This is a genomic window from Dysosmobacter welbionis (assembly GCF_005121165.3).
Classification (GTDB): domain Bacteria; phylum Bacillota; class Clostridia; order Oscillospirales; family Oscillospiraceae; genus Oscillibacter; species Oscillibacter welbionis.
In genome coordinates this window covers 170,445-400,655 of record NZ_CP034413.3, presented here as the reverse complement: position 1 = coordinate 400,655, position 230,211 = coordinate 170,445, and the positions used below count along the sequence as shown (strand labels likewise).

The following is a 230,211-nucleotide window of genomic DNA, read 5'->3' as shown; positions in this document are numbered from 1 at the left end:
CGGGAGATCCTCACTGTGGCCGACGAGAACGGCGGCCGGCTCAAGAACCGGGTGGTCTTCTTCGCGGACGAGTTGGGCACCTGCCCGCCCATTCAGTCGCTGGAACTGATGTTTTCCGCCTCCCGGTCCAGAGGACTCATGCTGGTGCCTATCGTCCAGAGCATTACGGGACAGCTGCAGAAAAACTATGGAAAAGAGGGCTCTGAGATCATCGTGGACAACTGCCAGGTCAACCTTTACGGCGGCTTCGCCCCGGCCAGTCAGACCGCGGTGGAACTGTCCAAATCTTTGGGCAGCCGGACGGTAATGAGCGGCAGTATCTCCCGCGGAAAAAACGATCCCAGCCAGTCCCTCCAGATGATGGAGCGTCCCCTCATGACCCCGGATGAACTTAAGTCCATGCCCAAGGGCAGCTTTATTGTGGCCAAGACCGGCGTCCACCCAATGAAGGTCAAACTGCGGCTGTTCCTTGACTGGGGCATCCGGTTCGGCATGCCCTATGAAGTACCGGAGAAGGCCCAGCGGTTCGTTGCCTATGCTGACAAACAGGAGTTGGAGGAGTCCATCATCCGCCGCCACTATGGGACGATTGTAATGGATAGTGAGCAGCCGCAGGGAGGCGGCACATCCGCTGGCGGTATGGCTCAGGGAATTCAGGCCGCACCGGATTCCCGCAAAACGGTATTTCGGCCTTGACGGAGGGAAACAGAATGAACAGCTTTAGAAATATCTACAATTCCAATCTAAGCCACAGAGCCAAGAGCGTCTATATGTACCTCAAGGATCGGGCAGACAGCGAGGGACGCTGCTGGCCGGCCATCAGAACCATTGCTCTGGAGTTGGGGCTTTCCCGCTCTACGGTCAAGCGGGCACTGGATGATCTCTGCAGGGCTGGTCTGCTGCAAAAGGACCCACGCTGGCGGGAGAATGGGAGTCTTACTTCCAATCTGTATCATGTGGTATGACGGAGGTGTCCAATGCTGGTTGAGATCGATCTACTGGATTATTTGGCTTATCAAATGGGATGCGGAATTCTTTCTGATCTTCGGCTGTTCCAGCAAAGTGAACGGCTGCACAGGCTCACTGCCGCGATCCCTTTAGGTGCATGCAGCGAACAGGAATGGCTGGATGCGGCACAGTATTTGACAGGCCATGACTGCGCATCAGCACTGGAAGCAAGAAACCGTCTGGTGAGATAGCCTGTAAAAAGCAGACCCTCCCGCCAAGGGGAGGGTCTACATATCATGTGAACCGAGTCCCGGTTCATAATGAACCAACCAGAAGCGCCCACTCTAAGGATTTTATTTAAGACAGAAAATAACAAACAATATCTGGCCTTAAAGGTTATACCGCCTTGCGTTGTGTCCGGCTTTTGAAATTTAATCGTCTTTCTGTGCAGCTGTAATGCTGACAGCAAAACCGTTGACCTCCACGCCATCTTCAGTAGGGATTAGGAGGTACTTGCGCCCGTTGATAATTTGAGTTTCCACCAGGTAACTATACTCTGGATCAGCAGAAATGGTGATCTCAGGTGTCTTGATCTCAAAGCGGCTGCTGTCGATCAGGTTTGCCGGATTCAGGACAACCCCCGAACCAAACTGCTCGCCGCAGTTTTCCTGGAATGCTGCCACCTGTTCATCCGCAATCCCGCAGCTTTGAAGGATTTGCCCTATTTCTGAGGCACTCATCTCCAGAGGTTCCGAACTCCTGCTCTCCCTGTGCTCCTTGATTTTCTCACGCAGCTGTTCATGAACAGTCTGCATCACTTCCAGACTGCAGTCAAACGCATCGCTCAGAGCTGACTGGAATGCTTCCTTCTGCTCAACGGCAGACATCGGCGCTTCCACATGGAAGATCGCGTCAATGAACTCCTGGTGAATTTCATTGGCCTTCCTGCTGTAAAAGAGAGCGTTATAGATATTTGCTGCCCGGTCATCGAATGCCGGGAAGAGAAAACCCAGCTCAGGAGGAGCGACGGTTTGCCCGGCAGCACAGTGGAATTCATTGTCACCGGGAAAATATCCCAACTCTACCTTGCCCTCCTTGATGGGGCACACAACACAGACGATGTAGGTGAACACCTCATCCGAGGCATCCGCTTGCAGGGAATCATCCTTGCCCCGATGGGGAACATCGTAGCTGTCACAGGTCAGGAGCAACAGGTAACTGCTGTCCCCCATGTCCAGACTGTCAATTACCTTGTGGTAAAAGGTCTGGCGGGCCTCGTTGTCCTTAAGCTGGGAATCCCGCAGTGTGGTGAGCAGGCGGTGTTCCTCACTGTCCACTACCTGCTGAGTGGAGAATACGATATCAATGAGGTTTTTCCCCAGGGAACCGGACAGTCCCTTCTTCAAAAGGCTCAAATACTTCTCGGACTCCTCCTGCGGCATCATGCCCAGGGATTCGTCCAGATCGGAAACGATCTCTTTACTGCTGTTGACATAGCATCCATAAACACGGCTGATGGCGCTTTTTTCCGGGCGAAAACGGCGCCGCAGCTCATTGATTTCTTTTTGGTTCATTTTTTCCTACCTCGCTTTGTAATCGGAACGGTTGATAACAGACGATGAAATCCATTTTAGTGGAAAGAGCTTGAAATTTCAATAGCCGGAAGTTCTTTCCCCCAAGAGCGCAAAAAAGAAACCGCCCATGTCAGAAACTATCAGGAACTGACTGAGCGGCATATTTTTCATGTCAAACGCCAGTAGGAGCGGTTATTTTCTGATCCAGTCCAGAAAAACAGCTACTTTCTCCAAGTCTTCATCCGGCAGGGCAAGCAGCTTCTTGCCTATGATCCCACGCAGGGAATCCGGATCGTCCATAGGAGCAAAGAAAAGAGTTGGCGTCAAATCAAAGTATTCCATGATGTTGAACAGCTCCCGGAGAGAGGGCATAGAAATTCCATTGGTGATGCTTCTGATGTAGGAGCCGCTCTTTCCAAGCTCCAGGCTCATCCGATGCTCAGAAACGCCCTTCTGTTCCCGCAGCTCTGTGATGCGGTTCCGCACAAACGCTTCATAGCGGCGGTTATCGTCCATGATCCTCTCCCTCCAATCTCTACTTATTATTTTAATATAAGGGAGCGTCGCGGGTTCGCACTTAAATCATCAACTTTCGCTTCACACAACGAATAATTAGTGATATAATTATTAAAATGGGCGTTGGCTTTATAGTTCTATTATGAATCACAATCAATAAAATATGACTGCGACTGTGTATGAGGGCTGTCAGATGGGAAGCTGCTTCTTTATAGGGCATAGGGAGACACCAGATCGGGTGTACCCAACCCTGCTTGAAACCATAGAGCGCCATATCACGGAATATGGCGTATCTGAATTTGTGGTGGGGCGGTATGGCAACTTCGACCGTCTGGTGATCTGGGCACTGTCGCAGGCCAAGCGAGCGCACCCGGATATTACGCTGATGCTGATGACCCCATATTACCCAGTCAACAGAAAGGTGGATCTGCCAGAGGCGTTCGACGCTCTGTTCTATCCGCCGGATCTGGAAACGGTCCCCAAACGGCTTGCCATCGTCCGCGCAAACCGATATATGGTGGAGCGCAGCGATTTTCTCATCGCCTATGTGCGGCATCCGGCCAGCAATGCCAGAGAACTGCTGGAGTATGCCGGGACAGGAAAGAGAAAGGGAAAAATCCACATCACAAATTTGGCTGAGGAGCAAATCTCTCTTCCAAAGAAAACAGATGATGTGATATAATAAAATAGTAAAGTATACCCATTTAGAAATTTGTAACCCGAGGTCTTGCTATGGAAGAAAAACTGGGACAGTCCACGGCTGTTCTGTTCAAATATGAAAAATTGATTTTGGCTGAAGAAGAAACCACATCCGCTGGTGGATGTGGCGTCTCCCTTGCGGCCTTTTCATGCCCTGCGTCAGCCTGTCCAAGTGACAGGGTGTCGCGGGGATTTTTTATTGTCTAAACAGAGGTGATCAAGCATGAGCTTACCAAAGCGCGATGGTGTAAATGACCGTTATTATCTGATACATAAACCGGACACTTCACCAGAAGTACTGGCGGAGGCGGATCTCTGCATTCAGGATGTGCTGAACGGCACCGCCCGTGAAAATCACTCCGCCTACCCGACCGTGGTGCGAAACCACAACGGGACGCCATTTCTCCCTGATCAGCTGCTGGAGCGGTATCTGACCGAGCTGCCGTTGAAAGGATTTCCCTGTGAGGATGCTGTCTCTCTCTGCGACGCCATGCGGCGGCTGGTGGGCTGGCAGGAGATCCACTATACATTGGAGAAGTACATAGAAAAGCAGGTACAGGAACGCTACTTCCTTGTGGGAGAGCGGGATGATGGCTTTACCGTCTTTCCGCCCTGCACGGTACTGCCGGAATTGCGCCCCGAGGATGCGGATGAAGAGCTGCTGCGCTTTGCCTGCTATGTGGCGGTCTGCTGCACGGTGTATGGACAGAGCTTTGAGTATCTTAAAACCGAACACATCCTCGGCCTGGTTTCCCAGCTCCGTCCCGACATGGTGAAGCAGCTGAAAACAGCTGGCAGCGGCAAATTGCCAAAGGACATCCAGCGGCGTAAGACGGAGCATTTCACCGCCTCGGCCAACGACGCTTTCGCCACCATCCGCATTACCGCCAGGGACTGCGGCGAGGGGGCCTGTGAGGAGGCTCTCAGCTATCTGATTGAGATTTTGGAGCAGCCGGAGTTCCCCCGCAGCTACTCCATCGAGTTTCGCGGACCGGAGAAGATCTACCTGCCCATCCCCGGCCTGCCCAAGAAGGGTGTCCATCAGCTTTTTGCCTGTGCGGTGCGGTATCCCCGTCTCCATGTCCGGATGGAGAATTATGCTCGGCTGGCCATGCAGGAGGACGAGTGGTACAACAACCTCTCTGATGAGTCCTGCGCCATGCCTGGCACCTTTGCCGTGTTTGCCCTGGGACTGGAAGGGCCGAAGTGGTGGCGGCTGGTGTGCGATTACCTGGATCGCTGTGATGACGAGCACTCCTCTTTGCAAGAAAAGTTTATTCACACCTTTTTTAAGAAGTACGGGTTTACTGCTCAGTCCCTGCCGGTGTTGGTCCACGGTGTCCAGTCCATGCAGAATCTGAAGCCCGCAAAGGAGTTCCGCACCCTGATCGCCAATGAGGAGAGCCTGGATGCTCTGATGGAGATCAAAGGGCATCTGGAATATTACCTGCCGGAAGAATCCGGCAATGACAAAAGGGCGCTGGCCTACCTGTGGCGTGATGTGCTCTGGGCCATCTGGGGCACAGCCTCTGAAAACGGCGGCAGCAAGGTCATCAAGACGGCGCCCAAGGAACTGAAAGAGAAATACCAGCAGGTATTTGCGTAAGGAGAACGCCATGAAAAAGAGAACGGTCAAGGACTTTATTGCCCTGTACGCCCCGGAAGATGAGGAAAAACTGGTACTGATCCAGGACGGTGTCAGCGCAGACAAAACCTTTCTGGATACCTACTGGGCGGCGCATACCCATGCCCTCGCCATGGCGGATGCCCAGACCGGACAGGTGATCTCCGGTCGATGCTACCTGAGCTGGCCGCTGACGGACAAGGAACGGGATGCCGGCGACTATTCCAAGCGGTTTACCAAGGGCCAGATCTACCGGATCAAAGCCCGCGGCTGGAAAGGTGATGCCCTCTACGAACCTCAGTGGTATGTCACTGAGGTACTGGAGGAAGGCGTACCCTGTCCGGCACTGGAGGAGATTTGGGCGGAATACACAAAGCCCATTCTTCTGGAGGACGAAGTGCTGGGAACCCTCACGCTGGATCGTGAGATGAGCATATTCGAGGGGACCTGTAAGTGGATGGGAAAAGAAGTCCGGATCTCGTTGGATGTGGAGATTGAAAAGAAAGCGTCCTGGACCCGTGTCACCAATGTGATGAAGAAACTGGTGGCAGATCAGGAGGTGTGGGACAAGTCCCTGCGGGCGATGGCTGCCCAGAAGCTCACCGCTCAGGCCAACGAGTGGCTGGCGGACAATGACCAGACCGACCGGGAAGCGGAGAAAGACCCCATCACCGAAGATGAGTTCGCCCGGCGCATCCTGCTCACCGAGTTTACAGTATCTCCCGGCGGCCGTTTTACCGCCTGGTACGAGGACGACGATATGTTCTGGGGCCATGTGATCACTGTGGATGGAACGCTGAAAAAAGGCCCCGTTGACGCTGATATACAGGGCTGACAACAACCGTTTACAGGAGGAGGCATCCATTATGTGCGAGCACTGCCGAAACATTCAAATATGGAGAAAATTTGATGCCCCAAAGGACTACCTGGCCTGTATTGCCTATATCCAGCAGTTGGTAGGACAAGGCGAATTTGAACTGATTGCAGAGGAATCCACCTGTCCGCTGGAGAAGGTAAAGACTGAGGATGGATGGGCAGACGAAATTATGGCTCACATGATTAGGTGCAAGCACTGCGGTCAGATATTCACCTGCGTAGTCAACACCTGGCGAGGCAGCGGACACTTCAAAAAAGGCAAAGGATGAAACAGAAAAGGCGGTGAAACGATGAATCAGGCAGAAAGAGCAGAGCTGCTGGAGCAGATTGAGAAGTGGAATGATGCGGACGAGTTTGCCCGATGCATTGAGGCTATCGAAGCCATCCCAGAACGGGAGCGGGATTATCTGCTGACGCTAAAATTGGGCCGAGCCTACAGCAATCTGGCGGTGCTGAGTGACCGCGGTGCTCTTGGCGAGAACGCTGAAGTGGATGGAGATCTTCTCCGGCACGCCATTGATCTGCTGGAGTCCGTCCGCACCCAGGGTGAGAACGATCCCTACTGGAATGCTCGGATGGGCTACTCCTGCCTGATGGCATACGGCTCCACAGCCACCGCTTATGAATACGCAAAACGCTGGCTGTCCTTGGCCCCGGATGACATAGACGCCCAAAAGCTGGTGCGAGACTGCGAGGAGTATCTGGAGGAGGAAAATTCCTTGGAACTGGATTGGAACGAGCGGGAGAAGATCATCCGGCAGGAGACCATTCCCCCTGCCGATGATGACATCCTCGGCCATGTGAAAGTACATATCGACCAGCAGTTCGGTGTCTATACCCAGCTCCTCACGGACGACAGCGACCCAGATCACCCGCTGGAGATCGCCATCATCCCGCCCCGGCCGGAGCATGACTACTACACTCTGGTCACTGTCGGCCTGAGCCGGCATAGGATGGGTTTCCCGGAGGAGCGTTGGGAGGAAAAACTGGAACGGGCGGAGCTGCTCATCAATCTGCCCCGAGACTGGAAGCTGACAAAGGCGGACTGTCGGGAGGAGCGGTGGAGCTGGCCCATCCGGATGATGCTGGCCACCGCCCACTTCGCCATGGAGGACCCGGAGGTAGGGCTGGAATCCAGGACTACACTGGATGAGGGTGAGGATGGCATCCCCTTCGCGGAGAACACGGAGCTGCGTGGTGAGATCCTACTCTGTCCTGGTGTGTTTGGGACGGACTCCTTTTTCTGCCGCCTGCCGGACGGGGACGAAGTCAACTTCTATCAGGTGATTCCCCTCTATCGGGAGGAGATCCAATACAAGTTGGAGCACGGCTCGGACGCCCTGCTGGACCTCTGCCCGGACGAGAGCTTGGAGGTCATCAATCCGCACCGGCTCAATGTGGTCACAGACCGGGAGAAAATCAGTTACGACCCGGCGGAGATGGACAACGCCGCAGAGCAGATCAAGAAAATCCGGGCGCTTCACCTGCCAGTAGATGAATTGGATGCCTACAATCGGATGGCCTTCTTCCTGGGCTGGGCTATGAAACGAGGCCAAATGAGTAACCCATTCCTCTCCCGGCATCGGGAGGTGGTGGAGGCGGTTTGGGCCGGAAAGGGGCCGGACCTGCGGGCGTTCATCCTGAACAAGCTGGATGGGAAATTGTCCACTCAGTTCTTTGACCGGAGAGGCTCTGGCTTTGCTCAGTGGTACGCTCAGGACAACCGCTCCAATCCCTATATTTACCGCCGGGACTGCCGGAATATCGTCTTGGCCGAGTCCAAAGACCGTGTCTGGAACAGTATTGCGGAAAAAGATGCGGCCTACCTGCTTCTACCATACACTGAAAAAAGCCGTCAGCGTGTGGAGCAGTTGCTGGATGAGCGGTATCAACAGTATCTGGAAGCGGAATTTGCAGATGACCCCGAGAAGCGGGTGGCGCGGGCAGCGGAAGGGAAACCGGCTGTCATTCCCGACTGGGACGGCCCTCTGTTTTGCTACGCTTCCGACCGCGTCGCCCAGGATGGGTGCAAGGTGCAGATTATGGACCGGCTGTTCCCCGAGCGCGAGGATATGGGCTGGGAGAGCGGTTGGGCCTTCTACTCCGGGGATGAGGGCGATGTGTACGGCGAAGGTGATGAATACTACGAGTCGCACTGCGGCTTCTATGATATCCGGGACATCTGCCGCATCGATCCAGACATTATCCCGCTCCTGAACCTGCCCTATGGTACCATGCAGATGCGCGGAGAAGACGGAGCGTGGTATGAGGTGATACGCGACGACGAAGGCGAGGAGGAAACCTAAATGAACAGCGAGCAGATCACAGCTTTTTTACAGGAGCATTGGTACATTGCCTCAGTGGTCATCGGGGCCGTGATTTTGATTGGAGCGGTCCGCAACTGGAACTGGCTCTGCGACCCCACTGGTACGCGGGATGCCCACCGCCACAGCAGAGGATACCGGCGTGTGGTTTTCTTCCTGCTGGGCGTTCTTCTGATTGTAGTGAGTATCTGGGGATTTGTGCTGAAATTGAAGTAGGAGGATCAAAGCCATGACTCAAGAAGAACAGATCCGACTCTATCGGCTGATGGAAAAACTCAACTGGTTTTTCCACCAAGAGATGCACTACCTGAATAGAGATATTGCGGAAAAGACCGCACGGGAGTGTTACCCGGAGATTCGGGATTTTACATACGATATTTTGTGGAATGACCTGCCCAAAGAGGTGCAGGGACAACTTATGAAGGAGGACGAGACACTATGAATACTCTGATGATTTTAGAACAACTGCCTCCCAAGGGCGTAAAGAGAGAACAGGCCATTTTGGAGCTGGGCAAGGATGAAGCAAACGGCGAACTGCTGTTCCAACTTGTGAATACAGAAAAGGGTAAGTGCAAAACGGCTGCTCAGAAGGCTTTGGCGCAGCTGGAGTATGCCCCTGCTGCCCCACTGTGGGCCAAGCTGGTCAAGGGCAAATGGATGGGCAGCCATATTATGTCGGATGCCTGCTCGGATTGTGTATCGGAGCAGATTGCCCCAGTCATCCTGAAAACCCTCTCCCTGCTGTTGGATGAGGCGGATACAAAACCGCTGGAAGAGGGACAGGTGGAACAGATGAATTTCTGTTTTCATTTGATGCTGGGCAAAGCCTCCCCCAAGATGTTGGAGGTGTACCGTTTTCTGGCGGAAAATGCGGAACGGATCGGCCATCTCAAGCACACCCCCTTTTATGATGGTGACAAATGCACTACATGGCACATTTCCCAAGGACTGGGGCTCTATAAAGTAAAGCCAAAGGAAATGGAGAAGATTCCGGCTTTGATTCTGACCGCCTCCTTGATTCGAAACCCGGATACACGACTACAAGCACTGGCCGATGAACTATATGAACGCTATGGCGGCAGTTGGCTGATTCCAGTCTTTATGAAAGCAATTATCACCCAGCCCAAGGAACAGGTGTATGAAACCTATTCGCTCCTGCTGGGCACTCCCAAAGAAATCTACCTGTTCAATGCTCTGGGGATGCTGGATTACCGCTGTTATCCGGAGGACTGGACCTATGAACGCCTGGGGCCTGATGGAATGACTGCGTTCATCTTTTGGGGCCATGACCGCTACGGGTCCTATGACACGACCTTTATGTTTGAACGCTATGTGGAGCTGGATGAGCGGTGGCTTTTTGATCTGGCCAAAGACCCTGAAGGTCGAAAGCCTACGGTGACTTGGCAAAGTTACAACCGGAGTGGTGTTCTGTACGAAAGCTACGACGAAATGTTCATCAGCCTGCTGCCCCGCAAGGTGGAAAACCCGGAACTGAAGCGCATTCTACGGGACTACTTCCGCATCCGAAGCCAGAAAAAGAAGGTGGCCAAAAGCATCACCGTTTACCAGGATGCCGCCGAGCGGTTTGGCGATTAAGCAGGAATGGAGCGACTGGCATGATCGGGACAGATGAAAACCGGGCGGTGCTCTATGTGGAGGTCATCTTCTGGAGCGGCAAGCGAAAGACTCCCCCCAGTCTGATGAGTGGAAAATATTGTCCCCATTTTGTCGTCAAAGGAACCACGGAATATCTGGGGGTATGCTTTCTGGACGGAGACGAGTGTGCATTTGATGAACCGGCTTTGGGGAATGCCCAACCCCTCTATCCAGATACCATTGACTACGCTCCGCTGGAAAACAATGCGGAGTTCTTAATCTATGAGGGAGCCAATGCCGTTGGCAAGGGCCGGGTGCTGGGCCGGACCGTTCCCTATCAAGTGAAACAACAACGAAAGTAGGTGTCTTATGTACCAAATTGCATATATTGGCCGCTGGGAGACTCTCCCAGAAACGGCTGCTGCCATCTGCGACCATGACACTCCCAAGCTGGAAGCGCTGCTCCAAGGCGGTCTGGATTTAGATGTTCCCATCCAGCTCAGCGAATACATCAAACTGATGCCGCTGGAGATCGCGGTTTTTCGGAACGATGTGCCCATGATCCACTTCCTGCTGGAGCATGGAGCTGATCCCGGTCTGGCAGAGGAACAACCCCTGCTGCTCACCGCTGCCCGCTGTTGTGGGCCGGTGGTGGTGGCGCTCTTTGCTGGACAGGCCGCAAAACTCAGCCCGAAGCAGAAAGAGCGGGCCTTCCAGGAAGTGCGCTGGGGACAGCGAGCGGAGAATATCCCGGTGCTGGAGCAAGCCGGGATCACCGTGGACAAGTTTGGCGGCGAGGCATTCCGGGCCGCTGTGTCCGATGGACAGGCCGAGCTTGCCAAACTGCTGCTGGAAAAAGGGGCGGATATCAATTACCACAAGCCGGACATGATGTTCCCTTACGCCTCCACCCCAGTCACCGAGGCCGCCCGCTCCAACAATTTCCCTATGGTTCGCTGGCTCATTGAGCAAGGAGCCGACATCACCATTGCTGACAAATACGGCGACCGGCCTTACACCGTGGCAGTGCAGAACAAAAATCAGGAGCTGGCCGACTACTTAAAAGCCCTGGAGCCGGAGGACTGGCACAACGAACAGGAAAAAGCCCGGCAGCTCATGCCCTATAAGCTGCCCGCCAAGCTGGTGGAGTATCTGAAAACCGGCCCCCTTCGGCTGGAGTTTCCGGAGCAGGAATGGGTGAAGTGGGCGGAGCTCTACTCCTTCATGGATGTGCAGGAGATGACCTGGAAACGAAAAAAGCTGCTCTCCCTCATGGCGGCCATGGACAATTACAGTGACTACCTGCTGCTGTGGAGCCCCAGGGACAAAAAGCTGTGGTATCTGGATATCGAACACGAGGAGTTCCACCCTCTGGCCAAATGGGACGACTTCATCGCAGACCCTGGCCGGTATTTGAACGGAATGATCGAGGGCGAGTTTGAGGAATAAGGAGCAAACCGATGACATCAATAGATTTTTTGAACAAAGTACATAAAATCCTGGACTCCCAGGAATACAACCTCTCTTACTCTCCGGCCAAGTCCAAAAACTATATGCTGTACTGCAATGGTAACTTTATCGGCGGCCTGTTCGACGAGGAGTTGTGCTTCGTCTATGCCGACAGTGTGAGCGAACTGCTGGGACACCCGGAACCCGTCTACCGTGGCTACTCCAGTACCGCCCAGCACAGGATGCTGGTGATCCCGGAGGAACACTGGTCAAAGGCGCTGAAACTACTCTATGCCGAGAAATTTGACTGGAGCCGGTTGGTGTACGACATCACATACACCAGCATTGGCGCGGCTGTGGTGGAGGACTTCTACGACGAGAATGTGGTGTTTCTGCGCTTCTGCTTTGAAAAGGAACTGCTGAAAAAGAACCCTCTGGATCGGCAGGGCCGTATCCTTCGGATGGTCTATCTCAATCAGGATCTGACAAAAGCGGGCAAATATCTATTCCCCAGACTGATGCAGAAGTTTCTTGTTTTTACAGATCGCAACGGAAAGACCAGTCTGGAAACCATGCTGAAACGGTGGTACACCCAACTGGAGAAGGAATACCGCAATCAAACGGCGGGATAAGGAGAATGATCTATGTTTGAAGAATTTTATGAGATGTACGAGCCCGAGGAGCAGGAAGTGGTCGCTCTGATCAATCGCTGCATTGGAGGCGGATATAACTGGAAAGGAAACTTTTGGGAAATGACCGTTGTGACGCTGGGCGTGGTATTTTGTGACACCGGCAAGGTCAGCACCAAAGAGGAGCGGCTGGAGTGGCCGGTCACCGATGAGGAGCGTAACAGCGAAAAGGGCTGGGAACGCTTTCAAAACGAGCAGATCTGCCGCCTGAAGATCCGCCGGATGAAAGAGGAATGGGCAAAAGATCTGGTGGCATGGCCCTGGTGTATCTCCCAGGTGGTCAAGGCCCACGAGGACTGTCCGGAACTTCAAGCCGTTCTGGACGAGTACCACAAGCCGGTGGTGATCCAGGACCAGGTGCTGGGTGAGCTGAAGCTGGACAAGGACTATGATACCTTCGAGGGCGAAATCCAGTGGTGCGGAAAGGATGTGCTCCTTTCTCTGGAGGTCAATGCTGAAAGCAAGCCCTCCTGGACCCGCGCCCGCAGTGCCGCCAAGAAGCTGCTGGCCGACTGTGAAACCTGGGACAAAGCCATGCGGGAGCTTGCGGCAAAGAACCTGACCGAGCTGGCTAACAACTGGCTTTCCCAGGATGAGGAAAACCCCCGCGATCCGGAAACAGACCCCATCACAGAGGAAGAACTGGCCCGGCGGATCAGCATGACGAGCCTGTCCGTCACCTCCGGCGGCAGCTTCACCGCCTGGTTTGACTGCGACGAGATGTTCACCGACCATGCGGTAACGGTCTACGGTTCCTTGAAAAAGGGCCTCAAAGCTACCAACATTGAGGGGTAAGGATACGCCTATGAAACTGTATGAGTATTGGCTTGGGTTGTATCCCCTTGATTGGGAATTTTGCTTTATGCCAGTGCAAACCTATAAAAACTTCATCACAGAGCAGTATCATAAAAACCCCACTTTTTACAACATCTCAGCGGGTTCCATTGAGAAGGTATTGGCACACATTGATGTCATTTTATCTGCTGCCATGGAAGATTGGAATAATACCACGAACCATGCTGCCCTGCGTTGCCCCCCAATGATCTTTCCTCTCCCAAAGGGACAGGACAGCAATACAGCGGAATTTGCTATCATTCTCAAGATGGATAATGACGGAGATACAGTGGTCTATTCACCAATCCCATTACCCCATCTGGAAAACCAATGAGGAGGTGTATCTATGAAACTGAATTGTAAACGCATTGATTTTACATATACCCCTGGCGAGGAAATCTTCACCTTTCCCGATGAATCGGGACTGCCCTTTCTCTTCGATGTAGAGAAAGAACTGACAGCTGATCCTACCGCCATGGATGCGGTGGGAGAAATGCTGGATGAGGCGGAGAAATTGGCGGAGAAGGCCAAAGCCGCCATCAAAGCGGCGCTGGCGGACGAGGACAGCCGCTACCATAGCGTTGTGACATTTTTCATGGAGTTCCACCGGGACGATGTAGGCCCGGATATTGCGGCTGATCTTTTTCCGGGAACCGACCCATCCAAGCTGTCCTTTACTGAGATGGTGGACTTTTTGCGGCTCAAGCGGTTTGGCAGCCTGGTGGATGACGAGATGGATCAGCAAGTTTTCATTATGGATCTGTCCTTCAACCCGGAGATCACCGACGAGCTGATGGTGATCTACTTTGATTTGAACCAGGAGATTTTCTGTATTACTCATGAAAGCTGAGGAACGAAAAAGAGAAAAATATCTGCCCACACTTCTGGTTCAGCAGATCCGCCTGCAATGGTATAAAGACTGTCGGGGCGGAAACGCCGCCGCACAACGGAACCAGTATCCCAGAGCGATGCGGCTGCCGAAAGACTTCTTCTCTTACTATTCCTTTGGCCTGCCTACTCACTTTGCATCTATCGTACAGAGGCCCGATGGATTTCGGATTGATCGGGACTGTCGCAGGCTGATGGAATGGAAGCCTAATGGCACAATGCGGCTTCACCCTTTTGAACTGATTCAGCAGGAGTCTGGAATCCAGGTGCATTACCGCTATGATTGGCATATTGGTGCGATGCCGGAGCGATATACCTACGATAAGACAGGGCAAAAACAGCCCCTCAATGAGTTAGCACTGGATTTGATTCCTGGTGATTATGGTCGAGCTGTCTGCAATGGGCGGTTCCGGGACTGGGACACCGGGATCTGGTATTATGCACTGGATATTTTGAATGTGATGCCGCTTACAGAACTCACTGACTCATTGACCAGTTTTACGGACAGAGAACCCAGTAAGATATATACCAAGATCGACCGGCTGTGGTGAGGAAAGACAGGAGGATAACCACATGATTTCCACAAAAGATTTATCTGGCCTTCCCAATGCGGAGCGCCTGAAAAACTTCTGCAAAGGGCTGGCAGCTCTGGACATCATCATGGTGGAGGAGGAATGGAGCTTCATCCGCCACTATACATACAACCCCGCATGGCGAAAAGGCAAAGAGGCATTCTTTGCCACTGATGGCAGTGACCAGAGCATGATCGTCATGTTTGCGCCGGAAGGCTGTGTAATCAACGGTGTGGATTCCGAACTCTACGACTGGGAGAAAAAACTTCCCCGAATAGAAGACCTGACGGATGGGATGCCCCCTGCGTTGCAAAAGCTCATGGGCAGCCGTGAAGTCAAAAAGATGAAAAGTACCTTCTGCGTCTGGACGGAAGACGGCATCACCTGGTACTGCAATCCCATGGACGGCGAGGACGCATCCAAAGACCTGCTTCCCCTGATCGATGGCGATCCACAGACCTATGTGGAGTATGGAAAGTGGTTTTACCCAGCAGACCTGCCTTTGGAGACTGTGCGCCAGCTTGCTGATGGGGTTCCGGTGACAAAAGAACTGGTCATTGCGTTGAACCCTAAGCGCAATGAATGGGAAGAAATCAAGGCGGGCCTGGATAAGATCGGGTATCCGAATGAACTTTGACAGAAGGATGGGAGAACACAATCATGGACACGAATTTTAACGCGGCCCTTTACCAGGAAGAAATGCTGTCCCTTGTGAATACCGCCATCAAAAAGCTGAAAGCGGAGCATCCGGATTACACGGTGTTCACTATAAGCCTGACAACGGACTTTGCCTCTGGGGTAAGCGCCGTCCACTTTGACAGCCGGGCCTCCTCGGAACGGTATCTCAAGAACGAAGCAGAGCAATACCAGAAATATCTTCAGGCCGGCAATCTGAGTATGGCCGAGATGTATGCTCCCACTGGAGAGATCCGGATTACCAATCCTGCGGACTTTGAACTTCCATTCTACGCAGAGATTCAAAATGAATCCTTTTCTTTGAATTTTGAGGAGGAACAGGAAGACGAAGATTCTGAGTTGGAAGATGAAGCATCATGCGTCTACTGGGAGGAGGCTACCCCCATTCTGAAACAGGTCGCCGCTGTAGCTTATCGAACAGCCAAATCAGAACTGAATGTTGATACAGAAGCATTTGAGGTCAGTTACAATGGCCCGGAGGATTGGTATTATCCACTTGAGAAATAATGGAGGTGACCACCGTGACGAAAGAACGCATCCCCATTTCCGGCGATCTCAAAAGCAAGGTCAAGCAGCTGATGGAGTACGCCGGATGGCAGGAAGGGCGAAAAGTGGACATCTCCATTGCGGAGAAGTATTACGCCGATCATGGCGTCCCGATGATGAAGACCACCCAGCGGTTTTATCGCAAATATTTCGGCCTGTGCTGCGAGTGGTACCTGGCGCAGAAAAAGCTGAACTGGGCGGCGGACTTTGAGTTTGCTTTGTTCCCTTACCTGGTCAACGGGATCAAAAACCATTTGGAAGAAGCCTATTTCCGGGATATGTCCGGCTGTGAGCTGGCGGAAATCGAACAGGCTGCCGGTCAGAAGTGTCAGCCCATCGGTCACATCGGCTATTACTACCCGGCAGAGGTCTGGATCTCGGAGTACGGGAAACTGTATGCGAAATATGAGTATCAGGACGAGATCGAGTGCTTCCCCGATGTGTTTGCCCTGATTGAACGGGAACTGCGGCAGTGCAAATTTGATTCCGCCGCTATGAAAACCGTTGGGGCACTGGACGGAAAACCATGAAACAGGACTTTACTATTTGGCGCAATCAAATATTGCAGAATCCTCGGGACATTTCACCGCTGAAATTCGGAATATCGCAGGATGAGGTCATAGAAATCTTCGGGAATCCCGATGCCGTTTCCACCATGAGAAGCGACGGGAAACCTTTGATCCTCAAATACCATGACATTGAACTGCATTTCGATAGAAAGGCTCCTCATGGGCTCTGCTTGATTTACAGCGACGATGATATCGAGTTGAGCATCACAGCCGAGCAGGAAGAAACGCTGCAACCAATCACCAACACAGAGCCGGTGGACAACGAATTTTTCCTTCGGGATGGAGCCGTCTATTTCTCTGGCCTATATGAAAACGGCTTGTTGAAGGAGGTTGCGCCCAAAGACTTCTGCTGCTGGCATTACTGGGGCAAATCCTCTGCGGCCTGCTTTCTCGGCGGGATTCGCCTGCGTGGAGCAGACCCGGCATCGTTTCGGGTGTTAAACTATGCCTACGCGATGGACAAAACAGCCGTCTACACCACCAGCGGGAGAGTCTCAGATGCAGAGCTGGCAGCTTTCCAGGTGTTGGACAACGGCCAGAACGATTCGGGTGCGCCCCAGGGATATGCAAAGGACAGCCGGCAGGTCTACTTCCACAACGGAGACGGCAAGGTGAAGGTCATCAAGGGCGCGGAGGTGTCCTCTTTCCGCTCCTTGGGCGATACCTATTTTGCCAGAGATGAGAAGCGGATATATGCCTACGGCAAACAGCTTCCCAAAGCAGAGCTGACTTCCTGGGAACTGCTTGGGCACTGGTATTCCCGCGATGCCAGGCGGGTGTACTACCTCAACCGGGAGATCAAGGGGGCGGATCGGGACAGTTTTGTGGTATGTACCCCGCTGGACGCGGCTCCACTTGCTGATCATCTGGCCCGCGACAAAGACCATTTTTACCAGAATGATGAGATGATCGAAGAAACGCTGTGGCTGGAACGGCTGCACGAAATGACCCAAGAACCGTAAACGGAGGAAAACGGCTATGGACTATTTGAAGATATTGCACGAAAACCCTGATTTGGCGGATGAATTTGATTCGCTGTTTGACTTCTTCCTGCTGGATGAGTTGTCCCCGCGGGATGACGCGGAAGGCCGATGCACCTTTTCAATGCCCGGCATGGCCTTTGCCAGAGATGGCTCCGGCGGAGAATACCACCTGTTGGAAGATGGTTCCATTGGATATTACAGCAGCGAAGGGGAGGCTGGCCGTCTGGCTGAGAGCATGGATGATCTCTTTTCCCTGCTTGTGAGCTGTATCTGCTGGCACGACTGCTGTGACGCAAAGCAGTATGTGGATTCCAAAACACTGGAGGAGTATGGGCAGAGACAGCGCAACTGTAACTTGGAAGATATGGATGTGGACAGCTTACGGCGGGTGTCTGATGCCCTCGGCATCCCTACCGGTGAGCCGCTGGCTCCGGTTCTGGAGCGGTTCCGCAAAGCAACCCAGCGTGAGCCTGTGTACCAGTGTATATTTCACGAGGACGATGGAAGCCTGACTGAATCATACGGTTTGATGTTTGAATGAGAAAGGAGAAATCACGATGAAAGCATTTGACCCCAATTACAAACTGCTGGACGAAATGTATCAGGACGATTACTATCCTGCTTTTCTGGTGAACAAGGTAAAGGACGAGCTTCAGAAGGTCATCGACCTGTTGGAGAGCGGCGAAACCGACACCGATGCGGTGCAGGAAACGCTGGACGAGGCGGTCTGCGGCATCAACGATCTTCAGGAGGAATTTGACGAGAACGACAGCGAGATCGAAACGGTGGCGCGGGAATGTATTGCGGCAACCGTGGCCTACATTCTGGAGTGGTTTGGCATCCCCATTGACACTGAGGAGGCCATCCGGGAACGGGACTGGTGAGCCCTATGGCAGAAAAAGAACTGGCCCTTTGTGATGAGTGCGGCAGCCTGTTTTTCAAAGGCTCCTCACAGATGATGGGGCTGTGCCCGGAATGTGCCCATATTCTCTACGGCTACCCGAATTGTGACCATCATTTTCAGGATGGCCGGTGTGTGAACTGCTACTGGGACGGCTCAAAGAGTGTGTACATCAAGAAGCAGAATCAACAGGAGGAAACTGATATGCCTACGACCGAATGGCTGAACAAATACGAATCCATCAAGGATAAACTGACCTGCAAAGTTGACTTGGAGGCCCATTTTACAGAAAAAGTGATTGGGAATATGGCGGTGGATGTGCTGGACATCGGCACCGTCCATTTCCCCACCGGGCAAATCTTCGCCTGTGATCCGCTGGTGGAGCTGGAGGACACTCTGCCGTTCCTTCAAACGATCCCCGCCGGGACTTACCCGGTAAAGATCTGCGTGGTGCCCAGTGAAAAATACGGCGACCGCTACGCCTGCGTCAAGGTGGAGGTCAGCCGGGAAAAGCCTGTCCGCTATGAACTGGGCATGGTGGGCAACGAGAATCTGGACGCGGCACTGGGAGATGATGACTACTTCGGTTTCGGCGTAGATGCCGGAATGGGGTGTATTGCAGACATCCAGACCCAGGCGGCTTTCAAAACATACTGGGCCAAGCGGCTGGAGGAGGACCCGGACATCGACCCCTACAACGACCTGTTCTGCGACTTACTGGAGGAAAACGCCCAAGCCCACCCCAAATATCAGGGGGACTGCGGCGACTGGCTCAACTGGACCGTGCCGGACACGGACTGCAACCTGCCCATCTTCTCCTCTGGCTGGGGTGACGGTTACTATCCCGTCTACTTCGGCTATGATGCAAAGGGCGAAGTCTGCGCCGTGTATGTGCGCTTCATTGACATTGAAGCCAGCTACAAGGAGCAGGCGTAAGGAGGAAAACAGTAATGGAATGGCCAAAACGGGCGCGGACGGCGGACTGGGAAAACGGCGTCCTGACCCTGGATAGGGAAAAGAAATTTGAGACCCCGGAGCTGACCGCAGAGATCATGGAGCGGCTGGCCAGGTACACCCTGGTTGGCTTTCATGTAAAAGGCTGTCCTGTGACCGATGAACTGCTTGCCCCCTTTGCTGGTCACAAAAGCATGGTCAATTTCGGCGTGGAGGACGGCGCCCTCACCGACGCCTGTTTCCCTGTTTTCTCCGCTATGCCCAAACTGCGCTATCTTTTGTTGGACGGCAACGCCGCCATCCACGGCAGCGGCCTGCCCGCCTTGCAAGGCTGCAAGCTGGACCTTCTCACCCTCAACCGCACCGGGCTGGATGATGCCGGTCTGCTCCAGGCGGCCTCCATCCCCAAGCTCTCCCACATCCAGATCGACCATACCGCCGTTACCTATGAGGGCCTGCTGGCCATCGCTGGCAACAACCGCATCGAGCCGGTGGCCCATATGCAATTCACCAAGGAGCAGATGGAACACTTCTCCCAGCTCCAGCGGGAAAAGGCCAAAAATCCCGTCCAGCTGGATAAGCAGGCGGTGGAAGAATGCCGCAGGGTGCTGTCCGCTTTCTTTGCTGAGATGACGGAGTGGGAGCAGTATATGGAGCAGGCTGGATTTGAAGATGCCCAGGCTGTGCCCCGCCTGCTGGCAATCTGGGAAAAGTATGTGAGCGAAAAGCCCCGCCCGGGCTACCGGCCTCTGGGCCTCTCATACAGTGCCCAGGGTACCTACAAAGGGGAAGAATTCCTTGACGCGGAGCAGATCACCAAGAACAAGCTCTGCATCTACACCAGAGAGAAAAATACCGGCTTTGACCGCCGCTTCCTCATGAAGCGTGTGGGCGAGGGCTGGATGATCGACGCGGTGCAGGAGCGGCTGAACGGCTGGCAGCGCTCGGAATTGTGAGGCATCACATGGCTTTGGAATATAAAACCTTTGGTCCGGACGGTCAATGCAAATTGTTCGGTGTGAACATCTTTGACTACGACTGGCAAACCACCGGCAAGCGAGTAAAAGTCAAAGACCCGATCTATCACCAAGACCATACCTTCGAGGTCTGGCAGGTGGAGATTGACGGGCAGATCCACCGCTTTGCCGCTGGAGAATTCTCCAACTGCATATGGGGATTCTATCTGGAAAAGAACTGATGAGAGGAGCGTGGTGCCATGAAAGCCACCGCCGGAGAGGTCTATACAGTCTACAACCAATATCTGAAACGCTACACCGCCTGCCAGGTGGCCTATATTGCGCCGCCGGACTCGGTGAGCAAGCAGCCCTGGGCGGTGGTCCTCTCCCTGGACTGGGTGGGTGACGCCCCTCTGACGGCGGAGGAACTGCCCCAGCTCCGCCCGCTCTACAAGGACTTCATGTACTGGTCCCGTGACCTTCATCTGCTGCGGGTGCCGGTGGAGGTCCCGCCCCAGTACACGCTGGTGGGGACTCTGCCGCCCTTCACCGACCAGCCCTGCTGCTCCTACGGAGGCTGGAGTGACGGCCATGATGTGTATCTCCAGATCCGGTGGCAGGCCATCCCGGAGGAGCGGCGGCGGGCCTTCAAGGAGGCCATGGAGAGCGATGAGCAAACGGAGATCGGCGGTATCCCGGTGAAGGTCAGCAGTCATCGGGTGATGGATCAGTACGCGCCATTCAATTCGGCGCTGGAACTAAAGGCGCTGCCTTGCCTCTCCGAACTCATCTGCCAGCGGTGGCACCCGGATCTGCTGGAGTTTCTGAGGGGGAATCCCTTTATCAGTGAGCTGACCCTGCTGAACCACGGTCAGAGGACACTTGATCTGCGAGGCACCAGCATCAGAAAGCTGATGCTGGACATGACCGGGCTGGAGGAGCTGTGGCTGTGTGAGGGAACGGAGCTGCTCCTGTTTCAGAACAAGGGGCCGGACGCCTGTACCATCCATGCCCCGAAGATGGCAGCGGCTTGACCCTCCAATTTATCGGGGAATACTGCCCGCACACGGAACTGCCGAACTTACGGGGGCTGCATGGCATCGAGCTGAAGGACTTTGATCTGACCGGGCTGGCTGCTGTCCATCCCCACCTGAAGGAACTGCGGCTCTGGGGCGCGCCGGGAAACCTGGGGAACTTCTCCGCCGTGGGAGGGTTCCGGGAACTGACGAACCTCTCCACCTTCGACCTGTTCGGCTTCGGCGCAGCTGACATCCCCACCCCGGAGCAGGTGCCGGAGCTTCGCTGGTTCTGGATGACCAGCCTGCCGGAGACGGCGGCAAAAGCGGCAAAGCAGCTCTGGAAAAGCAAGCCGGGAATGGATCTGCGGATCACTAAGGCCCGGAAACCGGAGTGGCTGGCGCAAAACCTGGACAATCCCTTCCGGGGCTGGGACGGTGCGGAGCATATCCCTGCCGCCGCTGCGAAAAAGGCAGCCAATCAATACCGCAAGACCCGTTCCCAGCTGATGAAGCTGGCCGCTGAGCCGGGCGAGGACGCCCAAGCCCAGGCACTTGAGGCGGTGGCAGCCTACACTCAGACCTTCAACAAGATGGGCTTTATCGAAACCGAGGAACGGGATGAAATTTACATGGCTCTGCGGGGGATCCTGGATGCCCTGCCAGGCGATGCACTCCAGAAAGATGCCCTGCTGGAGCAGTTTGAACAGCTGCGGGATTTTTGAGCAGGTAGCGTAAAACCGCGAAAAAACAGGAGCAGATCATGAAACGGATGCGAAGCCTGAAAGAAAAATGAGGAAAACAATATGGCACTACAAGATAAGAAAATCATGCCGCCCCTTGGCTGGCCCACCGGGAGATCGAGCGATACTCCATTGGCTGGCGCATGGGCTATGGGGAGGATTACATAGACCGATTTGACGATTGGAGTACAGCATGGCAGAAATGAAACTTTATGAACTGGAAATGCTCCGCAGCAGGATCTATCACGGGGAGCAGGAACTGATTTCCACTCTGACACCGGAGCAATTCTTTGCCCTGCTGTCTCACGACTATGATACTGGTTTTGCTGCTGGAAAAGCCTCCGCACAGAAGGAAATTCTCTGTATGCTGGCAGCGGACGGGATGCCTGTTGAGAAGATTGCGCTTCTGCTGCGGATAAAGCCAGAGAAGGTGCTGGAGATCATAGCCACCAAACAGGCCCACATTGAGAAATGCAGAAAGAGACTCAAACAGGAGGCAAAGCCATGAAAGACTTTTGCCAATACGGAAATCGTCGGGATGACGAATGGGAAATCTTGCCCTGGATACCTGATCCGCGCCCGCCCTTCAAAATCTGGGTAAAACCAGAGCAGATCGCGCCATTCTTTCTCATTCCCCACCACCCCTATGCGATCTCCCTTCTGCTAAAGATCAGCGACGGATTCCGGACAGAGAAATTCCGACGGCTGGGACTGACAGGCAGCAGCGCGGATTGGGAGCGGCTTGTCCGGGGCGTGATCCAGGAGTTCGAGGAAAATAACAGCGGCGTGGATCTGTTTCACTTTGATTCCGACGAGGATGTGTTCTGCGTGTACTCCCAATACATCGACGATTTGATGCTACTGTCCAAAATGATCCGGGCGGCCTGTGACAATGAAAAAACGATGGGGATGTATCTGAACATGAGCGAGGCTGCGAAAGCATGAAAGAGTTGACCACTCAAACAGGGATTATAGTAAAATGCAGTAAAACGGCCATTGAATTTTTCCAAAATGCTCAATCAGTGGATTTCTTCTCTGCACTGGAGATTCCGAAGGAATTCCAAGACATAGCGGTTGAGTTTTATGATTTGATTCTGGAAAACGACCATCCTACAGCTTTGCTGGGCTGTCGCGGCAATTATGATATTGCGGTACAGATAGATGAGGTAACCGGCACCATGACGGGGTGGCATTGGTTCAAATGAGGGAAATGGAATGATCGAGTACATCAAACTCTTTTGGGAGGGCGCACCGGATGGAGAGCCAGCGGTCATCCTCTATGAAGTGGATACCGAAAATGAGTGGCTGGTCCTCCGCTCCATCGACATCTTTGCAGATGGCCGCACCCGCAACATCCCTGACCTTTACGACGGCGCCATCGAGATTACACCGATCCCCACCGTGGATGAGTTGAACGCCCATGTCTGGGGTGAGGAGTTCCACGCCTGTGTAATAGAGAAAGCAGAATTTGAGTCCATCTGGGAAACTCACACCTATGATGGAGCGTTAAAGTAACCAGGAGGAGTCCCAATGAACAAATCCTTAAAAGCAAAAAATCTGCCGTTGTTCTCCATCATTGACCTGGACCAGCTGCGCCGGGAAAACCATCTGGAGGGCACAGAAGTAACAGACTTTTTCACGGCAAGGGATGGAAAAGTCTATCTTCTCATGGAACAGCCCTCCGAAACACAGGGTAAGGACTGGCTCAGCATTCCTTCCACCTATACCGCGGTGGAAATCCAGTTGGATTGGGCGGAACAGCGGGTGCTGGAAACGACGCTGTTTCCTCTTGGTCTCTTGAAGTTCCAGTTCCATTATTTGCGGCCTGCAGGTGAACACTTCCTCCTGCTGGGAGCAAGATGCGCCTATCGGGAAAACGGCCCCGACCAGAACGCCTGGATCGTCAGCCGGGACGGAGCTGTGCTGTCCCGTTTCTGCCTGGGGGATGGCATTCAAGACTGCGTGGTAAAAAAAGATGGCACCATCATTACCAGCTACTTTGATGAAGGTGTATTTGGTAATTACGGTTGGGATGAACCTCTGGGTGATTGCGGCCTGATTGCATGGACATCGGATGGAACTCCTCTCTGGAAGAATGAGAAGTATTCCATCTATGACTGCTACGCCATCAGCCTGGACGAAGAAGAAAACCTGTGGTTTTATTATTACGATGAATTCCGGCTGGTGCGGACGAACTTCAAAGAGGACTTTGTGTTTGAACTGCCAATCGAAGGAAGCGGAGCTTTTTCTGTTGCCCCGTCCGGCAATACCTTCCTGTTTCAAGGCGGATACCAGCAACGGGACAAATTCTACTTCCTTACTGCTCATGGTGATCGTCTTGGGCAAAAACAGGAGGCTATTCCCACCTGTGACGGAAACAAGGTCGCTGTGGAGCAGTGCAGCCTACTTCGCAGCCAGATGCTGTTCCTCGGGAAAAACGGTGTTCTCTATGGAGGTATTTTGGGGGGCGATGGCCTATGAAACAGACCGATATTTATACGGAGGCTCTGATCTGTCTGCGGTCGATTTTACAGACAGACCACCCGGAATTCAAAAACTGGATCGGCTGGCTGGAGCGGGATATTGAGGACTGGACCCAGCGGCGGGAGGTTTCCCACCACCTTCGGGCATACGGAGGTATGGGCTCGTTCAATGACCTACCCAGTATGCGTGGAAATCACGACTATATTTTCGGCTTTCTCAAATCAGTGTGCTATGCCTTCGGTCACCTTTATGGAAAACAGGAAGGCATTTCTCCGGAGGCACTGATGGAGGAGTGCCTGCACGATGTAGAGCAGGCCGCTTATCACCCCCATAAGGAATTGAACCGGGCCATTGCCCAACACTTGATGCAGGGCGATCTACAGGAAAATCTGGATGCTCTGTGAGGGAAACACAATGCATGACATGAATTTGGAAAAATACCGCAGTAAAATTCAAACTGCTTATAAAGTAAGCCCCTTCACAAAGGGTATCTTCCCGGAACCAGAGGATGCTGTGAAACGATTTGAAAGCAGGTATACTCCCATCCCCGCAGAGTACCGCTGGCTACTTTTGAACTTCGGCGGCTGCTATTTGGCGGAGCCGTGGATCTTCACACTGAAAGAGTTGGAAGAAGCCTACCCGATTTTTCAAGAGGCTTATGAGGATTACATGAGCGAATATGACCACGGCCCCACCTTTCCAATCGGAGGATTGGGTGACGGAAGTATCGTATTTATCGACTTAGAGAGCGGCAGAGTCCGGGGCTATAACTGTGACTATGCCGATCTGGAGGAGATTGCCGAGAATTTTTCCAGCCTGCTCCTGGGCCTTGTGGAACAGGCATTGGAACTGGGAAACCTGTGCAAAGAATTGTGAGGTAAGCGTATGGCAAAGGACATCAGGGAGTGCCTGCTGGAGCAGGTAGGAAAATTTCATCAGTGGCAGGAAATCACTTATCCCGGAAAAACCACCGAGGAGATCGGCGGTGCATGGGAGGTCGATTACCCTGCGTGGAATGATACTTACAGTGCCTTTTGCCATATGTTGACCCAAATGGATGCAGAAACGGCAGACAGCGTCCTACTGGATGAGATGGTCTATTTAATTGCCAGGGCCAACGAAGCGGAGGGATTTATACAGGAGACCACTTCCCATCCACAATGGTTTGAGTGCCTCTGCCGCAGGGCCGCAGCTTCCAATGAGAATGAGGCCAAGTGGCAGTTTGCCGCCTATCTGCCGGAATGCTCATGTAGTCAGAAAGTCAGGGATATAATTCTGGATTTCGCAAAGGACCCCAATGAATATGTGAGCCGGCGGGCGCTTTTGGCGATGCCTGCTCTGCGTCCTGACTGTGTGGAACAGTTCGCTCCGCTGTTTTGGGAGCGCAACTGTTACTCTCCTGAACTTCAGGAATACCAGCGGATCGCCGTTCTGATTTCACTGGATGCCATCCATTCCGACCAGCTTCCACAATACTTGGAATGGGCCAAGCAGGATGGTCAGAGCTATCTGCTGGAACACGCAAAACGAATCGAAGGAGGACTTTCCATGAACGAAAAACTGTCCCGTCCCCAATTCAATCAAATGGATACCACCGAGAAGCAGGCGCTGATGGAAAGCCTGGCTGCTCGTTATACTATGACCTTTCTCGGTCTACATACCTTTGACCACTGGGGCCAGAGCTGCACCACCGGCATCTTCAAGAAAGATGGTCGGGAGTTCGTCTTTGTCCCCGGCGATACCGTCACCCTGGGCTGGGAGCAGTTTGCCGAGGGACTGAATCAGGAGAGCCGGGAGGAATTGGACTATCTGTTCCAGGAGTGGGAGATGGAACCGCAGAACCCGGAAGAGATGATCCGGGAAAGCATGGCTCCCGTTCGGCAGGCGGTCATTGGCCCCATGCTGGTGGGCCGGGAGCTGGAGGAACTGTGCTGGGAGCCGGTCAAGATGGACGATCCCAGGCTGACTGCCCACCCTGACTGGCTGAAGGAATTCCGTGATTTTGCTTGGAGTGACAGCAGCAGTCTTACCTTGCATCAGTCGGCCCGCATAGAACGGACAGAAGATGGATTTCATACCTGGATCTATCACTGCACAGACTACGATGCGCTTCTTGCCGGGCTGGAAAAGCAGGGGCTTTCGCTGCCCACAGCGGACGAGTGGGCCTACCTGTGCGGCGGCGGATGTCGGACCCTGTTCCCATGGGGAGATGGGTTAGACTACTCCATGCGTCTACGCTGGTTTGAGGACATGGATGAGGATGAGAACCGGCCCTATGATATGGAGGAACCCAACTTCTTCGGCCTGTCCATCGCCTACGATCCCTATATGCGGGAAGTGGTGCAGGCTGATAGACTTACCACCTGCGGCGGTGACGGCGGGTGCAATATCTGCGGCGGGCTGGGCCCATTTCTCGGTTTCCTACCCTGTTCGCCCCACTGTAAGCCGGAAGTGCAGGAGGACAAGGAACTAAACGGAGATTATGACTTCTACCGGCCCATTATCCGGGTGGAGAACCATGATTGACAATAGAAGCTTGATACGAAATAAAGAAAGAGAGGTGCCGACATGGGAGCATGGGGTATAAAAGCATTAGAGCGTGACGAAGGGCTGGATGTACTGGACATCCTCAAAAATGAATATGTACCGGAGCATCCGGTAATGGATCTGGGCGAGATGATTGAACTGATGAAAGAGGAAGTCATGCTGGGATCTGACTTCTCACAAATCGACTTTCTCTTTGACAATACTGCGATGGCTCTGGCGGAGCTGTATTTCCAATGGAAGGATAACGGCAAGCTGGACTACGATCATGAAGAAGCTATATGGGATAAAGTCACCGGTTTCACAGCATCCAAAGAAGCACTTGCTTTCCTGCTGCGGCAGCTCACCGACATCAAAAACGAGGTGCCGGACGAGGACGGCATCCGTGAGATTATGGATCTTTGGAAGAACGAGGATAGCGGTGAGATCGCTCCTGCGTGGTTGGAACACTTGAATCAGCTCATTGATCGACTGGATTCAGAACAGGAGGCACGACAAATGTATATCAAAAAATACTGGGGCAACTTTATTGGCGGTTCCGATGACAGTCTGAACCTTGTGGCATTTTTAGAGGATCAGAAAAAGGAGGAGATCCCCCTCAGCGAGATTTTCTCCAAGATCGGTCTGGACAAGCAGAACTGGGACTTTCGCCAAACCGTGGAGTACCTGGAGTTTACACATTCCGATGGTGTGGAGATGGACTTTCACTTCGCCATTGATGTGGTCACCGACCTGGCCGCCATCCTGCTGGAGTGCAGCGTCAGTGGCAGTGTAAACCTTCAGGATCTGGACGAGTACAACACCCCCGCCCGCCGTATCCGCATCACTGCTACGCCAGAGGAGCATGACGCCATGAACAAGGCCCTGGCGGACTTTGTCCATGCCCCGCTGGAATACGACCTCAGCGAGATGATGGATAACGAGGAGATCCAGGAGATGGCTCGGGATGTGGAGGCGCTGCGGAAGGAGCTGTACGAGGCCGCTGGCCGCAACCGGGACTACTATGTAAAGGCAGAGGACATGAAGAATCTGCTCCCCGACTGGGAGGGCGCCGATGGCTGTATCGCCACCAACCGCATTACGATGGAGGGCTACAAGGTTGGCTACTGCTACCGGGAGAATCCGGACGGCGGCTGGGACAGCGGCTGGCGCTTTACCGCCGGTGACGAGAGCGAGGCGTACATGGACGACCCCAACAATGCCGGGATTTACAAGCTGAACACAATTTGCAACGACGATCCCGACATCATTTCTCTGCTGAACACCCCCGCCCCCTGCGCCTTTGAGCGGGATGAGAACGGTGTGTTCCAGCAGATCAAAGACTGGAAACCGGATGAGGACGAGGAGGACCCTGATATGGACATTTTGAAGCAGTGCCAGAAGTGGCATGAGGAGAGCAAACAACATAAAATTATTGATGCGCTGGAGGCCATCCCCGCCGAGGAGCGTACCCCTGAGATGGACAGTGAGTTAGCCCGTGCCTATAACAATCTGGCAGACCCACATAAGCCAACTTGCAAAGAAATGCTCAAAAAGGCCCTCGCTCTGCTAAAGCCCCATGAGGAATACTTCGAGGACGATTATTACTGGAACTTCCGCATGGGTTACTCCTACTTTTATCTGGATCAGGAGGGCCGGGCTCTGCGATATTTTGAAAAGGCATTGGAAGTCCGCCCTGGTGACGATGACACCAAAGAGTTTATCGACCGGTGCAAGCAGGGTATTTCTCTGCCGCAGTTCTGGGAGTGCTTCCGGGATCGGACAGAGAACTGGTGGGAAACCTTTGCCGAGATGGAAGCAGAATTGCGCCAGATGATGGATGACGACAAGGATCACACCCGCGGTGCAGAACTCGTGGCCCAAATGGAGGAAACCCTGAATCTGGCCTTTGATGAAATCTCCTTCGAGATGGGCTTCAACGGCGAGAAGTACGAGCTGATCCTCACCCCGGAGGGTGATAAGGTCAAGCTGTTTGAGCTGGTCTACTTCCAGAAACACGCCCCCAAGGAGGTGCTGGAGCACTGGAACATCCTTGTGGGCCGTCAGCCCCTCCAGAACATCGGTCTGCGTACCGAGGATGGATGGGACATCTCCGGGGATGATGTGCAGATCTGGCTGGAGGAGCAGGGCGAAAACAGCTTCGCCCTCTCCGCCTACTGTGAAAAGCTGCTGCCCATGCTCCGGGAGGCGGAAGGCCGGGTCTGGTGGATGCTCACCACCCTCACCGACCAAGTGCTGGGCGAGATTCCCCACATGAGATACATAGACAGCTTTGATGTGCTGGAGGAACCCAGGGCGGAGCCGTCCATTCTTATGTCCCAGCTTCCCGACGCTCTGAAGGAGCGGGGTCTGGAACTCTCTACCGATCCAGAAGCCTATCTGGAGAGCTATCTTGGCTACGAAATGAAACCCAATGAAGACCCCGACGCTGACTGGCGGCTGGATGTAATGGCCGGTTCCACCTGCTGTGTGCCGCTCATCAACGGCTACCTGAATGCCGACAATGACTTCATGGACGATCTCCATGCTGACGGCGCGGTGGCGGGCTTCTTCTGCTACCCTCTGGATACCCTGCGGGAGAAAGAAGGAACCCAGAAGATCTTCGACTTCCGGGATAAGCTGGAGGAATTGTTCACCACCGGCGACGGTCCGGAGGTACTCACTCTCACTGGAGGAGCCACCGGCCTCTACTGCGGCTATGTGGATTTCATCGCCTGGGACATCCAGACGGCGCTCCAGATGGCCAAAAATTTCTTTGAGGACAGCGATATCCCCTGGGCCAGTTTCCACACCTTCCGCCGGGAGGCGGGCACAGTGAACCTAAAAACACCGTCCGAGGAGGAACCGGACGATGAGGATCAGGCCCCCGAGCTGGACGAGACGCTGGCGGGCATGGATTATATCCCTTACACCCCGCAGAACGAAGAAGAATACTTCCAGCAGCTGGAGCAGTGGAACGACGAGGACGAGTACACCCGCTGCATCCAGGCCCTCAACGCCATCCCGGAGGACTGGCGGAACTATCGCATTGCCTACGCCATGGCGCGGGCGCTGGAGAATTACGCCATCATCGGGGACCACGACGAGGGTACTCCTAACTATAAGGGAGACAAGGCCCTGCGCCGCGCCATTGAGGTACTGGAGTCCGTCCGGGAGGAAGGCCAGGACAAGGCGGAGTGGAATATGCGGATGGCCTACGGCTATCAGTATCTCTATGGGCAGGAGGAACAGGCTATCCCCTACGCCCAGCGGTGGGCAGAACTGGACCCCGAAGACAAGGATGCCCCGGCGGTGATTCAAGAGTGCCAGAAAGAGATCGCAAAGCGGGCCGAGGCAGAGGCCGAGGATGAGAGTGACCACACAGGCGTTTTCACCGGATTTGTCCTCCTGTCCAAGGGAGAATGGGATAAAGAGCAGTTCATCCGGGACATGAAGGAAAAGTGGGATATCGCCGTGGATGAATACGATGCCAGCGAGGAGAAGGACGATGACGCGCTGGTGTTCGAAGTGGGCGACATGGTCGCCGCCGTCAGCCTGGCGACCTATCCCATCCCCAACGGCGAAGCGGAACTGAATGCCGAGAACAACTATATGTGGGAGGACGCCGTCAAGGTTGCCAAGGAGCACTGTGCCCACATCATGGTGGCGGTGCTGGGCAAGGAGGAAAACCTGCTGGAAAAGGGCAAGCTCTACACCAAGGTGGTCGCCGCCTGCTGCCGTCAGGAATATGCCACCGGCATCTACACCAGCGGCGTGGTGTTTGAACCCCGGTTCTATGAGGGCTTTGCCGACATGATGCAGGACGGCGAACTACCCATCTTCAACTGGATCTGGTTCGGTCTGTGGAGAAACGAGAATGGCATGAATGGCTACACCTACGGCATGGATGTGTTTGGCAAAGACGAGATGGAGGTGCTGGGCACCGATGCCAAGCCGAGCGACCTGCGGGACTTTTTGGCCAGCCTTGTGTCCTATGTGCTGGAGAACGATGTGGAACTCCACGATGGAGAAACTATCGGTTTTGCGGCAGATGATAAGCACACCATCACCCGCAGCCCTGGCGTCGGTCTGCCGGAGGAGCAGATGACGCTGAAAATCTCCTGGGAGTCATCGGACGGTGACCCTGACGATGACGGCGATGACCCGGACGGCGAAATGCCCGAGGATGAAGAAGCCGGTGTTCCCGAGGTCTACACCGAGGAGGAGATGGAGGCCGTCGAGGGACACATCCAGCAGTATTTCGGCAAGGTCGAGAATGTGTTCCACGAGCTGGTTTCTCCAGACATCCATGTGGACATCTGCATGGTGCCGCCCACTGAGGAGCGGGACTATTGCACCCTGGTCACCATGGGTATGGGCGCTCACCGGATGAATGTGCCGGAGGAGCTGGTGGAATATAAGCTGGAGCGGGCGGAGCTGGCTATCGCGCTGCCTGCGGACTGGAAGCTGGATCAGGAGTCCATGAAAGACGAAAAGTGGTACTGGCCCATCCGCCTGCTGAAATCCTTGGCCCGTCTGCCCATCAACTGTGACAGTTGGTTGGGACATGGTCATACAGTGGAGAACCGGGAACCATTTGCAGACAACACCAAACTGTGTACTGCTACCCTGATCGGTCCCCAGGATACGGAGGATGGCAGCGAGGTCTGCACCCTGCCGGGCGGCGAGGAGGTCAACTTCTATCAGGTCATTCCGCTTTATGAGGACGAGTTGGACTATAAACTGGAACATGATACAGACGCTCTGCTGAACAAAATGAGGGGGATCAGTTTTGTAGTAAACCCCACCCGCCAGGATGCTATCACTCGTGGCACCCTTTCCAATGATGATTTTGACGGTGAGATGGACGATGCTTCCTATCACATCGAGAGCATCGAGGAAAAGGAACTGCCTATTGACCCCATCAATGCTTATAACCACATGGCCATCTACCTGCGCTGGTGCATGGAGCACGACCTGATGGGTGAAGAATTCCTTGCGGAGTACGGAGAGGTCGTAGAAAAGGTCAAGGCTGATTCTGCCAGCGTGGATCTGCGGGAGTTTATCCGGGATGAGCTGGACGGCTGTCTGTTCTCTGTGCTGTTCAATCATCAAGGCCGTGCCTTTGCGGGCTATTACTATGGAGAGGGCGACAGTCCCTACTATCCTGCCGATGTTGACGACAACGCCCTCTGCTTCTTCGGCCCAGAGCGGTATCACTCCGATGAGTTCCAAGATGAAGCCTACCTGTTCATCCCCTTTGACGAGGACTACTATCAGGCTATGGCAGAGGTGATCGAAGAACGCTTTGCTAACTGGCAGGGACAGGACTTCGACGAGGACACACTGGAGCCTTCCGAGGTGGCTCAGGCCATCATGGAGTATTTGGACTGCGAGTGTACCTATTTCCCATCCATGGCAGATGATGACCCCATCATGTCGGCATACAGCTACGCCCAGCGGCTGGGGGTACGGGAGGGCTTTGTTCCCGTGCTTATCCAGGCGGATGATGAAACGCTGTTGGAATGTCTGGTAATGAACGCCGACCCGAAGAATGATGTAGACATTTACGAATTTGACCTCAAAGCTGTAACGGAGTACCGGAAGAAGATGCTCTCTACCCCCGTCAAGGACGGAAAGACGGTTTTGGAGGAATTGACCGGCCAGCGCAAGGAAGAAGCCGAAGATGACGATATGGACTGGGATGAGGAAGTCTTGGGCGAGATGGAGGGCGGAGAACCTAATGACCGCTTCTCCAGCTACTGGGATGATGATACTGAGATGACCTATCCGCTCATTCTGGCCAAGATCCCGGTGAAGAATCCTTGGGAGATCTTCGCCTACCTGCCCTTCGGAAACTGGAATGACTGCCCCGACACACCGGAGCTGATGGCTGCGGCCAAATACTGGTTCCAGCAGCATGGTGCCATCCCTGCCGCCATGAGCCACGATGAATTGGAGTTTGAACTTCCAACTCCGATCTCCAAGGAAAGAGCTATGGAGGTGGCTGTGGAGCAATATGGCTTCTGCCCAGATCTGGATCAGAATGAGGATGGAAGCATTGGCTCCTTGGCAGATGTCCTGTGGCAGTCCACCGTCTGGTATTTCTGGTGGGATTGATGGGAGGTATTTCGGTAAGTGATGAAAACCAGAACACTGACCATTCAACTGAATGACGAACTACTGCCTATCCTCCCAGTGGAACCGGAAGCCTACCTCTCCTTTACCACCCATGCCGATGGAAATGAATTGGAGTTAACGGGAAACCGGGCGGGGCTGCTCCTGTTGGCGAAAGCCGCTCTGGGGATGGCGGAAACCGCTCGTGTGGATGGCTTCCATATCCATTTGGATGACCTTTATGACATCAACGCCGAGGGAAAAACCATCCTGATTCAAAGGGAGGAGTCAAAGCCATGATTGAAAAAACCTTCCTCAACCCCACTACAAATAAGCAGTGGCGGATTGAAATTGACGGCCATACCATCCGAACCTGCTTGAATGGCGGGAAGGTCAAGGAGATCCTGTGCGACTCCGCTTTCCAGGTCAGGAGCAAGGCTGCCAGCGCCATGATGGGCCAGATGCGGAAAGGATTTGTCTATCAGAATCGGGATGCCGCTGTTGGGCAGGCGCGGTGCCATCGGTTTGTCGGTAAGGACAGTAACGGCTTCATGCCCCTGGCCGCCTCTCCCGCAAGGGATGACTTCTTCCTGACGAGGGTGGTCGGAGATTTTGAGGACGAGACCCTCTATCACTTCGATGGCAGCGGGGAGAGCCTTGAAACGGTCTCTCTGGGTGCCAAGCGGATGACCTATGAGCAGGTCCTCTGCTCCAATGACACCCTTCTTCTGAACAACAGCTATCTTCTCCAGCAGTTCTCGCTCCGCACCCATGAGGTCACGCCCTTTGCCAACAAGAAAAACAGCATGAAGACCATGCTGGATGTCAGTGGCGACCTGGCCCTGTGGTACACGGGCGAGGAGATCGTCGTCTTTGCCTTTGGCAGCAACACGAAAGTGTGGCGGGAAACGGTAAAATGTAAGAAGTCAAAAGATCCGAATTTTGCCTATTACTGCTTCGGGATGCTCTCTCCCCGGCAGAGCAAAGCGGTCTACCGTGTCACCGAGGGTGAGTATGTGCTGGTCGATCTGAAGTCCGCCCAAAAAGTTGTGATCCCCAATGCGGGCTGGCATCCCTTCTTCTCTCCGGATGACCAGTGCTTCTCGGTGGGCGGCAGGTTCTATCTGACCCAGACCGGAGAGGAGATTGCCAATCCTTTCCCGTTTTCGGTCCGGCAGGGGCTAAATTTTTCAGACACCTGTATGGTGCGGACAAGGGGCAGTCTGATGGCCGTTCAGCAGGATCGTGGCAGCTCCCCCATAGAGCTGTGGGATACCGGCAGCGGCCAACTGCTGGCCTCTATTGACGACCCCTTTGTGGTGCGGCAGGTGAATTTTGCCTTTACCCAAAGCGGGCTGGTCCTGCACACCGATTACGGGGCCATGAGCATCTATTCCTGCGCCCTCTGAAACGGAGAAATGAACTATATTTATTTTTACGATGAGAAAATGGAGGGGGCACAATGAACTTTAACGAAGCAATGCAAATGCTTGGAACCAAGTTGCAAGGGAAGTACGGGCATTTAGGCTTCAAGTATAAAAAATCCGACAAAACACTTACGAGGCACAGTAAAAATTTCACCTATATGATTGCGTTTTCCTCATTCGGCGGGAACACAAAGGATAGCATAAGCATAGAGGTTTGCTATATAATCAACACCCGTCCATACGACCCTTATGGTTATGCCAAACCAGACATCAACACACAACCACTGTTTTACAGTTTGAGAGACAATGAAATATATCTTGATATAGGAAATGAAGAAAAGATTAACAATACCTTTGAGATTGTTTGCCAGTGGATGGATAAAATACTGATTCCAAAAATGAATGAGCTTTGTGCTACCGAGTAATGTGGAAGTGATGGCGGAGAAAGAGCGTGGACACCTATGGACAAAGAATCATTGACAGAAAAACTCCTGGACTTGGTCGAGGGGCGGGAAACACCAGAAAGTTGGCGGAACTGGTGGGACGAACATGAGACGGAGTTGGAAGCCCTGCTGAGTCGGGGTGAATTTCTGAAACTGAAGCCCTGCCGACACGGTTTTCAGTGGGTCCCGGTGTTTGGCAGCCAAAAGAGAGCCATCGCCATTCTGGAAAAGAGCGGCACAGCATTTGAAGCCAGCAATCTCTACCAGGAGCGGTATCTGGCGGAGCTGGACGCTTTCTGTAAGGAGCAGGAGCGGGTGCAGAGGGAAAAGCAAAAGGAATTCAAGGCCAATAACCCGGAGTTATTTGGCCGATACCCCAAGTTCTCCAAGGCGTTGGCAAAGGTGCTGGACCCCTCTGACGAGATCAAACCCGCCGCCACGGAGGAGCAGATCGGGAATCAAGAAAGCGTGCTGGACTTCACGCTCCCGTCCCAGGTGCGGGAGTTTTTCCTGCTGACCGCAGGCATCAATGTATCCACAGGCGTAATCGTTGAACTCTCTGGAACATTTAATCTGACCATTCATGGCGAGCGGTATTGTGTGCTGGGCGAGTTCTGGAAAGAAGCGGACGGCGACCAGCTCCTGCTCCGCCCCGGAGAGGAAACCATCTGGTACTACGCCCATGAGCAGGACAAGGTAAAGCGCCTCTGCAATGATATGGCAGAACTGCTGGAGAAGAAACTGGCGAGGTATCTCAATGAACACTGAAAACATTGCCCACTATTTTTATGGAAGCGCCCCTGCTGAAGATGAACTCATGAATGCTGTTTTCAGTGGCGAGAATACGGTTGATGCTTTGAAAACAGCGGCAAATCAGCATGAATTTCTCTACACCGAAAAAATCCGCCTGTGGAATGAGCTCCACATGGCGCTGGTGGGATGCCCTGGGACAGAACCGATCTCTCATGAACCGCTCAGCCAAGCAATCGTAGGTGTTGATTTCGTTGATGATGGTCAGGTGGCCTACACTCTCTTGGAGGATCTGGATGACATCGTTTCTGCCCTCAATGAGGTGGATGAAGATGCTTTCCTGGACAAGTATCTCCAACAGAACGGAGTGGAAAATCGGGATGCAGCGTTGGCCGAATTTAGAACTTTGAGAGACTTCTATAACAAGTGTCAGGATTTTCATGGAGATGATGACTATATCCTGGTCGTGGGTATCTATCGTGACTGAGAGGTGGTAACATGGCAAGCGTATCCACTTGGAGTGGAATCCGGAACAAATTGGAGAATGATTACCTGTGCCCGGCGCTCCGGGGTCACATTCAGTATTTTGCCACCAGTTACAGCAAAAGCGCCGACCATGAGGGCCGGGCAGCCATTCGTATGGACGGTGTGGAAGTACTGCGGAGCAACTACTACATCTATTTTGAGAATGTGTGGACGAAATTTCATCACCTGCGGTCCACAACGCTGAAAGATTGCGACTCCGCGAAAGAAGCCATCGACCAGGCTCATGCCTTTGCGCTGGAGCAGGGCACCTTTGACCAAAAGGTGTTCTATGAGGCGTTTGGGATCTTTGACAACCAGAGCATTGAGAAAAGCCTTGTCAGCCAGAATCCTCTTGTCCGCATCTTTGCCCTCCTGGACCGCAGGCTGGGAAAGCGCCACCTGCTGGCTTTGGAGAAATCCATGGAGCAGGAACTGGACTGGGTGCGGGCCTTCTATGTGATCCGGATGCAGGCAGAAGGGCTGATGGAAAAAGAATAACATTCAGGAGGAACAACTATGTCACAGATCGCATCCTTTTACCTTCTCAAAGACGGCCGGCGGCAGGAACTGTCAAACGGCGACTGCTCCGGCGCGGTCTATATGGCCATCTGGGACTGGTGTGAGAGCGAACTGGATCTGGATGTCCGTTTTCCTGCTCCCCAGACGGAGGACACCCTGGACTGCGCTCTGCTGGAGGGAGAGCTGGCGTCTCAACTGCTGGCAGCTCTGCGGGAGCAGGACCTCCCGGAGCTGGCCGCTGAAATTGCCCCGGACTGGGATCTGCCCACCGAGGCGGTGCAAAGCGGGCTTGAAACGCTGCGCTCCCATCTGGAACTGGTGCAGGGCGACGCTGCCCTGCTGTATGAGATGACTTGACGGGGCCATGCCCCATAGAATATTGCGAGGAAATTATGATCGAAATCAAAGGAAAATACAATGAGGCCAAGATCTTCACCGATGTGGTGGACAGCGCCTCCATCGCACAGGTTCAGGAGCTGTGCAATCAGGAATTTACGGCGGGTAGCCGCATCCGGCTCATGCCCGACATTCACGCCGGGGCGGGCTGTACTATCGGCACCACCATGACCATCACCGACAAGGTGGTGCCCAATCTGGTGGGTGTGGACATCGGGTGCGGCATGGAGACCACCCGCATCCGGGAGGGGCGGCTGGAGCTTCAAAAGCTGGACAAGCTGATTTATGAAAAGATCCCCTCCGGCTTCTCCATCCGGGATAAGGCCCACCGCTACCTCAATGAGATCGACCTGAGTGAGTTGTGCTGTGCCCGCCATGTGGATCTCCTCCGGGCGGAAAAAAGCATCGGTACGCTGGGTGGTGGGAACCACTTCATTGAGGTGGACAAGGACGACGAGGGAAATCTCTACATCGTGGTTCACTCCGGCAGCCGTCACTTGGGTGTGGAGGTGGCCAGCTATTACCAGGAGGCGGGCTATAAGGTGCTCAACCGCACTGACGATGCCTCCATCGAGGCGCTGATTGCCCGAATGAAAGCGGAGGGCCGGGAGAAGGAGATCCAGAAAGAACTGAAGAAACTGAAAAACCTCAAGCAAACCAACATCCCCAAGGCCCTGGCCTATGTGTCCGGAGAGTTGTTTGAGCAGTATATCCACGACATGAAGATCGTCCAGCACTTCGCCATGCTCAACCGGCAGGCCATGATGGACGAGATCGTCAAAGGCATGAAGCTCCATGTGGAGGAGCAGTTCACCACCATCCACAACTATATCGATACCGACGCCATGATCCTGCGGAAAGGAGCTGTGTCCGCCAAAGAGGGCGAGCGACTGCTCATCCCCATCAATATGCGGGACGGGAGCCTGCTCTGCGTGGGCAAGGGTAACGAGGATTGGAACTGCTCTGCTCCCCACGGCGCCGGCCGCCTGATGAGCCGGGCGGACGCCAAACAGTCCTTCACGGTGTCTGAATTCAAAAGCAGATGGCAGAGGTCTACACCACCTCGGTGAGCAAGGCCACCTTGGATGAGTGCCCCATGGCCTACAAGGGGATGCAGGATATTCTGGACAACATCGGCCCCACGGCGGATGTGGTAAAGGTCATCCGCCCCATCTACAACTTCAAGGCCGGGGACGAGGAGTAAGAAACGGAGCAGAATATTATGGTGAGAGATGGCATCGTGTTCAAAGATGAGGATGGTCAGGTCATATTCAACCAGCACAGCTTCTGTGAACTGGTGAAGCACCTGCTGGTGGAGCTGGTGGGGATCTCCTATGAGGAAGCCTCCCAGATAGTGGATCGCTCACCGCTGGCAGAGCCAGTGGCCGATGCCATGGGAGTGGCGATGTTCAGCCATGACCTGCCTTATTACTGGGCTATGTTTTTCTACTATGGGAACGGTTATTGGCAAAAGGGTATTCCAGCGCAACCAGAGGATATGGATGCCTATGAAGCCTTGGAAAATAAGATCATGGAGAAATATGACTTAAAGGAGCCGTTTATATGGACATGAGAGAGATGTTCACCATTGACGGTCGCCGCTTTTCTAACATGGCCGGTTTTTATGACGAGGTGGAGCAGGTGTTCATCTGTGGCTTGGATTGGAAGATCGGTCGGAACCTGAACGCTTTCAACGATATTCTTCGGGGCGGTTTTGGGCGGCATGAGTATGGACAACCCATCCACATCCAGTGGCTGGCCTATGAAAAAAGCGTCCGTAATCTCGGAAAAGAGACGATGGACACCATTGTGGAAATCATTTTGGATACAGACCATTCCGGGCACGACTGTACCCTGGAACGGCTTTGACCAAGCAGAAAAGGAGGCAAACACTATGGGACTTGACATCTACGCCGGGACGCTGACCCGGTACTATTCTCACAACTGGAAAACCGTTGTTCAGCAGTGGGCGGAGGAAAACGGATATTCCTTCAACCGCATCACCCCGGATGGGGAACCCGCCGACGACGAGGAATTGTCCCCGACCGATGTTCAGGCGGCGGTGGAGAACTGGCGGGATCAGATTCTGGCCGCCATTTCTCAGCCGGACCAGCCCCCCTACGCCCCCTGGCCGGAGAATAATGAGAAGCCCTATTACACGGACAAGCCGGATTGGGATGCCTTCGGCGCTATGCTGCTGGTGGCCGCCTGTCGTACATACGAGGAACCGGTGCCTCCCACCGTGGAGAAGGACTGGATCTTCGGGGAGCATCCCTTGATTGCCCGCCTTGCATCGGACGAGGAGCGGGTGTGGTCCCTGTTTCGGGGCGTGACTTGGTGGCTTCCCCTCACCGACAGCTTTCTGTTCCAAGGCCCTCTGCCCACCGATGACACCGTCGCTATCGCCACCTTGGGCGGACTGCGGAAGGAGCTGGAAAGGCTGAACCAGCTGGCATGGCAGGCCGATGAGGATACCATCCTTGGCTGGGCAGACACGGAGGGATACCCGGTAGACGGAACCGTAGACTCAGATGGACAGTATAGCAAGGCAGACATCCCGGAACACACCCAGTATGACACCCAATCTCTTGCCAAGTTCGCCTTCTCCATGTTCTGGCGGGCCATGCGGTTTGCCGAGGAACAGCAGGTGCCCATCCTGCTTGATTATTAAGGAGGATTCGTCAGGAGGTGGAGACCGTGGAGCAAAAACGCCCGGCAGATATATTTCAGGAGTTTCTGGACTACCTATGGAACGGCCTGGGGCTGGAGGAAAAGGGCTGGAAGCGGCTGAAAAAAGGCGACTTCAAAAAGAAAATGAAAAACGGCCTGACCTATCAGGTCTGGTTTGACCGGAGCCGCTACAACTACATAGACTACGAAATCGGCTATGGAAATGTGGAGGTGGGCTTCAGCTGTATCATTAAGCAGGGAGATGATCGGCTCTACTCTTTCAAAATAGAACCGACAACAGGCGGTTCATTCTTTCGGATGCTGACAGAGGACCTGCGGCTGAACACCAGGTTGCTGGACACCTTTCTGCCCCTGATCAAAGCTCACTACCTCGACTTTATCGACCGCTTTGAGGTGGACCCAGCAGAGGCGCTCCAGCCGGTCTGTGCCCCCTTTATCCAGCCGGGGGATTACAGCTGGTGCATCCATGTGCGGGAACAGATGGTGGAACGGTACGGAACAGCGGAACAGCTGGAGGAGTACCGCCGTCAGGCGGAATTGCTCGGAACGCCGGAGCACAAGGCAAAGAACTGGATGGGTTCGATGTTGTTCCACCTCTCCCACGCCAATGATGTGGATCATGCCTGGGCCTCAAGCCTCACCAAAGAGGAACTGGACCAGGTGGTGGAACCCTTTGTGCAGGCCAAGCGGCAGACAGGACAGTGGACTCAGGAGGATGAGGCGGGTTATCAGCTCTACCAGCAGGAAACAGATCCGAAGAAACGCACCTTTCGGGTATGGTATCTCATTGCCAATCCCCGGGGCCTGCCGAAAGAGTTTGTCCAGAAAGAGTTGGAGTTCCGGTGGAAGCTGTTCCCGGAGAAGAAGGAGGAAACCAAATGAGCAATCAACTTTTCCAGCAAAACCTGGATGATAAAAAGGGTCCCCAGCCCGGAGGCCCCTATCTCATTCAGATTTTGTTTAAAGAACCGGTGGACATGCCGGACAAAGAAACCATGACCGCTGTGATAGAGAAACACATCGGATCAACAGAGTGCTTCTGTTATGATAAGCAAATGGCCGGCTTTGCCGCACAGGAGCATATCGCGGAATTCAAGGACGGCAAATGCCCGGTACAGCTGATGGTGATGAAATGCGACAGGTTCAAGGGCAAAGGCTTCGACGCCTTCCTCATGAGCCAGATGTGGGACTGCCAGGAGGACCGGGAGCGGATCTTCCGGGAGTGCAAATATCAGGTGGTGGCCACCGATATGCTGGCTGCGGCGCTTCCGGCGCTGGAGCGTGCCAACCTGGATGCCGACTTTCTGGAGGCTCTGGCGGAGCTGTACCCCACCTGTGAGGCATTCTATTTCCAGAACTGCGGCAAGCTGTTTCTGGCGGAGGATGTGCGTTCTCACCAGATTGAGGGGTCGGACCGTTTCATTCGCTTCGGGGTCAATGTCCGCTTCTTCAACATTGAGGGCACCGAGGATATGCTCATCGACACGGTGGGCATGAGCACCCTGTTCCTGCCCGACCTCCAGTACCACTTCCACAACATGGACCCCAACTGGGTGGTAAACCACGCCTACAATGTGGCATCGTACATATTGGAGCATGATAACCCCATTCAGGATGGGGAAACCATAGACGGCGTGGCGGATGGCCAGATGAGCCGGGAGATTCAGTGGAAGTGCCAGTATGAGGACGCGCTGATCCAGCCGCCCAGAGAAGTGCTGGACATCCACATGGGGAAATATGCCTCGGGAGGACGCTGAATGAACGGCGTTGTGCTCCTGGTGGGCGGTCTGCTGCTTGCGGCGGTAATCAAGCTGATCATAGACCGGAATTGGATGGGCCTGCTTCTCTGTGTGGTTGCCCTGTTCCTGGTCTTTGGGACTGGACACCATACAAAATAGACCATTTTAAGAATCGAGGAGGTGAAGTATGCAGAATTCAACAAATATGCGGATACTGGAATTGCTCCAGTTTCTCTATGAGCGGACTGATGAAAACCATCCCGCCACAGTATCTGACATCATTGCCCATCTGAATGAAAAAGGAATTCAGGCAGTGCGGCAGACTGTTTACGCGGATACCAATGCGCTGATCGATGCAGGAATTGATATTGTGGTGGTCAAGAGTACCCAAAACCAATATTTTATGGGAAGCCGCCTGTTTGAGTATCCAGAACTGAAAATGCTGACAGACGCAGTAGCATCCTCGAAGATCATTTCTGCCAGGAAATCCGAGGAACTGGTACAGAAATTATGCCGTCTGACCAGCACACATCAGGCAGAGCAGCTTCGGCAGCTCGCCAGCCTGTCCAGCCGGGTGAAACCGGACAATGAGCAAGTCTATTACATCATTGATGCCATCCAAACGGCAATCTTGGAAAAGCGGCAGATACAGTTCCAGTATTATGAATATACGCCCGAGAAAAAACGAGTTCTCAAACATGGCGGTTATCTCTATCAACTGGACCCTTACGCTTTGGAATGGAAGAATGACCACTATTACCTGATTGGCTTTTCTCACAAACACCAGCGGATGGCCCACTTTCGAGTAGACCGTCTGTCGGGGATCAAGATACTTCCCTCCGGCTTTACCCCCGATGAAGACTTTGATGTGGCGGGCTACACCAACAAGATCGTTGATATGTTTGCTGCTGACCGCACAGTTTCTGTTGAACTGCTCTGTGAGAACAAGCTGATGAAAACCATCATAGACCATTATGGAGAAGCTGTACCAACCCGCACATATGACGAGGAACACTTTACGGCAAACATTGAAGTCGACCCAAGCGGCACCTTTTACGGATGGGTATTCAAATTTATGGGCGGGATTCAGATCATAGCACCTCATGAGTGTGTGGAAGAAATGAAGCGGATCGCCCACAGGTTTCTCTAAAACAGGGACCAGGTGTTATGGAATTTTAACACCTGGCCTCTGCTTTCTTTTTTGCCCTTGTGTCGAACAGATGTGCCAGTTATAATATAAACAAGATGTTCGCAAACCAGCGAAACTCTATGAAGGAGGGAGACCAGTGACCTTTGGAGCTTTCATCAGCACACGGCGCAAAGAGGCCAAATTAAATCTCCGGGATACCGCGAAACACCTCGGTATCTCCAATGGGTACCTGTGTGATATTGAGCAGGGTCGCCGGCCAGCGCCAGAGGGAGCATTTGTAGAGCGGATCTCTTCTTTTCTGGAATTGGATAAGCAGGAGCATGAAATGCTGCTGGATCTGGCCGCAGATTCCAGGCAGACGGTTCCGGCCGATCTGCCTGACTATATCCGCCAGCATGACATCGTCCGCGCAGCATTGAGAGTGGCAAAGGAAGTAGATGCTACCGATGAGGAATGGAAGGCATTTATGGAAATGCTACAGAACCGCCAGAACTAAGGGGGGATTTTCTTGTCTGTACCAAAGTATCGATTGGACGCAATTGAAACCATTGGACGGAAGATCCTGCAAGAGTATGATCCCGCTTTGTTGGACGGGCCTCCCCAGGCAGTTCCCATTGAAACTATCATAGAGACCAAGTTTGATCTAACTCTGGAATATCATTGCCTACGCAAAAACGGGAGCATCCTTGGGGAAACGATTTTTGATGAAGGAGCGGCTATTTTATACGACCAAGATGAAAAACGCTACCGTTTGATTGCAGTCAAGGCCGGAACAATCCTGGTGGAGGAGCGGCTTTGTGTGGACAGGCTCCTCGGCAGGCTGCGGTTCACCTGTGCTCACGAATTGGGGCACTGGGTCCTGCACCAGAAGCTGTACTCCGGCACAGGCGATGTGGCTGCCTATGAAGGAAAAACATCTTTGGATGAAAGCCACGGTCTGGTCGAATGGCAGGCGGATGCTTTGGCTACTGCTCTCCTCATGCCCCTGCCGCAAATCAAAAGAAGTTTTTACCGTTTGCGTGCAGGCAGGAGCAATGAGCAGTTGGTTGCGGAAATGGCTCAGATCTTCCAAGTCTCCAAGCAGGCCATGCGTATTCGGTTGGAAACACGCAATCTCATATAAGTTTGGTACGGCAAGCCCCCTCCTGAGAGAGGGGCGCAGCCGCACCAATGTTCACAGGCTTTGTTATATGCATTTTGTTCGCAGTTTAGCGAACATGGGAGGAGGAGAATGGCATGAGAAAAGAAAGTTCCACTTTGCAGAAATGTAAAAGGCAGATGGCGACCCTTGGATTTGACAGCCAGCTGGCCTATCACCGGGTAAAGCTGATTTTGAAAATCTACCGGGATGTGGTGTGGGTCCTCAGTGAGCGGGTGGAGGAACTGCATGAGTACGCCTGGGAGCTGGGCGCTCAGGACGCTGATACCGGGCTTATCTATCTGCAAAGTTTCGCCCCGGATATGGATCTGCAGGAGTTTGAGGAACGGGTCTGCTGTGTGATGGAAAACCGGATGCTGGTGGATGTGATCGACCGTGCCCTTCTCCGCTTGAAACGATACCCTGACCGGGGTGAACTTTACTATGAGATCCTGACCAAACAATTTATCCACCGTTTCAACAGCACAGAAAAGGAACTGCTGGATGAGCTGAATATGGAGCGAAGCGTATTCTATGACCGAAAGCGCGAGGCGATCTTCTTATTGTCCCTCTGCCTTTTTGGTTATGCTGTGCCGGAACTTCAGGAAGAATTGGAGATGCCCCGACTTTATCCCGACTGATTCCCGATGAAAAACCGACGAAATCCCTACTCCCTTCCGACTTTGCCTCTGCTATACTCAGTACAGTGGCAGGTATGCGCAAAAATGAATAGGACCAGCTGACAAGGGCCGGGACGCTGTAAAGTGTCCCGGCCCTCTGTATTCCTGCCGCAATATGGCGGCGGGGATCGGCCGGGGATGCAGAAATGCGTCCCCGGCTATTTTTCTGCCCGGCACTGGGAGGGCCGGCATGGGCTGGGAGGCTTATATCGCCAAGTACCCCTGATTTCAAGATTTTGATTCGCCATCAAAATCTTGAAATTTGGAGGAAAGGCACATGGAATCCAACGGGAAGTTTACCCTTATTGTTTTTAACACCTGCACTCAGGAATATGAGGAAGTCATAGTGACAGAGGAGGTCTATCGCACTTACTGCAGAACCCGGTGGAATATCAAGGACAATGATCAGAGCTTTTTTGACCATGAGATCCAGACGAGTGGGATGATCGGAAGTCAGGATGGCGCCTATGAAAATTTCCGGGAGTTTATTGACGCCATCAACACTCCGGAACACATCATCCTTGAACAAATAAAGAAAGAGGCCCTGTACCAAGCGATCTCAGCGTTGCCTGCTGCGGATCAGGCATTGGTACAGGGGTTGTTTTTTAAGGGACAAAGTGAACTTGACTATGCAAGAGAGATTGGCGTTTCACAGCCTGCAGTGCATAAACGGAAAGTCCGTATTCTCAAGTCTTTGAAAAAACTTTTAGAAAATTGAAATTGGAGGGTTATTAAAATGCCGACACCTTCCCCTATACAAGCGAGAAGGAAATGCTTCTCACTTGTTCCTTGAAAACCGAATATCCGATTGTCTGAATACTTTCCTGACGGGGCCCCTGCTGAACAGGGGCAAGCGACGCTGGAGGATGCGCGAAAACCATCTGTAGAGGTTCTGGTACAGGCTGCAAACGAAGTCACCTATACATTTTTGTTCGGTTATGACAGCCTGACGGATTTCCCCTCTATCAACGACGGCCAAATAAGGTGCTAAGCGGGTCCATCCGTCCAAAAAACAGCCTGTGGCAAGCTGTATCGCAATGACTCCGCCAGGGATAATGATACTTCCGTCCAGTCACAGCCCCACCGAAATGGGGATCAAGCAATGAGGGCGGCCGACAGAGATCCTGCCGGGGGTGAGAGTCCCATGACGCGGTGAAGCCAGCCGCGGTTCAGATGGTCGCCCTATGGAGCTGATGCCAATGGCACAGGCTCCTGCGCTTGGGGAAGTAGTGTCGAATACAAGCGCCAAAGAAAGACAACACAAATGTGAAGTCTTAATATCAGAAGCTATGGGGATCGCTTCTGTCCAAAACCCGTTTACTGACCGGAACATGCCGTATGAGCAGCCATTCCAACCAGATGCGGGAGATGCGGAGGCGGTCCCTATTTTTGTGATATTAAGCCCAATATGCTGAGGAGGTGTATTCTGTGAAAACATATTGCAGACAGGAAATCAGCCGTGGTGACATTTACTATGCTGACCTGCGGCCAGTCATCGGGTCTGAGCAAGGTGGTATCCGTCCGGTACTCATTCTGCAGAACAATGTAGGCAACCGCCACAGCCCCACAGTGATCGCAGCCCCCATCACCAGCAAGATGGGAAAACCGCGGCTGCCTACACATGTTTGTTTGAATAGGCAAGCGAATGGATTGAGCTGTGGTTCCGTTATCCTCTTGGAGCAACTTCGCACTATTGATAAGTCCAGGCTCAGAGAGCGCGTTGGAGCATTGGACACCTCCGAGATGAAACAGATTGACTGGGCGCTTGGGGTCAGCGTCGGTCTGGTGGAAGGATATCGGTAGAATAGGTCAATTTATGAACATTTATTCTGTTGGTATTGGTGAATAGATGTTGCCGCCTTACTTGTGGTATTGTTTGAAAAAGCACTTGGGAATAGGAAAACGAGGTGAAGCAAGAGTGGAGTACCGAAAAGTTTACTTCCGGATTCGCAGCCGCTATCAGTTCGATTCCGGCTGGCCGGCTGAGACTGACGCCGCCAAATTTCATGAAGAAAGCCGCAGCCTGTTCCAGAGTGCGGGCTGGGATCTACAGCCCGGTGGGGACAGCACATCTGATACCGTTACGAAAGGCTGGCAGGAGTTATACTGCATCCGATGAACTTTAGTGGTATTATAGAGATGGACGAGATCCCAGCCATCCAAGAACTACTGAAGGATGCGAAATCGTTCTGCTGCTATGGCTTCGACTGCTACGAGAGGTATTGGGATATTACCGATGAGGAATATCTGGCACAGTTGGAGACCAAGCGCGAGGAGATCACACATGAAATTCTGGAACGGTGCCGGACAAAACGGAAAAACCTGTATATCACAGGCCCGGTTGCTTTAAATGTCGCTCAAAAGTTCTCTGTACACAGGCTCTGTGATAAAGAAGGCAAGCATAATCTTGCCAACCGCTTCGTGGGCGAACTGATGGAGCAGCTTGTTCAAGATGGCCTGCTGGTGACAACGAAAACCAGGAACGGTCCTGGTGTCCGCACGGCAACCGATGCAGAAATTAGCTCCCCACTGCCAGGGCAGCAGCAAATGACCCTGTAAATCGAGGTGCGATGGAATGGCAATTTATATTACGGGTGATACTCACGGCGACTTCCAACGCTTTGGGAGCAAATACTTCCCACAGCAGAAGGAGATGAGCCGGGGGGACTATGTGGTCATCGCGGGTGATTTTGGAGGACTGTGGGATGGAAGCCAGAAAGATCAATATTGGTTGGACTGGCTGAACAAGAAGCCCTTCACCACCCTGTTCGTGGATGGGAACCATGAGAATTTTGACTTGCTGAACACTCTACCAGAAAAAGAATGGAATGGCGGACGGGTCCATGTTGTGCGGGAGCATGTCCTGCACCTTATGCGGGGACAGGTCTTCGACTTCGGCGGCCTCGCCTGGTTCACAATGGGCGGTGCGGCCTCCCATGATATTCAGGATGGAATCCTTGATCCCGCCGCTCCGGACTTCGAGCGCCAGTATTGGCTGATGCGCCGGATGCGGTCCATGTTCCGGGTCAAAGGCGTGAGCTGGTGGGAGGAGGAGATGCCCAGCTTGGAGGAGTACCAAGAAGCCCTGGCAAACTTGGAACGGGTCAACTGGACGGTAGACTGTGTTCTCACCCACTGCGCTCCCAGCGGTGTGGTGCAGGAGATCAATCCATCCTATGGAACGGATGAACTGACGGACTTTCTTGAAATGGTCAGCCAGCGGTGTAAATTCGCCTACTGGTTTTTCGGCCATTACCATGAGAATCGAATCATAGATCAGAAATACATCCTCCAGTGGGAAAAGATATCTGAACTGGGTTTTTAATCGCAATGGATCAGGGAGTGGGTAACCAGCATTCCCTGGTCTTTTATTCTGAACGGAGTGGAAGACGCCAAATGAGCAAAGAGATAGGCTACACAAAGGGAAAAAGCGATTTTACATATATGGTAGAGCATAGGTGATATTTTGTTATCAGGAGGAAAAAATGACATTTGAAATTAAAGATTATTTTGAGACGCCCGTTATATTGGAGCCGAGGGTGGAATTGTACACGGTTTATGATTTTATGGGCAAAGAACTGCCTGGCCTTGCGATTGTTCTTGATATGCCTATCCAAGGAGCAGATGAGAAAGAACAGTTCGCTATTCTTACAAAATCTTTTGAAGAATTTATTGGCTTGAAAAACAGTGCATATGTCGATATAAACAACTGTCCCTTTGCGCCGCAGCTGCTCAATCGTGGATTTGCTAAAGATACTGGGCTCTACAAAGAAAGTGGGTTCTGCTCCTACCCTTTATGGACATTTGATGAAACCGTTCTGAAAGAAACCGGCGGTGAGAAGTACGAGAGATACGCACGGGCTTATGACGAGTATATGGAGTCCTCTTTTATAGGAATGATGGGTGCGGAAGATGAAACAGGCGAAGAAATATGTACAGGAATGATGATGTAATAAGTCCATAATACAGTCCGTGGCTGGACTGAGGAATACCAAGAGGCTCTGGTGAACTCGGAATGGGTCAACTGGACAGCGGACTGCGTTCTCGCCCACTGCGCTCCCAGCAGCGGAGTAATGACGCATACGGAGTGGTCCGATGTATATCCCGGAATGATTGTGGAATAGACGAACAGCCCGTCCTGTGATATGATGGTAGTAAGTCAAAAAGATTGGAGGACAGGCTAATGCCGGAAAAACAGAAGAAAACCATTCGGGAATTGACCCTCATGCTGATGTACCTGACCTCCTGGGAGGAACGGGATACACCGGAAATGCGGGCGGTCAAGAAAAAGGAACTGGAAAAGTATCCCCTTGTCCGCCGATGCTGGAAGGGCTATGATCACGACCTGCTGAACAAACTTTCAGAGGAAGGGCTGATCAACGCTGCCGGGCGAACCTATCCCGCCCTCATCACACCGGAGGGAGAAGCCGAAGCTCGGAAACTGCTGGCCCAATATGGAATTGATACAGAAGAAAGAAGGCGTTGCAGTGCGGAACGATAAACAAGAACAGGCGATCCGATCCAGCGCAGCGGAATACCTGACCTTTGTGGCCGCTACCGGTGACAGTACAGAGAGCATGGAAATGCGCTATGAGGATGAGAATATCTGGCTGACCCAGAAGATGATGTCGGCTCTCTATGATGTGGATGTTCGGACAATCAATGAGCACATCCAGAAGATCTATGAGGATGGTGAGCTGACAGAGGAGGCAACTATCCGGAATTTCCGGATAGTTCAAACTGAGGGCTCCCGTCAGGTTAGCCGCCAGGTGAAGCACTACAATCTGCAGATGATCATTGCGGTTGGATTCAAGGTCAACAATGACCGGGCGGTCCAGTTCCGCAAGTGGGCCAATACCATCGTTAAGGACTACACCATTCAGGGCTGGGCCATGGACAGTGACCGGTTGAAAAACGGGGGTAGTGTACTTACCAAGGAATACTTCGACCACCTTCTGGAGCAGATCCGGGAGATTCGGATGTCTGAACGCAAGTTCTACCAAAAGATCACCGACATCTACGCCACGGCTCTGGATTATGATAAATCAGCCAAAACCACACGCCTGTTTTTTTCCGAGGTACAGAACAAACTCCACTGGGCGATCCACCGTCATACTGCGGCGGAGTTGATTGTGGAGCGAGCCAACGCTGAAAAACCTCACATGGGCTTAACTTCCTGGGAGCAGTATCCAAACGGAAAAATACAGAAGTATGATGTGTCCATTGCTAAGAACTATCTTTCCAGAGAGGAACTGCAGGCGCTGGAACGCATTGTGACCATGTACCTGGACTATGCGGAATACCAGGCAGGCCGCCATATCCCTATGACCATGCAGGACTGGTCACAGCGGCTGAATCGCTTCCTGGAATTCAATGAGCATGAGATCCTCCACGACACCGGCCGGGTGACGCATGAGATCGCCAAAGCCTTCGCAGAGAGCGAGTTTGAAAAATACCGGATTGTGCAGGATCGCATGTTTGAAAGCGACTTCGACCATTTCCTTGCCCTGGAGGAACAAGCAGAGAGAAAAAATGACTGACAAAAGAGAGCCGCCGGTTTCCAGACTGGCGGCTCTCTTTTACAGTTGCGGCAGAAAGATGGAGGCATATCGCTTTAGAAATCACAGCATTCTGTGCTGGTTTTCCAATGGGTACAAGATGGTGTTTTTTCACAATAGAACAACCAGAACAAATGTGCTATAATGGCTTTGAAAATGCGTCGGAAGATAAAGAGGAAGGGGTGACCGAAGCATGAAGGAGCGAACCTACATTTGCTGTGATCTAAAATCGTTTTACGCAAGTGTGGAGTGCATCGAGCGTGGGCTGAATCCACTGGACACCAACCTCGTGGTGGCGGACCTGAGCCGCACTGAAAAGACCATCTGTCTGGCGGTCACACCTTCCCTGAAGTCTTATGGCATTTCCGGTCGAGCCAGGCTGTTTGAGGTGATCCAACGGGTCAAGGAGGTCAATGCCCAACGGCAGCGGAATACCCCTGGCCGGCAGTTCACCAGCGCTTCCTCTCACGACCCGGAGGTACGGCGAAATCCTTCCCTGGCCCTCGACTATATCGTGGCTCCACCCCGGATGGCCCACTATATTGACTGGAGCACCCGCGTCTACAGTGTTTACCTCAAGCATGTGGCGCCGGAGGACATCTACCCATACAGCATCGATGAGGTGTTCATCGACGCCACCAGCTACCTGCAGACCTACCATCTGTCGGCCCGTGAATTTGCCCGGAAAATCATCCTCGACATTCTGCAGACGACCGGTATCACCGCTGCGGCGGGCATTGGGACGAATCTGTATCTGGCCAAGGTCGCCATGGACATTGGCGCGAAGCATGTCCCCGCCGATGAATACGGCGTCCGCATCGCAGAACTGGATGAGATGGGCTATCGCCGCTCCTTCTGGACCCACCGTCCGCTCACCGACTTCTGGAGGGTGGGAAAAGGCTATGCCGCCAAGCTGGAAGCCAACGGCCTGTACACCATGGGAGATATTGCCCGGTGTTCTATCGGGCAGCCTACAGATTATCACAACGAGGAACTGCTCTATAAACTGTTTGGTGTCAACGCAGAACTGCTCATCGACCATGCCTGGGGCTGGGAACCCTGCACCATTGCGGACATTAAGGCATACAAACCAGAAAACAAGAGCATCGTCTCCGGGCAGATTCTGCAGTACCCATACCCATTTGAAAAGGCAAGGCTGGTCATCCAGGAGATGGCCGATGCACTGGCGCTGGAATTGGTAGATAAGCGGCTTGCGACCAACCAACTGGTCCTCACAGTAGGCTATGACATCGAAAACCTCAAGGGTACAGTCTACACCGGAGAGGTCACCACGGACCGCTATGGGCGCAAAATTCCCAAGCATGCTCATGGTACAGTCAATCTGGACGGATATACTTCCTCCGGCGAGGAGCTGCTCAAGGCAGCCACCAGCCTGTATGACCGGATCGTAGATAAAACCCTGCTGGCCCGCCGGCTGACCCTCTGCGCCAATCACCTGCTGGACGAGTCTTCTGTGCCGGAGGATTTGCCGGAGCAGATTGACCTGTTTACGGACTACTCGGCAAAGGAAAAGCAGAAAAAAGAGGCTGACACTGCCCATGCACGGGAGAGAAAACTCCAGGAAACCATGCTGGACATCAAAAAGCGTTTTGGCAAGAATGCCATCCTCAAAGGACTGAATCTGGAGGACGGCGCCACAGCCAGGGAGAGAAACAACCAAATCGGAGGTCACAAAGCATGACCGGACCATACGATGATATCATCAACTTGCCGCATCCTACCTCAGCCAAGCACCCGAGGATGCCGCTCTCAGACCGTGCGGCCCAGTTCGCACCCTTTGCGGCCCTGTCCGGCCACAGCGCCGCCCTTGTGGAAACGGCCCGGCTGACCGACCAGCGCATGGAACTGGACGAGGATGCCAGGGCTGCCTTGGACTCAAAACAGCAACTGCTGTTGGAGCGGATCAAAGAGCGGCCGGAAATCACGGTGACCTGGTTCCAGCCCGACGCAAAGAAAGACGGCGGCCGGTATATCGTATCAACCGGGAGGCTGAAAAGAATCCATGAGGCGGATCAGGTATTGATTCTGGTTGATGGCTTAAGGATACCGATAGGCGACATCGTTGAACTGGAAAGTGAGTGCATTCGGGGGCTTCTTTGAGAGAAATTGAAAAGCTGTGTACAGTGTTTGCGCCAACATACGACTAATTTTATAAGTTATAACTGATAAAATTAGATTATATCAGTTGATTTTCAGTTGTAAATGGGATATACTGAGGTCAACGATAGAAAGGAGGCGTTCCAATCATGATCAAACGAGAACTGTATATGAACCGCATCCGTCCCTTCATTGGGGGCGAACTGATTAAGGTAATGACCGGCATTCGCCGCTCCGGTAAGTCGGTGATGCTGGAACTGATCAAAGAGGAACTGGCGGAGGCTGGTGTTGCCCCGTCTCAGATGATCTCAATCAATTTTGAAGATATGCGGTACTCCCATCTGCAGACCGCAACGGCTCTGCACGATGAGATCATAAAACGGGCAGAGGGCATCGAGGGAAAAGCGTATCTGTTTTTTGACGAGATCCAGGAAGTAGAGGGCTGGGAAAAGTGCGTCAATTCTTTGCGAGTGGCGCTGGACTGCGATATCTACATTACGGGCTCCAACGCAAAACTGCTGTCCGGTGAACTGGCCACTTATATTGGCGGACGGTATGTGGAGTTTGTGATTTACCCATTCTCCTTCGCTGAATTCCTGGAACTGTACCACACAATTGCACCAAGCGATTCGATCCAGCAATGCTTTCAAAAATATCTGCTGGCCGGAGGAATGCCCTATCTGGCCAACCTCCGGTATGAGGAAGAACCCTCCCGGCAGTATCTCACAGATCTATTCAATTCTGTGCAGCTCAAAGATATCGTAAAACGGAACAAGATTCGGGATATTGATTTGCTGGAGCGCATCATTGCGTATATGACCGCAAATGTCGGAACAGTTTTCTCAGCGTCCTCTCTGGCTAAGTTTTTCAAAAATGAGCAGCGGACTGTCGCGGCAGAAACCATCCTGAACTATGTGCGGTACTGCTGTGACGCATATCTCTTCTATCAGGTAAAGCGCCAGGACCTGCAGGGCAAGCAGATACTGGCCTCCAACGAAAAGTATTATATTGCGGATCACGGTATTCGGGAGGCTGTGTTCGGCGGGAACATGAAGGACATCAACCTGATCCTCGAAAACATTGTCTACATGGAACTGCTGCGACGGGGTTATGTTGTCACAGTAGGCAGAGCAGGAGAAAAAGAAATTGACTTTGTATGCGAAAAAAGAGGAGAAAAACTCTATGTGCAGGTAACATACCTGCTGGCCTCTGAAGATACGGTGAAACGGGAGTTCGGTGCATACGATGGCATCCAGGACAATTTCCCCAAGTATGTCGTATCCCTCGACGAGTTTGACATGAGCAGGAACGGGATCAAGCACCGGAATATCCGTGACTTCCTTCTGGCGGAAGAATGGAATTGAGAAAGCGGTAACATATCAGGGCGTGATTGGCGAGGAGGTGACGCATAAGTGAGTGGAAGCAGCCCGAAAAGCATATCAATATCAGGTGTCGAAACCGATATAACCATCGGCAAAGAACTGGCTGCCGTTGCGCAGAAATCAAAGGCACTGGCCTCACGCGACTGCTTTGAGCAACTGGAGATGTACCTCCACGGCAGAAGTCATGACCGCGTGTGTCTGCTCTTTGGCCTGCTCCAGACTGGAAAAAACACCATGCTCCGTCAGGCCATTGGCAGAATGACAAAGGAGGACTTGAGCCGTATCGCATACATCAAAGCCCGCAGGACTGACAATATGGCGATGATGAACCGGGATCTCAAGAAGTTGTTTAACGCGGGATTCCGATATGTGTTCATCGACGAGGTCACGCTGATGGAAGACTTTATTGACTCGGCTGCCCTCTTTTCCGATGTGTTCGCCACCATGGGAATGAAGATCGTCCTGTCTGGTACGGACTCCCTGGGCTTCTGGCTGGCAATGGATGAAGAATTGTATGACCGGGCCAAGTCCATCCACACGACCTTCATCCCATATCGGGAGTATAGCCGTCTGCTCGGGATCGACAGCATTGATGAGTACATCCGATATGGCGGCACACTACGCGCCGGAGAGCTGGCCTTTGACGATGAAGATGTGAATGCTCAGGATGCATCCTTCCGGGATGACGAGTCCACCCGAAGATACATCGACACGGCAATCTGCAAGAACATCCAGCACTCCCTGGCCTGCTACGAGTCGGGCGGGCATTTCCGCCACCTGTACTCTCTGTATGAAGCTGGAGAGCTGACCAGCGCCATCAACCGGATCATAGAGGATATGAACCACCGATTCCTGATCTCAGTGCTGACCGATGATTTTCTCTCCCATGACCTGCGGCTCACTGCCGCAAATCTGCGGAAAGAGCGTGACCCCGAAAAGCGCACAGAGGCGCTGGATGCCATTGATACAGAGGCGGTCACCCGGCGTTTGATGGAACTGCTGGATATCCGGAACAAGGAGGAGCAGTCCATCGGTATCACAACTGCTCACATCATAGAGATTAAGCAATATCTTACCGCGTTGGAGTTGATTGTGGATTGTCCCATTGAATCGGCGGACCCCGGAATTGAACCAGTGGAACATATTCTCTTCACACAGCCTGGAATGCGATATTGTCAGGCCCAGGCCCTTATCCATTCCTTGTTAAAGGATGAGCAGTTCTCGGCGCTCAGCGAATATGATAAAACGCAGATCACGGGCCGCATCCTTGAAGAAGTCCGTGGCCGGATGATGGAAGATATTGTGCTGCTGGAAACCATGAAGGCGGCCGACAAGGATCACCGTGTTTTCAAACTGCAGTTTGAGGCTGGCGAGTTTGACATGGTCATCTATGACCAGAAAGAAAACTCCTGTGAGATCTTTGAAATCAAACACAGCAGCAAACAGGTTCCCTTTCAATACCGGCACCTCGTCGATGAGGATAAATGCCAGAGGACGGAACGGCGGTTTGGTCCCATCCATGGGCGCTATATCCTGTACCGCGGCGAAGATGCGCAGATGGAAAATGGGGTCCAATACTGGAATGTAGAGAATTATCTGAAGGCTCTGCCAACATTGGATATCGTCCAAGTACAGGAAATCGGTATGCAGTCAATCGAACCTACTCTGTAAAAGGACTATCGCCACTAAGCAGTTACAATTAGAAATTGAAAAGCATCGGCTATCTTTTTAGGATAGCCGATGCTTTATTTTTAGGAGGATTACTATGAACAGGGTACTCAGAATCGACGAAGAAAAGCCTGAAATGCATATCTCGGTTCAGGGCTATAAGGTCACTCTCTGCTTTGCAGAAAAAGAAAATCCTGAAGTTGCTGTATTAGTAAAGCAGGCTCTCCTGAGCGCCTATGCAATGCCCCAGAAATAGAACGACTTGCTGAAGGTCTTGCATTCAGAAGATTTGATGAAGGGATGGTCAGTAAAATGGCTGAAAGAGTCTATTGCTTATACAGAGGTAAGGATCAGGAAAGCATTCTCATGCAGAAGAACGCCTGCCACGATTTTGCAGAGAAAAAAGGCTGGAACATTGTTGGCGAGGAGCAGGAGATCGGCGTGTCCGGCTATAAAGTCAGCACTGATGACCTTGTTAAGTTAAAGCGCATTAGAAAGGCTGCTGAGCAGGGTGAGTTTGATATCCTGCTGGTCTTTATGTATGACCGGCTGGGACGCAATCTCAACGAAACCCCATTCATCGCAGAGTGGTTTACCAAGAAGGGCATCCATGTTTGGAGCGTCTATGAGGGAGAGATCATAGACGGCGTTGATGCAGAACGCATGCTTGACTACATTCGCTTTTGGCAGACTGATGAGGCCCAAAAACTTTGAGCAAAGTACAGGATAACCCAACACACCAGCCCATTTACTGCAGATTTGTTTATAAAAAGATTATCAATTCCCCTGGCTATTCTGGCCGTAGTGTGAGATAATGGGTATGGCAAAAGCCGGGAACCTTGATAATCGAATAGAATGAATTGGGTGTCCGCCCTCTCACACAAAAAACATGAGAGGACGGATATCAATGGCTGAAAGAGTTTATTGTTTATACAGAGTTTCCACCAACAAGCAGGTCGATCACGATGAAAACAACCAGGCAGACATCCCTATGCAGAGAAAAGCCTGCCACGATTTTGCGGCGAAAATGGGCTGGGTCATCGTGGGCGAGGAGCAGGAAACTGGCGTATCCGGTTATAAAGTCAGCGCCGATGACCGTGATAAACTGCAGCTCATCAAGAAGTATGCAGAGCAGGGCAAGTTCGATATTCTGCTTGTCTTCATGTTCGACCGACTGGGCCGCAAGTCAGATGAAACACCCTTCGTTGTGGAGTGGTTTACTAAAAAGGGCGTCCGCGTCTGGAGCGTACAGGAAGGAGAGCAGCGGTTTGAGTCCCACACGGACCGCCTGACCAACTATATCCGTTTCTGGCAGGCCGATGGAGAGAGCCAGAAAACTTCGATGCGCACCAAAACGGCCCTTGGCCAGATGGTAGAGGAAGGCCGGTTCCGCGGTGGAAACGCACCATACGGGTACCGGCTGGAAAAGAGCGGCATCCTCAACAAGCGCAAACATGAGGTGTACATGCTGGTCATTGATGAGGACGAGGCCAGAGTCGTCCGGATGATGTTTGACCTCTGCATTTCGTCCGGTTACGGCAGATGGCGCCTTGCCAACTTCCTCAACGACCACGGGATCAAAAACCGGAAGGGACAAAACTGGCACGACGCCAGTGTGGGGGGCATCCTGCACAACCCGCTCTATAAGGGAATCCTTCGGAGCGGAGAAACCTATGCCGGCCCCTTTGAGGCCCTCCAGATCATCGCCCCAGACCAATTCGACCTGGCGCAGAAACTGATGCTGGAGCGGACCAATGAGCGGAAAGAGCGGCGCACAGTACCGCTGAATACCGCAGGCCAATCCCTGCTTTCCGGGAACATCTTCTGCGGCCACTGCGGAGGCCGGCTGGTGCTCACTACCAACGGGACAACCACCCGCCTTGCGGATGGGACGCCGGTCCATAAAAAGCGTATTCGCTATGTATGCTACAACAAGACCCGGCGCCGTCAGGAATGTACAGGACAGACTGGATACACAATGCACATTCTGGACGGGATCGTCACTGAGGTGCTGCATCAGGTCTTCGACAAGATGCAGGGAGCTTCCAACGACATGATTGTGGGAAGTGCGGTTCAAAAGCAGATGGCAATGATACGCTCGGAATTGCAGCGGGCCAGAGCCGAAAACACCAAGGCCAATAAGGAATATGAATCCCTCAAGTCCGAGGTGCTGAAGGCGATCCAAGGGAAAAGCGCCCTGCCGCAAGATGTGCTGACTGAAATGCTGGAGGATACCCGACAGAAGGTACTGTCCACCAGTGAACGAATCACGACCCTTACCGCAGAACTGAATGATGGAAACTCTAAGATCGAGGAGATGAAGGCCGAGTTCAACCGGATCGTGTCCTGGTCCAAGATTTTTGATGAAAGCCCGATGGAGGTCAAGAAAATGATCTGCGGCTACATCATCAAGAAGGTTTCGGTGTTCCGGGACTATAGGGTCAAGATTGAATTCAACATTAATGTGGAGCAGTTCCTGAATGGTATCGACAGCATCGACGAATGCGCTACCTATGAACTGCCCATGGCGCAATAAGCTCTCACCCTCGCCACGACCACGGCGAGGGGTACATATCGTAAAGGTATGTCCAGTTGACAACATATACCTTCTATGCTATACTGCAACTTGTCTCTCATCAATTGCCGGGGCGGGATATTCAAGCCCTTTCCCAAGCCATCAGGGGGTGCATACCCGATGGTTCGGGAGAGCGCTTGACTGGCAGTCAAGAGGTCAGCGGTTCGATCCCGCTTATCTCCACCAAAAAAGAGAGACATGTTAAAGCATGTCTCTCTTTTTTCCACTATCCGCATGACCTTTCCCGCTCGAAATAGATCACGGCCGATAGGCGGCTCACGTTTTCCGGCAAGTGATTTATTCTCCAAAGAGAAAGGTTGAGCGCCATGGTAATCCACGAGTCCGCAGAGGACTATCTGGAGTCCATCCTGGTTTTGCAGCAGCGGCGGGGGCAGGTGCGGTCCATTGACATCGTCAACGAGCTGGGATACTCCAAGCCCAGCGTCAGCATCGCCATGAAGAAGCTGCGGGAAAACGGTTATATCTCGATGGATGCGGACGGATTCATCACTCTGAATGAAAGCGGGTTGGAAGTGGCCAGCCGTGTCTACGGTCGGCACAAGACCCTCTCCAAGCTCTTTGTCCTTCTGGGAGTAACGCCGGAGGTGGCCTCGGAGGATGCCTGCAAGGTGGAACACGACCTCAGCGAGGAGACGTTCCGCTGCATCCAGCAGTATCTGGAAAAGATGATGGAAGAACAGAAAGAGGACTGACCAAGTCAGTCCTCTTTTGATTAATGCGGCAGGCGGCATCACCGGAACAGCAGCACGGCGCAGTCCACAGCCAGCAGCACCAGAACGGCGATGCAAGCCCCGCGGCGCACCCGGGGCGACAGGCTGTGGACCAGCCGGTGGAACAGGGGCTGGAGCACGTACAGGAACAGCAGTCCGCCTAGTCCGAAGCGGATGGAGGGGGAGAGAGCGATACGGCCCTCAAAGTTGATAGCGTAGTCTCGGTAGGTCTGCCAGGGCCAGGCGCCGGTCAGGGCCTCCAGCAGATAGCTGGTGGCCAGCTCGATGGCGGTGGCGGCGATCATGCAGCCCAGGAACACCAGCACTGGCTTCACCCAGCGGAACCACGCTGGCTCCCGCTTAGCCATCAGGCGGGAGAAGGCCAGCAGGAACACCAGGGCGCCAACGCCGTACACCGGGCAGTAGGGCCCCAGCAGCACACCCCGGTTGGTGAATCCCCAGCGGTAGACCACCACTTCCAGAAACACCTCATACAGCCACCCCAGCATGGAGTAGAAAAAGAAATAGAGCACGTAGGACTGAACAGCTTCCATCCACTTGGATTTGGAGAGAGAACGCATGGGACGCCGCCCCCTTTCGTCTCCACCATCCTATCATGTCAGGCGGCAGGAAGCAAGGGGAGAATGAAGCCGGGCGCTGCGTCCGGTCCGGTGCGTGGTCAGGCCAGCCCGGGCAGCTGGTCCAGGGAGGCGAAGGTGTAGCCCATCTCCTCCCACTTGGTCAGCAGGTCATCCAGGATCGCGGCGTTGGTGGCGGAGGTAGAGTGGAGCAGCACGATGGCTCCGTCGTGGATGCGGGGCAGCAGTTTGGCATAGGCCTCCTCCGCAGAAGGTTGATCGTCCGTGTTCCAGTCCACATAGGCCAGACTCCAGAACACGGTGGTGTATCCCAGCTGTTGGGCCTGCTTCAGATTCTCCACACTGTATTTTCCCTGAGGCGGGCGGTAGAACTTGGAGAGAGGCTGTCCTGTGGTCTCCTGGTACAGGGTCTCCAGGTCCGTCAGCTCCTTCTGGAATGCGGCCATGTCCGAGATGCTGGACATATCCGGGTGGTGGTACGTGTGGTTGCCCACAATGTGGCCCTCTGCCGCCATGCGGCGGACGATGTCGGGAGCAGATTCGATCATATGCCCCACCACAAAGAAGGCGGCGGGGGCATTGTGCTTTTTCAGGGCGTCCAGTATGGCCTCTGTGCAGCCGTTCTCATATCCGCAGTCAAAGGTGAGGTAGAGGACCTTTTGGCTGGTATCCCCCAGGTAGTAGGCGCCGTATTGGGCCAGGTCCTCCGCAGAGGCATTGCCCACTGGGGATTCCCCCTCTGTGGGGAAGGATAGCCCCCAGTCCGCAGCCGCAGGGACCGCGATGGGGGCGGAGGCGGTGAGGGCCGGTGCCGGGGCAGTGAAATAAAACAGCGCGGCGAGCGTCAGGCACAGGGAGGCGGACACCAGCGCCATGGCGCCGCGGCGGTTGGGATTGGACACAAGACATTCCTCCAGTCTGGGCAAATGGATTCGGATCCAGTTTGCGCAGACCGGCGACATTTATGCAGAAAAACCACCGGAACAGAGAAAATAGCGGAGGACAACATGTCCTCCGCTGTCTTCGTGACTAGGGTCAATCTTGTCCCGGCACCTTGGGCAGCTGGGCGAAGCTGGCCTCCAGTTCTGCGTCAGTGGGGATATAGTCGGTCATCTGGCCGTTGTGGAACTTCTCATAGGCCACCATATCGAAGTAGCCGGTGCCGGTGAGGCCAAAGACAATGGTCTTCTCTTCGCCGGTCTCCTTGCACTTCATAGCCTCGTCGATGGCTACCCGGATGGCGTGACTGGACTCCGGCGCCGGAAGGATGCCCTCCACCCGGGCGAACTGCTCCGCCGCCTCAAAGACCTTTGTCTGCTCTACCGCACGGGCCTCCATCAGCCCCTCATGGTACAGCTCGGAGAGCACGGGGCTCATGCCGTGGTACCGCAGACCTCCGGCGTGGTTGGCGGAGGGAATGAAGTTGCTGCCCAGAGTGTACATTTTGGCCAGGGGGCAGACCTTGCCGGTGTCACAGAAGTCGTATGCGAATTTGCCGCGGGTGAAGCTGGGGCAGGAGGCGGGCTCCACGGCGATGAACTGGTAATCCCGCTCGCCCCGCAGCTTTTCACCCATGAAGGGGGAGATCAGACCGCCCAGGTTGCTGCCGCCGCCGGCGCAGCCGATGATGATATCGGGCACGATGTTGTACTTGTCTAGAGCCGCCTTGGCCTCCAGACCGATGATGGACTGGTGCAGCAGCACCTGGTTAAGGACGCTGCCCAGCACATAGCGGTAGCCGGGCTGGCTGGCGGCGGCTTCCACTGCCTCGGAAATGGCACAGCCCAGGGAGCCGGTGGTACCCGGGTGCTCCTTCAAAATGGCCCGGCCTACGCTGGTGGTATCGGAGGGGGAGGGGGTGACGGCGGCGCCGTAGGTCCGCATGACCTCCCGCCGGAAAGGCTTCTGCTCGTAGCTGACCTTCACCATGTAGACCTGGCAGTCCAGCCCCAGGTAGGAACAGGCCATGGAGAGGGCAGTACCCCACTGGCCGGCGCCGGTCTCAGTGGTGACGCCTTTGAGGCCCTGGTTCTTGGCGTAGTAAGCCTGGGCGATGGCGCTGTTCAGCTTGTGGGAGCCGGAGGTGTTGTTGCCCTCGAACTTGTAGTAGATCTTGGCGGGGGTCTGGAGCTTTTCCTCCAGGCAGTAGGCCCGCACCAGGGGAGAGGGCCGGTACATTTTATAGAAGTCCCGGATCTCCTGGGGGATGGGGATCTCCCGGGTGTCATTGTCCAGTTCCTGCCGGATCAGTTCGTCGCAGAACACCGGACGCAGGTCATCGAAGCCCATGGGCGTGCCGGTGGCGGGGTTCAGCAGAGGGGCGGGCTTGGTCTTCATATCTGCCCGGACATTGTACCAATTCATGGGCATCTCGTCTTCGGTCAGGTAGATTTTGTAGGGGATTTTCTCGAATGTCATGGTTGTGCTCCTTTCTGATCTGCGGCCCTTTGGAGAAAAAGAAAAAGACCTTCATCCCACAAGGACCCATTCCTATGGTTCCCTTGGGACAAAAGTCTGCGACTTCTGCGGTGCCACCCAACTTGGCGATTGCTCGCCCACTCGGCGACGTGCCAACACACGTCTTTCCCTGGTAACGGGGGAAAAGCCCGTCGGCGCTTACTGGGGAGAGATCCCGTTCAGCCCGCCCTCTGCGGTCCATTCGGCGGGGCCCCTTCTGCTGCCATCCCACCACCGGCAGCTCTCTTGGAGAAGCGACGTCCGTGTACTCGTCCGCGTCATTGGTTTGTGCTTTTGAACTTGGGCTGAGTGTACAACACGCTGGGCCCGCCTGTCAAGCTTTGAAAAAAACTTTGTGAGTTCATTACAAAAAAGCGTAAAAAATTTCTCTAATTTTCGTTTTGAATTTTGGAAAAACAGGGGCGGGCCATTTGGCCCGCCCCTGGATTTTACCGCTGGTATTCAAATTCAAAATCGTATAGGGAAACAATGTCACCGTCCTGAATGCCCATCTCTTCCAGCTTCTGGAAGAAGCCATTATCCCGCAGCACCTTGTCGAACCACATCCGGCTCTCATAGTCGGCGAAGTTCACGTTGCCCATCACCTGCCGCAGCCAGGGACCCTCCACGATCCAGGTGCCGTCGTCCTCCCGGTGGATGTCCAGCGGGGCGGAGGCATCGATCACCGGGGCCTTCGGCACATACTCCGGCTCATACACAGTGACAGGGGGCAGGACGGAGAGCATCTCCGCCGTCTTCTTCACCAGTTCCCGGGTGCCCTGGTGAGCGGCTGCGGAAATCTCCAGGAGCGTGTAGCCCAGAGCCTCCACATGAGACCGGAGCCGCTCCAGGTTGTCGGAGTCCGGGGGGAGGATGTCCACCTTGTTGGCGGCCACGATCTGGGGCCGCTCCGCCAGGTCCGGGCTGTACTGCTTCAGCTCCGCGTTGATGGCGTCAAAGTCCTCCACCGGGTCCCGGCCCTCGCTGCCGGACACGTCAACCACATGGACCAACAGGCGGCAGCGGTCCACGTGCCGCAGGAAGTCGTGGCCCAGGCCGGCGCCCTCGCTGGCGCCCTCAATGATGCCGGGAATGTCCGCCATGACGAAGCTGACGCCGTCCTCTACCCACACCACGCCCAGATTGGGGAACAGGGTGGTGAAGTGGTAGTTGGCGATCTTGGGCTGGGCCTTGGATACCACGGAGAGCAGCGTGGACTTGCCCACGTTGGGGAAGCCCACCAGCCCCACGTCCGCCAGCAGTTTCAGTTCCAGGATGACATCATGGGCCTCGCCGGGGAGTCCCGCCTTGGCAAAGCGGGGCACCTGCCGGGTGGGAGTGGCGAAGTGGCTGTTGCCCCAGCCGCCCCGACCGCCTTTGCAGAGAACATAGGGCTCGCTGCCAGACATGTCCTGCATGATCTCGCCGGTCTCTGCGTCCCGCACCAGCGTGCCCCGTGGAACCTTGATGACCAGATCTGTGCCGTCCTTGCCGGTCTTCCGGGCCCCCTGGCCGTCGGCGCCGTTGCCGGCCTCGTACTTGCGCTTGTAGCGGAAGTCCATCAGGGTGGACATATTATCATCCACCTGCAAAATGATGGAGCCGCCCCGGCCGCCGTCGCCGCCGTCCGGCCCGCCGGCAGCCACATATTTTTCTCGGTGAAAGGACACGGAACCGTTGCCGCCGTTCCCTGCCCGGACAGAGATTCGGGCCTTATCGATGAAAGAAGTTGCCATGGTTGCACCTCATATTGTGATCTATTCAAAGAATTCCTAATCCTGCCTATTTTATCCGAAAACCTGCCACACGTCAAGAGCGGAGGCGTTCTGCTGAAGCTTCCTGTGTACAAGAATCAAAAGGCGGAAGAGTCTGTGGCGCCGTGGGGCAGGCTGTGTTATACTGGTTTCGCTATAAAATGTTCTGCGAGAAGGGGGCTGTACGATGGAGGACGTGATCCTGCTGGTCATACTGGTGTCTGTCCTGTATCTCCTGCTATGTCTGCTGATTGCCTTTATACGGGCACTGTTTCCTGGGAAAAGGAGCCGAAAATCCTGTTTTAAAGACACATTCTGGATGTTTTTCCTGGAGATCCTGAATCCCCTCAACTGGCTTTGACTGATGCCGGCCAGAAGGTCGCTCTGTTTCTGAAACGGACCATTTCAAGAAAACGCATAACGGCAAAAAACCGCCCCGGTCATTTGACCGGGGCGGTTTGGCTTCCTTATTCAGCCTCGTAGACAGAGACCTGCTTACGATCCTTGCCCAGCCGCTCGAAGCGGACTGTACCGCTGACAGTGGCGAACAGGGTGTCGTCAGTGCCCTTGCCCACGTTCACACCGGGGTGGATGTGGGTGCCGCGCTGACGCACCAGGATGTTGCCGGCCTGGACGAACTGACCGTCGGCACGCTTGGCGCCAAGGCGCTTGGCCTTGGAATCACGGCCGTTCTTGGTGGAGCCGCCGCCCTTCTTGTGGGCGAAGAACTGAAGACCAATACGAATCATGATACGGACCATCCTTTCTGAAGATTTTTAGATGGGGAGGATCAATCATCCTCCAGAACTTCGATGTTGTCGGGATACTCGTCGTGGAGCGCGGAGAAGTAAACCATCAAGCCTGCCAGCAGAGACTGACAGGTGCTCTCCGCCGTGGGGGACAGCCCTCCGGGCAGATGGAGCGAAATGGACGCGTCCTGCTCCCGAACCTTAACCGATGCGGCTAGGCCCAGCACGTCATTGACGGTGGCTTCCACCAGACGGATGGCGCTGGTGACGGCGGCGCAGACGATGTCGGCGCCCGCCTCGGCGTAGCCGCTGTGGCCACGGGCCTCAAAGCCGGTGATCCGGTCGCCCTCCATACGGAATACGACAGTGGTCATACTCAGACGGAGATCTTGCCGATCTCGACCTTGGTGTAAGGCTGACGATGGCCCTGACGCTTGCGGTAACCCTTCTTGGCGTTGTACTTGAAGATGCGGATCTTCTTGCCCTTGCCGTTCTTGACGATCTTGCCCTCCACAGAAGCGCCCTCCACCACGGGAGTGCCGAAGGTGGCTTTGTCGCCGTCCAGGATGGCCAGGACCTGGTCAAACTTCACGGTGTCGCCGGCTTCCTGGTTCAGCTTCTCGATGTAGACCACGTCGCCCTCGGCTACCTTGTACTGCTTGCCGCCGGTCACGATAATTGCGTTCATGTCGTTGTTTCAACTCCTTCATTACGGGCTCGCTGTCGGGGGCGGTCCCGGTGGGACACTTTTTAACCCATTCAAAGCGGCTCAATTAGTATATCAGCCAAAATCTGAAAAGTCAATCATTTTAAAAAAGTTCTTGCAAAATATTTGAATTCTATGTAGTATTTCGCTGTCCGGCCGGACACGAATCAACATATAGGAGGTGGTCGCTTGACCATTGAGAAACTGGGAGACATGCAGATCGCCTATATGCGCCGGACCGGCGGGTATGGCGAAGGCAACCGGCAGCTGATGGAGCAGTTCAAACGATACCTGAGAGAACATGCGCTGCTTCAGGAGGATACAACGATCCTGGGCATCGCTCTGGACGATCCGGCGCAGATCCCGGAGGACCGGCAGAGGTATGACGTGGGCATGATCCTCACCGGCCGAGAAGACCCCTGCGGCCTGCCGGTCCGCACCGTTGCCGGCGGCCGCTGGGCAGTATTTGAAGTCCCCCATACAGAAGAGGGCGTGTCAGATTTCTGGGGAGACCTTCCCCAACGCGCAGCACGGCTGCCTGTGGACGGCACGAGACCCATCCTAGAACGATATGCGCATCCGAAGGTCTCAGCGCATATCTGTGAGTTTTGCGTGCCCTTGCGGGAAAGCAAGCTCAGGGGGATTTGACGCTTGACGCGCGGAGACTGCTCATGCTAGCCTCATACTTGACAGCGTAAGTGGTATATGATATATTCACCTCATAAAGAGCGAAATATACCGCTTTTTGGAACGCTGATTAGGGAGGCCACTTATGAAAAAGCAGATATTGTATGGAATGCTGGGTTTTCTCTCCCTGCTGGGGTTCGCAGGCGTGTTTACGGAAGCGCGGGGATTCCTGGGCTTCTTCGCCTTTGCGGTGGACTTCCAGTACTTCTTTTTGAAGTCTGACGAGATGCTGGAAGCGCAGCTGGCCCGGTCCGCCTCCCGGGCGTTTGTGGTCGGGATGCTGATGATGGCGGCCGCTGTGCTGGGGACCCTGACGCTGGGCGGTTTTACCCCCCAGCGGGCACTCCTTACCGGCTGCACGGTTGGCTGGGCTGCCTCTGTGGTGGTCTACGCCCTGACCGCCGCCTGGTACGGCTTCCGGGAGAGCTGGGGGCTGGAGCCGTGATCCGCAACCGGATGAAGGAGCACCGGGCCCGTCTGGGCCTGAAGCAGGAGGAGCTGGCAAAGCTGGTGGGGGTCCGGCGGGAGACCATCGGAAACCTGGAAAAGGGGCGGTACAACCCCTCTCTGGTGCTGGCCTGGAACATCGCCAAGGTGTTCGGGGTGCCCATTGAAGAAGTATTTACCGTAGAGCCGGACGGCCCAGCGGAACATAGCTGACGGGATACGAGCGCCCGGCGGGGATCATCCCCGCCGGGCGCTCCATTTTCTATCTGCCAGCTTTTTGAAGTGCCTTGGCCAGGGGCAGCACCGCCCGGCCCAGGGCCTCCAGGGCCTGGCCGAAGTCGAAGTACTCCTCCGCCTGGCTGTCGGAGAACAGGTGGTCTGAGACGGACTTCACCGATACGAACCGGACACCGTTCCGCAGGCATACCTGGGCGATGGCACCGCCCTCCATCTCCGTCAGCAAGGGGGAGAAGGTACCCCGGATCCACTCCGCCCGCTGCCCCTTCACAGCAAACCAATCCCCGGTGGATACCCGGCCGGTGACGGCGGGATAGCCCAGGGAAGCAAGCAGCTCCGCACAGCGCTCCGGCTGCCAGGTGGGGAAGGCCACCTGATTCACCGTGGAGACCAGGCCGATGGGGTCCCCCACAGCGGTGGTGTCCACATCGTGCTGGACGAATTCCGACGCTACCACCAGCGTGCCGGTGGGCAGATCCGTGAAGCACCCGGCCACGCCGGCGTTGAGAATCAGATCCACGCCGTACCGCAGGCACAGCAGCTCCGCGGCCATGGCAGCGTTCACCTTGCTGACGCCGCCGGCACAGGCCAGAATGTCCGGGGCAATCTCAAATATGGGAACGCCGGAGACGGTCTCCAGCGGCGCCAGCTCCCGGGCGCCCGGCAGGGCATGGAGCTCCGACGGCATGGCGAATTGCAGGGCGATTTTCATGGATGATCCTCCTCTTGGACGTCAGGCAGCCGCTTGCCGCAGTGGCCGCAGAATGTATAGGAATCCCCCAGCTTGGCGCCGCAGTAGGGGCAGTAGCGCAGGGGCCCCTCCGGTCCGGACGTGTCCACGGCCTCCGGGGGCTGGCCGCCGAAGCGCTGATTCAGCGGGTCCGGCTCCTCCTCGCCGTCCACGATGTCGAAGGCGGAGTACCGTTTTTTGCCCGCGGCGTTCTTGAAATTGTAGACGGCCTGGACGATGCCCACGATAACGAACAGCACGCCGAAGATGGAGAAGGAGATGGGCGCCCCCATGGAGGCGGCGGATACGGTCCAGAAGATGCCGAAGACCACAGCGATGACGGAGCCGAGGGCTCCCATGGCTGACGGCCCCCGGCCGGGCTTGATGTGTTTCACAGCGGGGCTTCCTCCTTCGGCATTTCTGTCACCGGTCGTCCACGGTCAGCTTCAGCACGTCCGGCCGGGCGTAGTGGCCGCAGCCGTCGAATTCCATCCGGCTCCGGGGCACCTGGGTCAGGTCCAGATCCGCACAGATGATGGCCTCCCGGTCCCAGACGGGCTGGGTCACATAGTGGCCGTAGGGATCCACCACGCAGCTGCCGCCCCGGCAGACGATATCCGGCAGGCGGCCGATCTCCTCCGGGCAGTGGAGCCCGGCGGGGTACATGTCCCGAGTGAAGACCATGTCGCAGTTGACGAAAAAGCAGTGCCCCTCGATGGCAATGTGACGGATGGTGGCCTGCCACTCCTCGTTGTCGTTGGTGTTGGGAGAGAGGTACAGGGTGATCCCCTTCTCGTACAGGGCGACCCGGGCCAGGGGCATATAGCTCTCCCAGCAGATCAGGCTGGCCATGGGACCCCAGGGCGTCTGCGCCACCGGGAAGTAATGCCGGTCCGCGTCACCCCACACCACCCGCTCCGCGCCGGTGGGCTTCAGCTTCCGGTGGACGGTGAGCAGTTCGCCCGCCGGGGAAAAGATCAGGTTGGTATTGTACAGCGTGGCGTTGACGGCGTCCCGCTCGGACACGCCGATACTCACGTAGGCCCGAGCCTCCCGGGCGGCCCGGCCCAGGATCTCTGTCTCCGGCCCAGGCACCAGGATGGAGTTGTCGTAGTACAGCCCCCAGTCCTTCCGGCCCGGGGCGGTCCGGCTGCCCACGGTGAAGCCGAAAGTCATGCCGTAGGGATAGCCGGGGATGAACAGCTCCGGGAACACGATCAGCTCCGCCCGCTCCGCAGCCGCGGCCCGGATCAGCTCCACCGCCTTCACGGTGCAGGCGGCTTTGTCAAACATCACTGGGGCGGCCTGGACCACCGCGATCCGGCAGGACTCCCGCAGATCCCGCATACATGATCACCTCGTTTCGAAGATTTCCGCTGGGTGTGTTTTGAGTATAGCATACCGCTGTGCCGGGGGCAAGGCTTTGCGGGGCATTTGCGCCCATTCGGGGCGGACGCTGCTCCCCTCGCGCTTTCCCAGGATCCCTGCTTCCGAAACGGGATGTTTGCAAAAGAACAGAGGGCAGGCCTGCGGCCTGCCCTCTCTGAATATGCGGAGATGCGGAATTTAGTTGCCCTTGACGATGGCGGCCGTGTCGGTGGCGATCATCAGCTCTTCATTGGTGGGGATCAGCAGGACCTTCACCTTGGAGTCGGCGGCGGAGATGACGGTCTCCTTGCCGCGGACGTCGTTGGCGGCGGGATCCAGCTTCACGCCCATATACTCCAGGCCGTCGCACACCATGGCGCGGATGCCCTTGTCGTTCTCGCCCACGCCGGCGGTGAAGATAATGGCGTCCACCCCGCCCATGGCGGCGGCGTAAGCGCCCACGTACTTCTTCACCTCGTAGGCGAACTTCTCCTCCGCCAGCTGGGCCCGTGCGTTGCCCTCTTCAGCTGCCTTCTCCAGGTCACGGAAGTCGGAGCTGACGCCGGACAGACCCTCTACGCCGGACTTCTTGTTGAGGATGTTCAGCATCTCGTCGATGTTCATGCCGTACTTGTTCATCAGGTACTGCAGGATGCCGGCGTCCAGGTCGCCGGAGCGGGTGCCCATGGGCAGGCCGGCCAGGGGAGTGAAGCCCATGGAGGTGTCCACGCTCTTGCCGCCGTCCACAGCGGCGATGGAGGAGCCGTTGCCCAGGTGGCAGGAGATCAGCTTCAGCTCCTCGGGCTTCTTGCCCAGCATGGCGGCAGCCCGGCCGGAGACATACTTGTGGGAGGTGCCGTGGAAGCCGTAGCGGCGAACCTTGTCCTTCTCATAGTATTCATAGGGCAGGGCGTACATATAGGCCTTGGCGGGCATCGTCTGGTGGAAGGCGGTGTCGAACACGGCCACCTGGGGCACGTCCTTGCCCATGACGGCGGTGCAGGCGTTGATGCCGGTGATGTTGGCGGGGTTGTGGAGGGGGGCCAGGGGGATGCACTCCTCCAGGGCCTTCATGACCTCATCGGTGATGAGCACAGAGCCGGCAAAGGCCTCGCCGCCATGGACCACCCGGTGGCCCACCGCATCGATCTCCTGCATGGAGCCGATGACGCCGTTGTCCTTGTCCACCAGAGCGTTCAGCACGGCCTGGATGGCCTCGGAGTGGGTGGGCATGGCCACATCGACGGCGTCCAGCACCTGCTTGCCCTCCACCTGGGGCTTGTAGGTGAACTTGCCGTCGATGCCGATCCGTTCGCACAGGCCCTTGGCCAGCAGGGCGCCGGTCTCGGGATTCAGCAGCTGATACTTCAAGGAAGAGCTGCCAGCGTTGATAACCAGAATGTTCATGTTTACCGTCTCCTCTTTTTTGGAAATGCCCGTGGACATCCCCACATCGTATGAATTGCAGGCAGATGCCTGGCTGAAAGGGAACCCGTACCCCGGCGGGGCGGGTCCCGGCGCACTTCTCATTATACCAGAGATTTCCCCGGTTACAACCGGAATTTTGAACGAACCGGCGCTTTTTTGCCGGGGAAGTTCCGGCGCAGCGGCGTCTGCTCGCCGCAGAGCAGCCCGGAATCGGTCCGGCTGGACGTTTTCCGGAAAGTATGGTATGATCGAAAAAAAGCCCCATGCGGGCGGTATTGATAAAAAATTGACGAGACTGACACCGGACTGTAACTTTTTTGTCATTTGGAAGGGGAGAAATCCATGGGGGCCGCAGGTATAATCGTAGAATACAATCCGCTCCACAGCGGGCACCTGCGGCTTCTGGAGGCAGGCCGGGCGGCGCTGGGACCGGACACGGCCATGGTCTGCGTGATGAGCGGGAACTTCGTGCAGCGGGGGGACTTCGCCCTGCTGCGCAAACACGCCCGGGCCAGGGCTGCCGTGGAGAGCGGCGCGGACCTGGTGCTGGAGCTGCCCCTGCCCTGGGCGGTGTCCTCGGCGGAAGGATTTGCCGCCGGAGGCGTCCAGGCGCTGGCGGCCACCGGGGTTGTGGAGCACCTGCTGTTCGGCAGTGAGTGCGGCGATGTCTCCGCCCTGGAGCGGGTGGCCGCCGCGCTGCTGGCGCCGTCCTTCCGAGACCGGCTCCGAGAGGTGCTGCCTGGAGCGGTGAGCTTTGCCGCTGCCCGGCAGCGGGCGCTGACCGGCCTGCTGCCGGAGGAGGACGCCGCCCTGCTGGAGTCTCCCAACAACATTTTGGGCATCGAGTACTGCAAGGCCCTGCTGGGGCAGAACGCCCCCCTCCGGCCGGTGACCATCCGGAGGGAGGGCAGCGCCCACGACGGCGCCCTGGCGCCGGACACCCACCCCTCGGCCTCCGGCCTCCGGGCGCTGCTGCGGCAGGGGAAACGGGAGGAGGCCCTGTCCCTGCTGCCTCCGGCCATGGCCCGCGCTTATGAGCTGGAAGAGGCCGCCGGCCGGGCCCCGGTGTTCTGGGAGAACAGTCACCGGGCCATTCTGGCCCGGCTGCGGTCCATGACGGCGGCGGACTTTGCCGCCCTGGACCAGGGGCGGGAGGGCATTTGGAATCGACTGTACGACGCCTCCCGCGCTGCCGCCTCGCTGCCCGAACTGCTGGCCGCAGCCAAGACGAAGCGTTACGCCATGGCCCGCCTGCGGCGGATGGTGCTGTGGGCCTACCTGGGACTGACGCCCGGCGATATGCCGGAGCGGGTGCCCTATCTGCGGGTGCTGGCGGCCAATGGGACCGGTTGCCGACTGCTCTCCCGGATGCGGGAGGCGGCAGCCGTGCCGGTGTTGACCAGGCCGGCGCAGGTCCGGCGGTTGGGCCCGGAGGCCCGGCGCCTGTTTGAACTGGAGGTCCGCGCCACGGACCTGTATACCCTGGCGTATCCCCGCCTCTCCGCCGCCGGCGGCACGGAGTGGAGGGAAGGTCCCGTGATCTTAGGAGGGCCTGCGCCCTGCTGAGGAAAGGAGCAACCCCTATGAAACGGATGATCGCCCTGCTTTTGCTGCTGTGTATGCTGACAGCCTGCGCAGCCCCCGTTCCGGAGACGGAGGAGCCCACGGCTGCATCGCAGGAGATTGCCGTCCCGGAACAGAAGCAGCCGGACAGCGGCACGATGACGGGCGCGGCCACCTTCACTCAGGCTGCATCCGAGCCCTTGACCTACACGGTGGTTCTGAAGACGCTGGAGGACAGCGCCGCGGCGGCGGACGGCACGACTTTGGCTGTGCGCTCCTATGAGCTTCCGGAGATGACCGTGACCCTGCCGGACGGCACTGTGCTGACGGAGGCGGCCTCCCCGGCGGAGACGGCGGCCCTGGAGAGGGCGGAGGCCTTCAACAGCCGGTTCCGCGACTGGGCCGGGGCGGATGGCTTTGACGAGGTGACGGCTTGGGCAGAGGAGGAGCTGGCCTTTCGGACGGAGTCCGGTGGGAATTGGACACCCTACACGCTGGAGCTGGACTGTTCTGTCTATCAGACGGAGCAGATGGTGTGCATCCAGGCGGAGTATTACAGCTATACCGGCGGGGCCCACCCCAACACGGTACTGCTGGCCTGGAACTTCGACCTGATGACGGGCCAGTTCTTCGCGCCTGAGATTCTGGCAGCGGACGGGCAGATATTTCTGGACGCGGTCCGGGACGAGATCATCCGCCAGATCGACATGACGCCGGAAGCCGCCGTGGAGGCCGGCTACTGGGAGGACTATCAGGACATTGCCGCAAACTGGAGCAGCTACGCGGTCTCCTTCAATGAGGAGGGGATGACAGTGGCCTTCTCCCCCTATGAGATTGCCTGTTACGCCATGGGGCCGCAGGAGTTCCGGCTGTCCTACGAGCAGCTGGCGCCGCATTTGAACAGCCATGGCCGGGATCTGCTGGGGATCGGGAAGAATTGAGGAAAAAAGCGCGCGCCGGGCAGGCGCGCGTTTTTTGTAATTGACATACCTAGAATTACTATGTATACTAAAGGCATAGTAATTCTAGGTATGTTGCCTGGACAGGAGGTGCCCGATGGCAAAAAAGCAGACCATGGACCACGCCCAGCTGCTGGTGCTGTCCCTGCTGGCGGGGGAGGATATGTACGGTTACCAGATGATCGTGGAGCTGGCCCGCAGATCCGACCACACCTTTGAGATGAAGGAGGGGACGCTGTACCCGGTGCTCCACGGCCTGGAGCGGGACGGGGCGGTGGAGGCGTATCAGCAGGAGGCCCCCACCGGCCGGATGCGGAAATACTACCGCCTTACCCGCCGGGGGGCGGCGGTGCTGCGGGAGGAGGCTGCCGCCTGGCAGACCTACTCCGGCGCGGTGAATGCGGTGCTCCAGGCCTGTCCGGGGCTGGACCCGGCATGATATGGACAGGCGGGATTATACGGACCGGGTGCTTTCGTCCCTGCGCCGTGTGACGGAGAAGGAGCGGGAGGCCATTCGGTCGGAGCTGGACGGCCACATCGAGGACCACATGGAGGCCCTGCGGGAGCTGGGGTATGACGAGGAGCTGGCAGAAGAGCGGGCCATCGCCGCCATGGGAGAGCCAGATGAGGTGGGACGGGAGCTGAACAGGCAATACACCGGCTGGGGCTGGGTGCTGGTGAGCCGGGCGGCGGTGGTGCTGACAGTGGTGCTGTGCGCTCAGGCTCTGCTGGCCCTGGGAATATTGGGGATGGTTATTGATAGCATCTCCGCCCGTATTTATCCGAATGAACCGTCTGCATATACCGCTGTGGCAGCAACGGAGCGGTTGGATATCCGCATTCCAGTTGGAAACGACATCCTGCGGGTTTACCGGATCAGCATAGGGCAGGCGGATGATACCCCAGGTGTGTGGGAGGCGGAAGTTCAGCTGTGTGCGTATGATCGAATTCCCGGCGGCATTGTGTCCAGACGGCTGATGGAGCAAACCTGGCTGGAAACGCCGGGAGGAAGGAGAGACCCTCCGAAGGGAAGCGGACGGGGAAACTGGAGGGTAGAATATGGCTCCTGCTATGTGCGCCTCTCCCCGGAGGATACATACGTCGTACTGCGCTTTGAGGCATTTGACGAGCAGATCCGTCTGGAACTGCCCCTGCCGGAACAGGAGGGATTATGAGACGGAAAAAGCTGCCCTCCCGGAAACGGCAGGCCCTGTGGCGGGTGCTGCTGGCACTGGTGAGTTTGCTGCTTGTGGATCATATTTTTGGTATCGCCCTGCTCCCGATTCAGGCTGTCCGGCGGGAGGCGGAACATGAGGGGATCGGCAGGGCCTGGGTCGTTGAGCGGAAGTGGGAGCCGTCGCTCTATAAAACACATCTTTTCTACCTGATGGAAAACGAGCGCGCTGTGATGCTGGGAGATACCCATCTCAGTCCGCTGGGCTGGGAGACGATGTTCGGAGCTACGGTGGACTGCACCGGCGAGGAACCCATATATGCGGGCTATCATCAGATCAGCCATGATGACAAGGTACTGGGCTGCTATTTTGGACAGATCAATGACCCCGCAATCGAGACAGTGGTGATCAGCATTCAGCAGGAGGAGTACGACCAGGGAAAAGCGGTACGCAGTGAGCTTCGCCGCTTGACCGTGGAGCAGGAGGACTTTGTCACCGGACGGGACCGGACATTTTTCTGGATTATGGAGCCCCTGCCATTGGAACAGTCGCCGGAAGCGGTTTGCTATCCGGTCATGATTGCCTATGACGCGGAAGGAAGAATTGCGGCGGAGTTCGACATCGAATGTTGTACATACAGCGGCTACGGCTGAGAAGAAGGCACGCCGAAAGGCGTGCCTTCTTCTAGTATGCAAGCTGACATAACATATTCTCCGCGAACCGATCCGCCCGGTCCTGAATCCCCGGCAGGGCCAGGGCCTCGCCCTTGTCGTTGGCGGTCTCCAGCAGGCAGAAGTTCGCCGGCAGCCAGAAGCCCTTGTTCATGTTCATGGCTCCCGCCGCCTGACAGGCCACGATGTCACCGCCGGAGTAGCCGGACACCACGATGGCGAACACCGCCTTGTCCGCAAAGGAGGTGGTGCGGTACAGGGCCGTCAGCCGGTTGATGGCTGCCGTCAGGTTGGCGGACAGAGCGTCGTTGTAATTGGGGCACAGCAGCACCAGCGCGTCCGCCTCCCGGATGGCGGGGTAGACCTCCTGGACCATGACGCCGCCGTAGAAGCACCCGCCCTGTTCTCCGAAGTGGAGGCAGGTGGTGTAGGGGCAGCCGGCACAGTCCTCCAGCGTGCCGTTCCGCAGGCAGATCTCCGTGATGTCACAGCGTTCCTCCAGCCGGGTCCGCACCAGCCCCCACAGGGCCAGGGTGTTGGAGGTGGCCCGGCTGGAGGCGTGGAGGGCCAGCAGCTTCGGCCGCTCCAGCCGGGGGCGGGAGAAGGCCAGCACCCGCTCCACCAGATCCGCCGTCGCCAGATGGTAGGCCGCTTCCAAAGAACAGCCAGCGTTTCGGGCCTGGACCGTGAAGTTCCGCAGATCGCCAGTGCCTTCCACCAGAGGGCGACCCACAAAGGCGCAGCCCGCAAGGTTGGCGGCCAGCACCAGGTCCCGGCCCGCTGCCTTGGTGTACAGATCGCCGGGGGCGTCCACCAGCACGCTCCCCACGCAGCGGTCCAGGCAGTTTGGATGGGTGCGGAGATGGGCCAGCAGGTCATAGAACCCGCGGTTCACGCCGCCCTCATCCAGGGAGACGACAAACAGGAGCCGCCGTCCCGTCAGCGGACCCTCCAGGCGGGATAGCACCTCTGCCTGCCGCCCCACCAGGGCCGCCTCCAGCACTCCGGCGCACCGGGGGGAGAGCGCCCCGCCGGGGCGGATCACCGTCAGTTCTTCAGATATGCCGATCATCTCCTTCCTGCATCCGGCTGCATTCCGGCCGAGCACCCGCCCGGTGCGCGGGGCAAAGCGGCGTGCAGCGGCCGGTATGATGAAACGCAGCGGCAGCCGCCCGCTAAATGATCTCCCGCAGAAGCGTCTGGGTTTCCCGCAGCCGCTCGAACAGCGGTGTGGGCAAAGAGGCAGTCTCGATTTCCAGACCGGCGGCGGTTAAACGGTTGCGGACGCCGAACCAGATCCCCCCAGAGCCACCGAGCTGCAATGCCAGCTCCGGCGGAGCGTCAGCAGCAGCTGCATGGCGCCGGAGGAAATGGCAGGGGCCACATAGGGCTTGAAGCCCAGCTCCCGGATCCGCAGATTGGCGGTGGCCACCAGCTCCGTCAGCTCCCGGGAGAGGCCGTCATCATAATGGGAGAGGGAGTTGGCGATCACCAGCCCCTGACCATGAGGGCCATAGCTGCGGCCATCCAGCAGGAAGCTGCGGAACCGGGGATCCTGCTTGGCAAAATAGGCCGCACGGGCGTTCATGACCCCCAGTCCGAAGCCCTGGATCTGTTCCGCCCGAAGCCCCTGCCCGTCCCACTGGCCGTCGGGACCCTGGTTGGAGGCCAGATACGCCGCCTTGCACAGGGGATCCACCGGGTCGGACAGTACAATAAAGAGTCCCCGGAATCCCGCCTGCCGGGCCTGCCGGGCGTAGTCCTCCACCAGCGGCCGGTTGGCGCCGAACTGGGCCATCCGCACGTCCCGGACACCGCCTCCCACCGGAGGAACGCCGCGAGTGGCGGCGAAGAGGAACACATCACAGCGGAACAAGTCCCCGGCCGCTACCGGCTCCACTGCCGGAAGAGCGTCGTAGTCCCAGGGCCAGGATACCTGCTCCATCTCCGTGACCCAGCGGGCCACAGTCTTCTGATTCAGGTCGCAGATACCGATGCTCTCAATACAGTCGCCTCCCAGGAGCTTCAGCGCCGTCAAAAGGGTGCTGCCCACATCTCCTACCGCCAGCAGATTCACCCGCAGGCGGCTTGGCAGATGCATGGCGGACGCCTTGGTAAAGTCAGCCCAGCGGGGGTGGCGGATGTTAACCGCCCGCAGCAGCCGGGCGTCGATGGTGTGCTGGAGGCGTTTGGGCAGGGAGGGGACCGGAACGCCCATCCGGGAGGGGTCTAGCCAGGTCACATCCTCCGTCTCCGCAGTGAGCTGCCGGGGGTCTGAGACGCAGAAGGAGGACCGGCTGCGAATCGGGTCCCGGTCGATGAGGAAGAGGCTGGGCGTCCCTGCGGAGGGACGCTTCGCCGGCTCCAGGGGGAGGTCCGGCAGCAGAGAGGCGAAGATGACCTCCCCGTGGCGGTAGTAATACATAAGGGCTCCTTTCGCCTGGATGGCGCGCCAGGCCCGCGGTCAGGATTGGAGGACGTTCCGCATCCGCAACAGCATCTCCAGGTCGTTCTGCAGAAATACGGAGGCAGGAAGACTGGGGTCATAGTGCATACAGCTGCCCTTGTCCGGGGAGAGGGGCAGGATCACCGCCTCACTGAGGCGGGAGAGGGTGAGGTTGCGGGCGTACCGCTCCCGGAAGGTGGTCTCCAGGGCCAGCAGGATGTCCCGGGCGTTCTCCAGGCAGGCACAGGAGAAACGGAACACCGCCTCCCGTCCGCACTCCCGGTAGAAGCGGGGGAAGGCGTAGGGCAGGATCAGGTTCACCGCTGGGGTCAGGCCGGGGACGGAGGGCTCCTCATGCCCCACAGTGTCGCCGCCGATGAAGGGGTACATGGTGGACTCCACAAACCAAGAACGCATATTCGGAATGAAATAGACGCTGTCCACACTGCGGCCCTTGGCGGCCATCAGATCCCGTCCGCGGCCGGACAGCAGGCCCACCAGCACCCGGTCGATGACCACACCCTCCTGCCGGAAGAGGGGATCCAGCGCCCGGATCCGGTTGCCGGAGTGGAGCAGGTCGTCCACCAGGATCACCGGCCGGCGGAAGGAGTGGATGGTGCGGATCTGGCTCTCCAGCGGCGCGTAGCCGGGGAAATTCTCGATGTCGAAGGAGGTGAGGTCCCTGGCAAAGACCTTGTCGGTGTGGATGGTCTTGGTGACGGTGTTGGGGATGGCATTGCCCCGCAGGATCTTGCCGAAGGGTACGCACATCTTGGGACCCAGTACCCGGGGCACTGTGGGCTCCGCCGGGACGCCGTTCAGGTCCACGATCTTCCGCACCAGACGGTGGTAAATGACCTCCGCGTTCAGGGACAGGATCAGAGAACCCGGATACAGGCCGGTGAGAGCCCGCTGCATCCGGCAGTGGGCGGCGCGGACCGCCGCCAGCACGGTACGGTCGGAGGAGAAAGGCTCCTTCAGCGTGGTGGGGATGTTCTGCAGCAGTACGGAGGGAGAGCGCATATCCACCAGCAGCAGGGGCTTTGCGCTGGGCAGCTCCGCCGGGACAAAGCCTTGCCTCTCCAGCAGGTCCAGCGTCTCCTCCGACGCAGTGGCGTGCCACACGGCATAGCTGCAGTCCGCTCCCAGGGAGCGGGAGAGGGCCTCTGTCATCAGCAGCTGGCCCACATCATAGCTGCCGCTGGAGCCGCGGGCGGTGTAAAGTCCGGTGAGCAGCTGAACCCGCCCCGCCGTGTGCTTGCGGACATAGTCCGCCAGCTCCGTGTCCCCCAGGGCCTCATACAGCCCGCCGGAGTTCACGGTCCGCAGGGTCAGAAAACCCAGCACCCGGGGGCGGGATCCCGCGTCCCGCAGGATGCAGAGGCCGTCCCTGGGGTCGATCTCCGGCGGCTGCTCCCGCCCCTGAAGCGGTACCTCCGTCAACTCCTCCCACAGGTGCCGGTCCGGCTGGGAGATGTGGGAGAACTCCAGATCCCCCGCCCGGAGGATCCGCTTGTACTGGGGCTCCCGGAGATAGAGGCTGTTGCGGTAGATGAAGTCCTGTACCACCGGGTCAATGAGGGTGGAGATGTCCCGTCCCAGGTCGATGTTCTCCCGGATGCGGGTGGAGCTGATGTCTTCCAGATGGGTGGGCAGCTGCAGCTGGATGATGCGGCCGGAGATGCAGCCCAGATCTGCGTCGATCTCCCGTCCCTCCGCGTCGCTGGAGCGGCGGAAGACGATGTGGTTCATGGAGTGGACGGACCCCGGCACCGGTGCCGCCTTGTAGGAGGAGGCGTTGGCTACCACGTCCGAGCCCACCGCCAGGTACAGCTCCCGGCCGGAAAAGACCTCCCGCAGCCGGTCCAGGTCCTCCGGCGTGGCCAGGTTCACTGGGATGTCGTGGGGGAAGAGGTACACGTCGAACTCGTCCGCCACGGACATGCTGACGATCTGCCTCCGCACCAGGGAGGGCTGCGCCTTCTTGGACCAGGAGAACTCGTCGATGGCCAGATACACCTCCATCCCCAGGTCCCGGATCTCCTGGACGATGCCCTTATGGCTCAGGGAGAAGGGGTCGAAGGTGCCGGGAAAGAAGGCGGCCCTTCCCGGCATGTAGAATGGGAAGTCTCCGCTTTCAATCTGATAGGAGACGATGAAGCGGTAGATGTGGGAGAGGGCGGCGGCGGTGTAGAAGAAGCTCAGCTCCTGTTCCGGCTGCTCTCCCAGCAGGAAGAGGATCTTCTTGGCCATCAGGGTGAAGAGGGCAGCCTTCCCTCGTAGGAGAGGGTCTGTGAGGCGAAGAGCCGCTCGCCCAGGATCTGCAGCGCCTCCTGCCGCACGCTCTGACGATAAGAGGCCAGGCCCTTCAACAGCAGGCCTGCCAGCCGCCGCCAGCGGCGTTCCAGTACCTCCCGGGACTCGTGGAACCGCTGGGCGTATATGGCATAATGCTCCAGCATGGCGCCCACAGTGGCCAGGGCGGCGGCCACCACCACGGTGTTGGCGGAGGAGAGGAGGATCTGCATCTGATCCACGATCTCGTCCAGTTCCCTGGGCGTCAGCCACAGGGCAAACTGGCCCAGGTACTGGGGGATGTACTGGGAGATCTCCGTCTGCCCGGTCTCCAGCACCTTGGAAAGCTCCACGGCCACCTCGTTCCGGCGGTCCGGCGTCAGGGCCGGAGCAATGGCCAGCAGGGAAGCGCCCGCCAGCCGGCGGACCACGATATTCTCACTGACCTTCATCAGGTTGGAGAAGTGGGTGGCGATGTGGAGCACGTTGGCGCGGTCTCCCTGTTCCACCTGACCCAGCAGGTACTCCACGCCCACGGCCTTCAGAACCCAGTGGGTCGCAGTCTTCAGGTTGTCCAGAAACACATTGCTCACAACGTCCTGCCGGTCCAACAGGGACCGCTGGATGGAGACATCCAGGCCCAGCCGCTCTCCCAGGCGGGCCTGGAGAAACAGCAGCGGCGTGCTTCCCTGGCAATCCGCTGCCTCCACGGCGGCAGTGATGGCCGCGGCGTCCCGGCCATTGGGGTCCAGGGCCGTCAGCAGGTGGTGGAACAGCCGCAGGGCGGCGGCCTTCTGGGGCAGGCCGCCCCGTTCCAGCCACCAGACGGAAAAGCCGGTCAGCACGTGCAGATCCTCGGCGGATACCCGGTCCAGCGGCAGGCTCAGCACCGTGTCCAGCAGGGCAAAGGCCGCATCGGCGTCCACCAGTTCCGGGCGGCGGTAGTGGCGGAACAGCTCCCCGGCAAAGCGGGGGGCGTCGGCGTCGGAGCAGTTCATCAGCAGCGCGTCCGCCGCAGTCTTGGCCTGATAGCGGATCATGCTGATCTGCCGGGGCGTCAGCCGCCGGTCCGGGTCGATGAGCTTTTCCAGGTACTCCGCCCACAGCTGGAAGGGCAGGTCTTCCTCCGGGTCCGGCGGGGCGTCGGCCGGGGGCTCCTTCTGATAGCCCAGGCGGAAGGCGGCCAGGATGCGTCCGATGAGGGCGGCGGCCCGGCGGCGGATGTCTCCGTCCGGGATCAGCAGCAGCTCATACAGAAAGTCCAGGGTCTGCTGCTTCTGAGAGGCGTTCCAGTAGGTGAAATACTCCTCAAAAATGGAGACGTATGCCTGGAGCCGGGCGGGGTTCTTTTCGCCCCGGGCGGCCTCCAGAGTGTTGCCGAAGAGCTGCTCATGGCCCAGCCGGTGCATCAGGCGGATATTGTGGTCCACGGCGGTACGCCGCAGAGCGGTCACCACCTCGTCCGTGTTCAGCAGGGCAGCATTTTTGGCCGGGCGGGCGGGGCCGCCGGCGGTGCGGAGGGTGGTGTCCACCCCAAAGGAGATGAGATAGTCCTCAAAGTCCCGCAGCTTGGCGTAGACATAGCGGTAGCGCAGGCGCTTGGCATCGTCCACATTGTCCAGCTTGCTGAGGATGACGTCAAAGGCCTCCTGCAGGGAGTAGAGGCAGGGGATCTCCCGGCGGTCTTCCCCATAGGTCTGCTTCACCCGGAAGTCCGCGTACACCAGCGTCAGGGACTCCGAGGACAGGTTCTCGATCTCCAAATCCCAGACGGAGTGGTTGGCCGCGATGTGGCCCAGGGCCGTTAGTCCCCGGCGGGTGAACCACTGGTCGGTGTAGTAATAGTGCAGGTAGGGCACCCGTTCCCCGGGCTTGCAGCCGAATTTGCCCAGGTCGTGGCCCAGGGCGGCTCCGGAGATCAGCCCCAGGTCGATGAGTCCGCCGGAGGCGCAGAAGGCCCGGGCCACCCGCATGGACACATAGTGGACGCCGGCGATGTGCTCCAGGGTGCGGAAGGATGTGACCTCCCGGCTCAGGCGGAGCATCTCATAGATGTATTCCTCCCGGAACCGGTAGCAGAAGCGGCGGTACTCCTCCGCCACACCGCTGTGGGAGAGTTCCTCCTCCGTGCAGAATTCAAAGTCCAGCCAGAAGTCAAAGGGCAGGCAGGTCCGCTCCGCGTCAAACAGGACCTGGAGCAGCTGCAGAAAGCACAGCGCTCCATCCCACTGGGCGGAGGTATGTCCGGGGTCCGACGCCGGATACAGCAGCGCCCGGGCCACCTGGTAGGCGTAGGACAGCCATCCCTCAGCGGGATCCGGCGCCACCTGGTCCAGCAGGGGGCGGAAGGCCGCCAGGGCGTCGGCGCAGGAGATCCGGCCCCGGATGGGCACTAGATCCCGGAGCAGCTGGTGCCAGTCGGCGCCGCCGAAGATACGCTCCGCGTCGGCGCGGGCCATTCCCAGCTTCTGAAGAAACGCGGGCGATTCAAAGGCCTCCGCCGCCTGAATATGCAGGGGCTTTCCCAGTTGTCGTTCCATGGGTATCGTCTCCCTTTTCCTCTGGTGTCGTTTTTTTCAGTATACCGCATTTGTGGGCCGGAAGGAAGAGAAATCTCAGGGGCCGTGTCAAAAAAGCGGTCCCCGCCCCGATGGGCGGAGACCGCGGAAACGCTCACTGCGTAAAATGTGTGTGGTTGAAGATGTGGTCCTCACAGAAGCAGTGGTAGCCCGCGCACTTGGAGCAATAGCGGAACTGCAGGTCCGGAAAGTCCGTATCTGTGCGGCCGCAGACCTCGCACTTGTGGCGGTAGCCCTGCTGCTGGGCCTTCTTCCGCTGCTGCTTCACTGCGGACTTGAACTGGATGGTCTGGTGGGAGTTCTGATGGCGGACGGCAAAGCCGAACTCCCGCAGAAGGTCCCCGATCCTGTCCCAGAAGAACACCAGATACACCAGCCAGACGGCCAGCAGCTGGGGCAGTGTGAACAGCGCCGCCCACATACCGGAACGGAGCAGGTCATACAGGGTCAGCAGCACATACAACGCCGCCAGCCACTTGGCCTTGACTGGCAGGATCAGATAGACGCGGATCAGCGCGTCAGGGTACAGGGTAGCAAAGGCCAGGAACAGGATCTGGTTGAGATTGCCGCTGCTGACAACGGGAAGCGGGGACCACAGTATGCTGATCATGCCGAATACCACCATCAGCACGGCGCAGGCCAGATAGAACAGGGTGAACTTGGCGGTGCCCCAGTACTCCTCAATGGAGGTGCCGATGAAGTAGTAGAAGGACAGGCTGATGAAGATCCAGAACAGAGAGCCGTTGGTGGGCAGGAACATCCAGGTGACCAGCCGCCACAGCTCTCCCTGCAGAACGAGCTCTGCGTTGAAGTACAGCATATAGCTGGCATAGCCATTGGAGAACAGGTCCAGCACAAATACCACGGCCATGATCCCCACCAGAAACTTCATCAGGTTCGGAATGCCGAAGCGGGGATGCTGCAGGCAAAAGCGGTCCACGCTGTCGCAGAGTTTTCTCACGGTGAAGCCCTCCAGAACATTTCAAATATACAAGCGATATCCATTATACCCGATCAGAGGAAAAAAGTCATGTATAATTTTTGAACAGGCGGAACATCTGCGCAGTTTTCCGACGGGGCGACGGATTTCTCCGCAAAACCGGAAAAACCGTATTGACAAACGGGAAAAACCTGATAAGATAATAGGGACAATTTTATTACCCTTATCAAGAGTGGCGGAGGGAACGGCCCGATGAACCCACGGCAACCTGCTTATGACAAGGTGCCAAATCCGGCGGTGATCGACAGATGAGGAGCAAGCAACCAATCCGTTTGTGCGTTTCGCCGTCGAAACGCACATTTTTTTCGCCCCTTGATGAGGTCAGTGCTCAGAAAGGAACCTGTACTATGGCAAGACACTATCTCTTCACCTCCGAGTCCGTAACGGAGGGCCACCCCGACAAGGTCTGCGACCAGATCTCCGACGCCGTCCTGGACGCCATTCTGGAGCAGGACCCCAACGGCCGCGTGGCCTGCGAGACCACGGCCTGCACCGGATTGATCCACGTGATGGGCGAGATCACCACCAGCTGCTATGTGGACATCGCCCACATCGCCCGGGAGGTGGTCCGGGACATTGGCTATGACCGGGGCAAGTACGGCTTTGACTGCGACACCTGTGCCGTGGTTACCTCCATCGACGAGCAGTCCGCCGACATCGCCATGGGCGTGGACAAATCCTTGGAGAACAAGGAGGGCACCGACAGCGAGCTGAGCAACGGCGCCGGTGACCAGGGCATGATGTTCGGCTACGCCTGCGACGAGACGCCGGAACTGATGCCCCTGCCCCTGTCCCTGGCACAGAAGCTGTGCAAGCGCATGGCGGAGGTCCGCAAGAGCGGCCAGGTGCCCTATATGCGGCCCGACGGCAAGAGCCAGGTCACCGTGGAGTATGACGAGCACAACCGCCCTGTCCGGGTGGATACGGTGGTCATCTCCACCCAGCACGACCCCGACGTCTCCCTGGAGCAGATCCGGAAGGACATGATCGAGCAGGTGGCCAAGGCCGTGATCCCCGCGGACATGCTGGACGAGAACACAAAGTATTACGTGAACCCCACCGGCCGTTTCGTCAAGGGCGGCCCGGCGGCGGATTCCGGCCTCACCGGCCGGAAGATCATCGTGGATACCTACGGCGGCAGCGCCCCCCACGGCGGCGGCTGCTTTTCCGGCAAGGATCCCACTAAGGTGGACCGCTCCGCGGCCTACGCCGCCCGGTACGTGGCCAAGAACATCGTGGCCGCGGGCCTTGCCCGCCGCTGCCAGGTGCAGTTGGCCTACGCCATCGGCGTGGCCCAGCCGGTGAGTGTGCTGGTGGACACTTTCGGCACCGGTACGGTGGGAGACGACAGGCTGGAGACTGCCGTCCGCAAGGTGTTTGACCTGCGGCCCACGGCCATCATCCGGGACCTGGACCTGCGCAAGCCCATCTACCGCAAGCTGGCGGCCTACGGCCACATGGGCCGGGAGGACCTGGGCGTGACCTGGGAGAAAACTGACCGCACGGAGGCTCTGAAGGCCGCCGCAGAGGCGTGAAGCCTTTTTCAAAACTGAATCAAACGGTATGATACAGGCGGCGCCGCTGATTTTCAGCAGCGCCGCCTTTTCCGCTCAAAGCTCCATGGACAAATATACCATGTCCGACAAAAGCCGCCCCCCTTCGTATATGGGGTGGTCGTAAAATTGAAGGAAGAAATTGGGGACCCGGTGGCTTTCCCGGAACCCGCAGGCCCGGTAGAAGGGGAGGGTGAGGGCACTGTCCCCGGTGCCCACCAGGAGGCGTGTCCCTCCGGCGGTCCGGCAGGCGCCGGCCACATGCCGAACCATGGCCCGGCCGTAGCCCTGGCGCTGAAAGGCCGGCTCCACGGCCAGATTTTTGATCTCGAACACGCCCGGCGCCTCCTTGGTCACCACGCACACGGCGCGAAGTCCGCCGTCGTACAGCGCCAACAGCGTTCCGCGGTCCAGATAGCGGTCGATCATGTCCTCCTGTTCGTCTCCCAGCAGCAGGAGGGGGAGAAAGTCCCGCTTGCCCGACTCGATTCTGCGAATATCCATGCCTGCGCCTCCCTGTCTCTGATACGGGTAGAAGAGCACATTTCCTCCGGATTGTCAAGTCCGGGGTGCCGTAATTTGTCTAAAAGAGTCCGAATGTGTCGAATCTATTTCAAAAACCTGCGATTTTTGATATGCTATGTATGAATTGAAGAGGAGAGGAGACGGTTTCGGATGGATGAAGATATCCTGCGGACAGTGGAAAAAATCAGTGGGAAACTGAGCCGGGACTGCTATTACGACCTGTGCTGCCTGGTCAAGGCTGCCATCCCCCGTATGCCGGGCACCTTCTCCATGGAGACGCTGTATCCGGAGGCGCAGAGATACAGTGAAAAGGAAAAGGACACCCTGGCAAAGGCCCTCTCCCGGGCGGCGGAGGACATCTGGGACTGCGGAGACCGGGCGGAGCTGCAGAAGCTCTTTCAACGCGTGCTGCGGGAAAAGCCCACGCCGAAGGATCTGGTCCGGGTGCTGGCCTTGTCGATCTGGCGCCGGCGCAAGGCGGTGCGGCCGCAGGTGCGCTATCAGGTTCTGGAGACCCGGCACCCCCGGCGATTCGGATTCAGCGGCGAATCCTGGGAACCGGAGCGACATCTGGTGGTCCTGCTGCCGGGAAGGGAACAGGCAGAGGTAGAGCAGCTGGTGCGCAGACTGAATCAGCGGCAGATCCCTATCCAGGAGGCGGAGGAGCGTTTTCTGAATGGGGAAGATCTGCTGCCGGTCCTTTGAACAGAGGAGGAGCCTCCCGTAGGAGGCTCCTCCTCTGCTTTGCGCCGGGTGTGTTACAGGAACTGCTTCATCTGGGCGGCGTTGGCTTCCTCGGTGTGCAGCAGCCGCTCCGCGAGATTTCGGATCTCGCGGTTTCCACCGGCGTAGTCCCCCAGATGCCGGGTACTTTTGGTGGCCCCCATGGTGTTTCCCTGAATGACCATCTCCGCGATGTTGGATGCAGAGGGGTCTGCCAGCGTTTTGAAAGTGGACATGACCTCTGCGGACACCTTGGCCAGAAGGCCTGGGTCCCTGGGCTCCTCTCCCAGAGACCGGAGCAGGCGCTCCGCCTGATCCGCGATCTGGCGGTACTCGGCGCCCTGCTGGCTCAGAACCCGCCGCAGGCTGTCATCCCGGACCTGCCCGTCCAGGCTGTTCAGCCCCTCAATGCCCATCTCCGCCGTCTCATGGACGTATTGGAGCAGCTCGATATCGTTCATATTGGATCACCTCGCTCCTAGTATGCCCGGCTTTTCCGGGAAAAGACGTTGACCTTCCCGGGGAAATCGGGTACAATAGCTCCGTGTAAGAGCCCCAGATTCTGGGGGGAGGGCGCCGGAGTTTCCGCGCCGCAGACTGAAGAGAGGCGCCGGAGGGCGCAAGGAGGCTGTCTATGCCCAGCATTTCCGTCATTGTGCCTGTCTATCAGGCGGAGAAATTTCTCAGAGACTGCGTGGAGAGCGTACGGCGGCAGACCTTTTCCGACTGGGAGCTGCTGCTGGTGGATGACGGCTGCACCGACGGCTCCCCGGCTCTCTGCGATGAGCTGGCCCGGGAGGATGACCGCATCCGGGTGTTCCACAAGGAGCGCAACAGCGGCGTCAGCGAGACCCGGAATGTGGGCCTTGACCATGTCCGGGGGACCTATATCGCCTTTCTGGACTCCGACGATCAGTACGAGCCCCAGTGCCTGGAGACGCTGTGGAACCTGCGGGAGCGGGCCGGGGCGGATACCGCCGCCTGTGCGCACCTGAACCTGTGGCCTGATGGCAGCGAGACGCCGGAGCCGGTGCTGCCCGCCGGGATCTACGACGCCGACGCTATCCGGGAGAAAATCGTCAATCCCCTGCTGGGGGACCGGCTGGCCCAGCCGGTGTTCAATGGATTCATCTGGCGCTATCTGTTCTCCGCAGAGATTTTTGACAGACTCCATCTCCGCTATGAGGGCGCCTATCTGGAAGACGAGCTGTTCCTGATGGAGTATTTCTGCAACGCCCGGCGCCTGGCGGTGACGGAGACGCCCCTGTACCGCTATCTCCAGAATCCGGCCTCCGCCACCCACAAGTATATGAAGGACTTCCAGCAGGTCTTCGGCCGCTTCATGGAGCGGAAGGAGGACTTGGCCGCCCGGTACGGCCTGACGCCCGGCCGCCCCCAGTGGCGGGAGAACTCCAACTGGGCCGGGCTGTTGATCGCCATCGGCAACGAGTACGCCCCGGGCAATCCCAAGACCCTCCGGCAGCGGCAGGAGACCATCCAGGCCCTGTGTGCGCGGCCGGATATGGCCCACGCCATCCGGACGCTGTCGCCCGCCGGCATGAGCCGCAACAAGCAGTTGGCAGCAAAGCTGGTGCGGGGGGGCCGCTTCTGGCTGCTCTCCCAGCTGTACCGGATCAAAAACCGCATCTGAAGAAACGAGGTTTCCCTGCATGAGCATTCTCCGCGAAAGCTATCTGTATCACCTATGGGCGGTGCTGTGCACCGTCTACTATGACAGCGCCGTCCACCGCTGCCTGGTGCGCATGGGCGCCTGGTGCAACCGCCAGATCGACGAGAGCCGTGTTCTCCGGGTCTTGTGCCGGGAGGGCGTTGCGGCCCGGGCCTGGGAGGAGAGCATCCTCTGCCGGCTGCTGACGGGCCTCATCAACCTGCCTGCCTGGCTGCTCCACAAGCTGTACCTTGCCCTGCGGGCTACGTTTGATGACAGCGTTTTCTCCCGTCTGGCCTTTGAGATGGGACATGAGACCGCCGTCGCCCAATCCTGGCTCATCATGCTATTGTGGGTGATTCCCTTCTCGCATTGGAACAACGCATATAGTATGCTGGGCTTTGCCGCCCTGCTGGTGCTGTTCTATGCCGGGGCCATGTCCCGGCGGGACTTCCGGCTGGACGTGAAGCACATCGGGTTCTATCCGGTGGTGCTGTTCGGAGCCATGTTCCTGGCGGTGCTGTTCTCCTATGAGCCCTCCGCCTCCTTCCGCTTCCTGCTCTACCATATCTCCGCAGCGCTGTGCGTGCTGGTGACGGTCAGCGCTGTCCGGGGCACAGAGGATTTGAAGCGGCTGGCCGCCGGCGGTGGGGTCTGTGTGCTGGTGTCCTCGCTGTACGGTGTGTACCAACGGATCCAGGGCGTGGAGGTCAACGAGTCCTATGTGGACCTGGAGGTCAACGCCGGTATGCCCGGCCGGGTGGAGTCCTATTTCGACAACCCCAACACCTTTGCAGAGGTGCTGATCCTCCTGCTGCCCCTGGTACTGGCGCTGATCCTCTGCTCCAAGCGGGGCATCTCCCGCGTGACGGCCTGCGGCGTGTTTGCCGTGGGTGTGCTGGCTCTGGGCATGACCTACTCCCGGGCCAGCTGGGTTGGCATGGCCTGTGCCATGGTGGTGCTGGTGTTTTTGTGGAAGCCCAAGCTGATCCCCGCCTTCGCGGTGCTGTGCGTGGTGATGGTCCCTTTCCTGCCGGACACCATCTGGCACCGGGTCCTGACGATCTTCAATCCGGCGGATACCTCCACTGCCAGCCGCATCCCCTTGTATCAGGCGGCACTGGAGGTCATCCGGACGTCTCCCGTCTCCGGCGCGGGTCTGGGCACCGCCGCCGTGCAGGACTACATCAGCGACTTCAACCTCTACCACGCAGAAGCGCCCTTCGTTCACGCCCACAACTTCTACCTGCAGGTATGGATCGAGGCGGGACTGCTGGGGTTTCTGGGCTTTGTGGGCTCCATGCTGTGGAACATCAAAAAGGCGGCCCGCACGGTCCGGCACTGCGCCCCCTCTGCCGCCCGCACCATCACCTGTGCCGGAGCGGCGGCTCTGTGCGGCGCCATGGTGTGCGGTCTGGCGGATTACCTGTGGAACTATCCCCGGGTGATGTGCATTTTCTGGTTCGTGTTCGCGCTGACCATCGCGGGGATCAAGGTCTGCCGCCGGGAGACGGAGGCGGCCTGATGGAGGAGAGAAACTGCCCGATGGAAGATCCATTCGCATTTTTGACCCTGAACTTTCTGAAGAAGTCGGAGATTTTTCCCGGCTCCCTCGGCACCTTCCGCTACCGCTTCCAGCGGACGGGAAAGGTGAACGATGGCACCGTCCAGGCCTGGGTCTATGAGAACATCTGCTTTGAAAAGGCCCAGCACATTGAGACGGAGACCTTCCCCTGGACAGAGGAGGGCATGGCATCCCTGCGCTCCTGGCTGAACGAGCGCCTGCGGGAACGGGGAAGCGAGCTCTACCGGGTCTGGGGAGGCCGATAAAAAACAACAGCATACTGTAAGGCAGCCCGCGGAGGGATTCTCCGCGGGCTGCCTTTTTGCGCAATTCGGAACTTTTTTGGAAAGCATCTCCATAGGCGGAACATATCCGACGCCATTTTGGGTATGCTTACAAAAAATACCCGCGTCTGTGCGGGCGGATTTGGGAGGAGTCAAGATGGAAGAAATCACGCTCACAGGACAGTCTATCTCCGCGTTCCGGGAATTTCTGGTGGAAAACGAGAAAGCCCGTGCCACAGTGGAAAAATACGTGCAGGAGGCGGAACAGCTGCGACTGGCTCTGTGCGGCGCCCCGGTGACCAAGGCGGGTGTTCTGGCATACCGGGAGCGCCTGCAGCAGCAGTACAGGGCTCTGACGGTCAACAACAAGCTCTCTGCTGTGAACGCGTATCTGCGGTTCTGTGGAGCGGAGCACTGCGAGGTGAAGTTGCTGAAGGTTCAGCGGCGGGCGTTTCGGGAGGAGCAGCGGGACCTGACGGAGTCGGAGTACCGCCGGCTGCTCTCTATTGCCAAGGGGCGCAAGAACCAGCGGCTGTACCACGTGATGCTGACGATCTGCGCCACCGGTATCCGGGTGAGCGAACTGCGCTTCATCACGGCGGAGGCCCTGCGTGCTGGCCGGACGGAGATCCGGCTGAAGGGAAAGTGCCGGACCGTCCTGCTGCCGCAGGAACTGGCGGAACGCCTGCGGCGGTATGCCAGGGCGCAGGATATCCAGGAGGGGCCCCTGTTCCGCACCCGCACCGGGCGGCCCCTGGACCGCAGCAACATCTGGCATGAAATGAAAACCCTCTGCCGGGAGGCCGGCGTGATGCCGGAAAAGGTATTCCCGCACAATCTGCGGCACCTGTTCGCCAAGTGCTTTTATGAACAGGAGAAGGATCTGGCGCATCTGGCGGACCTTCTGGGCCATTCCTCCATTGAGACAACCCGGATTTATGTGGCAGTGAGCGCCAGGGCCCATGAACAGATTCTGGAAAAAATGCGGCTGATCGTTTAACAACAAAACAATGATTCTGTTGTAAATCGACAAAGCTCTCTCCACTACATACATTGGAATATAGTTAGTATAAAACAAAAAAACTACAAAAGCAACGTCCTTTTTTTGCGGTTTGGATTTTTTGAGGATTCCAATTTTGCGGCCCAAAAGGGAAAGGTGCCGTTTCGGCCAAAACCGACTCTTCGTGCTCTGGCACCGTATTTCCAGCTGATGACAGGTTTACAACAGAATCATTGTTCTGTTGTAAATCGGAAAGAGATGGATACGGAGGAGATATTTGGAAAGCATTCAGACAGTGAAAGCGGCTTTGGAGAGGAGAGAATGCCCAATGCGTGAGGCGATGGAAACGGCACTACAGGACAGGACCGCGGCGCCGGCGGAGCTGACAGTTACCTGGGAAGAAGTCTGCCGGTATCTGGACAGCTTGGCGGCCCGGGGCCGCCGGCGGGAGACGATCCAGGTCTACCGCCCCAAGCTGGAGGCGTTTTACCACTTTCTTCCGGAGGACAAGCGGGTGGCTGCAGACACACTGGAGCTCTGGCGCGCCGCCTTGCTGCGGGAAGGCTACTCGCCCGGTACAGCCAACACCCATGTGTCCGCCGCCAATGGGCTGCTGGCCTATCTGGGGCGGCGGGATCTGCAGCTGATCGGCCAGCTGGACACCGAAGAGGAGATCCAGCCGGAGTTGAGCCGGACTGAGTATCTGCGCCTGCTGGCCACAGCCCGGAATCTGGGCCGGGAGCGTACGTATCTGATGGTGAAGGTCTTTGCCCTGACAGGGATCCGCGTAAGTGAGCTGAACCGGGTGATGGTCCGGGCGGTGGAGGAGGGACGTGTTCTGACCGCCTGTGACGGCAGAGCGCAGTACGTCCTGATTCCTGCCTGTCTGCAGAAGGAGTTGGCAGTCTATCTCCGGCGGGTGGGGATCACTGCGGGGCCGGTATTCGTCACCCGAAGCGGCCGCCCCATGCGGAGGACCCAGGTGAGCGGAGAGATCCGGACTCTGTGCAGGGATGCCCGGGTGGATGGGGACAAGAGCAACCCCCGCTGTCTGCGCAGGCTGTATCAGGTCACGCAGGAACGCATTCGGGACAGTGTACAGATACTGGCCGAGCAGGCCCACGAGCGGATGCTGGAAGAGGAGCAGCTGACTGTGGGCTGGGAGCAGGGCAGCTGAGTCCTGCCCAGCCGACGCAGCAGGGGCGTGGACGATAGGGACGCACTGGATATGTGTGTGAACAATTTTTCAATGAGGTGAGGGGTTATGCTGTATCGAGGCAAGAGAGTCCGGGAGCGGGGGCGGCTCCCAAAGGGAAAGTTTCCGAAGAAGGGAGGCCGGCGGCTGGTCAGCGGGCTGCTGGCACTGGTACTGTGTCTGACCCTGGTGCCTGTGATTTACGCAGATACGGTGGTGACGGTGACAAGCTGGTATGCCGCCGGGGCATTTGAAGAGAACACGCTCTACTGGGTGGATAACAACAATGAGGACGGAGTGCGTCCCGGGGCGAATACGTATCAGCCGTCGCTGTGGTTCCGGATCGACAACGGGGAATGGATTGAGCTGAAAGGCGGGGAGGACTCGACGCTCTCCGGGGTGGGCCTGTCCGCTATGCCGAAAATGACGGTGGCCGACAACGGGAACAACACCTATACGGTCTCCGTCCCGACCGGCGTGTTGCCGGAAGCGATCGAAACCACAACATCCGATGGCTACGGCGGGGAGACCTCAACAGAATCCCGTGTAGAGTGGATCATGGGACCGTCCGAAGGGGTTGACGGCTACAGCCCGGTAGAGGTCAACAACGGCAATGTGTCGGAATATCCCTCCGCCGGGGACAACTACGGCTGGTACTATGTGCTGGAGGACGAATTCAACTTCCGCGTTCAGCTCCGCTGGGGTAATCTGGGCGGCGCGGAAGGCATCGCAGAAGCCATTTACAACAGCTTTGACTTCGTGGTGGACACCAACTATACGGCAAGCTCCCTCCGCCGGCTGCTGGCAGAGATGAAGGATCAGATGAAGATAGAAGAGGACCCTGATGGAGACCCGGACAACCCCACCAGCGGCACCGTCACCGTCAGCGGTCTGTGGAAGTACAACCTGGACGGCAGCCGGATCAACTACTCGGTAGAGGAGACCAGGGAGGGAGACGGAAAAGGCGACGGCCGGCTGGACGCCGCCGACGGCATCGCGGCGGGTGCCCTGCCCGAGGGCGACTACTTCCAGATCTCCTACGACAACTCCAGCACGCCCAACGTGGGCACAGAGGTGGGGAAGCTCTATGACGGCGGCAGCCTGTACCTGACGCTCACGGGCGTGAAGGATTATCAGGCATCCAAAGTCTGGGAGGACGCGGCGGATCCGGATCACCGCCCGGCAGGTGAACTCCAGCTGTGGCGTTACCGAGCCGGGCAGAGCTACACAACGGCCGCGCCCGTCCGGGATGATGGGGGCAGCATTCTGACGGTCCCGCTCAACGGGCAGGAGAAACAGGACATTCAGTTTGCAGAGCTGCCCAAGTACGACTCGGAGGGCTACGAGTATATCTATGTGGTCCGAGAGTATCTCACTGGTGAGCATGCGGGGGACTACACCCAGGTATTCGGCGCGGTGGGGGAAGACGGCGGCGTGACGGACATCATCTGGGCGCTGGACGAGGATTCCGGTACGCTGAAAAAACTGACCAGCGAGGATGCAGACTTTGCACGGGAGACGAACAATACATACCTCTACAACGGGGGAACCCTTTCCAACAAGCTCTCCGGCACGGTGACGGTTAATGCGACCAAGATCTGGAAAGCGGCGGCTTTCCAGTCGGCGCTGGAGGATGTCCGGGTGGAGCTGACGCTCCAGGCCCGGCCGGTGGGCAGTGAGGACCCCTGGGAAGACACGGAGATCACCGAGACGCTGGGGACGGAGGAAACGGGAAAATTTACGGCGGAGAACCTGGGCGGCCTGTCCGTCAGCGCCAGCGCGCCCAAATACGACAACCAGGGCCGGGAGCTGGAGTACCGCTGGGTGGAGTCGGTGGTTTACCAGGGCGAGAATAAAACAAATCTTCTGGACAACAACTCGTTTACCCTGTCCGGCGGCGGCAGCCGGGGAGATGCAAAGTACCGTGTGACCGATGTGGAGAACGGCAACACCACCGAGATCACCAATGCCGTCAGCAACCAGATAGATTATACGGTGGAAAAGAAGTGGAAAAGCGGCGCCCAGGAGGGGCCGGTGACCTTCGCCCTGTACCGTACCATCGGCGAACAGTCTCTGACAGAAACATGCAAGGTTCTTACCTTTACAATGGATGCAGGTGGGACCGTCAATGTTGATTTCACGAAGGAAAACGCATTCATAGATGCGATCGACGGTGAAATTTCCATTCAGTTTTCTGAGGCCTGGAAAGCCCTGCTCCAGAACCTCCCGGAGTATGACGAAGAGGGGCGCCGGTATGAATACCTGATCCTGGAGGAGAACGGGAACCCCACCTATGAAACCTCCATCGACAGCAGCACCGGAGACTATACGACCATCGTCACCAACGGCCCGGGAGGAAGCCATCGGATCCTGGTCCAGAAGAACTGGGTGGACGACAGCGACGCCGCCCACCGGGAGCCAGTGGAAGTGACGGTGTATAGCAGAAATGGAGACGAGGTAATTGTCTCCGTCACGCTGGGCGAATCCCAGGAGGACGGAGATCCCATCTGGTACGCATGGGCCGGCATTGGAGAACTTACGCCGGACCAGGTCTACATCCGGGAGACCAAAATCGGAGCGATTGCGGTTCTTGGAACCGAAGGCGCCCCGACCGAGGGAGAGATCAACGCTCCCGGAATCACCCGCGACACTGTCCCCGGCAGAAACCATGCCTATGAAGCTACATACGACCGCGAGAAGATCGCGGGTGAGACGGTCTGCACCGTCACCAACCGCCGGCTGGGCAATGTGGACCTGACCGTCACCAAGGACTGGCGGGACGGCGGCGGAGACGGCGTGGGGGAACTCCAGGCAGCCCTGGAGAACACCCCCGGCCTCACTCTGGCCGTGAAGCTGAAGATCGCCGCCAGCGATGATACGGAAGGACAATTTAAAATCTATCAGAAAGATGGATTTGGCTATGTGAACCTGGGCGGCGGGGATGTACAGATTCAAGACAGAAGAGAAAGACGGGTTTCCTCTATTCAGCCGATTCTCACGGCAGATACGAAGTCCAACTCCCTTGACTTCTGGAACCTTCCCAAGTACGACACCAACGGCACAGTGGTGCGCTATACCGTAGAGGAGGTCTGGCTGGACGGCGGCAATGAGATCACGCTGGATCAGCTGCGGACCATTTCTCCGGAGGTCTATGCCCTGTGGACTACATACACAAGCTCTGTAAAGGAAAAATCCTATACGGTAAATGACGGTGAAAACAAGAATGACGAGCAGAAGATCACCCTCACCAACAAACGCACCGGCGTAACGGATGCTGTCTGGTACAAGCAGTGGTACGACATCTATATGTATGGCTCCGGCAGTCGTCCGGACATCTATCTGGACATTTACCGGACTGTGCATACCTCTGCTGCTGAGGACGGGATCGAAACCGAACTGATCTATCCCAGCTACCGCTGGACAAACGAGGGCCTGCTCCCGCCGGAGACAGAGGTGCCGTCCGAGGGAGCAGGCGATCCCGCGGGTGAGGAGCCCGGCACCGCCTCCGGGGATAACGGATCTGCGGACCGGCAGTATTTCTGGCGGGCCGAGCTGGAGAACTTGCCCAAGTATGACGACTGGGGTTACAAGATCACTTACTCCGCGGTGGAGCGCACCAGTGTAAACGCCTCCGACTTTGACTACGCCATTGCGGAGTACTGGACGGGTGAAACTTGTCTGGGCACGCGTGACGAAGCTGACCCGGGGATGGAGGCGGCTTACGAAGCGCAGACCACGAACCTGGACGGCGTCAACCCACCAGTGTCTCAGGATGCCAGCAGTTCTTACGCCAAATATGCCCTGAACGCAAATGGTACCTTCGTCAACCGCCTGAATAAGCCGGTCGCCATTGAGGGACGGAAGCTGTGGACCAACCTGCCCGCTGGCTATCCGGCGGTGGACCTGCCCAACGTCACCTTCGCACTGTACCGGCGGGTGCAGGGCAGCGGGGAGGCGTTTGACTTTGGCGGAGCCCCCATCGCGACCCTGACTGTTCAGGACTGGTCCGGCCTGAAGAACTATACGTTCCGGCTCCTTTATGAGGGGAAAAATATCATCGATGACGGAGCCGGAACCGTCCGGCCGGAATCTGAAGACCAGCCAAGGCTGCCCAAATACACGGAGGAAGGCAAGCTGTACGAATATGTTCTCCGGGAGGAAGGCATCACCGGCGCCAACGGGCTGCCCCTGGACGGTACCGGCGAGGGACCCCAGGAATCGCTGGATCTGTTTGATATACAGGAGATCTCCAACACCTTCCAGGTGGAGAACGTGTTCCACAGCCCGACTGGCAGTCTGTCGGTGAAAAAAATCCTGGAACTGCCTTTGGGCGGAGATGACTTGCCCATCGCCTACCCCGCCGTGCGCTTCCATCTGTACCGGGTCTACATCCAGAACAACGGCCAGCCCTCCGCGCAGGAGCTGGTGCGGACGGCCACTTGGTCCTCGGAGGAGGTCGAGGCGGCTTACCAGCAGCGAGGAGACAGCACAACTGTTGAAACGGTTCTTTCCTTTACAGGCCTGGAGCAGTATGCGCCCAACGGCTCGCTGTACCTCTATCATGTGGAGGAGGACAAGAGCTTCCTGGGCGGCTACGATACCTGGTGCGGCCCGGGCGACCTGGAGGCCCAAGACGTCACAGGGGACGGATATACTGTCGGCGGTCTGCTGCCCCATGAAGAGCGGGAAGAGGCCGACGCCACGTTCCTGAACAGCCGGAAGGCTGTGCAGACAGAGTTCGTCACCCTCACGGGCCAAAAAGCCTGGGAGGACTTTTACGACGCCTTCGGTCTGCGTCCGGATGCCCCCTATGAAGAGGGGAAAGATGGTACATTGGTCCCCGTTATCCGGCTCACTGTGACCCGCCGCGCCGCTGCCCAGGAGGGCAGGGCGACCCGCACATCGAGGAGAAGCTGACAGAGGGCGAGGACTACACCGTCAAGTGGACCCAGGATGCAGAAACCGGAAAGTGGACTTATCAGATCTGGGGTGCGGACGATCCGGATGCAGAAGAGCCCGGCATCTCCGCGGAAGAGCCCGCCGAACCGGGCCCCGGCCAGGGAGAGGAGACAACGCCGCCCACAGAAATGCCCCCGGAGGAGGGAAACCAGCCCGCCGATCCTCCCACGGACGAAGGGGATACACAGAGTCCGGAACCTCCGGCAGATGGGGAAGAAGACCAGAACCCGGACTCCCAGGCGGGAGACGGGGACGGCCAGTCCGCCCCGCAGGAGGAGACCCTCAGTGCCGCCAGCCTGCACAGCGATCCGGCGGATGGGGAACATGGCGGCGCCGGCAGCGTCCCGGTCACACCGACAGAACCTGCGGAAGATCCGGACCAGATCGGAGACCCCGATTCCCAGGATCCCTCCGAAGAGACGCCTCCCGCCGCGCAGCCCCAGACGGAGCTGGAAAAGTGGGCCCCCAACGGCGCCCGGTGGGTGTACACCGTGAAGGAAGAGCTGAACTCCGATCTGAAGGAAGCGTTGTATGAGCGGTACCAATATTACTTCACCGGCAATGGGACAGCGGGTGAGGACTCCGCAGACGGCGACACCATCCACATGAAGGAGCTGAAAAACTCTCTGGAGACCAGAGCCCCCTTCACCAAGCGGTGGGTGGGCAGCGATGGCGAGCCCATCACTGCCGATTACATGGACCTTGGCGAGATGTCCGTCACCTTTGAGCTGTATGTCAAGGAGGGAAAGAGCGGAGGTTGGCAGAGGGCAGCGGACTATTTCACGCAGGAGAACCTGGGAGAAGACGCGTACGAGAAACTGAAGGATGCCGGAATACTCAATGGTTTTTCGATCACATTGGAAAACCGGCATATCTATGATTCCTGGAGTGGAGCTTGTGAGAACCTGCCGCGTGTAGTAAAAAAAGACAGCGGGATTTCGGAGCTGTCCTATCGCGTGGTGGAGACGGAAATCGCTTATCAAGGCGGAGCCGCGACGATTACTGTCGATACCTGCGGTGAAGAGTTCGCATACACTGTTGCAGACAGCGGCGGCCTTTTCACGGGAATTGAAGACACCTACACGGAATCCGGAAATTCGACCACCATCACCAACAAGCTGGCGACGACCTCGCTGCAGGTGCAGAAGATTTGGACGAACGACCGGAACAACGTCTATGGCACCCGTCCGGATACAGACGAAGCCGGCAAGACCTGGGAGACCAGTTTCCTGATTCAGCGGACCACGGATCTATCTGTTGGCTGGGAAGCGGCAGCATGGGAAGCCGTCCAGGTGACCGGCGAAAACGGTCAAAAGCAGGATCTGGTAGTGACCCTCACCGGAACGGATACAGAGGGCACGGTTGAATCGCCGGTAGGGATGACGATTTCCGGCCTGCCGAAACAGAATGCGGAAGGGGAGTACACCTATCGCGCCGTGGAGCTTGAGCCAGGATATCAAATGACGAACGGAGCAGTCGATTTGAGCAGCTATGTCCTGCTCAGAGATTCCTACAACGAGGCGTACACGGCGGCCTACACCTATGGCGGGCAGTCTGACGACGGCTTCCTCACCACAGCGGCCAACGACATGCAGACCACCAAGGTCTTTGCCGGCAAGACGTGGATGCCTGCCGGCGAGGAGGGCGCCCAGGTCACCCTGCACCTGCAATATGCGGTTCCGCTGGAGAATCCGGCAGAGGGCCCGGCGTATACGTGGAAGACCCTGACGGCTGTATCCGTCACGCTGGATGGAACTACGGATCCTGATCTGGACAAACCCTATTACGAGTACGCAGAGTGGAAAGCCGTCTGGGAGAACCTCCCAGCCCGAATGCCGGGCAGCTATCTGCCGGACTCCGACTCCGAGACAGAATACCGCGTGACCGAAGCGGTCAGCGGCAGCTACGTCCAGGTGGGAGATACGAAAAAGGAAAACAAGACCGATGTGGATGGGACCTACCCTGAATTCCAATTCACCAATAAAGCTGTGACATCCCTGACAGTGGAAAAGAAATGGCACACCGCGGATACCAAGAAACATCCGATCACAATGGAACTCTGGCGGACCACGGACAAGAACCTGATGGGGAAGACCGGCGTGGATGGAGTGGAGCAGGTCGCCGGCATGACCGCAGAGCTGTCTGCGGCCAATAACTGGCGCCATATTTTCGGAGAGCTGGACAAAGTAAACAGCCAGAACCAGAAATACTATTATTACGCCATTGAACAGGGAACCCCGGACGAGGACATGGAAGTGATCTACGATCATGGAGAACCGACGGAAACTACGGTGGCGTTCACCACTGCCATCACCAACAGGGGCTATACGGACATCCCGGTCTCCAAAACCTGGCGGGATGACAGTGACGCGCAGGGCCTTCGCCCGGAGACGCTGAAGCTGACCCTCTACCGCAGAACGGATCCGGCAGCCCAGGGCGAAGTAGCAGGCGAAGTGACGCTGTCCGCGAAAAATGCCCAGGACGGAAACGCCGATGTCTGGACATACACCTTTGAGCATCTGCCGGATACGGACGGCAGCGGTAATCCCTATACCTACTGGGTGGAGGAAGAACACCTGGAGTCGTACACTGTGACAGGGAGCGGTACGCTGGCTCTGACCAACACACTGGGCGGCAAGGAGACGGAAATTGCCATCCAGGGGCGGAAGACCTGGGTGGGTGATGGAGCGGACGACCGTCCGAACTCCATCACGCTGAGCCTCCTGCAGAACGGCACCAAAGTTGCCGAGCGGGAAGTCACCCCGAACGCCGACGGCAGCTGGACCTATGATTTCGGCAGCTGGCCCGCCTACGACGACAGTGGCCGGGCGTACACCTACACTGTGCAGGAGGAGCCGGTGGATGGCTACGGCACCCGGGTGGACGGATGGAACGTCATCAACGGAAAGGGGAACCTGACCGTCAAAAAGCAAGTGTACAGCGGTGACCGGCAGAGGGACTTCTCCTTCACCGTCACGCTTGACGACAAGTCCATCAACGGCATCTGCGGGGATATGACGTTCCAGGACGGCGTGGCAGCATTTACCCTGAAAGACGGGGAGAGCAAGACAGCCAAGGGCCTGCCCTCCGGCGTCGGCTACACAGTGGCAGAGGCGCGTGTGGACGGCTATGGGACCCGCGTCGAGGGGCACAACCCCGGGATGGTCCCGTTCGGAGACACGGCGGAAGTGCTAATCATCAATTATGACGACACGACTCCGCCGCCGGACCCGGATCCAGATCCAGACCCCAAGCCGGATCCAGACCCGGGTCCCGATCCCATGCCGGATCCAGATCCGCATCCGACCCCTGACCCGGACGAAAGCCCGGATCCTGATATGCCGGATACGCCGGACGAACCGGGGCACCCTGATGAACCGGATGACTCTGTTCCCACGGGAGACACTGCCCAGCTGGCGCTGTATCTGGCACTGCTGGCGGCCTCTCTGGCTGGCGCAGCAGCCATCGTGATTCTGGGCCGGAAGGGCAGGAAGAGAGACTGAAAAAAGCATTGAACCAACGAGGCAATCAAACCGGGGGCACGCATACCGTGCCCCCGGCCTTGGGGCCGCAGTCCTGAGAGATAGGGATCGAAACAACTTCCACACTTGACAACGGCCAAAAAATTCCGTATAATAAACTACGTTGCTTTGCGGGGCCTTGGTGCCCTGGAAGAGAGGCAGCTATCCGGGTGTAGCGCAGTTGGTAGCGCGCTTGGTTCGGGACCAAGAGGCCGTGGGTTCAAATCCCGCCACTCGGACCATCGGAGTATCCTTTGGGGTACTCCGATTTTTTACTGCCAATTTGTAAATTTTCTCATGTTGTTGCACAGGAATGTGCAACTTTTTTTGTTTGGGAACCTGTATGCAGAAGGACTTGTTCCTTACTACATACAGGAGGGCTATCTATGACCGAAGAAAATTACAACTACCGAACCAGTCAGAAACTGCTTCGCAACCAGTTTCCCGGCAAAGGAAAGTTAAAAATCCCCATCATTCCTAAGTTCCAAGAAAGTCCCGGAGACTTCGATGATCTTTTGTTGATCGGTTTTGACAAAACCCATTTGGAGGACCAGAATCACCTAGACCGCATGGTACACTTCTTCCTATATGACTATCGCTTTGAGAGGGTCTGGAAGAACCCGGACAATGACATTGAAAAACTCTCCCGCTACCGCGCGGTGCTGTCGCCGGATTTCAGTATGTACCTGGAGATGGCGCCTGTTATGCAACTTTACAATGTATTTCGTAATCGCTGGTGCGGCGCTTACTGGGCATCCAAAGGGCTCCGGGTCATTCCAACTGTCAACTGGGGAGATGAATCCACGTTTGATTTCTGCTTTGAAGGGATTGAAAAAGGAAGCGTTGTTGCTGTCTCCACTTATATGGCCTCAGAGCATGACAACCGCTGCGACCAGAAAGAATGGTTCATGGCAGGATACAACGAGATGCTGCGGCGCATTGATCCGGAAAAAATTATCTGTTATAATACACCGTTTCCCGAAATGCAGGGCAACATTATCCATGTGGATTACGAACGCAGTTCTTGGCGGTATATGAACTATGAACGAAGTTTCCATCGTGAAGATTTGGATGCCTTTAAAATTGGCGGCACATCCAGTAATAATCGTGATACAATAGAGCCGTACCTAATTGGAAAAGGCGGAGGAAGCGCCTACGGCGGAGAAATCAAACCGTCAAAACCAGAGGATGAGCGATTCTGGGGTGAGCCGGGCGAAACAAAATATACCTATACGGCAAAAGGAGAGCTTATTGAAACGCTGATTGGTCCTGACGGAAAAGCATATTTGGAAATTCACCATACAAACCATGGTTTCCCCAAGTATCATGAAGTTCCACACCAACATAGCATCATATGGGATCAGTCAGGCTTTCACTTCGGCAAAGAACAGACTACCAAGAGCTTTTTATACGGGAGGAACACGAACATGGCAACATGGGTCGGCACAAACAGCCTTGAAGATAATAGGTTTAAAACAATCAGTGATTTCAAACAGTGTATGCGGCGCGGCGGCGAAGTCCAGTTCGAGTGGAATGGCGTGCTGTACTGTTGCTTTGGCTGTATTTCTCCTGCGGCAGATGCAGCGCCTAAAATGGTGATTTGTCAGGCTGGCTCTGTGGAAGTAAACACTCGTACTGAGAAATGGTGTGATACCGCCGACGAAATTCTGGAGTATATGGTTGGTGGTGATCGTCTGCGTGATGTAATCACGCAAGTGAAAGTGTGGGAGCGTACAATTTAAGATGAAGCCTTTTGCCGACTGCTTACAAACCATTGATATTACTGGATTTCCACAGATCCTTTAATGACATTCAGACTATGTTAAAAGCTGCATTTTGGTTCTTTGAACCGAAATGCAGCTTTTTCATTTTCCCGCCCTTCATGACAAACTGGTCGACAGTATGTATCATGGAGGGCTTCTTATGTTTCAACATGTGATCAAGATCCCGTATACGCAGAAGGACCATCCTATTTGAGACCAGCAGCTGCGGGTTGCAGCCTATTGCCGTACCAGCACGAATCAGGAGAAACAAAATTCAAGCCTGGAAAAACAGATTGCGTATTATACAGCTTTCATTCAGAGTAATCCCAAGTGGCGGTTTGCAGCTGTTTACGCCGGCCAGGCATCGGGACAGCACACCCAAAACCGCCCGGGCTAATGTAATTTTTTACATTAAGTAAAAGTCATGCAGTTGATAATTGAATGATGTGTTGTATAGCACATTCTATTTAAACTATTAATAATTGGTAAATAATTCCTTGATATGTTGACTTTATTACCACCTCTTCGTACAATATATTGTAATCAGTTGGTTGTACTCTTTCAATAAATAGAAAGGCGTATTATGGGCGGAAAAGAAGGCGGCAGAGGTTATCTATATCAAGGGATTGTTGCTGTTCTAGAAGCATTAAGGCGAAATGATTGGGATAGGATTTACATTGAATTTCCAACAGAAGGTGACAAGGTAGATATTGCTTTAAAGAGCGCAGATACAATTACAGATGCGATCCAAGTTAAATCGACGGTCAACTCTTTTTCAAAGGGCGATATTTCTAAGTGGTTAAAAGATATCATCACTGATTATCCCTGCCAGCGGTATTGCTTGGTTTTAATCGGAAATTGTGCGGTATCAGCTGTGGATTTTATGAACGCTATTACCAAGTTTCAAACGGGTAAGTTGGATGCAACAGGTAAAAAACAGTTAGAAAAATTTGAAACTCAATTACTAAAAGATATTAATGTGGATTTTAAAGTGTTGCCATTCGATCCAGATAGTTTGAAGAGCCTTGTTCGAGAGGCTCTTTGGAAATATGCATATGATAGTGGACATTCCTTGGAGCATCCCCAAGTATCTTTACTTGTGGACGCAATGGTTGAGGAGGAACTTCTTCAATCAACAAAAGATGGCTATACCGATCGAACAATTTTCAGCCTGGAGTTGAACAAGCGAATCGAATTAATTATCAAGAAGTACACCAAGGTACGAAAAGCAATTGGAATTTTGTGTTTTTCAAGAGGTTCTGAAAGACTTACCCAAGAGACGTCAATTCTGTTAGATTTACAAGACAAATTTGAAGGTAGATTTTTGAAACCGGATTTTGACTGGACGGTTGATATCGGTAAGCCTGTTCAAGATTTTTTGAGAGAAAATACAGAGGTGCAGCAAGCTTACCAAATTATGCTGGAAGCCCATGGTTCCATCGCTTTTGCTGCAGGTCGTGTTTTTGATACTAAATCCGGTGTGGATATTTGTCCTGTTCAAAAAACAATTTTGGGACCAGAAATATGGGAATTTGACAAATGCGATCGAACCCAATATCAGAATTGGAAGGTAGAACATATAGCAAGAGATGAAGATACATTTGACACCGCGCTTATCCTCAACGTGAGGCACAATATTTGCTCTGATGTGGAGCGATACCTGAAAGAACAGGGGGTTCACGTTGGACGGATTATTAATTTCTCACCAGAGGACACAGGTAGCACTGGCTTTTCTATTCAAAATGGCACCCACTCCTCAAAACTGGCAATGGAAGTTTATGCCGCATTGGCAGGACGAAGCACCGTTGAAAGGCGAGCATATCTCCATATTTTTGCTGCCGCGCCTAATGCGTTTATGTTTCATCTTGGGCAAGTATCCCGTCCATTTGGAAAGTGTATTCTGTACGAATATGATTTTGAACAACGAGGCAACTGCTCTTACATACCGTCCATTCAGTTTGACGGGAAAGGAGGACTTGAATGAGCGCAATACAAACTTATTTTCAGGATTTCTTGACTAATATTCGGCTACCTGACAGTTTGAAAAAAGCGTTGATCTCCGCACACACCGAGCTTCGAGAACAACTCAAATCTGATGACCTTACAAAAGATTTACTCGTTGAAAGTTTTTTACAGGGTAGCTATGCTAGGTCAACTTGTATTAAACCAGCACCAGGAAAAAAGGTGGATGTAGATGTAATTGTAGTTACTAATATTGATCATGATACCGTTTCTGCCCAAGAAGCATTTGCCATAATTACACCCTTTGTAAAGAAGTACTATCAGAACTACGAACAGCAAAAGCGTTCGATCGGTATTTCTTTGCCCGAAGTAGATATGGATCTAGTAATTACCGCAGCTCCCAGCGAAGAGGTGAAAAGGGCCATTGAATGTGCTGGCCTTTCATCCGCATTCACAGTCGATGATCTCTCGGGCTATCAGCAGTCACTTTTGGAAAATTACCGCTTAGATTCACTGGAAAGATTTTTCGAAAGTGATTCTACTGGCCAACAATGGAGGGCGGAGCCTTTACTGATTCCAGATAATGTCGAAAATCAATGGTATCGAACGCATCCTTTAGAGCAGATCCGTTGGACCAAGAGAAAAAATCAAATTTGCAAAGGTAATTATGTAAATGTAGTTAAAGCGATCAAATGGTGGCGACGATTGGAACTACCTAGCCTCAAGCATCCGAAAAGCTATCCGTTGGAACATTTTGTGGGAGAGTGTTGTCCAGATGGAATCACAAGTGTTGCAGAGGGCATCGTCGGAACCTTGGAGTGCATTGCGGAATGTTATCCTAAAAAGCCATTCCTCCCAGACCGGGGGTTCCTGAGCATGACGTATTTGAGATGCTCTCAGATGAGGATTATGACACTTTCTATAAGGCGGTTTGCGGCGGTGCAAGACTTGCTAGAGCAGCTTATGATAGCGCTGATATAGAAGAGAGTGTTAACCTTTGGAAATCTTTCTTCAAAGATTGCGATGAATTTCCATCCTATTATAGAAAAAACGGAGGATTTACTCCGAGAGTACAGGAAAGTAAGGGCGTTCCTGTTGGGAGGTTTGGATGAGTCAGAATCCAACTGAGAATTTGCGACGCGGGCGGCGCCGGATTGAAGAAATACCAGAAATAATTTTGCTGAAAGATTGGACTTGGGATGTAGTTACAAAACGTTTTTATCTTCACATTAGGGTTTGTTTGGACCATGATGGCAAAGATATTCCCAGAGTAACAGAATGGTTTGTTACTGCGGAAACTGTTTATCCCTTTGGAACTATTGCTATATATCCGAGCTGCAAAAATAGTATAACAAATACATTTCCACATCAATCGATCAATGCTTTTGAGGAAGAAAACCATTTGTGGCGTAAAGGAAAACTCTGTGTTGATCTTATTGATCAGACTCTTGGCATCCGCGTTCCTGAAAAAGAGCCGTTCACAGTTGATGAACGGCTCTTTTGGAATATGCAAAGAGCTGTTTTGTGGCTCCGTGCGGCTGCAGAAGAGAGATTAATAAAAAATGGGGATGCCTTTGAGTTACCAGATTTTCCAGTCTCTCATATACAGACAGTCTTTGCTTTTCAAGAGGATTGTGTTTCCATGATGATCTGGGAAAGTACGGATGAGCGTTGTGGAATTGCAAGAATCGTTCGTAGGCAACTTTCATCAGAGCAATCCATAGCAATGATTCGGAGCTTTCGCTCCATTGATTCTCAGAAGGTAATCTATCAACCGGTTTGGGGAACGGCAATAAGGGAAAAAAACTATGAAAATGCACTTTGGATCAGATTAAAAGAAGTACCAGTTATTAATAACTGGCAAGTTCCCACTAACCTATGTCAGTTGAAGCAGATATGCACTAATCAGGGCATTGATTTGCTGGCCATTTTGAAATCATTTGCCCCCAAAGCCAGAGATGGGAGGCGGCATCTGCTTTTGGTTGGTTTTCCAATCCCAGCACATATCGGTGAAGATTCCCACGAGATGACTTGGCAGGCTATAGAGCTTCCTGCTCTATCCTGCGGAAAATATACAAATAGAGTTTTTCATTCTGGCAAGCGACTTAGCATTCCTCAGACTTACGGAGCAAGAAAAGGCTACCGCCCGAGTGAAGCGGGCTGGTGGATGAATGACAAAGCAAAGATATTCCTGGATAGTATGGAACTATCATGGATTCGCAGCGAAAACTGGAGCGCACGCACGATTAAGGGGCGTGGAAAGCTTGCAAATAGGCTTGCGAATCAGCGTATAGTTATGATTGGGCTCGGTAGCTTGGGCGCTTCTATTGCAGAACTGTTGACTCGTGCTGGGGCAACACAACTCACCTGTATCGATGGAAATGCTTTAGAAATGGGAAATCTTTGCCGTCATACTTTATGTATGACAGATCTTTATCAGTCCAAAAGTAAACTTGTAGCTAAAAGGTTAACGAATATTGACCCTAACATTCACACTACTTATGCAGAAAGGTATTTAGATATAGATGAAACTGGGGCATTAGTACCAGACTTGAGCAGTTTTGATATTATCATTGATTCCACTGGCGAGGATCAAGTATTGGCGTTATTATCTGCAACAGAGTGGAAGCGAAAAATTGTATTCTGCTCAAGTTCTGTTGGACTTGGTGCAAAACGACTGTATATTAATATTCAAAGGACAAAACTGCCTCACTTTGAAAATTTTCTTAATTTAGTCGAACCATATTTTCAAAAAGATTCCAATGATTTTAATCTAGATGCGCTTCCTCGGGATGGCATTGGCTGCTGGCATCCATTATTTCCTGCCAGGGCAGATGATATGTGGTTTGCCGCTTGTACCACAGTCAAGGCATTAGAAGCTTTTGTACAAAATTCAACAGAAAAAGGGATCTCATTAATCTATGAAACACAGACTGAAGATGGACTTTTTAATGGCCTGCGATTGATTGAGAAACAATATGAATATCGAGAAAATTGAGACCTTTAAATATTACGAGAGCTTTAATGGAAGCTATGGTGTTAAGTTGCCGGATCAGGAGCTAGAGTATATTCATAGTTTATGTATGAATTCATATCCTTATGAGACAGGCGGAATCCTCATCGGCAGATACTCTGATGATTTGAAATGGGCAGAAATAACCACTATAACAGGAGCTCCAGCAGAATCCAAGCAAACTTTGTGTTCATTCGTACGGAGTACGCGGGGCATTATTACGAAGCTAAAAAGAGCGTGGCAAAAGCAGCAATATTATTTAGGGGAGTGGCATTATCATCCCAATGCTTCTCCTAAGCCATCTGCACTAGATTTGAAAACAATGGTCAATTTATCTAAAGACGAAGACCTAGGATGTCCAGAACCAATTTTGTTGGTCATCGGAGGTAGCTCATCCAACTGGCTTCAGTATATTGGGGTATATGTAAAGGAACAAGAGATAGAACTCTATGAAATAAATAATAACTAATGCTACCATTATACTTTTTAGATCTATTTTTTTAGATCTAATGAATAAAGGCTCTCAAGCGACATCTATAATAGTCGCACAATACATGTTAAAAGCTATATTTTAGTTCCTTGAACTGAAATGTAGCTTTTTCATTTTCTACCCCTCCATGATAAACTGATCGACAGTATGTATCATGGAGGGGTTCTTATGTTTCAACATGTGATTGAGATCCCGCAGACGCAGGAGGACCACCCTATTTGGAATCAGCAGTTGCGGGGGGCAACCTATTGCCGTACCAGCACGAATCAGGAGGAACAAAATTCAAGCCTGGAAAACCAGATCGCGTATTATACAGCTTTCATTCAGAGTAATCCCTTGTGGCGATTCGTGGCTGTTTGCGCGGACCAAGCGTCGAGATTGCACACGAAAAACCGCTCAGGCTATCGGAAGATCCTGAGAGGCTGCCGGAGAGGGAAGATCCATTTGATCCTTGTCAAATCGCTCAGCCGCTTTGGAAGAGATGCCCGGGAAGCTATTAGCACAATCAGAAAGCTGAAATAAATGAACGTAGGAATTTACATTGAGTTAGGAGGTATCTTTACCATGAAGCCGCCAGACAGCGTGATCGATCTGTATGCTGCCTCTGCACAAGTGGAGAGCCAAACTCGCAGCGAGAACATTAAGTTTGGCATTCAGAATCGCATGCGGAGCGGGAAAACCATTTTGAATTACATACAGTTTCTGAGCTATACTAAGGGGCCGAATGGAGTGCTGCAGATCGTACTGGAGGAGGCCGAGATCATCCGAAAGATTTTTGACCTCTACATCCAGGGAAACGGCGTCCGGAAGATAAAAAGTATCTGGAATCTCACGGCATCAAGACGGTCACCGGAAAAACGGAGAGGAGCACCTCCACCATTGACCGGATGTTGAATTGTGCGATTGGGTTTTAGAACCGGAGCGTTCAGAAAGAAGTCACCGTAACTGACCGTGGACTGTTCCAGACGGGCGATGTCTCCGGCGGTGTAGCCGGTGAGCCAGGTTGTGACCTGGTCCACCTCTTCTCGCGTGCGGCCTTTCCGCTCCGCTTTTGCCACCAGCAGAGGATAGAGCTTTGCAAAGGGCATTTGAGTGACATCCATACGGGCATGACAGCACCTCCTCGCTTTCTGTTGCCATCATATCATACGCGGTTCTGCCTGGCAATTCAGCAAAGTAAGGGAAAGCGGTTTCCTGGATTCCCGGCATCTTTTGAATCATCTCATAGGGTTTGGATACCGTATGCCGGGTCACCTTGGCCCCTTGGCAATGACGCTGTAATTTGTCTCTTCGGGTGGAACTTTATGTGCGTCCAGATCTCTTGTATGTTTTTCAAGACAGAGGTACCATTTTTTCAAACTTTGAGGTAAACTGTACCGCCTAGAGTATCACCGTGGGTCATGGATTCTGGCCGAAACTTTTCCGCTGACCACATGTAAGACCACAGACAGAGCTGGAATACACGGAAACAGCGGAAACAAGAGCGATGGAAAGTAACTGATTTGAAGCGGAAATGACTATAAAGCAATATAAACGCCTATAAAAAATTCCGGAAACCTCTTTGGGACTAGAACTCATTAAAAGCGATTAGAAAAAAATAATAGTATCAGAATAAACCGTACAACAAGAGAGAACGGTCTGCCTTGCAAGTTGCCTCCGACCTATGGATACCAGGGCGGCAGTTATAATTTCATTGCAGAGAGAGATTCCTGCTCCGCTTTACAGTTATGTGCCTGCATGAAGGCAAATATTTCCCGGTAGGCACAGAGCATAGGTGACTGCATGACTTTCCGATCTTCTGCGGTCAGCGGACGGTAATGTCCTGCCTGGAAACAAGCTTGCAGGGTAGCAAGATCCATTCCTGAAGCGGCAAATGGAATTCCGGTTTTTTGTTTCAGGTTTTCCAGTATCAAAAGACCGTATGGATCCAGATCTCCATAATGCAGATAAACAGCATCCGGTTTGGAAGCGTAAACCATACGAAGAAAACTTGCCCGTGCGGAATTTGGGAAACCACCCAGATATAAAACGGCTCGATCGTCTGAGGGAATGTCGTGATAGGTAGTGAGGTTTTCTACGGTAATGACTGTCCGGGGCTCCAAAAGGACAGACCGTATGGCACTCAAACCGTCAGAGGTCAAACCGATACCACCTGGAAGATCAGTAACACGGATACATGAGTCCGGAAACTCCAATATCCAGCCTCCTTTCAAATAGAGGTAGGTTGGATTTTCCAAAAGATTGTAATATTCCAGGATCTGCTTCTTTTCTACCGGCTGGTCTGTCAAATCGGAGAGAATACTGCGGATAATCCCGGAAATAGAGTGAAAGTGCTTGGAGTCATGGAATACGGCCTCGGAAAAGTTGCGCACATAGGTCTCTTTGTTTAACTGCCCGATTTTTTCCAGAGCCAGCAGAACATCCCGTAGTTTCTCAACATTCCCCTGAAGGCCGTATCCCGGTGAACGTCCTGCCTGCAGTGCGGCCATCAGCTCTCCGGCGAAGCGGCTGGAGAGAGTATCCGGGTTTTGTCTCTGGGCATCCAATAGAAGCTGCAGTTGCTCCTGCCGGGTTTCCTGGGCTGGTTTCCGCCCTAAAAATTCATAGATTTCCTGAATGTGGTCCAGCCGCAGAGTAATCTTGGTGTAGTATCCCTGGGCACTGCGGGGGGCGGCAACCATCTGCCAACTGGAAAGGCGCGTCACCGCATCGTCAATGGCCTGCTCCTCCTCGCTCAGGTGGTCCCGGTATATGGGATAATACTTTGCGAGATCAAAGGTTACCGCCCGCTGGGGCTTACCGTTCTGGGCAGAAGTTCCTTTCCTGCGTTCATAGCGATCCACCATCGCCGTGAGAATTTCGTGGGTGTAGTCCATCATTCCCTCACATCCTGATAAAATGGGCGGACAGCATTGCGCGTACCGCTTTTGATAATGGAACAGGTGGTGTCACAGTAGGGCTGGATGGCCGAGGCCTTTTCCACTGTGGTGATCAGTACCGTCTGTAGCTGCATTTTGCGCAGCATCTGCATCATGGGGCGGATGCGGTCGCTGGTCATGCGGCTGAACGCCTCGTCCAGCAGTGCCAGGCGAATGCTGTTCTCGCATTTGTCGTAGATCTGCAGCAGGGATGCACAGATTGCAATATAGAACGGCGCCTGATTCTCTCCGCCGCTGCTGTCCTGACTGACCGCAGAGAGGCGGGTCACGCCGCCGGTGATCTGGTTGCGGCACTCAATATCATATTCCAGGTAGTACCGGTAGTCCACATAGCGAGACAGCTCTGTGGCCAGATGCTTTCCCTCTTGGCGGCGCTGGGCATTGGCTTTCAGCTCTGCTAGGATCCGCTCCATCAATTCGTCCACCTGCGTTTCGTAGGCCGGGTCATTGCGGGCCAGAAAATCTTCGATACTGCCGTCCCCCTGGATCCGCCGGTTGCTGTCCTGCATGATTACATCATAAAATGCCCGGCGTTCGGGATCGGCGCTGGCCTGGACAACGAACTGATAGACCTCCTCACCGTACTGCAGGTTTTCCATTGTGTGGTTGAGTTCCCGGAATTGCCGCTTGGCGTTATAGATATCGTCCTTCATCCGATAAAGAATGTCTTCACGGAAGCGCTGGCGGCACCGTTCTTGTGCCTGGTGCAGACTGGTAGAGTACCGTTCCAGATCTACATGAACCAGCCGTTCCTGCTGTTCCCGGAAGGTCTCGATGCCATCCAGCCCCAGAGGATAATCACAGGTGTAGATGGTGTTATACTCCCGCTGCCTGGGGATCAGCTGATCCCGCAGCCATTCGTCCAATGCTTTATCCACCTGATTTTGATAATTCGTTTGGTATTGGACGATCTTGTCCGGGGGACGGCTGCGGGCTGCGTCCTGATATTTTTTCTCTACCTCTGTCTGCAGCAAGGGTTCCTGCTGGCAAAACGCCAGCCAGCCTGCTCTGGCGTCTTCCGCCTCCCGGCTGGCCTGCTCCTGCATCCCTTGTTTTTCCTGGACTTTATTCGTTTGGGAGCGGAGGGTGGCTTCGATTTCCACCCGCTTTTGATCCTGCCGCGTCCATTCTTCCTGGCAGAGATGTTCGGCGGTGATCTTTGCCTGGAGAATGGGATTTTCCTTCCACATCTCGTATTCCTGCCGTGCCTGCTCCAGCGCCTGCCAACTGGCTTGGTGCCGCTGGACGCTGCCCCAGTTTTTGCGCAGATCCTCCAGAACGCTGCTGTGCAGAACGCGGCGGCATTGCTCCAGAATATCCCGCAGGGACTGTGCCTGGGCGGTGCACTCGGTCAGCTGTCCGCGCAAAGCTGAAAACTCCTCCCAGGCAGCTTTCAGCTGCTGCTTGCGGGCTTCCATACCGATATACAGCACGGGCGTTCGCAGACGTGCCAACCGATAAGGATAGTGCCGCAGAAGATCTTTTGTGGCGCTCTGGGGATACGCTTCCAGCGCCTCCGACGTATCGCAGCAGACGATTTGCCCCAGCAGGTTCTGCACATAGTATTTGGCCAGCCAGTTTTCACTGGTGACTTTGGCGGCGAGAGTACTGAGTTGCGGGGAGGCGGCGTCTTTTTCGCCATCCCGCTCCAGAGCAGGACTGTCCAGAAGGCTGACCTGTCCGACCTCGGCTTTCAGATGCTCAAATACCCGTTTGGCGGTACGGTAATGCCGGGGGGAGACGAAAATGTCGAAGCGGCGGTTTCCCAGACAGGCTTCGATACACGCCTGCCAGTCGGGCTCTTGTACCGTCAGGATCTCGCAGAGAATGCGGGCATCGGCCTCCATACCCTGCTGGGCCAACTCCCGGTTGATGGCCTGGCAGACCCGTTTTGCCCGGTCCTGATCCGGATAGACCAACTGGCCCTTTTCCAGCGTTTCAATTTTCGCCTGAAGGGCTTTTTGCCGCTCCTTCAGCTGTTGGAGATCGCTTCGGACCTGAAATTCCTCCTGATCCAGGGAATCTTCCCGCTCCCGAAGCAATTGTTCCATGGCGGTGAGCTGCTCCGTCTGCCGCTGCTCCGGCAGCTGCTCAATGGCATCCGGCATCTGTTCGGCCGGAAGTGCTCGTCTGCAGTCGGACAGCTTTCGATTGAGGGCTTCCAGCTCCTGTTTGGCGTTTTGTAGAGAGGAGAGGGCTTTTCGGGCCTCCGTGTAGTCTTTTTCACGGTCTTTTACCAGATCCTCGAAGACCTGCAGCTGCTGGCGTTCCGGGCTGTTCTGGTTTTCCCGCAGGGCATCCATCCACCGCTGGTGGGCCTGCTCCGTCCGCTCCTTCTGATACTGCAGCTCTTCTTGCAGACGGTCGATCTCCCGGTTTCCGTCGCAGATGGCAGAGAGGATCTGCTCCTCTGCCCCCTCTGCCGCCTGTTGGCTGGCATATAGAACAAACCCCTGGTTCACTCTGCAGTCCCGCTGCTTGGAACGGGCAGTTTCACCCAGGGTACCGATCTCCGTCAGCAGCTGCGCCCGCTCCTTTGCCTGGAGCAGCACGTCGTTCAGATGATCCAATTCGATCTGCTCCTGCTGCAGTGCTTGGGGGTCAATTTCCGGCTGGGGGAGGATGTAGTGATAGATGAATTCCCGGAAGTCCTCAATGTCGTCCATCCCGGTACCCATGGGAAATACCGCACAGAATTTCTTCCCCAACGGGGAGTCTGCTGCTCCAATCCCCAGCGCGCGGCAGATCAGGTCTTTTGCCAGCTTTTGATTGTCGGTATCCCGCATTTTCCCATTTTTCGGGCAGAACTGTTCCCGCTTTGTGGGAATATAGTCGGGGCCCAGGAAGGGGAGGTCCTCCAGCATGACGCCCCGGGGAGAGATGTACCAGCGCTGCTGTACGTGACGCATGTCCTCGTCAGGTTTCTCAGATTCCACCCGGACCGTAATGACAAAGGTGTCCTTCCCAGGGGCTGCGGTATCATCCCGAAATTCGGCGCCGACATAGGATACAGTATGCCCCTTGCGGCTGTACCGGGGACGGTCTCCGTCCTGATCCCGCTGTTTGCCGTGTACCGAGCCCAGCAGTGTTCGCTTGCTCTTGCGGTTGCCCAGGGCGTTGAAGCTTTTGCTCGTGGTGAGGCAATACCGCAGGGCGTCCAGGATCGTGGTCTTGCCCACACCGTTGACGCCGATCAGATAGGTGATCTGCTGGATATTCAGAAGGTCGTTGACAAAATTATGCCAGTTGATCAGCCGCAGGCGGCACAGTGCAATCATACATCATCCTCCTCACCGGCTTTGCGGTATTTGTCCAGTGCCGCTGCCGTCTCATCCCTGGATGACTTCAGGACATTGTCTGGCAACGCCAGAATAACAGTGGGATAGATCTCGATTTTGGCTTCTTCCTCGGTGAGACGGTCCAGCGGCTTTGCCAGATTGTAGGTCTTGAGGGTCCGCAGGATGGCTTCCAGCGTGATCCGGTCCAGCTTGCGGGGAAGACCCAGCTTTTGATACTCCTCCTGGATCTCTCCCACTGTGGCGACGACATGCGCTCCATCCAGAGAGAGCTTCTCCCGCTTTTGCAAATACAGTAGCCGGAAAATTAACAGCAGGATGCTCTCATATTTATTCAGCTTCGCTTGGTTGCCCTCATACTCGCTGACCAGTGCGATCACCTTCAGAGGCGCGGAATGGTAGACAACCGTATAGCCAAGGGGCTTGAAGATCCGGCGCAGCTCCTCCAAGTGATTGACCGCATAGTAATGCTTTTCCAGCAGGTCTTCCGCCTGCGACGGAAGAAAGCAGTGGTTGAGCAAATAGTTGGCGACCTCTCTTACGTCCATAGAAACCTCTCTTTCAGCTTCGCCTGCGTATCCAGAACTGCTGGAATCGGAACCCACCGCAGGAGACCCATTCCTCCTGTTCGGAGATCTCATAATTGCGGTCGGGGGATTGTGAGTATGTGTGAAGTCCGATGATTTTGATAAATTCCTGACTTTGCGTGGAAGCCAGTTCCAGAGCGGAAACCGTCTCTCGGTGGTTCAGCACCTGGCCGGCAAAACGATTTACATTTTCCAGAGTGACCGCCTGGCGGACATATTCCAGCAGCAGTTCCTGCTGGCGCTGGAGTTCCTCCTCGGATATGGGCGGTTCCGGAGGTGCCTGCTCGATAGGAGTGGGTTTTCGGCTGTTAACGGCTGGCTTGAGAAAGTTCCTGCCTAGGATCTCTGTGGGATAGAATTTCCAATGGCGGCTCAAGGGGCTCTCGTCTGGCTCGAACAGCTCTTCCGGGCGCTGAATGGTTTGGGCGTAATACCGCAGCAGATCGCTGATTTTTCCTTGAGCGGAGCCGTCGGAGAGCAGCATGAACTGTGCCCGCTGCACAGCCCGCTTCCGGTAGGTCACATGGTTGCGATCGATCTCCGAGAGCAGATCCCGCATAATCTCCAGATCATCCCGCACTTTCTGAACCAGCCTTCGTACTGCAATGGCGGCTTCCGACTCGCTGACCCGCTCCACTCTGCAGTAATCCGCAGCCAATGCCTCAGCATACTGCCCGTTGCAGGCATCCAAGCCCTCTAGGATCTCTGTCCTATATTGGAACAGATTGTCACTGGTTTTAAAACGGTGGTAGGCCGCCACCACGACTTCGTCCTCATATTGCTGAAATAGGTCCAAGACTTCCTGAGGGGTCCGATTCCGAGTCAGCTGGTCGATGTAGCTCCCGATAGATGCATTGAGCTGCCGCAGAGAGGTGTTCAGGTCCGCCATGTCAGCGGAGACCTCTTTGAGCACATTTTCATAAGGGCTTTTTTCGTGCTCCATGTCCTGGAGCAATCGATAAGCCTTTAAAAGCTTTCCGCTGTATGTGACAGTCTTGGGATGGAGCAGTTCATCAAAAAGTTGCAGCAGACGGACAGCCAGGGCAGACAGGGCCGTGCGGTTTTCCTCCTCATATCCGCCCTCCAGATCTTCCACCCACCCTGCGTCCCGTAAACGGCGCACAAACAGCAATCCTTGGCTCCTGGCATCCGTGGCTGATTCGCCCGGGGAATCCTCTTCATCAAGCGGCAGGATCGTGCCCAGTCCTTCCATATAGGTCTCTGCCAGTTCTGTAAGAGCACCTTTCCCGATGCTGTAGTCCTGGGATGTGCTGCATCTGTCCCAGATCAGCATCAGCAAGTCAGCATAAATGCGCTGATTTCGCCCTGTCAGCGGCCGGAACATTCTCGGATTGAGTAAATCAAAAAGATTCATTTTGAGGCCTCCCATTCAGGCAGAGAGAACGGCTAAAGTATCTAAAGCATCAGGCTTATTCGTGAAAAAACTTTTTGTAGGACTGTTCTCTGGGTTGTTTCTACAGCAAGCAATCAAAAAGAGTATGGTCCTGTTATTTTTTGGTAGCCAGCTTTGTCAAGATTAACTTTATAGGAATATTCCGGTTGTGTCAAGCGCATCTCCAATACCTGAAATATCATCGGCAAAAAAGAGATGGGGTGAATGACAACCTCTTTTAGGGCCATTATAAAATCCGGGCACCTGTAGCAATTGAGCATTCAAGAAAATCCGCCGTAGCCTCAGAGACTACGGCGGATTTTTGGGGGGAGTTCTTGACAGATGTTTTCTTTGATATAGCGACACAAAAATTGATCGGTTTTCTCTCAAAAAAGTCTTGTATGTTTTTCGAGATAGAGGTACCATTTTTCAAACTTTGAGGTAAATTGTACCACCTAGGGTGTCACTGTGGGGCAGGGATTCTGGCCGAAACTTTTCCGCTGACCACATGCAAGACCACAGACAGAGCTGGAATACACGGAAACAGTGGAAACAAGATCGCTAGAAAGTAACTGGGTTGGAGCAGAAATGATGATAAATTACTATAAACAACTATAAAAAATGCTGAGAACCTCTTTTGGGAGAATACGCCCGGGCCACCCCACAACTTCATATCCGGGTGTAGCGCAGTTGGTAGCGCGCCTGCTTTGGGAGGATAGACGGTCTATCCATTCCCCCAAAAGTGAAAGCCCGGAAGTCCTTGGGACAGTAGCCTGTGGCGGAAATCCCCCGCCTGAAGATCCCCCGCAAAACCGGCCTTGACCACAGCACTGCCCACAGACACGAAAAACTTGCTTTTTCCTTCTCCGCATAGTATCATGCAGAAAAATCGAATATCCGGGATTAGCGCAGTTGGTAGCGCGGGTGGTTTGGGAGAATACGCCCAGCCGGATCGCCTAACTTCATAACGGGGTGTTGCGCAGTTGGTAGCGCGCCTGCTTTGGGAGCAGGAGGCCCAGGGTTCGAGTCCCTGCACTCCGACCACCTTTCTTTGAAAAACCGCCTTTTTAGGCGGTTTTTCTGCGTTAAAAGTTTGTTTTTGAGTTTCACTTGACCACATTTCAACTGTGGTCAGAGAGGTAAAATTGTCGTTGTAGCCTTGTATGGTAGAGTGGCAAAAACCGCTAAATCCCTAACCAATCCCTAACGGGTGCAACTCGGTATTTTCGCCGCAGATACGACGGAAACTTGAATTTTTCGGCATTATCCCTTATAATTATTTTACGGTGAGCCTTTGTATCACCAAGGCCGCCGTGTGGGTGTACTCCCACGCGGCTTTTTTGCAAAAAGGGGCAGATGTATATGCGGACTAAAAGAATTATTGCTAAGTGTGAACAGCATTCAGGATACGGTGCAGGCGCTGGCGACACAGAATATTATGAATACGAATGTCCATGTGGAAAAGGAACAATTATCGAGGAGCATGACAACATTCCAGGATTTAGAGAGCATAGTGTATATCTTCACTGCACTACATGTAGCAAAGAGTATATCATTGATACTTCCGCTGGAACAAGAAACTGGAAGATCGTGCGAAAGAAGGTAAACCGGATGAAAACTCAACCGTATATTTGTCGAGTTCATATCGAAAACTTTAGAAACTTCCATTCAGCAGATTTTTCTCTTGGCGAAAAGCAGGTATTAATTGGCGAAAACGCAGTCGGCAAAAGTAATCTTCTTTACGCACTTCAACTGATTCTTGATCCAACGCTTTCTGAAAAAGACAGAATGCTTGAAGAATCCGATTTTTGGGATGGTATAGAAAACCCTATGGATAATGGGCATTATATATTGATTGAGATCTATCTCGCAAATTTCGAGGATAATAAGAATTTGCTTGCCCAGTTGGCTGATGCGTCGGTAATGGTAGAAGGCAAAGAAACATTAAAAATCAGCTACAAGTTTTTTAAAAAAGATGCTACAAAACCAGACTATAGCTACATCATCTATAAGGGAAACGATGAAAGCAGGGCTTTTACATATGAAGATCGAAAAATGCTTAATATTCGTGTGATAAAAGCCATCCGTGATGTTGAGGCAGAAATGAAAAGTTCCCGAACTTCTCCTCTAACACAAATTATTAAGCAAAAATATTCTGTCAGCAAGAGTGTACTTTTAGAGATATCAAAGGCTCTTGATGAAAAAGGTGCAGATACTTTACAAATTGGTCAAGTAAATGATTTAGAGAATAGGCTGCAACGGTTATTGAATGACATGGTGTCCTTTAGTGCAGATGAGTTCAGTATTTCTCTGAAAACAATGAATATCGATGCAACTAAACTTCTTTATGCCCTACGACCTCTAATTAACAGCCGAGAAACGGGCAACACAAGTTTGGGAATCAACAATATTCTCTATGTAGCTTTGATTCTACTACTCATTGAAGATGATACTATCAAAACATTCCTATCCGGCGATTTATATCGTGAATTGATAAAACAGGATCATGAACATTTACTTGAAAGAAGTTATGAAAAATCCGCCAGCTCCGATGACTACGCCTTGAATCTTGCGGCTCTGCAAGATGCCACATTATACGATGGTCTATATGCGTTCTTTTCGGATTTTGTTCCAACAGCGAATGGCATCACCATTCTTGCTGTCGAGGAGCCCGAATCGCATCTCCATCCAATTTATCAACGGCTTCTCTATCGCCATATTATGAACAAAACTAACACCTCTGTAATAATCACAACTCACTCAACACATATATCCTCAGTTGCACCCATTACGTCTCTTGTTCATCTAATTACGACAAAAGATGGTACCGAGGTAAAAACAACAGCAGGCATTGATTTGTCTGAGGACGATTATGCGGATTTAACAAGATACATTGATGTCAAACGAGGCGAACTCTATACTGCTAAAGGTATTATTTTTGTGGAGGGAATTTCCGAAGAATATTTGGTTCCCAGTTTTTCAAAAGCCAAAGGATACGACCTTGATCGTCTCGGCGTAGTGATTTGTAACATAAATTCTACGAATTTTGAACCGTATTGTCGTTTCGTAGGTGCACTTGGTATTCCTTATGTTATTATCACTGATGGTGATTATTATCATATAGTTGATGAAAAAAAGCATTTTGGAGATATTGAAGATGCAAACCATGTGGGCAAGGGCTTTGATGGGATTGATCGTATTTATCGAATGTATCAAGGCTCTGTTGATCCGGAGTATATCCATTTGAATAATGAGGAAAAGCGCAAATACTTTGAAACATTTGGCACTTATATTGGTGAATACACACTTGAGGTGGATATCTTCAAAAAGGCCACTGGGCCAGATCGAGATGTTCTATGTTCTATTTTTAATCAACTAACAAATGGTGGCCAGGTTCAAAAAAATAACTTCTCTGCAGAGCTTTCCTCTGGAAGGTATAACAAGTGCCTTTCCAAAATAGAGTCAACTTATAGTGGAATCGGTAAAGGCCGCTTCGCTCAACGGTTAGCCACTCATATATCTGCCTCGATAATTCCAGAATATATATCGAATGCAATAGATGCGATTGTTGCAAAAGTTAGGTGAATGTGGTGAATGCTTATTTTGAGAAAAAATTGCAGGAAATAAGCGAAGATGACATGCAGTTTGCTGCATATAAAGCTGTAAATAATACAGTTGTAATTGCTGGACCTGGAAGTGGGAAAACAACAGTTTTGACTTTGAAAGTTATGCAACTATTAGCCGAGATGATTTATCCACCACGCGGCCTTGCATGTTTAACATATAGTACGGAGGCTGTCCGAGAATTCAAAAGTCGGTTAGTAAAGTTAGGGTTGGAAAAGCGCAAAAATGTTTTTCTTGGTACAGTTCACAGTTTTTGTCTTTCAGAAATTATTACTCCTTTCGCAGCCCTATATCCGCAATACAAAATACCACTGCCTATCCGGATTATCTCTGAAGCTGAAAAGAATCGTCTCTTTAATTCTCAGAATTATGAGGGAACTCCAAAGCTCATTGATGTAGATAAAGAGCGCACAAGGAATATAAAGGGAATTAGTCGTGTTGCGATAGAAAGCTATGATATTGCACTAAAGGCTGCCATCTCTTTTGAAGAACTCTTGATACAAAACGAGTATCTCGATTTTATCAGCATGGTGAAAAAATCTGTAGAACTCATTAAAAATGAGTCCTATGTACGCAAAGCACTTGAGGCTAAGTATCCTTGGATTATTGTCGATGAGTATCAAGATTTGGGAAAACCGCTTCATGAACTTATTTTAACGCTATTAAATCTTACAAGAATTAAAGTTTTTGCTGTTGGGGATGCAGATCAATCAATTTATGATTTTCAAGGAGCAGCTCCTGATTACCTTATAGAATTAAGCCAACGCCAAGATGTTTCTTGCATTCACCTGAAAAACAATTATCGAAGTTCACAAACAATAGTAGATGCCTCGGAATATGTTCTAAAAAGTAGCCGGGGATATATTGCTTCTGGAAAGCTCCAAGACTACCACGCCAAACTGGAATTCATCGAATGTTCCAAAGGGATGGATGAACAATATGAAAGAGTTATTGAGCAGATATCCAGATTTCACACAGAAGGCATACCATACCACGAAATAGCAGTTTTAGTCGGAAATAATAAACAAGTAACAGAATTGGCACAAGAATGTTCCAGACAAAATATTCCGGCGTATATTGCTCGTCAAACATTTAGATTAACAGATCTTATTATCTGGATTCAAAACTGTGCAAAGTGGGTTTCGGATAAATGCTCCGTCTCATTTGATGAAATTTGCTCAACTTGGAAATCGTTTATTTCTCAAAAGCGGATCATTAGTGAAGACGATTACTTTTTACTTAAAAGAACAATTTTTCAAACTTTAACTGCAAGTAAGGTTTATAAGGATAATCTATCGGAATGGTTATGCTATCTTGACAAAAAGGTGGGAATTGTTTCTGCTTTTACTGCTTCAGAGCGATATCCTGACGAGATTGATAATTACAATAAGTTGCTCGAAACAGCACGAAGCCACGATACGCAGCTAACGATTAAGTTTCTAACACGGCTTGGTATCCCAGAAAATCAAGTTGTCCTAACAACCAGGCACAGCTCCAAAGGGCTTGAATTTGATGTTGTGATATTGCCGGGCATGGAAAAGGATAGCTTTCCCAGCTACTATGATAACACTCCAAGAAAACTGGCAGAAGCCCGAAGGCTTTGTTTTGTATCAGTTAGTCGTGCAAGAAAAGCGTGTATTCTTATTCGTTCAAAGAATTTGCAAAATCAATATGGGAGATGGTTCAGTAAAGAACCTTCGCCGTTTTGGGTTGCATTGCAGGAATTTCAAGATAGTCGAAGTGATTACTGAAGGCTCCATATTAGTAATTAGTGTTTTCTAATACATCCTAAAGGGATTCCCTGGACAACAAAAGTGATCCAGGGAATCCCTTTGCTCACTTAGACTACCTTTTCAAAAGGTATCACCTTGCACCGGCTCTCCTCCGGCGGATCAGGCGGTTCCGGTTCCGGCTTAGCCGTGGCCGATTCCATGAAGCCGCCGATCTTCTCTGCCGCGCCTCGCTGCATATCGTTGGTGATATGCGTATAGGTGTCCAGAGTGAACCCGGCGCTGTAATGGCCCAGCATACTGGACAGGGTCTTCACATCCACACCGCTGGAGATTGCCATCGTGGCGAAAGTGTGTCTGAGGTCGTGAAAGCGCACGTGCTCCTCGATGCCTGCGTTTTTCAGCAGCTTCCGGTTGATCCTCGACACGGCGTCCGGACTCCAGTAGCCGCCCGTGCGGGGCGACGGGAACAGGATGGGGTTGTCCGGGTGCTGCTCGTGCTCCTGTACCAGCAGGTCGACCGCCTGCTGCGACAGCGCCACCTTGCGGACAGAGTTTTTCGTTTTCGGTTCTGTCACATCCAGCTCGCCCTCCATGCGGGTGACCTGCTTATTCACCGTCAGAATGCGCTCTTTTACATTCAAATCTGTCCACTGGAGCGCCAGCAGTTCGCCCCGGCGCAGGCCGCTGGACAACTCCAGATAGAACATAGGCAGGACGCCGTACTTCTCCGCTTCCTGGAGGTATCTGCCGATCTTCTCCGGCGGGAGGATGGTCATCTCTTTCTTGTCCTTGGGCGGGATGCGGCAGTTCTCGCAGGGGTTGTACGGGATGAGCCGCTCTTTCACCGCCTGCTTCAGCGCCGCCTGCAGCACCGCATGGACACGCCGCACGAAGGTGTTGGACAAGGCTTTGTCATTCTGTTTCGCCCCACGGGGCATCCTGCCGTTTTCTTTCAGGTCGTTATACATTCTCTGGATGTGGATGGACGAGAGCTGTTTGAGTTTGATCGCGCCGATGGCCGGGATGATGTGGTGTTCAATGATCCCTTCATAGCCCTTGGCGGTGTTGTAGCGGATGTTGGGCTTGTTGTAAGTTTCAAACCACAGGCGGCACCACTCCGCTGCGGTGTAGTCGCCCGTGTGATTGAGCGGCACGCCCCGGTTTTCCCGAATGGCTTTCGCCAGCTTTTCTTTGCACTCCGCCTGGGTCTTGGCGGACACGCTTTCCTGGATGGCCTTGCCGGTGACTGGGTCGATGCCCTGGGTATATCTGCCTTCCCAGCGGCCGCTGGGCTTTTTGCGGATGCTGCCCTCGCCGTTGGCTCGTTTCTTTGCCATTTATGATCCCTCCTTTTTAACACAAACACATACCACAGAGTTTTTGGAATAGCTACTAAAATATTTCAGATTTTTTCGCGGCCTGTTCGTCGATCCATTCCATGAATTTGTCACGGGGAACGATGATGCGGCTTCCCAGTGTGATGGTGGGGAAATCCCTGCGGTGGGCCACCTCGTAGGCGTGGGCCAGACCGATGCCCAGCACATGGGACACATCCTCCACGGTCAGCATCAGCGGGAGTTCGTCAAAAGAATTGTATTTGGATTTTCTCATTCAGTTCCTTTCTACCTTCCGCCCAGAAGGATTTAATTCTTTGTTTTGCGGCCCAGTTTTTGCGCCTCTTACATGGTCAGATTGGGCCACTGCTCCTCATGGTCATCCAGCTTGTGGCCCAGGGCCATGCGCTTCTCCTGCAGCTTCTTCAGCCGCTTACGGTCGATTTGGATACCACCGGGGCGCGACTTGGGAACGGAGTTATCCCGGAACACCCGGCTCATGTGATGGAGCAGCCGGGTGACTGCCAGCATTGCAGAGGGAGGGCGGTTTTCTTCCAGATGGTTCAGGAGATACTGGGCATACTGGTTACCCTGCTCGGCGGATCGGGTCAGCCAGTGGATTGCTCGTTCCTCATCACAGGGGAGTTCCTTTCCGGTGAGGTACAGCTTGCCCAGCATGTACTGGGCGTAGGGATTTCCTCTCTCCGCCGACCTGGTGAACCACTCCACCGCGGCATCACTATTTCGTTTGATCAAATCGCCTTTGAGTAGTTCCTTGGCCAGCCGATACATGGCGTAGCTGCTTCCGTTGACCGCGGCGGTGTACAGCCAATTCATTCCCTGCCGGATATCCCGTACCTCCACATCATCGGAGAGGTACAGCTTGGCCAGAGAGTACTGCGCCACAATGTGTTCCTGCTCCGCCGCCTGTTCAAACCAGTACCGGGCATTCGCCGAGTTGGGTATCAGCAGAGGACCGTCCCGCCAGAGCTTTCCCATCAGGTACTGGGCGTACATATCGCCGCTTTCCGCCAGCTTTTCCATTTCAGAGACGGCTTCGCCGCGCTCCTCCATGGTCAGGCTCTCGTCCCGGATCTCATCCCGCAGTGTCCAGTAGTCGTAGGAGGCGTTGCGGTATTCCTCCGGCTCGTCCTGCTGATTGAGACCCTTCTCCTCGAAGCCGATCTCACCCAAGCGCAGGCGCTCCGCTTCCTGAATGACCGCATTCTTGATCTGCCGGAACTCCTTTTGCTGTGAGAGCGGGATGCGCTCCTGGGGCTTGTCGTGGTAGTAGGCAGCCACCTTGCCTTGCAGGAGTAGCCACTGGTCATAGCACTTGCTCACGGCTGGGAGCCGTTCCATCTCGTCCACGATCTCATCCACCAGATTCTTCAGCCGTTTGGGGAGGTAGCCGTAGGATTTCTTGCCCTTGACTGTTCCGAGCTGCGCCGCCAGCTCCAGCATGAGCCGCTCGGCATCCGGGTGGTCACATACGCTGTCCTGCATGGTACGCACCAGTTCCAGCATCGCCCGCCGCGCTTGGCGCACCAGCTCATCTCTGGACTCTGACTTCTGTTCGTAGAGATGGAGCATTTCGTTGCGGAAGATATCGTTGGTCAGCTTGGACTTGATCTGACGGATGCCCTCTTTGGAAAGATAGGCCTGTCCCGGCTTTGCGGACCAGGCCATCAGGTGGATATGCGGGTGCTCGCCCTCGTCGTGGAAGGCAGCATACCATCGGAAGTCACCGGGCGGTATCTTCATTGCCGCCGCGATGTCGTTGCGGTGCGCCCGAATGAGATTTTGCCACGCCGCGGCGTTATCGAAGCCGAGCCGGACCGCATCCTCCCGCTTGAGAGAGATGATATGCGTCCACACGTTTCCGGTGTAGCGCTCCAATTCCTCCATGGATTTCTCCAGAGAGACCGTTTCCTCATCACCGAACAGACCGTGTGCGCCGATGCGCTCGGCACGAGGCCGGGTGGCGATGTACTTCATGTACTGGTCTGACTCGTGGATGGCATCCCAGTTGGCTTCCAGCGCCAGCGTGATGAACGCAGAGGCGTTGACTTTCGTGGGCTTCGTCAGGTAGTCCTCGTACTCGTAGAGCGTCTTGCTGTCCGGGAAGTCCTTGACCAGTTTGGCGATGAGCTGCTCCTGCTTTCGTGTGGGCGGACGGTCATCCGGGATAAGCTCCACCCGCTCCCGCGTTGCGATGTAGCGAAGGTATCCGGAGGCTCCTCCGGTGCTTTTGATATAAGGGCTCTTGAGGATCAGTCTTGCCATTCATCATCATCCCAGTCCTGCTCCTGACGGGAGCGTGCGTATTTCTCCAACGAGATGAGACCGTTTGTGGTCTTCACATTCCGGACGCTCTGTGCCCGCCTGCGCTTCAGATCATCCTGATCCATCTCGAACGCTTCCGCGATGATGCCGTTGGTCATGTCCTGCTCCACGCATCTGGTAAAATCTCTGCGGGCGATATAGTCCTCCATTCTGCTCAGTCTGCCGTCAATGGCAGACTGGATCGCCATAGGCAAAAGCGTTTGGTTGTCCTGTATCTCCAGATGGTCCACATAGAAGTTCACGGCTTTCTCGATGAACTCATTTTTGCTCTGGCAGTTGTCGGCGGCGTACCACTGCTCGATCCTTCTTCTGGTTTCCGGCTGCATCCGGAATGCAATGCGCTCTCTGGTTTCTTTACTCATTCAATTCCTCCTTTTTGCTGTAAGACATCCTTGAAAAACCCTGCAACACGGGGCTTTTCGGGGAAGCTGACGCCATCGGAGCTTTTTTTGTCTCTCAAAGACGCCAGCTTCAAGCGTCCGAAACTGCCCGCACTGCGGGCAGAAGTGGCGGCTGCGGCGACGCCTGCGACGCCATGCCTTTATCCTGCTTTTTCTTTCGTCCTCTCAAATCCCTCCGAAAACGGCTCACATCCGGTTTCAACCCCCTGGTTGGGACTGGGACTCTCTTCCTCCCGGAAAGGCGCACACAAGGCGTTCTGGCGGCCCTGTGCGTTGGACTTTTTGAGGAGTTCTGCCACACGATAGCGGGCGGCAGCCTCCTCTGCCTGCCGGAACTGCCGCTCATAGAACGCTTCGAGTACACCTGAGATAGGGCGGATGGTGTAGAGCAGATTTCCGTTCAGGGGTCTGCCATCTTTGCTTCGTACCATCGTCGGCTCCGTGTAGATGAGACCTTTCTCCTCCAGTTGCCGCACATACTTTGCCACTGTATTTTCACTCATGCCGATCGCATGACCGATGGTTTTGTAACTGGGGTAGCACTGGTAGGTCTTACGATTCTCGCACCGGAGCAGATAGGAATAGATGGAGATCTCACGAAAATCCAGACCGACGCTGAATATCTCGTTTGGTACCATAAAATAGTTTTTCTCTGCGCTGCGCTTGGGCCATTTGTTGAAACTCAATTCATACCTCCTGTATTGTCGTAGAGTCCGATGACGCTCACACAGGGAACAGAAAAATTTTCATTGCTTTTCTGCTGTTTACCTGATATACTTTTATCAGTAAATTTGTGCGTGCCTGTGTGTGCGCCGAGCCGCCGGACTGTTGCCGCAGTCACGGCGGTTTTTGTTTTTCGGGTGTGCTGTGTGATCCACATTCCTCCTTTGCCCTCATCTGTAAACTATCTTTTTCGCCTCCTCCGTGTTAGAATAAAAAGAGGCCGTGCTCCCGGGAACACGGCCAGAGATGGAATGACCTTCCGAGCGGATCGCCGTATGGCGGAGAGCGCTCATGCTCTCATAGATGCTCTGTCAAAGGTCATGTGGATTCGTCGGCGCGGATACCGTGCCGTACCGAACCAGGGGCAACCTCACCCGGGTGAAATTGTCCTTCTATTATTACTTAGAGAAAATTCGCAAAATCGGAAGGTCTGGAATCGTAAATTTTTTGTGAACGCAGAAAGGGTGGTGAGCTCATGTCCTTCAAAGATACTCAGTCGTACAAAGAACTTCGGTCTGACTGGCGCTGGATACATGAAATGGACCCGGAAGCTACCGCTGCCGCAGACCAATGGGTGAAGGAGCATCCAGAGGAGTGGAAGGAGCTGGAGCATATGCTCTACTACAGCGAGGCGAACTTTCACAAGCGTGTAGCACCGGATACTCTGGAGGATGTGGATATAAAGCAGCCCCAATCTTACAATCCGGAAGCGTTCCTGCCGGAGGAAGTACGCAATGCGATTTACAATGACAGACGTTGGTTTGACCGAAGCAAGTATCTGCCAGAGGGTTCTGATGAAGATCCCTTCATGTATCTGGACACCCAAATCTATGACGCCCTGCATGCACTGACCGAACTGCAGAGGGAGATTTTGTTCCGCACGGTCATCAATGGCGAGTCCACTGAATCCGTCGCACAGGACAAACAGTGTTCGTCCAGAAACATCCGGGATATCCGAGCCCGTGCGCTTCGACAGATACGGGCCAAAATCAAAAGACGTGAAGGCTACGGCAGACCCGACGTTGTCATCATTATTTTGCTGTTTATGCTGCTTGTTGGTGTTCCGCTTGCTTGCTGGGGAGAACAGCTTTGGGCCGCATATCCCTGGCTGGAGTCTGTGGCTGCAGTGCTTAGCGCATTGGTTATGGCTGTCATGTTCCAAAATTCCCTTCGCAGAGAAGTAGAACGGCTGCTGCGCCAGCACTGGGCCAGCCTGAATGGATCAGAGAAAAAGGAATAGTCAGTATGAAAAAAGGAGCTGAGACTCGCCGGTCCCAGCTCCTTTCGGCAGTGTGGTGTTATTGTCAGTTTTTACCGTCACATTTTTGTCGACGCTTTTTATCGTCATCTTTTATTGCTTGCTTTTATCGCTCATTTTTAACAACCTGCCCAACGCCGATAGATCCAACCTTTTTTGCTTGGAGGATCTCTGGGCCTGCTTTTTTATGAATGCCAGTATCACAGTCATAGCCAAGGATAGGTTCTGGATTGGCAATGTTGACGATGGCGTCCACCTGCATATTCAGAATATCGTTTCGAACAATGTCAAAAGGCATTACACCACCACCTACTTCATTCCAAAACTATCTATCAGGAGTTTGTAAATATTTTGCATTGTTTGCAAAACTGTAAAGTTGCCGAGCTCCTTTATAGATTAAGTGTTCTGATATCCATCTTTGTGTTTTCAATATAATGGCGATACATTGTTTGCGCGGGAAGAAGGCGTATCTGAATATCCTGTAGCCCCAACTTGCTCAACATATCAAGGGACACAGTTCCTTTTTCGACTATTTCAGCAGAAGAGGTCGGCATGAGGAAGCAGTTCCGCACTGTGCCAATCTGATGTGCTTCCACAAACGGCTGATAGGCCAACTGGTACAAATACTGCTTGGTGATGGACTCAATACCGGGCTGACCACGCAACTTTTTGTTATGCTCCAATTGGATGTTATAGTATTTGGCATCAAAAATAATAAACTGATAGTTCCCATCGGCATTAACGATGGAAATAAGATCTGGGATGAGCGTATCCTCGGCCTGCTTTATAAACAACTCACCGTTTGGAGCATTCCCAGACCACTGCGGTTTATCAATCAAGTCAATGAGTTTCTTATGCCGCATATCACGGTATTGCTCGGCCAACGGCATAGGCAATCGCAGTCCACCGATAGGTTTCTGCAATTGGTTGTCCATCACTTCCGCACAGACTTTTTCCCACACCAGGTTAAAACTGTTTGTGCCGAACATACTGAAACAGTCCAAATCGTCCAGTGCGCTGCTGTTGGCTATATAGGCATATAGCGTTTTCAGCAGAAGCTGTTTCCGGGTATTGAACTGGACATTAAGTTCTTTGACAATGCGCTCCAGGACATACTCCTTGTCACCAAAGTCCTCGATATGCTCATCGGAAATATCGACACCCATAATATCGAACAGATCCAACAGATCGGCATCTCTCAATTCCTCCGTGCAATGAGTGAGGATACACTCATGTAGACGCTTGAAGAAATCGAAATCGTCATTCACACGCTTCATGGTCAGCAATTCCGGGTAATACGGCCGATTGTTGCTTAAGAGAGTGAAAGTTTCGTTGATGGTCTTATCCCAAAGAATGTCACCGGACCCGTTGGATTCAATGATGTCCTGCGTGTTGGTGTAGGCACCATACTCGAAATAATCCTGGAGGAGGAACAGCATAACAGCCAACATATTAAATGCACTGCTGTCGCTCGTATCGTTGTACATACGAATGATCTGTTCCTTGGAATTGTACTTTTCCAGAACCTTCAGCACTTGTTTCAGTTCTGCTTTGGGGGCCGTGGCATCGAGCAGATATTTCGGATAGCATTTCAACACACGACCCTCAATTGTAATAACACCCACAAAAGTGAACACATACAGATATTCGTTTTCACCGACCTCAACATCAGCGATTTCGATGTCTTCGTCCACCAAATCGGTAAGGTCCTTCTGTGTGTCATTTGCTTTTACGGCCTTCAGAACGCCATATTCTTTCAGTCGTTTCAGAATGCGGACAGTCTTTTCCTCGGAGCAACGAAACTCTTTAACCAGGTCTTCCTGGGTATAGCGTTTTTGTTCTCGTAAAAATACTGAAATCATTCTCCATCATCCTCTGGGACATTATCAATAAACTGGCTACTGATTCCTTCGCAGAAAATGTAAACACCCTTGGTGTCAAATTCTCTGCAAATCTTGGAATACTGGTTCTTTGCCTTCTCATCGCAGCCACCGAACAGAGTAATGCGCTTCTGCTTTGCGGCATCATTGAACAGGTACATAATGACCTTGTTCTTAAATATACGGGTAAAGACGGCAGGGTCAATCATTTCACCCTCCGGCAGATTTTTCTTGGAGATGAAATACGGGCCCATCAGTTTATCCTCGTTCACCTTATAAGTGAGCAGCTCATTGTTGATGGCTTTGCGGAGAGCATTCCACTCCACAACACGGCGATAATCGCCTTGACCGAGGACAACCTTTTTGCCAACAATTCCGGCTTCACTGTCATCGATGCCCAAATAGGTGAAGTCCCATCTGCGCTTAAAAGCGGTATCCATCGGGAATACGCCCTGGTCAGCACTGTTCATGGTAGCCCAGATGAACATATTGTCTGGGATGCGAATTTCAGCGTAATCGTCGGGGTTGCCGCCGAGTTCTTCTGCCAGATACTTTTTGATGTCCTCGGATGCCTGGATCGGATATTCACTAACCTCGTCATCACCACGGTCAAGCAACTGGAATACGTCACCGAACACGGCAGCAACATTGGCACGATTGATTTCCTCGATTACAAGCAGGAAAGGCTTGGGTGCATCAGTTCTGCTGTTCTGAAGGGCTTTCACATAGGTGCGCATGAACGGACCGGGTACATAGGAATAAGTAATGGCGTCCTTGCCATCGCTGTCCTTGCAGGGCACCGGCTTGTATGTACCGACAAAATTAGCGTAGGAGTAATCTGGGTGGAAGGTCACGCGCTCGTACTCACCACCATCTGCAAGCAGCAGATCCTTTTCGTGATTCAGCGTAAAACTCTTACCAGTACCAGGGGCACCAAAGAGAATACGGTTACGGGGTTGGTCACTGCTCAGACCTGTAGCGAAGCTGATCGGGCGGATTTGCGCTACAACATTTTCTTCTTCTGTGACAGAAACAGCGGTTTCATCACGACCATGCAGAAGAGAATACAAGTAGCATATATTTTCGCTGTTTTTCAGTTCATAGAAAGTGGTCAGCTTACCTTCACCCTCGAAAGGAAGTGTTTTTCCTTCCTCAAAAACTTTGAGCCAGCGAACAGGTCGGCAGTGACCGTATTCTTTTTCTTCATCAAAGAAGTAACCGCCAGTCACAAGTCCGATAGCAAGAATCTTCTGTCCTGCCATTGCAACTGCGTATGTGGTATCGGCTGCAGCCGAATAGAAACTATTAATCTCGCCATATTTACGCGAGGCCAGCCTGTTATCATAATTCCACTGGCTCTTTAACGCATCGGTGATTATTGCTTTGCTATCAGCATCCTCTTGGTATGCAGCAGAGAGGTCGCCTAATTCGTTCCAACCGATGGCAATGTAGTTATTCTGTCGCCACTCGCCAAAATAGATACCATTGTCGCCTGTTCCAATTCGATAAAATGTTTTTGGAGATCCTATACTATCAAAAATGATTTTTGAAAAGACGATGTTTGAGATACCACACTCATTTACAAAAGCATTGATTTGTCCCATACGGATAAATTGCGCATCAGAAGGAACAATGTTCAAATTGCAGAGAATGTGTTTCTGCCATGCTTCATTGTAAAAGTTGGGCAGGATATGAGGGAACATCATGTGGTAATACTTCAAGAACCACATTTTGGTGATATACTGCGGAATGACAGCGTTCAACTCATTCAGTAGAGCATTGTAGTCGTTGACCGTCGCAAGTGTTTCATGGTTTGCGATAACATCCGCACCGGCCACCAGAGCATCACGGATTTGCTTGCCAATTTCAAGAGCCTCTTCTTGAGACACGGAACGCTGCCCACCTTCACCGAAGGAGGTCTTCCAGGTTTCTTCATTTCTACTGTAGAACAGATTGTATTTGTATGCGGTGCCACCAGCGATGCTGCCAAACTGTGTATATTGGGCATCGAACTCTAATGCATTGCACAGACTGCGATCATTTACGCCGAGAAAAATATACCCCAACAGGTCATCGTCAGAGAGGGTACGTAGTTTTTCCGGGGCATACAGACTTTGAAACTGCTGATACAGAGCATTTGACTCCGTATCCACTTGGACATACTTTTCAGCGGCAAGTCTGAACCACGCAGGAGAGAGATATTCTACCCCATCATTTGGATTCCGTTCTTCCAAAAAACGACGATACAAATCGAGGCCTGCGGATAAGGAGCCATTGCCACGGCTACGGTTGAACTCTTCATATGTAGCATGACCTTTGATGGCAGAAGCAACTTTCTTAAATGTCTCCACATCAGCAATCTCAAAAACAGAGGTAAAAGGGCCGATAGTATCTGCAAACTGGTTTGCAACAGATTTAAGTGCACTGATATACTGGTTTCTGGTATTTTCAGAATATAGCTCACCGTTTGCTTTTGGGAGACGTGCCAGCCAATCCTTAAAGGCGGCTTCGTTATCAACAGAGGTGTCCTCTGCATCGACAGTATTTTCATGACTCTGTTTTATCACAATGTCATGCATTGCAGACAACGGATCTGTGATACCTGAGTAGACATCTGGAAAATCCTGCGCAAGCAATTCCATAAGGGATTTCGTTGCCTGATTGCACTCTTCATAATTGAATGCGCGATGCCCAAGATAAATATCAGCAAAGAGCTTAATCGCCATTGCGATTTCTTCGCGAAAAGCATCTGTTTTGTGAGATAAAGCAATAATATCCGCAATCCGCTTTTCAATGTCTAATTTAAAATAGCGGCCTGCCCGATCCGTAGTTTCCTTGCTCACGCCACCGCCAAAAACGCAATCTTTCACGATGAAAATAGCTTCAGTCGGTGTTTCGGTTTCTGTGCTACATTCAAGCCACATGGACTGAAGCCAATAATTATTTGCACTTAATATGGATAATTGCAAATTGCTTGGCGTTTTCACGCCGCAGGTAGGAGGCAACATCATAAACGCTGACACCACTTTACTCGGGGACACGCGATCGGTCCCGATGCCAAGTTTCATTGATGTTGAGCCGTTTCCTCGTGGTTTAACTTCATATTTTGCTTTTTCATCATCAATAACAACAGACACTTCCTCACCATTCTCGGTTCGGAAGAGATATTTAAACGCAACGATTCGCCCGTTTAAAGTTTCCGGAGAAGTCAAGTGACCATTTTCATCGTAAAACCGACCACCTAAAAAAGCCTGACCGCCGCCACTGTTTGCATTATAGGAGAAATGAAAATCTGCTTCATGCCCAGAATATGTTGCATAATCAGATATTTCGTTGAAATACGACATAAACACACCTCTTTCTGTTCCTATTCAGTACAGTACTGCTTTATACAATTCGCCACATACTTGGCCAAAGCTGGTGGAACAGCATTGCCTATTGCAAGTTCGACATCTGTTTTCGCACCAGGGAAATCAAAAGTATCCGGGAAAGTTTGAATATAGCCACGCTCGCGTGTCGTTAAGGCACGAACACCATCGCATATATCAGCCTTATCAGCATGATGGCGTTTGTAATTATCTGGAATCGGTCTGTTAATGCCACGAATCGTTGCAGCTGGTTCATCTACTGAAAAAACGGCCCGACGATGGTAGCTTCTCGGATGCATATAGTAAAATTCTGTGTTTAGGGCATCACCAAGGTAGTCTCGTACAGTCATTTGCTTGCATGACAGGTTGGACACAAGCGTCTCATCAAGAAAGCCATTTTTTTCGCCAAGCTTACCGATTAGAAAGAACCTATGACGCTTTTGTGGCACGCCGCAGCGGCTTGCATCTAAAACTCGTGTGGTAATACCATACCCAGCATCTACCAACATCTGTTTCAGCGTGGTGACGGTCGAAAAGCGTTCAATATTATAAACATTTTCAAAGACTACCCACATAGGTTTTACTGCGATTACGATTTCTCCAAACCTTATCGTAAGATTTGCACGATTACCCAGTTCTCGCTTTCCTGCTATAGAATAATCCTGACATGGGGGACCACCCATAATTACATCGGGGCGCATATCAGAAAGCTGCTGTATGATATCGTCTTTACTCAAATCCTTTTTGTAAATAGGGTGGGAAAAGTTACTTTCGTATATTTTTATTGCGGCATCCCAATTGTCAAATGCTGCGATAATATCAAATCCTGCATTTTCAAATCCTAAGGACATACCGCCGCAACCCGCAAATAAGTCAATTACCCTCATTGTTATCTCTACTTTCGTTAGACATTATATACCTCATAAGGGCCGAGCCAACATACTTCGCTAAATTGACCGGGACAGCGTTTCCTATCATTGAATTGACATCAGATTTTCCACCAACAAACTGGAAGCTCTCCGGAAATGTTTGAATGTAGCTTCTTTCCTTCGGGGTCAGGCAACGCACCTGTTCTACTGGGACCGGATCATTAGGATGCCCTTTATAGCCTTTCGGAATTGGACGATCAACCCCACGGATTGTCATAGACGGCTCATAAATGCTGAACACGCCCCTTCGGCTGTAATTTGTCGGGACTCGGAAATAATAGCCTATCCCAAGCGAATCACCAAGATAATCATGAATACTCATAGGTGTCTGAGATAAATTACGGCGCAACTCCTCATCTAAGAAGCTATCTGGAGCATCGAGCATTCCTACAACAAACATCCTTTTTCGCGTTTGCGGTACACCACAATACGCAGCATCCAGAACCATTTGTGTTAATCCATAGCCTGCTGTATGGAAATTAGCAATAGCATTACGGAAAGATGTCGTATTGCGAATTGTTGCGACATTTTCCATGACAAAATATTTTGGCTTGACCTTGCTGACAATTTGTGAATAGCAGACTGATAAAATAGCCCTGCCACGGCTTTCGTCTTGATATCCTGCTGTTGAAAAATCCTGACACGGAGGCCCTCCAATAATTAAATCGGGAGCATATGCCGCAATTATTTTAACTGCCTCATCTACATCCAATAGGTCTTGCTCTATAATCGGATGATTGAAATTCATTCCATATACTCGAATCGCGGATTTCCAGTTATCAATACCTGCGACGATGTTGAATCCAGCTTTCTGAAAGCCAAGTGACATACCGCCACAGCCGCAAAACAAGTCAACACATTTTATATTAACCGACATTATATATATTCCTTCCCTAAGTGTTCCTACGAAATCAGCGAAATTACTCCATAGCGCTCTTTCCGCTTTTTACCCATTCTTCCAGCTCAGAACGTTTGAACTTCCACTGCTTACCGATTTTGTGAGCGGGCACATTTTTATCTTTTATCCATTTGCGTAAAGTGACTGGTTTAATATTAAGAAACAACGCTGCATCTTCGATACTAATATAGTTTTCGTTGATTGAATTAGACATATTTGGCACACCTCGTCTTCGTATGTTTCCGCAGATTCATTTCTATATTATACTGAGTGTTTACGTCTTTTTCAACCATTTTGAACATATTTCGTATTATTTCCGCTATTCGTTGATGCTTGCTATATCATTGTGTGCCCGTATACTTTTCAGCAAAAATTCTACATCTATTGATTGCCATAGGTTCGGACTATTGGTTTATTACGTTTGTCGCCGACATTTATCACCGATTTTTTATCGCCGATTTTCAAGGTGGCTTTTTCATTGTTTATGCGGCGCAGTTTTTGAGGTCATCCCATGATGCCGATTTTGTTGCCGTTCTCGTACATATCCTCGGCATACTCGACATGGTTGGGGCCTTTGCTTTGTATCCAGCCAAAGCCGGGGACATAGACCATGTCGCCAGACGGAGGTTCAATGGTTGTTTTAGCTACGGGCGGTTCTGCAGCTCGCTCCGGGGTGAGACCATAAGACGCTTCCGGGACAGGTACTGGCTCCGGGGCGAGCTGGACTGCGGGTGTTTCTGCAGGTGCTGACTTCGGTTCTGCGACGGCCTCCTGGGTCTGTTCCGGCTGCGGAATCACAGCCTTTTCTTTCTCTGACGAAAGTGCCGTTTCGGCTTCTGTTTTGATTTCCACAACGGTCGCTTCTGGGGCGCTTACGGCAGGTGTTTGGTGCGGTGCGGGTGTTTCCCCGACCGTTTCGGCCTGCGGCCACACGGCGGCACACAGGGCCATACAGGCGGTAAATGCTACGGTGATGATGATACGCTTTTTCATTTTGGCTCCTCCTCTTTGCGTGTGAAACGAGCGCCCAGTCTCCCAGTTCGGCAGGAGACCAAGCGCTCGTTTTTATAGTTGTTCAGTTCCATAGAGAGCTGCCACGCCAGCTCAAATCCGGAGATGAAGCTGTCGATGGAAGTGTCTTCGGCAATGCGGTCCTTGGCATCGATGATCTGGAGTACCAGCCTGCGTTCGGGTTTCTCCAGCACCTCAATCAAAGCTTTGTGGCAGTCCTCTATTTCTTGCCGGGGTACCGAAAGCTCCGGCGGAGTGTAGAAGCAGTCATATAGTTCTTTGATCAGCTTGTATTTCATGGGCTTCGCCTCCTTGTGACACAGACATATACCACACCTTTTGCGGAATAGCTATTAGAACTTCAGAAGATTATCCAGAATATTTGCCGCCTGTTGCAGTTCGCTCTGGGTGGCCTCATTTGGTATATCTTCGTCCTTTTGTACCTTGTGGGGCAGATAGGGTTCATAGTTCTGCCTGGTGATCGTGGGGCGGTAGTGTCCAAGCATCTGCGCCAGTTCCTTGGTATCCATGCCGTTCTTCAGAGCGAGGATGGCGCAGGTATGGCGGAGATCCACATACCTGATATGGTCGATGCCCGCTTCCTTTATGATCTCATCGTGCATCCGGCGCACCATCTGCGGCGAGTAAGGTTTCAGCGTGGCCGGGTGCATAAACATGAGCGGACTGCTTGGGTGCTTGTCGTGTTCCCTGATTAGGAGGTCGATTACCTCTGGTGTCAGTGCTATCGTCCTTGTCTGACTGCCGTACTCCACCAGCTCTCGCCGTACCACGGCACGGTTTTCTGCGATGGTCAGCGTCCGATTTTCGATATCAAGGTCGCTCCATTTCAGGGCGATTAGCTCGCCTTGGCGTAGGCCTGTCGTCAGCGCCAGCATGAACATGGGCAGGTAGCCCAGCCGCTCGGCAGCGTCCAGATAGTCCTCCGTTTCCAGAGGCGTCATGATATTCGCTTTCACCGTTGTGGACTTGCGGTAGCGGAATGCCTTGGCGGGATTCTCTGTTAGGAGACCGTCCCGTATGGCTTGATCCAAGCATTGCTGAAGCAGGCGGTGGATGTGCCGCATGGTTTCTTCTCCCAAGCCAGAACTGCCGGTTCGATGATTGCCGAAGCGCTTCCGTTCCTCCAGAAATTCTCCAACCATCTCCGATGTCAATTCAGAGAGCGGTATATCACCCAAACCGGGGAGAATATGGTTCTTGAATACATAGTTGTGTGCCGCATAGGTAGTCGGCCTGCTCTGATGCTTGTCATAGGTTTCCTGCCAGAAGCTGATGTATTCCTGAAGTGTCATATTCCCACCTCCATGCACTGGCGCTGCAGATCCCGAAAGGCCACCCACGGGAGCCTGGCCTGTTTCAGGATCTTCTTGTGTAAGTAGTAGAACTCGTGGAGCTTGTAGGGTACTCCGGTCTTAGGGTTCTGGAACACATATGATGAACTGGTTTCTGATATCCGCGTCAGGAGATACGCCGCTTTCTCATTGAGCGTCAGCAACCGTTGGCCTTTGAGGATGTACCTGCAGCGGATATGAAAATCGGCCCACGACAAGGTGATCAGTTCACATTGCCGCAGGCCGCTTGATAGTCCTGTATAGATGACGGGAAGTACGCCGAGCTGCTCCGCTGCGTTCAGGTAACGCTGGAGCTGCCCCAATCGCAAAGGGGCTGTTTTGTATTCCTCTGCCTTGGGCTCCTGGCAGAGCCGCACCGGGTTGTAGGGAATAAGCTGGTCCTGTGCCGCTTCGTCCATGCACCGCCGCAGAAGCAGGTGGACGCACCAGACGCTTCTGGCGCTGAGTCCCTGACTCCGTAGCGTCTCATAGAAATCGGTGATGGTCTGCTCTGTCAGGTCAGAGAGCGCCACACTTCCGATGCCGGGGATGATGTGGCTGTAAATCAGATTGCGGTACCCGCCCTCGGTGTTGCCGTTCCATTTATGGCGGTTGGTGATGAACCACCGGCCGCACCACCGCCCGACTGTCATGGTATTTTCTTTCTGCATATCGTCGCCTCCTTTTGGCAAACGAACAATATCACAGAAAGCAGGAAATAGCTACCGGAAAGAACGGAATATTTGCAGGAAAACTACCGTTCCGAATAACACCGACATTATTCGGAATAATATAGTTGATTTTATTCGGAAGCGTGGTTATAATATTCTTGACGAACTGCAATGGAGGTGTTCCAATATGACGATCAAAGAAGCGGCTGCCGCTTGGGGGATTACCGAACGGCGGGTCAATGCACTTTGCAAAGCCGGACGCATTTCCGGCGCGTATAAGGAGGGCAGGCAGTGGTTTATCCCGGACAGCGCTCAAAAGCCGATGGATAAGCGTGGTCATCGGAGTGCGGTGGAGCCCGCAGTATCATCTGCGCGCAAGCCGTTGCCCATTGGCGTATCTGATTACCGGGACGCCTGCAAAAGCTACTACTATGTAGACAAGACCTTAATGATCAAAGAGTTTCTGGACGAGCGCCCCAAAGTATCTCTGTTTACCCGCCCCAGACGCTTTGGCAAGACGCTTAACATGGATATGCTCCGCACTTTCTTCGAAAAGACGACCGAGGACACTTCCGTTTACTTCAGAGATAAGAAAATCTGGTCCTGCGGAGGATCCTATCTTGCCCATCATAGAAAGTACCCTGTGATCTTCCTGTCCTTTAAGGATGTTAAATACACCTCTTGGGAAGAAACCTATCAGACGCTCCAAAAGCTGATCGCACAGGAATTCCGCCGTCACGACGAGTTGGCATCCAGCTCCGCACTTAGTGATTACGAAAAAGAGGAATACTCCCTTCTTGCAACAGAAGCTGCTGACGAAGTGGAATATCAAATGTCCCTGCGGACACTGACGCTGCTCCTCCATAAGCACCACAATGTCGCACCTATCGTCATCATTGACGAATATGATACTCCCATTCAGCAGGGCCATGTGAGCGGCTTCTACGACACGATCATCGGGTTCATGCGAAACCTGTTCTCCGGTGGTCTGAAGGACAATCCGCATCTGAGCTATGGTTTCCTGACCGGCATCCTGCGTGTTGCCAAGGAAAGTATCTTCAGCGGCCTGAACAACCTGAAGATCAACTCGATTTTAGACGAGCGCTACAGTGAATATTTCGGCTTCACTTCAAGCGAAGTACATGAGATGGCGGACTACTATCATGCTTCTGATAAATATCAGGAGCTCTGCGATTGGTATGATGGTTATCTTTTCGGCAATACCGAGATTTTTAATCCCTGGTCTGTTATTGGATACTTCAATAATAACTGCCGTCCCAAAGCGTTCTGGCAGTCTACCGGAAGCAATGACATCATCCGCGAGGTGCTGGCTTCTGCAACGCCGGATATTATGGAGCGTCTGGAGCTGTTGATGAAGGGCGAATCCTTCGTTACGCACATTGACACTGGCGTCATTTATCCGCAGATTCAGAATGATCCGTCCTCTGTTTACAGCTTCCTGCTGGTGGCAGGTTATTTGAAGGCTGTGAGCTGCGACCAGTCTTACGGCGAGGATTATATGTGCGAAGTAGCTCTGCCCAACAAAGAGATTTCTTTCGTCTACAGCAAGGAGGTCCTCTCTCAGCTTGAGAATATTATTCCTCGTTCCGTTGCTATTGCTATTCAGGAAGCTATCTACAAGGTAGATAGCGACTCACTGCAAAAAACTTTGGAGAAGTTTCTGCTCCAAACAATAAGTTTCCACGATGCTGCCGACGAAACATTTTACCATGGTCTGATATTGGGTATGTGCGCTGTGATGGACAACAGCTATCGCATTACCTCCAATCGCGAAGCTGGTGATGGACGATTTGATATTCAGATGCTTCCTTTGAATAAGCGGCTTCCTGGTATTCTGATTGAATTAAAGGCTGGAAAAGGCCGCTCTGAAGCACAGCTTGAAGACCTTGCTAATGTTGCCTTGCAACAGATTAACGACCGTGCATACAGCGTTGATTTGCAGGCAATGAATGTTACGTCAATTATAAAAATCGGCATTGCATTCTCAGGCAAAAGAACACGTATTGCTGCCGAAAGGCAAAACATCGAATAAACGTCTTCGTTCAGCAGGCTGGCTATCATCCAAGTCAGCCTGCTGTTTCTTTGTCATCGCGCTTATTTCTTTGTTTATGCGGCGCAATTTCTGAGTTATTCTCTGCGATAGAACCGTCTGATGAAGGGGTAAATCCGGTGAATGACCCTACCTGATCTGAACAAAAAGATGTCAATGTTCAGAATAGGTAGGGTCATTTTATGCCAGAAACCATTGTGCCACAATGGTTTCTGGCGTTCCTATTATAGAGGGCACTATGTCACCAAACAAATGCAAACAGGGCGAAATCAAGACGCAAAACGCGCAATCGATGGAATCTGCCCCCCAGCTGTGTCACTGGGATACGGATTCATGATTTGTCACTCATGAACGCATCTTCAACCTGGCATGGCGTCAGATTTTTCAAGGTACGATGTGGGCGCTGGGTGCTGTAAAACTCGATATAGGAGGCAAGGCCACGCTTGAAAGCCGCCTCTGAGGTGTAATCCTTCCGATACAGATCTTCCTTCTTTAGGGTGGCGAAGAAAGACTCCGCAACAGCGTTGCCATGAGGTTTCCTCGAATTGGAGAAAGATTGCACCACTGCGCGCTCATGAAGCAGTTGTCGGAACCGATGTGAGGTATATTGAGCCCCACGGTCACTGTGAAAAATGAGGCCGGTATCGGGAGCTCTCTGCTCCCATGCGTCCTTAAATGTGGAGGTAATCAACTGGGTGCTATTCTTCCTGGACACTTTATAGGCAACAACCCTGCGTGAAAACAGGTCTAGAATTACGCAGGTATAGAGATAAAGCTCCCCCAGTTTAAAGCAGGTAACATCACTGACCCAGATTTGATTGAGCCTGTCCGCCTGGAACTGTTGACGCAGGACATTCCGTTTCTTTTCTGGCTCATGAAGTTTCATGTAATCCTGCTTCGCAGTACTGCGGATGCTGGTCAGCCCCATCTCCTTCATCAACTTTGCCACATATTCTGGGCTAACCTGATGACCTCGTTGAACAAGAATAGTGCGGATCTTTTCAGCACCCAGCACCTGACGATACTCATCAAATACTTCACGGATCAATCCGCAATATTCCTCTCTGCGTTTTTGGAACCAAGCATTGCTCCGCTTATTTCGGAGAATATGGTTATAGAAGGTTCCGCGGGAGACATTCATAGCTTCACAAAGAGTGTGTACGTCGTATTGGCCGTATAACAACTCCAGTTCTCCTAACCGCTCCTTCAATGGAGCATGGACCGTGCAGCCGACAGTTTGCAAAATAGCGACCATGTTTTCTAATTTGGCAACTCTGCGAAGAAGTGCATCATACTCTTTGACGGTATAGGTGCGTTTTTCGTCCGGAACCACTGGGCAGTATATCTTCGCCCAGCGGTAGATCGTCCGTGCGCAGACGCCGCATTCTGTACATAATTGCTGGATTGGCCTGCCCTGTCTGTACTGTGTGATGATAGCGGTTTTCTCTTGATCTGTGTAGGTCATGGTGTTTGCTCCTTTCATGTGATATGAATTAGCATATCACATGAAAGGAACTACCCTATTTTGGATTATGAATTGTACTACACCGCATATACCATTAACAGAAATCTGATTCATGTCTCTATGAGAGTAGCATTGTAAATCTACCACAATTATGCCATAATGAAATTGTAATAACGTTATATTCGGCACCGCAGGGAGGGCTATACATGACGAATATCCCCGTTGACTGGAAGGTTTTTGAGTCCAAGTTTTCTCAGAATCCCAGGGCTGCCTTTGAGGGCCTTGTCACCACGCTGTTCTGCCACGAGATGGGGCTTTCGCACGGTATTTTCCGGTACTTCAATCAACCATATATCGAAACACAGCCCGTGATGGCTCCGGATGGCCTTTTGACCGGATTTCAAGCGAAATACTATGATGCTTCCACTCGGATTTCATCTAAAGAAGTGGATTTCAAAAATGCTATTGCGGATGCAAAGCAGAAATATGCAGGAATCAGCCGGATTATTTTTTATATTAATAAGGAAATGTCTGTCAGCAAGCGCCCTCATACCCAGAAGCCCATATATCAAGAGAATATCGAAACACACGGCGAAAGCCTTGGCATCACTGTTGAATGGCGGGGGCCAAGCCATATCGAGCAGATACTTTTGGCACTACCCACAGTAAGAGATTTATATTTTAACCCTATGCCGGGTCTTTCCCAGTGGGTTGAGCAGATCCAAAACCGGAGTGACTCCATCCGTTCCAATATTCAGTCGGAGATTCCGTGCCAGGGTGAGCGGATCAAAATCTATTATGATATGCAGAAGCTCGATGTACTATGGGAGTCGGAAAAAGCTGTCTGTATCATATATGGTGACGCAGGGACGGGTAAATCTGGCGTAGTGAAGGATCTCATTTCTCGGCGGCAGGAGCAGGGCGATGAGTTTGCCTGCTTCTTGTTCTCTTCCACCGACTTGGATGTGGAGGAAGAAAGTCTGTTTTTACGCAAGTATGGAAACTACCAACTGGAAGACTTATTTACCCTCTACAGTCAAGAGAAGCGAAAGGTCTGTGTAATTGAATCCGCTGAGAAGTTCTCCGCACTTAATAGCCCACAGGTATTTGCTGCCCTTGTCCATAAATTCATTGACCACGGCTGGAAGATGATCTTCACCATCCGTACCGTATACAAGGACAGCTTTTGCAATATTCTCCTCAAAGACATCGCTTATGACGAGTTTCGGGTGGAGAGCATAGCTGATGAGGTGCTAGAAGCGATCTCAGAGCAGTATCACTTCCCACTTCCCCAAAACCAGAATCTTCGAAGCCTCCTGAAGGATTTCTTCTATTTAAAGCTGTACTTAAAGCTAGATCCGGCTGGCTTGGATTTGGTATCCTCTGAGGAGCTGTTTCTGCAGCAGGTCTGGAAGGAGGTCATCTGTGACAGCCACCGTCGCGCAGAAAACCTCCCCGTCCGACGAGAGGAGATGGTAACGCACATCGTGTTCTCTATGCTGCAACGGGGATCCACCATTTACATAAGCAGTGCCAACGATGACTATATGGCGCTGACCGCGCTGGAGGATAGCGGAATTATCGCCGTTTACGACAACTCTCCACGTCGGTGGATGATGAGTCACGATGTGTATGAGGAGCTGATTATAAAACACATTTTGACCCAGCGGTACCAGGAGGGAATAGAGGCCGAGAAGGTTCTAGAGGGGTTCGGCCTATCTCTACGAGCCAGGAAGCTGTATCGCATCTGGCTGGAATCCGTTTTTGCTAGCGGTGGAGGTCGCTATGCAGATTTTTTGATCTCTATGCTCCAAAGCGGACTGGATCAGGCTTGGAAGGATGAGACGCTGATCGCACTGATGCAGTCTGATCAGGTGGACTGTTTCCGGGCAATCGACCCCATTCTGAGTCAGGAACGATACTCTTTGTTCACCCGCATGGTCTTTCTACTGAACACCGCCTGCCGTGACATCGACCGGGAACTGTTAAAGAAACTGTCCACGCCAACAGGGAACAAGTATCGCTTCACCTGCCCTGTAGGACGGGCTTGGTTTACGGTCTTTCAATATATTTATAATAACCGTGGCCTGATTCCTTGGACAGCCCAAAATCTGGACATCGTCACTAATACATTGAAAACATGGACAGCGAAATATGAAACAGGAGAGACAACGGGACTGGCGGGGAGGATTGCCCTCTATTTGAAAAGTGAGATATGGAAAAGGGAGCGGTATCCCTATACCCTTCGGCGAGACTCGCGATTTATCACCCTTACCGATGTGATTTTGGCTGCCGCAATGGAACTGAAGCAGGAACTGACCGACATCTTCCAATCCTTTACAGATACACAGACGGATGATAGTTACAAGGAAAACTATTTACTCCTGCAAAAGAGCCTGTCCAATGTTTATGAATGCGGAAGAGTTTGCCAGGCAATTCCGGAGCAGGTACTCAGTCTTGCGGAGCGTTATTGGTGCGACTCTTCTCAACGAGAACATAATGACTATTCTCATGACAGCATGGAGTACTATTTCGGCCTGTCCCACAGCTTGGATATGAAATACAAGGCGGAAAGCGCCCTTCAAACTCCGCTGTTTTTCCTATTACAGGAGGCACCAATCCGGGCGTTGAACACGATCCTGCGGATCATGAACTACGCCACAAACTGCTACAGTTCTTCCAAATTGGCAACAGAGTATTCTGAATGTTCTCAGATTGAAATCCATTTCACTGACGGCACGGTACAGCGACAGGTGTGCAGCGACAGACTGTGGAAGATGTACCGAGGTACTCATGTAGCACCCAAGTTGTTGGAGAGCGTGTTGATGGCACTGGAAAAATGGCTACTGGATTTGGCCGAGTTTACCGAGGAGAAAACCATATGCCAGTTCTGTGAGTATCTGCTGAGGAAATCCGCAAGCGCAGCCATTACTGCCGTGGTACTGAGTGTGGTGATTGCCTATCCAGATAAGCTCTTTCCCATCAGCTGTATTCTGTTGAAGACCAAGGAGGTCTTTGTCTTCGACATCGCCCGACTGCAGGCGGAGCACAGTGCCGATTTTCTGAAAGGAACGCTGGCATCTCATCGCTGGTTCGACCATGAGCGGATGGAGACCAATGCACTACCCTTCCGAAAAAAGCAATTTGAACAAGTTTTGGTGGACTACCAGATTGAAAAAGGCATTCTGTCTGAGAATGAGCTGGAAGAGAGAAAGACACAGCTGTATGCCGCATTTGACGAGGCAACCCAGAGCATCGATTCCTGGGAGGAGGTATATCAGTTTGCGTACTATCGGAGCGACCTTCGAAGGCGTCAGATTAGTAGCCAGAAGGTGTCCCAGGACAGAGTGATGATCTCTGTGGTGCCAGATATGCCGGAAAATCTCACAGCCCTCAGCGAACAGGCCCAACGCAATTATGAGGACTTTATGCGGCATGTACCGCTAATGCTTTGGGCAGATGCAAAACTTCGAGGCAATCAGGAAGCTGCCCAACAGTACCCACAGTTTGAGGGCGGTATCGAGCCAGTGGTAAATGAGATCTATCAGATTCTGGAGGAGGGAGAAGCGGACTCCCACGACATTTCCAGTGCCGTAAATGCCTGTGCAGTCCTTTTACGGGAGCGACGGACGGCTATAAATGAGACAATGCTTGCCTTTTGCACCGAGGTACTTCTGGCGACCTGTCTGAACTTTTTGAATCGAGATTGCCATCTAGGTCCCTATGAGTTGAATGGAGTTATCTCCGCAGTGGCAAGTCTGGTTTCCAGTGACGACTTCATCGCCGATTGGTCTTCTCCACTTTTCATGCTGCTGGCCCTTGTGATGTATAACGGCAAACAGAATGAAGCGCTGAACAGTGTGGCCTCCATCCTTTGGCCCTCCGCCCCCAATGTGGCCCGAAAGCTAATGCATACCTATGCGGTGCTCGCACCCCGATATTTCTCCCAAGTCCTTTGCTACAACGGCATTTCTACAAGGACCTTTTTTGAGCAGCACAGTCAAGAAATCCAGGCGCTGTTTCAAGAGGAGGTCTCCGATTTAGAAGACATCCCTTTGAGCGGCCTTGAGGTTCACCAACTGATTGCCCTGCAGCGGATGATTCCGTCCGGTAATGTAGAAGGCTCCTTCGTTTTCGTATTAAAAATCGGGGACCGGGTCTGGGGTACATTGCTCGGACCTGAGGACACGGACAGAGACGGCTATCAGGACTACGAAGGAGAGTACGCATATACACAGTGGCTCGGCGACTATGTTCTGGGCCTATCTGCGGAGCAGCAGAGCATCTTTCTGGACCATTTGGTGAAGCACGTGAAATACGGCAAGGAATTCACCCGCTTTTTGCGGGATGTTATCCAGGCCGAAGATATTAAACCTAGGTATAGCGCCTTTTGGGGATTTTGGGATTTGCTGAAAAACTACATCTTCTCTGCCTTCGAACGGGCCCCCGAATTCGAGCAACAGATGGATGAGGATCGGGCCATCAGTTTTGGAATAGGAAATGTCCTGACGGAGTATCTTTTGGCAGGACCTGAATGGAGAGAAGGCATCACAACCTGGCACTCCCTCCGGGAGGACTGTGCGGTCTTTTATAAAACGGCAGTAAATAGGACGGGAGCACATCCGGCAATTTTGTACTCTGTCGGTCGGGTATTGAACAGCATCGGTTCCCAAGTGTTCTTTGAAGACGGCGTGGAATGGCTCAGCGACATTATATCCAACAACCCCCAGCTGCGTCAAACCGCTCTTCCCACAAACACTATCTACTATATGGAAGAGTATATGTACCGTTATGTTCAAAAGCGGCTGTACCTCTTCAAATCGGATGCCCTGCGTAAGCACAAGGTTTTAAATGTCTTGGACTTTCTTGTAAACAGAGGGTCTCCTCTCGGATTTTTGCTACGAGAAGACATTATATAGCATCCTTTCAGCTAGGCAGCTGTTGATTAAGCGATCTAGTTAAGATAAGAAAAGCTAGTGCAGATGAAAACAAATAGATGGGATATAGATTTTGTGGGCTACTACACTTCAATGATTTGAACGCCCCCCGCCTAATCTGAATAGTTTGTATGAGACTGACGGATTAGGTGGGGGTGTTTTATGGCTGAAAACCTTGACACAGCAAGGTTTTCAGCCATTTTCATATCTGCAATAGAAATGGGACATGAAAACACAAAAAACTTGAAATCGATTTACAAAACAGAAGATTTCCGAAATCTGAACCCCTATATGCCAACCTCTTAGGATTGGCACCACTACGTTTGGTAGTCTTCCTCCATCTGGCATGGAGTCCAATTTTTTAATGTGCGATAAGGCCATGTTGTATTGCGGAATTCAATATATGAGTCGATCCTGTTCTTGAACTCTGATTCAGAAGCATAGTCCCTCCGATTTTGAAGTACTTCGGACACAGATCAACCCCATCTCACGCATAGATATCAGCCACAAATCTTGTGTTGACCTTGTGCTCCCTCTGCATGAGAATCATGCGGATTTTCTCAGCGCCAAGCAGATCCTGTCTGCGGACATTGAATTTCCATCCGCGCTCCCCTCACGGTGAGCGACGATCACCTCACATCCAACGCTTCGTCCGGCTCGGATTTCAATCCACGCTCCCCGTAAGGGGAGCGACAAGAGCAGCAGGCCGCCATTGACGCCGCCGTGAAATTTCAATCCACGCTCCCCGTAAGGGGAGCGACGGGTCCTGCGCCATCAAAGCGAGTTCCCGGTAAAATTTCAATCCACGCTCCCCGTAAGGGGAGCGACTCTTGTGGTGGATGCCCCTTCCGGAGCCGCCGGGATTTCAATCCACGCTCCCCGTAAGGGGAGCGACTCTCCGCTCTGGTGCACCGTCTGGAGACGGAGCTATTTCAATCCACGCTCCCCTCGCGGAGAGCGACCGCCCGCCTGATGGGCTATGAGGTGGTGGAGGATATTTCAATCCACGCTCCCCTCGCGGAGAGCGACGTCAAAGTCGTGGACGGTGTGGCCGTCCGCTTTATTTCAATCCACGCTCCCCTCGCGGAGAGCGACACATGCTGGAGGGGACGGCGGTGCTGTGGGAGGAATTTCAATCCACGCTCCCCGTGAGGGGAGCGACCAAGCCAGGGATACAACGGATCCGGATTAAGGGTATTTCAATCCACGCTCCCCGTGAGGGGAGCGACAGCGAAACAGCACAAAGGCACAGGTATGTTTTGTGACAAATGTGCAATTTCGTAAACTGGAATGGCCAGGAGCCGTGTCTGTGTCACAGTTCGCACGCTTAAATTTACGGAAATCTCCTGTCCATTTGATGATATTTGAGTGCGAACCTGCCGGGAAAACGATGTTCGCTTCCCCTTCGCACTCAGAGGATCAGAGGGGCCTCCGGTTGGTAGCTGCGCTGATTGCCGAAGTGCTCGATCTTGTTTTCATAGCGCTTTCCCAGATAGTAAAACCGCAGACTATCTCTTTCCGGGTCCATGATGGAGAGCAGTTTGGCCTGCAGCACCTTGCACTGGGCAGTGTCCAGCATACACTCAAAGACGGAGTTCTGGACCCGCTGGCCGTAGTTGACGCACTGCCTGGCGATCTGCCGCAGGCGTTTGCGGCCGGCGGGGTCCTCCGTGTTCACATCATAGGTAATCAGTACCAGCATTCGGACGCCTCACTTCCACAAAAAGGGCGGGTATTCCTCCAGGTCGTCCCGCAGAGTCCGGGCCAACAGCAGCGCCTGTACATAGGGGACCAGGCCCCAGGGGATCTTCTCTCCCAGATAGGGGTGCGTCAGTTCAGCTTTTTTCCGCTCCTGCCAGTGGGTCAAAAAGACCTTGCGGCCGGAGTCCGTCAGATAGACCGCCCCATTTTCCCGGAACTGGAAGTCGTCCCTGTGCACGACACGATTGTTGATTAGAGTCAGGACGAAGCGGTCCGCAAGGCAGGGACGCAGTTCCTCCATCAAGTCCAGGGCAAAAGAGGTTCGCCCGGGGCGGTCCCGGTGGAGAAATCCCACATAGGCGTCCAGCCCCACGCTCTCCAGAGCGGAGGCACAGTCGTGCGTCAGCAGGCTGTATGCGAAGGACAGCAGGGCGTTGACCGGGTCCAGCGGCGGCCGGCGGTTTCGGTTCGAAAAGGCAAACAGCGGTTTCTCCCCTAAGATCATCTGGTCAAACACGCTGAAGTAGATCGTGGCCCCGGCGCCCTCCAGGCCCCGCAGCTGCTCCAGGGAGGTTTCGGCGGCGATCTGGGGCAGCAGCGCCCGCAGCTGGGCGGAGGCGTTGGAAAACGCGCTTTCATCTATCCGGAGGCCGTGGTCCCGCCGGGTACGCTCAACGCTCCACCGGGTGTTGTGCACCTTTCCAAAGATCATGTTGCGGGCGATCCGGCAGCAGGGGCCGGGATCATCTGCTGTCCGGTACTGTGTCCGCTGCAGCAGCACATTCCCGGAGGATTCCCCGGATACCCGGGCGAGAAACCGTCCCCGGGGCGTGCAGAACGCCAGAGACACATCCCTCTGGACACAGGCCCCCATCAGCGCCGGAGAGGCGCCGGCGTAGGAGAAGGAGACGATACCGGAGAGAATGTGGAGGGGATAGCGAGCCATCTCCTGCTTGCCGCGGCTGGCCACCACATTCTCCCCGTCCAGAGACAGGTAGATGTCCTCACTGTTGACAAACAGCGTATTCAGAAGATGTCTCATGGCGATTCCTCCATGGCGCGGCGCAGATACGTCTGGACGCTCTCCCGCCGGACCAGCTGGGGCAGGCACAGCTCCTTGAGAGAGCAGGCGTTGCAGGATTTGGAGGGCTTGGCCTTGGGCGTATGGCCTCGATGGTACAGCTGGTGCATTTCGTCGGAGTCCCTGCGCACCGTCTCCCGTAGCTCCGGGGTGAAGAGCACCACCGTGCGGCGGCGTGGCTCCCCATAGAACAGAGCGCCTTCTGGAATAGAGCAGCAGAGCATCTCCTCCAGGCACATGGCCTGGGCGCACAGCTGCAGTTCATCCGCCTGATGGGATTTGGGCTTTCCCCGCTTATACTCCACGGGATACGGCTGCCAAAGCCCCTCCTCCCCCTGAAGCGGTACGCCTTTGGGGGTGGCGTGGAATTCCACCACGTCGCACTGGCCGGAAAGCCCCAGTTGATGGGAGACCACCTGCAATCCCCGGAGGATCAGGGTATCGCCCCGCCGCTCCCGGGCCGCCTCGTCGTGGGCTCTGCGATGGAGAAGGCCGCCCTCCACAGTCCGCAGGTTCTCCTGCCATTGCTGCTCCAGATGGATCAGTGCCCACTGCCGCCGGCAGAACGCGAAGTGCTGCAGACCGGAGAGGGGGAGGAGGTCCTCAGAAAAATCAATCACCCCATGCGGGTACAGGTGATGCCGGCGGGCAGCGCGGACTCGTCCACTGAGACAGTGTAGTCTCCAAAGGAGCGGGCGGGGGAGGCGTCCGCCGGGTCCTTTCGGGCGATCTTTACCGTGTCGAACAGCTTCCAGGCGGGGGCGCAGCCCAGCTCGCTGTCGTGCCTGAAGACGATCAGCTCCCGGACTGCCATCTTGCCGCGGGCGGCGGAGTGATCGTTCTCGAACATGTTGAGGATGGCCTCCCACAGCAGGGACAGGTCCTCCTCGGAGAAACCGGTGGTCTTGCTGGCCAGATTGGCGGAGATATAGCCCTCGCACCGGTACAGTCCATAGGGGACGATGTACTTGCGGCCCATCTCCGTCCCCTTTTTCTCCGCGTCCGCCTCGGTAGTGATGGCCACCCGTGTAATGGTGATCTCCTGGGGGATAACGGGCTCCACGCTGCGGGCAAAGCCCAGCTGCACCGGGCCGCGGACCTGCCCGCAGTTCAGGGCGGCCTTCATAAACGTGGTCATCACCGCGCCGAAGGCGCGGATGTCGTAGAAGTTGGCGCACATCCAGTCCCGGATTTTTCGGTCCAGTTCCGGATCGGCTTTTTTCTTCTCCTTAGCGGTTTTTTCATCGACATCCAGCGCCTTGTAGGCCTCGGCATCGCTCCGGTTGAGAGGGACCCCGTCCTTCACATAGATGCGGTAGCCGGCAGCGTCTTCCTTGACCGTCTCTACATAATTGCGGATTTTTCTCTTCAGGCACACGTCCGTGACAAGGCCCAGGCCGGTTTCGGGATCTACCCGGGGCATATTCCCCGCATCCGGGTCTCCATTGGGGTTGCCATTTTCCACGTCAAAGAGAATGACAAATTCATAGCGGTTCTTGATGGGTTCAGACATCTTTCGCTTCCTCCTTTTTCTGATAGCGGGCCTGGGTCTGGCAGTAGTAGCCCAGCTGGAACGAGCCCTGCTGGGGCAGATTCATGTGGGCGGGATACGCTTTCCCAATGCGGCTGCAAAGCTCTGTCAGCTGTTTTTCATAGAAGACCACCAGCCCTGCGTTGGAGCCGCGCAGCTTTTTCAGATGCTTCTGCGCCAGATTGATGAGAACGGGAAAAATCACGGCCGGCGTAGCGGCGGCGGAGTTGAAATACTTGTCCTTGATGGTGGCGTTGATGCCGGGATTTGCAGAGGCCTGAATGGCTTCCAACAGGGAAAAGAGCCGGCCCAGCGTATAGGGCACGTTCGATGCATCCGGATTCAGGGACACTTGCAAGACCTCCTCTGGTATGTCTGGATTTTCGTGTTTGGTAGTTTCTGCAAGCTTTTGGTAGTAGGCTTTTACGATGGCTGCCCGCCCCCGAGTGACCTCCCGCTCCGCCCGGATCCGAAGGGCCGCGCCGTTCAGCAGCGTGGCGGGATACCGGGTATTGGTCAGGACTGCCCGCAGCACTTCACCGGCCAGGTCGGGAGCAGGGGATTTGTCCCTGGCATTTTGGTTGACGGTCTCACTGAGCAGCTTCCAGAGGGGCAGCGTCTCAAATTTGTCGTAGGCCGGGCGGACGATCTCCAGCCGGTCATAATGGGCCTGGACATTCCGCAGAAACCCGCCGAACGTATTGTGGAGGAAAAACCGCACCGACAGGCGGGCGGAATTGGGAGACAGGCCCAGGATGTAAAAGTCCATGCTGGGGTCCAGTTTTGTCTCATCGTAGACCACCGGATTGCCCTGACACAAGGCGCCAACCAGCCCTTTCAGGTCCGTTTCGTCATAGAAATCGGAGAAAAACGTCTGAAAGACGTCCTGATATCCCCGCTCTCCGCTTCTGGCCCAGCAGACGACGGTAGCATCGCCCACGCGAAAGACGTGTTCCCGGTCGGCCAGGAGCGCGTTCAATGCAGAGGTATATGCAAATGCCGCATACTTGCCGGTGGGAGCGTTGAGGTTCTGCTCCTTTCCGTAGGAGCAGAAGGCCGGGGCGTTGAAGGACACCAGGGCCGCTCCGCTGGACTGGGCACCCGCCACATTTTTGATGGCGGGGTGGACGCTTTCCACCGGTCCCGGCTGCCCGGTGACCAAACAGATTCCCTGAGGACCATCCCCCTTGGTCTGATAGGATGCGTCCCAGGCCCTCCGGACGGAGGGGTCCCTGTGGACATAGCCGTCCAGGGTGCGGAAGATCAGGTTGCCGCCGGAGAGGATGTCCTCCAGATGCTCCGCCAGAGCGGGGTGTTCCCGGGCTGTCTCGGGGTCCCAAGAGCGGAAGAAAGCGGTGACCGCCCGGGCGGCGGGGGAGTCTACACCCGCCAGCAGCCGCTCGTGTAGAGATCTGCTGGCTTCAAAGCACTCCCGCGTTCGCTGGGGCTTGCCCTTGCTGTCGATCCCCAGCAGATAACCGGCGTTGTCGCAGAGGAAGTTGGCGGCCACTCCCACCGTTCGTTTCACAGGCGCGGGGAGGGAGAGGATCTGCGGCGCGGAAACCATCTTCTTTCCCCGCGGCTGTTCCGTCTGAATGTCAAGCACCTGCTCCAGCGTGCCGTTTTCCGAGAGCAGCAGCGCATAGGACACCTTCACCGGCGCCCAGCCGGGGGCGTCGATCTTCCCGGCCTGTTCCAGTACCCGGTAGTAGTCGGTCAGCGCCTGTAAGATCATCCCCGCACCTCCCTGCTGTTCCGCCCAGGGACCCGCAGGACGCCGTCTTCCAGGGACGCCCGGAAGAACAGGGGGCGGATATCCTCCGGGTTCGTGTAATCCATGTCATACAGCATCCAGCCCAGATCCCTTGGCCCTTTCAGCTCCTCCGGACAGGGCGGCGGCTCCTCGCACCAACGGAACTGGGCGGGAAATTCCCGGCAGCCGAAGCAGGGCTGATGATAGAACTGCCCCCGCTGGATGCGGCGCTTGACAATGTCCTGGAACTTGCCCGGGTTATCCCCGGGAGCGGCTTTGTCCGTCACATCAAAATGGGCCTCAATGACATAGTGCACATCCCGCAGCAGCAGCGCCGCCCGCTGCTGGATGTCGTTGGCAGTACAGAGATACAGCTCTCCGGTCCCGCGTTCCATGACGGTGCGGACAGACCGGGCGGAGAGAGTGGACTTCACCTCATTGCGCCGCAGATTGGTGAACCGGATCGGCGCGCACACGTGGATGCAGTCGATCACCCACCGCAGCCCCGGATGCCAGTAAATTGCCTCGATCAGCCCCCGGGCTGCCGAAGGGGTCATGACATCATAGCTGACCCGTTCCACCTTCATCTCCGGTCTGGTGAAGAGGGCGTAGTCCCCCAGACCTCCAAAGAGATGGGCATCAGCATGCACTCCTTTCTTTCGTTTGTGGAAGGGTGGAGCAGCGTACCGCTCCATAGACAGATTTTGGTATAGGTATTTCAATGGATTCTCCGGCCTATCCGATGAACAGGGCATTTCCACCGCTGGGCTCCAGAGTCAGCCCGGTAGTCTGTGTATACAGCCCAATATCCCGCAGGACCACGGAGCCGTCCTCCAGATGCTCCAGCGCCCCTGCCTGCTCCAATGCCGCTAAATGCTGCGGATAGACCGACACGCCGTATTGCCCCAGGCGGCGGTACAGTGTGCGGCTGTATTGACCGCTCCGCAGCAATTCCACAAGTCCGGCGCCCTCCTCCAGAGGAAGGTACACGGTTGTGGTGGGGCTTTCAATCAGGTGGAATCGCTCCGCCACAGTGCGGAAGGGGAAGAACTCCGATTCCATCAGCGGCAGGATGTGGTGGGCATCCTGAGCTTCCGCGCCTTTCAAATCCAGCAACGTGGAGAAATAGGTGTGTATGGCCGCTCGGGAACTGACGTCCTGGCAGTGATCCAGGACGATCTTCCCGGCGCCGATGGAGGTCTCAAACAGACGGGGAGGTGGATCTTCTCCCTGAAAGATGGTGACGATGCTGTCCTCCGGAGGGCGCTTGCCCTCCCGGTTGCACCGCCCAGCGGCCTGGAGGATGGAGTCCAGACCGGACAGCTCCCGATAGACGGCTGGGAAATCCACATCGACACCGGCCTCGATGAGAGAGGTGGAGACCACCCGGCAGGGCAGCCCATCCCGCAGGCGCCGGCGGATCTCATCCAGAATTCTCCTGCGGTGCGCGGGGTACATCAGGGTGGAGAGATGGAAATTGCCTGGACCGGACAGTTGGTGGAAGACCTCCCGCGCGGCCCGGCGGGTGTTGACGACGCACAGAACCTGCTCCTGCTGCTGCAGGCGGGCGGCCAGGTCCATCCAGGACAGCGTTCCTGCCTGCTGGAAGGAAACCCGGCGGAAGGACTCCCAGTGCGCTTCGGCCATGGGGCAAATCTCCCGGATGGGGATCTCCGGAGCGAATTCCTGAAAAATGGGGTCCAAAGCGGGCTGAGTGGCGGTACACAAAACAGCGGAAGCGCCGTAGTGCCGGACCAGCTGGGCAATCGCCCAGACACAGGGTCGCAGATAGGGGAGGGGGAGCATCTGGGCCTCGTCAAAGATCAGGACGCTCTGGGCCAGGTTGTGGAGCTTCCGGCATTTGGAAGGCTGGCAGGCATAAAGGGATTCAAAGAATTGGACTGCTGTGGTGACGATTACAGGAACATCCCACGTCTCCACAGACCGGGTCAGCGGAACGGCCTCCGGACTGGATGCATCGTCCTCCTGCTGGTCGAACTGCACACCGGAGTGAAATTCCAGAACATTTTCATCACCCAAAATCTCCCGAAAGGCCTGGGCAGTCTGCTCGATAATCGATGTGTAGGGGATCACATAAACGATTCGCTTCATCCTGCGGGCTTTGGCCTGCGCCAGCGCAAAGGACAGGGATGCCACGGTTTTTCCTCCGCCGGTGGGCACTGTCAGCGTGAAGAGGCCTGGTCCATACTGTGCCCCCGCCGACATGCACTGTTCCAAAATCACACATCGCTGCATGTTCAGAGCGCCTTTTGGGGGAAACCAGCCGGAGACATAGGTTTCCAGGCGGCGCCACAATTCCTCCATAGAGGAGGACGATGCTGGCAGATACGGGCTGTTGTCCATAAACGCGCCCGTATCTGTGTAGTCTGCATCTACCAGGCAGGAAAAGAGCATCCGCGTGAAAAACATCCCCTCCAGCCTTGTTCCCGCAAATGCGGGGGTATTTGCATGAGGCAGGGAGAATTCACTCTGCCAGGCATGATAGTCCTCCAGCCTCCCTTGACTCGCCCGATTGATGCGCCCCCAAAAGGTGCCGGCGCCAGCGGCGTCTCCCCGGCCGCCGCCGTCGGGGAGGCCGCCGTGGTGTCCGGAGATCGCAAAAGCAGCCGCCAGCTGTTGAGCTTTCAGACACTCGAAAGCCCCGGCAGAGGCGTGATCCACTTTCGGCCCGCCATGGAGCCGCCGCTGAAAGGCAGCGGAGTATTTTCCGATGTCGTGAGCCATACCGGCCAGCTGTCCCTGCGCCTCTGCGTCAAAAGCAGCTGCGAAAGCGGAACACAGAGACGCGGTGCCTTTGAGATGTTCCAGAATTGTCTGGGTCCGGCCGTCTTCTGTGAGATGGGCCAGATAGGCGTAAGTATCCATCCTGCAACCACATCCTGAAATTATATAAAATGCACAATTTATAGATTTATTATATGATTTTCTTGGTTGTATTGCAAGAGGGATATCTGATTCCGGCAGCATCCATGAAACAGGGGGAGTAGATAGAGACATCTTGCAAGGAGGCTCAGGCAAGAATACGTGAAAATTGGATGACATTGGGTGACGAAACTGCTATTTCGCAGAGCAGTTTAACACGTGATCTATCTCTGCAAGCAAGCTCGCTAGAAGCGGGCTTGCTTTTATGTGTTTTGCGACAAAATCCGATGTTTTTCTGTTGCTCTATCCAACAAGAACTATAGGTCCGTCCAAATTTTTATAGTTCATGGTTAAAATCCTCTATATAAGGAGGGATTTTCCCATGACAAAAATAACTTTACGACGAATTTTTTCAAAGCACGTCCTTCTCAAACGTACGCAATTTCAACTGACACAGGCTCAACTTGCAGAGGCGGTTGGGACCTCCCATGGATGGATTCAGAAAATTGAATCTGGTAAGAAGATGCCTGGCTTTTTTCTCGCAATCAAACTTGCAGTCTTTCTCGAAATTGATATGAATAGCTTTCTGAAAGATCTGATGGAAGCCTCTGGCACTCCAATAACTGCATCTAAACGTCAGGAGTCTCTTGTTCATACCCATGCAGCAAAAGAATCCGGGGATACTGAGGTGACTGGTCATGTACAAGTATGAGGTATTTAAGATACATTCTTTATCTTCCAGATCTTACGGCATTCTTGCTAAAGAAAAAATAGGCCGAAGTTGGATTACAGTAGCAGTTACTGCCCCTTTTTCCAACGATTACGGAACCGCCCATCAACTAGCTGAATCCTGTTCTGCCCGCCAGCTTTCTCCCCCGCATCTCGTGGATGTTGTTTCTGATTTTATCTCTTAGAAAACGGTTATATCTTGAAGTTTTTAGCCTTTTCTACAGGAGCGATTCCATCGAAATGGCTCCTACCAGTTTTCTCCTATTTGGACGCTACTACAACGGGTGAAGCACACCCGTCAGACGTGCTTCATTCGTTCCCAAGATTCAGCCACAATGGGGCAACATACAGACAGCGAACGATCACTGCTTCGCGGGCTGCCAGGCAAGCCCCGTGTTGTAATGGAGTCTACGGGTAATTATCATTTACCGGAAGCCTGACTGCTGAATGCCTCCGGATTCTATGCTTCGGCAGTCAGTGCAGCGCTGGTGCCAATTTGCGCCGTGCCAAGACCGACAAGAAGGATGCCATTAAACCGGCAAACGACGGTCTTGGCCACTGGCTTATCTTGGCGAGGTATAGATACCTGATTGATGCGCAGAAACTGCTGCCAGGCAATACCAGCCGTATTCAAAAGTTGAAGAACAACCTGATCTCTCTGTTAGACACAGCTTTTCCGGGCGCAAACCGCCTGTTTTCAAGCCCTCCGCGTACCGATGGCAGCGAGAAATGGTGGACTTCGCAGCGACATTTTGGAACTGTGAGTGCGTTTGCGTTTTATGTGAAAAAGCATTTATTTCCAAATACCAAAGGTGGTGTAAGAAATATAGCTACAACTTCAGCGAAGATAGGGCATTGGATATTTATGCTTCTGCCCGTAGTCACTTTGGTGTTATGCCGAAAACTGATACTGCCAGACTTCTGGCAGAACGGGCTGTCTCTCAACTCCGGACGGCCTGTGCAGCATTGGCCGCCCTGAAACTGCAAAACTGCAAATGCGATCTTGGGCATCTTCACGCCCGGAATATCCCGTGGTGATGAGGATATTTGGTGTTGGTCCATCGCTCGGCTCACAACTTATGGCGGAGATTGGCGATGTCCGCCGTTTCCACTCCAAGACGGCGTCGGTGGCTTTTGCCGGTATTGATGCATCGCCTTACCAGTCTGGTCAAATAGATATTTACATCCGCAATTCCGCTTCGTTACAGAACTTTTCCTGCTGATGGGTGGATATCTCCCCAATGCCCCTGTAAACGAGGCTGCGCATCAATTCATAGAGAAAAAGTGCTCTGAGGGCAAGCATGACAAGGGTTACATGACGATCCCTTTTACCACACAGTCATGGTTCGATCCGGCTCCCGGACCAGATCCAGTTGGCAGCTTCCGGTTTCCCCGTGAAATGCGAGACAAGGAGTTGGCGCAGCATATCAGTTGTTCTTTCCGAAGAGCTGCGGAGGCCCTGGAGAAGATCCCCCAAGATCATCCAGATAGTTGAGCTGGTGCAGCTTCAGCGCAACTGTCCGGACTGGGAGGGATCCCAATCTCCAGTGCCGGAAGTGCGATGAGGTGGCCCGGAGATACGGGAAAGAGATTGCGGTCGTGGAGCCGGTGAAGGGAGGTGCTCTGATGAACTTACCGGAGGAGGCCGCTGTGCTGCTGTACCAAGCTGATGCGACCGCCGGACCGGCCTCCTCCTGGTCCATCCGGCTCATTGCGGGGCTGGACGGGGCTTTGACTGTTTTAAGCGGCATGAGAAATCCGGAGCGATTGGGGAACAACACGGGCTACACTGCCAACCAGGAGGCGTATTATGCGGCTCTGCCCCAGACTTACAGAAAGGCATCCGACTGCATCCGCTGTGGCCTGCGGGAGAAAATTGCCCGCAGAGGCTTCCGCCCGTGATCTGCTGGAAACGGTTGCAGAAGCGTTAGAAGCGGAAATATAAAATTTCCGGTGTCCCCAGACAAAACACATTCATAAACAATTGGCTCAGAAACATTAGAAATCTATCTCGGGGCTGTCATTTTGAAGAATATATTGGGACGCCGCACCAAAAGTCCATTGGTGCGGCGTCCGATCTTATTCAATACCTGTGTAAATATTCCTATGTCCAGCCAATTACTTGCTGTGTATTGCCCCCGTAAAATCCATATCCTGCGCCTGCCAGGAACTCCAGACGGGCTGAAGGATAGACCACTCTTTACGGAACAGGGCAGGGGGGGGACGATGCTGTCCGTATTTACGAGACTCGGAAGGACATCCTTATTCTGGGGGCTATCGCCGCATAGATACCATAGCCCAGCAGAGTTCCCGCTTAGATGCGGCCAACGGTCATCCACAGGGAAAAGTAGCTGTCCGGAACACCCTCCACGCCAGAAAAAATCTCATTCATCATTCTTTTATAGAAGAAAATCTGAGAAAAATCCCGGGTATGGATGAGCAAGGATGGTCCAAGTTATACTCTGGATCAGCAGTTTCTGAATCTCCGCCTGGAGCAAGCAGGTTTTATGTAATAAAAGGCACAGGATGCGAGGCCGAGACGAGACTGGGCAGAGAAGTGTTTCGGAAGGGGAGATTTGAGGATGGAAGGAGGCTGCTCCATGTCGCTGTTTGCTCAGTATGTCGGAATATCCTCGTTAAAGACCATGGAACATTTTTTTCAGTTCTTCCACATAGGGAGCGGTCAAAGGGTGAGGCGTCTGCCCCTTCTTGGTGACATAATAATGGGCCAGGATACTATCTTCTCCCTTAAGCGGGACCGAGGAAAAATGGTAGTGCTGCGGATGCTGCCAGCGGGTAGAACTGATGAAAAAAGCATCGGATTGGGCCACAATATCCTGGCTGGCAGCACTGTCGTTAATAGAGATGATGCATTTTGGGGGAGACTGAAACAGTTGAGAGATGGACTCGGAATCATCATCGTAAAATCTGCCGAAATTCTCGTGGTTTTCTGCAATCACATAGGGATAGTCCGTCATACGGTCTTCCACCGGAACGGTCTCCTGAGCCTGCAGAATGGGGTGGTCCGCTCTCGTGACGATGCTGATATGGCTCTCCCCCAACAGATGGTAATCCAAGTCCTTTACGCTGCAAAGCCGCGTGATCCGATTACTGTGGGATTTCATCAGGAAGACGATCCCCAGGTCGGAGCGGCAGTGCTGCACATCATCCAGAACATCGTAAAAAGACTGTTTTTTCAGCCTGATATAGATAGAGCCGCCGTGGCCGTCTGAAATCTGCGGCCAAAGCCTTGTGATGGGCGTGCTGAGAAAGAAGGATCGCATGGAAGAGACACTGAAATACTGCTTGCGGAAGTGGCTCTTTGCATACAGATCTTCTACAAAAATTTTTTTGTCTATGATCTCGTTTGCATAGCTCAAGAACTCCCGCCCCTCTTCCGTGACGGAAACGCCCTTTTTGGTTCGAAGGAAGATCTGGATTCCCAATTCTTCCTCCAAGGCCTTGATGCTGTTGCTGACATTGCTCTGGGACGTATAGAGCCGCTCGGCGGCTTTGTTGATGGATTCGCAGTTGGCGACCTCTACCACGAAGCTGAGCTGTTGGAACGTCATGTTGGATCCTCCCTCCGTACATAATAATGCCCCCCTAGACAGCCTCGGCATTTTCCGCCCAGTTTGCTGAGGGGCCTTTGGGATTGCTCTCCAATGTCCTGTCACAGTCCGGAAAAACGCGGAAGTCGGACAGGAGATCCGGCGTGCGCCCGGGAGAGACAGTCTCCCTGAAGTGTGCCCGTAAAGATATGAAATTCATATATTTAGTACTAACAATACCATATAAACGGATTTCCTGTCAATGTGATAAAATTAAGACAAGCAAAACAGGACAGGATCAGACAAAAAACACAATGTTTGCAGAGAGGAGCAGTACGGACAGGAAAAGAGCTGACGAGATCACCTTCAATCAGGCATAGAAGCCGCGGTAATTTTGGAAATGGAAACAACACCTAAGGAGAAACGCCCTTGGGTATTTTTTCAAAGCAAAATACGTTTGTTCAAATTCCATAGGAAAATGAAATGTGGAGGGAATCAAGATGTTGAAATTTGCGATTATCGGAGCGGGCGCAGGCGGACAGAGCATGGCCGCCATTCTCACCAGCAAGGGCTATATCGCCAAGCTGTATGACATCGACAAGGAAAAAATCCATCGTCTGCAGGAACTCAAAACAATCAAGGTCACCGGCGTCATTGCCTGCGAGGCCGCACCGGCGGTTATTACGGACCGGATCGATGAAGTCATGGATGACGTGGACGTGATCATGGTCGTCTCTACTACGGATGCCCATAGAAGCATCGCCTATGCCTGCAAGCCCTATCTGAAGGATGGGCAGATCGTCATGCTGAATCCCGGCCACTGCGGAGGTGCTCTGGAGATCGCCAATATCCTGCGCGGCGAGGATGGCTGCGGCAAGGATCTTATCATTGCGGAGGCGGGGGACCTGATGTATGGCTGCCGCAGTTATGAGGTCGGCAATATCCTTCACACGGGCCTGAAGGTCCACGTGCCGGTGGCGACACTGCCCGCCAGTGATATCGACCGCCTGATGAAAGTGCTGGGACCCATCTTCCCCTGCCTGCAGCCTGCGGCCAATGTGCTGGAGACCGGCTTTGAGGGCGCCGGCGCCATGCTGCACCCCATCCCCAGCCTCATGAACATCAACAAGATGGATCTGGGGCAGAGCTACGACTATTACATGGAGGGAATCACCCCACATATTGCCGATATCATCTCCGCTTGCGACAAGGAGCGTGTCGCTGTATGCAGGGCGCTGGGCGTGGATGCGCTGGCGCTGGGGATATGCTGGTCAAGACCTACAAGCTGGAGCCGAAGGACAGCCTGTATGATCTGATTCAGAGCATCGAATCCTATCGCGCTCTGCGCAACCCGACCAATACCAAGCACCGGTTCATCGTGGAGGATACCATGTCCGGCTTGGTACCTCTGGCTTCCGTGGGCCATGCATTGGGCATCCCCACCCCGATGATGGACGCCTTTGTCAATATCGCCAGTGCTGTCTGCGGTCGGGACTTCTGGAAAGAGGGACGCACCGCAGAAAAGCTGGGGATGGCCGGCAAGACGCTGGAGGAGATTCAGGAGATGGTCCGCTGACCAGCGGCTTTTGGAGGAAAAGGCATGGATGTCATAGGGGCCATGAAGGCTAGAAGAAGTGTGCGGAGCTATCTGCCCCGCAAGGTGGAACAGGAAAAACTCAATGCAGTTCTGGAGGCTGTCCGCCTGACGCCTTCCCGACATAACGATCAGAATATCCGGGTGATCGTGGTACGGGACAGTGCCTTGAAGCAGCAGATCCGCCAGCAGGCTGAGACACAGCCCATGGTGGAGGAAGCAGATGTACTTTTGGTGTTCTGCGCTACGGACCGCACAGATTTTGTAATGCCCTGCGGGCAATATGGCTATGTAGTGGACATGTCTCTGGCCACAGGATTTGCTCTGCTGGAAGCGGCAGAACAGGGGTTAGATACGTGTATCATCTGTGCATTTAGAGAAGATGCGGTCAAAGATTTGCTGCATGTTCCGGCATCTGCGCGGGTCGTATCTATGGTAGCGCTCGGATATGGTGCGGACAACAGCCCCCGGAAGACAAAAAAGAATATGGAAGAAATCGTCAGCTATGACCGGTTTTAAAGGGGGCAACAAAAATGGCAGTTTCCGGTGAAAACCGGTGATTGTAAAATATGAAAAAGGAGAAGAGATGTTATGAAAAAAAAGTTGCTGCGGATTTTTTCCTCCGTGCTGTGTCTCTGCATGTTGACAACTGCATGTGGCGGCGGCACAGAAGATGCCGGAAACGGCGATGATGGGGGAGAGGCGAAAGATACTCTGACTATTGCCGTTCAGGCAGATATGGCAGACAAGGACCCTATCAACGGAAGCAGCACCAATGATACTTTGAAGATCAAGGCAAATGTCTACGAGACCCTGATCGAGCGCACAGTGCCGGAAGGAGAGTACAAGCCGCTTCTGGCCGAATCCTGGGAATTCAACGATGATGCCACTGAGCTGACAATGACTCTTCGGGAAGGCGTCATGTGCCATAACGGCGAGCCTTTGACGGCCGAGGATTGCCTCTTCTCTCTGCGCTGCCTGCGGGAGAGCTCCAACACCTCTGTTACCGACCATATGGATCTGGAAAACAGCTATGCGGTGGATGAGAGGACTTTTGTCATCGTGATGGACGAACCCTATATGCCTGTAATCGCCAACCTCTCATTCCCTACCTGCGTGATGTTCAGCCAGAAGGGATATGAGGAAGGAAACGGGGATTGGGCCAATATGGACATCGGTACCGGTCCTTATACCTGGGGCGAATGGTCTATCGGCAGCAGCGTGAGTCTGGTGGGCTTCGACGACTACTATGTGGAGGGCCAGCCTGCCATCAAGAATGTGGAATTCAGAGTGATTTCCGAAGATGGCAACCGCTACATCGAGGTGGAGACCGGCGGCGCAGATATGTGCTACAATCTTTCCGGCGTGGATATCGAGGCTGCCGAGGCCAATTCTGATGTTGTGGTATTCCGTGAGTATACGACGGACAACTGCTATCTGAGCTTCAATCTGCGGAATTCTCCCTTTGACGATGTCCGTGTCCGCCAGGCTATCGCTTATGCACTGGATATTGACGGTGCATGGGAGGTCTGCATGGACGGTGTCGGTCAGCCCGCGGAAGGCCTGCTGCCCAGCAATATTCCTGATTCCATCGCGGATGTGGACTCTCCCTATCATGTGGATTATCCGGTCTATGAATATAATCTTGAGAAGGCCAAAGAACTGCTGGCAGAGGCCGGTTACCCCGACGGGTTCTCCTGCAGATATCACGTGGGCCACATGGCTGTGCGTCAGGCCTATGGTGAGTTCTTTGCCAATGCACTGGGGCAGATCGGTATTGATGTGGAGATCGTTGCTTTGGACGCTGCCACAAACTCTCAGGCTTTGAAGGTGGAGCACAACTTCGATATTTATACCTGGGGCATCTCTGCCACCAACGGCGATATTGACTATGCGAACCGATTCTTCTACACCGATAACGCCAACAACATCTTCGGATACAGCGATCCTGAGATGGATGCCCTGATTGATGCTGCTGCTATGGAGGCGGACTCTGCAAAGCGCAGCGAACTGAATGCAGAAATCCAGCAGAAGGTGCTGGATGAATGTGTCATCGTTCCCATCTATCAGCAGGAGGATATCCACTGCTACACCAGCGATCTGCAGGGCTTCCGCAATGGCGCATTCCAGGCTCCGCTGCTGAAGTATTGCTACTTCGCGTAAAATGATTCTCCGGATTAAGGGTTTGATTTGATCCAAGGGATGGGTGGATAATACAACAATTATTCACCCATCCTATTTTTTTACATGACAGTACAAAAAAGCGGTGGCCTCCGGGGCGCCGCGCTGGTTGAGTGAGGAAAACGAACCATGCTGAAATACATTATCAAGCGAATCTTATGGATCATTCCCATATTGATCGGTGTAACCATTGTTGTTTTTACAATTCTCTATTTTTCTCCTGGTGATCCTGCTTATCTGGCCTTGGGAGATAACGCCACGCCGGAAGCTGTTGAGGCATACCGCATTGAGATGGGGATCAACGGGACCTACTGGGAGCGGCTGGGAAGGACACTGCTGGGCCTGTTTCAGGGGGACCTTGGAATCTCCTACCGCTCCAGAACTCCGGTTTTGAACGAACTTCTCGTGCGCTTCTCTGTAACATTCAATATCTCCGCATGGAGCATTGTTCTGGGCATTATACTTGGAATATTCTTCGGAATCGTAGCTGCTCTGAAACAGAACACCATTCTGGACTCTCTGTGCACAGGGTGCGCTTTATTTGGAATTTCCATGCCGATGTTCTGGCAGGGCCTGATGCTGATTCTGATTTTCTCCGTTGGACTGGGCTGGCTTCCGGCTTCGGGCTACGGGAATAGCTGGACGCAGATGATCATGCCGGTGGTTGCGCTGGGCGTGAATTCCTCTGCCACTATCATGCGGACAACCCGCAGCTCCATGCTGGAGGTTATGCGGCAGGACTATATCCGCACGGCCAAGGCAAAGGGCCAGACTTATTGGATGGTAATCCTGAGCCATGCATTGAAAAATGCTATGATCCCCATTGTCACCGTAATCGGGCTGCAGCTAGGTGTTCTGCTGGCCGGCTCCATTGTCACAGAGGTGATTTTCTCCATCAATGGCGTGGGAAAGTACCTGGTGGATTCCATGAATGCCCGAGACTATGCTGCCGTGCAGGGATGTGTGCTGCTGATCGCGTTTGTCTCGGCCATTTTGAACCTGATTGTAGATATCATCTACACGTTTATTGACCCCCGCATGAAGACCATGTATGAGAGCTCCAAGAGCGGGTTCTTCCGTTTCAAGAAGAGAGGAGAGAAGAAGGCGGCATGAAAAATCACAGTATGCTCTCCGAAATCTGGAGACGTTTTAAAAAGAACAAGCAGGCGCTGGTGGGACTGATCGTTTTGATCCTTTTCGTTCTCATCGCAATTTTCGCCGATCAGATCGCACCATACGGATATGATGATCAGGATGCCAGCCGTGCCATGATCGCGCCCTGCGCAGAGCATATTTTCGGCACAGACAACCTTGGCCGGGACCAGTTGAGCCGCCTGATCTATGGCAGCCGTTATTCTCTGGCCATCGGCTTCCTGGCGGTTGGAATTTCTGTCATTACAGGCGGAATTTTGGGTGTCCTGGCAGCCTACTATCCCAAGCTGGACAATATCATTATGCGCTGTATGGATCTGTTCATGGCCATTCCCCAGATGCTGCTGGCCATGTGCATTGTCACGGCACTGGGTTCCAGCTTGTTCAACCTGATGCTGGCGGTGGGCCTGTCTTCTACGCCAAAATTCGCGCGCGTGGTGCGGGCAGCAGTTATGTCAACACGGGAACAGGAGTTTGTCGAGGCGGCCCGAGCCATCGGCGCCAATAACTGGCGTATCATTGTCCACCACATTCTTCCCAATTCTATTTCCTCTCTGATCGTGCAGGCCACACTGGCCATGGCGGGCGCCATCATTTCCGCTTCTGCTCTGAGTTTCCTGGGATTTGGCATTCAGGCTCCGCTGCCGGAGTGGGGCGCAATGCTGTCCACCGGCCGGCGGTACATCCGGACAGAACCTTACCTCACGGTCATTCCCGGCCTTGCCATCATGGTGGTGGTCTATGCACTCAACGTTGTAGGAGATGGCCTGCGGGACTGCCTGGACCCCAGATTGAAGAAGTGAGCGGTGAAAGGAGTACGGTATGGCTGAAAATATATTGGAAGTGCACGACCTTGAAATCCGTTATGTGACAGACGAGGAAACTGTGCAGGCGGTGAATGACATCACCTTTTCTCTGGAGAGGGGCGAAAGTATCGGCCTGGTGGGGGAGACCGGTGCCGGAAAGACCACCACGGCCCTTGGAATCATGGGGCTGGTGCCGGATCCGCCAGGAGAGATCGTAAAGGGATCGATCCTGTTTGAGGGAGAGGATCTGCTGAAACTCTCAGAAAAGCAGATGCGCCGGATCCGCGGCGGAAAGATCTCCATGATCTTCCAGGATCCCATGACTTCCCTGAACCCGGTGACACGGGTAGGAGATCAGATTGCAGAAGTGATCCTGCTGCACAACAAGATCTCGAAGGCCGAGGCCCGGAAGCGTGCTATGGAGATGCTGGAGCAGGTGGGTATCCCCGGCGCCCGTTGCGACGACTACCCCCACCAGTTTTCCGGCGGCATGAAGCAGCGGGTGATGATCGCTATCGCCCTGGCCTGCAGCCCAGAGCTGCTGATCGCGGACGAGCCTACCACAGCCTTGGACGTGACGATCCAGGCGCAGGTGCTGGAGCTGATGAAAAAATTGAAGCAGGAGTATCAGACCTCCCTGATCCTCATCACTCATGATCTGGGCGTTGTGGCGAAGATCTGCGACAAGGTCGCGGTGGTGTACGCCGGGGAGATCGTGGAATCCGGAACCCTCAAGGAAATTTATACAGATAAGCGGCATCCGTATACCATCGGTCTGTTTGACTCTCTGCCGGATATTGAGAACGACGCATCTACGCTGAAAGTGATTCAGGGCATGGTACCGGACCCCGCAAACCTTCCGGATGGATGCAAGTTCCACCCCAGATGTCCCTATGCGACAGAAGCCTGCCAGACCGGAAAAATCAAGCCGGTGAAGCTTTCGGACTCTCACATGGTCCGCTGCAACCGTTTTTCTGACACGGAGGTTTGAGTATGGCTGAGATTTTAAGAGTAGAAGACCTGACAAAGTATTTTGCCACCAAAAAGGGGACACTCCATGCAGTGGATGGCGTCACCTTCGGTCTGCGGGAGGGACAGACGCTGGGGATCGTGGGAGAATCCGGCTGCGGAAAGTCTACACTGGGCCGGGTGATCCTGCACCTGCATCAGAGAACAGGCGGCCGGATTATCTTTCAGGGAAAGGATATCTCGGACGTGACCAAGGCGCAGCTGAAAGAGCTTCGCAAGGATATGCAGATCATTTTCCAGGATCCCTACGCATCTCTGAACCCCAGAATGTCCATCGGAGATATCATCGCAGAGCCTTTGAAGATCTATAAGCTCTGCAATTCCAAAGAGGAGCAGCAGAAAAAAGTCCGTGAGATCATGGATGTGGTGGGACTGGCAGAGAGAACCTATGGCCTGTATCCGCATGAACTGGATGGTGGACGCCGCCAGCGGGTAGGTATCGCCCGGGCGCTGATTCTGGATCCCAAGCTGGTGGTCTGCGATGAGCCGGTCTCTGCTTTGGACGTGTCCATTCAGGCACAGATTCTGAACCTGATGATGGAGCTCCAGAAGGAGCGGAATCTCACATATCTGTTTATCACCCACAACCTGTCCGTGGTCAAGCATATCTCCGATGATATCACGGTGATGTATCTGGGACAGATGGTAGAGAAGGCTGGATCCGCAGAGATCTTTGCCCACCAATATCATCCCTATACAAAGGCATTGATTTCTGCGATCCCGCTGCCCAAGTACAATGCGCCGGATAATCAGATCATTTTGAAGGGTGAGATCACTTCGCCTATCAACGTGACAAAGTCCTGCCGCTTCGCCCCCAGATGTGTATATGCGAAGCCGGAATGTTTTGAAAATGAGCCCCAGCTGGAAGAGATCGAAAAGGATCATTTTGTCAAATGCCATTTTGTGAGGGAGATTAATGGCCTGTGATAAATCCCGATTTAGGATCAGAAAGAGGTAAGGATGGAAAAAACGTTTGACTTTGACCACTTTGAAAGCCGCCTGCCGTGGGGGCAGGTTAAGTGGGAGCCAGCTGAACTGGAAAAGACTTTTGGAACCCAAGACGTTCTGCCCGCCTGGATTGCAGATATGGATCTGAAGACGCTTCCGGAGGTTCAGGAAGCCATCATTGAGGCAGCTAAGAACGGCATGTATGGATATACCAAAGTCACTGATGAGGTTATTGCGTCCTATCTGCGCTGGCAGCAACGGAGAAATGGCTGGAATGCGGCGGCGGACTGGTTCCGTTTTACCCCCGGTGTCGTGACAGCCATCAATCTCCTGCTGCTGTCAGAGACGGAGGAAGGCGATGAGGTCCTGATCCAGAGACCGGTGTATTATCCCTTCGCTGATTCGATACAGCAGCAGAAACGGGTTGTTGTAAACAGTCCGTTACAGCTCAGGGATGGGCGCTATGAGATCGACTTTGCAGATTTTGAGAGGAAAGCGGCATCCCCCAGATGCAGGGCCTTTGTTTTAAGCAACCCGCACAATCCGGTGGGCCGTGTTTATACGGAGGAGGAGCTCCGCAGAGTGGGCGAGATCTGCCGCAGGCATCATGTGTTTGTAATCGCAGATGAGATCCACAGCGATCTGATCTTCCCGGGCCACCAGCATATCGTGTTTGCCTCGCTGGGCCAGGACTATGCGGAAAACTGTGCCGTTTGCCATGCTCCATCCAAAACATTCAATCTGGCGGGGCTTTCTTTTTCCTGCATTATGATCCCCAATGAGGAACGCCGGAAACGATTTGACCAGATGTTCGCACGGTATTGTCGTGCCCATCCGAACTTTTTTGCCCCCGTTGCTGCAAAGGCTGCCTGGGACCACGGGGAAGCCTGGCTGGATTCATGCCTGGCTTATATTCAGAAAAATGACCAGTTCGTTCGGGAGTTTGCGGAAGATACTTGGAATGGAGACGTCAAGATCTCCCCTCTGGAGGGGACCTATCTCCAATGGATTGACTTCCGGAGACTGGAGCCGGATGCCGAAAAACTGCGCCAAAAGATGCTGTATCAGGCCCATGTGGCGATGGACGAAGGCAGTATGTTCGGCCCAGAGGGAAATGGATTTGAACGATTGAACCTGGCTGCACCCCGAAATCTGATCGAGGAGATCATGGATCGCATCGCCGCAGTATTACGGTAAGAGAACACCAATCCTAAATTACTGGAGGAGTAAACAGGAATGAAAATTTACAAAAAAAGCATGCTGATTGAGGAGAGCGACAACGTCGCAGTTGCCGTAGAGCCTATCCAGGCGGGTGAGTGCACACTAGTGGCTGGTGAGGAGATCACGGCCAACGAATATATCAAAGAGGGGCACAAAATCGCCCGCACTGATATCGAAAAAGGAGCCGAGATCATCAAGTATGGTGTACATATCGGCGTGGCCACCCAGTTCATCAAAAAGGGAGACTGGGTACATGAGCACAATGTTTACGATGACTTTGAGGAAATCAACCGGGAACAGCGTGCTTACTATCGCTCCATGGCACCGGATGCCATGGATTACACGATCCACCATAAATACAAAAAGGAAGAGTTGGGCCTGCCGGAGACGATCATGGGCTATAAGCGGGCAGACGGTTCCTTTGGGATCCGGAACCAGGTGGTGGTGATCTCTCTGGTTCAGTGCTCCAACAATGCGGCGCAGCGGATCTCTGCTGCCTGTAATGTCCCTGCCACGTTTGTCGATGCGGCTTGCGGTGAGTTTCCGGATCGCTTTGAGCGGACCCGCAGAGGATTCATCACAACCGGCACGCACCCGAACACTTTTGGCGTGGTACTGCTGTCCCTGGGGTGCCAGCAGACAGATCCTGAAGATGTGGCGGAGGAGATCCGTAAGACTGGCCGGCCGGTGGTGAATATCAGCATCCAGGCGGACGGCGGTGTCACCAAGGCCATCCAGGACGGGATTGCAGCTGTGGAGGATCTGAAGCGGCAGGCAGAGGCCCAGAAGCGCGAACCCTGCCCCCTCAGCGGACTGATTATCGGCGGCTATAACGGCGGATCTGACTGGACCAGCGGCCTGTCCGCCAATCCGGTGGTGGGTGAGGCAATCGATATGCACCTGTCCGCCGGCGGAAGAGCGGTGGAGGTTTGTGGCCGCGGCGGCTATCCCACCACAGCGGCTTCTTATGAGATCGGCATGCGCCTGATGGATATCGGAGATTTCTTCAATGAGGACTGCACCCGCAGAGGCGGTAAGGGCCTCTCCCAGGTCAATCCCACTCCCGGCAATAAGGCGGGCGGACTGACCACTATGACCGAGAAGAACCTGGGCAGCTTCAAAACCCAGGGACATCGCCGGATCCTGGGGATCCTGGACTGCGGTGATCCGGTCCCCGGCGCGGGAGCCTGGGGCATCAACCAGGCACAGGGCGCCAATGATGCCTATGCGTCCACCACGCTGGCCATGAGCGGATGCCATATCTGCCTCTTCACCACTGGGCGGGGCAACCCCATCGGCAACGCATGTATGACGACCATCAAGATCACAGGCAACCCCCAGACTGCGACGGCGCTGGAGGACATGATCGACTACTCCGCAGCTCCCATGCTGTATGGGGAACTGAGCCTGCAAGAAAGCGGCCGCGAGCTTTACGAGCTGCTTCTGCGTGTGGCCAACGGCGAGGAGACAAAGGCGGAAAAGCTGGGAGATTATAGCTGGACAACGCCCCACGGAACCAGTTACAACGGCGACTATTGATTTCTGCTGCGCAGGCCCCGGGTGGGATCGGAACAGACGACCGGAAGTGTATTCCGGTCGTCTGCGCTGATTTCCCGTGCAGACGGCCACGCTGTATGTTGCCATATAAAAGGAGAGACTGATTACGAAAAACAAAAAACCAAAGCTATATATTTGATGCTGGTCTCATCGCTGTCCTTTTCCATCATGCAGGTATTTGTCAAATTGAGCTCTGAAGAGGTGGGGACATTTGAGCAGACCTTCTTCCGCAATCTTGTCAGCCTGATTATTGCAGCTGTTATGGTCCGACGGGAAAACCTGCAGGTTTTTCAGGAGATCAAACGAGGGGGCTGGGCGCTTTGGGGAAGGTCGTTCTTCGGCTTTCTGGGGATCGTGCTCTTCTTCTATGCGGCCGGTCACGCCCGCCAAGCGGATGTAGCTATGCTGAACCGGGCATCTCCGGTATTTGTCACACTGCTCGCCGGTATTTTCCTGAAGGAGAAGATCACTCCCGTCAAGATCGCCTCAACGATCCTGTGTCTTGTGGGCGCATATATCGCCATGCAGCCGTCCTTCGACTCCAACCCGTTCCCGCTTCTGGCGGCTTTGCTGGCAGCGGTGGTATCCGGCATGGCTTACACCATGTTGTCCTACTGTAAAAATTTCACGCACCCATCTGCGATTATCTTCCACTTTTCCGCACTGAGTACGGTCTGCGCAGGACTGATGATGCTGCCGAATCTGGTGATTCCGTCTCCAAAGGTATTCGTGATGCTTTTGCTGATCGGCGTCTTTGCGGCAGGGGGACAGTTCTTCCTGACATACGCTTATCAGCAGGCCCCGGCCTCTGAGGTCAGCATCTATCAGTATTCCGGTGTTGTGTTCACTGCCGTGTTCAGCTATGCCTTTTTGGGAGAGACCCTGAGCAAAAGCTCCATAATTGGTGGGATTGTGATTCTGGGCGCTATATTCTGGGTGTTTGAAAACACCAGGAAAGAAAAGAACACATGATTTGAAAATCTTGTGATCACATAAGCTGCAGTTCCCTACGGAATTCCAGGCTATTCACCAATAAGCAGGGAACGTCATGGCCGTGTTCAATTTTACTGAAATGACATTTACTCTTTGCATTTTGACCTGGTCTGTACATACAGAACCCGGCGCCGGGAATTCCCGGCGCCGGGTTTTTGTGCGGATTTGGTCCCTTCACGCTTGACCGGAGGGCTGCCTTTGCCTGGGGCTCTGCCGCCGGACTCCGGGACATGCCCGTGCAGCCTTGGACGGGGCGCTTTCCGCGTTCACAGCTTTTTGACGAACAGCGCACGGATGGCGTTGAGCACTGCCAGGATCATCACACCCACATCGGCGAAGATGGCCAGCCACATATTGGCGAACCCCAGGGCCACAAGCACCAGACACGCCAGCTTGATGCCGATGGCAAAGACGATGTTTTCATAGACGATCCGCAGGCACTTGCGGGAGATCCGGATGGCCTTTGCGATTTTGGCGGGATCGTCATCCATCAGGACCACGTCGGCGGCCTCGATGGCGGCATCGGAGCCCATGGCGCCCATGGCAATACCGATATCCGCCCGGCTGAGGACCGGGGCGTCGTTGATGCCGTCCCCCACGAAGGCCAGCTTTCCCCGCTCAGAGTTGTCCAGCAGCAGTTCTTCCACCTTTTCCACCTTTCCGGCGGGGAGCAACTCGGCGTAAACCTGATCGATGCCCAGGGACTGGGCCACCTGGTCTGCCACCGGCTTGGCGTCGCCGGTGAGCATGACGGTCCTATGAACACCGGCGGACCGCAGCGCCTGGACAGCCTCCCGGGCGTGGGGCTTCACCACGTCGGAGATGACGATATGTCCGGCATACTTCCCGCCGACGGCCATGTGGATGATGGTGCCTACGCTGTGACAGGGGATGTACGGCACGCCCAGCCGGTCCATCAGCTTGTCGTTGCCGGCGGCTACCTCCACGCCGTCCACTTTGGCGATGACGCCGCTGCCGCTGATCTCCTGAACATCCGTCACCCGGCTGCGGTCGATCTCCCGGCCATAGGCCCGCTGCAGGCTTTTGCTGATGGGGTGGCTGGAAGCGCTCTCCGCCAGAGCGGCGTACTCCACCAGCTTCTCGTTCTCCATTTCATGATGGTGGATGCCGTTGACCTCAAACACGCCCTGGGTCAGAGTGCCGGTCTTGTCAAAGACCACCGTTTTGGTTTGGGACAGAGTCTCCAGATAGTTAGAGCCCTTCACCAGCACGCCGGCGTTGCTGGCCCCGCCGATGCCGGCAAAGAAGCTGAGAGGGATGCTGATGACCAGAGCGCAGGGACAGCTGGCCACCAGGAAGGTGAGGGCCCGGTAGACCCAGACGCTCCAGCCGGCGGGCAGGCCCAGAAGGAGCGTCCGGGCCAGAGGGACCAGGATGGCCAGGGCCAGGGCGGCGAAACACACGGCGGGGGTATACACCCGGGCGAACCGAGAGATGAAGTCCTCCGACCGAGACTTGCGGGAGGAGGCGTTCTCCACCAGGTCCAGGATCTTGGACACCGTGGACTCGCCGAATTCCCGGGTGGTACGGATTTTCAGCAGCCCGGTCATGTTGACGCAGCCGCTGATGATCTCGTCCCCCTCCCGGACCTCCCGGGGCAGGGACTCGCCGGTGAGGGCGGCGGTATTCAGGGTGGAGGCGCCCTCCACCACAGTGCCGTCGATAGGAACCTTCTCGCCGGGCTGGACCACAATAACGGTGCCGATGGACACCTCGTCCGGGTCTACCTGCTCCAGCTTCCCGTCCTGTTCCACGTTGGCGTAGTCCGGGCGGATGTCCATCAGCTCACTGATGTTCCGGCGGCTCCGGCCTACTGCATAGCTCTGGAACCACTCGCCGATCTGATAGAACAGCATGACGGCGATGGCCTCGGTGTAATCCCCGCTCCGCTCGTACAGGGCCAGGGCAATGGCGCCCACAGTGGCCACGGCCATCAGGAAGTTCTCGTCGAACACCTGGCGGTTTTGGATGCCCTTCAGGGCCTTTCGCAGGATGTCGTAACCTGCGATCAGATAGGGGATCAGGTACAGCCCAAACCGCATCCAGCCTGTGACGGGGAGAACATGCAGGACAGCCAGCAGGGCCGCCGCTGTCAGAATGCGGATCAGCATGATTTTCTGCTTTTTATTCATGAGGTTCACTTCCGATCTGAGCCGCTCCGTGCGGCTGATAATTCAATAAACGTTTAATTGTTTTGGGAAAGAAAACACCCCGCCTCCGGAGGGGGTGCTTTCCTGAAAAACGCGCTTACAGGTAGATTTCGCAGTCGTCCTCCACCTTTTTGCAATTTCTGCGGACCTGCTCCATCACGGCCTTGGGGTCCTGCCCCTCCGCGAATTCCACGATCATCTTCAGCGCCATGAAGTTCACGGTGGCGCTCTGGACGCCTTCGGTCTTCCGGGCGGCCTCCTCCATCTTGTTGGCGCAATTGGCGCAGTCCACATCGATCTTATAGGTTTTTTTCATATAAAAGTCTCCCTTCAGCAATTGAGCAAAACGATTAAGCAATTATTTAATCTATGGTCTTATCATACACGGGGCGGCCCCCCAAGTCAACGGGGGAGGGAGAGAATCTTCCGATTGGGCAAAAACTCCTTCCGATTGGGCCAATGCGGGGCGGCATATTTTCGCTCTTCCAGAATGGCGCGGGGTGTGGTAGAATACAAAACCAGAAGGAGGGACGACCGATGGAAGAAAAGAAGCTGCCCCACGACCATGGACAGTCCATGGAGCGGGAGCTGGAACAGATGCCCAGCGTGGACGATTTCCAGACAGTGGCTGACATCTTCAAACAGCTGGGGGACGGCAGCCGCATCCGGATTTTTTGGCTGCTGTGCCACTGTGAAGAGTGCGTCATCAACCTCTCCTCCATGGTGGAGATGAGCTCCCCGGCGGTGTCCCACCACCTGAAGCAGCTGAAGGCCGGCGGCCTGATCGTCAGCCGGCGGGACGGGAAAGAGGTCTACTATAAGGCTGCCGAGACGGAGCGGGCCCAGCTGCTGCACCACATGATTGAGGCGATGGTGGAGATTGCCTGCCCCTCGGCGTGAGGTGGGAAGGAGCGGCGGAATGAAGCAAGCGGATTGCCTGCGGATGGCTCTGGCGGAGCTGCCGCAGGGGACTATGGAGATCGTGGGGCGCCCTGCGGCCGAACCTGGGGTTTTGTTCACCGGGACATTTCAGGGAGAGACGGATGGACGGGGACGGATGGAGGTCTACCCGGTCTTTCCGGGGGTGGAGGCGTCCTTCAACACGGTCCTGGGCACCTATGCCGCCTTCCGGCACGAGGCGGCCCGGTCCACGCTGGAGATCAACCACTGCCGCCTGGGCCGGGTGGGCTGGGACCTGCGGGACGGCATGTCGGTCTATCTGGGGGAGGGCGATCTGTCCCTCCACAGTGCGGACTGCTGCGCGGATTCTGTGATGCACTTCCCGGCGGAGATGTACGCGGGGCTGATGATCTGCGTAGATTTGACCCATCTGGCGGAGTCGCCGCCCCCCATCTTGGCGGAGGCGGACTTCCAGGCCGAGAGGCTGGCGGAAAAATTCTGCGGAGGCGGGACCTTCGCCCTTCCGGCGGGACCGGAGCTGGAGGAGATCTTCCGGCCCCTGTACCGGCAGCCGGAGATGCGGCGGCTGCCCTATCTCCGGCTGAAGCTCCAGGAGCTGCTGCTGTATTTGGAGGGGCTGGAGTCCGGCGGGCGGGAGCTGACCCGGTACGGCTCCCAGCAGACGGCGCGTATCCAGGAGATCCACGCATTGCTGACCGAGCACCTGGACCGGCGGTACACCATTGAGGAGCTCTCCCACAGGTATCTGCTGAACACCTCCACCTTGAAGGAGGTGTTCAAGGCGGTGTACGGCCTGCCCATCGCCACCTATATGAAAGAGTACCGGGTGCGCAGGGCCATGGAGCTGCTGCGGGAGAGCGGCGGGAGCATCGCCGCCATCGCGGCCGCCGTGGGCTACGAGAGCCAGGGGAAATTCACCCGGGCATTCAAGGATGTGACGGGACAGCTCCCCACGGAGTACCGGCGGGAGCACCGGGGCTGACCCCGGAGTGAGATAGACGACCGGTTCCGCCGGTCGCCGGAGAGGAGGAGCGGAAGATGGCAGCAGACAGCGGGACTCGGACACTGGTCCGGCCCAGAAGGCGGATCGCCTCCCTGGATGCCCTGCGGGGCCTGACGCTGGTGAGCATGATCGCCTATCACGCCTGCTGGGACTTGGTGTATCTGTTCCACGCGGACTGGGATTGGTACCGGGGCACCGGCGCGTACATCTGGCAGCAGAGCATCTGCTGGACCTTTATCCTCCTCTCCGGATTTTGCTTCAGCCTGGGGCGGCGGCCCCTCCGGAGGGGACTGACGGTGTTCGGCTGCGGCTGGGTGGTGACGCTGGTGACGGTGCTCTTCATGCCGGAGGAGCAGATCTGGTTCGGCGTGCTGACGCTGATCGGCTCCTGCATGTTGCTGATGGTCCCACTGGAAAAACTGCTGCGGCACGTACCTGTGGGGGTGGGCCTCGCCGCCAGCGCGGCCTTGTTCACCCTGCTGCGGAACGTGAACCAGGGGACGCTGGGATTTGAGGACTGGACGCTGGGAACGGTACCGGAGGGACTTTACCGTAATCTGCTGACGGCGTACATAGGATTTCCGCCGCCGGACTTTTTCTCCACGGATTATTTCTCCCTGCTGCCCTGGCTGTTCCTGTTCCTGGCGGGGCATTTTCTCCGCCGCCTGCTGGCCGGGCCGATGGAGCGGCTGGATCCGGACGCGCTCCGGTGTCCGCCCCTGTGTGCCTTGGGCAGGCAGTCCCTGCCGGTATATATGCTCCACCAGCCGATAGTCTATGGGGTGCTGCTGGGCGGGGCTGCCCTGCTGGGACGGTGATATGGGACAGAATTTAGATGATGTCCTATACCGCTCCTCCGGGTGGGGGAGCGGTTTTTCTTGACGGGCCTCTGGGAGCGTCATATAGTAAACAAATGAAGAATGCCGGAGGCGAACTCCGGCACGGGAGGTTTGACAGGCATCGCGGGAAAGGACAGGTCATGCTGGAGAAAGCGGGAAAAAACAGCGGAGACAACAGGCGGGACAACCGCGGATTGGTCCTGCGCATGGTTGCCACCGGCGCATGCCGGACCCGGCGGGATCTGGTGGTGAGAACGGGCTTGAGCAAAATGACCATCTCCAATATCGTGGGTGAGATGATCGACGGGGATGTCCTGCGAGAGAGCGAGGTGGTGTGCAGCGAGGAGCCGGGGCGGAACCCCGTGCGCCTCCGGCTCTCACCCGAAGCGCCGAAGGCAGCGGGCGTGGCGTTCCTCCCGGGCCGTTGTGAGAGTGTTCTGTGCGGGCTGGACCTCCGGGTATTCCGGCGGGCTGGCACGGACCTGCCGAAGGACGCTCCGGAGGCGGTGCGGCGGGAGACCGCTCTCAGGCTGTTGGACAAGATGCTGTCCGGGACGGCTGGTGTACGGGCCATCGGCTTGGCGGCGGACCTGCCCTGGCGGCCCGGCGGGGAGCAGATGTGTCCCTCGGAATCCGTGCGTCCGGCAGTCCGGGAGCGGTACGGCCTCCCGGTATTCCTGGAGGACACCTGCCAGAGCGCTCTGCTGGTGGAGAGCCTGTTCGGCAGGGCCCGGAACTGCCGGGACGTGCTGTTTGTCAGCCTGGGGGACCGGGTGGGCAGCGCGGTCCTCAGCGGCGGGCAACTGTGCAGGGGCCGGGGAGGACGGCCCCTGGGGCTGGGCCATGTCACCATCTGCGCCGGTGGCCGTCCCTGCCGGTGCGGCGGCCGTGGCTGCCTGGAGCTGTACGTTCGTTCGCCGGAGGTGCTGAAAAAACTGTATCATCGAACGGGACTGGAGGCTTCCTACGCCGATTTCTGCCGGATAACCGGCAGCGGGGAAGTAGACCGGGTGTTCCGGGAGACCGTGGACTTTCTGGCTGCAGGGATCGCCAGCGCCCTGAATCTGCTGAACAGCGAACTGGTGTTGCTGGGCGGCGACGGACTCTGCTGGACCGACCGGCACGTGGCGGATCTGGAATCCGCCATTGCCCGCCTGCGCCCAGCGGATGGGGGCGGCAGAGTCCTGGTGAGAAAGCCGCGCTTCCTGGGGGAGGGAGCGCTTCTGGGGGCGGCCTGCGGCGGGATCGCCCGGATCTTCTCGGGGGAGCTACCTCTTCAAAACGGGTGATTTCCCGGGGCGGCTTGCCGCAATATCGGAAATCCCACAAAAAGTACATTTTTCTCCTATAAAAACATCAGCTAAACGATTGACATTGAACGCTGGAAATGGTTTAATAATCGATGCGAATGATTGCAAAACCACCTCAGACAAGGAGGACCACTGGTGGACCTTTACAGCGTTGGCGAGATGCTAGTTGACTTTTTGCCGGGCAGTGAGCCCGGAAGCTATATTCGAAACGCCGGGGGCGCCCCTGCAAATGTGGCCATCGCCGCCGCCCGGAACGGGTTGGAGGCGGCCATGTGCTGCTCTGTGGGGGATGACGACTTCGGGCGGTACCTGCTGGGCACCCTCCGGGAAAACAGGGTGCGCTGTATCCGGCGGGAGCCCTGCCGGGAGGCGGTCACCACCATGGCGTTTGTCTCTTTGACGGAGGAAGGGGAGCGGAGCTTCACCTTTGTCCGCAAGCCTGGAGCGGATATGTTCCTTCGGGAGGAGGACGTACGGGAGGCGGACATCCGGGACACGGTGATCGTCCACGCCGGGTCGTGTTCTCTCTCCGCCTCCCCAGCGGCAGAGGCCACAGCCAAGGCCCTGCACCTGGGTCGGGAGATGGGCAGGCTGGTGAGCTTTGATGTGAATTACCGGGACATGATGTGGAACGGCAGTCAGGAGGCCTGCGCCGCAAAGGTGCGGGAGATCCTGCCGGACGTGGATCTGCTGAAGATCTCAGAGGAGGAGGCCGATATGCTGGGGGGCGAGGCGGAGCTGCCCGCCCTTATGGAGCGGTACGGATTGACGCTGGTGGTGCTGACCCTGGGCGGTCAGGGTGCCAGAGGATATTTCCGGGGGCGGCGCCTCGCTGTCCCGGGTCGGCGGGCCCACTGCGCGGATGCAACCGGCGCCGGAGACGCCTTCTGGGGCGGAATGCTGTCTCAGATGCGATTCCGGGGTGTCACCCAGGCGGAGCAGCTGACGGAGCCGCTGGTGCAGGAGGCGCTGGAGTACGGCAACGTCAGCGGATGGCTCTGTGTTCAGGGCAGAGGGGCGATCCCCTCCCTGCCCACCCGGCAGGAGATCGAGCGGCATCTGGTGTAAATGCGGGATTTTTACCGAAAACCGGGAAAAATTTATTGACAAAAAGAAGACGGGCTTTTATAATAAAACGTGCAAGGGAGCTTCCGCGAGGAGGCTGAGATGAGGGGCCGGTCCCTCGACCTGACCTGATGTGGGTAATGCCAACGTAGGGACGCAGCACAAGCTATTCGTGCGGAGTCTCTTCCGCACGGAAGAGATAGGATTGGAGCGAAGGCGGGGTGTCCCAAAGGGGACCCCGCCTTTTTGCATGGGGGCGGACCGGCCATTGGATAGGAGGAATACGAATGAGAACGACACAGCGGCTGTACGAGGCCGCCCATCCCATCTGGGAGCAGTGCCATGACCATCCCTTTGTCCGGGGGATTGGAGACGGCAGCCTGGACCTGGAGAAGTTCCGGTGGTTCCTGCTGCAGGACTATCTGTACCTGTTCGACTACGCCCGGGTGTTCGCCTACGGTGTAGTGAAGGCCCGGGACCCCGGCCTGATGCGGACCTTCTCCGCCAATGTGGACGCGATTCTGGGCGGGGAGATGAAGGTCCACCGGGCCTACATGGCTCGGTTGGGCATCACGGAGGAGCAGGTGTTTTCTGTCCAGCCGGCCCTCTCCAATTTGTCCTATACCCACTACATGCTCTCCTGTGCCGCCGCGGGCGGGCCGGCGGAGATCATCGCCGCCATCCTCTCCTGCTCCTGGAGCTATGCGGAGATCGGCACGCGCTTGGCGGCCATCCCCGGCGCGGCGGACCACCCCTTCTACGGCGAGTGGATCCGCAGCTACGCGGGGGAGGACTACCAGAAAACCAACGACGCACTGGTGGAGCTGATGGACACCCTGGCGGAGAGCTGCACGGAGGCGGAATACCAGCGGCTGGAGGAGATCTTCGTCAACTGCAGCCGGTATGAGCTGGGCTTCTGGGAGATGGCCTGGACGCTGGAGCGATGACCATGCTGGAATTTCAGAACGTCTCCTATCAGTACCCCAGCGAGGACTTCGATATCATCGACCACCTGAGCTTTGCCGTGGAACCCGGCTCCTTCCACTGCATCATCGGCATCAGCGGCTGCGGAAAGAGCACCATCTTCCGCATGACCAACGGACTGCTAAAGCCCAAGGCGGGGACCATTCTGGTGGAGGGGAAGTCCATTGTGGGACGCAAGCACTACTGCGGCTATATGCCCCAGAAGGACCTGCTGTTCCCCTGGCGAACCGTGGGAGAAAATGTGGCGCTGCCCTTGGAGATCCAGGGGGAGCTGACCCGTGCGGAGCGCCGGGACCGGGCGGAGGCGGCGCTGGCCGACGTGGGACTTGCCGGCTGCGGCAGCAAGATGCCGGACGAGCTCTCTGGCGGGATGCGGCAGCGGGCGGCCTTTGCCCGCACCATGCTGACGGGCTGCGACCTGCTGCTGCTGGACGAGCCCTTCTCCGCCCTGGACTTCCTCACCCGGATCTCCATGCAGGAGTGGCTGCTGGACCAGTGGCAGCGGCACAAGAGGACCATCCTCTTCATCACCCACGACGTGGAGGAGGCGCTGTTCCTCTCCTCCAGCGTGCTGGTGGTGGAGCGCACCCCCATCCGGGAGCTGGCGGAGATTCCGGTCCCCGCGTCCTTCCCGCGGGACCGCTCCTGCCTCAAACTGCCGGAGATGGTGGAGCTGAAGGAGCATCTCATCGACCTTCTGCGAAAGCAGGTGACCCCATGAAAAAGACCTGTAAAGCAAATCTACCTGCCATGATTTTTCTCTTCGCCCTGTTGATTCTCTGGCAGGCGGGGGCCATGGGATTAGACGCGGCCTATATCCTGCCGTCTCCCACCCAGATCCTGGCGAAGCTGTGGGAGCTGCGGGATGTCCTCTTCACTGTTCATCTGCCCGCCACCATGCTGGTGACGGCCATCGGCCTGGGGATCTCTCTGGTGCTGGGCCTGGCCCTGGCGGTGGTGATGGACGAGAGCGACCTGGTCCGCAAGATGATCTATCCCATCGTGGTGGTGTCCCAGACCATTCCCACCACCGCCATCGCACCGCTCTTTGTGCTGTGGTTCGGCTACGGCATCTGGAGCAAGGTGCTGGTGACAGTGCTCATCACCTTTTTCCCCATCACCATCACAGTGTACGACGGGCTCCGCTCCGCCAAGACGGAGATGGCGGAGCTGCTGGAGACTTACGGTGCCACGAAGAAGGACATCTTTTTGAAGATCAAGGTGCCCTGCGCCCTGCCATACTTCTTCTCCGCCGTCAAGATGGCGGTGCCCATGAGCATCATCGGCGCGGCCATCGGCGAGTGGTTGGGGGCCAAGAGCGGCCTGGGCTACTTCTCCCGCCGCATGATGACCCAGTTGGACGGCGCCGGGGTGTTCGCCCCTATTGTGCTGCTGTCCGCGGCGGCCATCCTGGCGGTGGCCGTTGTGAACCTGCTGGAAAAGCGGTTCGTCCGCTGGAGGGGAGAGTCCTGAAACCTGCGGGGCGGGCCCCGCAGGAATCACCTGGATCCAGTTTATAAAGAAAGGAAGATTGATGATGAAACAGAAACTTGCGCTGTTGCTGACGGCGCTTCTGCTGCTCACCGGCTGCTCCTCCGGCGGAAGCGGGGACACGGCGGACGGGCAGGACGATGGAGAGCTGGAGACCATCGACGTGGTGCTGGACTGGTATCCCAACGCCGTCCATGCTTTCCTCTACGAGGCGGAGGAGAAGGGCTACTTTGCGGAGGAGGGCCTGCAGGTGAATATCTTGTTCCCCTCTAACGCCAGCGATCCCCTGACCATGACGGCGGCGGGCCGGGCGGATATCGGCTTCTACTATCAGGAGGACACCATCATCGCCAAGGCCAATGAGGACGTGCCGGTGAAGGTGCTGGGAGCTGTGGTCCAGCAGCCCATCAGCATCGTCTGTGCCCTGGCGGAGAAAAACATCAAGACCCCGGAGGACCTGATCGGCAAGACCATCGGCTACTCCGGCACCCGCTTCGGCGAGGTGGCGGTGGGCCAGATGTTGGAGACTGTGGGCGCCACGCTGGATGACGTGGAGTTGATCGACGTGGGCTTTGACCTGATGAGCGCCATGACCACCGGAAATGTGGACGCCACCTTCGGCTGCTTCATCAACCACGAGGTTCCTGCGCTGGAGGAGGAGGGCTTCGCCGTGGACTACATGGAGGTCATGGACTACGGCGTACCCAACTACTACGCGCTGATGCTGGTGACCGGCGAGGACCAGCTGGAGGCCAACCGGGACAAGTACACTCGGTTCCTGCGGGCCTGTCAGAAGGGCTTTGCCGATATGCAGGCGGACCCGGAGGAGGCGTTGGGGCTCCTGTTGGCCAACCAGGACGAGGAGAACTTCCCCTTGACGGAGTCCGTGGAACGGCGAAGCTTTGATGTGCTGCTGCCCATCATGGAGACGGCCGACGCGCCCTTCCTGTCCCAGGACGTGTCCGTGTGGCAGGAGAACATCGACTGGCTCCAGAAGGTGGGCATGATCGACGCCGCCTTCGATCCGGCGGAGGTCATGGTGGACCTGCTGGCGGAGTGAGGCACGGCCGATGGAGGATGCCAAGAGACAGACACTGGCCCGGATCGTCCGGGCCGGGGCGGAGGAGATGCTGCCCCGCCAGCTGGCGCTGCTGGAACAGATCTGCGCCATCGACAGCGGCACCGGCAATGAGGCGGGCAACGCCGCCGTGACCGGGCTGCTGGAGCCGGTGCTCTCCGAGCTGGGGGCCCGGACAGAGCGGGTGACGGAGCCTGGTCTGGGGACCCATCTGGTGGCCCGGGTGCGGCCGGAACAGCCCCGGGGAAAGGTGCTGCTGGCCGCCCACCTGGACACGGTGTTCGGCCCCGGCTTTGCGGAAAAGCACCACTTTCATATTGAAGGGGAGTGGGCCCACGGCCTGGGGGCCGGGGACTGCAAGAGCGGCGTCCTTATCTCCCTGTTCGGGGCGCTGATTTTGAAAAAGGCGGGCCTGCTGCCCCCCTGGGAGCTGACGTACCTTTTCACCTGTGACGAGGAGACCGGCTCCCGGTCCGGCCGCAAGGTCTACGCCCGGGAGGCGCAGGACGCGGCTCTGGCCCTGGTGTTCGAGGGCGGCCGGGAGCGGGACGGACGTCCCCGGTTCGTCACATCCCGCCGGGGGGTGATTCTGGGAACCGTCGACGTGGCGGGGCGGGAGGCCCATGCGGGCAAGGCGTATCTGGAGGGCCGCAGCGCCGTGCTGGAGCTGGCTCACCAGATCATCCGGCTATACAGCTTCAACGACTATGAGAAGGGCATCTACTACAATGTGGCGCCCATCTCCGGCGGACGGCCCAACGGCGTGGTGGCCGGAGAGGCCCGGGGGGAGTTCTGCGTGGCCGGGATTCCGGAAAACGCGGACTTCCCGGTGATCCAGGCCAGGCTGGACAGCATGGCGGACCAAGTGACGGTGGAGGGCTGCCGGGTGCAGGTCACCTACCGGACGCTGTTCCCCGCCATGGAGCGGAACGCCGCCAATCACAGCGCCTATCTCCGGGCGGCAGAGGCGGCGGAGCTGCTGGGTTGGGAGCCGGAGGAGATCGCGGACCCCGCCGCCACCGACGGGGCCTATCTCTCCACTTACGGCGTCCCCACGGTGGACGCCCTCTCCGCCATCGCAGAACAGATCCACACCACGGAAGAGCGGGTGCGCATCCCCTCCATCCGGGACAGGACGGCCCTGTGTGCGGCGATGCTGGGCCTGCTGGGATAACGCCCCGCAAAGCGGGCAAGTGCAAGAGACTGGGAAGGGAGCCCCTTCCCGGTCTCTTTTTCGGCGGGGGCAGACGATTCCCAAAGACGCATATCCCGCCCGGTCGGCGCATAGAGTTTGGAATAGATTCCGACAGGGGAGGGAGCGTCATGGCGGCACGGCACGTTGGGCGGCGGATCGGCACCGTCTCGTCCCAGCATCGGGCGGCGGAAAGGCGGCGGCGGAGTACCCCGGCTGCGCCGCACAGGGTCCAGCGGGGAAAACGGGAAACTCTGACTCCGGGAGAGCGGCGGCATCTGATCCAGCTGGTGGCCTGCGGCAGCATCTTTGTGCTGCTGGTGGCGGTGAAGCTCCTGCTGCCGGGACGCATGGCCCAGGTGAATGCCAAGCTCACCGGAATGCTGGAACAGAACATCGATGTGCAGGCCGTGTTCTCCGCTGTGGGGCGGGCCGTGAGCGGCGAAGCGGATGTGGACGTGGCCCTTCAGGATATGTATCAGGCGGTGTTCGACCCTCAGGAGGATTCCGCCGTGGAGGTGTCAGCCCCGGCAGGGGGAGAGGCGGTGTCTCTCCAGCTTCCTGCGGCCATCGCGCCCCTGCGGGCCTTCCGGACCGGGACCGGCAGCAGCGACGGCTGGCTGGATCTGCCCGCAGCAGCATCCCAGACGGCAGAGACCGCGCAGACAGCAGAGGCCGATCAGACAGCGGAGACTGCGGAAACCGCATCCCAGGGCGCGGCGGAGGCGTCTACCCTGGCCTACGTCCTCTACTCCGACCAGAACCTGCCGGACAACGTGTGCCTGGAACAGGCCCTGCTGGGCTTTGATTACTGCACCCCGGTGATGGGCACCCTCACCTCTGATTTCGGCTACCGGGAGCACCCGGTGGAGGGAGAGGAGCGGTTCCACTATGGTATTGACATCGGCGCCGCCGCTGGGACGGAGATCGGCTGCTTTGCCGACGGTACCGTCACCGCCGTGGGGGAGAGCAGCAGCTACGGCAAGTACATCACCGTTGCCCACGAGGGGGGCTACTCCACCCTGTATGCCCATTGCAGCCGGATTATCGCCTCCTCAGGCGCCTCTGTGAAGGAGGGGGACGTGATCGCAGAGGTGGGGGAGACCGGCGTGGCCACCGGGCCTCATCTGCACTTCGAGCTCCATGAGGGCAGCCAGTACCTAAATCCCATCTACTATGTCTCGCTGGCGTGACCGGATTCGGATTTCCGGCGGCTTCTGGCTGCTGGCGGCCTGGTTCACACTGGTGAACGGCTGGCAGCTGCTGGCGGTGATCCTCTCCGCCGCGGCGCTCCACGAGCTGGGACACCTGCTGGTGCTGCGGCTGCTGGGGGCCCGGGTGCGGGAGCTGCGGGTCAGCGTCTTTGGGGCGGAGCTGATGACTTCCGCCGCCCGCCTGTCCTATCCGGGGGAGATCGCGGCGGTGCTGGCGGGGCCAGCAGTGAATCTGCTGTGCGCGCTGGTTCTGGGGGGCGCCCACGCCTGGGTGGCGGCGGGAGCCCATCTGTCACTGTGCCTCTTCAACCTGCTGCCGGTGCGGCCCCTGGACGGCGGCCGGGCGCTGTATCTCGCGGCCGCATGGCTGGCGGGTCCCTCCGCCGCGGAGCGCATCGCCTGCTGGGCGGGGGGCACGACGGCGCTGGCCCTGGGCGGCCTGGTACTGTGGCTGATCGGGCGGACCGGCGGGAGCCTGTGGCTGCTGCCGGCTGCATTCGGCCTGCTGGCGGCGGCTCTTCGGGAACTGCACGGCAGAAAGGCGGATTTTTTGTAAAAAATACTTGCATTTTCCTCCTGGCCGTGGTATCCTATTACGGCTACAAAGGGTGGTCCTCTGCCGTGCACACGCCGGAGTGCGTTGATGTGCCTTTGAGAGAAGCGGCATGAACACCTATTATTTAGGAGGAACATCCATGGATCTGATTAAGGAACTGAACAAAGAGCGTCTGGAAGCGGAAGTGACCCCCGTCAAGGTGGGCGACACGGTCCGGGTGCACGTGAAGGTCAAGGAAGGCTCCCGTGAGCGTATCCAGGTCTTCGAGGGCACCGTCATCGCCAAGAAGCACGGCGGCATCACCGAGACCATCACCGTGCGCCGCATCTCCTACGGTGTCGGTGTGGAGAAGGTCTTCCCCGTGCACTCTCCCTCCATCGACAAGATCGAGGTGGTCCGCAACGGTGCTGTGCGGCGTGCCAAGCTGTACTATCTGCGCGGCCGCGTGGGCAAGGGCGCCAAGGTCAAGGAAAAGCTGTGATCCAAGACGAAAGAGAGGCGAAAGCCTCTCTTTTTTCTTGTCACACAAAATTTCCCCGGCATCTTGTGATTTTGACGGTTCTTTGATATACTAGCATACGTTATTGTGAAAAACTGCGGTGCTGGAGGAGGCGGTCACGTGCGGGGAGGAAAACGGCTCAACAGGGACGCGCTTTCCCTCCGCGGGCTGTACGAGTGGGTGCAGGTGCTGGTGTGCGCCGTGACAGCAACGGTGCTGCTGTTCACCTTTGCGGCGCGGGTGGTGCTGGTGTCCGGCCCCTCCATGCGGGAGACGCTCCAGCATCAGGACTGCCTGCTGGTGATGAACGCCCACCTGTGCGGTGGATTTGAGGCCGGGGACATCGTCATCATCCGGAAGGAGAGCTTCAAGGACGGGGAGCCCATCGTGAAGCGGGTGATCGCCACAGAGGGCCAGACGGTGGACATCGACTTTACCGCTGGTGCCGTCTATGTGGATGGGCAGCTGCTGGAGGAGGACTACATCCGCCAGCCCACCTATCTGGAGGAGGGGCTGGAGTTCCCTGTCACCGTGCCGGAGGGCTGCGTCTTTGTTATGGGCGACAACCGCAACGACAGCGATGACAGCCGGGATCCGGAGCTGGGGCCGGTGGATACCCGGCAGATTTTGGGCCGGGCGGTGTTCCTGTTGTTCCCAGGCGTGACTGCGGACACCGACAAGCGGGACTTCGGCAGGATCGGCCCGCTGACATAAGAGCAAGGAGACCTCCGGCGGGGGGCTTTCCATCAACAGGGGCGAAAGCGCCCGCGGAGGTTTTGCAGACATGTGGAAGAAAGAGAAGAAGCAGGAGACGCAGGAGGTGTCTCCGGAAAAGGAGGAGGGCCGGGACCTGTATGAGTGGGCCCAGGCGCTGGTGTGCTCCGTGCTGGCGGTGGTGCTGCTGTTTACCTTCGTCATCCGGCTCATCGGCGTGGATGGCCACTCTATGGTGCCCACCCTGCAGGACGGAGACCGGCTGCTGGTGCTGAACGCCATGCTGGACAACGACTATGAGTACGGCGACATCGTGGTGCTGCGGAAGGACACCTTTCTGGAGGAGCCCATCGTGAAGCGGGTGATCGCCACGGAGGGCCAGACGGTGGACATCGACTTTGTCTCCGGCGCCGTCTATGTGGACGGGGAGCTGCTGGAGGAGGACTATATCAACGAGCCCACCTATGTGGAGGAGGGGACGGAATTTCCCCTAACGGTGCCGGAGGGCTCCATTTTCGTCATGGGCGACAACCGAAACCACTCCAGCGACAGCCGCAGCAGCGACCTTGGCACGGTGGACACCCGGTATGTCATCGGCAAGGCGGTGTTCCTGCTGTTTCCCGGCGCGGACGAGGCCACCGGGCAGCGGGACTTCGGCCGCATCGGCCCCATTGCGGGGATCGACTGAGCCACGGGGACAGCTTCCTGAGAAGAATTGATTGGGCGCCGCCCGCCGGGGCGGCGTGAGGTAGGACTATGAATATTCAATGGTATCCCGGTCACATGACCAAAACCCGGCGGATGATCGCCGAGCAGATCAAACATGTGGATGCAGTGTGCGAAATCGTGGACGCCCGGATTCCTGTGTCCAGCCGGAACCCGGATGTGGACGAACTGACGGCGGGGAAGCCCCGGCTGGTGGTGCTGAACCGGGTGGACCAGGCGGACCCGGACGCCACGAAGCGGTGGGCGGCCTGGTTCCGGGCAAAGGGGTACGCGGTGATGGAGTCCGACGCCAAGAGCGGCGCCGGGACAAAGCAGTTTGCCGCTGCTGTCAAGACGCTTCTTGCGGACAAGCTGCGCGCCTATGCGGAAAAGGGGCAGAACCGGGTGGTCCGGGTGATGATTTTGGGCGTGCCCAACGTGGGCAAGTCCACCTTTATCAACAGGATCGCCGGCCGCAAGACTGCCAAAACCGAGGACCGGCCCGGTGTCACCCGGGCCAAGCAGTGGGTGCCCATCGACCGCGGGCTGGAACTGCTGGATACCCCCGGCATTCTGTGGCCCAAGTTTGAGGACCAGAGCGTGGGGCTGAACCTGGCCTACACCGGCGCGGTGAAGGACGAGATCCTGGACATGGAGACCCTGGGCTGCCACCTGATGGCGTACCTGGGCACCAACTATCCGGAGGCCCTGAGGACCGGCTACAAGCTCCCGTCCCTGCCGGAGCGTCAGGACGGCGAGGAGGACGTGGCCTGGGGCTACCGCCTGCTGGAGGCCGCCGGGAAAAAGCGGGGCTTTCTGATCTCCGGCGGCGAGGTGGACACGGAGCGGATGGCCAAGATTCTGTTGGACGAGTATAGAGCTGGCAAGCTGGGACGCTTCACACTGGAAATGCCGGAGGAGACGGAACAGCCTGCAGCGTCAGAATGAGGGAAGCGCGCCTATGAATTGCCCGTCTTGCGGAAAAGAGATGGAGCGGGGGAGCCTTTATACGGAGCTGGGGCGGGGCCTTTTCTTCCTGCCGCCCGGCGGAAAAGTGGGATTCTGGGATACGAAGCGCAGTGTGGAACAGTACGGCGGGATTGTTTTGGATGGCCCGCATCATATACGGGGGAGCGACCGCGCAACTGTACATGGCTATGTCTGCCGCGCCTGCAAAAAGATCCTTCTGGAGTATTGACATCACTTGGCGGGAATCGCGGAAAGCGAAGGAACCTGCCCTGCGAGGAGGGAGGCATATCCATGAACTGCCCTGTCTGCGGAAAAGAGATGGAAAAGGGCCATGTCATCACCAAGAACAGCATCGGTCTTTTTTTCATGCCGGGAGAGAAAGACCTCCGCACGTTTTATACGAGGCGGAACATCGAGGCAGATGGCGGCATTGTGCTGGACGGACCGATGACGTTCCGCTACAACCGGACATGGCTTCCCGCCTGGGTCTGTCGCACCTGCAAGAAGATCGTCATGGAGTATTGGTAGGATGGAAATGGACCTCTGGACCTATGAGCGTGAACAATGGAATAGTGGTCTCACGGCCCTCTGCGGAGTGGACGAGGCAGGAGCCGGGCCCCTGGCGGGGCCGGTGTACGCCGCTGCCGTCATTCTGCCCCGGGAGATCGGTTTTCCTGGCCTCAACGACTCCAAAAAGCTGACGACGAAGAAGCGGGATGTCCTGTTCGACCAGATCACCGCCACGGCAGAGGCGTACAGCATCGCCTTTGTGACGGCGGAGGAGATCGACAGTTTGGATATCCTCAACGCCCGGATGCTGGCTATGAACCGGGCCATTGAGGGGTTATCCATTCGGCCGGACCTGTGCCTCATTGACGGCAACCGGGACCATGGCAGCAGCGTCTCCATCACGGCGCCCCACATGTGCCTGGTAGGCGGGGACGGGAAGAGTGCCTCCATTGCGGCGGCCTCCATCCTGGCCAAGGTCAGCCGGGACCGGTATGTGACCGGCGTGCTGGACCGGGAGTATCCCCAGTACCAGTTTGCCAAACACAAGGGCTATGGGACGAAGCTCCACTATGAAATGCTGGATCGGTACGGTCCCTGCCCTGCCCACCGGCGGACTTTTCTGAAGAAGTGGGAGGCCCGGCGCACATGAATACCACCAAGGCCCTGGGGGACCGGGGCGAGGCCGCAGCGGCACAGTACCTGCGGAAGAGGGGCTGCCAGTTGCTGGCAAGCCAATGGCGCTGCCGGTACGGAGAGCTGGATCTGGTGGCCCGGGACAGAGACGGCACCATCTGCTTTGTGGAAGTAAAGCTCCGCAGCGGCAGCTTCGCGGGCCTGCCGCGGGAGGCGGTGGACCGGCGGAAGCAGGAACGGCTCCGGGCCGCAGCGGCCTGCTATCTCAGTCAGCACGACCTGGACGCTCCCGCCCGGTTCGATGTGGCGGAGGTTTATACGGATGGGGTTCACCGCCCCCTCCGGCTGGAATATTTGGAAAATGCGTTTTGAAAAACAGTCAGAAGGAGAGAGCGACATGAAGTATTACAGCACACGGGACGCCGCCGTCCGCATGGACGCAGCGGAGGCCATCAAGATGGGCCTGAGCCGGGACGGCGGCCTGCTGACCCCCTGCGGGATCCCGCAGATCGACCGGGCTTTTTTGGAGAGCCTGGTGAATGTCCGGTACCAGGAGCGGGCTGCCAAGGTCATGGGCCTGTACCTGACCGACTACACCTATGAGGAGCTGTCCGGATTTGCGGAGAACGCCTACGGCCCTGAGAAGTTCGACTGCGACGCCGTGGCCCCTGTCCGCACGGTGGACGAGACCACCCACTGCCTGGAGCTGTGGCACGGCCCCACCAGCGCCTTCAAGGACATGGCCCTGCAGATGCTGCCCCAGCTGCTCTCCGCCGCCCTCCGCAAGACCGGAGAGTCCAAGACGGTATGCATCCTGGTGGCTACTTCCGGCGACACCGGCAAGGCTGCGATGGAGGGCTTTGCCGACGTGCCGCAGACGAAGATCCTAGTATTCTACCCCAAGGACGGCGTGTCCAAGGTCCAGGAGACCCAGATGGTCACTCAGGACGGCGCCAATGTGGGCGTCTGCGCCGTGGAGGGCAACTTCGACGACGCCCAGGCCGGTGTAAAGCGCATTTTCTCCGATGAGGCCATCCGGGCCACCCTGGCGGACCGGGGTTACTTCCTGTCCTCCGCCAACTCCATCAACTGGGGCCGTATCCTGCCCCAGGTGGTCTACTATATCTCCGCCTACTGCGACCTGGTCCGGGACGGGAAGCTCAGCATGGGCGACAAGGTGAACTTCTGTGTGCCCACCGGCAACTTCGGCGACATCCTGGCGGCCTACTACGCAAAGCGCATGGGACTGCCGGTTGGGAAGCTGATCTGCGCCTCCAACTGCAACGATGTGCTGACGGACTTCCTCCGCACCGGCGTGTACGACAAGAACCGTCCGTTCCATACCACCATGAGTCCCTCTATGGACATTCTGGTGTCCAGCAACCTGGAGCGGCTGCTGTTCGACCTCTCCGGCGAAAACGATGCGGAGGTGAAGGGCTACATGGATGCCCTCGCCAAGACCGGCAAGTACGAAGTGTCCGACGCCATCAAGGCGGCTCTGGCGGACCAGTTCTGGGGCGGCTTCTGCGGCGAGGCGGGCACCTCCGCTGCCATCGCCAAGTATTACAAGGAGAACGGGTATCTGATCGATACCCACACCGCCGTGGCCGCCAGCGTCATGGAACAGTACCGCAAGGCCACCGGCGACAAGACGGTGACGGTGTTCGTCTCCACCGCCTCCCCCTACAAGTTCTGCGACCACGTGCTGCGGGCCATCGGGGAGACCCCGGCGGGCGACGGCGTGGAGCTGCTGGACCAGCTGCATGAAACCACCGGCACGGCGATTCCCCGGCGCCTGGCGGCCCTGAAGGGCAAGGCCCGGCGGTTCGACCTCACCTGTGAGAAGCCCGGTATGGACAGCGTGGTGCTGGAGTTTTTGAAGTAAATCGCGCTGCAACAAAGCAACGCGGGAAACGGCTTAATGCGGCAGACTGTAAATCTGTTGCCTTTGGATTTTGGAAACCCGAAAGAGGGCAGGGAGGCTATTGCGTGAAGCCTTTGAGCCGGGCATTTGCCCGATTGGTGCTGCTGTTCTTTGCTTTGGGAATTTTCTTCCTGGCTGTCAACGAGCTGATTCCCTACCGGACCCTGGGAGACCGGTACCGGGTGATGGACACGGCCTATTGGATCAAAAACACCCTGCGGATCACAGGAATCGTGCTGCTGGTCAACGGAGGCATCCAGTGGGTCCGAAACCTCCGCTGCCCATACTGCGGCCGTGGGTATGCCATGCCATGGTGGCGGAAGGGGGAAAAGCACTTCTGTGACAGGTGCGGCAGGGAAATTGTCTTTGATGACCCGGAGGACCCAACCGAAAAACGCAAAGGGGAGTAGAGCACCATAGCACAGGAGCGGCGCTGTCCCTATTGCGGCGGCGAATTGGCGCCGGGCGGATCCGGGGCGAAGGCTACAAAGGGTCCCTCTGGCTCCCGGAGGGCAGCAAGCTGCCCGGCATTCTGCTGACCAAGACAGGCGTCCGGAAGGTGGGCGGACGCGTTTGGGGAAAGGTCAGCAGCGTGAAAATCGAGATGGACACAGATCAAGATAGATCAACAGAGTTCCGGGGAGTTGGAGCCGCCGAAGAGGACGGCTGACTCCGCCTCACGGGACACAGAGAAAGGAGGGGTGCCGCATGGCCCTCTACGCCATCGGGGACCTGCACCTCTCCCTGACAGCGGACAAGCCTATGGAGGTGTTCGGCCCCGCCTGGGAGAATTACACGGAGCGCATCGGCGATGCTTTGAGCCGGCTGACCGCCGGCGATGTGCTGGTCCTGGCGGGGGACACCTCCTGGGGCATCGACCTGAATGAGGCGGAGGCGGACTTCCGCTTTCTGGACCAGTTCCCCTGCAAAAAGTATCTGGTGAAGGGGAACCACGACTACTGGTGGTCCACGGTGTCCAAAATGAAGAACTTCTTCACGGAGAAGGGCCTTACCACCCTGGACTTTCTCCATAACAACTGCGCCCTGTATGGAGACTACGCCCTGTGCGGGACCCGGGGATGGTTCTTTGAGGAGGACCAGAAGCCCCACAACGCCAAGGTCCTCAACCGGGAGGTGGGAAGACTGGAGACTTCCCTGAAGGCGGCGGAGGGACGGTCCATCTTCTGCTTCCTTCACTATCCGCCGCTGTATCAGGGCTACGAGTGCCCGGAGATCCTGCGGCTGCTCTCGGCCTACCCCGTGGAGCGGTGCTGCTACGGCCACCTCCACGGCTACGCCATCAAACGGCGGCTGGAGGGCGGGTGGAATGGGACGGACTTCTCCCTGATCTCCGCCGACTATCTGGGATTTGTTCCAAAAAAAATTTGTGAATAACGGAAAAAAGTATAGCATTTTCAGGTTTTGTATGGTAAAATACCATTTCGCACCGGCTTATGACCGGCGATGAACGGAGGAATAAACAAGATGAGTGTGAAAAGCTGCGAAAAGATCGAAAAGAGCCAGGTCGTTCTGACCATCGAGGTCGGTGCACCGGAGTTTGAAGCTGCCATCGAAAAGGCATATCAGAAGATGCGCAAGAAGATCAACGTGCCGGGCTTCCGCCCTGGCAAGGCCCCCGGAAGATCATCGAGGGGATGTACGGCGCAGAGGTGTTTTTCGAAGAGGCAATCAATATCGCGTTCCCCGAGGCCTATGAGGCTGCCGTGAAGGAGCAGGAGCTCCAGGTGGTGGGCTATCCCTCTGTGGAGATCGAGGGCCAGGTGACCCGCGACGGCTTCACCTTCAAGGCCACCGCCCCTGTGTATCCCGAAGTGACCCTGGGCCAGTACAAGGGACTGTCCGCCCCCAAGGAGGAGGTCAAGGTCTCCGTTGCGGATGTGGACGAGCGCCTGAAGGCTCTGACCGACCGCAACACCCGTCTGGTGAGCGTGGACCGGGAGGCCAAGGAGGGCGACACGGTCGTCATCGACTTCGAGGGCTTCCTGGAGGGCAAGCCTTTTGAGGGCGGCAAGGGCGAGAATTTCAGCCTGGAGCTGGGTTCCCACACCTTTGTGCCCGGCTTTGAGGAGCAGCTTGTCGGCGTGAAGGCCGGCGATGAGAAGGACCTGGACATCACATTCCCGGAGGACTATCACAAGGACCTGGCCGGCAAGGCAGTGGTGTTCAAGGTGAAGGTCCATGAGGTGAAGGAGAAGGAGATCCCCGCCCTGGACGATGAGTTCGCCAAGGACGTCAGCGAGTTCGACACTCTGAAGGACCTGAAGGCTGATCTGAAGAAGAAGATCACCGCCGAGCGGGAGGAGACCGTGAAGCGCGCCTTCGAGGACGCCCTGATGGAGCAGGTGGCTGAGAACATCACCGCCGATGTGCCCGACGCCATGGTGGAGGCCCAGTCCCGCCAGTTCCTGGACAACTTCAAGATGCAGCTGGCCCAGCAGGGTCTCCAGTACGACCAGTACATGAAGGCCACCGGCATGGATGAGGCCCAGCTGCTGGCCGACGCCAAGGAGCCCGCTCTCAAGCAGGTCCGCATGGATCTGGCCATGGCCGCCATCATCAAGGAGGAGAACATCGACGCCACCGATGAAGAGGTGGAGGCCGAGTTCCAGCGGATGGCCGACCAGTACGGCATGGATCTGGAGACCGTGAAGAAGTATCTCCAGGCTGAGCAGGTAAAGGACCAGCTGAAGAGCCAGAAGGCCATCGCCGTGGTGGTGGACAGCGCCACCGCCGTGAAGGCGGAGAAGAAGCCCGCCAAGAAGACTGCCAAGAAGGCAGAGGACGCCGAGGGTGAGGAGGCCGCTGAGGAAAAGCCTGCCAAGAAGACCACCCGCAAGAAGGCGGACGAGGACGGCGAGGAGAAGAAGCCTGCCAAGAAGGCCACCAAGAAGGCTGCGGCAAAAAAAGAAGAGGAGACGCCTGCTGAATCCAAATAATTCCGGGTATACTAGGAATTGACGGCCCCGGCGGAGCGGTGTGTTTTTCCGCCGGCGGAAGGCGCTCTACATCGATTTGACAGATTCCCGCATGGCGTCTATATTAAGATAGGCGTGTGCGTTGGCAGAGGCGCGGCGGCCCGCAGGCGGGCCGGGCGCTTTTGCCTTACCTGCCCCACCGGGGCGGGGAAGACGCATCGGGTTTGGGAGGAACAGATCTGTCATCTGTGCCGGTCCCCGGTGCGGAAATCAAGGAGGTTTTACCAATGAGCTTAGTCCCTTATGTAGTCGAGCAGACCAATCGCGGCGAACGGTCCTATGATATCTTCTCCCGTCTGCTGAACGACCGGATCGTCTTTCTGGGGGAAGAGGTCAACGCCACCACCGCCAGCCTTGTGGTTGCCCAGCTGCTGTATCTGGAGGCCCAAGACCCCGACAAGGACATCCAGCTGTATATCAACAGCCCCGGCGGCTCCGTCACTGACGGCATGGCCATCTACGACACCATGCAGTACGTGAAGTGCGACGTATCCACCATCTGCATCGGCATGGCCGCCAGCATGGGCGCGTTTCTGCTGTCCTCCGGCGCCAAGGGCAAGCGCATTGCTCTGCCCAACGCGGAGATCATGATCCATCAGCCCTCCGCCGGTACCAAGGGCAAGGTGACAGACATGGAGATCGACGTGGAGCACTTCCTGCGGATCAAGAAGAACTTGAATGAGATCCTGGCGAACAACACCGGCAAGACGGCAGGGGAGATCAAGGCGGCCTCGGAGCGGGACCACTGGATGACAGCCCAGGAGGCTTTGGACTTCGGCCTCATCGACAAGATCATCACCAGCAAGAAATAAGCACCAAATTCCAAAACTGAGGTAATACCATGAGTGACGAGAGCAAGAAGGGCCTGCGGTGCTCCTTCTGCGGCAAGCATGAGAGCCAGGTCCACCGGATGATCCAGGGACCCGGTGTGCGCATCTGTGATGAGTGCGTCCAGCTGTGCATGAGCATTTTGAACGATGGGTTTGAGGACACCTCTTCCAGCGCGCTGGAGGACCTGCCTGATCAGCTGCCCACGCCCCGCGAGATCAAGGACGTGCTGGACCAGTACGTCATCGGCCAGGACGAGGCCAAGGTGGCCCTGTCCGTGGCGGTGTACAACCACTACAAACGGATCTACTTCGGCGGGGACGAGGATGTGGAGCTGCAGAAGAGCAACATCCTGCTGCTGGGGCCCACCGGTTCCGGCAAGACGCTGTTCGCCCAGACGCTGGCCCGGATTCTGAAGGTGCCCTTCGCCATTGCGGACGCCACCACCTTGACGGAGGCCGGCTATGTGGGCGACGATGTGGAGAATATCCTGCTGCGGCTGCTCCAGGCCGCGGACTTCGACGTGGAGCGGGCGGAGCACGGCATCATCTATGTGGATGAGATCGACAAGATCGCCCGGAAGAGCGAGAACACCTCCATCACCCGGGACGTATCCGGCGAGGGTGTCCAACAGGCTCTGCTGAAGATCGTGGAGGGGACCGTTGCCAACGTGCCGCCCCAGGGAGGCCGGAAGCATCCCCACCAGGAGTTCATCCAGGTGAACACGAAGAATATTCTCTTCATCTGCGGCGGTGCCTTCGACGGGCTGGAGAAGATTATCGAGCGGCGGCTGGACCAGAAGTCCATCGGCTTCGGCGCCAACGTCCAGGGAAAGAAGGACAAGGACATCAGCAAGATCCTGCACGAGGTCCAGCCCCACGACCTGCTGAAATTCGGCATCATCCCGGAGTTGGTGGGCCGCCTGCCGGTGATCGCGTCTTTGAATGCGTTGAAGCGGGAGGATCTGGTCCGCATCCTGACGGAGCCCAAGAACGCCCTGGTGAAGCAGTACAAGAAGCTGATGGAGTACGACGAGGTGGAGCTGGAGTTCCAGCCGGAGGCCCTGGAGGCCATCGCCGACAAGGCCATCGAGCGGAACATCGGCGCCCGGGGCCTGCGGGCCGTCATGGAGGGTATCCTGACTCCCATGATGTACGACATCCCTTCCGACCCCGCTGTGGTGAAAGCAGTCATCACAAAGGACTGTGTGGAGGGCAGGAGCGGTCCCGAGCTGACCCACGACCCCAAGAAGATCAACTATTCTGTGAAATTGAACACCGGCAAGGGAGAGGGCAGGCCGGCTTCCGGCTCCTCGACCCCCGCGTCGGCGTCTTAATGAAGAGAGGGAGGGACGCTGCCGCGCCCCTCTCTCCTGTTTTACCATCCCCTCAGAAAGGAACAAGCACATGGAACTGACCACTTGGAATCTGCCCGTTCTGGCCCTCCGGGGCCTGACGGTGTTTCCACACATGACACTGACCTTTGACGTGGAGCGGCCGATCTCCATCGCGGCCCTGGAGCGGGCCATGGAGGCCGATCAGGACATCTTCCTGGTGACCCAGCGGGAGATCGGGGTGAACGCGCCGGAGGAAAAGGACCTGTACACCATTGGCACGGTCTCCCACATCACGCAGATCCTGCGGCTGGGCCAGTCCTCTGTCCGAGTGATGGTGGAGGGGCGGCAGCGGGCCCACCTGCGCCGCCTGTGGCAGACGGAGCCCTTCCTCCAGGCCAATGTGGAGGCCATCCCGGAGGAGCCGTCCTCTGAGGCCATGCGGAAGAGCCCCCGGACGGAGGCCCTGCTCCGCCAGACCTACGCCCTGTTCGGCGAGTATGCCGAGCAGGCCAGCGGTGTGCCGGAGGAGGTGGTGGCCACGGTGATGGACAGCCGGGACCCCGGCTTCCTGGCGGACTATATTGCCCAGAACATCGCCCTGCGCTACACCGACAAGCAGGAGATCCTGGAGGAATTCTCCCCCTTCGCCCGGCTGCGGAAGCTCAACGGTTTCCTGGTGCGGGAGAACAACGTGCTGGGCTTTGAGCACGAAATGGAGAGCAAGGTCCGGGACCAGCTGGTCCGCACCCAGCGGGACCAGATCCTCCGCACCCAGATCCGGGTCCTCCAGAACGAGCTGGGGGAGACCGATGACGGCGACGAGGACGAGATTGAATCCTACCGCCAGGAGATCCTGGCCCTGGAGCTGCCGGAGGAGACGGAGCAGCACCTGCTGAAGGAAGTGAACAAGCTGGCCAAGCAGCCCTTCGGCTCCGCCGAGGGTGCGGTGATCCGCAACTATCTGGACGTGTGTCTGGAGATGCCGTGGAACACCACCACAAAGGAGCGGGTCAGTGTGGACGCCGCCCGCAGGGTGCTGGAAAAGGACCACTTCGGCCTGGAAAAGGTGAAGGAGCGGATTCTGGAGACCATCGCCGTCCGGCAGATGAATCCGGACGTCAAGGGGCAGATCCTCTGCCTGGTGGGCCCGCCCGGCGTGGGCAAGACCTCCATTGCCATCAGCGTGGCCAAGGCGCTGAACCGGAAGCTGGCCCGCCTGAGCCTGGGCGGCGTTCGGGACGAGGCGGACATCCGGGGACATCGGAAGACCTACATAGGCTCCATGCCCGGCCGGATCATCGAGGCCATCAGCCGCAGCGGGTCTATGAATCCCCTTCTGCTGCTGGACGAGATCGACAAGTTGGGCAACGACTACCGGGGCGACCCGGCCTCCGCACTGTTGGAGGTGTTGGACAGCGAGCAGAACAGCACCTTCCGGGACCATTTCCTGGAGATCCCGGTGGACCTGTCCAAGATCATGTTCATCACCACCGCCAACACCACAGACACCATTCCCCGGCCCCTGCTGGACCGGATGGAGGTGATCCAGCTCTCCAGCTACACGGATGAGGAGAAGCTGCAGATCGCCAAGCGCCACTTGTTCCCCAAGCAGCTGGCAGAGCACGGACTGAAGAAGAGCGCTGTCCGCATCAGCGACGACGTGTACCGGGCCGTCATCCGGGACTACACCCGGGAATCCGGTGTGCGCCTGCTGGAGCGGCGGCTGGCTGCCATCTGCCGGAAGGCGGATATGCGCCTGCTGGAGGGCACTGTCAAGCGGATTACCGTGACAGAGGAGGAGCTCCCCAAGTTCCTGGACTGCCAGCCCTATCCCCTGATCTCCACACGGACCGGGAGGAGATCGGCGTGGTGAACGGCCTGGCCTGGACTGAGGCGGGCGGCGAGATCCTGGAGGTGGAGGTCAACGTCATGGACGGCTCCGGCAAGCTGGAGCTCACCGGCAACCTGGGAGACGTGATGAAGGAGTCTGCTCAAGCGGCTCTCAGCTGCCTGCGGAGCCGGGCGGCGGTGCTGGGGATTCCAGCGGACTTTTACAAGACGAAGGACATCCACGTCCACTTCCCAGAGGGCGCAGTGCCCAAGGACGGCCCCTCCGCCGGCATCGCCGTCACCACTGCCATGCTCTCGGCCCTGACGGACCGGAAGATCAAGGCGGGCATTGCCATGACCGGCGAAGTCACGCTGCGGGGCCGGGTGCTGCCCATCGGCGGATTGAAGGAGAAGACCATGGCCGCCCTCCGCAGCGGCATCACCACGGTGCTGATTCCCAAGGACAACGTCCGGGATCTGGAGGAGATCGACCAGACCGTCCGGGCTGCCCTGCGGTTCGTGCCGGTGGAAACGGTGGACCAGGTGTTCGCCGCCGCTCTGTGCCCAGAGCGGGATCCCATCCGGGAAGAGGTGGCGGACCATGTGGCGGCCTTTGCCCCGGCGGGGCGTGAGAGCGGCCGTGACGCCGCCGTGCGGCAGTAAAGGAGTGTTTGTATGGCTTTGAATTTTGCCAAGGCGGAGTTTGTCCGCTCTGCCGGACGGCGGGAGGATTTCATTCGGGACGGTCTGCCCCAGTTCGCATTTGCAGGCCGGTCCAATGTGGGAAAGAGTTCTGTCATCAACCGGCTGGTGGGACGGAAGAACCTTGCCTATGTGGGCGCCTCCCCCGGCAAGACCACTCAGGTGAACTACTTCCTCATTGACCGCCGGGCCTATCTGGTGGATCTGCCGGGGTACGGCTATGCCAGGGTCTCCCAGGCGGAGAAGGAGCGGTGGGCGAAGCTGATGGAGAGCTACTTCCAGGAGGAGGCGGACCGGATCACCACCGGCGTGCTGATCGTGGACATCCGCCACAAGCCCACGGCCAACGATCTTGTGATGCACGACTGGTTCCGCCAGACGGGCTGTCCGGAGATCGTGGTGGCCAACAAGCTGGATAAGCTGAAAAAGAGCCAGGTGGAGCCGGCCCTTCAACTGGTCCGGGAGACGCTGGAGCTGACGGAGGCGGATATTCTGCTCCCCTTTTCCGCGGAGAAGGGAATGGGGAAAGAGGACCTGATCCGCCTGCTGGTCCAGACCTGCGGGGGATAATGCGGAAAGAGAGGACCACGGTCCTCTCTTCTTCCTGTCCGCAGGACCTGCTTTTTTGGAAAAACTTTGTCTACCCCCTATGCAAAAGCGGAAAAATACGCTAAAATATCAATGATATTTTGTGAGCAGAACAGACGGAGGTTTTCATCATGGCGAAGCCTGTGTATAAACGGGTCCTGCTGAAGATCAGCGGCGAGGCCCTGGCCGGTGACAAGCATACCGGCCTGGATTTTGAGGTGATTGGTCAGGTCTGCGATGTCATCAAGGAGTGTCTGGACATGGGCGTCCAGGTAGGTCTGGTGGTGGGCGGCGGCAACTTCTGGCGCGGTGCGAAAAACAGCGGCGGCGCCATGGAGCGCACCCGGGCCGACCACATGGGAATGCTGGCCACGGTGATGAACTGCCTGGCTGTGGCGGACGTGTGTGAGCAGAAGGGGATTCCCGTCCGGGTGCAGACCGCCATTGAGATGCGGGCTGTGGCGGAGCCCTACATCCGTTCCCGGGCCATTCGGCACCTGGAGAAGGGCCGGGTGGTGATCTTCGGCGCAGGCACCGGCAATCCCTACTTCTCCACGGACACTGCGGCGGTGCTGCGGGCGGCGGAGATCGACGCCGACGTGATTTTGCTGGCCAAGAACGTGGACGGCGTCTACACGGCCGACCCGGTAAAGGACCCCACTGCGGTGAAGTACGACGTCATCACTTATGACGATGTGCTGGCCCAGCACCTGGCGGTGATGGACTCCACCGCCACGTCCCTGTCCATGGACAACCACATTCCGGTGCTGCTGTTTGCCCTGAAGGACCCGCGGAACATCATCCGGGCCCTGTGCGGTGAGAACGTGGGCACCATCGTCAAGGAATGAGAGCACGCATGCGCGACAGCGCCTCCCCATACACTCAACTGTGAAAGGAAGGACCTATTTATGCTGAAGGAAGATTACAAGATTTATGAGGGCAAGATGAAGAAGAGCATCGACTCCGTGGCCGCGGACTTTGCCTCCGTGCGGGCGGGCCGGGCCAATGCCTCCGTGCTGGACCGGATCATGGTGGACTACTACGGCAGCCCCACCCCCATCCAGCAGATTGCGGCCATCTCTTCCCCCGACGCCCGGACACTGCTGATTTCCCCCTGGGACAAGACGGCGGTGAAGAGCATTGAAAAGGCCATCCAGAACTCCGATCTGGGTATCAACCCCCAGAACGACGGCGCCAGCATCCGGCTGAGCTTCCCCCAGCTGACGGAGGAGCGCCGCAAGGAACTGGTGAAGCAGATTCACAAGTACGCGGAGAACGGCAAGGTGGCCATCCGCAACATCCGCCGGGACGCCATGGAGGCGTTCAAGAAGAAGGAGAAAGCCTCCGAGATCACGGAGGACGATCTGAAGCAGGCGGAGAAGGATCTCCAGAAGCTGACGGACGACAGCTGCAAGGAGCTGGATGCGCTGCTGGCCAAAAAGGAAAAGGAACTGATGGCGGTGTAAAAGCCGCCGGGGCCTCCGGCGGGAGCACGGCTGCCCGCCGGGGGCATTGCACATTTTGTAAGGTGCTGTCACCCTTTCAGGGTCTGTGAGGTGACCTGCGGTCACTCGGGGCCGCCGCCCGGCGGCCGGGGGGATTCTGCTCCCGCCGGAGCCGCTTCCACGGGGGGCCGGTAAAAGAGAAAAAACGCTTCAGAACCGTTCCGGTGCAGCGGCTCTCCGCGCTGACAGGCGCCGGTGTATCAGTGCAAGCGCCGATTTGGGCTGGCCTTTGGGCACACCATGGCTTTCTGCGATTCCCCGACTGCCGTCCTGTGGCGGATGGTGCAGATCTCATCGGGGTGGTCGTCGTATTGGCGTCCTCCTCTGTTCACTGCTGTTGGACCGGCAGCTGCGGAAGTGGAATCTGGGGGTTATTGACTGAAGGAGAGGGGACTATGAAACTGGAACAGAAATGGTATTCGGCAGCCAGGGGAACACTGTTTGCAGCGGTTTTGCTTTTGTGTCTGGCGGGCGGGATCCGGGGCGGACTGGGGTTGGTATTCCTGGCCATGGGAGTTGCTGCGGCAATCGCCTTTAGGGGGATTGAACTGCGCCATCTCCGCTGTCCCAACTGTGGGCGCTTCATCCTGCCCTGGTTTTCCATGGAGGAGACCCAATACTGCCGCGCCTGCGGCTTCCACTTTCCTTGGAAGTTCGACCGCTGGTGGGAAAAGGGGAACTAAGCAGCCGACACATTTCTCCCGATACAAAAAGGAGGAGGTACAAATGTCGTTTGAAGCAGAAGTGATTCCCCTGTTCATCGGAGGTGTGATCGCGGTCAGCGCGATAGAGTTTTTCCTGGGCTGGCGGAGTCTGCGGCATCGGAAGGATCTCCGGGGGCTGTTTGCCGGGCACGTGGTTGCCATGCTGCTGGGATTTTTCTTCTTGATTCGCAGTCTGTTTGCCAACTGGCTGGGGCTCTCTCTGGGTATTGCCTCCATTTCCAACTCTGTGAATATAGGCCTTTTCGGCCTCTGCTGGGCTGTCAGCGCCCTCTGCGTGGCAGTGATGCTTTCCCGCTTGGCGGCTGTACCAAGATATTAATCATCCCGGTGTGCGGTTCTGGCTATCCAGTAAATACCTGTGTTTCTTGCCACAACGCTCGGCCAGTGCGCAGCAGCTGCGCAGTTTTTGGCGGTTCTGCCGCCTTACAGACGCGGCGTACCGCTTGCGGGTAAAGCGGAACGGGCGGAAAGAGCAGCTGGTCAAATGCGGTTTTGCACCCCCGATTTTCATCGGTCTCCCGTAAATACACAGGCACCGTCTCACACCGGCTCCGCTGTATTTTGCACAGTGGGGAGAGGAGGGGCGCAGTTTTGCCGCAGGCGGAAACTGCGTTTAGCGGACTTTGCGATGACGACAATGGGGGAGAGAATGGGCCAGCCATCATCATGGCTGCATTTCCCGTCCAATGGGACAGATCCCCCCAACAATCCATTTTGAAATGAGAGAATTTATCATGCCAGAGAGTATCAACGGTGCGGTGGACCAGCCCTTGGTCCCGCCCCGCCACATTGCGATCATCATGGACGGCAACGGCCGCTGGGCCACGAAGCGGGGCCTGCCCCGCACCGCTGGCCACAAGGCAGGAGCGGAGACGTTCCGCCGCATCGCTACCTACTGCAAGAACATCGGCGTAAAGTACCTGACGGTGTACGCCTTTTCCACGGAAAACTGGAAGCGGTCAGAGGTGGAGGTCTCTGCCATCATGGCCCTGCTGAAGCGGTATCTGCTGGAGGCAGTGGACACCATGGAGAAGGACCACATCCGGCTCCACTTCTTCGGGACATGACCCCTATCGCCCCGGATCTGCGGGCCCTGGCCCGGGAGACGGACGAGATCACGGAGCACCTGTCCAAGGACGATTTCCAGGCCAATGTGTGCCTGAATTACGGCGGGCGAGACGAGATTCTGCGAGCAGCCCGGCGTTTTGCCACCGACTGCGCCGCCGGAAAGAGGCGGCCGGAGGAGTTGGATGATGCCCTGTTCTCCAGCTATCTGGACTCTGCGGGAATCCCGGACCCGGAGCTTATCATCCGGCCCAGCGGAGAGCAGCGGTTGAGCAACTTCCTGCTGTGGCAGTGCGCCTATTCGGAGTTCTATTACACGGATACCCTGTGGCCGGACTTCGACGAAGCGGAGCTAGACCGGGCCATTGCAGCCTACCAACAGAGAGACCGCCGGTTCGGCGGCGTAAAGAAATAAACCTTTACAGAAATTGAGAAAAGGGCTGATCCTATGTTCAAGCGTGTGATGGTGGCCGTAGTGGGCCTGCCGCTCCTGATACTGATCCTGGGCTGGGCCCCGTCCTGGGCCACCATGCTATTGCTGGCGGCCATGTGCGCCATCGGCGCCTGGGAGCTGATGCGCGCGGCGGCGGGAGAGAGGGGCAAGCCCCTGACCCCCTGACAGTGATCGCCGCGGCGGCGGTGCCGGTGTGCGTGTACGGGGAAATGTCCATTGAGAACACGGAGCTGACTGCCCTGCCGGTGCTGCCCTTCGCCGCCCTGTTGGGCGCGGTGTTCATCTTTGCGATCTTTGCCCTGGCTATCCACCGGTATGACGAGGAGCAGGGCATCCCCTTTGCCGCTGTCACCTGCGCTATCTTCGCCGGGCTGGCGTTCCCCTTGATGTTCTCCTGTCTGCTGCGGCTTCGGATGATGCCCGCCATCGGGATGCTGCAGGTGTTTCTGCCCTTGGCCATCTCCTTTGGCAGCGACACCTTCGCGCTCTTTGCCGGAATGCTGTGCGGCAAGCACAAGCTGGCCCCCAAGGTCAGCCCCAAAAAGACTGTGGAAGGAGCCATAGGCGGTCTGCTGGGTGGTGTCATCGGCATGACGGTTTTTAAGCTAGTCGCGGACAGCATGGCACACACCCTGACTGTTTATCCGCCAATCGAGATGGCAGCTGGTCCGCAGATCTCCTGGGGGGCAGTCTTTGCACTGGGTATTATCGGCAGCACCATCAGCCAGATCGGCGACCTGAGTTTCTCCGTCATCAAGCGGGAGTTCGGCGTCAAGGATTATGGCAACCTGCTGCCGGGCCATGGCGGCATCCTGGACCGGTTTGACTCTGTTACCTTCGTGGCGCCCTTCGTGTGGCTGGCCTTACAGCTGCTCTGAACGGGTGATTTGGGAAGATTTAGGATTGTTTTCAGCTGTTTAGAATAGGATAATGCTATGAGCAAGACGATTTCAATTTTAGGTGCCACCGGTTCTATCGGCCGCCAGACATTGGACGTGGCGGAGCAGCTGGGACTGCGTGTGGCCGCCCTTACCGCCCACATGGATGTGGAGCGGCTGGAGGCGCAGGTCCGAAAATTCCGGCCCCGGCTGGCGGTCCTCACCGATGAGGCGGCGGCCCGTGACCTGGCGGTACGCCTGGCCGACATGGACACCAAGGTTTTGGGAGGCCCGGAGGCCCTGCTGGAGGCCGCTGTCTGCCCGGAGGCGGATACGGTCGTCACCGCCGTGGTGGGTATGGTGGGACTGCGTCCCACCCTGGCCGCCATCCGGGAGAGAAAGCGCATCGCCCTGGCCAACAAGGAGACGTTGGTCTGCGCCGGACAGCTGGTGATGGATGCGGCGGATACGCACGGCGCCGAGATCGTGCCTGTGGACTCGGAGCACTCGGCCATCTTCCAGTGCCTTCAGGGCTGCGCCGACCGCCGGGAGATCCGGCGGCTGATCCTGACCTGTTCCGGCGGGCCTTTTTACGGCATGACCTATGAAGAAGTGGGCAAAATGACCAAAGCGGATGCCCTCCGCCACCCCAACTGGACCATGGGACCCAAGATCACCGTAGACTGCGCCACGCTGATGAACAAGGGGCTGGAGGTCATCGAGGCCATGCGCCTCTACCGTCTGCCGCTGGACCAGGTGTCGGTGGTGATCCACCGGCAGAGCATCGTCCACTCCCTGGTGGAGTACCGGGACGGGGCGGTCCTGGCCCAGCTGGGCACACCGGATATGCGCCTGCCCATTCGATATGCCATGACATACCCCGAACGGGTGGAAAGTCCGGCGGAGCCGCTGGACCTGCTGTCCTGCCCGCCCCTGACCTTCGCCCAGCCGGACCGGGATGCATTTCCATGTCTGCAGCTGGCAGAGGCGGCGGCGGCTCAGGGCGGCACCGCCTGCGCTGTTTTGAACGGCGCCAATGAGGAGGCGGTGGGCCTGTTCCTGGCGGGCAGGATCGGCTTCCACGACATTCCCCGCCTGGTGGCGGAGGCCCGGGCAGCTGTGCCGGCGGAGCAGGAACCGGCGCTGGAGGACATTCTGGCGGCGGACCAGGCGGCGCGGCAGGCGGTGCTGGACCGGGCTTGAAGCAAGTTTTTTGACGGGAGTTTTTGCATGACCATTGTGTATATCCTGGCGGCCATTCTGATTTTCGGCGTACTGATCGCCGTCCACGAGCTGGGCCACTTCCTGGCCGCCAAGCTCTGCGGCGTGCGGGTCAACGAGTTTTCCATCGGCATGGGGCCTCTGATCTGGCACAAGGAGACGGAGGAGACCCAGTATTCCCTCCGGTTGCTGCCCATCGGCGGCTTCTGCGCTATGGAGGGGGAGGATGAGGACTCTGGCGACGAGCGGTCTCTGGGCCGTCAGGGCTTCTGGAAAAAGGTGGTGATTTTTGCCGCCGGCTCCTTTATGAATTTCCTGGCGGGGTTCCTCATCATTCTGGCGGTGTATAGCGGTGCCCAGGGATTTCTGATCCCGGCGGCCGCCGGGACCGCGCCGGAGTTTGAGGAGCGGAACGGCCAGACTATCCAGGCCGGAGATATTTTTTATTCCGTCAATGGGGAGCGGGTGTACCTGTACAGTGACGTGTCCCTGCTGATGAGCCTGCACCAGGGCCAGCCCATGGATTTGGTGGTCCTGCGGGACGGCGAGAAGGTGGAGCTGAACGACGTCACATGGGGCACCTACACCGGCACAGAGGGGGAGACCTATCAGGGCTACGGCGTCTATATCGCAAGAGACCAGATTGAGGAGGCCAATCTCTGGACGATCCTGAAGACCAGCTGGCTGAACACCATCGACTTTGTGCGGATCGTGCGGCTGAGCCTGCAGATGCTGGTGACCGGTCAGGCGGGCATGGACGATCTCAGCGGCCCGGTGGGCATCGTCTCCACTATCACCCAGGTGGGCACCGCGTCAGAGACCATTGCCGCCGCGGTGGAGAACATCCTCTACTTCGGCGCCATGCTGGCGGTGAACCTGGCAGTGATGAACATGCTGCCCATCCCGGCTCTGGACGGCGGCAAGATCTTCTTCCTCATCATTGATGAGATCGCCATGAAGCTGTTCCGAAAGAAGATCCCGGAGAAGTATGAGATGGCGGTGAACACCGTGGGCTTTGTGGCCCTGATGGGCTTCATGCTGGTGGTGACATTCAATGATGTGTTCAAACTGTTCGGATAGGAGCGAGTCATGACGGACTTTACCCTGCGGCCCTGGCGGGAGGCAGATGCTGCCTCCATCGCCCGGTACGCGGACAATGCAAAGATCGCCGCCAACCTGCGGGACGTGTTTCCCTGCCCCTATGCCCCACAGGATGCGGCCACGTTTGTGGAGAGCTGCATCCGGCAGGAGGGCCGGGGTCAGATGTGCCGGGCCATTGAGGTGGACGGCGAAGCTGCGGGCAGCATCGGCCTGTTCCTGGGCAGCGATGTATACCGGAGGAGCGCAGAGCTGGGCTACTGGCTGGGAGAGCCCTTCTGGGGCCGCGGGATCATGACCGCCGCTGTGGAAACCATGTGCCGGGAGGGCTTTGCAGCCTGGGACATCGTCCGCATCCACGCTGAGGCATTTGCCAGGAATGCGGCCTCCCGCCGGGTGTTGGAGAAGGCGGGGTTCGCCCTGGAGGGCACTCTGCGGCGGAGCGTGTACAAAAACGGGGAGATGCTGGATTCCTGCATTTACGCCCTGGTGAGGGAGGAAGCGCCATGACAAAGCGTTTGATGGTGGGGGATGTGGCCGTGGGCGGCGGTGCCCCAGTGTCTATTCAATCCATGTGCAATACCAAGACCGACGATGTCCGCGCCACTGTGGAGCAGATCCACGCGCTGGAGGCCGCCGGATGCGAGATCATCCGCATTGCCATTCCGGATCAGGCCGCGGCAGAGGCGGTGGACCGGATCAAGGAACAGATTTCTATCCCCCTGATCGCGGATATCCACTTCAACTACAAGTATGCCTTGGCGTGCGCAGAGCGGGGCATCGACGCCATCCGCATCAATCCCGGCAACATTGGCGGGGAGGAGAAGGTGAAGGCGGTGGCGGACATCTGCCGCCAAAAATCCATCCCCATCCGCATTGGGGTCAACGGCGGATCTCTGGAAAAGGACCTGCGGGCCAAATACGGCGGCGTCACGGCAGAGGCATTGGTGGAGAGCGCCATGGGCCACGTGGCCCTTTTGAACAAGTTCGATTTTGATGACATCTGCATCTCCGTCAAGTGTTCCGATGTGCCCCTGACCATGGCGGCCTACCGGCTGCTCAGCGAGCGGACAGACTACCCTTTGCATCTGGGCGTGACAGAGGCGGGCACCCCTTCCATGGGGCTTGTGAAATCCGCCATGGGAATTGGGGGCCTGCTGTGCCTGGGGATCGGAGATACCATCCGGGTGACGCTGACCGCCGACCCGATCGAGGAGATTTTCGCTGCCAAGAAGATTCTGAAGGCCGCCGGACTCCGTAAGGAGGGCGTGAATCTGATCGCCTGCCCCACCTGTGGTCGCACCCGCATCGACCTGATCCCCATGGCGGAAGAGGTGGAGCGGGGCCTCATGAACTGCACGAAGAACATCACCGTAGCGGTGATGGGCTGTGCCGTCAACGGCCCCGGCGAGGCAGCGGCGGCAGATATCGGCATCGCTGGCGGCAAGGGTGAGGGACTGATTTTCCGCAAAGGAGAAATCCTTTACAAAGTACCGCAGGAGCAGCTGGTGGACAAGCTGATGGAGGAAATTGAAAAACTCCCATGAGGAATGAGAAGTTAGGAATTCGGAATTGTTGTGTTCCGCCTCTGGTGGGACAATGCTCATACGTCCGGCGTTGCCGGACGCCGGAATTCCTCATTCCTAATTTCTGATTTCTCAGCATTTGATTCCTGTTTAACAAGGTGGCGTCTATGTCAAGAGATATACCCTTTTTTGAAATGTTTACTGAGCTGCAGCTCTCCGGAGAGCTGCGGCTTCGTTTGGCCGGCGCAGTGGTGAACGGCGCTTGCATCGACCAGGCCGGCATGTCGCTGGCGCTGCGCCTCACCACCAGGGCGGAGCTGGGAGATGCGGAGCTGGAGGAGCTGAAGCATCTGCTGATGGGCGTATACGGCTTCCGACAGGTGACGACGGAAGTCACCTGCAAGGCTCCTTCTTCCCAGGCCGCAGCCGCAGGGAGCCGCCCGGCTGCTTCGGTCCCGGCGGCCCCCTCCGGCAGTAAGGGCGAGAAGCAGGCCGCAGGCAAGGTCCTGATGGGCAAGCCCATTCGCATCCAGCCGGTGCCCATGAAGATCCTGGACCTGAAGATGGGGAATGCCACCGTGGCGGGGAAGGTGTTCGCCTTCGAGTGCCGGGAGACCCGGCGGCCCGGTATGTGGCGGCTGAGCTTCGACATGACGGACTATACCAACTCCGTCACCGTTCAGAAGAACCTGACGGAGAAGGAGGCTCAGGGACTGGAGAGCGCCATCAAGCCCGGCATGTGGCTGTGCGTCCAGGGCAAGATGGAGCCCACCTGGGACGGGAAGGACATCCAGCTGAACCCCTACCACATCCAGCTGGCGGAGCACACTGAGCGGCAGGATACCGCCCCGGAGAAGCGTGTGGAGCTGCACCTCCACACGAAGATGAGCAATATGGATGCCCTGACGGACACGAAAGAGGTGGTCCAACAGGCTATCCGGTGGGGACATCCCGCCATCGCCATCACGGACCACGGCGTGGCCCAGTCCTTCCCGGACGCTTGGCACGCCGCTGGGGACAAGATCAAGATCCTCTATGGCGTGGAGGGCTACTTTGTCAACAACATCGATGACCGGGTGGTGGTCCACGGCCCTCAGGACTGCTCCCTGGACGGGGAGTTCGTGTGCTTCGACATCGAGACCACGGGCCTCAAGGTGGACCGGGAGGCCATTACGGAGATCGGCGCCGTGGTGCTGAAAAACGGTGAGATTACGGATCGGTTCCAGACCTTCGTCAACCCCAACCGGCGGCTGACGCCGGAGATCATCGGCCTCACCGGCATCACCGATGACATGCTGAAGGACGCCCCTCAACTGAAGGAGGCCCTGGCGGAATTTTTGAAGTTCGTGGACGGCCGCCCCCTGGCGGCCCACAACGCAGAGTTTGACATCGGCTTCATCCGGGCGGGCTGCCGGAAGGTGGGGCTGGACTTCCAGCCCACCTATGTGGACTCCCTGATTCTGGCACAGAACCTGCTGCCGGATCTGGGAAAGTACAAGCTGGACATCGTGGCGGACCGGCTGGAGCTGCCCAACTTCAACCACCACCGGGCCAGCGACGACGCCGCCACCGTGGGCTATATGCTGATCCCCTTCTGGAAGATGCTCCACGAGCGGGGCATCCACACCCTCCAGGCGGTAAACCGCGAGATGGAGAAGCTGCGGCCCCTGGGCAGCAAGACCAACCGCTTCCCCAAGCACATCATTCTGATCGCCCGGAACAAGGTGGGGCTGAAAAACCTGTACCAGATGATCTCCGCCTCCAATCTGAAGTATTTCAAGCGGGTGCCCACCATCCCCAAGAGTCTGCTGCTGGAGCACCGGGAGGGCATCATTGTGGGTTCCGCCTGTGAGGCGGGCGAGCTGTTCCGGGCCGTGGCGGACCACAAGGACTGGGAAGAGCTGAAACGCATCGCCTCTTTCTACGACTATCTGGAGATCCAGCCCCTGTGCAACAACGCCTTCATGTTGCGAAACGGCGACGTCCAGTCGGAGGAGGAGCTGCGGGAGTTCAACCGCACCATCGTCCGGCTGGGAGAGGAGTTGGGCAAGCCTGTCTGCGCCACCGGCGACGTCCACTTCCGGGAGCCGGAGGACGAGGTGTACCGCCACATCCTGCTGGCCTCCAAGAAGTTCCCGGACGCCAACGCCCCGCTGCCCATCTACTTCAAGACCACCGATGAGATGCTGGAGGAGTTCGCTTACCTGGGGAAGGAGAAGGCCTATGAGGTGGTGGTGACCAATACCCAGGCCATCGCCGACCAGGTGGAGACTTTCCCCTTGCTGCCGGAGGAGCTGTTCCCGCCCCGGCTGGAGAACTCCGAGGAGGAGCTGAATTCCCTGGTGTGGAACAAGGTCCATGAGCTGTACGGCGAGGACCCGCCCAAGCTGATTGTGGACCGGCTGAACGTGGAGCTGGGCGGCATTCTGGGCAAGTACGACGTGGTGTACATGTCCGCCCAGAAGCTGGTGCAGCGGTCCCTGGAAAACGGCTACCTGGTGGGCTCCCGAGGCTCCGTAGGCTCGTCCCTGGTGGCCTATATGTCCGGGATCACAGAGGTGAACAGCCTTCCGCCCCACTACCGCTGCCCGAATTGCAAGCATGCGGAGTTCATTCAGGACGGCTCCTACGGCTGCGGCGCGGACATGCCGGACAAGATCTGCCCGGTGTGCGGCACAGAATACATCAAAGACGGCTTCGACATCCCCTTTGAAACCTTCCTGGGCTTCGGCGGCGGCAAGGTGCCGGATATCGACCTGAACTTCTCCGGTGAGTATCAGGCCCGGGCCCACCGCCACGCCATCGAGATGTTCGGAGAGACCCAGGTGTTCCGGGCCGGTACCATCGGTACACTGGCGGAGAAGACCGCTTACGGCTTCGTGAAAAAATACCTGGAGGAGAACGGCATGACTGTGGGCCGGGCAGAGGAGAATCGCCTGACCCTGGGCTGCGTGGGCACCCGCCGGACCACCGGTCAGCACCCCGGCGGCCTGGTGGTCGTTCCCGACGATATGGACATGGAGGACTTCTGCCCGGTCCAGCACCCGGCGGACGCCGACGACTCCGACACCATCACCACTCATTTTGAATACCACTCTATGGAGGCAAACCTCCTGAAGCTGGACATGCTGGGACACGATGACCCCACCATGGTCCGCATGATGGAGGATCTGACCGGTGTCAACGCCCGCCAGATTCCCCTGGATGACCCGGACACCATGTCCATCTTCACCTCCAGCAAAGTGCTGGGATACGAGAACGACGAGATTCTGGGCCCCACCGGCGCCGTGGCGATCCCGGAGTTCAACACCCGATTCACCCGGCAGATGCTGGTGGATACCCAGCCCAAGGACTTCAACACGTTGGTACGGCTCTCCGGCTTCTCCCACGGGACAGACGTGTGGCTGGGCAACGCCCGGGAGCTGATCGTCAGCGGCACCGCCTCCGTTCTGGAGACGGTGGGCTGCCGGGACGATATCATGCTGTACCTGATCTCCAAGGGCCTGGACCCCAAGATGAGCTTCAAGATCATGGAGAAGGTCCGCAAGGGCAAGGTGAAGAAGGGCGGCTTTGACGAGGGCTGGGTGGAGGCCATGCGGGACCACGACGTGCCGGAGTGGTACATCGACTCCCTGGCCAAGATCGGCTACCTGTTCCCCAAGGCCCACGCGGTGGCCTACGTGATGATGGCCTTCCGCATCGCCTGGTTCAAGGTCCATGAGCCCCTGGCATTCTATGCAACCTTTTTCTCCGTCCGGGCCAAGGCCTTTGATGCGGAGTACTGCTGTGCCGGAAAGGATGCGGTGAAGCGGAAGATCCGGGAGATCGAGAACAACAAGGACGCCACGGCGGTGGAGCAGAACCTGCTGACCACCCTGGAGGTGTGCTATGAGTTCTACCTGCGGGGCTTCCACTTCGACACGATCAACATTTATGAGTCCGATGCCACCAAGTTCAAAGTGACGGAGAACGGTCTGCTGCCGCCCTTCACAACGGTCCACGGCCTGGGAGAGGCGGCGGCCATCGACACAGTGGAGAAGCGGAATGGGAAGGAGTTCGTCTCCGTTGAGGAGTTCGCCATGTGCTGCAACAAGCTGTCCAAGACCCATATTGAGCAGCTGAAGGCGCTGGGAGCCTTCGCCGGGATGGCGGAGACCAGCCAGCTGACGCTGTTTTGATCCCCGTGGGAGCGATTTCCCCACGGCACCGCGATAGCAGAAGAAAAGGGAGGACCCATTCCGGGTCCTCCCTTGTTTTGTCCATGTGGAAAGAATTACTTCTTCTCCAGCTTGGCATTGCATTTTGCCAGAAATTTTTCGTTCTTGACGATGGCCCGGGTGTGGGTGCCGCTGCCGATGGGGCCGCTCTCATCCCAGGCTTTCACAGCGAAGTCCACCATTTTGCCGTTTTCCGAAACGGCGGTGATCTCTGCCTCCGCCCACACCTTCATGCCGATGGGAGTGGGAGCGTCGTGGGAGATGTCCAGATGGGTGCCCACACTGCCCTGGCCCTCCTCCAGAAAGCTCTGCAGACAGGTCATGGCGGCATTTTCCATCAGGGCGGACATATAGGGCGTGCCGAACACCGGCAGGGCACCGGAACCCACGTTAGCGGCGGTAAGGGCGTCCGTAACAGTTTGCTCCAGGCGGCATTTTGTTCCAATCAAAATCATGAGAGGATTCCTCCTTGGTAAAATATCTTCCGCCTTTCCAGTGTACAGGAAAGCAGTGGAATGCGCAAGGGAAAAAGAAGCGGCACCGGGTAGTGTTCCGGTGCCGCATTTTACAGCTCAGATACCGAGTTGCGTCCAGAGGTCGTTATAGAGGGTGCGCGTCTCAGCAGGGAGGACCAAGTAGGCCTCACACCGGTCCAGCACCTCCTGGGAGGGGGCCATGATCTCATAGAGAGCGGGATCCAGGGGCTCTCCGTAGGTCTCCTCATAGTAGGCAGGATAGGTCTCCAGCGCCTCAGCGTTGGGAGAGGCGTACCAGATATAGTCCATATTCCGCAGGTTTGCCTCAGTGGAGGCCATAAAGTTGATCCAGGCCTCCGCCTCCTCCTTGTGCTGGGAGGTTTTGAGAACGCACATGGCGTCCACGAACCAGTTGCTGCCCTCCTCGGGCACTACATAGGCGAGATCTTCGTTGTTTTCCAGCATGCTCAGATAGTCACCGGCATAGTAGGTGGCAATGGCGGCGTTGCCGCCCTCCATCTTCTGAAACACCTCGTCCATGACCTTTCCCTGATACACCCCGTTCTTTACGGCGTCGGCGATGAGCTGGTAAGCCTCCTGAATCTCCGCTTCGTCAGTGGTATTCACAGAGTACCCCAGGTACAACAGGGCGATGCCCAGAGCATCCCGGGAGTTGTTGATAAGCAGCACGTTCCCGGCGTACTGGGGATCGAACATGGCGCTCCAGCTGGTAATGGGCTCCTGCACCTTGGCGGTGTTGGAGATGATGCCCAGAGTGCCCCAGGTGTAGGGCACGGTGTACTTGTTCTCCGGATCGTAGGACAGATTCTTGAAGCGGTCGTCGATCTTCTCAAAATTGGGGATGTTATCATAATTGAGCTCGGCCAGCATATCCTCTTCGATCAGCTGGGAGATCATGTAGTCGGAGGGGACGATGACGTCATAGTCCACGCCGCCCATGCTCAGCTGGGAATAGAGGACCTCGTTGCTCTCTGCGGTCTGGTAGTTGACTTTGATGCCGGTCTCTTCTTCAAATTGGTCGATCAGGGACTCGTCGATATATTCACCCCAGCTGCACACGTTGACCACACGGTCCCCGCTGCCGCTGCCGTTACTGCTGCCGGAATTTTCCGAGTCAGAGGTGTCCTTGCGCACGGAGCATCCGGACAGGAACAGGCTCGCCGCCATCAGTAAGGCGAGAGTCAAGGCTACCATTTTTTTCAATTGATCATTCCTCCAGTGTTGATTTGAATGCGTATCTCAAGACCCGCAGGCCGTGGGACCGATAGTCATGCGCGGGCTCGCTCCCGCAGGCGCTCCTGCCGGGATTCCCGGACATTGATGATGATGAGCAGCAGCAGCACAGCGCCGAAGAGCAGCGTGGAAATGGCATTGATCTCCGGGCTGACCCGCTTTTTCGTCATGGAATAGATGGTCATGGCCAAAGTGGACACGCCGGAACCGGCGGTGAAGTAACTGATGATGAAATCGTCGATGCTCATGGTGAAGGCGATCAGTGCGCCGGAGATGATGCCGGGCTTGATCTCCGGGATAATGACCTTCCAGAAGGCCTGCATCCAGGTGCAGCCCAGGTCTTGGGCCGCGTCCACTAGGTTTTTGTCCATCTGGCACAGCTTGGGCATCACTGTCAGGATAACGTGGGGGATGTTGAAGGTCACATGGGCCAGCAGCAGTGTACCGAAGCCAAGATAGATGTTCTCCTCCATCCAGAAGGTATCCTGCGCCTGGTTGAACCAGACGGCAAAGGCCTTCCACAGGCCGAAAAAGGCCACGAACAACAGACACATGGAGACGCCGGTGACGATCTCCGCATTCATGACGGGAATGTTGTTCACCGTCATCAGGGGCGTGCGCCACCGCCGCCGCATACTGGCCAGGCCAATGGCTGCAAAGGTGCCCGCCACAGTGGCAATCAGCGTGGAAAGCACGGATACCAGCAGCGTGGTATAGACACTCTGCATAATGAGGCGGTTCTGGAACAGCTCCGCATACCAGTGCAGGGAGAAGCCCTTCCACACCGCGCTGCTGTTGCCGGCATTGAAGGAGAAGATGATGAGAATGAAAATCGGCGCATACAGGAATACGAATACCAACGCCATGAAGATGCGGTTTCCCAGCAGATGCTTCCGTTTCACAGCATCACCGCCTGTTCCTCACCGTCGCCGAAACGGTTCATCACCAGCATACACACCACCACAATGGCCATCATCACAAGCGCGATAGCCGCCCCGAGCTGGGGATTATAGGCCCCGCCCAGGAACTGCTGTTCGATCAGGTCGCCCAGCATCATCTGGGTGCCGCCGCCCAGCAGACGGGAGATGGCGAAGGTGGACACGGAGGGCACGAACACCATGGTGATGCCGGAGAGCACCCCCGGCAAAGACAGGGGCAGGATGACCTTGCGGAACACCTGCACGCTGCTGGCGCCTAGGTCCCGGGCCGCTTCAATGAGGGAATGGTCCAGCTTTACCAGCACGGAGTAGATGGGCAGGATCATGAAGGGCAGGTAGTTGTACACCATACCCAGCACTACGGCGCCCTGGGTACCGATCATCTGGAAGTGATCGATGGGGACATACGCGGCGGGATCAGATGCAAAGTGCATAGCGATCTGGTTGTAAAGGTCGATCAGGCCGATCTGCTGAAACAGCTGGTTCAAAAGTCCGTTGTTCTCCAGAATGGACATCCAGGAATAGGTCCGCAGCAGAAAATTCATCCACATGGGCAGCATGATGAGCACCATAGCGATGCGCTGCACCTGCGGCCCCTCCTTGGAGAGCATATAGGATACCGGGTATCCGATCAGCAGAGCGATCAGTGTGGCGATGATGGCCAGCTTAAACGAGCGGGTGAACACTGCTGTATAGGTACCCATGCGGGCGAAGTTCTCCAGCGTGAAGTCCCCGGCGGCGGTGCTGAAGGCATAGACCACCATAATGATGATGGGCGCCACCACGAAGATGGACATCCATCCCACATAGGGAACGGCGAACAATGAGAGCTTATTTTTCATCCTCGCTCTCCTCCTCATCCGCCTCCCAGTTGGCGTCGCTCATCTCCTCATATTCTTCCGAGAAGGAGGAGTAATCGCCGAACATCCCGGAATACGGACTCTTTTTCATAATGTGGATGCCGTCGGGATCGATCTTGATGCCGATCCGGGCGCCCACGGGGGAATGGTCTGTGGTTTGGATAAGCCATTTGAAGCCCCGGAAATCCACGATGATGTCGTACTGCATCCCCTTGAAGGTGACAGAGGTGACAGTCCCCACCAGTTGTCCCTGCTCCATGGGGACGATGTCGATGTCCTCGGGCCGGATGACCACGTCCACCGGCTCGTTCTCAGCAAAGCCGCCATCCAGGCAGGGAAACTCCCGGCCGTACATCTTCACCAGCTTGTCCCGGACCATGACGCCGTCAATGATGTTGGACTCACCGATGAAGTCCGCCACAAAGGCGTTCTTGGGCTCGTTATAGATATCCTCCGGCGTGCCGATCTGCTGGATGCAGCCCTTGTCCATCACTACGATGGTGTCGGACATGGTCAGGGCCTCCTCCTGGTCGTGGGTGACGTAGATGAAGGTGATGCCCACCTGCTGCTGGATTTTCTTCAGCTCCAGCTGCATGTCCTTGCGGAGCTTTAGATCCAGAGCGCCCAGGGGCTCGTCCAGCAGCAGCACCTTGGGCCGGTTTACCAGGGCCCGGGCGATGGCCACCCGCTGCTGCTGGCCGCCGGACAGGGCGTCCGGCTTGCGGTTTTCAAAGCCCTTCAGGCTGACAACCTCCAGCATTTCCAGCACACGCTGACGGATCTCCGTCTCCGGGATCTTTACCCGGCGCTTGCCGGAGGGATCCTTCGGGTCCGGCCGCTTCTGCATCCGCAGGCCGAAGGCCACGTTCTCAAACACATTCATGTGGGGAAACAGGGCGTATTTCTGGAACACCGTGTTGATCTGCCGCCGATAGGGCGGAACGTCATTAATCCTCACACCGTCGAACAGGACGTCTCCCGACACAGGGGTCGTGAAGCCGCCAATAATACGCAGCGTTGTGGTCTTGCCGCAGCCGCTGGGTCCAAGCAGTGTGAGGAATTCTTTGTCGTTGATATAGAGGTTTAAATCGTTGAGAACCACTTCGTCGTCAAACGCCATACGGATGTTCCGCAGACGAATCAACTCTTTGGACATGTATCCTCCCCCATTTCATAATAATTTTGATTACAATGAAACGCCTCTTTTCTCTGTTGAGGGGGAACCTTTCTCGTCGAAATTCAGCAATAACAAACTATATCCGATGTGTGGCGAAAAGTCAAGCAAAATCAAAGATTTCGCCGGGGTTTTACGGGAATTTTTTAAGGAGTTTCCGGCGCGGGAAAATACTTGTCCCGGAAGGGCACATCCGCCACGGTGAAGACCCTGCCCCGCAGGTAATTCAGCGCCCCGGCGTCCGTGGGGAAAGGGAAGGCCAGCTGGTAGGAATACAGGGCCTGCCGGGTCTCGCCGTAGCGGCGGTTCACATCCCCCCGGCCGTACTTGCCGTCCCCCAGCAGGGGACAGCCGATCTCCGCCATGGACACCCGGATCTGGTGGGTCCGGCCGGTGAGCAGCCGACACTCTACCAAAGACAGCGGGCCCCGGGTCTCCAGAGTCCGGTACAGGGTCACGGCAGTCTTTCCGCCGGGAATGGGACGGCGATAGAAAGCCACCTGCTTTTTCGCCTCATCTTTTAAAAGAAAGCCCGCAATCTTCCCCTCCACTGGCTTGGGGCGGCCTACGGTGATGCAGAGATAAGACTTCTCCACCTCATGGTTTTTGATCTTCTCATTTATGATCCGCAGGGTCTCCGCGTTCTTGGCGGCAATGACAATGCCGCCGGTGTTCCGGTCGATCCGGTTGCACAGGGCGGGCGCAAAGGCGTTCTCCCATTTGGGATTCCACTCTTTTTTCTGGTACAGGTAGGCCTGAATGTGGTTGATGAGGGTGTTGACCTTCTCCGTCTCATCGGCGTGGACCACCAGCCCCGGCCGCTTGTTCACCAGCAGCAGATTCTCGTCTTCGTACACGATGTCCAGCTGGGGACGGAACACGGTGAGAAAGATGTTTTCCTCAGAGGGCTTGTCAAAGAACTCGTCGTTGATATATAATTGTAAAATATCGCCGGACTCCAGCCGTGTGTCCCGCTTGGCACCCCTGCCGTTGACTTTGATCCGCTTGAGGCGGATGTATTTCTGCAGCAGGGTGGGGGGCAGCAGGGGCAGGCTTTTGGCCACAAAGCGGTCCAGCCGCTGTCCGGCGTCGTTTTTTCCAATGGTGAGTTCCCGCATGGCATCCTCCGATGGGCAAGTATTTGATGCTACCATCATACCTGTTTGCCGGGCGCTTGTAAAGCGGGGAGAGAATTTTTTGAATCGGTTAGGAGAAACTGGACGTATGGCGCAGCATGACGGAAACAAACAGCGGGGCTGGGTGAACTATTTCCGGGTCTTGGCAGGGGGCTACCTGCTGTATCTGGCCTACCAGCTGATGAAGGGCATCTGGGACGGGACCGCCGAAACCGTGGCTCTGAACGCGGCGGCGGGCGCAGTGTTCGCCGCGGCAGGGGCGATGGTGCTTTGGCGGGAGTGGAAGGCGTACCAGTACGCCAAGGCTCACAAGGACGACCCGGATAGCTGGAGCCAGGACGACGCCCTGCCGGAGCAGAAGCGTCCGGCGACACCTGCAGAACAGGTCGGACCCGAAGCGGACCAGAAGGGACGGGACGAGGAATGAAGCTGGAAGAGCTCTGCGCCGCCGTGCAGGAGGCGCGCTATTACAACGAGCGGTTCACCCGCCGGGAGTACACCAGCGCCTTCCGGACCTACACGGAGCGATTCGGACCACTGTACATGGAGGCCGTCCGGGAGACGGCGGAGGACCCTGACGGCCGCCGGGTACTGGCGGAGCAGCTGCTGGACCTGCTGGAGGCAGGGTGGAAACGCCAGCGCCCCTGGAACCGGACCATGGTCCAGGCCCGGGAAAAGCAGATGCTGGTGACGTATCTTTCCCCCATGCTGCTGGGACTGGAGGAGCCCCTGTGCCAAGAGCTGGCGGAGCGGCTGCGGGACGGCTGGAACACCCGCCGGCCCAAGGACATCTACAACATCACCACCTATGCCCGGCTGCAGGAGGGCTTCCGCAATGTGATCCTGGGCATCGACATCACCGGCTGGCAGAAGCGTCGGGAAGAGGAGAGCTGAACAGAGCGCCTGCCCGGAAACGAAAAAATTTGCCCGGAAACGGCAAAAACATGAAAAAATTGTTTGACAACCGGGCACACATCCCTTATAATACTATTCGTGTCATTACGAGGTAGCTTATGCGTTTTGATGTAAGACCCATACTGCATGCCCCTGGCAAGCGCCTGACGTTCCAGTTTTCTCTGGACTTGTCCGACGTGGAATTTGCCGGACGGCATCCCATCAGCCGCCCTGTGGAGGTGGAGGGCGCGGTGAGCAACACCGCGGATCTCCTGGAGCTGGAGCTGACGGCCCGGACCACGCTGGACGCGGTCTGCGACCGGTGCGGCAAGGCGTTTCTTCAGGACAAGACCGTTCCCTTTCGCTGCCTATTGGCGGAAGAGCTCCAGAACGAGGACAACGACGAGATCGTCCTGCTGGAGGATGGGGAAGTGGATGTGGGCGATCTGGCCCGCACGGCGTTCATCCTTGGAATGGACACCAAGACATTGTGTTCGGAAGATTGCAAAGGACTGTGCCCCCGGTGCGGTGCCGACCTGAACCTCGGCCCCTGCTCCTGCGGGAAGGAGACGGATCCCCGTCTGGCGGTCCTGGCAAAGCTTTTAGAGAACAGAGAGAACGAATGAATAAGGCCGGGGGCGACTCCGTTGCCTTTGAAAGATCAAGGAGGTGTCACAATGGCAGTACCTAAGGGAAAAGTATCCAAAGCTAGACGCGACAAGCGCCGCAGCTCCCACTGGAAGCTGGCGGCTCCCGGCCTCGTCAAATGCCCGAAATGCGGTGCGCTGCACCTGCCTCACAGAATGTGCCAGGAGTGCGGTACTTACAACGGCCGCGAGGTCAAGGTTGTCAAGTCCGTGGTGGCGAAATAAGACGTGCCCTGTGGATCGGGAGGGAAGAGCAACATCTTCCCTCCTTTTTCTGCGTCCATACTGTGTAAAAATCGGAGGACGTCTTGCCATTTCGCCGGTCACTGGGTATAATATGACCATGTATGTCTGCTTGATAAAGAAGGGAAGTGAGCGCCGGTGAAACCCATCGTCGCCATCGTGGGCCGGCCCAATGTGGGCAAGTCCATGCTGTTCAACAAACTCATTGGAAAGCGCCTCTCCATTGTGGAGGACACCCCGGGCGTCACCCGGGACCGCATCTATGGGGAGACGGACTGGAACGGCCGGTCCTTCACCCTTATCGACACCGGCGGTATCGAGCCCCGGACCGACGACCAGATCCTGTCCTTCATGCGGGATCAGGCCCAGATCGCCATCGAGAACGCCACTGTCATCATCTTTCTGACGGATGTCCGCACGGGCCTCACCGCCTCTGACCAGGAGGTGGCCAACATGCTGCTGCGCAGCGGCAAGCCCATCGTGCTGGCAGTGAACAAAATGGACTCCACCGGTGTCCCGGACCCGGACTTTTATGAGTTCTACAACCTGGGACTGGGGGATCCCATCGCTGTCTCGGCTGTCCATGGCCACGGCACCGGCGACCTGCTGGACGCCTGTCTCCAGTACTTCCCCCCAGAGGAGGAAGAAGAGGAGGAGGACGACGCCATTAAAGTGGCGGTCATCGGCAAGCCCAACGCAGGCAAGTCCTCCCTGGTGAACAAGATCCTGGGGAGGAGCGGGTCATCGTCTCCAACGTGGCCGGCACCACCCGAGACGCCATCGACTCCTACTTTGAAAACGATCAGGGCAGGTTCGTCTTCATTGACACCGCCGGCATCCGCCGCAAGTCCAAGGTGGAGGAGGACATCGAGAAGTACTCCGTTCTCCGGGCCACCCTGGCCATTGAGCGCAGCGACGTGTGCCTGATCCTGATCGACGCCACCGAAGGCGTCACCGAGCAGGACACCAAGGTGGCGGGCTTGGCCCACGAAGCCGGGAAGGCCAGCATCATCGTGGTCAACAAGTGGGATCTGATCGAAAAGGACGGCAAGACCATGGACAAGATGCGGGAAGAGGTCCGCAACGGCCTGGCCTTCATGACCTACGCCCCCATCCTGTTCATCTCAGCCAAGACCGGCCAGCGGGTGGACCGGCTGTTCGAGCTGATCGACTATGTCTCCAACCAGGCCAGCACCCGGATCACCACCGGTATGCTGAACAGCGTCCTGGCGGATGCCCAGACACGGGTTCAGCCCCCCTCCGACAAGGGCCGCCGGTTGAAGATCTACTACATGACCCAGGTGGGCATCCGGCCGCCCCACTTTGTGGTGTTCTGCAACGACAGCCGCCTGTTCCACTTCTCCTACCAGCGGTATCTGGAGAACTGCCTGCGGAACACCTTTGGCCTGGAGGGCACGCCTATCACCCTCTCCATCCGCCAGCGGGGCGAGAAGGAGGGGTGAGGATGGGCACAGTGGTATGGTTTCTCATTTCCCGGATGGAACTGTGGCTGGTGGCTGCGATCGCCTACTTCTGCGGCTGTTTCAATGGGGCGGTCATTATTTCTAAATACATCCTGCGAGACGATGTTCGCAGGCATGGCAGCGGCAATGCAGGATTAACCAATTTTTACCGTACCTTTGGTGGACCGCTGACTTTTGTGGTAATCTTATGTGATGTCCTTAAAGCCGTAATAGCGGTTCTGATCGCGGCTCACATCGGCGGCGGGTTTGATCCCAGGATGATGCCGGATATGCCGCTGAGTACGGAGATGACGGTCTATTATGTGGTCTTGTTCAAATACTGGGCTGCCCTGTTCTGTTTGCTGGGTCACATGTTCCCCTGCATGTTCCACTTCAAGGGCGGCAAGGGCATCCTCTCCGGCGGCACCATCGTCTGGATGATCGACTGGCGGATCGGCCTGGTGGTCTGGGTGGGATTTCTGCTCTTATTCCTGCTGACGAAGTATGTATCTCTGGGATCTGTCTGGGCTGGGGCCAGCTTCCCTTTTGCCACTTGGTATTTCTATCCGGATCCGGTCATCGTGCTCCTGGCGTTTCTCCTGGGAGCCTTGATTTTGTGGAAGCACCGGAGCAACATCGTCCGCCTTATCCATGGCAACGAGAATAAATTCAGCGTACACCGCAAAAAAAATTAGGAATGCGGCATGGTGCGGTCCGGCAGAGCCGGACAAAATGGAATTGTTCCGCCATAGGCGGAACAGCTCGATTTCTAACTCCGGATTCCTAATTTGAGGGGGAGGAATACAGATGAAAACAGTTGTATTGGGCTCCGGCGGCTGGGGCACGGCCCTCAGCCAGATCCTGTGCGACAACGGACACGAGACCTATCTCTGGTCCCACAGCCCCGCCAAGGCGGCGGAGATGGCCCGGACCCGGGAGAACCCGCTTTTGCAGGGCGTCCATCTGCCGGAATCCCTCCACATCACCGGGGATTTGGACTGCTTGAAGGGCGCCGACCTGGTGGTCAGCGCACCGCCCTCCTTCGCCGTGCGGGAGACAGCAAAAAAAATGGCCCCGTATCTCACGGAGAAGACTGTGGTGGTGTCCGTTTCCAAGGGGATTGAGCGGGACACAAATCTGCGTCTCAGCCAAGTGATCCAGGAGGAGACGGGGAATATCTGTAAAGTAGCAGTTCTTTCTGGCCCTTCCCATGCAGAGGAGGTGGGGATCCGCCTGCCCACCGGCTGCGTGGCCGCCTGCTTGGATGTGGATGCGGCGCGTTTTGTGCAGGACGCCTTCATGAACGACTACTTCCGGGTGTACACCAGCGGCGACGTCGTGGGCGTGGAGTTGGCGGCGGCGCTGAAGAACGTCATTGCCCTCAGCTGCGGTGTGTGCGACGGCTTGGGCTATCAGGACAATACCAAAGCCCTGCTGATGACCCGGGCTATGGCGGAGATTACCCGCTTGGGGGAGAAGCTGGGGGGCTCCCGGCAGACCTTCGGCGGCTTGGCCGGTATGGGGGATCTGATCGTGACCTGCACCTCCATGCACTCCCGGAATCGCCGGGCGGGCATCCTCATTGGCCAAGGCAAAACGCCCCGGGAGGCCATGGAGGAAGTAGGCGCCGTGGTGGAGGGATACTTCGCCGCGGAGAGCATTCACCAGCTCAGTGAGCGGGTAGGCGTGGAAATGCCCATCAGCCGCTGTGCCTACGAAGTCCTCTATCAGGGCAAGCAGATCCGGGGCGTGGTAGCAGAGCTGATGACCCGGGCCAAGAAGGATGAACTGCTGGAGACGGCGTGGCTGTGAGGGGGGGCACCCGGCCATGCGCGTTCCTGCGCAGAGAGAAAGGGTAAGAGACCGGAGGGATCCGGTCTCTTATTGTTTCTGATCGCGGCTCTCAGTTTTGAAGATGAAATGATCCCGGTGAGGCGTCTTGGAGGGCACTCACCGGGATTTTTCAGATTCAAACAGGAAAGCGTACTCTCAGACAATATCCAGCAGCTCCCGCAGGTCCCGGATCTCATAGTCGATCCGCAGGTCCTCCGGCCGGGCCTTTCCAGCAGGATTGTACCAGCAGCAGGGAAGTCCGGCATTGTTGGCGCCCCGGATGTCTGTGGAGAGGGAGTCTCCGATCACGAGACCGTTCTCCGGCGTCAGGCCGGGTATGCGGGAGCGGACATAGGCATAATAAGCCGGGTCCGGCTTGGAGGCTCCGGCGTCCTCGGAAATAAAGGCGTCCGTGATGAGATCTGCGAACACACTGCCCTGCAGGCGGCTGCGCTGGACGGAGGCCACAGCGTTGGTGACGATGTACAGCTTGTGCCCCCGGCGGACCAGTTCCCGGCAGACCGCCTCCGCATGAGGCAGGGGATAGACCCCGGCACCCAGGGCAGTGAGGTAATCCCGGTTGCACTTGTCTGGGTCCCGCGGCAGCTTCAACGCCTGAAAAAAGCGCACAAAACGCTCCAACGTCACATAGTCCTTGGAGACCTCTCCCCGGTCAAAGGCTGCCCACAGCTCCTGGTTGATCCGGTGGTAGAGGGCGCGGGTATCCAGCGTATCCGGAACGCCGTTGCTCCGGCACATGGCGGAAAAGGCACGGGCCGCGGCTTTTGGAAAGTCGAACAGGGTGTCATCCGCGTCAAAGAGCAGATAGGGAAATTTCATGGTGAGAACTCCTTTCGGGAGAGTTTGACCACATGTATCGTATCACATCCAAACAGGAAAGGCAATCACCGCCGCCCCCGCCGTGCATACCATGGCTTGAGGGGGAATGCCGGATGAACAAGACCTTTGGCGTGATCGGCGGAGATCGGCGGCAGGCAGAGCTTGCACGGCTGCTGGCGGAGGAAGGGCGCACGGTCTGGACCAGCGGAGTGGCCGGATGCCCGGATCTGCCTGCGCAGGCAGCGGCGGCGGACGTGGTGATCCTTCCGCTGCCGCTCTGCCGGGAGGACGGGATACTAAACAGTGAGACGGAGGATCTGCCCACCAGTGCGCTGTTCCGCCGTTTCAGTCCCGGCCAGCTGTTGCTGGCAGGGCAGGTTCGTCCCGCCCAGCAGATAGAGGCTGAGAACTGCGGGCTGACGCTGGTGGACTACTTCCAGCGGGAAGAGCTGACCGTTGCCAACGCGGCGGCCACGGCGGAGTCGGCCCTCCAGATCGCTATGGAGCATCTGGACCGGACGCTCCTGGGGATGGAGTGTTTGGTGCTGGGCTTCGGGCGGATCGGAAAGCTGCTGGCCTATCGGCTTCATGGGCTGGGCGCCCATGTTACAGTCACTGCCAGAAAACCGGCGGACCTGGCTTGGATCCGTGCCTATGGCTGGCAGGCGCTGGAGACCGGACGCCTCGATGGTGCGCTGTGTGACTTCGGCGCCGTGTTCAACACGGTCCCCTCGCCCGTCCTGGGCCACCTGCTGCTGGCGCAGCTGCCGAAGGGCTGCCTGTGTGTGGAGCTGGCCTCCGTCCAGGGCATCGACCTAGCTGCTGCAGAGGAGCTGGGACTGCCCCACGTATGGGCCCGCTCCCTGCCGGGGCGGATGGTGCCTGCCGCAGCGGCGGTGGCTATCCGGGACGCAGTCGACTACATTTTAAAAGAACGAGGTGACCCTGTGTGAGAAAAGAACGGGTCGGATTTGCGATGTGCGGCTCCTTCTGCACCCATGAAAAGGTGCTGGCGGAGCTGGAGAAGCTGGTGCAGCTGTATGAGACAGTCATCCCTATCGCGTCGGAGATCTCCGCCTTCACGGATACCCGCTTCGGGACCTCTGATGACCTGATGGAGCGGTTGGAGGATTTGACAGGGCATGAGGTGCTTTGTGACATCCCGTCTGTGGAGCCCATCGGTCCCAAGGGGCTGCTGGATGTTCTGGTGATCGCCCCGGCTACGGGGAATACCATAGCCAAGCTGGCGGCGGGCATCACGGATACGGCGGTTACGATGGCGGCCAAGGCCCATCTGCGGAACGGGAGGCCGGTGGTGATTGCCATGGCCAGCAACGACGGCCTGGCGGCTGGCGCCCGGAATATCGGGGAACTGCTGGTGCGGAAGAACTACTATTTCGTTCCCTTCGGGCAGGACAACGCCCGGGCGAAACCCAGTTCCCTGGTGGCGGACTTCTCCAAAATCCCGGAGACGGTGGAAGCCGCTCTGCGAGGCGAACAGATACAGCCGCTGCTGCTGCGATGAGGGAAGAGACGCGGGAATCAAACCCGCGTCTCTTTTTCGCAGCTTTATTTAAACTGGATAAAATCGACAAAAGAAGCGTGTTAAATCAATATTAACAATAAGTATAACTTATGATAGAAGGAGTCTCATCAGTTTGAGTACTTATTAAGCACGAAAAAGAAGGTGAATCCGGAAAACAAGAGAAAAAAATGAACAAAAGCAGAAGAAGAGGGTTGACTTTTCTGGCAAGCTCTGGTATTCTAACTAAGCTGTCGGGCGTGAGAGTGAAACACCAAAACGCAGAGCTTCAAGAAAAAACTTGAAAAAATGTGTTGACAAAGTAAGAACTTTGTGGTAAAGTAAATCTCACCGCCGGGAACGGCGTGCACCTTGTAAATTAAACAACGTAACGAAAAGGAAGCACCAGAAGGCGAGCTCATTTAGATGAGTTTGCCAAAGGACAAAGCCGTCTCACTGGGTTGAGTCAATTACCGGTGGGATGGAGAAATGAAGCTATGACAAATAGCTCTATGAAGGTTTGAACGGACTACGGTTCGTTTAGATACCATTTTATAGAGAGTTTGATCCTGGCTCAGGACGAACGCTGGCGGCGTGCTTAACACATGCAAGTCGAACGGAGCACCCTTGACTGAGGTTTCGGCCAAATGATAGGAATGCTTAGTGGCGGACTGGTGAGTAACGCGTGAGGAACCTGCCTTCCAGAGGGGGACAACAGTTGGAAACGACTGCTAATACCGCATGACGCATGACCGGGGCATCCCGGGCATGTCAAAGATTTTATCGCTGGAAGATGGCCTCGCGTCTGATTAGCTAGATGGTGGGGTAACGGCCCACCATGGCGACGATCAGTAGCCGGACTGAGAGGTTGACCGGCCACATTGGGACTGAGATACGGCCCAGACTCCTACGGGAGGCAGCAGTGGGGAATATTGGGCAATGGACGCAAGTCTGACCCAGCAACGCCGCGTGAAGGAAGAAGGCTTTCGGGTTGTAAACTTCTTTTGTCAGGGAAGAGTAGAAGACGGTACCTGACGAATAAGCCACGGCTAACTACGTGCCAGCAGCCGCGGTAATACGTAGGTGGCAAGCGTTGTCCGGATTTACTGGGTGTAAAGGGCGTGCAGCCGGGCCGGCAAGTCAGATGTGAAATCTGGAGGCTTAACCTCCAAACTGCATTTGAAACTGTAGGTCTTGAGTACCGGAGAGGTTATCGGAATTCCTTGTGTAGCGGTGAAATGCGTAGATATAAGGAAGAACACCAGTGGCGAAGGCGGATAACTGGACGGCAACTGACGGTGAGGCGCGAAAGCGTGGGGAGCAAACAGGATTAGATACCCTGGTAGTCCACGCTGTAAACGATGGATACTAGGTGTGCGGGGACTGACCCCCTGCGTGCCGCAGTTAACACAATAAGTATCCCACCTGGGGAGTACGATCGCAAGGTTGAAACTCAAAGGAATTGACGGGGGCCCGCACAAGCGGTGGATTATGTGGTTTAATTCGAAGCAACGCGAAGAACCTTACCAGGGCTTGACATCCTACTAACGAAGTAGAGATACATCAGGTGCCCTTCGGGGAAAGTAGAGACAGGTGGTGCATGGTTGTCGTCAGCTCGTGTCGTGAGATGTTGGGTTAAGTCCCGCAACGAGCGCAACCCCTATTGTTAGTTGCTACGCAAGAGCACTCTAGCGAGACTGCCGTTGACAAAACGGAGGAAGGTGGGGACGACGTCAAATCATCATGCCCCTTATGTCCTGGGCTACACACGTAATACAATGGCGGTCAACAGAGGGAGGCAAAGCCGCGAGGCAGAGCAAACCCCCAAAAGCCGTCCCAGTTCGGATCGCAGGCTGCAACCCGCCTGCGTGAAGTCGGAATCGCTAGTAATCGCGGATCAGCATGCCGCGGTGAATACGTTCCCGGGCCTTGTACACACCGCCCGTCACACCATGAGAGTCGGGAACACCCGAAGTCCGTAGCCTAACCGCAAGGAGGGCGCGGCCGAAGGTGGGTTCGATAATTGGGGTGAAGTCGTAACAAGGTAGCCGTATCGGAAGGTGCGGCTGGATCACCTCCTTTCTAAGGAGACCTGGGCAGAGCAAGCTCTGCCTGGAATTCCTGGTCAGCTGGAGCGGAAAAAGAGTTACGTTGTTTAATTTAGAGGGCGTACGCCGGGAGATAGAAGGGGATATAGCTCAGCTGGGAGAGCGCCTGCCTTGCAAGCAGGAGGTCGCCGGTTCGAACCCGACTATCTCCACCAAGAGAATAAAGCGTCACCTCGTCCAAGACGAGGGCCCGTAGCTCAGCTGGCTAGAGCGTACGACTGATAATCGTAAGGTCGGTGGTTCGAGCCCACTCGGGCCCACCAGGCGATTTGCCTTTGGATTTGAAGACCTGATCGAAAGATCGGATCTTCAAATCTGACTGCAAAAGCGGTTGGAAGCTGTGCCGGAGACAAGCGAAAGCTTGCGGACGGCGATCTGCACCTTGAAAACTGAACAATGTGACAAAAGCAAGTAAGGCAACAGAGAGGTTTCTCTGTGGAGACACAGAGGAAACAAATTGATTGTGGAACAGCATCCGAAAGGATGCAGGGTGACATACAATTTCGATCTTTGTAAAGCCTGCATAATTCTCAAAGAGAACCAAGAATTCTCTGACAAGTCGCTGTGAGAACGGCGATAGGTCAAGCTGGAAAGAGCGCAAGGGGAATGCCTTGGCATCAGGAGCCGAAGAAGGACGTGACAAGCTGCGAAAAGCCTCGGGGAGGAGCAAATATCCATTGATCCGGGGATATCCGAATGGGGCAACCCGGCTGGACAATATCCAGTCATCCTGCGTTGAACAAAATAGGCGTAGGAAGGGAACCGCCTGAACTGAAACATCTAAGTAGGGCGAGGAAGAGACATCAACCGAGATTCCGCAAGTAGTGGCGAGCGAACGCGGAAGAGGCCAAACCGAGGGATTTATTCCTCGGGGTTGCGGACAGTCATTTAGCGGAAGTTATCTAGGAGAAGGGTCTGGGAAGGCCCGCCATAGAGGGTGAGAGCCCCGTATCCGAAAGAGAAGGCCGTGCGACTGAATCCAGAGTACCGCGGGACACGTGAAACCCCGTGGGAAACAGGGGGGACCACCCTCCAAGCCTAAATACTACCTGATGACCGATAGAGGAGCAGTACCGTGAGGGAAAGGTGAAAAGGACCCCGGGAGGGGAGTGAAAGAGAACCTGAAACCTTGTGCTTACAAGCTGTCAAAGCACGTTAACGTGTGATGGCGTACTTTTTGTAGAACGGTCCGGCGAGTTATAGTAACGAGCGAGCTTAAGGCATTCAGTGCCGGAGGCGAAGCGAGAGCGAGTCTGAATAGGGCGTAAAGTTCGTTGCCATAGACCCGAAACCGGGTGACCTACCCATGAGCAGGTTGAAGTGGGGGTGAAACCCCATGGAGGACCGAACCGACCCCCGTTGCAATGGTGGCGGATGACTTGTGGGTAGCGGTGAAATTCCAATCGAACTCGGAGATAGCTGGTTCTCCCCGAAATAGCTTTAGGGCTAGCGTTATGTTAGATTACCGGAGGTAAAGCACTGAATGGTAGCGGGGCCGATAAGGTTACCAACGCCTATCAAACTAAGAATGCCGGCTAATTGATGCATAGCAGTCAGACAGTGTGAGATAAGTTTCATTGTCAAAAGGGAAACAGCCCAGACCTACAGCTAAGGTCCCGAATAGATGCTAAGTGGAAAACGATGTGGAGTTGCGAAAACAACCAGGATGTTGGCTTAGAAGCAGCCACTCATTAAAAGAGTGCGTAATAGCTCACTGGTCGAGTGACTCTGCGCGGAAAATGTAACGGGGCTAAGCATCTAACCGAAGCTTAGGATTGTCGTAAGACAGTGGTAGGGGAGCGTTCCATGTGGGGTGAAGTCGCAGCGGAAGCAGCGGTGGACTGCATGGAAGTGAGAATGCCGGAATGAGTAGCGAGAATTATGTGGGAATCATAATGGCCGAAAATCTAAGGTTTCTTGGGGAAGGTTCGTCCGCCCAAGGTAAGCCGGGAGCTAAGGCGAGGCCGAAAGGCGTAGTCGATGCACATACGGTAGAAATTCCGTAGCCACCGAACTTTAAGTCAGAGGGACACTTTTGGATAGCGGAACCCGGGCGTTGGTTGACCCGGGCGAAAGGGAGCGAAAATATAGTAGCGAAGTCCGCGATGCTGAGAGGCGAGAAAAGCTCTGATGGATACTAAGGTGCCCGTACCGCAAACCGACACAGGTAGATGAGGAGAGAATCCTAAGGCCAACGGGAGAAGGGTTGTTAAGGAACTCGGCAAGTTGACCCCGTAACTTCGGAATAAGGGGAGCCTCGCAAGAGGCCGCAGTGAAAAGGCCCAAGCAACTGTTTACCAAAAACACAGGTCTATGCTAAATCGAAAGATGACGTATATGGGCTGACGCCTGCCCGGTGCCGGAAGGTTAAGAGGAGATGTCAGCGCAAGCGAAGCATTGAATTGAAGCCCCGGTAAACGGCGGCCGTAACTATAACGGTCCTAAGGTAGCGAAATTCCTTGTCAGGTAAGTTCTGACCCGCACGAAAGGCGTAATGATTTGGGCACTGTCTCAACAGCCCGCCCGGCGAAATTGTAGTACTGGTGAAGATACCAGTTACCCGCAACTAGACGGAAAGACCCCATGGAGCTTTACTGCAGCTTAATACTGGAATTCGGTAACCCATGTACAGGATAGGTGGGAGGCTTGGAAGCAGGGGCGTCAGCTCTTGTGGAGCCGCCGGTGGGATACCACTCTTGGATTGCTGAATTTCTAACCTGCGGCCGTGAATCCGGTCGGGGGACACTGTTAGGCGGGCAGTTTGACTGGGGCGGTCGCCTCCTAAAGAGTAACGGAGGCGCTCAAAGGTTGGCTCAGCACGGACGGAAATCGTGCAGTGAGTGTAAACGTAGAAGCCAGCCTAACTGCGAGACCGACGGGTCGAGCAGTAACGAAAGTTGGAGTTAGTGATCCGGTGGTATGTGAGTGGAAATGCCATCGCTCAACGGATAAAAGCTACCCTGGGGATAACAGGCTGATCTCCCCCAAGCGTCCACAGCGACGGGGAGGTTTGGCACCTCGATGTCGGCTCGTCACATCCTGGGGCTGAATTCGGTCCCAAGGGTTCGGCTGTTCGCCGATTAAAGTGGCACGCGAGCTGGGTTCAGAACGTCGTGAGACAGTTCGGTCCCTATCTGTTGCGGGCGGAAGAGATTTGAAGGGAGCTGTCCTTAGTACGAGAGGACCGGGATGGACGTACCTCTGGTGCACCAGTTGTCCTGCCAAGGGCATAGCTGGGTAGCTAAGTACGGACGAGATAAACGCTGAAAGCATCTAAGCGTGAAACTCCCCCTAAGATGAGATCTCTCACCTCGAAAGAGGGTAAGGGCCCAGGAAGACTACCTGGTAGATAGGCCGGAGGTGGAAGTGCAGTAATGTATGGAGCTGACCGGTACTAATAGCCCGAGGGCTTGACCTACGAGAAAGCAGGCGAGCCTGAAAGCAGCGTCACATTGTTCGGTTTTGAGGGTGCAGGGAAGCATGCTCAAGGGATTTGCACCTTTAGCTCAGTTGGTAGAGCAACTGACTCTTAATCAGTGGGTCCCCGGTTCGAGTCCGTGAAGGTGCACCATGGCCCGTTGGTCAAGTGGTTAAGACAGCGGCCTCTCACGCCGTTAACATCGGTTCGAATCCGGTACGGGTCACCAGACTTTTCAAGGGCGAAAGTTCTTGACAAGGGAAGCGAAATACAATATAATACAGTTTGTTCTCCGGCAAGACCGGATGACATAGAGTTGGTGCTGATTAGGGCGAGGGTCCACCCGTTCCCATTCCGAACACGGCAGTTAAGCTCGTTCCTGCTGACAATACTTGGCTGGTGACGGCCCGGGAAGATAGGTAGCGCCAACACTGAGAGACAGTCAATTGACTGTCTCTTTTTTGTTATTGTTTGTAACAGTTTTGTGAGGATTTATGGGACCGAACACTTTAAAATCGTTTTAGGTTCTGATTTCGTCTTTATTTGCGAACGGTCTGGGAAATAGGGAGGAGGTCCCATGGTAGATCCCAATAATCGACAGCTCTGGCCGCCCATTCACCGCAGCTGGCTGCGTTTGCGTCTGGGAAAACTCTATTACGGCGGACGGCGCCGTCTTCTGTGGATGTCGCCCCGGTTTCACTGGGCCAAACAGCGTCAGACGGAGCGCCTGCCGTATATGCTGATTTCACACGCCACACCCTTGTACCGCCATCTGCGAGGGGAGGATCAGGAACTCCAGGAAAACAAGGTGGCTAATCTCCGGCTTGCAGTGGCCCGGCTGGATGGGATTGTCCTGTATCCCGGCGAGACCTTCAGCTATTGGCGGCTGATCGGAAAGCCCACCCGCCGGAAGGGCTATCGAGACGGGATGGTGCTGTTTCTAGGCCGGATCGGCAGCGATGTGGGAGGCGGGCTGTGCCAGCTCTCCAATCTGATTTTCTGGATGACTCTCCACACGCCGCTGACGGTAGTGGAGCGGTACCGTCACTCTCACGATGTCTTTCCGGATACCAACCGGACCCAGCCCTTCGGCA

At 55.8% G+C, this 230,211-nt stretch carries 221 protein-coding genes, 7 tRNA genes, 3 rRNA genes, 7 pseudogenes and 1 riboswitch (2 of these 239 running past the window's edge); of the genes and pseudogenes, 179 read left to right on the top strand and 59 right to left on the bottom strand.

The features are described from left to right. The 3 genes in view from EIO64_RS02100 to EIO64_RS02090 are tightly spaced (at most 14 nt apart) and all read left to right on the top strand, a layout consistent with a single transcriptional unit that may run on beyond the window. Window positions 1–696: the end of a type IV secretory system conjugative DNA transfer family protein gene (locus EIO64_RS02100; protein WP_009261382.1), read on the top strand. 1,119 nt of this gene lie to the left of the window's left edge; 696 of the gene's 1,815 nt are visible here — the last part of the coding sequence; its start codon lies beyond the left edge, outside the window; its stop codon occupies window positions 694–696. A gap of 14 nt (window positions 697–710) precedes the next feature. Next, entirely contained in the window at window positions 711–965 is a 255-nt protein-coding gene (locus tag EIO64_RS02095) for a helix-turn-helix domain-containing protein (RefSeq protein WP_006876445.1), read from the top strand. A gap of 12 nt (window positions 966–977) precedes the next feature. Then, on the top strand, window positions 978–1,199 hold the full coding sequence (locus EIO64_RS02090) for a hypothetical protein (protein ID WP_006876444.1): 222 nt from the start codon (window positions 978–980) through the stop codon (window positions 1,197–1,199). Between the two features lie 180 nt (window positions 1,200–1,379). On the opposite strand, the gene EIO64_RS02085 is transcribed toward EIO64_RS02090, so the two are convergent. After that, on the bottom strand, window positions 1,380–2,522 hold the full coding sequence (locus EIO64_RS02085) for a DUF4317 domain-containing protein (RefSeq protein ID WP_006876443.1): 1,143 nt from the start codon (window positions 2,520–2,522) through the stop codon (window positions 1,380–1,382). Between the two features lie 192 nt (window positions 2,523–2,714). Continuing rightward, window positions 2,715–3,038 (bottom strand): helix-turn-helix domain-containing protein, encoded by a 324-nt coding sequence (locus EIO64_RS02080; protein ID WP_006876442.1) that lies wholly within the window; start codon window positions 3,036–3,038, stop codon window positions 2,715–2,717. Between the two features lie 193 nt (window positions 3,039–3,231). On the opposite strand from EIO64_RS02080, the gene EIO64_RS02075 reads away from it, so the two are divergent. From EIO64_RS02075 to EIO64_RS01725, 70 genes and pseudogenes are all read left to right on the top strand, one after another. Continuing rightward, the gene (locus tag EIO64_RS02075) at window positions 3,232–3,720 is read left to right on the top strand and encodes a hypothetical protein (protein WP_009259978.1); all 489 of its coding nucleotides are present in this window, start codon (window positions 3,232–3,234) and stop codon (window positions 3,718–3,720) included. A 50-nt stretch (window positions 3,721–3,770) separates the two neighbouring features. Beyond that, entirely contained in the window at window positions 3,771–3,944 is a 174-nt protein-coding gene (locus EIO64_RS02070) for a hypothetical protein (RefSeq protein ID WP_170180083.1), read from the top strand. 16 nt (window positions 3,945–3,960) lie between these two features. Then, the gene (locus EIO64_RS02065; protein WP_024730824.1) at window positions 3,961–5,343 is read left to right on the top strand and encodes a DUF6138 family protein; all 1,383 of its coding nucleotides are present in this window, start codon (window positions 3,961–3,963) and stop codon (window positions 5,341–5,343) included. A 10-nt stretch (window positions 5,344–5,353) separates the two neighbouring features. Continuing rightward, window positions 5,354–6,196 carry a DUF2262 domain-containing protein gene (locus EIO64_RS02060; RefSeq protein WP_006877285.1) on the top strand — a complete coding sequence of 281 codons (843 nt, stop codon included), beginning with the start codon at window positions 5,354–5,356 and terminating at the stop codon, window positions 6,194–6,196. A gap of 31 nt (window positions 6,197–6,227) precedes the next feature. After that, the gene (locus tag EIO64_RS02055) at window positions 6,228–6,506 is read left to right on the top strand and encodes a hypothetical protein (protein ID WP_009259976.1); all 279 of its coding nucleotides are present in this window, start codon (window positions 6,228–6,230) and stop codon (window positions 6,504–6,506) included. 21 nt (window positions 6,507–6,527) lie between these two features. Then, a complete protein-coding gene (locus EIO64_RS02050) occupies window positions 6,528–8,543 on the top strand; it encodes an immunity protein Imm33 domain-containing protein (RefSeq protein ID WP_009259975.1) in 2,016 nt (671 codons plus the stop codon). Continuing rightward, window positions 8,544–8,777: an immunity 17 family protein gene (locus EIO64_RS02045; protein WP_006877288.1), complete on the top strand. Its 234-nt coding sequence runs from the start codon at window positions 8,544–8,546 to the stop codon at window positions 8,775–8,777. A 13-nt stretch (window positions 8,778–8,790) separates the two neighbouring features. Further along, window positions 8,791–9,003 (top strand): hypothetical protein, encoded by a 213-nt coding sequence (locus EIO64_RS02040; protein WP_006876758.1) that lies wholly within the window; start codon window positions 8,791–8,793, stop codon window positions 9,001–9,003. Next, window positions 9,000–10,157: a hypothetical protein gene (locus EIO64_RS02035; RefSeq protein WP_006877289.1), complete on the top strand. Its 1,158-nt coding sequence runs from the start codon at window positions 9,000–9,002 to the stop codon at window positions 10,155–10,157. The genes EIO64_RS02040 and EIO64_RS02035 overlap by 4 nt, the downstream gene beginning before the upstream one ends. A gap of 20 nt (window positions 10,158–10,177) precedes the next feature. Beyond that, window positions 10,178–10,519: a hypothetical protein gene (locus EIO64_RS02030; RefSeq protein WP_006877290.1), complete on the top strand. Its 342-nt coding sequence runs from the start codon at window positions 10,178–10,180 to the stop codon at window positions 10,517–10,519. 7 nt (window positions 10,520–10,526) lie between these two features. Next, entirely contained in the window at window positions 10,527–11,606 is a 1,080-nt protein-coding gene (locus EIO64_RS02025; RefSeq protein WP_006877291.1) for an ankyrin repeat domain-containing protein, read from the top strand. An 11-nt stretch (window positions 11,607–11,617) separates the two neighbouring features. Further along, on the top strand, window positions 11,618–12,238 hold the full coding sequence (locus EIO64_RS02020; RefSeq protein WP_006877292.1) for a hypothetical protein: 621 nt from the start codon (window positions 11,618–11,620) through the stop codon (window positions 12,236–12,238). A 12-nt stretch (window positions 12,239–12,250) separates the two neighbouring features. Beyond that, window positions 12,251–13,090, top strand: coding sequence for a DUF2262 domain-containing protein (locus tag EIO64_RS02015; protein ID WP_009259974.1), 840 nt, complete (start codon window positions 12,251–12,253; stop codon window positions 13,088–13,090). A 10-nt stretch (window positions 13,091–13,100) separates the two neighbouring features. Then, window positions 13,101–13,463, top strand: coding sequence for a hypothetical protein (locus EIO64_RS02010; protein WP_009259973.1), 363 nt, complete (start codon window positions 13,101–13,103; stop codon window positions 13,461–13,463). Window positions 13,464–13,475: 12 nt separating this feature from the next. Further along, window positions 13,476–13,979, top strand: a complete 504-nt coding sequence (locus EIO64_RS02005) for a DUF2004 domain-containing protein (RefSeq protein ID WP_009259972.1) — start codon at window positions 13,476–13,478, stop codon at window positions 13,977–13,979. Further along, window positions 13,969–14,568, top strand: coding sequence for a hypothetical protein (locus tag EIO64_RS02000; RefSeq protein ID WP_009259971.1), 600 nt, complete (start codon window positions 13,969–13,971; stop codon window positions 14,566–14,568). Before EIO64_RS02005 ends, EIO64_RS02000 begins: the two co-directional genes overlap by 11 nt. 22 nt (window positions 14,569–14,590) lie before the next feature. After that, complete coding sequence (locus EIO64_RS01995) at window positions 14,591–15,226, top strand: hypothetical protein (RefSeq protein ID WP_009259970.1); 636 nt, start codon at window positions 14,591–14,593, stop codon at window positions 15,224–15,226. 74 nt (window positions 15,227–15,300) lie between these two features. Further along, window positions 15,301–15,792 (top strand): hypothetical protein, encoded by a 492-nt coding sequence (locus EIO64_RS01990; RefSeq protein ID WP_249390772.1) that lies wholly within the window; start codon window positions 15,301–15,303, stop codon window positions 15,790–15,792. A gap of 14 nt (window positions 15,793–15,806) precedes the next feature. Next, entirely contained in the window at window positions 15,807–16,361 is a 555-nt protein-coding gene (locus EIO64_RS01985; RefSeq protein ID WP_009259968.1) for an SUKH-3 domain-containing protein, read from the top strand. After that, entirely contained in the window at window positions 16,358–17,362 is a 1,005-nt protein-coding gene (locus EIO64_RS01980; protein WP_009259967.1) for a DKNYY domain-containing protein, read from the top strand. Before EIO64_RS01985 ends, EIO64_RS01980 begins: the two co-directional genes overlap by 4 nt. Before the next feature lie 16 nt (window positions 17,363–17,378). Further along, on the top strand, window positions 17,379–17,924 hold the full coding sequence (locus EIO64_RS01975; protein WP_009259966.1) for a hypothetical protein: 546 nt from the start codon (window positions 17,379–17,381) through the stop codon (window positions 17,922–17,924). Window positions 17,925–17,940: 16 nt separating this feature from the next. Then, window positions 17,941–18,267 carry a DUF5713 family protein gene (locus EIO64_RS01970; protein ID WP_002569137.1) on the top strand — a complete coding sequence of 109 codons (327 nt, stop codon included), beginning with the start codon at window positions 17,941–17,943 and terminating at the stop codon, window positions 18,265–18,267. A 5-nt stretch (window positions 18,268–18,272) separates the two neighbouring features. Next, a complete protein-coding gene (locus EIO64_RS01965; RefSeq protein ID WP_009259965.1) occupies window positions 18,273–19,220 on the top strand; it encodes a DUF4241 domain-containing protein in 948 nt (315 codons plus the stop codon). A 14-nt stretch (window positions 19,221–19,234) separates the two neighbouring features. Further along, on the top strand, window positions 19,235–20,194 hold the full coding sequence (locus EIO64_RS01960; protein ID WP_024730825.1) for an NTF2 fold immunity protein: 960 nt from the start codon (window positions 19,235–19,237) through the stop codon (window positions 20,192–20,194). A gap of 8 nt (window positions 20,195–20,202) precedes the next feature. Continuing rightward, the gene (locus tag EIO64_RS01955; protein WP_009259963.1) at window positions 20,203–20,436 is read left to right on the top strand and encodes a hypothetical protein; all 234 of its coding nucleotides are present in this window, start codon (window positions 20,203–20,205) and stop codon (window positions 20,434–20,436) included. 18 nt (window positions 20,437–20,454) lie between these two features. Then, a pseudogene (locus EIO64_RS18730) lies at window positions 20,455–21,935 on the top strand (hypothetical protein). Window positions 21,936–22,146: 211 nt separating this feature from the next. Beyond that, window positions 22,147–22,461 (top strand): hypothetical protein, encoded by a 315-nt coding sequence (locus EIO64_RS01940; RefSeq protein ID WP_006877307.1) that lies wholly within the window; start codon window positions 22,147–22,149, stop codon window positions 22,459–22,461. After that, on the top strand, window positions 22,458–22,898 hold the full coding sequence (locus EIO64_RS01935) for an Imm51 family immunity protein (protein WP_006877308.1): 441 nt from the start codon (window positions 22,458–22,460) through the stop codon (window positions 22,896–22,898). The genes EIO64_RS01940 and EIO64_RS01935 overlap by 4 nt, the downstream gene beginning before the upstream one ends. Beyond that, window positions 22,895–23,158: a hypothetical protein gene (locus tag EIO64_RS01930; RefSeq protein ID WP_003524806.1), complete on the top strand. Its 264-nt coding sequence runs from the start codon at window positions 22,895–22,897 to the stop codon at window positions 23,156–23,158. Before EIO64_RS01935 ends, EIO64_RS01930 begins: the two co-directional genes overlap by 4 nt. 10 nt (window positions 23,159–23,168) lie before the next feature. After that, entirely contained in the window at window positions 23,169–23,468 is a 300-nt protein-coding gene (locus tag EIO64_RS01925; protein ID WP_006877309.1) for a DUF6881 domain-containing protein, read from the top strand. A gap of 15 nt (window positions 23,469–23,483) precedes the next feature. Then, window positions 23,484–24,434, top strand: a complete 951-nt coding sequence (locus EIO64_RS01920) for a hypothetical protein (protein ID WP_006877310.1) — start codon at window positions 23,484–23,486, stop codon at window positions 24,432–24,434. Next, on the top strand, window positions 24,431–24,841 hold the full coding sequence (locus EIO64_RS01915) for a DUF6966 domain-containing protein (RefSeq protein WP_006877311.1): 411 nt from the start codon (window positions 24,431–24,433) through the stop codon (window positions 24,839–24,841). Before EIO64_RS01920 ends, EIO64_RS01915 begins: the two co-directional genes overlap by 4 nt. A 109-nt stretch (window positions 24,842–24,950) precedes the next feature. After that, a complete protein-coding gene (locus EIO64_RS01910; RefSeq protein ID WP_330364471.1) occupies window positions 24,951–25,313 on the top strand; it encodes an SMI1/KNR4 family protein in 363 nt (120 codons plus the stop codon). A 672-nt stretch (window positions 25,314–25,985) separates the two neighbouring features. Then, window positions 25,986–26,963 (top strand): hypothetical protein, encoded by a 978-nt coding sequence (locus EIO64_RS19130; RefSeq protein WP_033118031.1) that lies wholly within the window; start codon window positions 25,986–25,988, stop codon window positions 26,961–26,963. 42 nt (window positions 26,964–27,005) lie between these two features. Then, entirely contained in the window at window positions 27,006–33,080 is a 6,075-nt protein-coding gene (locus tag EIO64_RS01900; protein WP_006877314.1) for an immunity protein Imm33 domain-containing protein, read from the top strand. Window positions 33,081–33,101: 21 nt separating this feature from the next. Beyond that, window positions 33,102–33,377: an Imm32 family immunity protein gene (locus tag EIO64_RS01895; RefSeq protein WP_006877315.1), complete on the top strand. Its 276-nt coding sequence runs from the start codon at window positions 33,102–33,104 to the stop codon at window positions 33,375–33,377. Then, complete coding sequence (locus EIO64_RS01890) at window positions 33,374–34,486, top strand: hypothetical protein (RefSeq protein ID WP_006877316.1); 1,113 nt, start codon at window positions 33,374–33,376, stop codon at window positions 34,484–34,486. Before EIO64_RS01895 ends, EIO64_RS01890 begins: the two co-directional genes overlap by 4 nt. Window positions 34,487–34,539: 53 nt before the next feature. Beyond that, window positions 34,540–34,929 carry a hypothetical protein gene (locus EIO64_RS01885; RefSeq protein ID WP_006877317.1) on the top strand — a complete coding sequence of 130 codons (390 nt, stop codon included), beginning with the start codon at window positions 34,540–34,542 and terminating at the stop codon, window positions 34,927–34,929. Window positions 34,930–34,965: 36 nt separating this feature from the next. After that, window positions 34,966–35,715, top strand: coding sequence for an SMI1/KNR4 family protein (locus tag EIO64_RS01880; protein WP_006877318.1), 750 nt, complete (start codon window positions 34,966–34,968; stop codon window positions 35,713–35,715). Then, complete coding sequence (locus tag EIO64_RS01875) at window positions 35,705–36,184, top strand: DUF1877 family protein (protein ID WP_006877319.1); 480 nt, start codon at window positions 35,705–35,707, stop codon at window positions 36,182–36,184. The genes EIO64_RS01880 and EIO64_RS01875 overlap by 11 nt, the downstream gene beginning before the upstream one ends. Window positions 36,185–36,195: 11 nt before the next feature. Then, complete coding sequence (locus EIO64_RS01870) at window positions 36,196–36,720, top strand: SF0329 family protein (RefSeq protein WP_006877320.1); 525 nt, start codon at window positions 36,196–36,198, stop codon at window positions 36,718–36,720. Window positions 36,721–36,738: 18 nt separating this feature from the next. Continuing rightward, entirely contained in the window at window positions 36,739–37,098 is a 360-nt protein-coding gene (locus EIO64_RS01865; protein WP_006877321.1) for a hypothetical protein, read from the top strand. Window positions 37,099–37,133: 35 nt separating this feature from the next. After that, window positions 37,134–38,341 (top strand): annotated as a pseudogene (locus EIO64_RS01860) (RtcB family protein). An 18-nt stretch (window positions 38,342–38,359) separates the two neighbouring features. Further along, window positions 38,360–38,710 (top strand): hypothetical protein, encoded by a 351-nt coding sequence (locus EIO64_RS01855; RefSeq protein ID WP_006877323.1) that lies wholly within the window; start codon window positions 38,360–38,362, stop codon window positions 38,708–38,710. Then, the gene (locus EIO64_RS01850; RefSeq protein WP_006877324.1) at window positions 38,701–39,006 is read left to right on the top strand and encodes a barstar family protein; all 306 of its coding nucleotides are present in this window, start codon (window positions 38,701–38,703) and stop codon (window positions 39,004–39,006) included. Before EIO64_RS01855 ends, EIO64_RS01850 begins: the two co-directional genes overlap by 10 nt. A 25-nt stretch (window positions 39,007–39,031) precedes the next feature. Next, window positions 39,032–39,808 (top strand): hypothetical protein, encoded by a 777-nt coding sequence (locus EIO64_RS01845; RefSeq protein WP_006877325.1) that lies wholly within the window; start codon window positions 39,032–39,034, stop codon window positions 39,806–39,808. Window positions 39,809–39,825: 17 nt separating this feature from the next. Continuing rightward, window positions 39,826–40,710 (top strand): hypothetical protein, encoded by an 885-nt coding sequence (locus tag EIO64_RS01840; protein ID WP_006877326.1) that lies wholly within the window; start codon window positions 39,826–39,828, stop codon window positions 40,708–40,710. Then, window positions 40,707–41,585 carry a DUF4261 domain-containing protein gene (locus EIO64_RS01835; protein WP_006877327.1) on the top strand — a complete coding sequence of 293 codons (879 nt, stop codon included), beginning with the start codon at window positions 40,707–40,709 and terminating at the stop codon, window positions 41,583–41,585. Before EIO64_RS01840 ends, EIO64_RS01835 begins: the two co-directional genes overlap by 4 nt. Then, window positions 41,586–41,726, top strand: a complete 141-nt coding sequence (locus EIO64_RS01830; RefSeq protein WP_006877328.1) for a hypothetical protein — start codon at window positions 41,586–41,588, stop codon at window positions 41,724–41,726. 28 nt (window positions 41,727–41,754) lie between these two features. Further along, window positions 41,755–42,717 carry a helix-turn-helix transcriptional regulator gene (locus EIO64_RS01825; RefSeq protein WP_009259958.1) on the top strand — a complete coding sequence of 321 codons (963 nt, stop codon included), beginning with the start codon at window positions 41,755–41,757 and terminating at the stop codon, window positions 42,715–42,717. Between the two features lie 136 nt (window positions 42,718–42,853). Continuing rightward, the gene (locus tag EIO64_RS01820; protein ID WP_006877047.1) at window positions 42,854–43,213 is read left to right on the top strand and encodes a helix-turn-helix domain-containing protein; all 360 of its coding nucleotides are present in this window, start codon (window positions 42,854–42,856) and stop codon (window positions 43,211–43,213) included. Between the two features lie 33 nt (window positions 43,214–43,246). Next, complete coding sequence (locus EIO64_RS01815; RefSeq protein ID WP_007487968.1) at window positions 43,247–43,840, top strand: ImmA/IrrE family metallo-endopeptidase; 594 nt, start codon at window positions 43,247–43,249, stop codon at window positions 43,838–43,840. A 113-nt stretch (window positions 43,841–43,953) separates the two neighbouring features. Continuing rightward, a complete protein-coding gene (locus EIO64_RS01810) occupies window positions 43,954–44,496 on the top strand; it encodes a hypothetical protein (protein ID WP_009259956.1) in 543 nt (180 codons plus the stop codon). Window positions 44,497–44,812: 316 nt separating this feature from the next. Continuing rightward, a complete protein-coding gene (locus EIO64_RS01805) occupies window positions 44,813–45,253 on the top strand; it encodes a sigma-70 family RNA polymerase sigma factor (RefSeq protein ID WP_009259955.1) in 441 nt (146 codons plus the stop codon). Window positions 45,254–45,963: 710 nt separating this feature from the next. Continuing rightward, window positions 45,964–46,338 carry a type II toxin-antitoxin system PemK/MazF family toxin gene (locus EIO64_RS01800; protein ID WP_009259954.1) on the top strand — a complete coding sequence of 125 codons (375 nt, stop codon included), beginning with the start codon at window positions 45,964–45,966 and terminating at the stop codon, window positions 46,336–46,338. Window positions 46,339–46,453: 115 nt separating this feature from the next. Continuing rightward, window positions 46,454–46,654, top strand: a complete 201-nt coding sequence (locus tag EIO64_RS01795) for a hypothetical protein (RefSeq protein ID WP_009259953.1) — start codon at window positions 46,454–46,456, stop codon at window positions 46,652–46,654. A gap of 20 nt (window positions 46,655–46,674) precedes the next feature. Next, window positions 46,675–47,094, top strand: a complete 420-nt coding sequence (locus tag EIO64_RS01790) for a hypothetical protein (protein ID WP_249390769.1) — start codon at window positions 46,675–46,677, stop codon at window positions 47,092–47,094. Between the two features lie 16 nt (window positions 47,095–47,110). Next, on the top strand, window positions 47,111–47,860 hold the full coding sequence (locus EIO64_RS01785; RefSeq protein ID WP_009259951.1) for a metallophosphoesterase family protein: 750 nt from the start codon (window positions 47,111–47,113) through the stop codon (window positions 47,858–47,860). 160 nt (window positions 47,861–48,020) lie between these two features. Further along, a complete protein-coding gene (locus tag EIO64_RS01780; RefSeq protein ID WP_009259950.1) occupies window positions 48,021–48,488 on the top strand; it encodes a DUF4313 domain-containing protein in 468 nt (155 codons plus the stop codon). Between the two features lie 230 nt (window positions 48,489–48,718). After that, window positions 48,719–49,036 carry a DUF6429 family protein gene (locus EIO64_RS01775; protein WP_009259949.1) on the top strand — a complete coding sequence of 106 codons (318 nt, stop codon included), beginning with the start codon at window positions 48,719–48,721 and terminating at the stop codon, window positions 49,034–49,036. Next, entirely contained in the window at window positions 49,023–50,075 is a 1,053-nt protein-coding gene (locus EIO64_RS01770) for a virulence RhuM family protein (RefSeq protein WP_009259948.1), read from the top strand. Before EIO64_RS01775 ends, EIO64_RS01770 begins: the two co-directional genes overlap by 14 nt. Before the next feature lie 211 nt (window positions 50,076–50,286). Next, window positions 50,287–51,795: a Y-family DNA polymerase gene (locus EIO64_RS01765; protein WP_009259947.1), complete on the top strand. Its 1,509-nt coding sequence runs from the start codon at window positions 50,287–50,289 to the stop codon at window positions 51,793–51,795. Beyond that, entirely contained in the window at window positions 51,792–52,214 is a 423-nt protein-coding gene (locus EIO64_RS01760) for a YolD-like family protein (protein WP_007487987.1), read from the top strand. Before EIO64_RS01765 ends, EIO64_RS01760 begins: the two co-directional genes overlap by 4 nt. A 146-nt stretch (window positions 52,215–52,360) precedes the next feature. Next, a complete protein-coding gene (locus EIO64_RS01755) occupies window positions 52,361–53,575 on the top strand; it encodes an ATP-binding protein (protein ID WP_006873635.1) in 1,215 nt (404 codons plus the stop codon). Between the two features lie 48 nt (window positions 53,576–53,623). Further along, window positions 53,624–55,264: an AAA family ATPase gene (locus EIO64_RS01750; protein ID WP_136890731.1), complete on the top strand. Its 1,641-nt coding sequence runs from the start codon at window positions 53,624–53,626 to the stop codon at window positions 55,262–55,264. A gap of 94 nt (window positions 55,265–55,358) precedes the next feature. Continuing rightward, entirely contained in the window at window positions 55,359–55,517 is a 159-nt protein-coding gene (locus tag EIO64_RS01745) for a hypothetical protein (protein ID WP_007487984.1), read from the top strand. 110 nt (window positions 55,518–55,627) lie between these two features. Continuing rightward, complete coding sequence (locus EIO64_RS01740; protein WP_238068582.1) at window positions 55,628–55,975, top strand: recombinase family protein; 348 nt, start codon at window positions 55,628–55,630, stop codon at window positions 55,973–55,975. Window positions 55,976–56,168: 193 nt separating this feature from the next. Then, the gene (locus tag EIO64_RS01735; RefSeq protein WP_110440919.1) at window positions 56,169–57,797 is read left to right on the top strand and encodes a recombinase family protein; all 1,629 of its coding nucleotides are present in this window, start codon (window positions 56,169–56,171) and stop codon (window positions 57,795–57,797) included. Window positions 57,798–57,941: 144 nt separating this feature from the next. After that, a tRNA-Ala gene (locus EIO64_RS01730) sits at window positions 57,942–58,022 on the top strand. Between the two features lie 140 nt (window positions 58,023–58,162). Continuing rightward, entirely contained in the window at window positions 58,163–58,549 is a 387-nt protein-coding gene (locus EIO64_RS01725; RefSeq protein ID WP_021750078.1) for a metal-dependent transcriptional regulator, read from the top strand. Window positions 58,550–58,587: 38 nt separating this feature from the next. On the opposite strand, the gene EIO64_RS01720 is transcribed toward EIO64_RS01725, so the two are convergent. The 7 genes from EIO64_RS01720 to rplU all read right to left on the bottom strand — a co-directional run bounded on the left by EIO64_RS01720 (window position 58,588) and on the right by rplU (window position 64,814). Further along, on the bottom strand, window positions 58,588–59,121 hold the full coding sequence (locus EIO64_RS01720; protein WP_119311912.1) for a putative ABC transporter permease: 534 nt from the start codon (window positions 59,119–59,121) through the stop codon (window positions 58,588–58,590). 125 nt (window positions 59,122–59,246) lie between these two features. Further along, window positions 59,247–60,041 carry a polysaccharide deacetylase family protein gene (locus EIO64_RS01715; protein WP_021750080.1) on the bottom strand — a complete coding sequence of 265 codons (795 nt, stop codon included), beginning with the start codon at window positions 60,039–60,041 and terminating at the stop codon, window positions 59,247–59,249. Between the two features lie 160 nt (window positions 60,042–60,201). Then, window positions 60,202–61,584: a TrpB-like pyridoxal phosphate-dependent enzyme gene (locus EIO64_RS01710; protein ID WP_119311148.1), complete on the bottom strand. Its 1,383-nt coding sequence runs from the start codon at window positions 61,582–61,584 to the stop codon at window positions 60,202–60,204. Between the two features lie 488 nt (window positions 61,585–62,072). Next, the gene (gene obgE / locus EIO64_RS01705) at window positions 62,073–63,359 is read right to left on the bottom strand and encodes a GTPase ObgE (RefSeq protein ID WP_119311147.1); all 1,287 of its coding nucleotides are present in this window, start codon (window positions 63,357–63,359) and stop codon (window positions 62,073–62,075) included. A gap of 485 nt (window positions 63,360–63,844) precedes the next feature. Continuing rightward, window positions 63,845–64,126 (bottom strand): 50S ribosomal protein L27, encoded by a 282-nt coding sequence (rpmA, locus tag EIO64_RS01700; RefSeq protein ID WP_025543765.1) that lies wholly within the window; start codon window positions 64,124–64,126, stop codon window positions 63,845–63,847. Between the two features lie 41 nt (window positions 64,127–64,167). Beyond that, a complete protein-coding gene (locus tag EIO64_RS01695; RefSeq protein WP_021750085.1) occupies window positions 64,168–64,500 on the bottom strand; it encodes a ribosomal-processing cysteine protease Prp in 333 nt (110 codons plus the stop codon). A gap of 2 nt (window positions 64,501–64,502) precedes the next feature. Further along, window positions 64,503–64,814, bottom strand: a complete 312-nt coding sequence (rplU, locus tag EIO64_RS01690) for a 50S ribosomal protein L21 (protein WP_119311146.1) — start codon at window positions 64,812–64,814, stop codon at window positions 64,503–64,505. A gap of 207 nt (window positions 64,815–65,021) precedes the next feature. Here rplU and EIO64_RS01685 point away from each other — a divergent pair, with 207 nt between their 5' ends. The 3 genes from EIO64_RS01685 (at window position 65,022) to EIO64_RS01675 (ending at window position 66,179) form a co-directional block, all read left to right on the top strand. After that, entirely contained in the window at window positions 65,022–65,480 is a 459-nt protein-coding gene (locus tag EIO64_RS01685) for an AraC family transcriptional regulator (RefSeq protein ID WP_119311145.1), read from the top strand. 124 nt (window positions 65,481–65,604) lie between these two features. Beyond that, window positions 65,605–65,964 (top strand): DUF3796 domain-containing protein, encoded by a 360-nt coding sequence (locus EIO64_RS01680; RefSeq protein ID WP_021750088.1) that lies wholly within the window; start codon window positions 65,605–65,607, stop codon window positions 65,962–65,964. Further along, complete coding sequence (locus EIO64_RS01675; protein ID WP_025543763.1) at window positions 65,961–66,179, top strand: helix-turn-helix transcriptional regulator; 219 nt, start codon at window positions 65,961–65,963, stop codon at window positions 66,177–66,179. Before EIO64_RS01680 ends, EIO64_RS01675 begins: the two co-directional genes overlap by 4 nt. Window positions 66,180–66,228: 49 nt before the next feature. Here the strand turns inward: EIO64_RS01675 and mtnN are convergent, their stop codons facing one another. The 4 genes from mtnN to EIO64_RS01655 form a co-directional block, all read right to left on the bottom strand. After that, window positions 66,229–66,915, bottom strand: a complete 687-nt coding sequence (gene mtnN / locus EIO64_RS01670; protein ID WP_119311144.1) for a 5'-methylthioadenosine/S-adenosylhomocysteine nucleosidase — start codon at window positions 66,913–66,915, stop codon at window positions 66,229–66,231. Further along, complete coding sequence (locus tag EIO64_RS01665) at window positions 66,912–67,328, bottom strand: zinc ribbon domain-containing protein (RefSeq protein ID WP_025543761.1); 417 nt, start codon at window positions 67,326–67,328, stop codon at window positions 66,912–66,914. Before EIO64_RS01665 ends, mtnN begins: the two co-directional genes overlap by 4 nt. 28 nt (window positions 67,329–67,356) lie before the next feature. Further along, a complete protein-coding gene (locus tag EIO64_RS01660; RefSeq protein WP_119311143.1) occupies window positions 67,357–68,280 on the bottom strand; it encodes a carbon-nitrogen hydrolase family protein in 924 nt (307 codons plus the stop codon). A gap of 219 nt (window positions 68,281–68,499) precedes the next feature. Further along, window positions 68,500–69,708: an acetate/propionate family kinase gene (locus tag EIO64_RS01655; protein WP_025543760.1), complete on the bottom strand. Its 1,209-nt coding sequence runs from the start codon at window positions 69,706–69,708 to the stop codon at window positions 68,500–68,502. Between EIO64_RS01655 and EIO64_RS01650 the strand changes: the two genes are divergently transcribed. The 6 genes from EIO64_RS01650 (at window position 69,701) to EIO64_RS01625 (ending at window position 74,079) form a co-directional block, all read left to right on the top strand. Continuing rightward, window positions 69,701–70,090 carry a hypothetical protein gene (locus EIO64_RS01650; protein WP_025543759.1) on the top strand — a complete coding sequence of 130 codons (390 nt, stop codon included), beginning with the start codon at window positions 69,701–69,703 and terminating at the stop codon, window positions 70,088–70,090. The two genes, EIO64_RS01655 and EIO64_RS01650, sit on opposite strands and share 8 nt — an antisense overlap. Then, window positions 70,072–71,295 carry a tRNA(Met) cytidine acetate ligase gene (locus tag EIO64_RS01645; protein ID WP_136890730.1) on the top strand — a complete coding sequence of 408 codons (1,224 nt, stop codon included), beginning with the start codon at window positions 70,072–70,074 and terminating at the stop codon, window positions 71,293–71,295. Before EIO64_RS01650 ends, EIO64_RS01645 begins: the two co-directional genes overlap by 19 nt. Before the next feature lie 17 nt (window positions 71,296–71,312). Beyond that, window positions 71,313–72,233, top strand: a complete 921-nt coding sequence (locus EIO64_RS01640) for a DUF3298 and DUF4163 domain-containing protein (protein WP_119311140.1) — start codon at window positions 71,313–71,315, stop codon at window positions 72,231–72,233. Window positions 72,234–72,348: 115 nt separating this feature from the next. Further along, a complete protein-coding gene (locus EIO64_RS01635; protein WP_136890729.1) occupies window positions 72,349–72,690 on the top strand; it encodes a PadR family transcriptional regulator in 342 nt (113 codons plus the stop codon). A gap of 1 nt (window position 72,691) precedes the next feature. Then, window positions 72,692–73,426 (top strand): permease prefix domain 1-containing protein, encoded by a 735-nt coding sequence (locus tag EIO64_RS01630; RefSeq protein WP_021750097.1) that lies wholly within the window; start codon window positions 72,692–72,694, stop codon window positions 73,424–73,426. Continuing rightward, window positions 73,423–74,079, top strand: coding sequence for a hypothetical protein (locus tag EIO64_RS01625; protein ID WP_021750098.1), 657 nt, complete (start codon window positions 73,423–73,425; stop codon window positions 74,077–74,079). The genes EIO64_RS01630 and EIO64_RS01625 overlap by 4 nt, the downstream gene beginning before the upstream one ends. Before the next feature lie 31 nt (window positions 74,080–74,110). Here EIO64_RS01625 and EIO64_RS01620 read toward each other — a convergent pair whose 3' ends face one another. Continuing rightward, a complete protein-coding gene (locus EIO64_RS01620) occupies window positions 74,111–75,169 on the bottom strand; it encodes an NAD(P)H-dependent oxidoreductase (protein WP_136890728.1) in 1,059 nt (352 codons plus the stop codon). Here EIO64_RS01620 and EIO64_RS01615 point away from each other — a divergent pair. Beyond that, entirely contained in the window at window positions 75,159–75,371 is a 213-nt protein-coding gene (locus EIO64_RS01615; protein ID WP_207754076.1) for a hypothetical protein, read from the top strand. The two genes, EIO64_RS01620 and EIO64_RS01615, sit on opposite strands and share 11 nt — an antisense overlap. Here EIO64_RS01615 and EIO64_RS01610 read toward each other — a convergent pair. From EIO64_RS01610 to EIO64_RS01595, 4 genes are all read right to left on the bottom strand, one after another. Further along, on the bottom strand, window positions 75,368–76,522 hold the full coding sequence (locus EIO64_RS01610; RefSeq protein WP_249390768.1) for a Rossmann-fold NAD(P)-binding domain-containing protein: 1,155 nt from the start codon (window positions 76,520–76,522) through the stop codon (window positions 75,368–75,370). The two genes, EIO64_RS01615 and EIO64_RS01610, sit on opposite strands and share 4 nt — an antisense overlap. 39 nt (window positions 76,523–76,561) lie before the next feature. Then, window positions 76,562–78,796 carry a nicotinate-nicotinamide nucleotide adenylyltransferase gene (locus tag EIO64_RS01605; protein ID WP_249390767.1) on the bottom strand — a complete coding sequence of 745 codons (2,235 nt, stop codon included), beginning with the start codon at window positions 78,794–78,796 and terminating at the stop codon, window positions 76,562–76,564. After that, a complete protein-coding gene (locus EIO64_RS01600) occupies window positions 78,796–81,378 on the bottom strand; it encodes a hypothetical protein (RefSeq protein WP_249390766.1) in 2,583 nt (860 codons plus the stop codon). The genes EIO64_RS01605 and EIO64_RS01600 overlap by 1 nt, the downstream gene beginning before the upstream one ends. Window positions 81,379–81,511: 133 nt before the next feature. Then, complete coding sequence (locus EIO64_RS01595) at window positions 81,512–82,378, bottom strand: rhomboid family intramembrane serine protease (protein ID WP_025544114.1); 867 nt, start codon at window positions 82,376–82,378, stop codon at window positions 81,512–81,514. Between the two features lie 199 nt (window positions 82,379–82,577). Next, window positions 82,578–82,672: riboswitch (SAM riboswitch) on the top strand. Window positions 82,673–82,764: 92 nt separating this feature from the next. On the opposite strand from EIO64_RS01595, the gene metK reads away from it, so the two are divergent. Beyond that, entirely contained in the window at window positions 82,765–83,952 is a 1,188-nt protein-coding gene (gene metK / locus EIO64_RS01590) for a methionine adenosyltransferase (RefSeq protein WP_021750104.1), read from the top strand. A gap of 75 nt (window positions 83,953–84,027) precedes the next feature. Here metK and EIO64_RS01585 read toward each other — a convergent pair whose 3' ends face one another. Continuing rightward, the gene (locus EIO64_RS01585; protein ID WP_025544113.1) at window positions 84,028–84,474 is read right to left on the bottom strand and encodes a GNAT family N-acetyltransferase; all 447 of its coding nucleotides are present in this window, start codon (window positions 84,472–84,474) and stop codon (window positions 84,028–84,030) included. Between the two features lie 171 nt (window positions 84,475–84,645). Between EIO64_RS01585 and EIO64_RS01580 the strand changes: the two genes are divergently transcribed. After that, complete coding sequence (locus tag EIO64_RS01580) at window positions 84,646–85,200, top strand: hypothetical protein (RefSeq protein WP_119311134.1); 555 nt, start codon at window positions 84,646–84,648, stop codon at window positions 85,198–85,200. Between the two features lie 53 nt (window positions 85,201–85,253). Here the strand turns inward: EIO64_RS01580 and EIO64_RS01575 are convergent, their stop codons facing one another. Continuing rightward, on the bottom strand, window positions 85,254–85,679 hold the full coding sequence (locus tag EIO64_RS01575) for a DUF2383 domain-containing protein (protein WP_021750107.1): 426 nt from the start codon (window positions 85,677–85,679) through the stop codon (window positions 85,254–85,256). Window positions 85,680–85,852: 173 nt separating this feature from the next. Between EIO64_RS01575 and EIO64_RS01570 the strand changes: the two genes are divergently transcribed. From EIO64_RS01570 to EIO64_RS19125, 15 genes are all read left to right on the top strand, one after another. Then, window positions 85,853–86,869, top strand: coding sequence for a glycosyltransferase family 2 protein (locus EIO64_RS01570; protein ID WP_021750108.1), 1,017 nt, complete (start codon window positions 85,853–85,855; stop codon window positions 86,867–86,869). Window positions 86,870–86,888: 19 nt separating this feature from the next. Further along, window positions 86,889–88,412, top strand: a complete 1,524-nt coding sequence (locus EIO64_RS01565; RefSeq protein WP_021750109.1) for an O-antigen ligase family protein — start codon at window positions 86,889–86,891, stop codon at window positions 88,410–88,412. Next, entirely contained in the window at window positions 88,412–88,717 is a 306-nt protein-coding gene (locus EIO64_RS01560; protein WP_021750110.1) for a hypothetical protein, read from the top strand. Before EIO64_RS01565 ends, EIO64_RS01560 begins: the two co-directional genes overlap by 1 nt. A 175-nt stretch (window positions 88,718–88,892) precedes the next feature. Beyond that, entirely contained in the window at window positions 88,893–89,735 is an 843-nt protein-coding gene (locus tag EIO64_RS01555; protein ID WP_119311133.1) for a tyrosine-type recombinase/integrase, read from the top strand. Between the two features lie 328 nt (window positions 89,736–90,063). Continuing rightward, window positions 90,064–90,912: a tyrosine-type recombinase/integrase gene (locus EIO64_RS01550; RefSeq protein WP_136890727.1), complete on the top strand. Its 849-nt coding sequence runs from the start codon at window positions 90,064–90,066 to the stop codon at window positions 90,910–90,912. Between the two features lie 87 nt (window positions 90,913–90,999). Further along, window positions 91,000–95,847: a Cna B-type domain-containing protein gene (locus EIO64_RS01545; RefSeq protein WP_136890726.1), complete on the top strand. Its 4,848-nt coding sequence runs from the start codon at window positions 91,000–91,002 to the stop codon at window positions 95,845–95,847. Window positions 95,848–96,017: 170 nt separating this feature from the next. After that, window positions 96,018–99,392, top strand: a complete 3,375-nt coding sequence (locus EIO64_RS01540) for a Cna B-type domain-containing protein (RefSeq protein ID WP_136890725.1) — start codon at window positions 96,018–96,020, stop codon at window positions 99,390–99,392. A gap of 184 nt (window positions 99,393–99,576) precedes the next feature. Further along, window positions 99,577–99,652, top strand: a tRNA-Pro gene (locus tag EIO64_RS01535). A 144-nt stretch (window positions 99,653–99,796) separates the two neighbouring features. Further along, a complete protein-coding gene (locus tag EIO64_RS01530) occupies window positions 99,797–101,152 on the top strand; it encodes a DUF4417 domain-containing protein (RefSeq protein ID WP_119311113.1) in 1,356 nt (451 codons plus the stop codon). Window positions 101,153–101,396: 244 nt separating this feature from the next. Further along, the gene (locus tag EIO64_RS01525) at window positions 101,397–101,570 is read left to right on the top strand and encodes a recombinase family protein (RefSeq protein WP_119311909.1); all 174 of its coding nucleotides are present in this window, start codon (window positions 101,397–101,399) and stop codon (window positions 101,568–101,570) included. Between the two features lie 186 nt (window positions 101,571–101,756). Next, a complete protein-coding gene (locus EIO64_RS01520) occupies window positions 101,757–103,157 on the top strand; it encodes an SAVED domain-containing protein (protein ID WP_119311112.1) in 1,401 nt (466 codons plus the stop codon). Then, on the top strand, window positions 103,154–104,116 hold the full coding sequence (locus tag EIO64_RS01515; RefSeq protein WP_136890724.1) for an SMODS domain-containing nucleotidyltransferase: 963 nt from the start codon (window positions 103,154–103,156) through the stop codon (window positions 104,114–104,116). Before EIO64_RS01520 ends, EIO64_RS01515 begins: the two co-directional genes overlap by 4 nt. A 127-nt stretch (window positions 104,117–104,243) precedes the next feature. Next, a complete protein-coding gene (locus tag EIO64_RS01510; RefSeq protein ID WP_136890723.1) occupies window positions 104,244–106,133 on the top strand; it encodes a ThiF family adenylyltransferase in 1,890 nt (629 codons plus the stop codon). Next, window positions 106,114–106,617 (top strand): M67 family metallopeptidase, encoded by a 504-nt coding sequence (locus EIO64_RS01505; protein WP_119311109.1) that lies wholly within the window; start codon window positions 106,114–106,116, stop codon window positions 106,615–106,617. The genes EIO64_RS01510 and EIO64_RS01505 overlap by 20 nt, the downstream gene beginning before the upstream one ends. Window positions 106,618–106,785: 168 nt before the next feature. After that, on the top strand, window positions 106,786–107,160 hold the full coding sequence (locus EIO64_RS19125; RefSeq protein WP_119311108.1) for a recombinase family protein: 375 nt from the start codon (window positions 106,786–106,788) through the stop codon (window positions 107,158–107,160). 260 nt (window positions 107,161–107,420) lie between these two features. Here EIO64_RS19125 and EIO64_RS01500 read toward each other — a convergent pair whose 3' ends face one another. The 5 genes from EIO64_RS01500 to EIO64_RS01480 all read right to left on the bottom strand — a co-directional run bounded on the left by EIO64_RS01500 (window position 107,421) and on the right by EIO64_RS01480 (window position 114,754). Continuing rightward, window positions 107,421–107,741 (bottom strand): DUF2200 family protein, encoded by a 321-nt coding sequence (locus EIO64_RS01500; RefSeq protein WP_119311107.1) that lies wholly within the window; start codon window positions 107,739–107,741, stop codon window positions 107,421–107,423. A gap of 579 nt (window positions 107,742–108,320) precedes the next feature. After that, entirely contained in the window at window positions 108,321–109,517 is a 1,197-nt protein-coding gene (locus tag EIO64_RS01495) for a Wadjet anti-phage system protein JetD domain-containing protein (RefSeq protein ID WP_119311106.1), read from the bottom strand. Beyond that, on the bottom strand, window positions 109,514–112,855 hold the full coding sequence (locus EIO64_RS01490) for an ATP-binding protein (RefSeq protein WP_136890722.1): 3,342 nt from the start codon (window positions 112,853–112,855) through the stop codon (window positions 109,514–109,516). Before EIO64_RS01490 ends, EIO64_RS01495 begins: the two co-directional genes overlap by 4 nt. Continuing rightward, on the bottom strand, window positions 112,852–113,421 hold the full coding sequence (locus tag EIO64_RS01485; RefSeq protein WP_249390765.1) for a DUF4194 domain-containing protein: 570 nt from the start codon (window positions 113,419–113,421) through the stop codon (window positions 112,852–112,854). Before EIO64_RS01485 ends, EIO64_RS01490 begins: the two co-directional genes overlap by 4 nt. 13 nt (window positions 113,422–113,434) lie before the next feature. Beyond that, window positions 113,435–114,754 (bottom strand): Wadjet anti-phage system protein JetA family protein, encoded by a 1,320-nt coding sequence (locus EIO64_RS01480; protein ID WP_249390764.1) that lies wholly within the window; start codon window positions 114,752–114,754, stop codon window positions 113,435–113,437. A gap of 1,067 nt (window positions 114,755–115,821) precedes the next feature. Here EIO64_RS01480 and EIO64_RS01475 point away from each other — a divergent pair. From EIO64_RS01475 to EIO64_RS01465, 3 genes are all read left to right on the top strand, one after another. Continuing rightward, a tRNA-Pro gene (locus EIO64_RS01475) sits at window positions 115,822–115,897 on the top strand. 318 nt (window positions 115,898–116,215) lie between these two features. Beyond that, complete coding sequence (locus EIO64_RS01470; RefSeq protein ID WP_249390763.1) at window positions 116,216–118,438, top strand: AAA family ATPase; 2,223 nt, start codon at window positions 116,216–116,218, stop codon at window positions 118,436–118,438. Next, entirely contained in the window at window positions 118,435–120,228 is a 1,794-nt protein-coding gene (locus EIO64_RS01465) for an ATP-dependent helicase (RefSeq protein ID WP_249390762.1), read from the top strand. The genes EIO64_RS01470 and EIO64_RS01465 overlap by 4 nt, the downstream gene beginning before the upstream one ends. A gap of 89 nt (window positions 120,229–120,317) precedes the next feature. Here the strand turns inward: EIO64_RS01465 and EIO64_RS01460 are convergent, their stop codons facing one another. From EIO64_RS01460 to EIO64_RS01435, 6 genes are all read right to left on the bottom strand, one after another. After that, the gene (locus EIO64_RS01460; protein WP_136890720.1) at window positions 120,318–121,547 is read right to left on the bottom strand and encodes a tyrosine-type recombinase/integrase; all 1,230 of its coding nucleotides are present in this window, start codon (window positions 121,545–121,547) and stop codon (window positions 120,318–120,320) included. A 55-nt stretch (window positions 121,548–121,602) separates the two neighbouring features. Continuing rightward, complete coding sequence (locus tag EIO64_RS01455) at window positions 121,603–121,821, bottom strand: helix-turn-helix domain-containing protein (protein WP_119981460.1); 219 nt, start codon at window positions 121,819–121,821, stop codon at window positions 121,603–121,605. Between the two features lie 68 nt (window positions 121,822–121,889). Beyond that, entirely contained in the window at window positions 121,890–123,830 is a 1,941-nt protein-coding gene (mobP3, locus tag EIO64_RS01450) for a MobP3 family relaxase (RefSeq protein ID WP_136890719.1), read from the bottom strand. After that, window positions 123,818–124,252, bottom strand: coding sequence for a hypothetical protein (locus EIO64_RS01445; protein WP_136890718.1), 435 nt, complete (start codon window positions 124,250–124,252; stop codon window positions 123,818–123,820). Before EIO64_RS01445 ends, mobP3 begins: the two co-directional genes overlap by 13 nt. A gap of 179 nt (window positions 124,253–124,431) precedes the next feature. Beyond that, window positions 124,432–124,977: a helix-turn-helix domain-containing protein gene (locus EIO64_RS01440; protein ID WP_136890717.1), complete on the bottom strand. Its 546-nt coding sequence runs from the start codon at window positions 124,975–124,977 to the stop codon at window positions 124,432–124,434. Further along, window positions 124,974–125,171, bottom strand: a complete 198-nt coding sequence (locus EIO64_RS01435) for a hypothetical protein (protein WP_136890716.1) — start codon at window positions 125,169–125,171, stop codon at window positions 124,974–124,976. Before EIO64_RS01435 ends, EIO64_RS01440 begins: the two co-directional genes overlap by 4 nt. A gap of 318 nt (window positions 125,172–125,489) precedes the next feature. Here EIO64_RS01435 and EIO64_RS01430 point away from each other — a divergent pair, with 318 nt between their 5' ends. Then, on the top strand, window positions 125,490–126,254 hold the full coding sequence (locus EIO64_RS01430) for a sigma-70 RNA polymerase sigma factor region 4 domain-containing protein (protein WP_136890715.1): 765 nt from the start codon (window positions 125,490–125,492) through the stop codon (window positions 126,252–126,254). A 124-nt stretch (window positions 126,255–126,378) separates the two neighbouring features. Here EIO64_RS01430 and EIO64_RS01425 read toward each other — a convergent pair whose 3' ends face one another. The 10 genes from EIO64_RS01425 to EIO64_RS01380 form a co-directional block, all read right to left on the bottom strand. Further along, the gene (locus tag EIO64_RS01425) at window positions 126,379–126,570 is read right to left on the bottom strand and encodes a macro domain-containing protein (RefSeq protein WP_136890714.1); all 192 of its coding nucleotides are present in this window, start codon (window positions 126,568–126,570) and stop codon (window positions 126,379–126,381) included. Window positions 126,571–126,661: 91 nt separating this feature from the next. After that, complete coding sequence (locus tag EIO64_RS01420) at window positions 126,662–128,134, bottom strand: LlaJI family restriction endonuclease (RefSeq protein WP_136890713.1); 1,473 nt, start codon at window positions 128,132–128,134, stop codon at window positions 126,662–126,664. Next, window positions 128,131–131,499: an AAA family ATPase gene (locus EIO64_RS01415; protein ID WP_136890712.1), complete on the bottom strand. Its 3,369-nt coding sequence runs from the start codon at window positions 131,497–131,499 to the stop codon at window positions 128,131–128,133. The genes EIO64_RS01420 and EIO64_RS01415 overlap by 4 nt, the downstream gene beginning before the upstream one ends. A 20-nt stretch (window positions 131,500–131,519) precedes the next feature. After that, window positions 131,520–132,407, bottom strand: a complete 888-nt coding sequence (locus EIO64_RS01410; protein ID WP_136890711.1) for a DNA cytosine methyltransferase — start codon at window positions 132,405–132,407, stop codon at window positions 131,520–131,522. Further along, a complete protein-coding gene (locus EIO64_RS01405; protein WP_249390761.1) occupies window positions 132,394–133,278 on the bottom strand; it encodes a DNA cytosine methyltransferase in 885 nt (294 codons plus the stop codon). Before EIO64_RS01405 ends, EIO64_RS01410 begins: the two co-directional genes overlap by 14 nt. A 91-nt stretch (window positions 133,279–133,369) precedes the next feature. Next, a complete protein-coding gene (locus EIO64_RS01400; RefSeq protein ID WP_136890709.1) occupies window positions 133,370–133,561 on the bottom strand; it encodes a helix-turn-helix domain-containing protein in 192 nt (63 codons plus the stop codon). Window positions 133,562–133,851: 290 nt separating this feature from the next. Further along, the gene (locus EIO64_RS01395; RefSeq protein WP_136890708.1) at window positions 133,852–134,340 is read right to left on the bottom strand and encodes a DUF6550 family protein; all 489 of its coding nucleotides are present in this window, start codon (window positions 134,338–134,340) and stop codon (window positions 133,852–133,854) included. After that, a complete protein-coding gene (locus EIO64_RS01390; protein WP_136890707.1) occupies window positions 134,337–134,657 on the bottom strand; it encodes a DUF6809 family protein in 321 nt (106 codons plus the stop codon). Before EIO64_RS01390 ends, EIO64_RS01395 begins: the two co-directional genes overlap by 4 nt. Window positions 134,658–134,711: 54 nt before the next feature. Beyond that, window positions 134,712–135,671, bottom strand: coding sequence for a tyrosine-type recombinase/integrase (locus EIO64_RS01385; RefSeq protein WP_136890706.1), 960 nt, complete (start codon window positions 135,669–135,671; stop codon window positions 134,712–134,714). After that, window positions 135,668–136,381 carry a tyrosine-type recombinase/integrase gene (locus EIO64_RS01380; protein ID WP_136890705.1) on the bottom strand — a complete coding sequence of 238 codons (714 nt, stop codon included), beginning with the start codon at window positions 136,379–136,381 and terminating at the stop codon, window positions 135,668–135,670. Before EIO64_RS01380 ends, EIO64_RS01385 begins: the two co-directional genes overlap by 4 nt. Before the next feature lie 187 nt (window positions 136,382–136,568). Here EIO64_RS01380 and EIO64_RS01375 point away from each other — a divergent pair, with 187 nt between their 5' ends. Next, window positions 136,569–138,434: an AAA family ATPase gene (locus tag EIO64_RS01375; RefSeq protein WP_136890704.1), complete on the top strand. Its 1,866-nt coding sequence runs from the start codon at window positions 136,569–136,571 to the stop codon at window positions 138,432–138,434. A gap of 349 nt (window positions 138,435–138,783) precedes the next feature. On the opposite strand, the gene EIO64_RS01370 is transcribed toward EIO64_RS01375, so the two are convergent. After that, window positions 138,784–139,917 carry an IS3 family transposase gene (locus EIO64_RS01370; protein ID WP_119311101.1) on the bottom strand — a complete coding sequence of 378 codons (1,134 nt, stop codon included), beginning with the start codon at window positions 139,915–139,917 and terminating at the stop codon, window positions 138,784–138,786. A 206-nt stretch (window positions 139,918–140,123) separates the two neighbouring features. Here EIO64_RS01370 and EIO64_RS01365 point away from each other — a divergent pair, with 206 nt between their 5' ends. Further along, a complete protein-coding gene (locus EIO64_RS01365; protein WP_136890703.1) occupies window positions 140,124–144,836 on the top strand; it encodes a hypothetical protein in 4,713 nt (1,570 codons plus the stop codon). A gap of 1,429 nt (window positions 144,837–146,265) precedes the next feature. Here the strand turns inward: EIO64_RS01365 and cas2 are convergent. From cas2 to cas3, 7 genes are read right to left on the bottom strand one after another with little or no spacing between them, the layout of a single operon-like run. Next, window positions 146,266–146,556 carry a CRISPR-associated endonuclease Cas2 gene (cas2, locus tag EIO64_RS01360; protein WP_025543469.1) on the bottom strand — a complete coding sequence of 97 codons (291 nt, stop codon included), beginning with the start codon at window positions 146,554–146,556 and terminating at the stop codon, window positions 146,266–146,268. A gap of 9 nt (window positions 146,557–146,565) precedes the next feature. After that, entirely contained in the window at window positions 146,566–147,597 is a 1,032-nt protein-coding gene (cas1c, locus tag EIO64_RS01355; protein WP_119311099.1) for a type I-C CRISPR-associated endonuclease Cas1c, read from the bottom strand. Further along, window positions 147,594–148,256 (bottom strand): CRISPR-associated protein Cas4, encoded by a 663-nt coding sequence (gene cas4 / locus EIO64_RS01350; protein ID WP_394802914.1) that lies wholly within the window; start codon window positions 148,254–148,256, stop codon window positions 147,594–147,596. The genes cas1c and cas4 overlap by 4 nt, the downstream gene beginning before the upstream one ends. Beyond that, window positions 148,253–149,149, bottom strand: coding sequence for a type I-C CRISPR-associated protein Cas7/Csd2 (gene cas7c, locus EIO64_RS01345; protein WP_119311098.1), 897 nt, complete (start codon window positions 149,147–149,149; stop codon window positions 148,253–148,255). Before cas7c ends, cas4 begins: the two co-directional genes overlap by 4 nt. Then, entirely contained in the window at window positions 149,142–150,902 is a 1,761-nt protein-coding gene (gene cas8c / locus EIO64_RS01340) for a type I-C CRISPR-associated protein Cas8c/Csd1 (protein ID WP_136890701.1), read from the bottom strand. The genes cas7c and cas8c overlap by 8 nt, the downstream gene beginning before the upstream one ends. Next, window positions 150,899–151,642, bottom strand: a complete 744-nt coding sequence (gene cas5c / locus EIO64_RS01335) for a type I-C CRISPR-associated protein Cas5c (RefSeq protein WP_249390760.1) — start codon at window positions 151,640–151,642, stop codon at window positions 150,899–150,901. Before cas5c ends, cas8c begins: the two co-directional genes overlap by 4 nt. A gap of 13 nt (window positions 151,643–151,655) precedes the next feature. Next, a complete protein-coding gene (gene cas3, locus EIO64_RS01330; protein WP_119311095.1) occupies window positions 151,656–153,806 on the bottom strand; it encodes a CRISPR-associated helicase Cas3' in 2,151 nt (716 codons plus the stop codon). A gap of 379 nt (window positions 153,807–154,185) precedes the next feature. Here cas3 and EIO64_RS01325 point away from each other — a divergent pair, with 379 nt between their 5' ends. The 4 genes and pseudogenes from EIO64_RS01325 to EIO64_RS01310 all read left to right on the top strand — a co-directional run bounded on the left by EIO64_RS01325 (window position 154,186) and on the right by EIO64_RS01310 (window position 156,434). Beyond that, entirely contained in the window at window positions 154,186–154,515 is a 330-nt protein-coding gene (locus tag EIO64_RS01325; protein WP_158629669.1) for a helix-turn-helix domain-containing protein, read from the top strand. Beyond that, window positions 154,502–154,717 (top strand): DUF6514 family protein, encoded by a 216-nt coding sequence (locus EIO64_RS01320; protein WP_021751290.1) that lies wholly within the window; start codon window positions 154,502–154,504, stop codon window positions 154,715–154,717. The genes EIO64_RS01325 and EIO64_RS01320 overlap by 14 nt, the downstream gene beginning before the upstream one ends. 156 nt (window positions 154,718–154,873) lie before the next feature. Beyond that, window positions 154,874–155,850 (top strand): annotated as a pseudogene (locus EIO64_RS01315) (transposase); the annotation flags it as partial. 308 nt (window positions 155,851–156,158) lie between these two features. After that, window positions 156,159–156,434 (top strand): aldo-keto reductase family protein, encoded by a 276-nt coding sequence (locus EIO64_RS01310; RefSeq protein WP_136890698.1) that lies wholly within the window; start codon window positions 156,159–156,161, stop codon window positions 156,432–156,434. Window positions 156,435–157,168: 734 nt separating this feature from the next. Here the strand turns inward: EIO64_RS01310 and EIO64_RS01305 are convergent. Further along, on the bottom strand, window positions 157,169–158,104 hold the full coding sequence (locus tag EIO64_RS01305) for a LysR family transcriptional regulator (protein ID WP_025544481.1): 936 nt from the start codon (window positions 158,102–158,104) through the stop codon (window positions 157,169–157,171). Window positions 158,105–158,583: 479 nt separating this feature from the next. On the opposite strand from EIO64_RS01305, the pseudogene EIO64_RS01300 reads away from it, so the two are divergent. The 10 genes and pseudogenes from EIO64_RS01300 to EIO64_RS01255 all read left to right on the top strand — a co-directional run bounded on the left by EIO64_RS01300 (window position 158,584) and on the right by EIO64_RS01255 (window position 169,543). Continuing rightward, window positions 158,584–159,659: pseudogene (locus tag EIO64_RS01300) on the top strand (NAD/NADP octopine/nopaline dehydrogenase family protein). 84 nt (window positions 159,660–159,743) lie between these two features. After that, window positions 159,744–160,196, top strand: coding sequence for a nitroreductase family protein (locus EIO64_RS01295; protein ID WP_051365591.1), 453 nt, complete (start codon window positions 159,744–159,746; stop codon window positions 160,194–160,196). A 72-nt stretch (window positions 160,197–160,268) separates the two neighbouring features. Continuing rightward, window positions 160,269–161,840, top strand: a complete 1,572-nt coding sequence (locus EIO64_RS01290; protein ID WP_119311089.1) for an ABC transporter substrate-binding protein — start codon at window positions 160,269–160,271, stop codon at window positions 161,838–161,840. A gap of 147 nt (window positions 161,841–161,987) precedes the next feature. After that, complete coding sequence (locus EIO64_RS01285; RefSeq protein ID WP_025544477.1) at window positions 161,988–162,971, top strand: ABC transporter permease; 984 nt, start codon at window positions 161,988–161,990, stop codon at window positions 162,969–162,971. After that, window positions 162,968–163,813, top strand: a complete 846-nt coding sequence (locus tag EIO64_RS01280; protein WP_119311088.1) for an ABC transporter permease — start codon at window positions 162,968–162,970, stop codon at window positions 163,811–163,813. Before EIO64_RS01285 ends, EIO64_RS01280 begins: the two co-directional genes overlap by 4 nt. A 19-nt stretch (window positions 163,814–163,832) precedes the next feature. Continuing rightward, entirely contained in the window at window positions 163,833–164,807 is a 975-nt protein-coding gene (locus EIO64_RS01275; protein WP_025544476.1) for an ABC transporter ATP-binding protein, read from the top strand. A 2-nt stretch (window positions 164,808–164,809) separates the two neighbouring features. Continuing rightward, the gene (locus EIO64_RS01270) at window positions 164,810–165,772 is read left to right on the top strand and encodes an ABC transporter ATP-binding protein (protein ID WP_025544475.1); all 963 of its coding nucleotides are present in this window, start codon (window positions 164,810–164,812) and stop codon (window positions 165,770–165,772) included. A 33-nt stretch (window positions 165,773–165,805) separates the two neighbouring features. Continuing rightward, window positions 165,806–166,990 carry a MalY/PatB family protein gene (locus tag EIO64_RS01265; RefSeq protein WP_025544474.1) on the top strand — a complete coding sequence of 395 codons (1,185 nt, stop codon included), beginning with the start codon at window positions 165,806–165,808 and terminating at the stop codon, window positions 166,988–166,990. 39 nt (window positions 166,991–167,029) lie between these two features. Then, window positions 167,030–168,553: a UxaA family hydrolase gene (locus EIO64_RS01260; protein WP_025544473.1), complete on the top strand. Its 1,524-nt coding sequence runs from the start codon at window positions 167,030–167,032 to the stop codon at window positions 168,551–168,553. Between the two features lie 21 nt (window positions 168,554–168,574). Further along, on the top strand, window positions 168,575–169,543 hold the full coding sequence (locus tag EIO64_RS01255) for a DMT family transporter (RefSeq protein ID WP_136890695.1): 969 nt from the start codon (window positions 168,575–168,577) through the stop codon (window positions 169,541–169,543). Window positions 169,544–169,830: 287 nt separating this feature from the next. Here the strand turns inward: EIO64_RS01255 and EIO64_RS01250 are convergent, their stop codons facing one another. Beyond that, complete coding sequence (locus tag EIO64_RS01250) at window positions 169,831–171,717, bottom strand: heavy metal translocating P-type ATPase (protein WP_021751270.1); 1,887 nt, start codon at window positions 171,715–171,717, stop codon at window positions 169,831–169,833. 115 nt (window positions 171,718–171,832) lie between these two features. Further along, entirely contained in the window at window positions 171,833–172,051 is a 219-nt protein-coding gene (locus tag EIO64_RS01245; RefSeq protein WP_025544472.1) for a cation transporter, read from the bottom strand. A 221-nt stretch (window positions 172,052–172,272) separates the two neighbouring features. On the opposite strand from EIO64_RS01245, the gene EIO64_RS01240 reads away from it, so the two are divergent. The 42 genes and pseudogenes from EIO64_RS01240 to EIO64_RS01035 all read left to right on the top strand — a co-directional run bounded on the left by EIO64_RS01240 (window position 172,273) and on the right by EIO64_RS01035 (window position 210,272). Then, complete coding sequence (locus tag EIO64_RS01240) at window positions 172,273–172,635, top strand: ArsR/SmtB family transcription factor (RefSeq protein ID WP_025544470.1); 363 nt, start codon at window positions 172,273–172,275, stop codon at window positions 172,633–172,635. A 19-nt stretch (window positions 172,636–172,654) separates the two neighbouring features. Beyond that, entirely contained in the window at window positions 172,655–173,638 is a 984-nt protein-coding gene (locus EIO64_RS01235) for a helix-turn-helix domain-containing protein (protein ID WP_119311086.1), read from the top strand. Window positions 173,639–173,694: 56 nt separating this feature from the next. Beyond that, window positions 173,695–174,477, top strand: coding sequence for a heparan-alpha-glucosaminide N-acetyltransferase (locus tag EIO64_RS01230; protein ID WP_021751266.1), 783 nt, complete (start codon window positions 173,695–173,697; stop codon window positions 174,475–174,477). A gap of 161 nt (window positions 174,478–174,638) precedes the next feature. Beyond that, a complete protein-coding gene (locus EIO64_RS01225) occupies window positions 174,639–175,787 on the top strand; it encodes an ROK family protein (protein ID WP_036631297.1) in 1,149 nt (382 codons plus the stop codon). A gap of 156 nt (window positions 175,788–175,943) precedes the next feature. After that, window positions 175,944–176,876, top strand: a complete 933-nt coding sequence (locus EIO64_RS01220; RefSeq protein ID WP_119311085.1) for a carbohydrate kinase family protein — start codon at window positions 175,944–175,946, stop codon at window positions 176,874–176,876. Window positions 176,877–177,160: 284 nt separating this feature from the next. Then, window positions 177,161–177,820 (top strand): thiaminase II, encoded by a 660-nt coding sequence (gene tenA / locus EIO64_RS01215; RefSeq protein ID WP_021751263.1) that lies wholly within the window; start codon window positions 177,161–177,163, stop codon window positions 177,818–177,820. Between the two features lie 2 nt (window positions 177,821–177,822). Beyond that, entirely contained in the window at window positions 177,823–178,578 is a 756-nt protein-coding gene (locus EIO64_RS01210) for an ABC transporter ATP-binding protein (RefSeq protein ID WP_025545093.1), read from the top strand. Beyond that, complete coding sequence (locus EIO64_RS01205; RefSeq protein WP_021751261.1) at window positions 178,575–179,330, top strand: ABC transporter permease; 756 nt, start codon at window positions 178,575–178,577, stop codon at window positions 179,328–179,330. The genes EIO64_RS01210 and EIO64_RS01205 overlap by 4 nt, the downstream gene beginning before the upstream one ends. 64 nt (window positions 179,331–179,394) lie before the next feature. Further along, a complete protein-coding gene (locus EIO64_RS01200; protein WP_287224121.1) occupies window positions 179,395–180,408 on the top strand; it encodes an ABC transporter substrate-binding protein in 1,014 nt (337 codons plus the stop codon). A 10-nt stretch (window positions 180,409–180,418) separates the two neighbouring features. Further along, a complete protein-coding gene (locus EIO64_RS01195) occupies window positions 180,419–181,600 on the top strand; it encodes a M20/M25/M40 family metallo-hydrolase (RefSeq protein WP_136890693.1) in 1,182 nt (393 codons plus the stop codon). 149 nt (window positions 181,601–181,749) lie between these two features. Next, entirely contained in the window at window positions 181,750–182,811 is a 1,062-nt protein-coding gene (locus EIO64_RS01190) for a M23 family metallopeptidase (protein WP_021751258.1), read from the top strand. Beyond that, window positions 182,795–183,388: a zinc metalloprotease gene (locus EIO64_RS01185; RefSeq protein WP_119311082.1), complete on the top strand. Its 594-nt coding sequence runs from the start codon at window positions 182,795–182,797 to the stop codon at window positions 183,386–183,388. Before EIO64_RS01190 ends, EIO64_RS01185 begins: the two co-directional genes overlap by 17 nt. 139 nt (window positions 183,389–183,527) lie before the next feature. Beyond that, window positions 183,528–183,869, top strand: coding sequence for a 50S ribosomal protein L19 (gene rplS, locus EIO64_RS01180; RefSeq protein ID WP_021751256.1), 342 nt, complete (start codon window positions 183,528–183,530; stop codon window positions 183,867–183,869). Window positions 183,870–184,007: 138 nt separating this feature from the next. Beyond that, window positions 184,008–184,601, top strand: coding sequence for a signal peptidase I (gene lepB, locus EIO64_RS01175; RefSeq protein ID WP_021751255.1), 594 nt, complete (start codon window positions 184,008–184,010; stop codon window positions 184,599–184,601). A gap of 70 nt (window positions 184,602–184,671) precedes the next feature. Next, window positions 184,672–185,289 (top strand): signal peptidase I, encoded by a 618-nt coding sequence (gene lepB, locus EIO64_RS01170; protein ID WP_021751254.1) that lies wholly within the window; start codon window positions 184,672–184,674, stop codon window positions 185,287–185,289. A 68-nt stretch (window positions 185,290–185,357) separates the two neighbouring features. After that, window positions 185,358–186,254: a ribosome biogenesis GTPase YlqF gene (gene ylqF, locus EIO64_RS01165; RefSeq protein ID WP_021751253.1), complete on the top strand. Its 897-nt coding sequence runs from the start codon at window positions 185,358–185,360 to the stop codon at window positions 186,252–186,254. A gap of 13 nt (window positions 186,255–186,267) precedes the next feature. Then, on the top strand, window positions 186,268–186,504 hold the full coding sequence (locus EIO64_RS19120; RefSeq protein WP_353866955.1) for a PF20097 family protein: 237 nt from the start codon (window positions 186,268–186,270) through the stop codon (window positions 186,502–186,504). A gap of 62 nt (window positions 186,505–186,566) precedes the next feature. Next, on the top strand, window positions 186,567–186,803 hold the full coding sequence (locus tag EIO64_RS01160; protein WP_036631295.1) for a PF20097 family protein: 237 nt from the start codon (window positions 186,567–186,569) through the stop codon (window positions 186,801–186,803). Between the two features lie 7 nt (window positions 186,804–186,810). Next, the gene (rnhB, locus tag EIO64_RS01155) at window positions 186,811–187,434 is read left to right on the top strand and encodes a ribonuclease HII (RefSeq protein ID WP_136891756.1); all 624 of its coding nucleotides are present in this window, start codon (window positions 186,811–186,813) and stop codon (window positions 187,432–187,434) included. After that, window positions 187,431–187,790, top strand: a complete 360-nt coding sequence (locus EIO64_RS01150; RefSeq protein ID WP_021751249.1) for a YraN family protein — start codon at window positions 187,431–187,433, stop codon at window positions 187,788–187,790. The genes rnhB and EIO64_RS01150 overlap by 4 nt, the downstream gene beginning before the upstream one ends. Window positions 187,791–187,815: 25 nt before the next feature. Beyond that, a complete protein-coding gene (gene thrC, locus EIO64_RS01145; protein ID WP_119311080.1) occupies window positions 187,816–189,303 on the top strand; it encodes a threonine synthase in 1,488 nt (495 codons plus the stop codon). Window positions 189,304–189,407: 104 nt separating this feature from the next. After that, complete coding sequence (locus tag EIO64_RS01140; RefSeq protein WP_021751247.1) at window positions 189,408–189,752, top strand: hypothetical protein; 345 nt, start codon at window positions 189,408–189,410, stop codon at window positions 189,750–189,752. Between the two features lie 32 nt (window positions 189,753–189,784). After that, on the top strand, window positions 189,785–190,012 hold the full coding sequence (locus tag EIO64_RS01135; protein ID WP_021751246.1) for a hypothetical protein: 228 nt from the start codon (window positions 189,785–189,787) through the stop codon (window positions 190,010–190,012). Window positions 190,013–190,050: 38 nt separating this feature from the next. Continuing rightward, on the top strand, window positions 190,051–190,737 hold the full coding sequence (locus EIO64_RS01130; protein WP_136890692.1) for a metallophosphoesterase: 687 nt from the start codon (window positions 190,051–190,053) through the stop codon (window positions 190,735–190,737). A gap of 69 nt (window positions 190,738–190,806) precedes the next feature. Next, window positions 190,807–192,299, top strand: a pseudogene (gene tig / locus EIO64_RS01120) (trigger factor). A gap of 266 nt (window positions 192,300–192,565) precedes the next feature. After that, window positions 192,566–193,150 carry an ATP-dependent Clp protease proteolytic subunit gene (locus EIO64_RS01115; protein WP_119311077.1) on the top strand — a complete coding sequence of 195 codons (585 nt, stop codon included), beginning with the start codon at window positions 192,566–192,568 and terminating at the stop codon, window positions 193,148–193,150. Between the two features lie 29 nt (window positions 193,151–193,179). Further along, window positions 193,180–194,502, top strand: a complete 1,323-nt coding sequence (gene clpX, locus EIO64_RS01110; protein WP_119311076.1) for an ATP-dependent Clp protease ATP-binding subunit ClpX — start codon at window positions 193,180–193,182, stop codon at window positions 194,500–194,502. Window positions 194,503–194,572: 70 nt separating this feature from the next. Beyond that, window positions 194,573–196,375 carry an endopeptidase La gene (gene lon, locus EIO64_RS01105; RefSeq protein WP_249390757.1) on the top strand — a complete coding sequence of 601 codons (1,803 nt, stop codon included), beginning with the start codon at window positions 194,573–194,575 and terminating at the stop codon, window positions 196,373–196,375. Next, window positions 196,369–196,995, top strand: a complete 627-nt coding sequence (locus tag EIO64_RS01100) for a S16 family serine protease (RefSeq protein WP_249390756.1) — start codon at window positions 196,369–196,371, stop codon at window positions 196,993–196,995. Before lon ends, EIO64_RS01100 begins: the two co-directional genes overlap by 7 nt. Window positions 196,996–197,007: 12 nt before the next feature. After that, the gene (gene yihA, locus EIO64_RS01095) at window positions 197,008–197,604 is read left to right on the top strand and encodes a ribosome biogenesis GTP-binding protein YihA/YsxC (protein ID WP_021751239.1); all 597 of its coding nucleotides are present in this window, start codon (window positions 197,008–197,010) and stop codon (window positions 197,602–197,604) included. A 149-nt stretch (window positions 197,605–197,753) separates the two neighbouring features. Beyond that, window positions 197,754–198,470, top strand: a complete 717-nt coding sequence (pyrH, locus tag EIO64_RS01090; protein WP_021751238.1) for a UMP kinase — start codon at window positions 197,754–197,756, stop codon at window positions 198,468–198,470. A 60-nt stretch (window positions 198,471–198,530) separates the two neighbouring features. Then, window positions 198,531–199,088, top strand: coding sequence for a ribosome recycling factor (gene frr / locus EIO64_RS01085; protein WP_021751237.1), 558 nt, complete (start codon window positions 198,531–198,533; stop codon window positions 199,086–199,088). A gap of 434 nt (window positions 199,089–199,522) precedes the next feature. Continuing rightward, window positions 199,523–199,810 (top strand): hypothetical protein, encoded by a 288-nt coding sequence (locus EIO64_RS01080; protein WP_119311074.1) that lies wholly within the window; start codon window positions 199,523–199,525, stop codon window positions 199,808–199,810. 43 nt (window positions 199,811–199,853) lie between these two features. After that, window positions 199,854–200,171, top strand: a complete 318-nt coding sequence (locus EIO64_RS01075; RefSeq protein ID WP_119311073.1) for a hypothetical protein — start codon at window positions 199,854–199,856, stop codon at window positions 200,169–200,171. A gap of 415 nt (window positions 200,172–200,586) precedes the next feature. Beyond that, window positions 200,587–201,332, top strand: a pseudogene (gene uppS, locus EIO64_RS01070) (polyprenyl diphosphate synthase). A 33-nt stretch (window positions 201,333–201,365) separates the two neighbouring features. Next, complete coding sequence (locus tag EIO64_RS01065; RefSeq protein ID WP_158629666.1) at window positions 201,366–201,536, top strand: hypothetical protein; 171 nt, start codon at window positions 201,366–201,368, stop codon at window positions 201,534–201,536. Window positions 201,537–201,580: 44 nt separating this feature from the next. Next, on the top strand, window positions 201,581–202,249 hold the full coding sequence (locus EIO64_RS01060; RefSeq protein WP_136891755.1) for a phosphatidate cytidylyltransferase: 669 nt from the start codon (window positions 201,581–201,583) through the stop codon (window positions 202,247–202,249). Between the two features lie 57 nt (window positions 202,250–202,306). Then, window positions 202,307–203,452, top strand: coding sequence for a 1-deoxy-D-xylulose-5-phosphate reductoisomerase (locus EIO64_RS01055; protein ID WP_021751230.1), 1,146 nt, complete (start codon window positions 202,307–202,309; stop codon window positions 203,450–203,452). 27 nt (window positions 203,453–203,479) lie between these two features. Then, window positions 203,480–204,550 (top strand): M50 family metallopeptidase, encoded by a 1,071-nt coding sequence (locus EIO64_RS01050; protein WP_021751229.1) that lies wholly within the window; start codon window positions 203,480–203,482, stop codon window positions 204,548–204,550. Between the two features lie 9 nt (window positions 204,551–204,559). Next, window positions 204,560–205,078 carry a GNAT family N-acetyltransferase gene (locus EIO64_RS01045; protein WP_021751228.1) on the top strand — a complete coding sequence of 173 codons (519 nt, stop codon included), beginning with the start codon at window positions 204,560–204,562 and terminating at the stop codon, window positions 205,076–205,078. Beyond that, window positions 205,075–206,115, top strand: a complete 1,041-nt coding sequence (ispG, locus tag EIO64_RS01040) for a flavodoxin-dependent (E)-4-hydroxy-3-methylbut-2-enyl-diphosphate synthase (protein ID WP_119311071.1) — start codon at window positions 205,075–205,077, stop codon at window positions 206,113–206,115. Before EIO64_RS01045 ends, ispG begins: the two co-directional genes overlap by 4 nt. Window positions 206,116–206,288: 173 nt before the next feature. Then, the gene (locus tag EIO64_RS01035; protein WP_249390755.1) at window positions 206,289–210,272 is read left to right on the top strand and encodes a PolC-type DNA polymerase III; all 3,984 of its coding nucleotides are present in this window, start codon (window positions 206,289–206,291) and stop codon (window positions 210,270–210,272) included. A gap of 95 nt (window positions 210,273–210,367) precedes the next feature. Here EIO64_RS01035 and EIO64_RS01030 read toward each other — a convergent pair whose 3' ends face one another. The 6 genes from EIO64_RS01030 to EIO64_RS01005 form a co-directional block, all read right to left on the bottom strand. After that, complete coding sequence (locus tag EIO64_RS01030; protein ID WP_025543991.1) at window positions 210,368–210,766, bottom strand: thioesterase family protein; 399 nt, start codon at window positions 210,764–210,766, stop codon at window positions 210,368–210,370. 117 nt (window positions 210,767–210,883) lie between these two features. Then, window positions 210,884–212,002 (bottom strand): ABC transporter substrate-binding protein, encoded by a 1,119-nt coding sequence (locus EIO64_RS01025; RefSeq protein ID WP_249390886.1) that lies wholly within the window; start codon window positions 212,000–212,002, stop codon window positions 210,884–210,886. A gap of 74 nt (window positions 212,003–212,076) precedes the next feature. Continuing rightward, complete coding sequence (locus EIO64_RS01020; protein WP_136891754.1) at window positions 212,077–212,907, bottom strand: ABC transporter permease; 831 nt, start codon at window positions 212,905–212,907, stop codon at window positions 212,077–212,079. 32 nt (window positions 212,908–212,939) lie between these two features. Further along, window positions 212,940–213,821 carry an ABC transporter permease gene (locus tag EIO64_RS01015; RefSeq protein WP_025543993.1) on the bottom strand — a complete coding sequence of 294 codons (882 nt, stop codon included), beginning with the start codon at window positions 213,819–213,821 and terminating at the stop codon, window positions 212,940–212,942. After that, complete coding sequence (locus EIO64_RS01010; protein WP_119311068.1) at window positions 213,811–214,995, bottom strand: ABC transporter ATP-binding protein; 1,185 nt, start codon at window positions 214,993–214,995, stop codon at window positions 213,811–213,813. The genes EIO64_RS01015 and EIO64_RS01010 overlap by 11 nt, the downstream gene beginning before the upstream one ends. A 164-nt stretch (window positions 214,996–215,159) precedes the next feature. Beyond that, on the bottom strand, window positions 215,160–216,131 hold the full coding sequence (locus tag EIO64_RS01005; RefSeq protein WP_136890691.1) for an RluA family pseudouridine synthase: 972 nt from the start codon (window positions 216,129–216,131) through the stop codon (window positions 215,160–215,162). A gap of 106 nt (window positions 216,132–216,237) precedes the next feature. Here EIO64_RS01005 and EIO64_RS01000 point away from each other — a divergent pair, with 106 nt between their 5' ends. The 7 genes and pseudogenes from EIO64_RS01000 (at window position 216,238) to EIO64_RS00970 (ending at window position 221,208) form a co-directional block, all read left to right on the top strand. Continuing rightward, entirely contained in the window at window positions 216,238–216,576 is a 339-nt protein-coding gene (locus EIO64_RS01000; protein ID WP_119311066.1) for a hypothetical protein, read from the top strand. After that, a complete protein-coding gene (locus EIO64_RS00995; protein ID WP_021751218.1) occupies window positions 216,573–217,043 on the top strand; it encodes a hypothetical protein in 471 nt (156 codons plus the stop codon). The genes EIO64_RS01000 and EIO64_RS00995 overlap by 4 nt, the downstream gene beginning before the upstream one ends. Before the next feature lie 119 nt (window positions 217,044–217,162). Then, window positions 217,163–217,669, top strand: a complete 507-nt coding sequence (locus EIO64_RS00990; RefSeq protein WP_021751217.1) for a YceD family protein — start codon at window positions 217,163–217,165, stop codon at window positions 217,667–217,669. A gap of 51 nt (window positions 217,670–217,720) precedes the next feature. Next, the gene (rpmF, locus tag EIO64_RS00985) at window positions 217,721–217,915 is read left to right on the top strand and encodes a 50S ribosomal protein L32 (RefSeq protein WP_025543998.1); all 195 of its coding nucleotides are present in this window, start codon (window positions 217,721–217,723) and stop codon (window positions 217,913–217,915) included. Between the two features lie 156 nt (window positions 217,916–218,071). After that, window positions 218,072–219,396 (top strand): annotated as a pseudogene (gene der / locus EIO64_RS00980) (ribosome biogenesis GTPase Der). 35 nt (window positions 219,397–219,431) lie between these two features. Continuing rightward, window positions 219,432–220,091, top strand: a complete 660-nt coding sequence (gene plsY / locus EIO64_RS00975; protein WP_249390753.1) for a glycerol-3-phosphate 1-O-acyltransferase PlsY — start codon at window positions 219,432–219,434, stop codon at window positions 220,089–220,091. Between the two features lie 112 nt (window positions 220,092–220,203). Continuing rightward, window positions 220,204–221,208 (top strand): NAD(P)H-dependent glycerol-3-phosphate dehydrogenase, encoded by a 1,005-nt coding sequence (locus tag EIO64_RS00970; RefSeq protein ID WP_136890689.1) that lies wholly within the window; start codon window positions 220,204–220,206, stop codon window positions 221,206–221,208. A 177-nt stretch (window positions 221,209–221,385) separates the two neighbouring features. On the opposite strand, the gene EIO64_RS00965 is transcribed toward EIO64_RS00970, so the two are convergent. Beyond that, a complete protein-coding gene (locus EIO64_RS00965) occupies window positions 221,386–222,069 on the bottom strand; it encodes a YjjG family noncanonical pyrimidine nucleotidase (RefSeq protein ID WP_136890688.1) in 684 nt (227 codons plus the stop codon). Between the two features lie 113 nt (window positions 222,070–222,182). Between EIO64_RS00965 and EIO64_RS00960 the strand changes: the two genes are divergently transcribed. From EIO64_RS00960 to EIO64_RS00915, 10 genes are all read left to right on the top strand, one after another. Further along, window positions 222,183–223,022: a dipicolinate synthase subunit DpsA gene (locus tag EIO64_RS00960; protein WP_136890687.1), complete on the top strand. Its 840-nt coding sequence runs from the start codon at window positions 222,183–222,185 to the stop codon at window positions 223,020–223,022. Further along, window positions 223,019–223,594: a dipicolinate synthase subunit B gene (locus EIO64_RS00955; protein ID WP_025544002.1), complete on the top strand. Its 576-nt coding sequence runs from the start codon at window positions 223,019–223,021 to the stop codon at window positions 223,592–223,594. Before EIO64_RS00960 ends, EIO64_RS00955 begins: the two co-directional genes overlap by 4 nt. Window positions 223,595–224,142: 548 nt before the next feature. Then, a 16S ribosomal RNA gene (locus tag EIO64_RS00950) occupies window positions 224,143–225,673 on the top strand. A 105-nt stretch (window positions 225,674–225,778) separates the two neighbouring features. After that, window positions 225,779–225,854 (top strand) — tRNA-Ala (locus EIO64_RS00945). Between the two features lie 31 nt (window positions 225,855–225,885). Beyond that, a tRNA-Ile gene (locus tag EIO64_RS00940) sits at window positions 225,886–225,962 on the top strand. 316 nt (window positions 225,963–226,278) lie between these two features. Then, a 23S ribosomal RNA gene (locus EIO64_RS00935) occupies window positions 226,279–229,117 on the top strand. Between the two features lie 77 nt (window positions 229,118–229,194). Further along, window positions 229,195–229,270 (top strand) — tRNA-Lys (locus tag EIO64_RS00930). Window position 229,271: 1 nt separating this feature from the next. After that, a tRNA-Glu gene (locus EIO64_RS00925) sits at window positions 229,272–229,346 on the top strand. Window positions 229,347–229,432: 86 nt separating this feature from the next. Continuing rightward, window positions 229,433–229,548, top strand: a 5S ribosomal RNA gene (rrf, locus tag EIO64_RS00920). Together the 16S, 23S and 5S rRNA genes with 4 tRNA genes alongside form the textbook arrangement of a ribosomal RNA operon. A 146-nt stretch (window positions 229,549–229,694) precedes the next feature. Continuing rightward, window positions 229,695–230,211: the 5' portion of a VanW family protein gene (locus tag EIO64_RS00915; RefSeq protein WP_119311062.1), read on the top strand. The gene runs 314 nt beyond the window's last position; 517 of the gene's 831 nt are visible here — the first part of the coding sequence; the start codon lies at window positions 229,695–229,697; its stop codon lies off the right edge, out of view.

What these genes read in the sequence shown, in the direction of transcription:
- obgE (WP_119311147.1), bottom strand. Translation starts at nt 63,359, where the DNA reads ATGGCAACTTCTTTCATCGATAAGGCCCGAATCTCTGTCCGGGCAGGG.
- mtnN (WP_119311144.1), bottom strand. Translation starts at nt 66,915, where the DNA reads ATGAAAATCGCCCTGCAATTCGCCATGCCGTCGGAGCTCCATGCCCTG.
- ispG (WP_119311071.1), top strand. Translation starts at nt 205,075, where the DNA reads ATGACAAAGCGTTTGATGGTGGGGGATGTGGCCGTGGGCGGCGGTGCC.
- pyrH (WP_021751238.1), top strand. Translation starts at nt 197,754, where the DNA reads ATGGCGAAGCCTGTGTATAAACGGGTCCTGCTGAAGATCAGCGGCGAG.
- EIO64_RS02085 (WP_006876443.1), bottom strand. Translation starts at nt 2,522, where the DNA reads ATGAACCAAAAAGAAATCAATGAGCTGCGGCGCCGTTTTCGCCCGGAA.
- EIO64_RS01855 (WP_006877323.1), top strand. Translation starts at nt 38,360, where the DNA reads ATGGTGAGAGATGGCATCGTGTTCAAAGATGAGGATGGTCAGGTCATA.
- EIO64_RS01710 (WP_119311148.1), bottom strand. Translation starts at nt 61,584, where the DNA reads ATGACATTCGAGAAAATCCCCTACAAAATCTACCTGACCGAAGACGAG.
- EIO64_RS01245 (WP_025544472.1), bottom strand. Translation starts at nt 172,051, where the DNA reads ATGAAAAAAACCTATAAGATCGATGTGGACTGCGCCAATTGCGCCAAC.
- thrC (WP_119311080.1), top strand. Translation starts at nt 187,816, where the DNA reads ATGAAGTATTACAGCACACGGGACGCCGCCGTCCGCATGGACGCAGCG.
- EIO64_RS01645 (WP_136890730.1), top strand. Translation starts at nt 70,072, where the DNA reads ATGGGGGCCGCAGGTATAATCGTAGAATACAATCCGCTCCACAGCGGG.
- EIO64_RS02065 (WP_024730824.1), top strand. Translation starts at nt 3,961, where the DNA reads ATGAGCTTACCAAAGCGCGATGGTGTAAATGACCGTTATTATCTGATA.
- EIO64_RS00990 (WP_021751217.1), top strand. Translation starts at nt 217,163, where the DNA reads ATGCGTTTTGATGTAAGACCCATACTGCATGCCCCTGGCAAGCGCCTG.
- EIO64_RS02075 (WP_009259978.1), top strand. Translation starts at nt 3,232, where the DNA reads ATGGGAAGCTGCTTCTTTATAGGGCATAGGGAGACACCAGATCGGGTG.
- EIO64_RS01460 (WP_136890720.1), bottom strand. Translation starts at nt 121,547, where the DNA reads ATGGCAAAGAAACGAGCCAACGGCGAGGGCAGCATCCGCAAAAAGCCC.
- EIO64_RS01550 (WP_136890727.1), top strand. Translation starts at nt 90,064, where the DNA reads ATGCGTGAGGCGATGGAAACGGCACTACAGGACAGGACCGCGGCGCCG.
- EIO64_RS01960 (WP_024730825.1), top strand. Translation starts at nt 19,235, where the DNA reads ATGGAATGGCCAAAACGGGCGCGGACGGCGGACTGGGAAAACGGCGTC.
- EIO64_RS01280 (WP_119311088.1), top strand. Translation starts at nt 162,968, where the DNA reads ATGAAAAATCACAGTATGCTCTCCGAAATCTGGAGACGTTTTAAAAAG.
- rplU (WP_119311146.1), bottom strand. Translation starts at nt 64,814, where the DNA reads ATGAACGCAATTATCGTGACCGGCGGCAAGCAGTACAAGGTAGCCGAG.
- EIO64_RS01400 (WP_136890709.1), bottom strand. Translation starts at nt 133,561, where the DNA reads ATGTCTAATTCAATCAACGAAAACTATATTAGTATCGAAGATGCAGCG.
- ylqF (WP_021751253.1), top strand. Translation starts at nt 185,358, where the DNA reads ATGAATATTCAATGGTATCCCGGTCACATGACCAAAACCCGGCGGATG.
- EIO64_RS02015 (WP_009259974.1), top strand. Translation starts at nt 12,251, where the DNA reads ATGTTTGAAGAATTTTATGAGATGTACGAGCCCGAGGAGCAGGAAGTG.
- cas1c (WP_119311099.1), bottom strand. Translation starts at nt 147,597, where the DNA reads ATGAGACATCTTCTGAATACGCTGTTTGTCAACAGTGAGGACATCTAC.
- EIO64_RS01660 (WP_119311143.1), bottom strand. Translation starts at nt 68,280, where the DNA reads ATGCGGGATCTGCGGGAGTCCTGCCGGATCGCGGTGGTCCAGGCCGCC.
- EIO64_RS01970 (WP_002569137.1), top strand. Translation starts at nt 17,941, where the DNA reads ATGAAAGCATTTGACCCCAATTACAAACTGCTGGACGAAATGTATCAG.
- EIO64_RS02055 (WP_009259976.1), top strand. Translation starts at nt 6,228, where the DNA reads ATGTGCGAGCACTGCCGAAACATTCAAATATGGAGAAAATTTGATGCC.
- EIO64_RS01285 (WP_025544477.1), top strand. Translation starts at nt 161,988, where the DNA reads ATGCTGAAATACATTATCAAGCGAATCTTATGGATCATTCCCATATTG.
- EIO64_RS01740 (WP_238068582.1), top strand. Translation starts at nt 55,628, where the DNA reads ATGCAGAAGAACGCCTGCCACGATTTTGCAGAGAAAAAAGGCTGGAAC.
- EIO64_RS01875 (WP_006877319.1), top strand. Translation starts at nt 35,705, where the DNA reads ATGAACACTGAAAACATTGCCCACTATTTTTATGGAAGCGCCCCTGCT.
- EIO64_RS19120 (WP_353866955.1), top strand. Translation starts at nt 186,268, where the DNA reads ATGAATTGCCCGTCTTGCGGAAAAGAGATGGAGCGGGGGAGCCTTTAT.
- EIO64_RS01575 (WP_021750107.1), bottom strand. Translation starts at nt 85,679, where the DNA reads ATGAACGATATCGAGCTGCTCCAATACGTCCATGAGACGGCGGAGATG.
- EIO64_RS01310 (WP_136890698.1), top strand. Translation starts at nt 156,159, where the DNA reads ATGAACTTACCGGAGGAGGCCGCTGTGCTGCTGTACCAAGCTGATGCG.
- lepB (WP_021751254.1), top strand. Translation starts at nt 184,672, where the DNA reads ATGTGGAAGAAAGAGAAGAAGCAGGAGACGCAGGAGGTGTCTCCGGAA.
- EIO64_RS01160 (WP_036631295.1), top strand. Translation starts at nt 186,567, where the DNA reads ATGAACTGCCCTGTCTGCGGAAAAGAGATGGAAAAGGGCCATGTCATC.
- EIO64_RS01325 (WP_158629669.1), top strand. Translation starts at nt 154,186, where the DNA reads ATGACAAAAATAACTTTACGACGAATTTTTTCAAAGCACGTCCTTCTC.
- rpmF (WP_025543998.1), top strand. Translation starts at nt 217,721, where the DNA reads ATGGCAGTACCTAAGGGAAAAGTATCCAAAGCTAGACGCGACAAGCGC.
- EIO64_RS01480 (WP_249390764.1), bottom strand. Translation starts at nt 114,754, where the DNA reads ATGCTGATCTGGGACAGATGCAGCACATCCCAGGACTACAGCATCGGG.
- EIO64_RS01230 (WP_021751266.1), top strand. Translation starts at nt 173,695, where the DNA reads ATGGCAGCAGACAGCGGGACTCGGACACTGGTCCGGCCCAGAAGGCGG.
- cas2 (WP_025543469.1), bottom strand. Translation starts at nt 146,556, where the DNA reads ATGCTGGTACTGATTACCTATGATGTGAACACGGAGGACCCCGCCGGC.
- EIO64_RS01430 (WP_136890715.1), top strand. Translation starts at nt 125,490, where the DNA reads ATGTCCTTCAAAGATACTCAGTCGTACAAAGAACTTCGGTCTGACTGG.
- EIO64_RS01305 (WP_025544481.1), bottom strand. Translation starts at nt 158,104, where the DNA reads ATGACGTTCCAACAGCTCAGCTTCGTGGTAGAGGTCGCCAACTGCGAA.
- EIO64_RS01545 (WP_136890726.1), top strand. Translation starts at nt 91,000, where the DNA reads ATGCTGTATCGAGGCAAGAGAGTCCGGGAGCGGGGGCGGCTCCCAAAG.
- EIO64_RS01920 (WP_006877310.1), top strand. Translation starts at nt 23,484, where the DNA reads ATGAACAAATCCTTAAAAGCAAAAAATCTGCCGTTGTTCTCCATCATT.
- EIO64_RS01955 (WP_009259963.1), top strand. Translation starts at nt 20,203, where the DNA reads ATGGCTTTGGAATATAAAACCTTTGGTCCGGACGGTCAATGCAAATTG.
- EIO64_RS02090 (WP_006876444.1), top strand. Translation starts at nt 978, where the DNA reads ATGCTGGTTGAGATCGATCTACTGGATTATTTGGCTTATCAAATGGGA.
- EIO64_RS01270 (WP_025544475.1), top strand. Translation starts at nt 164,810, where the DNA reads ATGGCTGAGATTTTAAGAGTAGAAGACCTGACAAAGTATTTTGCCACC.
- EIO64_RS01505 (WP_119311109.1), top strand. Translation starts at nt 106,114, where the DNA reads ATGAATATCGAGAAAATTGAGACCTTTAAATATTACGAGAGCTTTAAT.
- EIO64_RS01435 (WP_136890716.1), bottom strand. Translation starts at nt 125,171, where the DNA reads ATGTGGATCACACAGCACACCCGAAAAACAAAAACCGCCGTGACTGCG.
- EIO64_RS01010 (WP_119311068.1), bottom strand. Translation starts at nt 214,995, where the DNA reads ATGTCCAAAGAGTTGATTCGTCTGCGGAACATCCGTATGGCGTTTGAC.
- EIO64_RS01115 (WP_119311077.1), top strand. Translation starts at nt 192,566, where the DNA reads ATGAGCTTAGTCCCTTATGTAGTCGAGCAGACCAATCGCGGCGAACGG.
- EIO64_RS01415 (WP_136890712.1), bottom strand. Translation starts at nt 131,499, where the DNA reads ATGTCGTATTTCAACGAAATATCTGATTATGCAACATATTCTGGGCAT.
- EIO64_RS01635 (WP_136890729.1), top strand. Translation starts at nt 72,349, where the DNA reads ATGGCAAAAAAGCAGACCATGGACCACGCCCAGCTGCTGGTGCTGTCC.
- EIO64_RS02020 (WP_006877292.1), top strand. Translation starts at nt 11,618, where the DNA reads ATGACATCAATAGATTTTTTGAACAAAGTACATAAAATCCTGGACTCC.
- cas8c (WP_136890701.1), bottom strand. Translation starts at nt 150,902, where the DNA reads ATGATCTTACAGGCGCTGACCGACTACTACCGGGTACTGGAACAGGCC.
- EIO64_RS01500 (WP_119311107.1), bottom strand. Translation starts at nt 107,741, where the DNA reads ATGGATGTCACTCAAATGCCCTTTGCAAAGCTCTATCCTCTGCTGGTG.
- EIO64_RS01390 (WP_136890707.1), bottom strand. Translation starts at nt 134,657, where the DNA reads ATGAAATACAAGCTGATCAAAGAACTATATGACTGCTTCTACACTCCG.
- EIO64_RS01790 (WP_249390769.1), top strand. Translation starts at nt 46,675, where the DNA reads ATGGACGAGATCCCAGCCATCCAAGAACTACTGAAGGATGCGAAATCG.
- EIO64_RS01150 (WP_021751249.1), top strand. Translation starts at nt 187,431, where the DNA reads ATGAATACCACCAAGGCCCTGGGGGACCGGGGCGAGGCCGCAGCGGCA.
- EIO64_RS01375 (WP_136890704.1), top strand. Translation starts at nt 136,569, where the DNA reads ATGACGATCAAAGAAGCGGCTGCCGCTTGGGGGATTACCGAACGGCGG.
- EIO64_RS01630 (WP_021750097.1), top strand. Translation starts at nt 72,692, where the DNA reads ATGGACAGGCGGGATTATACGGACCGGGTGCTTTCGTCCCTGCGCCGT.
- EIO64_RS02040 (WP_006876758.1), top strand. Translation starts at nt 8,791, where the DNA reads ATGACTCAAGAAGAACAGATCCGACTCTATCGGCTGATGGAAAAACTC.
- mobP3 (WP_136890719.1), bottom strand. Translation starts at nt 123,830, where the DNA reads ATGGCAAGACTGATCCTCAAGAGCCCTTATATCAAAAGCACCGGAGGA.
- EIO64_RS01975 (WP_009259966.1), top strand. Translation starts at nt 17,379, where the DNA reads ATGGACTATTTGAAGATATTGCACGAAAACCCTGATTTGGCGGATGAA.
- rnhB (WP_136891756.1), top strand. Translation starts at nt 186,811, where the DNA reads ATGGACCTCTGGACCTATGAGCGTGAACAATGGAATAGTGGTCTCACG.
- EIO64_RS01890 (WP_006877316.1), top strand. Translation starts at nt 33,374, where the DNA reads ATGATTGAAAAAACCTTCCTCAACCCCACTACAAATAAGCAGTGGCGG.
- EIO64_RS02005 (WP_009259972.1), top strand. Translation starts at nt 13,476, where the DNA reads ATGAAACTGAATTGTAAACGCATTGATTTTACATATACCCCTGGCGAG.
- frr (WP_021751237.1), top strand. Translation starts at nt 198,531, where the DNA reads ATGCTGAAGGAAGATTACAAGATTTATGAGGGCAAGATGAAGAAGAGC.
- EIO64_RS01210 (WP_025545093.1), top strand. Translation starts at nt 177,823, where the DNA reads ATGCTGGAATTTCAGAACGTCTCCTATCAGTACCCCAGCGAGGACTTC.
- EIO64_RS01935 (WP_006877308.1), top strand. Translation starts at nt 22,458, where the DNA reads ATGAAAGACTTTTGCCAATACGGAAATCGTCGGGATGACGAATGGGAA.
- cas3 (WP_119311095.1), bottom strand. Translation starts at nt 153,806, where the DNA reads ATGGATACTTACGCCTATCTGGCCCATCTCACAGAAGACGGCCGGACC.
- tenA (WP_021751263.1), top strand. Translation starts at nt 177,161, where the DNA reads ATGAGAACGACACAGCGGCTGTACGAGGCCGCCCATCCCATCTGGGAG.
- EIO64_RS02000 (WP_009259971.1), top strand. Translation starts at nt 13,969, where the DNA reads ATGAAAGCTGAGGAACGAAAAAGAGAAAAATATCTGCCCACACTTCTG.
- EIO64_RS01755 (WP_006873635.1), top strand. Translation starts at nt 52,361, where the DNA reads ATGATCAAACGAGAACTGTATATGAACCGCATCCGTCCCTTCATTGGG.
- EIO64_RS01080 (WP_119311074.1), top strand. Translation starts at nt 199,523, where the DNA reads ATGAAACTGGAACAGAAATGGTATTCGGCAGCCAGGGGAACACTGTTT.
- EIO64_RS01865 (WP_006877321.1), top strand. Translation starts at nt 36,739, where the DNA reads ATGTCACAGATCGCATCCTTTTACCTTCTCAAAGACGGCCGGCGGCAG.
- EIO64_RS01720 (WP_119311912.1), bottom strand. Translation starts at nt 59,121, where the DNA reads ATGGAAGCTGTTCAGTCCTACGTGCTCTATTTCTTTTTCTACTCCATG.
- EIO64_RS01980 (WP_009259967.1), top strand. Translation starts at nt 16,358, where the DNA reads ATGAAACAGGACTTTACTATTTGGCGCAATCAAATATTGCAGAATCCT.
- EIO64_RS01060 (WP_136891755.1), top strand. Translation starts at nt 201,581, where the DNA reads ATGTCCATTGAGAACACGGAGCTGACTGCCCTGCCGGTGCTGCCCTTC.
- EIO64_RS01785 (WP_009259951.1), top strand. Translation starts at nt 47,111, where the DNA reads ATGGCAATTTATATTACGGGTGATACTCACGGCGACTTCCAACGCTTT.
- EIO64_RS01030 (WP_025543991.1), bottom strand. Translation starts at nt 210,766, where the DNA reads ATGATTTTGATTGGAACAAAATGCCGCCTGGAGCAAACTGTTACGGAC.
- EIO64_RS01605 (WP_249390767.1), bottom strand. Translation starts at nt 78,796, where the DNA reads ATGGCCAAGAAGATCCTCTTCCTGCTGGGAGAGCAGCCGGAACAGGAG.
- EIO64_RS01410 (WP_136890711.1), bottom strand. Translation starts at nt 132,407, where the DNA reads ATGAGGGTAATTGACTTATTTGCGGGTTGCGGCGGTATGTCCTTAGGA.
- EIO64_RS01655 (WP_025543760.1), bottom strand. Translation starts at nt 69,708, where the DNA reads ATGAACATTCTGGTTATCAACGCTGGCAGCTCTTCCTTGAAGTATCAG.
- EIO64_RS01015 (WP_025543993.1), bottom strand. Translation starts at nt 213,821, where the DNA reads ATGAAAAATAAGCTCTCATTGTTCGCCGTTCCCTATGTGGGATGGATG.
- EIO64_RS19125 (WP_119311108.1), top strand. Translation starts at nt 106,786, where the DNA reads ATGTATCATGGAGGGGTTCTTATGTTTCAACATGTGATTGAGATCCCG.
- cas7c (WP_119311098.1), bottom strand. Translation starts at nt 149,149, where the DNA reads ATGTCTGAACCCATCAAGAACCGCTATGAATTTGTCATTCTCTTTGAC.
- EIO64_RS01205 (WP_021751261.1), top strand. Translation starts at nt 178,575, where the DNA reads ATGAAAAAGACCTGTAAAGCAAATCTACCTGCCATGATTTTTCTCTTC.
- EIO64_RS01365 (WP_136890703.1), top strand. Translation starts at nt 140,124, where the DNA reads ATGACGAATATCCCCGTTGACTGGAAGGTTTTTGAGTCCAAGTTTTCT.
- EIO64_RS01745 (WP_007487984.1), top strand. Translation starts at nt 55,359, where the DNA reads ATGAACAGGGTACTCAGAATCGACGAAGAAAAGCCTGAAATGCATATC.
- EIO64_RS01420 (WP_136890713.1), bottom strand. Translation starts at nt 128,134, where the DNA reads ATGATTTCAGTATTTTTACGAGAACAAAAACGCTATACCCAGGAAGAC.
- EIO64_RS02060 (WP_006877285.1), top strand. Translation starts at nt 5,354, where the DNA reads ATGAAAAAGAGAACGGTCAAGGACTTTATTGCCCTGTACGCCCCGGAA.
- EIO64_RS01620 (WP_136890728.1), bottom strand. Translation starts at nt 75,169, where the DNA reads ATGATCGGCATATCTGAAGAACTGACGGTGATCCGCCCCGGCGGGGCG.
- EIO64_RS01725 (WP_021750078.1), top strand. Translation starts at nt 58,163, where the DNA reads ATGGTAATCCACGAGTCCGCAGAGGACTATCTGGAGTCCATCCTGGTT.
- EIO64_RS01965 (WP_009259965.1), top strand. Translation starts at nt 18,273, where the DNA reads ATGGCAGAAAAAGAACTGGCCCTTTGTGATGAGTGCGGCAGCCTGTTT.
- EIO64_RS01515 (WP_136890724.1), top strand. Translation starts at nt 103,154, where the DNA reads ATGAGCGCAATACAAACTTATTTTCAGGATTTCTTGACTAATATTCGG.
- EIO64_RS01250 (WP_021751270.1), bottom strand. Translation starts at nt 171,717, where the DNA reads ATGAATAAAAAGCAGAAAATCATGCTGATCCGCATTCTGACAGCGGCG.
- EIO64_RS01940 (WP_006877307.1), top strand. Translation starts at nt 22,147, where the DNA reads ATGGCAGAAATGAAACTTTATGAACTGGAAATGCTCCGCAGCAGGATC.
- EIO64_RS01195 (WP_136890693.1), top strand. Translation starts at nt 180,419, where the DNA reads ATGGAGGATGCCAAGAGACAGACACTGGCCCGGATCGTCCGGGCCGGG.
- EIO64_RS00960 (WP_136890687.1), top strand. Translation starts at nt 222,183, where the DNA reads ATGAACAAGACCTTTGGCGTGATCGGCGGAGATCGGCGGCAGGCAGAG.
- EIO64_RS01055 (WP_021751230.1), top strand. Translation starts at nt 202,307, where the DNA reads ATGAGCAAGACGATTTCAATTTTAGGTGCCACCGGTTCTATCGGCCGC.
- EIO64_RS01885 (WP_006877317.1), top strand. Translation starts at nt 34,540, where the DNA reads ATGAACTTTAACGAAGCAATGCAAATGCTTGGAACCAAGTTGCAAGGG.
- EIO64_RS01050 (WP_021751229.1), top strand. Translation starts at nt 203,480, where the DNA reads ATGACCATTGTGTATATCCTGGCGGCCATTCTGATTTTCGGCGTACTG.
- EIO64_RS01895 (WP_006877315.1), top strand. Translation starts at nt 33,102, where the DNA reads ATGAAAACCAGAACACTGACCATTCAACTGAATGACGAACTACTGCCT.
- EIO64_RS01405 (WP_249390761.1), bottom strand. Translation starts at nt 133,278, where the DNA reads ATGTCACTTGGCTTTCAGAAAGCTGGATTCAACATCGTCGCAGGTATT.
- EIO64_RS01495 (WP_119311106.1), bottom strand. Translation starts at nt 109,517, where the DNA reads ATGATGGACTACACCCACGAAATTCTCACGGCGATGGTGGATCGCTAT.
- EIO64_RS01385 (WP_136890706.1), bottom strand. Translation starts at nt 135,671, where the DNA reads ATGACACTTCAGGAATACATCAGCTTCTGGCAGGAAACCTATGACAAG.
- EIO64_RS01555 (WP_119311133.1), top strand. Translation starts at nt 88,893, where the DNA reads ATGGAAGAAATCACGCTCACAGGACAGTCTATCTCCGCGTTCCGGGAA.
- EIO64_RS01615 (WP_207754076.1), top strand. Translation starts at nt 75,159, where the DNA reads ATGCCGATCATCTCCTTCCTGCATCCGGCTGCATTCCGGCCGAGCACC.
- EIO64_RS01510 (WP_136890723.1), top strand. Translation starts at nt 104,244, where the DNA reads ATGAGTCAGAATCCAACTGAGAATTTGCGACGCGGGCGGCGCCGGATT.
- EIO64_RS01370 (WP_119311101.1), bottom strand. Translation starts at nt 139,917, where the DNA reads ATGACCTACACAGATCAAGAGAAAACCGCTATCATCACACAGTACAGA.
- EIO64_RS01850 (WP_006877324.1), top strand. Translation starts at nt 38,701, where the DNA reads ATGGACATGAGAGAGATGTTCACCATTGACGGTCGCCGCTTTTCTAAC.
- EIO64_RS19130 (WP_033118031.1), top strand. Translation starts at nt 25,986, where the DNA reads ATGAACGAAAAACTGTCCCGTCCCCAATTCAATCAAATGGATACCACC.
- EIO64_RS01005 (WP_136890691.1), bottom strand. Translation starts at nt 216,131, where the DNA reads ATGCGGGAACTCACCATTGGAAAAAACGACGCCGGACAGCGGCTGGAC.
- EIO64_RS01810 (WP_009259956.1), top strand. Translation starts at nt 43,954, where the DNA reads ATGAGAAAAGAAAGTTCCACTTTGCAGAAATGTAAAAGGCAGATGGCG.
- EIO64_RS01445 (WP_136890718.1), bottom strand. Translation starts at nt 124,252, where the DNA reads ATGAGTAAAGAAACCAGAGAGCGCATTGCATTCCGGATGCAGCCGGAA.
- EIO64_RS00965 (WP_136890688.1), bottom strand. Translation starts at nt 222,069, where the DNA reads ATGAAATTTCCCTATCTGCTCTTTGACGCGGATGACACCCTGTTCGAC.
- EIO64_RS01845 (WP_006877325.1), top strand. Translation starts at nt 39,032, where the DNA reads ATGGGACTTGACATCTACGCCGGGACGCTGACCCGGTACTATTCTCAC.
- EIO64_RS01485 (WP_249390765.1), bottom strand. Translation starts at nt 113,421, where the DNA reads ATGGACGTAAGAGAGGTCGCCAACTATTTGCTCAACCACTGCTTTCTT.
- EIO64_RS00970 (WP_136890689.1), top strand. Translation starts at nt 220,204, where the DNA reads ATGAAAACAGTTGTATTGGGCTCCGGCGGCTGGGGCACGGCCCTCAGC.
- EIO64_RS01490 (WP_136890722.1), bottom strand. Translation starts at nt 112,855, where the DNA reads ATGATTGCACTGTGCCGCCTGCGGCTGATCAACTGGCATAATTTTGTC.
- EIO64_RS01995 (WP_009259970.1), top strand. Translation starts at nt 14,591, where the DNA reads ATGATTTCCACAAAAGATTTATCTGGCCTTCCCAATGCGGAGCGCCTG.
- EIO64_RS01020 (WP_136891754.1), bottom strand. Translation starts at nt 212,907, where the DNA reads ATGGCGTTGGTATTCGTATTCCTGTATGCGCCGATTTTCATTCTCATC.
- EIO64_RS01765 (WP_009259947.1), top strand. Translation starts at nt 50,287, where the DNA reads ATGAAGGAGCGAACCTACATTTGCTGTGATCTAAAATCGTTTTACGCA.
- EIO64_RS01185 (WP_119311082.1), top strand. Translation starts at nt 182,795, where the DNA reads ATGTCTCGCTGGCGTGACCGGATTCGGATTTCCGGCGGCTTCTGGCTG.
- EIO64_RS01260 (WP_025544473.1), top strand. Translation starts at nt 167,030, where the DNA reads ATGAAAATTTACAAAAAAAGCATGCTGATTGAGGAGAGCGACAACGTC.
- EIO64_RS02025 (WP_006877291.1), top strand. Translation starts at nt 10,527, where the DNA reads ATGTACCAAATTGCATATATTGGCCGCTGGGAGACTCTCCCAGAAACG.
- EIO64_RS01560 (WP_021750110.1), top strand. Translation starts at nt 88,412, where the DNA reads ATGGAGGAGAGAAACTGCCCGATGGAAGATCCATTCGCATTTTTGACC.
- EIO64_RS01870 (WP_006877320.1), top strand. Translation starts at nt 36,196, where the DNA reads ATGGCAAGCGTATCCACTTGGAGTGGAATCCGGAACAAATTGGAGAAT.
- EIO64_RS01075 (WP_119311073.1), top strand. Translation starts at nt 199,854, where the DNA reads ATGTCGTTTGAAGCAGAAGTGATTCCCCTGTTCATCGGAGGTGTGATC.
- EIO64_RS01200 (WP_287224121.1), top strand. Translation starts at nt 179,395, where the DNA reads ATGAAACAGAAACTTGCGCTGTTGCTGACGGCGCTTCTGCTGCTCACC.
- EIO64_RS01130 (WP_136890692.1), top strand. Translation starts at nt 190,051, where the DNA reads ATGGCCCTCTACGCCATCGGGGACCTGCACCTCTCCCTGACAGCGGAC.
- EIO64_RS01835 (WP_006877327.1), top strand. Translation starts at nt 40,707, where the DNA reads ATGAGCAATCAACTTTTCCAGCAAAACCTGGATGATAAAAAGGGTCCC.
- EIO64_RS01640 (WP_119311140.1), top strand. Translation starts at nt 71,313, where the DNA reads ATGAAACGGATGATCGCCCTGCTTTTGCTGCTGTGTATGCTGACAGCC.
- EIO64_RS01470 (WP_249390763.1), top strand. Translation starts at nt 116,216, where the DNA reads ATGCGGACTAAAAGAATTATTGCTAAGTGTGAACAGCATTCAGGATAC.
- EIO64_RS01610 (WP_249390768.1), bottom strand. Translation starts at nt 76,522, where the DNA reads ATGTATTACTACCGCCACGGGGAGGTCATCTTCGCCTCTCTGCTGCCG.
- rpmA (WP_025543765.1), bottom strand. Translation starts at nt 64,126, where the DNA reads ATGATTCGTATTGGTCTTCAGTTCTTCGCCCACAAGAAGGGCGGCGGC.
- EIO64_RS01240 (WP_025544470.1), top strand. Translation starts at nt 172,273, where the DNA reads ATGGAAGAAAAGAAGCTGCCCCACGACCATGGACAGTCCATGGAGCGG.
- EIO64_RS01530 (WP_119311113.1), top strand. Translation starts at nt 99,797, where the DNA reads ATGACCGAAGAAAATTACAACTACCGAACCAGTCAGAAACTGCTTCGC.
- EIO64_RS02070 (WP_170180083.1), top strand. Translation starts at nt 3,771, where the DNA reads ATGGAAGAAAAACTGGGACAGTCCACGGCTGTTCTGTTCAAATATGAA.
- EIO64_RS02010 (WP_009259973.1), top strand. Translation starts at nt 13,101, where the DNA reads ATGAAACTGTATGAGTATTGGCTTGGGTTGTATCCCCTTGATTGGGAA.
- EIO64_RS01680 (WP_021750088.1), top strand. Translation starts at nt 65,605, where the DNA reads ATGAAAAAGCAGATATTGTATGGAATGCTGGGTTTTCTCTCCCTGCTG.
- EIO64_RS01805 (WP_009259955.1), top strand. Translation starts at nt 44,813, where the DNA reads ATGGAATCCAACGGGAAGTTTACCCTTATTGTTTTTAACACCTGCACT.
- EIO64_RS01455 (WP_119981460.1), bottom strand. Translation starts at nt 121,821, where the DNA reads ATGAGAAAATCCAAATACAATTCTTTTGACGAACTCCCGCTGATGCTG.
- EIO64_RS01880 (WP_006877318.1), top strand. Translation starts at nt 34,966, where the DNA reads ATGGACAAAGAATCATTGACAGAAAAACTCCTGGACTTGGTCGAGGGG.
- EIO64_RS01225 (WP_036631297.1), top strand. Translation starts at nt 174,639, where the DNA reads ATGCTGGAGAAAGCGGGAAAAAACAGCGGAGACAACAGGCGGGACAAC.
- lon (WP_249390757.1), top strand. Translation starts at nt 194,573, where the DNA reads ATGGAACTGACCACTTGGAATCTGCCCGTTCTGGCCCTCCGGGGCCTG.
- EIO64_RS01760 (WP_007487987.1), top strand. Translation starts at nt 51,792, where the DNA reads ATGACCGGACCATACGATGATATCATCAACTTGCCGCATCCTACCTCA.
- EIO64_RS01290 (WP_119311089.1), top strand. Translation starts at nt 160,269, where the DNA reads ATGAAAAAAAAGTTGCTGCGGATTTTTTCCTCCGTGCTGTGTCTCTGC.
- EIO64_RS02080 (WP_006876442.1), bottom strand. Translation starts at nt 3,038, where the DNA reads ATGGACGATAACCGCCGCTATGAAGCGTTTGTGCGGAACCGCATCACA.
- EIO64_RS01580 (WP_119311134.1), top strand. Translation starts at nt 84,646, where the DNA reads ATGGATGAAGATATCCTGCGGACAGTGGAAAAAATCAGTGGGAAACTG.
- clpX (WP_119311076.1), top strand. Translation starts at nt 193,180, where the DNA reads ATGAGTGACGAGAGCAAGAAGGGCCTGCGGTGCTCCTTCTGCGGCAAG.
- EIO64_RS01625 (WP_021750098.1), top strand. Translation starts at nt 73,423, where the DNA reads ATGAGACGGAAAAAGCTGCCCTCCCGGAAACGGCAGGCCCTGTGGCGG.
- EIO64_RS01715 (WP_021750080.1), bottom strand. Translation starts at nt 60,041, where the DNA reads ATGGCGCTGGTGTCCGCCTCCCTGTGCCTGACGCTCGCCGCGCTGTTT.
- EIO64_RS01065 (WP_158629666.1), top strand. Translation starts at nt 201,366, where the DNA reads ATGTTCAAGCGTGTGATGGTGGCCGTAGTGGGCCTGCCGCTCCTGATA.
- EIO64_RS01045 (WP_021751228.1), top strand. Translation starts at nt 204,560, where the DNA reads ATGACGGACTTTACCCTGCGGCCCTGGCGGGAGGCAGATGCTGCCTCC.
- EIO64_RS01275 (WP_025544476.1), top strand. Translation starts at nt 163,833, where the DNA reads ATGGCTGAAAATATATTGGAAGTGCACGACCTTGAAATCCGTTATGTG.
- EIO64_RS01540 (WP_136890725.1), top strand. Translation starts at nt 96,018, where the DNA reads ATGCCCCCGGAGGAGGGAAACCAGCCCGCCGATCCTCCCACGGACGAA.
- EIO64_RS02050 (WP_009259975.1), top strand. Translation starts at nt 6,528, where the DNA reads ATGAATCAGGCAGAAAGAGCAGAGCTGCTGGAGCAGATTGAGAAGTGG.
- EIO64_RS02045 (WP_006877288.1), top strand. Translation starts at nt 8,544, where the DNA reads ATGAACAGCGAGCAGATCACAGCTTTTTTACAGGAGCATTGGTACATT.
- rplS (WP_021751256.1), top strand. Translation starts at nt 183,528, where the DNA reads ATGGATCTGATTAAGGAACTGAACAAAGAGCGTCTGGAAGCGGAAGTG.
- metK (WP_021750104.1), top strand. Translation starts at nt 82,765, where the DNA reads ATGGCAAGACACTATCTCTTCACCTCCGAGTCCGTAACGGAGGGCCAC.
- EIO64_RS01320 (WP_021751290.1), top strand. Translation starts at nt 154,502, where the DNA reads ATGTACAAGTATGAGGTATTTAAGATACATTCTTTATCTTCCAGATCT.
- EIO64_RS01190 (WP_021751258.1), top strand. Translation starts at nt 181,750, where the DNA reads ATGGCGGCACGGCACGTTGGGCGGCGGATCGGCACCGTCTCGTCCCAG.
- EIO64_RS01265 (WP_025544474.1), top strand. Translation starts at nt 165,806, where the DNA reads ATGGAAAAAACGTTTGACTTTGACCACTTTGAAAGCCGCCTGCCGTGG.
- EIO64_RS01900 (WP_006877314.1), top strand. Translation starts at nt 27,006, where the DNA reads ATGGGAGCATGGGGTATAAAAGCATTAGAGCGTGACGAAGGGCTGGAT.
- EIO64_RS02030 (WP_006877290.1), top strand. Translation starts at nt 10,178, where the DNA reads ATGATCGGGACAGATGAAAACCGGGCGGTGCTCTATGTGGAGGTCATC.
- EIO64_RS01695 (WP_021750085.1), bottom strand. Translation starts at nt 64,500, where the DNA reads ATGACCACTGTCGTATTCCGTATGGAGGGCGACCGGATCACCGGCTTT.
- EIO64_RS01395 (WP_136890708.1), bottom strand. Translation starts at nt 134,340, where the DNA reads ATGAAAAAGCGTATCATCATCACCGTAGCATTTACCGCCTGTATGGCC.
- EIO64_RS01520 (WP_119311112.1), top strand. Translation starts at nt 101,757, where the DNA reads ATGGGCGGAAAAGAAGGCGGCAGAGGTTATCTATATCAAGGGATTGTT.
- EIO64_RS01650 (WP_025543759.1), top strand. Translation starts at nt 69,701, where the DNA reads ATGTTCATGTTTACCGTCTCCTCTTTTTTGGAAATGCCCGTGGACATC.
- EIO64_RS01570 (WP_021750108.1), top strand. Translation starts at nt 85,853, where the DNA reads ATGCCCAGCATTTCCGTCATTGTGCCTGTCTATCAGGCGGAGAAATTT.
- EIO64_RS01035 (WP_249390755.1), top strand. Translation starts at nt 206,289, where the DNA reads ATGTTTACTGAGCTGCAGCTCTCCGGAGAGCTGCGGCTTCGTTTGGCC.
- EIO64_RS01025 (WP_249390886.1), bottom strand. Translation starts at nt 212,002, where the DNA reads ATGGTAGCCTTGACTCTCGCCTTACTGATGGCGGCGAGCCTGTTCCTG.
- EIO64_RS01565 (WP_021750109.1), top strand. Translation starts at nt 86,889, where the DNA reads ATGAGCATTCTCCGCGAAAGCTATCTGTATCACCTATGGGCGGTGCTG.
- EIO64_RS01585 (WP_025544113.1), bottom strand. Translation starts at nt 84,474, where the DNA reads ATGGATATTCGCAGAATCGAGTCGGGCAAGCGGGACTTTCTCCCCCTC.
- EIO64_RS01735 (WP_110440919.1), top strand. Translation starts at nt 56,169, where the DNA reads ATGGCTGAAAGAGTTTATTGTTTATACAGAGTTTCCACCAACAAGCAG.
- EIO64_RS01825 (WP_009259958.1), top strand. Translation starts at nt 41,755, where the DNA reads ATGCAGAATTCAACAAATATGCGGATACTGGAATTGCTCCAGTTTCTC.
- EIO64_RS01780 (WP_009259950.1), top strand. Translation starts at nt 48,021, where the DNA reads ATGACATTTGAAATTAAAGATTATTTTGAGACGCCCGTTATATTGGAG.
- EIO64_RS01600 (WP_249390766.1), bottom strand. Translation starts at nt 81,378, where the DNA reads ATGGAACGACAACTGGGAAAGCCCCTGCATATTCAGGCGGCGGAGGCC.
- EIO64_RS01380 (WP_136890705.1), bottom strand. Translation starts at nt 136,381, where the DNA reads ATGCAGAAAGAAAATACCATGACAGTCGGGCGGTGGTGCGGCCGGTGG.
- EIO64_RS01915 (WP_006877311.1), top strand. Translation starts at nt 24,431, where the DNA reads ATGAAACAGACCGATATTTATACGGAGGCTCTGATCTGTCTGCGGTCG.
- EIO64_RS02095 (WP_006876445.1), top strand. Translation starts at nt 711, where the DNA reads ATGAACAGCTTTAGAAATATCTACAATTCCAATCTAAGCCACAGAGCC.
- EIO64_RS01235 (WP_119311086.1), top strand. Translation starts at nt 172,655, where the DNA reads ATGAAGCAAGCGGATTGCCTGCGGATGGCTCTGGCGGAGCTGCCGCAG.
- EIO64_RS01000 (WP_119311066.1), top strand. Translation starts at nt 216,238, where the DNA reads ATGGCGCAGCATGACGGAAACAAACAGCGGGGCTGGGTGAACTATTTC.
- EIO64_RS00995 (WP_021751218.1), top strand. Translation starts at nt 216,573, where the DNA reads ATGAAGCTGGAAGAGCTCTGCGCCGCCGTGCAGGAGGCGCGCTATTAC.
- EIO64_RS02035 (WP_006877289.1), top strand. Translation starts at nt 9,000, where the DNA reads ATGAATACTCTGATGATTTTAGAACAACTGCCTCCCAAGGGCGTAAAG.
- EIO64_RS01930 (WP_003524806.1), top strand. Translation starts at nt 22,895, where the DNA reads ATGAAAGAGTTGACCACTCAAACAGGGATTATAGTAAAATGCAGTAAA.
- EIO64_RS01830 (WP_006877328.1), top strand. Translation starts at nt 41,586, where the DNA reads ATGAACGGCGTTGTGCTCCTGGTGGGCGGTCTGCTGCTTGCGGCGGTA.
- EIO64_RS01925 (WP_006877309.1), top strand. Translation starts at nt 23,169, where the DNA reads ATGATCGAGTACATCAAACTCTTTTGGGAGGGCGCACCGGATGGAGAG.
- EIO64_RS01425 (WP_136890714.1), bottom strand. Translation starts at nt 126,570, where the DNA reads ATGCCTTTTGACATTGTTCGAAACGATATTCTGAATATGCAGGTGGAC.
- plsY (WP_249390753.1), top strand. Translation starts at nt 219,432, where the DNA reads ATGGAACTGTGGCTGGTGGCTGCGATCGCCTACTTCTGCGGCTGTTTC.
- EIO64_RS01775 (WP_009259949.1), top strand. Translation starts at nt 48,719, where the DNA reads ATGCCGGAAAAACAGAAGAAAACCATTCGGGAATTGACCCTCATGCTG.
- yihA (WP_021751239.1), top strand. Translation starts at nt 197,008, where the DNA reads ATGGCTTTGAATTTTGCCAAGGCGGAGTTTGTCCGCTCTGCCGGACGG.